This window comes from Pseudoalteromonas aurantia 208 (assembly GCF_014858725.1).
GTDB classification, from domain to species: Bacteria; Pseudomonadota; Gammaproteobacteria; order Enterobacterales; family Alteromonadaceae; genus Pseudoalteromonas; species Pseudoalteromonas aurantia.
This window is the reverse complement of sequence record NZ_AQGV01000012.1, coordinates 1845225-2075910: the sequence shown is the minus strand read 5'-3', so window position 1 is coordinate 2075910 and position 230686 is coordinate 1845225. Positions and strand designations below refer to the sequence as shown.

Annotated in this window: 188 protein-coding genes, 9 tRNA genes, 3 rRNA genes, 1 other RNA gene and 1 pseudogene (2 of these 202 only partly in view); 127 read left to right on the top strand and 75 right to left on the bottom strand. The window is 41.4% G+C overall.

Annotated elements, in window-relative coordinates:
• Positions 1-1116, bottom strand: the start of a protein-coding gene (gene fadE / locus PAUR_RS12755; protein WP_192508100.1) for an acyl-CoA dehydrogenase FadE. Its footprint begins 1338 nt before the window's first position; 1116 of the gene's 2454 nt are visible here — the first part of the coding sequence; it begins with the start codon at positions 1114-1116; its stop codon lies off the left edge, out of view.
• 543 nt (positions 1117-1659) lie between these two features.
• On the opposite strand from fadE, the gene PAUR_RS12750 reads away from it, so the two are divergent.
• The 11 genes from PAUR_RS12750 to purF all read left to right on the top strand — a co-directional run bounded on the left by PAUR_RS12750 (position 1660) and on the right by purF (position 16516).
• Positions 1660-1908 carry a DUF6419 family natural product biosynthesis protein gene (locus PAUR_RS12750; RefSeq protein ID WP_192508099.1) on the top strand — a complete coding sequence of 83 codons (249 nt, stop codon included), beginning with the start codon at positions 1660-1662 and terminating at the stop codon, positions 1906-1908.
• An 86-nt stretch (positions 1909-1994) separates the two neighbouring features.
• Positions 1995-3128, top strand: a complete 1134-nt coding sequence (locus PAUR_RS12745; RefSeq protein ID WP_192508098.1) for a 4-phosphoerythronate dehydrogenase — start codon at positions 1995-1997, stop codon at positions 3126-3128.
• 1 nt (position 3129) lies between these two features.
• A complete protein-coding gene (locus tag PAUR_RS12740) occupies positions 3130-4146 on the top strand; it encodes an aspartate-semialdehyde dehydrogenase (RefSeq protein ID WP_192508097.1) in 1017 nt (338 codons plus the stop codon).
• Between the two features lie 267 nt (positions 4147-4413).
• Positions 4414-6069 carry a FimV/HubP family polar landmark protein gene (locus tag PAUR_RS12735; RefSeq protein ID WP_192508096.1) on the top strand — a complete coding sequence of 552 codons (1656 nt, stop codon included), beginning with the start codon at positions 4414-4416 and terminating at the stop codon, positions 6067-6069.
• 4 nt (positions 6070-6073) lie between these two features.
• The gene (locus tag PAUR_RS12730; RefSeq protein WP_192508095.1) at positions 6074-10267 is read left to right on the top strand and encodes a FimV/HubP family polar landmark protein; all 4194 of its coding nucleotides are present in this window, start codon (positions 6074-6076) and stop codon (positions 10265-10267) included.
• 203 nt (positions 10268-10470) lie between these two features.
• Positions 10471-11268 carry a tRNA pseudouridine(38-40) synthase TruA gene (gene truA, locus PAUR_RS12725; protein WP_192508094.1) on the top strand — a complete coding sequence of 266 codons (798 nt, stop codon included), beginning with the start codon at positions 10471-10473 and terminating at the stop codon, positions 11266-11268.
• A gap of 293 nt (positions 11269-11561) precedes the next feature.
• Positions 11562-12437 carry an acetyl-CoA carboxylase, carboxyltransferase subunit beta gene (gene accD / locus PAUR_RS12720; RefSeq protein WP_192508093.1) on the top strand — a complete coding sequence of 292 codons (876 nt, stop codon included), beginning with the start codon at positions 11562-11564 and terminating at the stop codon, positions 12435-12437.
• A gap of 24 nt (positions 12438-12461) precedes the next feature.
• Entirely contained in the window at positions 12462-13715 is a 1254-nt protein-coding gene (gene folC / locus PAUR_RS12715; RefSeq protein WP_192508092.1) for a bifunctional tetrahydrofolate synthase/dihydrofolate synthase, read from the top strand.
• A 15-nt stretch (positions 13716-13730) separates the two neighbouring features.
• A complete protein-coding gene (locus PAUR_RS12710) occupies positions 13731-14417 on the top strand; it encodes an SPOR domain-containing protein (protein WP_192508091.1) in 687 nt (228 codons plus the stop codon).
• Positions 14418-14477: 60 nt separating this feature from the next.
• Positions 14478-14972 carry a CvpA family protein gene (locus PAUR_RS12705; protein ID WP_192508090.1) on the top strand — a complete coding sequence of 165 codons (495 nt, stop codon included), beginning with the start codon at positions 14478-14480 and terminating at the stop codon, positions 14970-14972.
• Between the two features lie 17 nt (positions 14973-14989).
• Positions 14990-16516, top strand: coding sequence for an amidophosphoribosyltransferase (gene purF / locus PAUR_RS12700; protein ID WP_192508089.1), 1527 nt, complete (start codon positions 14990-14992; stop codon positions 16514-16516).
• A 99-nt stretch (positions 16517-16615) separates the two neighbouring features.
• Here the strand turns inward: purF and PAUR_RS12695 are convergent, their stop codons facing one another.
• Positions 16616-17215, bottom strand: a complete 600-nt coding sequence (locus tag PAUR_RS12695) for a Yip1 family protein (protein ID WP_192508088.1) — start codon at positions 17213-17215, stop codon at positions 16616-16618.
• Between the two features lie 273 nt (positions 17216-17488).
• Here PAUR_RS12695 and miaE point away from each other — a divergent pair, with 273 nt between their 5' ends.
• A complete protein-coding gene (miaE, locus tag PAUR_RS12690; protein WP_192508087.1) occupies positions 17489-18241 on the top strand; it encodes a tRNA isopentenyl-2-thiomethyl-A-37 hydroxylase MiaE in 753 nt (250 codons plus the stop codon).
• Positions 18242-18256: 15 nt separating this feature from the next.
• Here the strand turns inward: miaE and PAUR_RS12685 are convergent, their stop codons facing one another.
• Together PAUR_RS12685 and PAUR_RS12680 are read right to left on the bottom strand one after the other, a co-directional pair.
• The gene (locus PAUR_RS12685) at positions 18257-18997 is read right to left on the bottom strand and encodes a UDP-2,3-diacylglucosamine diphosphatase (protein ID WP_192508086.1); all 741 of its coding nucleotides are present in this window, start codon (positions 18995-18997) and stop codon (positions 18257-18259) included.
• Between the two features lie 57 nt (positions 18998-19054).
• Positions 19055-19546 carry a peptidylprolyl isomerase gene (locus tag PAUR_RS12680; protein WP_192508085.1) on the bottom strand — a complete coding sequence of 164 codons (492 nt, stop codon included), beginning with the start codon at positions 19544-19546 and terminating at the stop codon, positions 19055-19057.
• 204 nt (positions 19547-19750) lie between these two features.
• Here PAUR_RS12680 and cysS point away from each other — a divergent pair, with 204 nt between their 5' ends.
• Both cysS and PAUR_RS12670 read left to right on the top strand, forming a co-directional pair.
• Positions 19751-21130 carry a cysteine--tRNA ligase gene (cysS, locus tag PAUR_RS12675; RefSeq protein ID WP_192508084.1) on the top strand — a complete coding sequence of 460 codons (1380 nt, stop codon included), beginning with the start codon at positions 19751-19753 and terminating at the stop codon, positions 21128-21130.
• Between the two features lie 306 nt (positions 21131-21436).
• Positions 21437-21892, top strand: coding sequence for a hypothetical protein (locus PAUR_RS12670; RefSeq protein ID WP_192508083.1), 456 nt, complete (start codon positions 21437-21439; stop codon positions 21890-21892).
• A 61-nt stretch (positions 21893-21953) separates the two neighbouring features.
• On the opposite strand, the gene PAUR_RS12665 is transcribed toward PAUR_RS12670, so the two are convergent.
• The 4 genes from PAUR_RS12665 to PAUR_RS12650 all read right to left on the bottom strand — a co-directional run bounded on the left by PAUR_RS12665 (position 21954) and on the right by PAUR_RS12650 (position 24723).
• The gene (locus PAUR_RS12665; protein ID WP_192508082.1) at positions 21954-22784 is read right to left on the bottom strand and encodes a mechanosensitive ion channel family protein; all 831 of its coding nucleotides are present in this window, start codon (positions 22782-22784) and stop codon (positions 21954-21956) included.
• Between the two features lie 24 nt (positions 22785-22808).
• Positions 22809-23510 (bottom strand): LrgB family protein, encoded by a 702-nt coding sequence (locus PAUR_RS12660; RefSeq protein WP_192508081.1) that lies wholly within the window; start codon positions 23508-23510, stop codon positions 22809-22811.
• Complete coding sequence (locus tag PAUR_RS23990) at positions 23503-23790, bottom strand: CidA/LrgA family protein (RefSeq protein WP_404821698.1); 288 nt, start codon at positions 23788-23790, stop codon at positions 23503-23505. The genes PAUR_RS12660 and PAUR_RS23990 overlap by 8 nt, the downstream gene beginning before the upstream one ends.
• A 141-nt stretch (positions 23791-23931) precedes the next feature.
• On the bottom strand, positions 23932-24723 hold the full coding sequence (locus PAUR_RS12650; RefSeq protein WP_192508578.1) for a crotonase/enoyl-CoA hydratase family protein: 792 nt from the start codon (positions 24721-24723) through the stop codon (positions 23932-23934).
• Between the two features lie 163 nt (positions 24724-24886).
• Between PAUR_RS12650 and PAUR_RS12645 the strand changes: the two genes are divergently transcribed.
• From PAUR_RS12645 to PAUR_RS12635, 3 genes are read left to right on the top strand one after another with little or no spacing between them, the layout of a single operon-like run.
• The gene (locus PAUR_RS12645) at positions 24887-25219 is read left to right on the top strand and encodes an HI1450 family dsDNA-mimic protein (protein WP_225738349.1); all 333 of its coding nucleotides are present in this window, start codon (positions 24887-24889) and stop codon (positions 25217-25219) included.
• A gap of 30 nt (positions 25220-25249) precedes the next feature.
• Positions 25250-26074, top strand: a complete 825-nt coding sequence (locus PAUR_RS12640; protein WP_192508079.1) for a DUF481 domain-containing protein — start codon at positions 25250-25252, stop codon at positions 26072-26074.
• Positions 26075-26085: 11 nt separating this feature from the next.
• Positions 26086-26604 (top strand): hypothetical protein, encoded by a 519-nt coding sequence (locus tag PAUR_RS12635; RefSeq protein WP_192508078.1) that lies wholly within the window; start codon positions 26086-26088, stop codon positions 26602-26604.
• A gap of 60 nt (positions 26605-26664) precedes the next feature.
• Here PAUR_RS12635 and PAUR_RS12630 read toward each other — a convergent pair whose 3' ends face one another.
• Together PAUR_RS12630 and ygfZ are read right to left on the bottom strand one after the other, a co-directional pair.
• Entirely contained in the window at positions 26665-27150 is a 486-nt protein-coding gene (locus PAUR_RS12630) for an FKBP-type peptidyl-prolyl cis-trans isomerase (RefSeq protein ID WP_192508077.1), read from the bottom strand.
• 12 nt (positions 27151-27162) lie between these two features.
• Positions 27163-28077 (bottom strand): CAF17-like 4Fe-4S cluster assembly/insertion protein YgfZ, encoded by a 915-nt coding sequence (gene ygfZ / locus PAUR_RS12625; protein ID WP_192508076.1) that lies wholly within the window; start codon positions 28075-28077, stop codon positions 27163-27165.
• A gap of 196 nt (positions 28078-28273) precedes the next feature.
• Here ygfZ and PAUR_RS12620 point away from each other — a divergent pair, with 196 nt between their 5' ends.
• Positions 28274-28525, top strand: coding sequence for an FAD assembly factor SdhE (locus PAUR_RS12620; RefSeq protein ID WP_192508075.1), 252 nt, complete (start codon positions 28274-28276; stop codon positions 28523-28525).
• Positions 28526-28565: 40 nt separating this feature from the next.
• A complete protein-coding gene (locus PAUR_RS23985) occupies positions 28566-28922 on the top strand; it encodes a protein YgfX (RefSeq protein WP_404821697.1) in 357 nt (118 codons plus the stop codon).
• Here PAUR_RS23985 and nadB read toward each other — a convergent pair.
• A complete protein-coding gene (nadB, locus tag PAUR_RS12615) occupies positions 28919-30511 on the bottom strand; it encodes an L-aspartate oxidase (protein WP_192508074.1) in 1593 nt (530 codons plus the stop codon). The genes PAUR_RS23985 and nadB overlap by 4 nt on opposite strands.
• Positions 30512-30765: 254 nt before the next feature.
• On the opposite strand from nadB, the gene rpoE reads away from it, so the two are divergent.
• From rpoE to pdxJ, 10 genes are read left to right on the top strand one after another with little or no spacing between them, the layout of a single operon-like run.
• Complete coding sequence (gene rpoE, locus PAUR_RS12610; protein ID WP_192508073.1) at positions 30766-31347, top strand: RNA polymerase sigma factor RpoE; 582 nt, start codon at positions 30766-30768, stop codon at positions 31345-31347.
• 1 nt (position 31348) lies between these two features.
• Complete coding sequence (locus tag PAUR_RS12605) at positions 31349-31954, top strand: sigma-E factor negative regulatory protein (protein ID WP_192508072.1); 606 nt, start codon at positions 31349-31351, stop codon at positions 31952-31954.
• A gap of 4 nt (positions 31955-31958) precedes the next feature.
• Entirely contained in the window at positions 31959-32909 is a 951-nt protein-coding gene (locus PAUR_RS12600; protein WP_192508071.1) for a MucB/RseB C-terminal domain-containing protein, read from the top strand.
• Positions 32906-33364 carry a SoxR reducing system RseC family protein gene (locus tag PAUR_RS12595; RefSeq protein WP_192508070.1) on the top strand — a complete coding sequence of 153 codons (459 nt, stop codon included), beginning with the start codon at positions 32906-32908 and terminating at the stop codon, positions 33362-33364. Before PAUR_RS12600 ends, PAUR_RS12595 begins: the two co-directional genes overlap by 4 nt.
• A gap of 58 nt (positions 33365-33422) precedes the next feature.
• Complete coding sequence (gene lepA / locus PAUR_RS12590) at positions 33423-35210, top strand: translation elongation factor 4 (protein ID WP_192508069.1); 1788 nt, start codon at positions 33423-33425, stop codon at positions 35208-35210.
• 13 nt (positions 35211-35223) lie between these two features.
• Positions 35224-36159: a signal peptidase I gene (gene lepB / locus PAUR_RS12585; protein ID WP_192508068.1), complete on the top strand. Its 936-nt coding sequence runs from the start codon at positions 35224-35226 to the stop codon at positions 36157-36159.
• Between the two features lie 2 nt (positions 36160-36161).
• Entirely contained in the window at positions 36162-36839 is a 678-nt protein-coding gene (gene rnc / locus PAUR_RS12580) for a ribonuclease III (RefSeq protein ID WP_192508067.1), read from the top strand.
• Positions 36829-37728 (top strand): GTPase Era, encoded by a 900-nt coding sequence (era, locus tag PAUR_RS12575; RefSeq protein WP_192508066.1) that lies wholly within the window; start codon positions 36829-36831, stop codon positions 37726-37728. Before rnc ends, era begins: the two co-directional genes overlap by 11 nt.
• Positions 37729-38418, top strand: a complete 690-nt coding sequence (recO, locus tag PAUR_RS12570) for a DNA repair protein RecO (protein WP_192508065.1) — start codon at positions 37729-37731, stop codon at positions 38416-38418.
• A 4-nt stretch (positions 38419-38422) separates the two neighbouring features.
• Entirely contained in the window at positions 38423-39157 is a 735-nt protein-coding gene (gene pdxJ, locus PAUR_RS12565) for a pyridoxine 5'-phosphate synthase (RefSeq protein WP_192508064.1), read from the top strand.
• Positions 39158-39249: 92 nt separating this feature from the next.
• Here the strand turns inward: pdxJ and PAUR_RS12560 are convergent, their stop codons facing one another.
• Positions 39250-40710 carry a catalase gene (locus tag PAUR_RS12560; protein ID WP_192508063.1) on the bottom strand — a complete coding sequence of 487 codons (1461 nt, stop codon included), beginning with the start codon at positions 40708-40710 and terminating at the stop codon, positions 39250-39252.
• A gap of 295 nt (positions 40711-41005) precedes the next feature.
• Here PAUR_RS12560 and PAUR_RS12555 point away from each other — a divergent pair, with 295 nt between their 5' ends.
• From PAUR_RS12555 to PAUR_RS12545, 3 genes are all read left to right on the top strand, one after another.
• On the top strand, positions 41006-41860 hold the full coding sequence (locus tag PAUR_RS12555) for a kinase (RefSeq protein WP_192508062.1): 855 nt from the start codon (positions 41006-41008) through the stop codon (positions 41858-41860).
• A gap of 294 nt (positions 41861-42154) precedes the next feature.
• On the top strand, positions 42155-42586 hold the full coding sequence (locus PAUR_RS12550) for a DUF6326 family protein (protein WP_192508061.1): 432 nt from the start codon (positions 42155-42157) through the stop codon (positions 42584-42586).
• Positions 42587-42623: 37 nt separating this feature from the next.
• Positions 42624-43622 (top strand): tetratricopeptide repeat protein, encoded by a 999-nt coding sequence (locus PAUR_RS12545; protein ID WP_192508060.1) that lies wholly within the window; start codon positions 42624-42626, stop codon positions 43620-43622.
• 232 nt (positions 43623-43854) lie between these two features.
• Here the strand turns inward: PAUR_RS12545 and PAUR_RS12540 are convergent, their stop codons facing one another.
• Positions 43855-44040, bottom strand: a complete 186-nt coding sequence (locus PAUR_RS12540) for a hypothetical protein (RefSeq protein WP_192508059.1) — start codon at positions 44038-44040, stop codon at positions 43855-43857.
• Between the two features lie 613 nt (positions 44041-44653).
• Here PAUR_RS12540 and PAUR_RS12535 point away from each other — a divergent pair.
• Positions 44654-46939, top strand: coding sequence for a collagenase (locus PAUR_RS12535; RefSeq protein ID WP_192508058.1), 2286 nt, complete (start codon positions 44654-44656; stop codon positions 46937-46939).
• A gap of 198 nt (positions 46940-47137) precedes the next feature.
• Here PAUR_RS12535 and PAUR_RS12530 read toward each other — a convergent pair whose 3' ends face one another.
• Complete coding sequence (locus PAUR_RS12530; protein ID WP_192508057.1) at positions 47138-48472, bottom strand: sensor histidine kinase; 1335 nt, start codon at positions 48470-48472, stop codon at positions 47138-47140.
• Positions 48465-49142, bottom strand: coding sequence for a response regulator transcription factor (locus PAUR_RS12525; RefSeq protein ID WP_318782609.1), 678 nt, complete (start codon positions 49140-49142; stop codon positions 48465-48467). The genes PAUR_RS12530 and PAUR_RS12525 overlap by 8 nt, the downstream gene beginning before the upstream one ends.
• Positions 49143-49510: 368 nt before the next feature.
• On the opposite strand from PAUR_RS12525, the gene PAUR_RS12520 reads away from it, so the two are divergent.
• Positions 49511-50767, top strand: a complete 1257-nt coding sequence (locus PAUR_RS12520; protein ID WP_192508056.1) for a hypothetical protein — start codon at positions 49511-49513, stop codon at positions 50765-50767.
• 135 nt (positions 50768-50902) lie between these two features.
• On the opposite strand, the gene PAUR_RS12515 is transcribed toward PAUR_RS12520, so the two are convergent.
• The 9 genes from PAUR_RS12515 to PAUR_RS12475 form a co-directional block, all read right to left on the bottom strand.
• A complete protein-coding gene (locus PAUR_RS12515; RefSeq protein ID WP_192508055.1) occupies positions 50903-51757 on the bottom strand; it encodes a Tim44 domain-containing protein in 855 nt (284 codons plus the stop codon).
• A 116-nt stretch (positions 51758-51873) separates the two neighbouring features.
• Entirely contained in the window at positions 51874-52587 is a 714-nt protein-coding gene (locus PAUR_RS12510; RefSeq protein WP_192508054.1) for a DUF3379 family protein, read from the bottom strand.
• Entirely contained in the window at positions 52587-53102 is a 516-nt protein-coding gene (locus PAUR_RS12505) for a sigma-70 family RNA polymerase sigma factor (protein WP_192508053.1), read from the bottom strand. Before PAUR_RS12505 ends, PAUR_RS12510 begins: the two co-directional genes overlap by 1 nt.
• A 61-nt stretch (positions 53103-53163) precedes the next feature.
• Entirely contained in the window at positions 53164-54798 is a 1635-nt protein-coding gene (locus PAUR_RS12500) for a BatD family protein (protein WP_192508052.1), read from the bottom strand.
• Complete coding sequence (locus tag PAUR_RS12495) at positions 54792-56681, bottom strand: VWA domain-containing protein (protein ID WP_192508051.1); 1890 nt, start codon at positions 56679-56681, stop codon at positions 54792-54794. The genes PAUR_RS12500 and PAUR_RS12495 overlap by 7 nt, the downstream gene beginning before the upstream one ends.
• A gap of 1 nt (position 56682) precedes the next feature.
• The gene (locus PAUR_RS12490) at positions 56683-57669 is read right to left on the bottom strand and encodes a vWA domain-containing protein (protein ID WP_192508050.1); all 987 of its coding nucleotides are present in this window, start codon (positions 57667-57669) and stop codon (positions 56683-56685) included.
• Positions 57662-58096: a DUF4381 domain-containing protein gene (locus PAUR_RS12485; RefSeq protein ID WP_192508049.1), complete on the bottom strand. Its 435-nt coding sequence runs from the start codon at positions 58094-58096 to the stop codon at positions 57662-57664. Before PAUR_RS12485 ends, PAUR_RS12490 begins: the two co-directional genes overlap by 8 nt.
• Before the next feature lie 5 nt (positions 58097-58101).
• Positions 58102-59049, bottom strand: a complete 948-nt coding sequence (locus tag PAUR_RS12480; RefSeq protein WP_192508048.1) for a DUF58 domain-containing protein — start codon at positions 59047-59049, stop codon at positions 58102-58104.
• Between the two features lie 2 nt (positions 59050-59051).
• Positions 59052-60008: an AAA family ATPase gene (locus tag PAUR_RS12475; protein WP_192508047.1), complete on the bottom strand. Its 957-nt coding sequence runs from the start codon at positions 60006-60008 to the stop codon at positions 59052-59054.
• Between the two features lie 292 nt (positions 60009-60300).
• On the opposite strand from PAUR_RS12475, the gene fadI reads away from it, so the two are divergent.
• From fadI to PAUR_RS12445, 6 genes are all read left to right on the top strand, one after another.
• Positions 60301-61611 (top strand): acetyl-CoA C-acyltransferase FadI, encoded by a 1311-nt coding sequence (gene fadI, locus PAUR_RS12470; RefSeq protein ID WP_192508046.1) that lies wholly within the window; start codon positions 60301-60303, stop codon positions 61609-61611.
• Positions 61611-63824 carry a fatty acid oxidation complex subunit alpha FadJ gene (gene fadJ / locus PAUR_RS12465; RefSeq protein WP_192508045.1) on the top strand — a complete coding sequence of 738 codons (2214 nt, stop codon included), beginning with the start codon at positions 61611-61613 and terminating at the stop codon, positions 63822-63824. Before fadI ends, fadJ begins: the two co-directional genes overlap by 1 nt.
• A 584-nt stretch (positions 63825-64408) precedes the next feature.
• Positions 64409-64966 (top strand): elongation factor P hydroxylase, encoded by a 558-nt coding sequence (locus tag PAUR_RS12460; RefSeq protein WP_192508044.1) that lies wholly within the window; start codon positions 64409-64411, stop codon positions 64964-64966.
• The gene (locus PAUR_RS12455) at positions 64956-66083 is read left to right on the top strand and encodes an ATP-NAD kinase family protein (protein WP_192508043.1); all 1128 of its coding nucleotides are present in this window, start codon (positions 64956-64958) and stop codon (positions 66081-66083) included. Before PAUR_RS12460 ends, PAUR_RS12455 begins: the two co-directional genes overlap by 11 nt.
• Before the next feature lie 8 nt (positions 66084-66091).
• The gene (locus PAUR_RS12450; RefSeq protein WP_192508042.1) at positions 66092-66367 is read left to right on the top strand and encodes a YfcL family protein; all 276 of its coding nucleotides are present in this window, start codon (positions 66092-66094) and stop codon (positions 66365-66367) included.
• Between the two features lie 102 nt (positions 66368-66469).
• Positions 66470-67555: an energy transducer TonB gene (locus PAUR_RS12445; RefSeq protein WP_192508041.1), complete on the top strand. Its 1086-nt coding sequence runs from the start codon at positions 66470-66472 to the stop codon at positions 67553-67555.
• A gap of 59 nt (positions 67556-67614) precedes the next feature.
• On the opposite strand, the gene PAUR_RS12440 is transcribed toward PAUR_RS12445, so the two are convergent.
• The 3 genes from PAUR_RS12440 to PAUR_RS12430 all read right to left on the bottom strand — a co-directional run bounded on the left by PAUR_RS12440 (position 67615) and on the right by PAUR_RS12430 (position 71750).
• The gene (locus tag PAUR_RS12440) at positions 67615-68781 is read right to left on the bottom strand and encodes an NRAMP family divalent metal transporter (RefSeq protein WP_192508575.1); all 1167 of its coding nucleotides are present in this window, start codon (positions 68779-68781) and stop codon (positions 67615-67617) included.
• A gap of 266 nt (positions 68782-69047) precedes the next feature.
• On the bottom strand, positions 69048-70559 hold the full coding sequence (locus PAUR_RS12435) for a response regulator (protein WP_192508040.1): 1512 nt from the start codon (positions 70557-70559) through the stop codon (positions 69048-69050).
• A gap of 345 nt (positions 70560-70904) precedes the next feature.
• Positions 70905-71750, bottom strand: coding sequence for an HDOD domain-containing protein (locus PAUR_RS12430; RefSeq protein ID WP_192508039.1), 846 nt, complete (start codon positions 71748-71750; stop codon positions 70905-70907).
• 195 nt (positions 71751-71945) lie between these two features.
• Between PAUR_RS12430 and PAUR_RS12425 the strand changes: the two genes are divergently transcribed.
• On the top strand, positions 71946-73493 hold the full coding sequence (locus tag PAUR_RS12425; RefSeq protein WP_192508038.1) for an AbgT family transporter: 1548 nt from the start codon (positions 71946-71948) through the stop codon (positions 73491-73493).
• A 262-nt stretch (positions 73494-73755) separates the two neighbouring features.
• On the opposite strand, the gene PAUR_RS12420 is transcribed toward PAUR_RS12425, so the two are convergent.
• Together PAUR_RS12420 and PAUR_RS12415 are read right to left on the bottom strand one after the other, a co-directional pair.
• Positions 73756-75153 carry a sensor histidine kinase gene (locus PAUR_RS12420; RefSeq protein ID WP_192508037.1) on the bottom strand — a complete coding sequence of 466 codons (1398 nt, stop codon included), beginning with the start codon at positions 75151-75153 and terminating at the stop codon, positions 73756-73758.
• Positions 75146-76321, bottom strand: a complete 1176-nt coding sequence (locus PAUR_RS12415; RefSeq protein ID WP_192508036.1) for an FIST signal transduction protein — start codon at positions 76319-76321, stop codon at positions 75146-75148. The genes PAUR_RS12420 and PAUR_RS12415 overlap by 8 nt, the downstream gene beginning before the upstream one ends.
• Positions 76322-76639: 318 nt before the next feature.
• Here PAUR_RS12415 and PAUR_RS23910 point away from each other — a divergent pair, with 318 nt between their 5' ends.
• Complete coding sequence (locus PAUR_RS23910; RefSeq protein ID WP_192508035.1) at positions 76640-78976, top strand: methyl-accepting chemotaxis protein; 2337 nt, start codon at positions 76640-76642, stop codon at positions 78974-78976.
• Positions 78977-79059: 83 nt separating this feature from the next.
• Here the strand turns inward: PAUR_RS23910 and PAUR_RS12405 are convergent, their stop codons facing one another.
• Together PAUR_RS12405 and PAUR_RS12400 are read right to left on the bottom strand one after the other, a co-directional pair.
• On the bottom strand, positions 79060-81273 hold the full coding sequence (locus tag PAUR_RS12405) for an EAL domain-containing protein (protein ID WP_192508034.1): 2214 nt from the start codon (positions 81271-81273) through the stop codon (positions 79060-79062).
• 162 nt (positions 81274-81435) lie between these two features.
• On the bottom strand, positions 81436-81876 hold the full coding sequence (locus tag PAUR_RS12400) for a hypothetical protein (protein ID WP_192508033.1): 441 nt from the start codon (positions 81874-81876) through the stop codon (positions 81436-81438).
• 310 nt (positions 81877-82186) lie between these two features.
• Here PAUR_RS12400 and PAUR_RS12395 point away from each other — a divergent pair, with 310 nt between their 5' ends.
• Positions 82187-82960 carry a peptidylprolyl isomerase gene (locus tag PAUR_RS12395; RefSeq protein WP_192508032.1) on the top strand — a complete coding sequence of 258 codons (774 nt, stop codon included), beginning with the start codon at positions 82187-82189 and terminating at the stop codon, positions 82958-82960.
• A gap of 60 nt (positions 82961-83020) precedes the next feature.
• Here the strand turns inward: PAUR_RS12395 and PAUR_RS12390 are convergent, their stop codons facing one another.
• Complete coding sequence (locus PAUR_RS12390) at positions 83021-84280, bottom strand: aromatic amino acid transport family protein (RefSeq protein WP_192508031.1); 1260 nt, start codon at positions 84278-84280, stop codon at positions 83021-83023.
• A gap of 318 nt (positions 84281-84598) precedes the next feature.
• Between PAUR_RS12390 and PAUR_RS12385 the strand changes: the two genes are divergently transcribed.
• Positions 84599-86314 (top strand): alkaline phosphatase D family protein, encoded by a 1716-nt coding sequence (locus tag PAUR_RS12385; RefSeq protein WP_192508030.1) that lies wholly within the window; start codon positions 84599-84601, stop codon positions 86312-86314.
• A gap of 149 nt (positions 86315-86463) precedes the next feature.
• Here the strand turns inward: PAUR_RS12385 and PAUR_RS12380 are convergent, their stop codons facing one another.
• Entirely contained in the window at positions 86464-86979 is a 516-nt protein-coding gene (locus PAUR_RS12380; protein WP_192508029.1) for a hypothetical protein, read from the bottom strand.
• Positions 86980-87225: 246 nt separating this feature from the next.
• On the opposite strand from PAUR_RS12380, the gene cyoA reads away from it, so the two are divergent.
• The 8 genes from cyoA to PAUR_RS12340 are packed head-to-tail and all read left to right on the top strand — an operon-like array spanning position 87226 to position 93491.
• On the top strand, positions 87226-88074 hold the full coding sequence (gene cyoA, locus PAUR_RS12375; protein WP_192508028.1) for a ubiquinol oxidase subunit II: 849 nt from the start codon (positions 87226-87228) through the stop codon (positions 88072-88074).
• Positions 88064-90097, top strand: a complete 2034-nt coding sequence (gene cyoB / locus PAUR_RS12370; protein ID WP_192508027.1) for a cytochrome o ubiquinol oxidase subunit I — start codon at positions 88064-88066, stop codon at positions 90095-90097. The genes cyoA and cyoB overlap by 11 nt, the downstream gene beginning before the upstream one ends.
• A gap of 19 nt (positions 90098-90116) precedes the next feature.
• A complete protein-coding gene (gene cyoC, locus PAUR_RS12365) occupies positions 90117-90734 on the top strand; it encodes a cytochrome o ubiquinol oxidase subunit III (protein ID WP_192508026.1) in 618 nt (205 codons plus the stop codon).
• Complete coding sequence (cyoD, locus tag PAUR_RS12360; RefSeq protein WP_192508025.1) at positions 90734-91078, top strand: cytochrome o ubiquinol oxidase subunit IV; 345 nt, start codon at positions 90734-90736, stop codon at positions 91076-91078. Before cyoC ends, cyoD begins: the two co-directional genes overlap by 1 nt.
• A gap of 1 nt (position 91079) precedes the next feature.
• On the top strand, positions 91080-91964 hold the full coding sequence (cyoE, locus tag PAUR_RS12355) for a heme o synthase (protein WP_192508024.1): 885 nt from the start codon (positions 91080-91082) through the stop codon (positions 91962-91964).
• Positions 91965-91969: 5 nt separating this feature from the next.
• On the top strand, positions 91970-92572 hold the full coding sequence (locus PAUR_RS12350; RefSeq protein WP_171044271.1) for an SCO family protein: 603 nt from the start codon (positions 91970-91972) through the stop codon (positions 92570-92572).
• The gene (locus tag PAUR_RS12345) at positions 92569-93066 is read left to right on the top strand and encodes a hypothetical protein (protein WP_192508023.1); all 498 of its coding nucleotides are present in this window, start codon (positions 92569-92571) and stop codon (positions 93064-93066) included. The genes PAUR_RS12350 and PAUR_RS12345 overlap by 4 nt, the downstream gene beginning before the upstream one ends.
• A 50-nt stretch (positions 93067-93116) precedes the next feature.
• Entirely contained in the window at positions 93117-93491 is a 375-nt protein-coding gene (locus PAUR_RS12340) for a hypothetical protein (protein ID WP_192508022.1), read from the top strand.
• A gap of 21 nt (positions 93492-93512) precedes the next feature.
• On the opposite strand, the gene PAUR_RS12335 is transcribed toward PAUR_RS12340, so the two are convergent.
• Together PAUR_RS12335 and PAUR_RS12330 are read right to left on the bottom strand one after the other, a co-directional pair.
• Positions 93513-95297 (bottom strand): diflavin oxidoreductase, encoded by a 1785-nt coding sequence (locus tag PAUR_RS12335; protein WP_192508021.1) that lies wholly within the window; start codon positions 95295-95297, stop codon positions 93513-93515.
• A gap of 15 nt (positions 95298-95312) precedes the next feature.
• The gene (locus tag PAUR_RS12330) at positions 95313-100766 is read right to left on the bottom strand and encodes a glutamate synthase-related protein (protein WP_192508020.1); all 5454 of its coding nucleotides are present in this window, start codon (positions 100764-100766) and stop codon (positions 95313-95315) included.
• An 849-nt stretch (positions 100767-101615) separates the two neighbouring features.
• Here PAUR_RS12330 and PAUR_RS12325 point away from each other — a divergent pair.
• From PAUR_RS12325 to PAUR_RS12315, 3 genes are all read left to right on the top strand, one after another.
• The gene (locus tag PAUR_RS12325) at positions 101616-102968 is read left to right on the top strand and encodes a hypothetical protein (protein ID WP_192508019.1); all 1353 of its coding nucleotides are present in this window, start codon (positions 101616-101618) and stop codon (positions 102966-102968) included.
• Between the two features lie 124 nt (positions 102969-103092).
• Positions 103093-103482, top strand: coding sequence for a MerC domain-containing protein (locus tag PAUR_RS12320; RefSeq protein ID WP_192508018.1), 390 nt, complete (start codon positions 103093-103095; stop codon positions 103480-103482).
• Positions 103483-103605: 123 nt separating this feature from the next.
• The gene (locus tag PAUR_RS12315; RefSeq protein ID WP_192508017.1) at positions 103606-104376 is read left to right on the top strand and encodes a class I SAM-dependent methyltransferase; all 771 of its coding nucleotides are present in this window, start codon (positions 103606-103608) and stop codon (positions 104374-104376) included.
• A gap of 57 nt (positions 104377-104433) precedes the next feature.
• On the opposite strand, the gene PAUR_RS12310 is transcribed toward PAUR_RS12315, so the two are convergent.
• Both PAUR_RS12310 and PAUR_RS12305 read right to left on the bottom strand, forming a co-directional pair.
• Entirely contained in the window at positions 104434-105360 is a 927-nt protein-coding gene (locus PAUR_RS12310) for an endonuclease/exonuclease/phosphatase family protein (RefSeq protein WP_192508016.1), read from the bottom strand.
• Positions 105361-105804: 444 nt separating this feature from the next.
• A complete protein-coding gene (locus tag PAUR_RS12305) occupies positions 105805-106821 on the bottom strand; it encodes a zinc-dependent alcohol dehydrogenase family protein (RefSeq protein ID WP_318782608.1) in 1017 nt (338 codons plus the stop codon).
• 187 nt (positions 106822-107008) lie between these two features.
• On the opposite strand from PAUR_RS12305, the gene PAUR_RS12300 reads away from it, so the two are divergent.
• Together PAUR_RS12300 and PAUR_RS12295 are read left to right on the top strand one after the other, a co-directional pair.
• The gene (locus PAUR_RS12300) at positions 107009-107890 is read left to right on the top strand and encodes a LysR family transcriptional regulator (protein WP_192508015.1); all 882 of its coding nucleotides are present in this window, start codon (positions 107009-107011) and stop codon (positions 107888-107890) included.
• 572 nt (positions 107891-108462) lie between these two features.
• The gene (locus PAUR_RS12295; protein WP_192508014.1) at positions 108463-109023 is read left to right on the top strand and encodes a DUF4879 domain-containing protein; all 561 of its coding nucleotides are present in this window, start codon (positions 108463-108465) and stop codon (positions 109021-109023) included.
• 37 nt (positions 109024-109060) lie between these two features.
• On the opposite strand, the gene PAUR_RS12290 is transcribed toward PAUR_RS12295, so the two are convergent.
• On the bottom strand, positions 109061-109513 hold the full coding sequence (locus PAUR_RS12290; protein ID WP_192508013.1) for a hypothetical protein: 453 nt from the start codon (positions 109511-109513) through the stop codon (positions 109061-109063).
• A 482-nt stretch (positions 109514-109995) separates the two neighbouring features.
• Positions 109996-110352: a transfer-messenger RNA gene (gene ssrA / locus PAUR_RS12285) on the bottom strand.
• Positions 110353-110616: 264 nt separating this feature from the next.
• On the opposite strand from ssrA, the gene PAUR_RS12280 reads away from it, so the two are divergent.
• The 5 genes from PAUR_RS12280 to PAUR_RS12260 all read left to right on the top strand — a co-directional run bounded on the left by PAUR_RS12280 (position 110617) and on the right by PAUR_RS12260 (position 119255).
• Positions 110617-112248 carry a DUF342 domain-containing protein gene (locus PAUR_RS12280; RefSeq protein ID WP_192508012.1) on the top strand — a complete coding sequence of 544 codons (1632 nt, stop codon included), beginning with the start codon at positions 110617-110619 and terminating at the stop codon, positions 112246-112248.
• 1162 nt (positions 112249-113410) lie between these two features.
• The gene (edd, locus tag PAUR_RS12275; RefSeq protein ID WP_192508573.1) at positions 113411-115264 is read left to right on the top strand and encodes a phosphogluconate dehydratase; all 1854 of its coding nucleotides are present in this window, start codon (positions 113411-113413) and stop codon (positions 115262-115264) included.
• Between the two features lie 26 nt (positions 115265-115290).
• The gene (eda, locus tag PAUR_RS12270) at positions 115291-115911 is read left to right on the top strand and encodes a bifunctional 4-hydroxy-2-oxoglutarate aldolase/2-dehydro-3-deoxy-phosphogluconate aldolase (RefSeq protein WP_192508011.1); all 621 of its coding nucleotides are present in this window, start codon (positions 115291-115293) and stop codon (positions 115909-115911) included.
• A gap of 18 nt (positions 115912-115929) precedes the next feature.
• Positions 115930-116934, top strand: a complete 1005-nt coding sequence (gene gap / locus PAUR_RS12265) for a type I glyceraldehyde-3-phosphate dehydrogenase (protein WP_192508010.1) — start codon at positions 115930-115932, stop codon at positions 116932-116934.
• A 284-nt stretch (positions 116935-117218) separates the two neighbouring features.
• Positions 117219-119255: a tetratricopeptide repeat protein gene (locus PAUR_RS12260; RefSeq protein WP_192508009.1), complete on the top strand. Its 2037-nt coding sequence runs from the start codon at positions 117219-117221 to the stop codon at positions 119253-119255.
• 52 nt (positions 119256-119307) lie between these two features.
• On the opposite strand, the gene rnt is transcribed toward PAUR_RS12260, so the two are convergent.
• The gene (gene rnt / locus PAUR_RS12255; RefSeq protein WP_192508572.1) at positions 119308-119979 is read right to left on the bottom strand and encodes a ribonuclease T; all 672 of its coding nucleotides are present in this window, start codon (positions 119977-119979) and stop codon (positions 119308-119310) included.
• A 194-nt stretch (positions 119980-120173) separates the two neighbouring features.
• Between rnt and PAUR_RS12250 the strand changes: the two genes are divergently transcribed.
• Complete coding sequence (locus PAUR_RS12250) at positions 120174-121049, top strand: flagellar protein MotY (protein WP_192508008.1); 876 nt, start codon at positions 120174-120176, stop codon at positions 121047-121049.
• Positions 121050-121104: 55 nt separating this feature from the next.
• On the opposite strand, the gene mnmC is transcribed toward PAUR_RS12250, so the two are convergent.
• Complete coding sequence (gene mnmC, locus PAUR_RS12245) at positions 121105-123096, bottom strand: bifunctional tRNA (5-methylaminomethyl-2-thiouridine)(34)-methyltransferase MnmD/FAD-dependent 5-carboxymethylaminomethyl-2-thiouridine(34) oxidoreductase MnmC (RefSeq protein WP_192508571.1); 1992 nt, start codon at positions 123094-123096, stop codon at positions 121105-121107.
• A gap of 180 nt (positions 123097-123276) precedes the next feature.
• Here mnmC and fabB point away from each other — a divergent pair, with 180 nt between their 5' ends.
• Positions 123277-124491, top strand: a complete 1215-nt coding sequence (gene fabB, locus PAUR_RS12240; RefSeq protein ID WP_192508007.1) for a beta-ketoacyl-ACP synthase I — start codon at positions 123277-123279, stop codon at positions 124489-124491.
• 432 nt (positions 124492-124923) lie between these two features.
• Here the strand turns inward: fabB and smpB are convergent, their stop codons facing one another.
• Positions 124924-125406 carry an SsrA-binding protein SmpB gene (smpB, locus tag PAUR_RS12235; RefSeq protein WP_192508006.1) on the bottom strand — a complete coding sequence of 161 codons (483 nt, stop codon included), beginning with the start codon at positions 125404-125406 and terminating at the stop codon, positions 124924-124926.
• A 141-nt stretch (positions 125407-125547) separates the two neighbouring features.
• On the opposite strand from smpB, the gene PAUR_RS12230 reads away from it, so the two are divergent.
• Both PAUR_RS12230 and PAUR_RS12225 read left to right on the top strand, forming a co-directional pair.
• Positions 125548-125985, top strand: a complete 438-nt coding sequence (locus PAUR_RS12230) for a type II toxin-antitoxin system RatA family toxin (RefSeq protein WP_192508005.1) — start codon at positions 125548-125550, stop codon at positions 125983-125985.
• On the top strand, positions 125982-126296 hold the full coding sequence (locus PAUR_RS12225) for an RnfH family protein (protein ID WP_192508004.1): 315 nt from the start codon (positions 125982-125984) through the stop codon (positions 126294-126296). Before PAUR_RS12230 ends, PAUR_RS12225 begins: the two co-directional genes overlap by 4 nt.
• Positions 126297-126390: 94 nt before the next feature.
• On the opposite strand, the gene PAUR_RS12220 is transcribed toward PAUR_RS12225, so the two are convergent.
• Complete coding sequence (locus PAUR_RS12220; RefSeq protein ID WP_192508003.1) at positions 126391-126750, bottom strand: outer membrane protein assembly factor BamE; 360 nt, start codon at positions 126748-126750, stop codon at positions 126391-126393.
• A 126-nt stretch (positions 126751-126876) separates the two neighbouring features.
• On the opposite strand from PAUR_RS12220, the gene PAUR_RS12215 reads away from it, so the two are divergent.
• Complete coding sequence (locus tag PAUR_RS12215; protein WP_192508002.1) at positions 126877-127194, top strand: GIY-YIG nuclease family protein; 318 nt, start codon at positions 126877-126879, stop codon at positions 127192-127194.
• Here PAUR_RS12215 and PAUR_RS12210 read toward each other — a convergent pair.
• The 4 genes from PAUR_RS12210 to ilvC all read right to left on the bottom strand — a co-directional run bounded on the left by PAUR_RS12210 (position 127122) and on the right by ilvC (position 132931).
• Positions 127122-128060 (bottom strand): M28 family peptidase, encoded by a 939-nt coding sequence (locus PAUR_RS12210; RefSeq protein ID WP_192508001.1) that lies wholly within the window; start codon positions 128058-128060, stop codon positions 127122-127124. The two genes, PAUR_RS12215 and PAUR_RS12210, sit on opposite strands and share 73 nt — an antisense overlap.
• On the bottom strand, positions 128002-129192 hold the full coding sequence (locus PAUR_RS12205; RefSeq protein ID WP_192508000.1) for a tetratricopeptide repeat protein: 1191 nt from the start codon (positions 129190-129192) through the stop codon (positions 128002-128004). The genes PAUR_RS12210 and PAUR_RS12205 overlap by 59 nt, the downstream gene beginning before the upstream one ends.
• 165 nt (positions 129193-129357) lie before the next feature.
• Positions 129358-131271, bottom strand: coding sequence for a methyl-accepting chemotaxis protein (locus PAUR_RS12200; protein ID WP_192507999.1), 1914 nt, complete (start codon positions 131269-131271; stop codon positions 129358-129360).
• Between the two features lie 187 nt (positions 131272-131458).
• Positions 131459-132931 carry a ketol-acid reductoisomerase gene (gene ilvC / locus PAUR_RS12195; RefSeq protein ID WP_192507998.1) on the bottom strand — a complete coding sequence of 491 codons (1473 nt, stop codon included), beginning with the start codon at positions 132929-132931 and terminating at the stop codon, positions 131459-131461.
• Positions 132932-133073: 142 nt separating this feature from the next.
• Here ilvC and ilvY point away from each other — a divergent pair, with 142 nt between their 5' ends.
• The 6 genes from ilvY (at position 133074) to PAUR_RS12165 (ending at position 141512) form a co-directional block, all read left to right on the top strand.
• Entirely contained in the window at positions 133074-133973 is a 900-nt protein-coding gene (gene ilvY, locus PAUR_RS12190) for an HTH-type transcriptional activator IlvY (RefSeq protein WP_192507997.1), read from the top strand.
• A 68-nt stretch (positions 133974-134041) separates the two neighbouring features.
• Complete coding sequence (locus tag PAUR_RS12185; RefSeq protein WP_192507996.1) at positions 134042-134725, top strand: response regulator transcription factor; 684 nt, start codon at positions 134042-134044, stop codon at positions 134723-134725.
• A gap of 297 nt (positions 134726-135022) precedes the next feature.
• Positions 135023-136849, top strand: coding sequence for a DUF4856 domain-containing protein (locus tag PAUR_RS12180; protein WP_192507995.1), 1827 nt, complete (start codon positions 135023-135025; stop codon positions 136847-136849).
• A gap of 82 nt (positions 136850-136931) precedes the next feature.
• Positions 136932-138242 carry an imelysin family protein gene (locus PAUR_RS12175; RefSeq protein WP_192507994.1) on the top strand — a complete coding sequence of 437 codons (1311 nt, stop codon included), beginning with the start codon at positions 136932-136934 and terminating at the stop codon, positions 138240-138242.
• Complete coding sequence (locus PAUR_RS12170) at positions 138235-140427, top strand: TonB-dependent receptor family protein (protein WP_192507993.1); 2193 nt, start codon at positions 138235-138237, stop codon at positions 140425-140427. Before PAUR_RS12175 ends, PAUR_RS12170 begins: the two co-directional genes overlap by 8 nt.
• 74 nt (positions 140428-140501) lie before the next feature.
• Positions 140502-141512, top strand: coding sequence for a sterol desaturase family protein (locus PAUR_RS12165; protein ID WP_192507992.1), 1011 nt, complete (start codon positions 140502-140504; stop codon positions 141510-141512).
• A 6-nt stretch (positions 141513-141518) separates the two neighbouring features.
• Here the strand turns inward: PAUR_RS12165 and PAUR_RS12160 are convergent, their stop codons facing one another.
• From PAUR_RS12160 to PAUR_RS12150, 3 genes are all read right to left on the bottom strand, one after another.
• Positions 141519-141737: a DUF3820 family protein gene (locus PAUR_RS12160; RefSeq protein WP_192507991.1), complete on the bottom strand. Its 219-nt coding sequence runs from the start codon at positions 141735-141737 to the stop codon at positions 141519-141521.
• 91 nt (positions 141738-141828) lie between these two features.
• The gene (locus PAUR_RS12155) at positions 141829-143850 is read right to left on the bottom strand and encodes a TonB-dependent copper receptor (RefSeq protein ID WP_225738347.1); all 2022 of its coding nucleotides are present in this window, start codon (positions 143848-143850) and stop codon (positions 141829-141831) included.
• A 222-nt stretch (positions 143851-144072) separates the two neighbouring features.
• Positions 144073-145296, bottom strand: coding sequence for an EAL and HDOD domain-containing protein (locus PAUR_RS12150; RefSeq protein ID WP_192507990.1), 1224 nt, complete (start codon positions 145294-145296; stop codon positions 144073-144075).
• 282 nt (positions 145297-145578) lie between these two features.
• On the opposite strand from PAUR_RS12150, the gene putP reads away from it, so the two are divergent.
• Complete coding sequence (gene putP / locus PAUR_RS12145; protein ID WP_192507989.1) at positions 145579-147057, top strand: sodium/proline symporter PutP; 1479 nt, start codon at positions 145579-145581, stop codon at positions 147055-147057.
• Between the two features lie 289 nt (positions 147058-147346).
• Positions 147347-148204: a PA4780 family RIO1-like protein kinase gene (locus PAUR_RS12140; protein ID WP_192507988.1), complete on the top strand. Its 858-nt coding sequence runs from the start codon at positions 147347-147349 to the stop codon at positions 148202-148204.
• A gap of 72 nt (positions 148205-148276) precedes the next feature.
• On the opposite strand, the gene PAUR_RS12135 is transcribed toward PAUR_RS12140, so the two are convergent.
• From PAUR_RS12135 to PAUR_RS12125, 3 genes are all read right to left on the bottom strand, one after another.
• Entirely contained in the window at positions 148277-149170 is an 894-nt protein-coding gene (locus PAUR_RS12135) for a substrate-binding periplasmic protein (protein WP_192507987.1), read from the bottom strand.
• A gap of 135 nt (positions 149171-149305) precedes the next feature.
• Positions 149306-150274: a cysteine synthase A gene (gene cysK / locus PAUR_RS12130; protein WP_192507986.1), complete on the bottom strand. Its 969-nt coding sequence runs from the start codon at positions 150272-150274 to the stop codon at positions 149306-149308.
• A 136-nt stretch (positions 150275-150410) separates the two neighbouring features.
• The gene (locus PAUR_RS12125; RefSeq protein WP_404821696.1) at positions 150411-152753 is read right to left on the bottom strand and encodes a carbohydrate binding family 9 domain-containing protein; all 2343 of its coding nucleotides are present in this window, start codon (positions 152751-152753) and stop codon (positions 150411-150413) included.
• A gap of 208 nt (positions 152754-152961) precedes the next feature.
• On the opposite strand from PAUR_RS12125, the gene PAUR_RS12120 reads away from it, so the two are divergent.
• The 17 genes from PAUR_RS12120 to rrf all read left to right on the top strand — a co-directional run bounded on the left by PAUR_RS12120 (position 152962) and on the right by rrf (position 165936).
• Positions 152962-154107 (top strand): dicarboxylate/amino acid:cation symporter, encoded by a 1146-nt coding sequence (locus PAUR_RS12120; protein WP_192507984.1) that lies wholly within the window; start codon positions 152962-152964, stop codon positions 154105-154107.
• 178 nt (positions 154108-154285) lie between these two features.
• Positions 154286-154936: a UvrY/SirA/GacA family response regulator transcription factor gene (gene uvrY / locus PAUR_RS12115; protein ID WP_192507983.1), complete on the top strand. Its 651-nt coding sequence runs from the start codon at positions 154286-154288 to the stop codon at positions 154934-154936.
• A gap of 12 nt (positions 154937-154948) precedes the next feature.
• Positions 154949-156772 carry an excinuclease ABC subunit UvrC gene (uvrC, locus tag PAUR_RS12110; protein WP_192507982.1) on the top strand — a complete coding sequence of 608 codons (1824 nt, stop codon included), beginning with the start codon at positions 154949-154951 and terminating at the stop codon, positions 156770-156772.
• Positions 156773-156813: 41 nt separating this feature from the next.
• On the top strand, positions 156814-157359 hold the full coding sequence (gene pgsA, locus PAUR_RS12105; RefSeq protein WP_192507981.1) for a CDP-diacylglycerol--glycerol-3-phosphate 3-phosphatidyltransferase: 546 nt from the start codon (positions 156814-156816) through the stop codon (positions 157357-157359).
• Positions 157360-157498: 139 nt separating this feature from the next.
• Positions 157499-157574: transfer RNA gene (locus PAUR_RS12100), tRNA-Gly, on the top strand.
• Positions 157575-157589: 15 nt separating this feature from the next.
• Positions 157590-157663, top strand: a tRNA-Cys gene (locus PAUR_RS12095).
• A gap of 34 nt (positions 157664-157697) precedes the next feature.
• Positions 157698-157784, top strand: a tRNA-Leu gene (locus PAUR_RS12090).
• A gap of 51 nt (positions 157785-157835) precedes the next feature.
• A tRNA-Gly gene (locus PAUR_RS12085) sits at positions 157836-157911 on the top strand.
• A gap of 24 nt (positions 157912-157935) precedes the next feature.
• Positions 157936-158022, top strand: a tRNA-Leu gene (locus tag PAUR_RS12080).
• 7 nt (positions 158023-158029) lie between these two features.
• Positions 158030-158105, top strand: a tRNA-Gly gene (locus PAUR_RS12075).
• A gap of 86 nt (positions 158106-158191) precedes the next feature.
• Positions 158192-158267, top strand: a tRNA-Gly gene (locus PAUR_RS12070).
• Between the two features lie 15 nt (positions 158268-158282).
• Positions 158283-158356: transfer RNA gene (locus PAUR_RS12065), tRNA-Cys, on the top strand.
• Between the two features lie 36 nt (positions 158357-158392).
• A tRNA-Leu gene (locus PAUR_RS12060) sits at positions 158393-158479 on the top strand.
• A 432-nt stretch (positions 158480-158911) separates the two neighbouring features.
• Positions 158912-160297, top strand: a complete 1386-nt coding sequence (locus PAUR_RS12055; RefSeq protein ID WP_225738346.1) for a fibrinogen-like YCDxxxxGGGW domain-containing protein — start codon at positions 158912-158914, stop codon at positions 160295-160297.
• Positions 160298-161008: 711 nt separating this feature from the next.
• Positions 161009-162548 (top strand): 16S ribosomal RNA (locus tag PAUR_RS12050).
• Positions 162549-162817: 269 nt separating this feature from the next.
• A 23S ribosomal RNA gene (locus tag PAUR_RS12045) occupies positions 162818-165703 on the top strand.
• A gap of 118 nt (positions 165704-165821) precedes the next feature.
• Positions 165822-165936: ribosomal RNA gene (rrf, locus tag PAUR_RS12040) — 5S ribosomal RNA — on the top strand.
• Together the 16S, 23S and 5S rRNA genes form the textbook arrangement of a ribosomal RNA operon.
• A gap of 701 nt (positions 165937-166637) precedes the next feature.
• Here the strand turns inward: rrf and PAUR_RS12035 are convergent.
• Complete coding sequence (locus PAUR_RS12035) at positions 166638-166838, bottom strand: hypothetical protein (RefSeq protein ID WP_192507980.1); 201 nt, start codon at positions 166836-166838, stop codon at positions 166638-166640.
• 381 nt (positions 166839-167219) lie between these two features.
• Between PAUR_RS12035 and PAUR_RS12030 the strand changes: the two genes are divergently transcribed.
• Positions 167220-168263 carry a GGDEF domain-containing protein gene (locus PAUR_RS12030; protein WP_192507979.1) on the top strand — a complete coding sequence of 348 codons (1044 nt, stop codon included), beginning with the start codon at positions 167220-167222 and terminating at the stop codon, positions 168261-168263.
• Between the two features lie 321 nt (positions 168264-168584).
• Positions 168585-171161: a TonB-dependent receptor plug domain-containing protein gene (locus tag PAUR_RS12025; RefSeq protein WP_192507978.1), complete on the top strand. Its 2577-nt coding sequence runs from the start codon at positions 168585-168587 to the stop codon at positions 171159-171161.
• Positions 171162-171230: 69 nt separating this feature from the next.
• On the opposite strand, the gene PAUR_RS12020 is transcribed toward PAUR_RS12025, so the two are convergent.
• The 3 genes and pseudogenes from PAUR_RS12020 to PAUR_RS12005 form a co-directional block, all read right to left on the bottom strand.
• Positions 171231-172013, bottom strand: a complete 783-nt coding sequence (locus tag PAUR_RS12020) for a nucleoside-binding protein (RefSeq protein WP_192507977.1) — start codon at positions 172011-172013, stop codon at positions 171231-171233.
• Between the two features lie 79 nt (positions 172014-172092).
• Positions 172093-173394: a Na+/H+ antiporter NhaC family protein gene (locus tag PAUR_RS12015; protein ID WP_225738345.1), complete on the bottom strand. Its 1302-nt coding sequence runs from the start codon at positions 173392-173394 to the stop codon at positions 172093-172095.
• 288 nt (positions 173395-173682) lie between these two features.
• Positions 173683-174240, bottom strand: a pseudogene (locus PAUR_RS12005) (GNAT family N-acetyltransferase).
• Positions 174241-175011: 771 nt separating this feature from the next.
• On the opposite strand from PAUR_RS12005, the gene dapB reads away from it, so the two are divergent.
• The 7 genes from dapB (at position 175012) to PAUR_RS11970 (ending at position 183366) form a co-directional block, all read left to right on the top strand.
• On the top strand, positions 175012-175812 hold the full coding sequence (dapB, locus tag PAUR_RS12000; protein WP_192507974.1) for a 4-hydroxy-tetrahydrodipicolinate reductase: 801 nt from the start codon (positions 175012-175014) through the stop codon (positions 175810-175812).
• 208 nt (positions 175813-176020) lie between these two features.
• Positions 176021-177157, top strand: a complete 1137-nt coding sequence (gene carA, locus PAUR_RS11995) for a glutamine-hydrolyzing carbamoyl-phosphate synthase small subunit (RefSeq protein WP_138597169.1) — start codon at positions 176021-176023, stop codon at positions 177155-177157.
• 17 nt (positions 177158-177174) lie between these two features.
• Positions 177175-180393 carry a carbamoyl-phosphate synthase large subunit gene (carB, locus tag PAUR_RS11990; protein ID WP_192507973.1) on the top strand — a complete coding sequence of 1073 codons (3219 nt, stop codon included), beginning with the start codon at positions 177175-177177 and terminating at the stop codon, positions 180391-180393.
• A 45-nt stretch (positions 180394-180438) separates the two neighbouring features.
• Complete coding sequence (greA, locus tag PAUR_RS11985; protein WP_192507972.1) at positions 180439-180915, top strand: transcription elongation factor GreA; 477 nt, start codon at positions 180439-180441, stop codon at positions 180913-180915.
• A gap of 537 nt (positions 180916-181452) precedes the next feature.
• Entirely contained in the window at positions 181453-182028 is a 576-nt protein-coding gene (locus tag PAUR_RS11980) for a PepSY-associated TM helix domain-containing protein (protein WP_192507971.1), read from the top strand.
• A 27-nt stretch (positions 182029-182055) separates the two neighbouring features.
• Entirely contained in the window at positions 182056-182547 is a 492-nt protein-coding gene (locus PAUR_RS11975; RefSeq protein WP_192507970.1) for a DUF2271 domain-containing protein, read from the top strand.
• Positions 182548-182553: 6 nt separating this feature from the next.
• Complete coding sequence (locus tag PAUR_RS11970) at positions 182554-183366, top strand: DUF4198 domain-containing protein (protein ID WP_192507969.1); 813 nt, start codon at positions 182554-182556, stop codon at positions 183364-183366.
• A gap of 43 nt (positions 183367-183409) precedes the next feature.
• Here the strand turns inward: PAUR_RS11970 and PAUR_RS11965 are convergent, their stop codons facing one another.
• Complete coding sequence (locus tag PAUR_RS11965; protein ID WP_192507968.1) at positions 183410-184351, bottom strand: hypothetical protein; 942 nt, start codon at positions 184349-184351, stop codon at positions 183410-183412.
• Between the two features lie 376 nt (positions 184352-184727).
• Here PAUR_RS11965 and PAUR_RS11960 point away from each other — a divergent pair, with 376 nt between their 5' ends.
• Both PAUR_RS11960 and PAUR_RS11955 read left to right on the top strand, forming a co-directional pair.
• Positions 184728-185210, top strand: a complete 483-nt coding sequence (locus tag PAUR_RS11960; protein WP_192507967.1) for a hypothetical protein — start codon at positions 184728-184730, stop codon at positions 185208-185210.
• 13 nt (positions 185211-185223) lie between these two features.
• Complete coding sequence (locus PAUR_RS11955; RefSeq protein ID WP_192507966.1) at positions 185224-186096, top strand: LysR family transcriptional regulator; 873 nt, start codon at positions 185224-185226, stop codon at positions 186094-186096.
• A gap of 51 nt (positions 186097-186147) precedes the next feature.
• On the opposite strand, the gene PAUR_RS11950 is transcribed toward PAUR_RS11955, so the two are convergent.
• From PAUR_RS11950 to pabB, 3 genes are all read right to left on the bottom strand, one after another.
• Positions 186148-187524 (bottom strand): L-serine ammonia-lyase, encoded by a 1377-nt coding sequence (locus PAUR_RS11950; protein ID WP_192507965.1) that lies wholly within the window; start codon positions 187522-187524, stop codon positions 186148-186150.
• 89 nt (positions 187525-187613) lie between these two features.
• Positions 187614-188177, bottom strand: coding sequence for an NUDIX hydrolase (locus PAUR_RS11945; RefSeq protein WP_192507964.1), 564 nt, complete (start codon positions 188175-188177; stop codon positions 187614-187616).
• Between the two features lie 18 nt (positions 188178-188195).
• The gene (gene pabB / locus PAUR_RS11940; protein ID WP_192507963.1) at positions 188196-189554 is read right to left on the bottom strand and encodes an aminodeoxychorismate synthase component I; all 1359 of its coding nucleotides are present in this window, start codon (positions 189552-189554) and stop codon (positions 188196-188198) included.
• 157 nt (positions 189555-189711) lie between these two features.
• Here pabB and PAUR_RS11935 point away from each other — a divergent pair, with 157 nt between their 5' ends.
• From PAUR_RS11935 to PAUR_RS11890, 10 genes are all read left to right on the top strand, one after another.
• On the top strand, positions 189712-191238 hold the full coding sequence (locus PAUR_RS11935) for a fumarate hydratase (protein WP_192507962.1): 1527 nt from the start codon (positions 189712-189714) through the stop codon (positions 191236-191238).
• Between the two features lie 328 nt (positions 191239-191566).
• Positions 191567-192607 carry a Leu/Phe/Val dehydrogenase gene (locus PAUR_RS11930; RefSeq protein ID WP_192507961.1) on the top strand — a complete coding sequence of 347 codons (1041 nt, stop codon included), beginning with the start codon at positions 191567-191569 and terminating at the stop codon, positions 192605-192607.
• Positions 192608-192697: 90 nt separating this feature from the next.
• The gene (locus tag PAUR_RS11925; RefSeq protein WP_192507960.1) at positions 192698-193324 is read left to right on the top strand and encodes a CatA-like O-acetyltransferase; all 627 of its coding nucleotides are present in this window, start codon (positions 192698-192700) and stop codon (positions 193322-193324) included.
• Between the two features lie 411 nt (positions 193325-193735).
• On the top strand, positions 193736-194506 hold the full coding sequence (locus PAUR_RS11920; protein WP_192507959.1) for a DUF3450 domain-containing protein: 771 nt from the start codon (positions 193736-193738) through the stop codon (positions 194504-194506).
• A 7-nt stretch (positions 194507-194513) separates the two neighbouring features.
• Complete coding sequence (locus PAUR_RS11915) at positions 194514-195878, top strand: MotA/TolQ/ExbB proton channel family protein (RefSeq protein WP_192507958.1); 1365 nt, start codon at positions 194514-194516, stop codon at positions 195876-195878.
• Complete coding sequence (locus PAUR_RS11910) at positions 195878-196402, top strand: MotA/TolQ/ExbB proton channel family protein (RefSeq protein ID WP_138593585.1); 525 nt, start codon at positions 195878-195880, stop codon at positions 196400-196402. The genes PAUR_RS11915 and PAUR_RS11910 overlap by 1 nt, the downstream gene beginning before the upstream one ends.
• Before the next feature lie 14 nt (positions 196403-196416).
• Positions 196417-196821, top strand: coding sequence for an ExbD/TolR family protein (locus PAUR_RS11905; RefSeq protein ID WP_192507957.1), 405 nt, complete (start codon positions 196417-196419; stop codon positions 196819-196821).
• Complete coding sequence (locus tag PAUR_RS11900) at positions 196821-197435, top strand: energy transducer TonB (protein WP_192507956.1); 615 nt, start codon at positions 196821-196823, stop codon at positions 197433-197435. The genes PAUR_RS11905 and PAUR_RS11900 overlap by 1 nt, the downstream gene beginning before the upstream one ends.
• An 11-nt stretch (positions 197436-197446) precedes the next feature.
• Positions 197447-198706: a tetratricopeptide repeat protein gene (locus PAUR_RS11895; protein WP_192507955.1), complete on the top strand. Its 1260-nt coding sequence runs from the start codon at positions 197447-197449 to the stop codon at positions 198704-198706.
• A 56-nt stretch (positions 198707-198762) separates the two neighbouring features.
• Positions 198763-199773, top strand: coding sequence for a hypothetical protein (locus PAUR_RS11890; RefSeq protein WP_192507954.1), 1011 nt, complete (start codon positions 198763-198765; stop codon positions 199771-199773).
• Here PAUR_RS11890 and PAUR_RS11885 read toward each other — a convergent pair.
• Both PAUR_RS11885 and PAUR_RS11880 read right to left on the bottom strand, forming a co-directional pair.
• Positions 199760-200113, bottom strand: coding sequence for a conjugal transfer protein TraR (locus PAUR_RS11885; RefSeq protein ID WP_192507953.1), 354 nt, complete (start codon positions 200111-200113; stop codon positions 199760-199762). The two genes, PAUR_RS11890 and PAUR_RS11885, sit on opposite strands and share 14 nt — an antisense overlap.
• Before the next feature lie 35 nt (positions 200114-200148).
• On the bottom strand, positions 200149-201135 hold the full coding sequence (locus PAUR_RS11880; protein WP_192507952.1) for a tRNA-dihydrouridine synthase: 987 nt from the start codon (positions 201133-201135) through the stop codon (positions 200149-200151).
• 153 nt (positions 201136-201288) lie between these two features.
• Here PAUR_RS11880 and PAUR_RS24035 point away from each other — a divergent pair, with 153 nt between their 5' ends.
• The 8 genes from PAUR_RS24035 (at position 201289) to PAUR_RS11840 (ending at position 209153) form a co-directional block, all read left to right on the top strand.
• A complete protein-coding gene (locus tag PAUR_RS24035) occupies positions 201289-202032 on the top strand; it encodes an HvfA family oxazolone/thioamide-modified RiPP metallophore (RefSeq protein ID WP_450091387.1) in 744 nt (247 codons plus the stop codon).
• Positions 202033-202079: 47 nt separating this feature from the next.
• Positions 202080-202922, top strand: coding sequence for an HvfB family MNIO-type RiPP peptide maturase (locus PAUR_RS11870; protein WP_192507951.1), 843 nt, complete (start codon positions 202080-202082; stop codon positions 202920-202922).
• Positions 202922-203662 (top strand): HvfC family RiPP maturation protein, encoded by a 741-nt coding sequence (locus PAUR_RS11865; protein WP_192507950.1) that lies wholly within the window; start codon positions 202922-202924, stop codon positions 203660-203662. Before PAUR_RS11870 ends, PAUR_RS11865 begins: the two co-directional genes overlap by 1 nt.
• 366 nt (positions 203663-204028) lie before the next feature.
• Complete coding sequence (gene apt / locus PAUR_RS11860) at positions 204029-204574, top strand: adenine phosphoribosyltransferase (protein WP_192507949.1); 546 nt, start codon at positions 204029-204031, stop codon at positions 204572-204574.
• 1 nt (position 204575) lies between these two features.
• A complete protein-coding gene (gene dnaX / locus PAUR_RS11855; protein WP_192507948.1) occupies positions 204576-206972 on the top strand; it encodes a DNA polymerase III subunit gamma/tau in 2397 nt (798 codons plus the stop codon).
• 59 nt (positions 206973-207031) lie between these two features.
• Positions 207032-207358, top strand: a complete 327-nt coding sequence (locus tag PAUR_RS11850) for a YbaB/EbfC family nucleoid-associated protein (RefSeq protein WP_010365021.1) — start codon at positions 207032-207034, stop codon at positions 207356-207358.
• A 269-nt stretch (positions 207359-207627) separates the two neighbouring features.
• Positions 207628-207963: a hypothetical protein gene (locus PAUR_RS11845; RefSeq protein ID WP_192507947.1), complete on the top strand. Its 336-nt coding sequence runs from the start codon at positions 207628-207630 to the stop codon at positions 207961-207963.
• Positions 207964-208376: 413 nt separating this feature from the next.
• A complete protein-coding gene (locus tag PAUR_RS11840; RefSeq protein ID WP_192507946.1) occupies positions 208377-209153 on the top strand; it encodes a hypothetical protein in 777 nt (258 codons plus the stop codon).
• A 286-nt stretch (positions 209154-209439) separates the two neighbouring features.
• Here PAUR_RS11840 and PAUR_RS11835 read toward each other — a convergent pair whose 3' ends face one another.
• From PAUR_RS11835 to PAUR_RS11825, 3 genes are read right to left on the bottom strand one after another with little or no spacing between them, the layout of a single operon-like run.
• Complete coding sequence (locus PAUR_RS11835) at positions 209440-210039, bottom strand: hypothetical protein (protein ID WP_192507945.1); 600 nt, start codon at positions 210037-210039, stop codon at positions 209440-209442.
• Positions 210040-210042: 3 nt separating this feature from the next.
• Entirely contained in the window at positions 210043-210462 is a 420-nt protein-coding gene (locus tag PAUR_RS11830) for a hypothetical protein (protein WP_192507944.1), read from the bottom strand.
• A 32-nt stretch (positions 210463-210494) separates the two neighbouring features.
• Positions 210495-210752, bottom strand: coding sequence for a helix-turn-helix domain-containing protein (locus PAUR_RS11825; RefSeq protein WP_192507943.1), 258 nt, complete (start codon positions 210750-210752; stop codon positions 210495-210497).
• A 424-nt stretch (positions 210753-211176) separates the two neighbouring features.
• Between PAUR_RS11825 and PAUR_RS11820 the strand changes: the two genes are divergently transcribed.
• A complete protein-coding gene (locus PAUR_RS11820) occupies positions 211177-212148 on the top strand; it encodes a DUF1015 family protein (RefSeq protein WP_318782607.1) in 972 nt (323 codons plus the stop codon).
• 68 nt (positions 212149-212216) lie between these two features.
• Here PAUR_RS11820 and hisC read toward each other — a convergent pair whose 3' ends face one another.
• From hisC to PAUR_RS11775, 9 genes are read right to left on the bottom strand one after another with little or no spacing between them, the layout of a single operon-like run.
• Positions 212217-213359 carry a histidinol-phosphate transaminase gene (gene hisC / locus PAUR_RS11815; RefSeq protein WP_192507941.1) on the bottom strand — a complete coding sequence of 381 codons (1143 nt, stop codon included), beginning with the start codon at positions 213357-213359 and terminating at the stop codon, positions 212217-212219.
• Positions 213356-214741 (bottom strand): MATE family efflux transporter, encoded by a 1386-nt coding sequence (locus PAUR_RS11810; RefSeq protein WP_225738343.1) that lies wholly within the window; start codon positions 214739-214741, stop codon positions 213356-213358. Before PAUR_RS11810 ends, hisC begins: the two co-directional genes overlap by 4 nt.
• Positions 214735-215721, bottom strand: a complete 987-nt coding sequence (locus PAUR_RS11805; protein ID WP_192507940.1) for an ornithine cyclodeaminase — start codon at positions 215719-215721, stop codon at positions 214735-214737. Before PAUR_RS11805 ends, PAUR_RS11810 begins: the two co-directional genes overlap by 7 nt.
• Before the next feature lie 14 nt (positions 215722-215735).
• Positions 215736-216782 carry a cysteine synthase family protein gene (locus PAUR_RS11800; protein ID WP_192507939.1) on the bottom strand — a complete coding sequence of 349 codons (1047 nt, stop codon included), beginning with the start codon at positions 216780-216782 and terminating at the stop codon, positions 215736-215738.
• A gap of 41 nt (positions 216783-216823) precedes the next feature.
• The gene (locus tag PAUR_RS11795) at positions 216824-218176 is read right to left on the bottom strand and encodes a type III PLP-dependent enzyme domain-containing protein (RefSeq protein WP_192507938.1); all 1353 of its coding nucleotides are present in this window, start codon (positions 218174-218176) and stop codon (positions 216824-216826) included.
• The gene (locus tag PAUR_RS11790; RefSeq protein WP_192507937.1) at positions 218173-219639 is read right to left on the bottom strand and encodes a DUF3526 domain-containing protein; all 1467 of its coding nucleotides are present in this window, start codon (positions 219637-219639) and stop codon (positions 218173-218175) included. The genes PAUR_RS11795 and PAUR_RS11790 overlap by 4 nt, the downstream gene beginning before the upstream one ends.
• Positions 219636-221036, bottom strand: coding sequence for a DUF3526 domain-containing protein (locus PAUR_RS11785; RefSeq protein WP_192507936.1), 1401 nt, complete (start codon positions 221034-221036; stop codon positions 219636-219638). Before PAUR_RS11785 ends, PAUR_RS11790 begins: the two co-directional genes overlap by 4 nt.
• Positions 221030-221764 (bottom strand): ABC transporter ATP-binding protein, encoded by a 735-nt coding sequence (locus PAUR_RS11780; RefSeq protein WP_192507935.1) that lies wholly within the window; start codon positions 221762-221764, stop codon positions 221030-221032. Before PAUR_RS11780 ends, PAUR_RS11785 begins: the two co-directional genes overlap by 7 nt.
• An 11-nt stretch (positions 221765-221775) precedes the next feature.
• Positions 221776-223878 carry a TonB-dependent siderophore receptor gene (locus PAUR_RS11775; RefSeq protein WP_192507934.1) on the bottom strand — a complete coding sequence of 701 codons (2103 nt, stop codon included), beginning with the start codon at positions 223876-223878 and terminating at the stop codon, positions 221776-221778.
• Between the two features lie 369 nt (positions 223879-224247).
• Between PAUR_RS11775 and recR the strand changes: the two genes are divergently transcribed.
• The 5 genes from recR to PAUR_RS11750 form a co-directional block, all read left to right on the top strand.
• Positions 224248-224850, top strand: coding sequence for a recombination mediator RecR (gene recR / locus PAUR_RS11770; protein WP_192507933.1), 603 nt, complete (start codon positions 224248-224250; stop codon positions 224848-224850).
• Between the two features lie 462 nt (positions 224851-225312).
• Positions 225313-228114, top strand: a complete 2802-nt coding sequence (locus PAUR_RS11765) for a TonB-dependent receptor (RefSeq protein ID WP_192507932.1) — start codon at positions 225313-225315, stop codon at positions 228112-228114.
• 59 nt (positions 228115-228173) lie between these two features.
• Positions 228174-229505, top strand: a complete 1332-nt coding sequence (locus PAUR_RS11760; protein WP_192507931.1) for a DUF5690 family protein — start codon at positions 228174-228176, stop codon at positions 229503-229505.
• 11 nt (positions 229506-229516) lie between these two features.
• Positions 229517-230326, top strand: a complete 810-nt coding sequence (gene phnX, locus PAUR_RS11755) for a phosphonoacetaldehyde hydrolase (protein ID WP_192507930.1) — start codon at positions 229517-229519, stop codon at positions 230324-230326.
• A protein-coding gene (locus PAUR_RS11750) for an FAD-dependent oxidoreductase (protein ID WP_192507929.1) crosses the window boundary here: on the top strand, positions 230326-230686 show its 5' portion. It continues 1046 nt past the right edge of the window; the window shows 361 of its 1407 coding nt (coding positions 1-361); the start codon lies at positions 230326-230328; its stop codon lies beyond the right edge, outside the window. Before phnX ends, PAUR_RS11750 begins: the two co-directional genes overlap by 1 nt.

Genomic DNA, 230686 nt, shown 5'->3' with positions numbered 1-230686 from the left:
AACAGATAGACACTCAACCAGCATACGCCAGCCTTGGCCTGCCATTTCTGGGCCACCTATAATGTAGTCAATGGGTACAAATATGTCATCACCTTGTGTTGGCCCGTTTTGAAACGGTACGTTTAAAGGAAAATGACGGCGACCGATTTTAACACCTGGCGTTGTTGTTGGTATCAAAGCACAGGTAATACCAGGTTCTTTTTCTTCGCCTATCAAGCCGTCGGGGTCGCGCAGTTTGAATGCTAACCCTAACACAGTTGCGACTGGAGCAAGCGTAATATAACGTTTGTTCCATGTTAATCGAATACCTAATGTTTCTTTACCTTCCCATTCACCTTTACACACAATGCCATAATCAGGAATTGCAGAGGCATCGGAACCAGCTTCTGGTGACGTCAATGCAAAACATGGGATCTCTTGTCCCTTAGCAAGACGGGGTAGGTAGTGGTCTTTTTGCTCTTTAGTGCCGTAATGTTGTAATAATTCACCCGGACCAAGTGAGTTAGGTACACCTACAATAGATGAAAGTAATGTTGATTTACTCGTGAGTTTTTGCAGCACGCATGATTGTGCAAAAGCTGAAAATTCAAGGCCACCATATTGCTTTTTGATGATCATGGCAAAGAATTTGTTGTCTTTTAAATATTGCCAGACATCTTGTGGTAAGTCAGTTAGCTCGTGGGTTGCTTTCCAATCATCAAGCATTGCACAAACTTCTTCAACAGGGCCATCAAGAAACGCTTGCTCTTCGACGGTTAACCGAGGTTTTGGGTATTGATGTAATTTTTCCCAATTAGGATTTCCGCAAAAAAGATCAGCTTCCCACCACGTGGTTCCAGCATCGATTGCTGATTTTTCCGTGTCAGACATGGTAGGTGTAACTTTTTTGAATGCCTTGAATAACGGAGCAATAATATACTGCTGACGAATGTTAGTGAGTGATAATGGTACAGTGATGGCTAGAAAGACTAACCAGGTAAGTGCACCGAATGCACTTGCGAATGTACCAATTAACAATGTTATTGCAGCTATCCCTATGCAAGTGTTCCAGCTGGCTCGATGATAGCTCGCTGCGCCAAGAAGCGCGAGCAAGGCTAGGGTAAAAATGAGTGTCATTTTGTTCTTCCTTATTAGAGGTCCGACCACCTAGTAAGACTAGCGCTTAAAAGGGGTCTTTTCAAGAGAAAAAACAGCGCCAATTCTGACATATGTAAATTTATTGTATGGATGATTGATAAGAAAGCATACTTATCAATATATAAGCGAATAAAAATACGAGTTGCTATGCATACTGTTTTAGCTAAATAACCTCAGGTTTGGATAAGGGTTTTGGAATAGGAAATATTTTGTAAACAAACTTACGTACAACCCAATGATGATATTTTTTTCAATATCAAGGCGCTTTTATGCAGTAATAGCGGGCTATTACAAATGAAAGCAACGCCGAGAGTGGGAAAAATAGCTTTATTGGGCAAAGTCGCTTATCCAGAGCTGAGGTTAAATAGTACAAAGAAACCTAAGCAAAAAAGTGTTTTTTTTGTAATTTTAAAGTTGCATTCGCAAGTGGACGATCTATGTTTAATGTAGTCATAAAACAGGAAGGAACCTAAAATGATGAGCTCGACCATTTCTATAATTATATCTTTAACGGCAACATGGATGTCTTTTAATATTTATACTCCTGCAGTTTTTATCAGCTTATTTTTTTGCCTTGTAAGTGCTTACTTTGGTTATCACCGTTGTTTGTATACTGCACTCTTTATTGCTTTCAGTAGTGTGATGGCAATATTAATGAGCCCACTGATTTTGTTACCCGAACAAAAGCAAGCAACTCTTATGGTTTTGATGCTTATCATTGTCATGTTTGCGGGAATTGGAGCTGGTATACATAAATTAAAAGGGCGGTAAGTTATAACAAGCGGCCCGTTTGAAGCTCGCATTTACTTAGGGCTTAGGTATACAATACGGCCTATGTGTGTACGTTGGAATAGTAAATGAAGATCTTAGCTGATCAAAATATGCCGTTAGTCGAAGAATACTTCTCTGATTTAGGCGATGTTAAGCGTTTTGATGGTAGGAATTTATCGCCTGATGCGCTGAGTGATATAGATATTTTACTTACTCGATCTGTTACTCAGGTTGATGCGCAGCTATTAAGTAAAGCTGACAATTTGAAATTTGTTGGCACAGCAACAATCGGAATTGACCATATTGATACAGCTTTACTATTGCAGAAAAACATAGCTTTTAGCAGTGCGCCAGGTTGTAACGCGATAGCGGTTGCAGAATATGTTATTAGTGCTCTTTATGCATATAGCCAAGAGACAAATACAGGTTTGGCAGGAAAAAGCCTTGCGATAATAGGTGTAGGTAATATTGGTCAATGTTTACGTGACAAATTACACAGCATGGGCGTTACACTGTTACTGTGCGACCCCATACGTTACGCTGAAGGCACTTTAGATGAACATATTGAACTTGACGCGGCCTTAGAGCAAGCGGATTTTGTTACTTTTCATGTACCATTAATCAAAGATGGTAAACATAAGACACAGCATTTACTAAATGCAGAACGCATAGCTAAATTAAAAGCGGGCATGTTGATTATCAATGCTAGCAGAGGTGATGTCATTGACAATAAGGCTTTGTTGGTCGCGTTGCGCTCAGGTAAACAGTTAGAGCTGGTGTTAGATGTATGGGAAAATGAGCCTAATATACTGACCGATCTCCTGCCATATGTTCGGTTTTCCAGTGTACATATTGCGGGACACACGCAAGAAGGGAAAGCACGAGGAACCCAAATGCTTTATCAAGGTGTATGTCAGTTACTTGATGTCGCTGCAACGAAGGAGCTAGCTGACTTTTTACCTATACCGGCTCTTACCAAGTGTCATATTGAAGAAACGCTGAGTGAGCATGATTTAGGTCGTATTGTTCACTTAGTTTATGATATTCGCCGTGATGATGGATTACTTAGAGGTAATTTAACAACGCAAGGGTTTGATAGTTTACGTAAAAATTATCCGCCTCGTAGAGAATTTAGTACACTAAGTATTGAAAACCGTAGTGGACATGGTGCGATGTTAGCGCAGCTAGGTTTTAATGTAATTGAAAAGAATGAGGAATAGCATGTCGCAAAAATTTAACGTGGCAGTATTGGGCGCAACTGGGTTAGTTGGTCGTCAAATTATTGAGACTTTACAAGATAGAAAGTTCCCTGTTGATCAGCTATTTGCACTTGCGAGCAGTCGCAGTGCAGGGGAAGATATTGACTTTCGTGGTGAGAAAATTGAAGTGTTAGATGTCGAGAACTTTGATTTTTCTGACGCGCATATCGGCTTATTTTCAGCTGGTGGAAGTGTTTCCGAAAAGTATGCTCCTATTGCAGCTGAGGCAGGCTGTGTTGTTATTGATAACACTTCACATTTTAGATATGACTTTGATGTGCCTCTTGTGGTGCCAGAAGTTAACAAGGAAAGCCTAGCTGATTTTCGTAATCGTAATATTATTGCAAACCCAAATTGCTCAACAATTCAAATGATGGTTGCGCTAAAGCCAATCTATGATGCTTATGGCATAGACCGTATAAATGTATCTACATATCAAGCAGTGTCAGGTGCAGGAAAAGAAGCTGTTGATGAATTAGCAAAACAAACAGCAAATTTAATGAATGCACGGCCACTAGAGAATAGTGTATTTAGTAAACAAATTGCGTTTAACGTTATTCCACAAATTGATAGTTTTCAAGAAAATGGTTACACCAAAGAAGAAATGAAAATGGTTTGGGAAACGCAGAAAATACTAGGTGATAGCAGTGTGCTAGTAAACCCAACAGCAGTTAGGGTTCCAGTTTTTTTTGGTCATGCAGAAGCAATTCATTTAGAAACACGGATGCCTCACGATATTGAACATATTAAACAGTTACTGAATGATGCACCAGGCGTCGAGTTTGTTGAAGATGAGCAAGATTATCCTACCCCAGTTGGGGACGCCAGTGGTAATGATACCGTGTATGTTGGCCGCTTACGCCAAGATATTTCTCACCCTCATGGCCTAAATTTGTGGGTGGTATCCGATAATACTCGTAAAGGTGCAGCAACGAATAGTGTACAAATTGCTGAAGAACTGGTTGAAAACTACCTTTAGTTCAAACAGTTGATTGTAAAGGGCTGCTAAGAGGCAGCTCTTTACCTCTTTTGTTAAATATCACGTCAAAGAATTGCCCCCCTGAAAACTAAGAAGTTTTACTCCTCATCATAAACTATTATAAGCATGTTAAATTTCAATACGTTGCAATGGATATTCGTAGACAACTGGTTTATAGTTTGCAATTGGAATAGAGCTTGCAAAAGCTACCTGTTAGCATTATTAAATGTTTGGCGAGATGCTGAACATTGTACAGAAAGGATCAACATGCGCGGTTTCGTCTTTTTTTGTATCTTTGCCTTGGCACTGATCACCATGCCCGTCTTTACGCAAGAGGTTGCTCAAATCAAGGGCCCCAAAGACGCTGATTATGGCATGCAAGGTAGAACGATAGGGCCTATCAAACCTTCAGACACTTTATGGCGAATTGCCAAAAAGGTGCGCTCCGACGAGTCTGTAACTATTTATCAAGTAATGAGTGCGTTTTATACAAAAAACCCTGACGCATTTTTAGATAAAAACCTCAACCATATGCGTGATGGTGCATATTTACGTATTCCAACTTTGGGAGAAATGCGCAAAGAAAACCCAACGTTTGCGAAACAAAAATCGGATCAAGATGATGCCTTATGGGAAATGAAAAAAAATGGCATGCTTGATAATACTTCTATTGAAGAGGCAAATAGAAAAGTTACTCAAGCTCGCCAGGTTGATGTTGAAAAAGCTAAAGTAGAATTAACAAATAGACTTAAATCATTGCAAATGGAGCAAGACTCCAAGTTACTTGAATTGCAAAATCAATTTAAAAACTCAGTGAGCAGTGTCCAAGACATTCTTGAAGAAAATAACAAACTAAAAAAGAAGCTTGGCGATATATCTGATGAGTTAAAAACAGTTAGAGATCAACTTGGACAAGATAGCCAGATACAGCAACAGCTAAAATCAGTCATTGATTTACAGAATGAATTGTTAGCTCAACAAGCAGAACAAAAACAAAGTAATACGGGATTTAGTGGGGAAGATATTCTCTCTAATCCCATCATGTTGCTACTAATGTCAATATTACCAGCGTTGTTGGCGATTGGTGGAATCGTATTTTTTCTGAAGAAGCGCAACCAATCACCTACCTCTAATGACAGTAGTGAGGACGAATTTCTTCCTCAAACGTCAAACGATCCACTTGACTTAGATATTCCACCTGTTGTCGCACCAGAAACGCCAGAGGAAAGTGTTCAGTTGGACGACGGTATGCTGCCGGAAGATGATGACATTATGTTTGATTCTTTAGAGGACGACTCCTTTGAAGAAAGTAATGATACCTTAGATGCTGATGAATTAGACGGATTATTGAGCGATGATATTGTATTTGATGACGAAGCTGATGAATTAAATAGTGGGGATGATTTAGATGATTTCTTACAGCAAAACTTTGATGAACCAGATGCATTAGGAGACGAAGTCGCGTTAGATATTGAGCAATCTGAGGACGATATATTAAGTTCTGGCGACATAGATGATTTATTTGATGAAGTATCTAATGCAGATGAAAGTAATGATGATGAATTAGATATTAGTGATGATGCGCTTGCCGCATTGAGTGAGGAGCTAGCTACCGATCAACAAGAAGATGTTGATATTGATTCTATTTTAGACGAAGCGTCACCAACTGATGATGTAGATGTTGGTGATGATGACATAGATTCATTACTTGAGAGCTCAACTACCTTAGATAGTCAATTGGAGGACGATTTAGGGCTAGATGATATCGATGGTCTATTAGACGAGGCTGCTTCGGAACCTGAACTGGTAGAAGAAGCGAGCGACGAGTTTGATATAGACGACATTGATGGGTTGTTAGATGAGACGGCTTCGGAACCTGAACTGGTAGAAGAGGCGAGCGACGAGCTCAACTACCTTAGATAGTCAATTGGAGGACGATTTAGGGCTAGATGATATCGATGGTCTATTAGACGAGGCTGCTTCGGAACCTGAACTGGTAGAAGAAGCGAGCGACGAGTTTGATATAGACGATATTGATGGGCTCTTAGATGAGACGGCTTCGGAACCTGAACGGGCAGAAGAGGCGAGCGACGGGTTTGATATAGACGATATTGATGGGTTGTTAGATGAGACGGCCTCGGAACCTGAACTGGTAGAAGAAGCGAGCGACGAGTTTGATATAGACGATATTGATGGGCTCTTAGATGAGACGGCTGCGGAACCTGGACGGGTAGAAGAAGCGAGCGACGAGTTTGATATAGACGATATTGATGGGTTGTTAGATGAGACGGCCTCGGAACCTGAACTGGTAGAAGAAGCGAGCGACGAGTTTGATATAGACGACATTGATGGGCTCTTAGATGAGACGGTTTCGGAACCTGAACGGGTAGAAGAAGCGAGCGACGAGTTTGATATAGACGATATCGATGGGCTTATTGATGAAGTCGAGCCAGAGCAAGAACCTGCCACGCAGTTGCTAGAAGAAGAAAATGATGAGCTTGATACAGATGATATCGATGGGCTTATTGATGACGTGGAGCCAGAGCAACAACCTGCCACGCAGTTGCTAGAAGAAGAAAATGACGAGCTTGATACAGATGATGTTGATGGGCTTGTTGATGACGTGGAGCCAGAGCAACAACCTGCTACGCAGTTGCTAGAAGAAGAAAATGACGAGCTTGATACAGATGATGTTGATGGGCTTGTTGATGACGTGGAGCCAGAGCAACAACCTGCCACGCAGTTGCTAGAAGAAGAAAATGATGAGCTTGATACAGATGATATCGATGGGCTTGTTGATGACGTGGAGCCAGAGCAACAACCTGCTACGCAGTTGCTAGAAGAAGAAAATGACGAGCTTGATACAGATGATATCGATGGGCTTGTTGATGACGTGGAGCCAGAGCAAGAACCTGCCACGCAGTTGCTAGAAGAAGAAAATGATGAGCTTGATACAGATGATATCGATGGGCTTGTTGATGACGTGGAGCCAGAGCAAGAAACTGCCGCGCAGTTGCTAGAAGAAGAAAATGACGAGCTTGATACAGATGATGTTGATGGGCTTATTGATGACGTGGAGCCAGAGCAAGAAACTGCCGCGCAGTTGCTAGAAGAAGAAAATGACGAGCTTGATGCAGATGACATTGATGGGCTTGTTGATGAAGTGGAGCCAGAATCTGCCACGCAGTTGGAATCAAATCTAGCATCGGTAGAAGAAGGTAGTGAAGATTTCCATGAAGCTATTGACGATGAGTTGGACATCGAAGATATAGATAGTTTATTGGATGTTGCTGAGGACGAGCTTGATACGCAAAGTGTAGAAGAGTTATCTAATGTCAATGTAGATGCTGAATTAAGTTCAAGTTTAGCAAATAACCATATTGCTGATGACCTCTTAGATGAAATAGATATTGAACTACAGTCTGAAGCGGTAACAGAAAGTAATAGGAGTGAACTATCAGAGAGTGATTTTGATCTTGATGAGTTAGGACCTTTGGAAGAAGCTGATACTGCTTCGCTTCAAGAATCAGCTGAGCATGCAGATCTTTTACAAGGGATGCTGAATGAGGAGGAAGAGGTTCCGACTACATTTGGCAATGCTGAGCCAAAAGAGTTCCAAAGCGTCGATGAGTTGTTAAATGAGCTTGATGATCAGGAAAGCAATGACTGGGATGATGAGTTAGCCGACGAAACGGAAGTTGATTTAGGGGATGATCCGTTATTAGAAGACGTTGATTTATCAGAAAGTGAAGTGTTTTTCGAGCCAGACCCCGTAACACCGAGTATTGAGTTGGAAAGTTACCCTGAACTGGCATTGGACACAGAACCAGCGGAAACTCGATTGGTTTCAAGTGAAACCGAACAAGCACTTTCGGAAGCTTTACAAGGGAATGACTTAGTTGAAAGTTCTTTAGATGGCGATTTGGATGATGAGCATGATGATACGCATGATTTGTCATTTGCTGATGAGGAACACGATACTATAGAAGAACCGTATGATAGCGATAATACCTCCTTATCAGATATAGAAACGCTTCCTGAGTTTAACGAGAAAGATGCGTTAGAATCAATGGATGATGAACCGGAAGAATTGAGCTCTTCTGAGTTTGACGCTTTGCTTGATGAAGCGCATGACGAGGAACCAGTTACCATAGCTGATGAGTTAGAAGGTGACGTTGCGGGAACTGTTGAGCCCGAACCTGATCTAGCGCAAGCGTTGGAGTCCGAGAGTGATGATATCAGTGATGATGCCAACGCAGAGGCGCATCATGAAGTACTTGATGACACATTAGGTGAATTCGACGAACAAGCTGCGATGGATGCCATGGCCGATGAGCCTGCAAGTGATGTTGCGGAATCAAATAAGCCCGAGCCCGAGTTAGCGCAAGCGTTAGAGTCCGAGAGTGATGACACCAGTGATGACGTCAGTGATGATGCCAGCGCAGAGACGCATCATGAAGTACTTGATGACACATTAGGTGAATTTGACGAACAAGCTGCGATGGATGCGATGGCCGATGAGCCTGCAAGTGATGTTGCGGGATCTGTTGAGCCCGAGCCCGAGTTAGCGCAAGCGTTAGAGTCCGAGAGTGATGACACCAGTGATGACGTCAGTGATGATGCCAGTGATGAGGCGCATCATGAAGTACTTGATGACACGTTAGGTGAATTCGACGAACAAGCTGCGATGGATGCCATGGCTGATGAGCCTGCAAGTGATGTTGCGGAATCAGATAAGCCCGAGCCCGACTTAGCGCAAGCGTTAGAGTCCGAGAGTGATGACACCAGTGATGACGTCAGTGATGATGCCAGCGAAGAGACGCATCATGAAGTACTTGATGACACATTAGGTGAATTCGACGAACAAGCTGCGATGGCCGATGAGCCTGCAAGTGATGTTGCGGAATCAGATAAGCCCGAGCCCGACTTAGCGCAAGCGTTAGAGTCCGAGAGTGATGACGTCAGTGATGATGCCAGTGATGAGGCGCATCATGAAGTACTTGATGACACATTAGGTGAATTTGACGAACAAGCTGCGATGGCTGCCATGGCTGATGAGCCTGCAAGTGATGTTGCGGAATCAGATAAGCCCGAGCCCGACTTAGCGCAAGCGTTAGAGTCCGAGAGTGATGATGCCAGTGATGAGGCGCATCATGAAGTACTTGATGACACATTAGGTGAATTTGACGAACAAGCTGCGATGGCTGATGAGCCTGCAAGTGATGTTGCGGAATCAGATAAGCCTGAACCGGATCTAGCACAAGCGTTAGAGCCAGAGAGTAGTGACAACAGTGATGATGCCAGCGCAGAGACGCATCATGAAGTACTGGATGACACATTAGGTGAATTCGACGAACAAGCAGAGAGGGCAGATGAGCCTGTAAATGACGTTGCGGAGTCTGTTGAATCTGATTTAACGCAAGCACTTGAAAATGAAGCTATACAGCCATCCAATTTAGCTGATGCACCTGAGTTTGAATTTGAGGAGGAAGATTCAGGCTCCACTGATGATGTTGAAAAAACGGTATCTCCAGATGAGTTTTTATCTAATTTAGATACATTGTCAGCAGAGGAAGAAAATACAGAGCAATTAGAAATCGATGAGGCGGCAATTGAAAGTGAGTTTATGTCTAATTTATCGGACACAGACTTTGATGCGTTGCTTAATGATTTATCTGAACCAGACTCTGTGAATATTGATGATTTGGATGAAGTGGAAGTTGATTTTGAATCATTACTGAGTGACGAGCTAGAAACCGAGTTAAACGAGACGGATACTGCTAGCGTATCAGAAGAGCATGAAGTTGAAGAGGAAGATCAATTTGTCAATATCGATGATTTGTTATCTCAAAGTGATGATTTAGAACCCTCAGATGAACCTTACAATGAAGCAGATATGGATGTTGGGTTAGGGGATTTTGATGAGTTTCTAGCAGGGGATAATGCAACCGATGTTGACTTAGAAGCAGATGGTTTCTCCGCAAAACTCGACTTGGCTCGTGCCTATATTGAAATTGAAGATTATGATGGTGCTATGGGAGTTATCCAAGAAGTTTTAGAGAATGGCCCTGAGTCGGTTCAAAGAGAAGCGCAAGCGTTACAAAGTAAGCTTGAGCACTAGATGAATCAAATCAACGAAGGTGATTAAAGGTATAGCTTGCTATACCTTTTTTATTGAGTGGTGCCCATATCTATAAATTGAATAATTTCGGTAGTACAGGGGTTAATGGCGATAAATAAGCTAAGTATCACGAGCACGCTTTTATTCATGCGGGCGATCGCATAAAATGCTCGGCTATTAAAACATTGAGATAAGAAGTGAATATGCGTGTAGCATTAGGAATAGAATACAACGGGGCAAATTACAGTGGCTGGCAACGCCAGCCTCACGTAAATAGTGTACAGCAAGAGCTGGAAACAGCATTATCTCGTATCTGTAATCATCCTATTGATATAGTGTGCGCTGGGCGCACCGATGCGGGTGTGCATGCAACCGGTCAAGTTGTTCACTTTGATACCCATGCTGAGCGAGACATGAGCGCCTTCACTTTGGGTTTAAACTCGATGTTGCCTGACGATATTGCGGTACGCTATGCGCAGCAAGTTGATGATGAATTTCATGCACGCTTTAGTGCGACGGCGAGACGGTATCGATATGTTATTTATAACCATGCATATCGACCAGGAATACTGCGCAGTGGTGTAACGCATTTTCATCATCCCCTTGACGAAAATTTGATGCAGGCTGCGTGTCCTGCCATGTTAGGCGAGCAAGACTTTACCTCTTTTCGGGCGGTACATTGTCAATCGAATACCCCGTTTCGTAATATTCACCATTTAAGCGTAGAGCGCGTAAATGATTATTTAGTTATTGATATTAAAGCGAATGCATTTTTGCATCATATGGTCCGAAATATCACTGGATGTTTGACTGACATTGGTATGGGGAAACAGTCTCCACAGTGGATGGCGGAGCTGTTAACACTTAAAGACCGCACACAAGCAGGCGCAACGGCAAAACCAAATGGCTTGTATTTAGTGGATGTGGATTATCCTGAAAAGTGGGGAATACCGTCTACGTCACTAGGACCATTATTTTTACCAAATAAAGACATTGAATAATACGTTAGTTGATTCGTCATTAATAACACAAACGTTATTAATGCGTTCGATAGTGAACTTGTGTAAAAATTATTTTCGAGCCGAGGCCATTCTAATTTAGTCATAAGTATCAATAATGTTTATTATAATAAATATAAGTAAATTATTATTGATTTGTTTGTTGTGGCTCGTATTATGGCATGACTACTAAGACCAGTTTTTTATACCGTTGTAGTCTAAATCATGGTTTAATTGAATCAGTTTGTCTGTATTTACAGACGTCGCGACACAGAATTAGCACAAGAGAGTTGCAAATGAGTTGGTTAGAAAAGATCTTACCTAAAACAGCAAAAGCTTCGGGTAAAAAAGAAATTCCTGAAGGTGTATGGGCAAAATGCGGAGATTGTGATGCTATTTTATATAAAGCTGAACTTGAAAAGTCATTAAATGTCTGCCCTAAATGTGATCATCATATGCGTTTAAGCGCTCGTAAGCGCTTAGAGTATTTTTTAGACGATGCTGACCTTCAAGAGATTGGTGCTCAGCATGAGCCGAAAGACGTACTAAAATTTAAAGATTCGAAAAAATATTCAGATCGAATTTCATCAGCACAAAAAGTAAGCGGCGAAAAAGATGCGTTGGTTGCTATGACAGGCCGTTTGAAAGGTATGCCTGTTGCTGCTGTTTCATTCGAATTTGCTTTCATGGGCGGGTCAATGGCCTCTGTTGTTGGCGCGCGTTTTGTTGACGCAGTGAACCAAAGTTTAGAGCATAATATGCCATTGGTATGCTTCTCTTCATCTGGCGGTGCACGTATGCAGGAAGCTTTGATGTCGTTAATGCAAATGGCTAAAACAAGTGCGGCGTTGGCAAAAATGAGTGAGAAAGGTTTGCCATTTATTTCAGTGTTAACCGACCCAACTATGGGTGGGGTTTCTGCATCGCTTGCTATGCTAGGTGATATTAATGTTGCAGAGCCAAAAGCACTTATTGGTTTTGCGGGCCCACGTGTTATTGAACAAACTGTACGTGAAACGTTACCAGATGGTTTTCAGCGCAGTGAATTCTTATTAGAGCATGGTGCAATCGATATGATTGTTGACCGACGCGAAATGAGAGATACTTTAGCACGTATACTTGCTAAGTTTATGGACTTGCCTTCAACTGAACAAGAGCATAGAGTAGCGTAAATTTTTTTAGTTTAAGCTACGTTTATGACAATTCAGACGCCCAGCCAATCGTCAACCCTTGATGATTGGCTTTGTTATTTAGAAAGTGTGCACCCTGCGAATATTGCAATGGGTTTAGCACGAGTCCGAGAAGTTGCGCAAAATATTGACTTACTTGACACGCCAAGCAAAATTATTCTTATCGCTGGGACAAATGGCAAAGGAACAACCGCACGTTGTTTAGAGTCACTTTTGCTTGCTCAAGGGTATAGTGTTGGTACCTATGCATCACCCCACTTAAGTCGTTATAACGAACGTGTCAGAATAAATGGAAAAGAACTAGACGATCAAGTGCATGTCGATGCTTTTCATTTATTAGAGCTGGGTAGAAAAGAGACCCCTTTAACCTATTTTGAATATGGCACATTGGGTGCGCTTGCTATTTTTAAGCGCTTTGCAGTCGACTTTGTCCTTCTTGAGGTTGGGTTAGGTGGACGGCATGATGCGACCAATATTGTTACACCGTATGCGAGTGTGATCACGACGATTGATTTAGATCACAAGGAATATTTAGGAGATACCCGAGAGCTAGTTGGGTACGATAAAGCAGGTATTTTCCGTAAAGATACGCCAGCTATTGTGGGGGATTTAAAAATACCCCATACAGTAACCGATTATGGCGTTGAAATTGACGCTGATTTGATACTGTCAAAGCGTGACTTTTTATTTATTCCTACGCCTACGGGGTTTAGGTGGATTTATAACGATTTTGATTATGAATTTGCTAAGCCCTCTATTCCAGCGCAAAATGTCACCACAGCATTAACCACATTGGCACGGTTAAATTTATTACCAGAAGAAGATGTCATTAGGCAATGTTTGATTGATTTGCAAGTTGAAGGCCGTTTTCAGCAGTTAAGTGCGCAGCCGAGAGTATTCACGGATGTGGCACACAACCCAGAGTCAGCACGGTATTTAGCACATAAATTGAATGACTTTAAAGCGCGGGGCTTTAAAATTCATGCATTAATCGCTATGCTTGCAGATAAAGATAAATTGAGTGTTATCAATGAAGTGGTTGATTTAGTAGATACATGGTCATGTGCGTCTTTGCAAAACCCTCGTGCAGAATTAGCAACCAACTTACAAACATTGATACCAAACATAGCATCGAGTCAGGTATTTGACAGCGTTCAAGAGGCGCTTGACTGTATTGTACCAATACTAGATGAGCAGACTGTATTGATTATCTTTGGCTCATTTTTCACGGTGGCAGATGCCATTGCATATTTTGAATAAATAGAGAGTAATTACGTGAACTCAGGATTTATTAACCGTCTAGTAGGAACAAGTATCGTCGTTGTTGCGGCCATAGTTTTTATTCCCAATATTCTTGATGGTGAAAAGGTTCACTACAAAGAAGGCTTTAAAGCCATCCCAGAACGTCCTGAGTTTACGACAGTCGATTTAAAATCGAAAATAAACCTGCGAGTAGAGAACGGCCCAACGATACGTGGTGAGGCTATTGAGGAGGTTGAGGCAGACGATGAGCATTTACTTGAACCTGCTGTAAAAGTAGCTGAAGTAAATAGTGAGATTGAAGCCGATGAATCTGAGACGAAAAATAGTAGTGTAAATGTGTCTACTACAGACGCAACTGTGCAAGAACAAGTCAAACCTGCACCAGAAAAAGTCACAGTAAAGTCTCAGCCCAAAGTCGCTCCCCCGGTGCGTAATAGCACTTCCAACCTGACAAAAATGGCTTATGTGATTCAGTTGGGTAGCTTTTCACATAAACCGAATGTGGATGCGTTGGTTAAAAAGTTACACAATGCTGGCTTTAAAGCTTTTACACGACCAGTAAAAACGCCTAATGGTACATTGACCAAAGTGTTTGTTGGCCCAGACTTGGATAAGACCAAACTCGAATCTAAGCTATCTAAATTGAAAGAATTAACCAAATTGAATGGTCGTCTTACTCAGTTCAATATTGCAAAATGATCTGGTAATTGCCTTTAGGCTCTTATAGAATGCGCCCAAATTAACGACTTATTGGTTATTATGATCTGGGTTGATTACGCTATACTGTGTATTGTCGGGTTATCGACATTATTTGGCTTACTTCGTGGTTTCGTCAAAGAAGCTATGTCTCTAGTCGTATGGATTGGCGCATTCTTTATCTCTAGTCTTTTTTATCAATATCTAGCAACCTTTCTCACTTCCATTTCAGAACCCCTTTTAAGAAATGCGGCCGCAATTGCCATATTATTCATTGTGACCTTGATGTTGGGTGGGTTTGTTAACTATATCTTAGGTGAGCTTGTGCAGCGCACGGGTTTGTCTGGCACCGATCGACTTTTCGGAATCGTATTTGGTGGTTTACGAGGCGTACTGGTCGTCAGCGCCTTATTGTTTTTTCTGGATGCATTCACTAGTGCGCCTGGCACGCAGTGGTGGTCAGCATCTACTTTGATCCCTGAATTTGGCTTTGTGATAGAGTGGTTTTTTACCTACCTTGAGCATAACTCCAGCTTTTTAAATTCAGTAAACCGTTAATCGGCGAGGAAAATTTCATGTGTGGTATCGTTGGGATAGTCGGAACTTCTCCTGTAAATCAGGCGATTTATGATGGCTTAACTGTTTTGCAACACCGTGGCCAAGATGCTGCTGGCATAATTACTATTGACAATAATACGTTTAGTCTACGTAAAGCAAATGGTTTAGTAAAAGATGTGTTCCATACACGTCATATGAAGCGCCTACAAGGTAACATCGGCATTGGGCATGTGCGCTATCCAACAGCAGGCTCTTCTAGCTCAGCTGAAGCTCAGCCTTTTTATGTGAACTCTCCTTTTGGTATTGGTCTTGCTCATAATGGTAATTTAACCAATGCAGAAGCACTTAAAGAGCGTTTATTTACCACGGCGCGCCGTCATGTAAATACAACGTCAGACTCTGAAATTTTATTAAATATATTGGCACATGAGTTAGGTAAACCTAACAAGATGAAACTCGATGCTGAAGACATGTTTAATGCAATTACCGAGGTAAATGCACAGGCAACAGGTGGTTATGCGAGTATTGCGATGATCATCGGACATGGTATTCTTGCATTTAGAGATCCAAACGGCATTCGCCCACTGGTTTTTGGCAAACGAGAGACGAGCTGTGGTGTTGAGTATATGTTTGCCTCTGAAAGTGTTGCGTTAAAGATTGATGGTTTTGAGTTTGTTCGTGACGTCGCGCCAGGCGAAGCGATTTATGTAACCGAAGATGGACAATTGCATTCACAAATCTGTGCAGTGAAAACTCAACATGCACCGTGTATTTTCGAGTTTGTTTATTTTGCCCGCCCAGACTCAGTTATTGATAATATGTCAGTCTATGCGACCCGTATGAATATGGGTACTAAATTGGGTGAGAAAATAGCAAGAGATTGGGCAGACAAAGACATTGACGTGGTTATTCCTATTCCAGAAACATCTTGTGATGTAGCGTTAGAAATAGCGTCTGAGTTGAACTTGCCGTACCGCCAAGGGTTTGTGAAAAACCGTTACATTGGCCGGACATTCATTATGCCGGGGCAGGAACTACGAAAGAAATCAGTTCGTCGCAAGCTCAATGCAATCGACAGTGAATTTAAAGGCAAAAACGTCTTACTTGTTGATGATTCAATTGTACGTGGTACAACATCGGCGCAAATTGTTGAAATGGCGCGTGAAGCCGGTGCAAAAAATGTGTATTTTGCATCAGCAGCACCAGAAGTACGTTTCCCTAACGTGTACGGTATTGATATGCCATCTGCGGCAGAACTGATTGCGCACGGACGAGAAGTTGAAGATATTAACGCAAGCATTGGCGCCGATGGCTTAATTTATCAATCGCTGAATGATTTGATTGCTGCTGTTGGTCAAGAGAATCCAGAGATTAAAGTATTCGAAACATCAGTATTTGATGGGGAATACATTACTGGAGATGTTGATCAAAATTATTTGAATCGCATTGATGCATTACGTAATGATTCAGCTAAGTCAACACGTGAACATGCCATGTCTTCTAGTTTAGAGTTACATAACCAAGAAACAGACGAAGGTGAATAACCTTATAGTCAGTTAACAGGTTCATTAAAACAAAAAAGGAGCGACTAGTCGCTCCTTTTTAATTTAGGATAAAAGCAAAGGGTGTCGGTTTCGATACCCCTAATTGAATGTAGGACTAATTATGCCATTGGTCCATAAAATTGCTGTTGCAGCTAATATAATCACTAGTAGTATCAAACCGCAAGTCACCACAGAGCTGGCATAGATAAACCCGCGTTCCTCAGGAATATGCATAAGTATTGGCACACCTGTATAGAGCAAGTAAACAGAATACGCTAAGGCAACCATTCCCGCAGACACCACAAACCAAAGTTCAGGGTAAAATGCTGAGAATGCCGACATAAACATAGGTGTTGCTGTATAAGCAGAGAGCTCTAAAGTTTGGGTAAATGTTGGTTTTGCGCCAAATGTAACCGCCATCCAATGTGCAAGGTACGATAAGGCAAAAATACCTAAAATGAGTGCTGTATACATGGCAATGCCAATAAGTAGTGCGCTTTCATGTGTTAAATAAACGGCATCTCCAACACCAATTTCCCATCCTAGATGAACGGATGAGTAATACCCCATAATACTTGGGATCAATGCGATTATTGCAATATGAGATAGGCTGTACTTTACGCTTTCATGACGGTTATCTATTGTTTGCCACTCTTCAAGTGGGTGAGCGTATAAGCCCCACAAATGGTTAAAAATCATATTATGCCCCTTTTTGTTGTCGGTACTATTTTTATACTGCACATATAATTTATGAGGGACTGCTCAATTTTTGTCAAGAAAAGGTTAAACTTTCGTCTAATTGAAAAGTTTTGAATTATTTGAAAACAGATGAAGTAAAACCTGTTTACCGAGTCGGTTCAAGGCGAAGTATCGACTACTTGTGTTGGGTAGGGTTATGGTATAATTGCTCGCGTTGCGCAAAATTAAGAGTCATAAGACCTATTTTCCTGAATTTTAGAAGAGATGTAACCCTTGGACGAGCTATTACACCCAATTAAACAATTCTTACAATGTGAAACACCTCAAGCGTGGATTGAAGCAGCAATTGACCCAGATAATTTATCAATTGTCTTAATTGACCATCTGATCTGCGAGCTCAAAGCAGCCCAGTCAGCGATGTTCTTGATACGTAAATATGCAGTTGATAAAGACAGTGCTGACGCCTTATTAGAGTGGTTAAAGCCCTTTGAAACACTCATTTATAAGCGAGAAGGGGATTGGCGTGCGCTTCCTGACAAGAATAAACTCACAAAGTCAGTGATCCCAAAATCTAATTCACCATATGGGCAAGATTTAATAGATAAAATGGTAATTCTGATTAAAGAAGAGTTACATCACTTTTATCAAGTGTTAGAGATCATGGATGAGTATGGTGTTGAATATCGCAGCATTACCCCGTGCCGCTATGCAAAGGGGATGCTGCGTCATGTTAAAACGTATGAGCCGGATGCGATGATTGATAAGTTGATTTGTGGTGCTTATATTGAAGCTCGTTCATGTGAGCGTTTTGCTAAGCTTGCGCCTCATGTTGATAAAAGGCTTGGGGACTTTTATGTTTCTTTATTGCGCTCAGAAGCACGCCACTATCAAGATTATTTAACACTGGCAGAAGAGATTGCTGGTGGTGATATTTCTGAACGAGTGACGTTTTTTGGTGAAGTAGAAGCGGACTTGATCACTTCCCCAGATACAGACTTTAAATTTCACTCAGGATATCCAGTATAAGTTGCTTTGTTAAATTTACTTTAAGGTCGTCCCTTTGAGTTTTTGGCCAAGTTCATTAACGACTAAGTATGAACTTTGGCTATACCAATCACCTAATACAGTCCGGGTAAGAAGTGGTTGTTCGGGCTGTATTGGTTCATATGTATGGACATAAGGTCGATGTGTATGACCGTGGATCATATTGCATACATTGTGTTGTGCAAACATGTCTTTGACGGCATCGTTTGTCACATCGAGTATTTCAACTGCTTTCCCTGATTGATTTTGTTTGCTTTTTAAACGTGCTTTTCTAGCTACTCTACGGCGGTACCAAAGTGGCGTCGCAAGAATGAGTTTGGGCCACCACCACCCTCTACTTTTTTTACGAAACTGTTGATAGGCAATGTCTTGCGTACACATTTCATCACCATGGAGTATAACTGTATCAGTGCCGTATAAATTGACTACAATTTGTTCAGGCAGTAACTTAAAGCCGGCTTGCTGTGCATAAGCTTTACCAAGTAAAAAATCTCGATTGCCGTGCAAAAAGTACACTGAAATATGCATGTTTTGTAATGTTTTTAATTTTTCAGCAATGTTAATAGCCAAGGGTGCTTGTTCATCATCACCAATCCAGACTTCAAAGAAATCGCCTAAAATATATAGCGCATCGACTTCTTGATTCATATGCGTATCAAGAAAATCATAAAAAGCACGGGTAATGTCAGGGCGGTCATCGGTCAAATGAAGGTCAGAGATAAAGTAAGTTTTACGCATTGGGCCTCTTGCAAAATAAAGCGGGTAAATGACCCGCTTATGATTTGTTGTAATCGATTAAGCTACAGTAACCTTTTCGATTAGCACATCTTCAAGAGGGACATCTTGATGAAAGCCTGAAGAGCCTGTCGCTACATTTTTAATTTTCTCGACAATATCCATGCCTTCAACGACTTCAGCAAACACACAATAGCCCCAGCCTTGTGATGTTTCACTGCTGAAATTTAAAAAATCATTATTATTTACGTTAATGAAAAATTGCGCTGTAGCTGAATGTGGATCAGGCGTACGTGCCATAGCCAACGTACCTGTTTTATTACTTAAGCCATTAGTCGCTTCATTTTGAATAGGTGATTGGACTGTTTTTTGCTCCATACCTGGTGTAAAGCCTCCACCTTGAACCATAAACCCGTCAATTACACGATGGAATATAGTGCCATCATAAAAACCGGATTTAGCGTAATTTAAAAAGTTTTCAACAGTAGCAGGCGCTTCTTCAGCGAATAGTTTGATACTGATCTCACCGAAATTAGTGTGTAGAACAACCATAGAGGCTTCCTAATAATTAGTTTTCAAAGAAGGATATTCTATAGCAGAAATAACTAGGCTGACAATTTTCGTCGCATATTTATTATCAGCTGATGAAAAATTGTGCGTAAACATATGGATTTGTATTGATTTGGGTATAGAGCGGCGGCAGAGCAAGTGTTATCATTGTTGTTCATGTCTACTTTTGTTTAGGAATAACGCTACATGCTGCAGATATACAATACACTTACACGCCAAAAGGCGCCGTTTAAACCATTAGTCGAAGGTAAAGTCGACATGTACGTGTGTGGTATTACGATTTATGATTTCTGCCATGTGGGGCATGCGCGCACTTATGTCTCGTTCGATGTTATGAACCGGTATTTACGTCATTTGGGTTACCAAGTTACTTATGTACGAAATATCACAGATGTTGACGATAAAATAATAAAAAGAGCAGCTGAAAATAACGAAGAAATTAATGAATTAACGGTTCGAATGACTAAAGCGATGCATGAAGATTTTGCTGCATTGAACATTTTACCTGCGGATATAGAACCGACAGTGACTGGTCATATGGATGAAATCATTGAAATGATTGAGCGTCTAGTCGCGAAAGGCCATGCCTATATTGCCAATAGTGGTGATGTGTTGTTTGACGTGTCTACATTTGAGCAATATGGGCAGTTATCTCAACAAGATTTAGAAATGTTGCAGGCGGGAGCTCGGGTAGAGGTTGCTCATGATAAAGATGATCCATTGGACTTTGTACTGTGGAAAAAGGCTAAAGCAGATGAGCCATCATGGTCATCCCCTTGGGGTGATGGTCGTCCAGGTTGGCACATAGAATGTAGTGCTATGAGCTCGAAACATTTAGGTGAATTCTTTGACATTCATGGAGGTGGCTCTGATTTACAGTTTCCTCATCACGAAAATGAAATTGCACAATCATGCTGTGCGAACAACGGTCGCTATGTAAATACGTGGATCCATACAGGTATGGTGCAGGTAAACAAAGAGAAAATGTCTAAGTCTTTAGGGAATTTTTTTACTGTGCGAGAGGTTCTTAAAAAGTATGATCGTGAAACAGTACGTTACTTTTTAATTAATGGGCAATACCGAAGTCAATTAAATTACTCTCAAGAAAACCTTGACCAAGCACGTGCCTCGTTAGAACGTATTTATACCGCTTTACGCGGTATCAAAACAATCGCAGTTGAACTAGCAGAAAACAGCTACGTTAAACGTTTCGAAGCGGCAATGAACGATGATTTCAATACACCAGAAGCTTTACCTGTGATTTTTGAATTAGCAAAAGAAATTAATGTGCTAAGAGAGAAAGATGTAAAAGCAGCAGGTGAGCATGCATATGTGCTTGTAAAGTTAGGTGAGATATTAGGTATTGCGCAGCAAGCGCCTGAAGCTTTCTTGCAAGGTGAGCAAGGTAATGATGAAGTTGCAAGGATTGAAGGGTTGATCGTTGCTCGAAATGAAGCACGGGCAGATAAAGACTGGGCAGCAGCTGATGCGGCACGAGATGCACTCACTGAGCTTGGGGTTGTGCTTGAAGACAGTGCAGGAAAGACCACCTGGCGTAAAGCATAAGATACGTATTGCGCATATAAGGTCTGTAATGACCGATGACAGTTCATGCTTAAAAGCACGATTTTTTATCGTGCTTTTTTGTTTTTAAAATTACATTATTTCTCTAAAACAATTCGCCCTGGTACTTTTGTATAAAAGCGTATATTGCTATTTTTCTGAAGCTCTTTGTCTTGAAAATCAGTGGTTCGTCGAAAAACCTAGTAAATTATCGTATTTAGTGTTAAATATTTACATATGATAGAAATCTTGCACTAATTAAAAGTAGAATTATAGTTAAATAAGTGTGATTTATTCCGGTGGCGAGCCATGGTAGATAACTATGTAAGTACTGAGTTAGATAATATCGGCATATTTGTCGATAAAATGAACGTGGGTCTTAGGCACTTCAATAGCAGTATTTTTACATTTCGGTCAGTACCGGGGTTGCCTCTTGATGTGCAATGCTTTGCTCGAAAGAAAGATCCGTTTTCTCAGAGCGAGACTTGGCTTGTGTGCAAAGAAATATCCGAAGATCAATTGTCTAGTAGTGACCAAGTTCATGTTGAGCTCTCTGTTCCGAGTAGTGAGTTTGTGCAAACTTTACAGAGTAAAGGTCACAGTGCATTGACTATGTATATAGTGACGCGTCGAGGACAGCTTATGTCATTCTTTTTAGATGACGGTGAAGCTGCAACGGGGTATTTGAGTTCACAAGAGGCGATGAGCAGAATGATGTCAGATCTTTGTGCTGCACGGGCATTGATCTCAACAGTAATTTATTAGTAGATTTAAGTGTTACCCAACCACATAAAAGGCACTGAAAGGTGCCTTTTTTCTATTCTATTTAGTCATCACTTTTATTGATCGTAACAACTCTTTGTGGAAAAGGAATATCAATATTTGCTGCTTTAATAGCATTGTAAATGAGCTGGTTAATCGCGAGTTTAGACTCAATAATTTGAGTGGTCGGTACCCAATAACGATAACTGATAATTATTGCGCTATCACCGAATCGTTCGATCCCAATTTGGGGGGCTGGGTTATTTGTCACATTTGAATGGGCACAAAGTACTTGGTTAATGACTTTAATTGCCGTGTTTGGGCAAGTACTATAGGCAATACCAATGTCACCTTTCACTAATGAATATTTAAATGTGTTATGGAGGATTTCTCCAATAATATGTTTATTTGGAATGGTAATTTCAACTTGGTCTTCATTTACCAAGATTGTATGGCCGAGTTCGATTACTTTAACAAGTCCACTAACTCCTTTAACTGAAATTGTATCTCCGACAATAAAAGGTCGGGTAGCAATGATGGCAAGCCCAGAGCCGTAGTTTGATAGCATGCCTTGCAGAGCTAAGCCAGCCCCTAAAGATGCTGCACCAATGGCTGCTACAAATGGGGTTACACTGATCCCAAGTTTACCCAGTGCAATGATCACGAACATAATGATGAGCAGTACTTTTACAACATTACTGATAAAGTTAGTTAAGGTTACATCCATTTTATGGCGCAGCATGAGCTGTTCTACCATTTTAGATAGTCGGTTAGAAAGCCATAAGCCAACTACTAAGATGACAATTGCGCCAACAACTTGCATGCTATAGTTGATGAGATAGTCTCGAATTAAATTAAAGTAATGTTCAAATTGCTGTATTTCTTGCTCAATCATAGTGCGAAGTCCTAGAGGTATATTTCACGCGAATAATAAAGTGAATTTAGTTAACCATTTATACAGTATAGGTACCCAAAAGGCTGTGATTAATGCGCTTATAGTCATTGCGGCAGACGCAAAGACGCCAGCTTGTGGGTGATATTCTATTGCGGTGGCAGTGCCAATAGCATGGCATGATACCCCAAGCGCAACCCCTTTGGCTTGAGGTTTATCAATTGCGAGAAATGATAAGATATGCAGGCCGAATACGCCTCCAAAAACACCGATAAGTATGACCATGATAGCTGCGACTGCCGGCAATCCATTTAAACTTTCAGTGACAATGAGACTAATAGGTGTTGTGACTGAAAGCGCTGCTAATGACGCTGTAAGGTTTGGTGAAGCATTGAACCCCAAGCATAGGAAGTATGCGCCTACAGTGGCTACACTGACGCCCGTAAAGCTACTTGAAATAAGTAATAGCAGCGACTTTTTAACTATTCTAAACTGCATATAAATTGGATATGCCAGAGACACTACCGCCAATTCTAAGAAAAAGTTAATAGGCATAGTTGCGGCTTTGTAATCTATGTACCGTATATCTAATGCCAATAATATCGTACTTGAAATACAAATAGTAGTAAGAACAGGGTTGAGCAAAGGGGTGGGAATACGTTTATAGAGCGCGCGGCAGAGGAAGAAAAGAGCAATGGTGAGCCCGCTTATTAGTAAGAGGTTACTCACGATAATGCCCTTTGTTAGCGATATACCCAGAGATAAATAGGCCAAGACATGGGATTGAGATTAAAATATATAGTAATAATAGTAAATTGCTTGAAAAGAGGGGGATGTATTGAATAATTCCTACTCCGGCTGGGACAAAAAACAACGCCATGTACTTTAAAATAGGTATCACTGCAGGAGAAAGGAGCATAGGTTTTATTAACTTTACAGATAGCAAGAGCAGTAAAATTAGCATGCCTAATAGTGGTCCAGGAATTGTCAATTGGAAAATATGGATCACACCTTTCGCACTGTACAAACAAATAATAAGGAGCAATAACGCAAAGCAGGTTTGAAGAATACGTTTTATCAAAATAGGTCTATCTGCCTCTAAAGTAATGACACCATAATATGTACTAGAGCGTTTGGCAATGAGACTCTTTTACCATTTACTTCTCGGGATATACGGCTTTATTTCTTCCTTTGCTGCGTTTTGCATTGCAATGCGGGTGTTTTTATTTATTAATAAACGCAATTGGGACCAGGTTTCTAGCGAGAGAACTTGTCGTCGATTTGCTGAGTAGGCGCAATTGTTCACTTTTTTTATTGCGGCAAGTGCGTCTGGTGAGCGCAATAATAGAGAATCTAATAATGCAGTGACTGCACCAGCTGTGTGTGTATGTATTTCACTGATCAGTCCATACTCTTTGGCATTTGATGCACTAATAGGTTGAGCTTGTGACGTGATACGCCACAGTATGTCCTGATTAATAAGGCCTGGTAACAAAACACCACTGCCCATATCAGGGCACAACCCCCATTTTGCTTCCATGATAGCCAGTTGAGCACACGGACCCGCTATGCGATAGTCGGCACCCAGGGCGATATGCAGGCCTGCGCCAAAGCAGTTGCCATTTATAACAGCAATGACGGGTATAGGGAGGTCTTTCCACGCTAAAGTGACACGTTGCACGAGGTTGGCACTGCCTGGTAGCCATTTGAATAAGAGTTTGAAAATTGCAGCTGGTTTATTTACTACAGACTTAACATCTAACCCAGAGCAAAAGTGACCGCCAGCTCCGGATAAAACCACCGCTCTGACTGTTTTATCTTTTTTGAGGTCTTTAATGATTTTATCAAGTTCTATAAACATTGATAAGTTGAGCGCGTTTTGTTTCTTAGGACGGTTGAGCGTTACCCAAGCAATGTTATTTTTGATTTCTAGTGTAATCATCATTTTCTTCCATAAAACTGTAAACCTTACAACCAAATTAGAGTGTAAACTCTATCTCGAGTAAATTCATCAAAGAAATTTGATAATTTAACCGATCTAGATAGCCAACAAATTTATGACTTTGCTATGATAGCGCTATAGCTTAAATAAAGAGATTGCCATTATGTCTGCTCGCCTTTCTAGCGTAGAAGAGATCACCCATCAAGCGTATGATATTTTTTTACAGTTAGCACCAGAGAATTTATCGGAACAAGATATTCAGCAATTTAACGAGCATCACGGAGAGTATGGTTTCATTGAGGATAGTGAGCCAGATGATGATTGGCAGCAGTTTGTTTCTTTGGAAATTGAACCGGAGCACTTTATTCAAGTTATAATCGGAATTGAATATGAAGATGGCGATGAAGTTTTTGCACGTATCTTAATTAGCCGTGATATGGATGCTCCATTTTGTCATGTCTTATGGAAGCAAGAGAAAGCACAATTAGAACAGTAAAATAACAGAGTGAAGTAGAAAATCAGTATTGTGTCATACATCAAATTAGCAGGTTACGCTTATCTAACTGCATGTAGTTTTCAGTCTTGGGCTGTCGACCCATTTGAAGAGTTTCATCAGTACGGAGAATTATCCGACGAAGAAATACATAAGTTGCATCAAGGTGAAGTGTTGTACGGAGATATCGAGTTTGGCTTGATAGCCAATAAAGGTAACACACGAAGTACAGCGTTTAAGTTAAAAAGTAATGTGTATCAAGATTTTGAACATTGGCGCAATCACTTCAAACTTGATGGCCTGTATAAAGAAGAAACAGATTCAGATACAGATAAATCGGATGTATCTGCTTCACGCTATTATATTTCCGCGCAAGGGAACTATAAAATTGGACGTGATAATGAGTCTTTGTTTATCTATGGCGATTACAATAATGATAAGTTTAATGGCAAAGCATATACAGGGACTGTAGCACTGGGGTATGGCAACCGGATATTCCAAGGTACCAAAAATACCGTCGACTTCGATATCGGACCTGGATTATATTTATCTAAAACAGCTCATGATGTGGTGCTTGAACCCGACGTAGACCGAACTCAGCACGGGCAATTGCTGAGGGTGTCATTGCAATGGGAAAGAACAGTATCTAAGCAGACTCGATTTAACCATGATCTTAGTATTGAAAAGTCATTATCAGGATTAAATAGCAGAGTATTTAGTGAGACGGCCTTGGTGAGCCAAGTAATGGGGGGGGTGTCATTAAAAGTGTCTTATACCTATAGATATAATTCCCAGCCTGAAGAAAACAAACAAAAAGTAGATACCGAATTAGGTGTTACTTTAGTTTATAGCTTTTAATAGGAGCAGAGATGTACCAACATACACAATTAGCATGGACTATCTGGGGTATTGTCGCCTGGATTGCAAGCTTTTTAGCGATGGCAATCGTGCTGATGGGTAACAATGCAGCTATCTTACTTTTCGCAGGCGTTTTGTTGTTAGTGGCAGTGGTGTTCTACGGTTTAACAATTAAAGTAGACCAAAAAGCGCAACAGCTATCGTGGTGGTTTGGACCTGGGGTTGCGAAGAAATCATTAAACTTTGACGAAATATCGTCTATAAAAGCGGTAACGAATACGTTTCGCCATGGTATTGGTATGAGGATCACCAATGATGGTTGGGTGTATTCTGTTTCAGGCTTTCGTGCAGTTGAAATAACACTGAATGATGGAATGAAGTATCGGTTGGGAACGAATGATCAGGCTGCACTCATAGATACGATGAAAGATAAAGTAATTATCGAGCCAAAACTGAGTGAAGAAGGAACGACCGATGAGATCGAAACTCAGTTGAAAAAACGTAAAAAAGATGCGTTTGATATGAATTAACTACTCATTGCTAATGTATTTAAAACGCGCACCTGGATGGTGAGCGTTTTAAATTAAGGCTTAGTGATCGTGACCACACCCACCATCGCCATGGACGTGGCCATGACTTAGTTCATCTTCAGTCGCATCACGCACTTCTAAAATTTCTACGTCAAAATGTAGAGTAATCCCCGAAAGAGGATGATTTCCATCAACGATGACTTCTTCATCTTGAATATCAATGATCATAACCATTTGATCACCGTCATCAGTCGATGCTCTAAACTGCATACCGACCTCAATTTCCATACCATCAAACATTGATTTAGGTACCGCTTGCATTAGTTCATCATATCGCTCACCGTAGCCTTGCTCAGGCTCAACGGTCACACTTAAAGTATCACCAGCTACTTTGTCTATGATTGCATCTTCTAAGCCTGGAATTAAGTAGCCTGTACCTATAATAAATAATAATGGCTCACCATCAAATGAATTATCAATTGTGTTTTTGTCATTATCCAGTACTGAATAATGCATTTTCACTACTTTGTTTGGTGCGATTTTCATAATATTTCCCGTCTATTTGTCATCTTCTAGAGAATATGGCAGAGGTAAAATTGACATAGATACCTCTGGTGTGTGCTTAGCACGTAATGTCGATGTGACATCAGTGTCATTAGGTAGTACAGCTAAAGCACTATATTTTTGTGTTTTGGAATTATAAACTTGATTGATAATTTTCCCTGCTCGACGCCAGTTTTCACCTAACTGTATTTCCACATCAGTTTCACTGAGCGCTTTGTCATTGGAGCCTTGTAGAATATACATAGCACGTTTGTTTTTACCTAAGTAACGCATGCGCGCAACCGTTTCCTGGCCGGTATAGCATCCTTTTTTAAAGCTTATTCCACCAATTGCTTGCAAGTTAATCATTTGTGGGACGAACTCTTCAACCATTCCATCACTTAACTGCGGCTCACCCGCAATAATCGTTGCCTCTGTAAAGGCATGGTGCTCATCACTTAATGTGATTTCAGCAGGTAAATTGAAATGTTCATCAACGTAAAGCACGATACGGTTTTCATCCAAACGCAGTGCTTTTTGATTGGCGAACTCACATGCATTTGAGTTTGTGAAGTTTAAGCCGAGTAATTCACATGTTTTAGTTTCGTTGTCAGTTAATATCCCTATGATATTTGGAGAGGCTAAATGATGAATATCCACTTGCGCGAACACACCATATTTTTTTAGCTCTCGTGCTGATGCCGCAACTTCACTTTCAGAGCCCATCATAAAAAAATGATCATTAAATTTAAATACTCTGAATGCGCCCCAAAGCTTGCCCTTAGGGCTACAGTGGCCTGCCCACATAAATTGTTCATCAGTGATTAGATTCATATCTTGCGTTAACTGGCCATGCAAATAACTTAGTTGCTCTTGACCTGAAATAGAAATTAGCTGATATGGCAACTGAAAAGCGCGAGTGAGCGACATAATATAGATCCCTATAAATTGAGTTTTTTAATAATAACGCATATCTAGAGTGTCATAAATGGATGGTGATGATTTAACAACATATATGAGAGCTTTATTTGGTGATTTAAAGTAAAGCGGTGTATTTCTACACATATTCTAAGATATAATCTTAAACTTAAGAAGGTGATTAGAAATTAATTTTTAGGGGTGAATAATGGCTGAGCTTTTTTCTAAATCTCGTACAAAGTGGGCTTGTCGTCGGGGTATGTTAGAGCTTGATGTTTTACTTGGGCCATTTGTTGACGAAGCGTATGATGCATTGTCAGAACATCAAAAGTTGGTATTTCAACGATTACTTGAAATGGAAGACCCGGACTTGTTTGCTTGGTTTATGGGCCATGAACAATGTCCTGATGCAGAGCTAAATACCATGGTGCAATTAATTCTTGGCAGAGTCCGCGTATAGATTTGAAGTAAAAAATAATGTATTAGACCATCGAACAATCGTGGTCTTTTTTGCATGTCTAAGTTTTCTATTCATTTTGTTATTCCCAACGGTTGTGGTGATAATCAGCAATATATTATGTTGTATATTGGGGTGTGTGATCAGTATCAATACACTGGAAAAGAAATTCATTACATCAGGCGTGATAAACCTCAGTATTTCAAAAAACTATATTAGTTGGCGAACGGGTGAACAGGTTATAGAAGGCAAAGTTAGCCGGGCGAAGTTGTACTTAAATGTACTTGTTTTGGAAGTGAATAATTTTGACCATTCTCAACAGCTGTGCGTTATACAGTCTGCGTTGACGACACAATCGTGGAGACGATTGTGTCGTGTAAGCTTAAACTGTTCAAGCTAAGGTGTTAAAATGGTTGGTTCTGGGTTACTGCTTTGGTCTGGGTAATCCAATGTATAATGCAAGCCTCTGCTCTCTTTACGTTCTAGTGCACTGCGAATAATTAACTCCGCAACCTGAACTAAATTCCTAAGCTCTAATAAGTTATTGCTAACTCTAAAATTAGCATAATACTCATGGATCTCTTGATTAAGTAACTCAACCCTGCGCAGTGCTCTTTCAAGTCGTTTAGTTGAACGAACGATACCAACATAGTCCCACATGAACAAACGTAACTCATGCCAATTATGCGTAATCACCACTTCTTCATCTGAGTTACTTACTCTACTTTCGTCCCATTCAGGCAGCATAGGAGGGGCGGGCATAGTGTTAAGTTTAAGTAAAATATCTTTGGCGGCGGCATGAGCAAATACAATACATTCGAGTAGGGAATTACTCGCCATACGATTGGCGCCGTGGAGACCTGTATAGGCGACCTCTCCAACCGCATATAAATTACTTAAATCAGTACTGCCGTTAAAGTCGGTGATTACACCACCACAAGTGTAGTGTGCTGCAGGTACTACGGGGATCGCATCCTTGGTTATATCTAACCCAACACTTAAACACTTGGCATATATCGTCGGGAAATGCTCAATGATAAAGTCTTTATCTTTATGAGAGATATCTAGGTAAACACAATTCGCACCAAGACGTTTCATTTCATAATCAATCGCGCGTGCAACGACATCCCTTGGTGCAAGCTCTTCTCGTTCGTCAAAATCAGGCATAAACCGAGTACCGTCAGGACGCTTCAATAGTGCTCCTTCACCGCGCATGGCCTCAGTAATAAGAAAGTTTTGTAGCTCTGGGTGATATAAACTGGTTGGGTGGAATTGATTAAACTCCATATTGGCGACTCGACATCCTGCACGCCACGCCATAGCAATACCATCTCCACTCGATACGTCTGGGTTTGAAGTGTACAAATATACTTTGCTAGCTCCGCCTGTTGCTAACGCCACAAACTTTGCTGAAATGGTTTCTACTTGTTCGGCAATACGATTGTAGACATAAATACCATCGATCTGTTTCTTATTATTTTTGTTCGGAATTAAGTCAATGGCATTGAATTGTTCACATACAGTGATATTTGCATGACTTAATACTTGACTGACTAATGTGGTTTGCACAGCTTTACCGGTCGCATCGGCGGTGTGCAATATACGACGGTGACTGTGGCCTCCTTCCCGTGTTAAGTGAAAACGTTCTTTACCTTTACTGTCAAATTCCATGTCAAATGGCACACCTTGCTCAATAAGCCACTTTAAGCAATTTTTAGCATTACTAGCAGTATAATGAACCGCTTCTCGGTCGCATAACCCCGCTCCTGCGGCCAGCGTGTCATCTACGTGGGATTCAATGCTGTCATTTTTTTTATCGAATACTGCGGCTATCCCACCTTGAGCATAGAGTGTTGAACCTTCTTTTAGCGCACCTTTGCTGACAACGGTTACGTGGCAGTGGTTTGCTAAAGATAGAGCTAAGCTTAAACCGGCAGCACCGCTGCCAATAACAACTACGTCAGTGTGATGGTGTTTTATTTGTTTCATGATCTTCGCTTTTTCTATGCGTTTCATTCAGCTATATGTACATATCTGCTATGATACAACTAACTTGACGTCAATACTGAATATTTTTATTAGCATTTAGTGCTGATATATACGTCTAGACGTGTAATTTGGACTTATTTTAAAAAAAATATAAAAAAAACAGAACTTTTTATTTATAACTTAGTCAGAGTAGCTGTGATTAATGGCAATAGTGATTAAGTGATAAATTATAACAATGAGGAGTACCGGCTCGAATGAGCGAGCAGGATTTGGATTTAGAACTGGTTAAGCGGGTTCAGCAAGGAGATAAAAACGCCTTCAACCTTTTAGTTGCCAAGTATCAGAATAAAGTAGCGGCTTTGATCTCTCGTTATGTGTCGAATCATGGCGATGTAGCGGATGTTGCACAAGAAGCATTTATTAAGGCTTACCGTGCATTGCCGAACTTTCGCGGAGATAGTGCATTTTATACGTGGTTATATCGTATAGCTGTTAATTGCTCGAAAAATTACTTGGTATCTCAAGGGCGAAAGCCGCCAGCCAATGATGTCGATGCAGAAGAAGCCGAGTTTTATGACGGCGCAGAGCAACTTCGCTCTAATGCATCACCAGAGAATTTGTTGTTAAGTGAAGAGGTTAAATCAGTGATATATCAAACTATCGATGGTTTGCCTGATGACTTGAAAACCGCTATCACCTTGCGAGAAATCGAAGGGATGAGTTATGAAGAAATTGCGGTGATTATGGATTGTCCAGTAGGGACAGTGCGTTCTCGCATTTTCAGAGCTCGAGAAGCGATAGACAATAATTTAAACCCATTAATAGGTGAATCCTAACATGACAAAAGCTAACCACACTGCATCGCGTCAAGAAGTAGCGTCTCGAGTGCTAGATGGTGACTTACCGTCGAATGAGCTATCAGTGGCACAACTTGATACTGAAAAGTTTGTTCGCTATGCCCAGATTGGGGATGTAATGCGTGAACGCCAGGGTGGGCTCAATATTGATATTACTGCAAGCGTGGCTGCAGCGTTAGAGAGTGAGCCATGCCATAGTGTTCCAGTGGGGGCGCAAGTTGATGTTCAAGATAATGGGACGAAAGTAATTAAGTTAAGCGCTTGGCAAAAGCCGCTATCACAAATGGCTATTGCTGCGAGTGTCGCGCTTGTTGCTATTGTCGGAGTGAATACAATGCCGCAGCCAAGTGGTGAAGATACAGATAACTTACCTGTATTCCAATCAACCCCATTGGCAGGTGGCGTGTCCCCAGTGAGTTTCTCTTCAGAACAACCGGCTTTAGAAAGCGCTGAAAAAGGCTTGCGTGAGCTACAACAGCAGCGTATAGGTGCTCTCGTTTTAGAACATCAAAGACAATCAAGAGTTGCGTACTCTTTGCAAAAGCAGACACAACGAGCAGATGAACAGCCAGAGGAAAAGAAGTAATTAAATGAGATTAATTGGCTGTATTTTAGGTTTATTTTTTACATTTATTGCAAACGCTAATGATGTAACGACAGCAGAGCAGCTTTTACACAATATGGCAAAAGCTGTTCATACTAGGAACTTTAACGCATCATTCGTTGTTTCTAAGGGTAAGGGGATGGAACCTTATCGTTGGATACACGCAAAACAAGGTGATACAGAACTTGAACTATTAAGCTTACTGAATGGTGCTGGCTTAGAAATGGTAAGAGTGAATGACCGTGTAACTTACTTTGAACCCCAGTCGCCTCCTTACTCGATAAGTACAGACTCAATCGCGGGGCCTATTCCGGAAGTTTTATTTAAAGATATTTCTTCTTTACTAGAAAACTATGATTTTGTGCTGGGCGGTAAAGGACGAGTTGCTGGCAGGCCTTCACAGTTGGTACGAATAGAGTCAAAAGATGAGAGTAAATATAATTATTGGTTATGGATTGACACACAATCGTCATTACTTTTGAAAGCGGCTTATGTAAACCAACAAGGTGACCTTTTAGAGCAGTTGTTATTAACTCACATAAGTGTCACTCCTGAGCCATCATCTCAACTTCTTGAGCTACAACAGAAAGAATTTCCAGCACCATTACCAATGCAAACTGTCAATGAGCAAGGTAGCACAACGAGCAATTGGGTAATTGGATGGTTACCTCAGGGGTTTAAGTTACTTAAATCAGACAGACATAAATTGGATTTAAATAACGAATTAGCCGATTACTACTTATACTCTGATGGTTTAGTTGATATTTCGGTGTTTGTGCAGCGGCCATTACCAGGACAACGCGCCAGTGGTGCGCTCTCTTCAGGCGCGACTACAGTATATGTGCATAACTCAGGTGCTTTTGATGTATCAGTTGTAGGTAATATCCCTGCGTTGACAGCAAAGAGCATTGCTGAGTCGGTACAACGACCTTTATGATTGAACAGACTCTACAGGTAGTGTCAGTTGATGGCACTACCGCATATTTACAAGCTGAGCAAAAGCCAGCTTGTGCCGGCTGCAATGGTAAATGTGGCTCTCAAATATTTAGTAAACTGTTTGGTACTCACAGCAAAACCTTTCCAATTGAACTTGAACATGTCGTAGAAGTCGGTCAACAGATACGTCTGTCATTAGATGATAGACATATTGTGCGCAATGCTTTTTTTGTATATATGTTTCCATTGTTGGGGGCATTTTTTGCTTTGTTTATCGGCGCAGTCGGTTTTAGCTTACCTGAACCTTGGCAAATATTTTGTGCTGTGATAGGTGGGTTTTTAGGCTTTTTAATTGCTAAACAGCAAGTTAAACGCTTGAAGCATGAAGTTCGATTGGTGAAAGTTTATCCAATTAGTATTCCTCTGACGCAAATAGATGGTGATTGCGGCAAATAAAAGGTAAAATCTCGGCTTTATTATAAACCATGACTTACAGAAGTTTAGAATCCAGTATATGAAGCATATCCGTAACTTTTCTATCATCGCCCACATCGACCACGGCAAATCAACGCTTTCAGACCGTTTGATCCATGTCTGCGGTGGCCTTACTGACCGTGAAATGCAACAGCAAGTGCTGGATTCGATGGACATCGAACGTGAGCGCGGCATTACCATTAAAGCGCAGAGTGTAACGTTGAATTACACCGCGAAAGATGGTGAAACTTACATGTTGAATTTTATCGACACACCAGGACACGTAGATTTTACTTATGAAGTGTCTCGTTCTTTAGCTGCTTGTGAAGGTGCTTTACTTGTAGTTGATGCTGGGCAGGGGGTCGAAGCACAAACGTTGGCAAACTGTTACACCGCCATCGAAATGGATTTGGAAGTCATTCCAATTCTGAATAAAATTGATTTACCGCAAGCAGATCCTTTGCGTGTTGCTGAGGAAATTGAAGACATTGTTGGTATCGACGCATTAGATGCGGTGCAATGTAGCGCTAAAACAGGCATCGGCATTGATGATGTACTGGAAAACATTGTACGAGATGTACCGCCACCGGAAGGTGATCCGGAAGCGCCGTTACAAGCATTAATTATCGACTCTTGGTTTGACCCGTATCAAGGGGTTGTATCATTGGTACGTATTAAACACGGTGAATTGCGTAAAGGCGATAAAATAAAAATAATGTCGACGGATCAAACGCATATTGCGGATCATGTTGGTATTTTTACACCAAAGCAAACGAATACCGGTATTTTAAAAACAGGTGAAGTGGGCTTTGTTATTGCGGGTATTAAAGACATTCATGGTGCGCCTGTGGGTGACACGATTACATTATCGCAAAATTCAGCGGTTGAGCGTTTACCCGGTTTCCAGCGAGTTAAGCCTCAGGTTTATGCGGGTATGTTCCCAATAGCTTCAGATGATTATGAAGCATTCCGTGACGCCTTAAATAAATTAAGTCTGAATGACGCATCGTTATTCTTTGAACCTGAAAGTTCAACAGCACTGGGTTTTGGTTTTCGAGTCGGTTTCCTTGGCATGCTCCATATGGAAATCATCCAAGAGCGACTAGAGCGTGAATATGATATGGATCTAATCACGTCTGCGCCAACAGTAATTTATGAAATAGTAACAAAGGATGGTACTATTCAAATTGATAACCCGTCTGACTTACCTGCTGTGAACGACATTATTGAAATGCGTGAACCAATGGTTGAAGCAAATATCCTAGTACCGCAAGAGTACTTAGGTAATGTTATTACACTGTGTGTAGAAAAGCGTGGTTCGCAAACAAAGATGGCATACCACGGAAAACAAGTTGCAGTAACTTATGAGTTGCCTATGGCTGAAGTGGTGATGGACTTCTTTGATAAGTTGAAATCAACCAGCCGCGGTTTTGCTTCACTAGATTATAACTTTAAACGCTTCCAAGTATCAGACATGGTAAGAGTAGATATACTCATTAACGGTGATAGAGTTGATGCGTTGGCTATTATTGTTCATCGCGATGGCGCGCAATCAAGAGGCCGCCAACTTGCCGAGGCACTTAAAGAACTGATCCCACGGCAAATGTTTGATATAGCAATTCAGGCGGCAATTGGTGCTCATGTTATAGCAAGAACAACCGTGAAACAGTTACGTAAGAATGTAATTGCAAAATGTTACGGTGGTGACGTGAGTCGTAAGAAGAAGTTACTTCAAAAACAAAAAGATGGTAAAAAACGCATGAAACAGTTAGGTAATGTAGAAGTGCCTCAAGATGCATTTTTAGCCATATTAAAAGTAGGCAAATAACAGGAATTTTTAGATGGCTGGCTATTTTTCAGTATTATTGGTGTTAATTACGCTAGGTTCAGGCCTCATTTGGTTGTTGGATCACTTATTATATGCACCGAAAAGAAAAGAACGTATCGCGCTTGCACAAGGGAGCAGTGGCACACTTTTAGAAGATGATGTAATCGCTGAGATAGCACCTGAACCTGCAATTGTTGAAGGGGCAAAGTCGATTTTCCCAATGATTGCCGCCATCACAATTTTCCGGTCGTTTATTTTTGAACCATTTCAGATCCCATCAGGGTCAATGATGCCAACGCTACTAGATGGTGACTTTATTCTAGTACAAAAGTTTACGTATGGTATTAAAGATCCAGTTTGGCGTTCTCAACTTGTTGAAGTAGGCGAGCCAGAGCGGGGGGATGTAACGGTGTTTAAGTTTCCTCTGGACGAGCGTATTGATTTCATCAAACGTATAATTGGTTTACCAGGGGATCGTATCGTTTATCGTAATCGACAGTTATACATTCAGCCAAAGTGTAAAGAGGGGCAAACTCAACAAGGCAATTTGGTGTGTGGCGAGTATAATAAGATTAAGTTAGACATTGTAAATCGTGATGAATATAAGCAAGGCTCAATGCAACTGGTACGTTTGACAGAAGATTTACCAGGTGTACAGCACGATATACTCATTAACCCACAAGCATTGGAATTAACTGAACGTTATTACCAGCAGCAGGGCACCCGAAAAGATGAATGGGTAGTACCTGAAGACAGCTACTTTGCAATGGGTGACAATCGCAATAATAGTCAAGACAGCCGTATGTGGGGCTTTGTACCTAAGGCAAACTTAGTCGGTAAAGCCGTATTTATTTGGATGAGTTTTGAATTTGATAATGGCCCAGATAGCCTATTACCAGGCTGGGTTCCAACTGGTGTTCGTTTTGAACGCCTAGGTAATATTCAGTAGCAATGAAAAGAAACGTAGCAGAATTATACAGTAAGATAGGATATCAATTTAATAACGAAGCATTGCTTGAGCAAGCTATGACGCACCGAAGTCATAAAGGCCAGCACAATGAGCGCTTAGAGTTTTTGGGCGACTCAATTTTAAGTTTCGTTATCGCTAATGCCCTATATGAGCAATTCCCAAAAGCGCGTGAAGGCGATTTAAGTCGGATGCGTTCAACTTTGGTTCGAGGTCAAACCTTGGCTGAATTTGGTGTGGAATTTAACTTAGGGGATTACTTAAGGTTAGGTCCTGGGGAATTAAAAAGTGGAGGGTTTCGTCGCGAATCAACACTTGCCGATGCAGTTGAAGCAATTATAGGCGCTGTATTTTTAGATTCAGATATTAATAAATGCAGTGACCTTATCTTGCATTGGTATCAGTCTCGGTTAGATGCCATCTCTCCAGGCCATAACCAAAAAGATCCAAAAACTTTATTGCAAGAATATTTGCAGGCACGCAAACTTCCGTTGCCAGGCTATACGGTTATCGATACAAAAGGTCAAGCACATAATCAAACATTCACGGTAGAATGTATTGTTGAAGGAATGGATAGTATTATTTCAATCGGTAGCTCACGTCGAAAGGCGGAGCAAAAAGCTGCCGAAAAAGCATTGAAGATCATAAAAAATGACGCCTAATACGCACTGTGGCATGATAGCCATCGTTGGTCGCCCAAATGTTGGCAAATCAACACTCTTGAATCAAATTGTTGAGCAAAAAGTGAGTATTACATCACGTAAGCCACAAACTACTCGCCACCGTATAATGGGTATTCACACAGAAGACAATTATCAAGCTGTCTATGTTGATACACCAGGGCTTCATATTGAAGAGAAGCGTGCTATAAACCGTTTAATGAACCGTGCAGCATCAAGTTCTATCGGTGACGTTGAGCTAATTATCTTTGTTCTAGAAGGTACACTTTGGAATGCTGATGATGAGATGGTCTTAACCAAAGTCATGGGCAGTGGTCGGCCTGTTTTAGTGGTAATGAACAAAGTTGACCAAGTAAAAGATCATGAACTTGTTTTACCGCATATGCAATGGTTGAGTGAGCAGGGGAACTTCGCCGGTATTATCCCTGTTTCTGCGAAACAAGGCAAAAACATTGATATGGTAAAGGAAGAAGTGCGTAAGCGTTTACCTGAATCTGAGTTTTACTTTCCTGAGGATTATGTAACCGACCGCTCAATGCGTTTCTTGTCAGCTGAAATTGTGCGTGAAAAGCTGATGCGCTTTATGGGAGATGAGTTACCTTACTCAGTGACTGTTGAAATTGAACAGTTTAAATGGCAAGACAATGGCGTGTGGCAAATTAATGCGTTGATCTTAGTTGAACGTGAAACCCAAAAGCGTATGGTGATAGGTAACAAAGGCGAAAAGCTTAAAGTTATTGGCCGTGAAGCGCGCAAAGATCTGGAAGATATGCTTGATAACAAAGTCTTTTTAGAGCTTTGGGTTAAAGTGAAGTCTGGCTGGGCTGATGATGAGCGTGCTCTGCGTAGTTTAGGTTACGGAGAAGAATGATTGCATAGCGACTTTCGGCAAGCGTATTTATTGCATCGACGTCCCTATAGTGACTCTCAATTGATGCTCAATATGCTTGTTGAAGGCGTTGGTCACCTCACTATGCTTGCTCGTATCAAGGGTAAGCAATCATTGAAGCATAATGCCCACCTACAACCCTTCGGGTTACTCCTTTGTCAATATGCCGGGCGATATGATCTAAAGTACCTTAATAAGTTCGAACTTGCCTCAGAACCTTTGCAGTTATCGGGTAAACTATTGTATTGTGGCTTTTATTTAAATGAATTGACCTATCGTGCAATACCGTGCAATGAACCATTAGAGCAAGTTTTTGAATTGTATCAAACCCATTTAACATTGTTGGCTAAGTGTGATGATATTGAGCCTATTTTACGAAGTTATGAATTTCAATTGCTGAGTATGTTAGGGTTTGGTTTAGAATTTGATTATGATGCACATGGTGAACCTGTGAGTGCGAATTACTCGTATCAATATGTTGACGAGCTTGGGTTCGTTCGCACTGAGCAGCCTCAGCTGGGTTTTTCAGGTGCTGTGCTATTGGCTATGGCGGAACATGATTTTGCTAAGCAAGCAGTACGCCAGCCAGCAAAACACTTGAGCCGATATTTATTAAAACCGCTTTTAGGACATAAAGCCTTAAAAAGCCGAGAACTTTTTATATCAAGGTAGAACAATGAAAGATATTTTATTAGGTGTTAATGTTGACCACATTGCGACATTACGCCAAGCGCGTGGTACCCGTTACCCTGATCCAGCTCATGCGGCTTCTGTTGCCGAGCACGCTGGTGCGGATGGGATCACGATTCATTTGCGTGAAGACCGTCGTCATATTCAAGACCGAGATGTTTATGTTATGGCGCAAACCATCCAAACTCGTATGAATCTTGAAATCGCGGTCACTGATGAAATGATTGATATTGCATTGGAAGTAAAGCCGGCTTATGTCTGCTTAGTACCAGAAAAACGGGAAGAGCTAACAACGGAAGGTGGTTTAGATGTAGTGAGTAACGTCGAAAGAATCACAAGTGCAGTAGGACAGCTTGCAAAGGCTGGTATTAAAGTGTCTTTGTTCATTGATGCGGATAATGCACAAATTGATGCAGCGAAACAAACAGGTGCGCCGTATGTAGAGATCCATACAGGCGCGTACGCTGATGCAGAAACAGATGCTGAGCAACAAATTGAACTAGAACGAATTCGTCAGGGTGTTCAATATGCAGATAAGCAAGGTATTATTGTCAATGCCGGACATGGTTTACACTATCATAATGTTAAACCGATAGCCCAAATGCCAGAAATATATGAACTTAATATAGGTCATGCCATCATTGCTAGGGCCTCGGTTGATGGGCTAGAAAAAGCCATAAGAGACATGAAACGTCTGATGATTGAAGCGCGACAAGCGTGATCAATTTTTTATTTATCTGCGACAAAGCCGACATTATGTCGGTTTTGTCGCAAATAAAAGCTGGCGAAAGCCACTTTGGTTACAATTAGAAACTAATCCTGAGCTGCTAAAGCGGTCTTAACGGCAAGCATATATTGTTCATCAGCTTTGGCAAACTGTGTAAGCATTCGTTGCTGAATATCTTCATTAGCCAAGTTTAACCCTCCCGCAATGTTGTCCGCTAGCTCTCGTTGCTGTACGGGGCTCATTAAGCGAAATAAATCACCCGCCTGCGTATAGTAATCTTCGTGATCTTGGTCATGTGGTTTGACCCATGCATTCTGTGCCAATGGCATTGGTGGTTCTGCGACTGCCGGATCAGGGCTCGGGGCACCAGCATCAATTCTGTCGTTGGGGTAGAAGTTGACGTTGTTATTACCGCTGTTTGTGGGATCAGAAAATGGGCAGGCCCCTGCGAACGCACCGTCACGTTGGTAATTATGGACAGGACACTTTGGCGCATTAACAGGAATTTGATTTGCGTTTACACCAACACGGTATCGATGCGCATCTTGGTATGCAATTAACCTTGCTTGTAGCATTTTATCTGGTGATGCACCGATACCAGGCACCAAATTACTTGGAGCAAATGTCGCTTGCTCAGTTTCAGCAAAGTAATTATCAACATTGCGATTGAGTTCAAGTGTACCAACATCAAGCAGTGGCACTTCATTGTGAGGCCAGACTTTGGTTAAATCAAACGGATTGACACTCAGCTCCTTTGCTTGTGCTTCCGTGATAACCTGTAACTTGACTTTCCAACTGGGAAAATTACCTTGCTCAATGGCAGCCACTAAGTCTTGCTGTGCGCCAAATGATGGGTATTTATGTGCATCATCACTAGATACCGTTTCGATACCTTGTTGGGTTTTTAAGTGCCATTTTACCCAAAACCGTTCACCATCTTGATTCCAAAAGCTTAAGGTGTGTGAACCAAAGCCGTGCATATGTCGGTAGCTTAATGGAATGCCTCGGTCTGACATTAAGATGGTCATTTGATGTAATGATTGGGGATGATTTGCCCAGAACTCAAACATAGCAGCCGGATCGGGTAAGTTAGTTTTAGGGTTTTTCTTTTGAGAATGGACAAAGTCTGGAAACTTTATCGGATCATTAATAAAGAACACCGGTGTATTGTTACCTACCAGGTCAAAATTGCCCTGTTCGGTATAAAATTTCACTGCAAACCCACGAGGGTCTCGTGCATAATCACTTGAATCTTGGCCGCCCCCGACAGTTGAGAAACGGACGAATACGTCAGTTTTTTGCTCTGCTTTTTGTAAGAAGCTTGCGATACTATAGTGTTTCAACGATGTGTTTAAAGTAAATGTCCCATATGCCCCAGTGCCTCTTGCGTGCACCACTCTTTCAGGCAGTCTTTCACGGTTAAAGTGTGCTAGCTTTTCAAAAAGCCTGAAATTATCAAAAGTAAGCGCACCTTGCTCACCTGCAGAAATACTGTTGTTGTCGTCTGAAATAGGGGCGCCAGCCGCTGTAGTAAGAGTCGTTTTCATAATGCCTCCGCAATAGTGATCAAGTATTAACTAGACCTAACGGTCTATGTTCAGTGGCTGCCATGACAAAATTAAGTAACCTATGGGCTGTCCACACAATGCAGTATAGAGAGTCTATTGATATCTTATAAATGATATAAATAGCTTATTACAATCAATTTAATCGATGGTTTTTTGTGACGTATGTTGTCATGTATATGTAAGTCATTGGAGGGGGGGATTTGTGTGGGGCTGCATATATTAATTATGTTGGTAAACTCAAGGTACTGTAAATGATTACCAGAATGGGTTAACTATGAAAAAGTGGCAGTACGCATTTTTGAAAAAGCAGGGGTTGCCAGCACATTATATCCAAGATGCTGAGCCGATACTGTCATGGTTCAACGCGACGTATACTCATGCGCAAGTCCAATCTAACCGTTTACCGTTTTGTCTTGGTATTAATGGCGCACAAGGCAGTGGAAAATCAACTTTGGCACACTATTTAGCTCGCTCATTAGAGGCACAAGGATTAAGTATTGCAGTTGTCTCTTTGGATGATTTTTATTTATCTCCTGAAGAGCGAAGCATACTTGCTAAGCAACATCACCCGCTGCTGGCAACGAGAGGAGTGCCGGGTACCCATGCAATAAAACTTGCCATCGAAACTGTTCGGTTATTTAAAGCTCAAAAGGCATTTACTTTACCAAGGTTCGATAAATCACAAGATAGACCATTTCTTCCGAAGTATTGGCAAACGATAGAAGTGCCGCCAGATATTCTGATCTTTGAAGGTTGGTGTGTGGGATTAAAATCAGAGCCCTTGGAACGGTTATGTCACCCTTGTAATACATTAGAGGCGCAGCAAGATACGCAGGGTAGGTATCGGCGTTACGTAAATCAATGTTTAGCGGCGGACTATCAGACCTTGTTTTCTTTAATTGATAAATTAGTGTACTTGAATGTTCAAACGTTTGAGCGTGTTTACCAGTGGCGGCAGCAACAAGAACAGCAATTAAAATGTAAATCTGGAAAAGGCATGACTGAGCAAGAGGTTTCTCAATTTATACAGTATTTTGAAAGGCTTACTAGGTGGGGAATGGCTTCGTTACCAGAGCAAAGTGATTTATCAGTCACCATGGATAGCACACATCGTTTCAATCTAACCTAACTCTTCAATTCAGTACTGCACTGTCTCGACCCGAAGTTATTTAGTATCACGTTTACGTGGTCTTTAAGTTTTTGTTTTATATGCTTTTAAGTTTAAATGTGTCTTACCTTGTAGTCTTGGACGACATACGCGTCGGCAAAATATATGCTTTTCGAAAGTCATGAGTGAAGGTGTAGATACCAACTTTGAGGCAAAGAAAAAGTAATTCAGTAATGCGGTTGTTAAGTGTAAATATAGGAACCGCTTTACCTTTACTCATAAAGCGTGTTTTTTAACGATAAAATGGAGTGACCAATGAGTGTAATGAAAAGCACAGAGTCAAAATTTGAAGATTTTAAAATAAATGTAAAGTTGAAGATTTCAGCACTTTGGATAGCGGTCATGTTTTGCTATGTATATGGTGATTATATACAGATATATGTGCCAGGAATTATGGCTAAAGCAATGGAGGTAAATAGCAGTATTGAAATTCAACTCCAATTTCTTGCTGTGGCAGTACTTATGGTAGTTCCAAGTGTGATGGTGTTTTTTACATTGGTACTTAAACCAACCATAAATCGCTGGGTAAATATCATCGTTTCTATGTTATTTATACTCATGCTGGTTGCAACAAACTTGACTGAAACCTGGTGGTTTTACTTATTCTTAACAGCAGTTGAAGTGGCTATATCGGTTGCAATTGTACTATATGCATGGCATTGGCCGAAAACATGCAAAGCAGAATGATTTCTGAATAATAACGATCCGTCATAGAGGTTTAAAAATGAATATTCAAAAAGTAATCGTATTGTTTATGTGTTTATGTAGTGTTTTGAGCGGGGGGGCTGATGCGAGTGTAGAAAATGCAATTGAGGCTTTTGAAAGTAATGAGCTTTCACGAGCTCAAAAATTGTTGTTACAGAATGACGAGCTCAGTTCTATTAAGTTCACTTATTTAGCGCGTATTGCCTTCGAACGCAATCAACTTGATGATGCTGAAAATTATATTATAAAAGCGATACAATTAGATGACAAAAACGCACATGCTCATTTTGTGTTTGCCGATATTGCTGCTAAGCAAGCGGACGCCGCGAGTGTTTTCAGTATAATGGGTTACCTTGAAAAGGTTAAACAAGGATTAACACTGGCGGTAGAGTTTTCTCCTAATAATGTAGAATATCGAGAGTCGTTGATCCAATATCATATGCATGTGCCGACCATATTAGGAGGAGACTTAAAGGTAGGGTTAAAACATGCCCACGCACTGAAAAAAGTGAGTCCTTTGTTGGGAGCAACAGCATTAATTCAGGTGTATGGTAAAATGGGAGATGAAGAAAAGCTCAGTCAAATATCAAAATTAGGTATGCGAGATTTTGGTGATGAACCACAGTTTCATTATCAACTGGGAATATACCATCAAACCCAAGGACGTTATGCAGACGCGTTAGTATGCTTTCGCAAGGCGACAGAATTAGATACTAACACACCCGAACAATCTAGAGCGAAATACAGAGCATTATTTCAAATTGGTCGAACAAGTGTACTCAGTGAACGCGATTTAGATGAGGGAGAAAAAGCATTGAAACAGTATCTAAATGAAGCGGTAATTTCTAATAAAATGCCAACAAAGGAATGGACGAAATTTAGGCTAGCAAATATTTTAGAGGCAAAAGGTCTAAAACTCAAAGCGAAGCGTTTGTATCAGGACTTAGCGAATTATGTTGTAGACGGCGAGTTGAAAAAACAGCTAACGAAAAGAATAAAAAAGTTAAAATCACTTTAGTAACTCAGCGGGTGGTATTGGGAGGATATTTTACTTCAATAGGAAAGAGGAGCTAATGTTTAGCTCCTTATTTTTATCTAAAAACGACGAGTAGTCGATTGATATTGCAATCCGATGTACTCGAGTCAAAGTTAATCGTCACTTCTTTATTTGCTGTGGCAGCAGTCAAGGCCGCACTGTAAATATTCTGTAAGCCAGCAGCTGTTACGCCATTTTTGTTGGCAGATAAATACTAGTATTTGGGTATAGAACCATTTGTGCATTTAGCATGATCTTGTGTGAAAGTAAGTACAACATCTCCATTAGACTGAGGGTAAACTTTGTTGATTGTAGATGTATGCCATGTCGGTTCTGCACTTGCGAAACCAGATACACTGAGCAGGGCCGTGATAGCACATATGTTGCTTATTTTATTCATATTGACTCTCGTTTAAATTCAACTCCATTTTAGAGATGTCTGGGATGAGAATCAAACTTGCAAAAGCTATATATATGTATCGATGATCTTAAGGTATGAGGTAGGGCTGTAAAGGTGGTTATCAGAATTCCTATTTGCAGGCCTCATGCTCAAGGGGATTTTACACCTTGAACTTAAATTATATTGTATACAATTTACATTATACCTTTGTTTGTGTTACAAATACGAACGTTGTGTTTAAAACGAGTCACGGCTTTGGCTAGGGAACATCTGCATGGCCCAGAATAATTGACATCGTGTTTATTAAAAATACTGGGCTTATATTTGTTAATTTACGCCTGTATTACAGCGTTTGAATTTTATGTAATGCATTGTATTTAATAGCAATTAATGGAAGTAAATGATGTGTGTAATCAAATAAAGCATAAATATAAAACACGCTCAGTTTAAAGTGTTCATGCTAGAGAGGTTAGGTGTTGTTACTTGATTTTTACCGAGTCCCCCTAGGCTTTTAATATCAAGTGACGACTTAGCCTCTCTTAGACCGAAACATCAGCCCCTCTGAGCTATCGAAGATATTGAGTATTAAAATAACAATTAGAAGGAAAACCAAATGCTTTTTAGAACATTGACCTTATCAAGCGCAGTGCTGCTTGCATTATCCGGCTGTGGTGGGAGTAGTTCATCAACTGAAACAGTGATAGCTCCAGTAGCAGAAACACCCGTAGTAGATCCTCCAACTACAGCAGAAGTTGATTTCTCTAGCGCGAATGAGCCTGCCCTGAAACTGGATGTGGTGAAACTAAATATTAGTACTACAGAAGGACAAGGTCGATCGTATTATGTAGACGTGCCTGAAGATAGTGAAACGTTAGTAGTGAGTTTATTCACCGGTACAGCGAATAAAGATCTCGGTGACCCCGATCTTTATGTTAAATACGAGGAAGAAGCAAGCGCGGGTGCTGAAGGAACATTTGACTGCGTATCTTACAAAGGCACGAACAGCAATGAAGCATGTATTATCGATAAGCCTAAAGCAGGCCGGTACCACATATTTATTGATGCTTACGAGGGGGGGGACGCCGTTGAGGCGTCAATGTTTGCGACGACAGAGCTGTTCAGCGGCAATGTAATGTGTGATGAACCTGTACGGATCCGCGCACAGTCAATGTCTGAAGCGGAACTCCATGATGCATGTGATATTGTTAAACGCACCAAAAGGGTGTTTGATGAAGTGTTACATTCAGGAATTACTCCTGAATTCCAACAGGCCGTTGCAAATGACTTGAATGAAATTACCAATATTCATATTTTCGAAAGCTTATCAAATCATGCTGCTTGGGCTGAGCATTTGAGAAACACCAGTAATACCAGTGGCATTTATTTTGAGACATCTCCATCACAGTGGTGGCATAGTTCTGATATTTGGACTTTTGATGCTCTTGAGTGGAGTGGCGGACGGTCGGTACTTCGATCATTTGCGCACGAATATATTCATGCATTAGATGGGCGATACAACAAAGAAGGCGGCTATAAAGGCAGTTTAGGTTGGTGGAGTGAAGGTCTCGCTGAATATTTAAGTACTTTCTATAATAGGTACTATTCACGTGTCTCAACTGCGAATAGTGAAGAGTCTTATACGTTAGCTGAAATCTTCGCTGGTGATGCAAATATATATTCATGGGGACAGCTTGCGGTTGCTTTTTTAATTGAGCAACGTTCTGACCTTGTGTCTCAAATGCTTGTTCATATGCGTGCTGGGCAGTGGGAAGAGTTTGACACCCTAATGGCAAGTATTGCTGCTGACAATCAACCAGCGTTCGAAAACTGGTTAAAGATGACACTGACCGAGCAATATAAAGCAAGTGTCGAAGTTGTTGCACTTGGCGATTACCAACAGATTAATGGTCGTGGTGGTTGGTTATTTTCTGTGGATGTACCAGCTGGCTTACCTTCTGTAACATTTGCTACCTCAGGCGGCTCGGGGAATGTTGATTTTTGGGTTAAGAAAGGCGTTGAAGTTCATCCTTCTATCGATACTGAATTTACTTGTAAGTCAGTTACAGACAACACAAATGAGGAAAAGTGTGTACTGGCTACGCCTGAGTCAGGCAAGTATTACATTGCAATTTCTTCAGACTTTATAGGGTCAGATATTATCGACCTTAATTTCACAGCATGTGCAGGTGATGAGTGTAGTGTTACGACTCCAGAGCCAATCCCACTTGTTTCAGCCACAGAACCTTACTTACCACATTGGCCAGAAAAAGGGACTATTGGTACCTGTAGCTTAGCAGAAACCTACTATGATTCTGATAAAACAGCGCAAGATTTAACGATCACCAACCCAACTGAAAAGTTGGTGAAAGTATATTGGTTAAATAGAAAAACAGGTGAAAAGTCGGGTGACTCTTATGCCACTTTAGCTAAAGGCGAAAGTTATACCGCGGATGATTGGGATGTGGGCCATAGGATCATGCTTACCGATGGTGCCGACAACTGTTTAGGTGTTGCATTATTGAATGAACAGAACAATGCATTTGAAGTAACACAAGAGATGGTTAAAAATGCTTTAGATGTTGCGCCTCCACCGGTGATCCCAGATGCAACAGCCGAGATGGGGAGCTGCGATTTAGCAGTACCTTATTCAAGAACGTCAGACGCAGCACCTGACTTACAAGTTGTGAACACCATGACTTCAGCAGTTAAACTATATTGGATCAACAACAACACTGGAGAGCCGTTATTGACAACGACCTATGCAACACTAGCGCAAGGTGAAATCTATACAGAAACATTTTGGTCTGCGGGTGATCGCATGATGGTTGCAGATGAAAGTAATAACTGTATTGGTGTATTGGATCTCAATAATACCAGTAATGTTTTTGTACTTAAATAAGTTTCAGCCTAAATTGATGTTGCTTTAGTATTTATCAGTAAGAGAATCAGATGGGCTTGGAGTCTTACGGCATGGCGCTATAAATTTAGCGCCATGTTTCATATGAATTGTCGTGTATTAGAAGTGCCTGTCTAGCACACAGGTGAATATGAACTGCTATTTATTCATCTCTCTATGGTTTTATAGGAAGGGGGGTTTTTACAAAATAGGGAGTTTAATTATAAACATGGCGCCACCAGAGGAAGATCTGGCTACACTAACTTCTCCGCCCAATTGATTAACAGCACCTTTTACAATAGCTAACCCCATGCCGAGCCCCCCGGTTTTTCTAGTACGACTGCTGTCTAATCGAGCATAGGGAACAAAAATAGTGTCGTGGTCATGCTTTGATATGCCTTTGCCATCATCTTCAATGGTTATTTTGAGCACACCTTTTGTACTTATGACTGTTATATCAACTTGTTGCTTAGCATGTTGCGCCGCATTTTTTAGCAGGTTATCAATAATTAACCGCAAGTGCGTTGAATTACAGTAAACGGTGATATTTTTGCAACAAAGGGTGTTAATACTTATCACTGAGCGCAGTGTAAGTTGTTCGACTCGGTATGCGATAAAGCGGTTTAAATTAAACGTTTTGTTACCGTCTTCTTTTACCTGCATGTTGAGTTTGGAGAATTGAATTACTTGTGTACAGAGCTCATCAATGTCGCAGATATATTGATCAATATTGTCAATTAAGGCAAGTTGTTCAGAGGTGAGACTGTATTTTCTGAGGATACCTGAGGCCAATTGTATTCTACTTAGCGGTGTTCTGAGCTCATGTGGAACGGCTTGTGCAAAAATTTGGCTTTCATTCATTTTATTAGATAATGCAGCCGCCATACTATTGAAACTTGTTGCGAGAACAGTTAAAGGCTCCGAAAGGGGCTTAACCCGAGCGGCTAAATCGCCTTTACCAAATTGATAGCTCATTTGGTTTAAGTGATTGATTTCTTTTTGAAGCTTTCTTATCTGCAGGTATAAAACAACTCCGATCACTACGACAATAACAATCAAGACAATAAAAGGGGCATATACTTCTATATCGAAAGAGGAAGTAGGCAGAGCGTATTCTCGAAGCGAAAATTCTTGTTGTTTGTCTTTGATAATGAGTTTATCTGAGCTGTCCTCGACTGAATGAATAGATAATAAAGCTTCGTCTTTTAATTGATATACATCGGCGTTGTTATAGCGTGCTATAAAAGTGCAATGTGGACACGATAGACTGATATTGTCAGAACCTAGCCAGATAAAATCAAAAGGATACAGTGAGTTATCAATACCGCGATAGAAAATATCCGCAGGTGTTTTGGTCATTTCCCTCTGGTTTTCCAATACATGCTTTACAAATAAAGTATCTGTTACAAAGTCAGCTATTGCATCCCGTTCATTCCACTTATCTAAAATAAAAATCGTCACGAAAACACTGCAAAAAATAGCCAAAAATAATAAGCCATATAAGCGGGTAAAAAACGGCATGATCAGCTTATTCATTGATGAGTAGATACCCTTTATTTCGAATTGTTTTGATCCGTTTATACGGTTGTTGGTCATCATTGAGCTTTTTTCTAAGTCCAGAGATACGCATGTCTATGGAGCGATCTGAGATCTCATAATGAATGCCTCTGAGTGCGTGAATACAATCCTCTCGTGATACTGTATGGCCTGCATTTTTGTGCAGCAGTGCGAGCAAATCAAACTCAGAGGTCGTTAAATTAACTAATGTGTTGTTTAATGTTACTGAGAATGTATCATAATTGATTTCAAGCGTATGAGATGGCTCATTGTCGGTCTCTATGACGTCAACGTATGTTCTTCTCAGTAGCGCTTCTATTCTGGCGGACATGATATGTGGTTTTACTGGTTTTCTTAGGTAATCATCTGCGCCGCATTTTAATAAGCTGACTTCACTAATATCATCTTCTCGGGCGGTTAATACGATTATCGGTCCAGTATAAAATGCCCGAGCCTGTTTACACACCTCAAACCCATCGACACTTGGTAACATTAAATCAAGCAAAATTAGGTCGGGAGATGAATGACGAATTGTGGTTATGGCTGTATTGCCATCCGCAACCACGGTGGTTTGGTAGCCATCACTTTGCAAATACATCTCGGTTAATCGAGCAATTTCATGGTCATCTTCAATTATGAGTATGTGCACTGCGCCTCCGTATGTTGTGACAAATCGTGCATTATAGTGTACTGATTTTAGCAAAAGTTTCGATGCTTCTTACAAGCGCTTACAAAGCAATTTATGTCTTACATAGGCTTACGCATTCATGACCTCTTTTCTTATATGATTTTTGCTAAGTAACCTCAGGTTTGGATAAGGGTTTTGGAGTAGGAAATGTTTTGAAAACAAACTTACGTACAATCCAATGATGATATTTTGTTCAATATCAAGGCGCTTTTATGCAGTAATTTCGGGCTATTACAAATAAAAGCAACACCGAGAGTGAGGAAAATAGCTTTATTGGGCAAATTCGCTTATCGAGAGCTGAGGTTAAGTATTAATCAAGAGGAATACCCATGAAGATAACCTATCTAAATTGCTTTTTAATTCCATTTGCTGCATCACTGTTATTCGGTTGCAATGCCAAATCAACGCCTAAAGGGACTGTGGTCTCGATTGAGCCAACGCCACCGATAAACCAAGCGGGTAATACTGCAGGCCTTTCAATACAAACATTGGCACTTGGGATCAGTGAGATCCCGAGCTCGCTTGCAAGTACTTACACTAAAACGCTGAAATTTAATCGTTATACTCAGGTATCAACGCCCAATAGCAAAGCAATTCATATTGTTGCTCAAGATCAGATCACGGATAATCAAATAGTACGAGCACGTTCTATTTTAGAGCACTTTTTAGCACCGCTGCCTGATTCAGAGTATGGCTCAGATAAAACGGCGGTGGCGAATAAAATGTCTGAAAATGGGGCAGTATTATTGCTATTAAATGGTGTTGATGACGGCACAAATAAAGCGGCAGAACTTGATGGGCAACCACTTTATTTTGGTGAGATGCAGGTAGAAGGCCATCCGTGGTACATCACACAAGATTATGCTCATCGAGACGCTTCATATGAAGAAATACTTCATCTGGTACACGATTATGGTATTGGTGTTGATCAAAATACGGCATTTAATGGCGCATTACCGAGCTTTCAAGCCGAAATTCGCTCGGCGCAAATAGATGCGCAGTCACAGAACCTTTGGGGTATGGGAGCTGCGGATTGGATAACTGAATTAACCGCAGAGAATAGCTTATCGCAAGAATATTTAGCCGCCGTTGTGGATGTATATTACGGTTTATGGGGAGCAAATATGGAATTTCCTACAACTGGAATGCATGATTTATATGTTGCTAAGACACGCGAAGATATTGTGACAAAAGACCCACTGGGTGCAACATTAATGGATAATAAGTTTTTCGCTCCTTATTTAACGTATAACGCCAGAATAGATGAAAGTTTTACCGGAGACTTCAGCTTACTGTTTAACGCGAATTTGCCTTATACCCATCATGCACAATATTTAAAAGATGTGACGCTCACTGGCACCAACAAAAGCAATGTAATAGTGAATCAACTCAACAATCACATCACAGGAAACATAGCTGAGAACACGGTGATATTTTCAGGATCGTCAGTCGAATATCAAATTGCCCATGCTAACACTTATGTAACGGTGGAAGATATGCGAGATAACCGAGATGGGACCAATACACTCATAGCAGTCGAAAAAATCCGGTTTTCAGATATAACATTGGATGTGTTGAGTAATTAACCATAAGGTTTTAATGAACACAATGCGTGAAGGTTTTTGTTGAGAATAAGTGAAGGTGAACGCACTAATATGGCATAAATACTGAGAAATTAAAGCAGTAAAAAAGGCGCATAAGCGCCTTTTTTAAATTATGTATTAGCTATCTATGTGATCTTCAACACCGACGATTAACCAAGGTGCATCTCCTGCCGTTTTGCGTTCCAAGTGCCATACTTCATGAATTGGCTCTTCTTGCATATCGCCTAAATCACGGTATTTACCTTTGAACATGATACTGATTTCCCATACGTCAGGTTGTGTATCTGCACGAACCATTTCGGCATCGATAAACATCACTTCTGTTGCTACATCACCTTGCTGTTCGCGCTCTTGCTTGAACTGAGCTACTAATTCAGCGCTTAAATACTCAGCCATTGTGGTGTAGTCTTTGCTATTCCATGCGTTTTGTAATGTATGGTAATGTTGACGTGCACCTTGCAAGAAGCCATTTACATCAAAATCACGAGGTAGATTGAACGGCACATCCTGTTGTTGAGCAAAACCACCGGACGTTGATTGTTGTGCTTGAAACTGTTGAGGTTGGTTAAACGCTTGTTGCTGGTTAAATTGCGGTGCGCCAGCCATTTGTGGTTGTTGACGCTTTGCCATAAAGCTTTTGATGAGCTTGAAAATCACAAATGCCGCAATAGCAAGCATAAGCATTTCCATAAACTGAAAGCCTTCGAAGTCGTCGCCTAGCATTGATGCAATCAAACCGCCGGCAAGTAAACCACCAAGTACGCCCGCCATGATGCCTTTTTTACTTGATTTTGGCTTCGCTGTTTTATTTGCAGTCAAAGATTTAGTATCCACTTGCTTTTTTTGTGCGGTGGTACTGGTTTGGTGGGTTTTACCTGATTTCTTACTACCAAATTTTTTGCGGGCTTCAACGTCAAAGCTCGTGGCAAATAATAGTGAGATTAGCGAAAACAATACTATAAAGTTTCTCATAACAATCCTATAAATCTTAAGTCGTTAGGATTTTAAAGAAACTTGTCCAGAAGATAAATATAAAGCGATGAAATTAGGTCGAAAAGAAAAGGCGCAAAGCGCCTTTTTGTAAACCTTTATAACCAGCGCAACGCGCCACTGACTTCATTGTGATAGTCTTCAATAGGTGTACCAATATCTGCCACTAATATGGTGTCGGCCTTCTGCCCATTGCCTATCATGCCAGCAAATCTTTCATCGTTGAAATGGCTGTCATTATGTTTATATTCATTACCCTGGGCTGGCACTATAAACACTGTCATCGGACCATGTTCAGATTGAAAAACTAAATGAAGGCTTTTTTGACCTTTAAAATTACAGAAAGTGGCATAGGTTACCTTGCCTGGTAAGCTATCAAATTGACCACCCAGCATAGCCAATTTTTCATTTACAACTTGCAAAGCCACTTCTTGACTACGCTCTAGCGCATTGACTTCATAATAAACATGTTCTAGTGCGTGCTCACCAGCTTGCAAAGGAGCGCTCGTAGCACTCATAAAGTAAATGCCTACCGCTAAAACCATACTTGCAGCCGTGGCGAATGGTTTGTCATATTTTCGATACCATGCAAGTGGGATCACATTGCTTGCTTGGTCTTCTTGTTGCTGTACCAATATACGATCAGCAAGCCCAGCAGGTACTTCTACTTGTAATGCACTTTTTAACTGTGCATCAAAGTCTTGCAACTCATCCACCAAGCTCTGTTGCTCTGGATTATCAATCGCATGATCAATGACTTCCGTGTCATTGGGATCTGCAAAAAGTCGACGACGAAATTCTAATTCATCCATCAGTTTGACGCCCCTTTAATAGGTTCATGATTTTCAGTTAAAGCCTCTTTCAGCTGGTTACGAGCTCGGTACAACCGTGTCATCACCGTATTTTTGTTTAACTCTAATATTTCAGCTATCTCTTCACCTGAGCACCCCATCACAACTTGTAATAACAGTGGCTCTCGATATTCAGCAGATAACTTACCAATTTGCCTTTGTATGACGGTTTGTTCCATCTCTTCGTCAAGTGTGACACTTCTATTATCCACTAAGGTGTCATTTTCTACATCAGCGTAATCAAATTGCTTTCGTTCAAAACGCCGAGCATTCTCGCGTCTTAAAATCGTTAATAACCAAGGCTTTGCGGCATTGTCATCTTGTAATGATTCTAATGACCGCCATGCCCGTAAAAATGTTTCTTGTACTAAGTCTTCAGCGACAGTGGGATCATGGCACAACCAATAGGCGAAGCGGTATAGCTCGCTGTGATATACCTGAACCAAAGATTCGTAACGTTTTTGTTTTGTGGTCATGCTAATAAGACCTTGTAGTTGTCAATTTTATTGCAACATTTTTCAATTATTTTCACTTAACTCAGTATAGCTGAGTTAAGTGATTGTCTGCTTTCGCAGTTTTCTTTTTTATGGCTTGATTTAGCATCTGGAAGAGCGCAGATAAATCTACCGAATGTTCACCCGCACTATAAAGTGAAGCTTGTAATTTTGCAATTTCGATATTTAAGTTAGGGTTTGCTAACTGATTAATCCAAGCATCTAAGGTGAGATTATTGGCTTGTGCACTGGCATAATGCCTCAGAGCATTATAAAAAGCCGCATTATCTTTGTGCCGTGCTGCATTTTGCAATGTTTTCAGCGTTGGAATTGGGGTGTTATCTTCACTTGGAACAGGCGATTTAACCTGCTTAGGTTTACGAATGATCCAAACAATGATCGTTAATAGCCATATTATGTAACCAGAGAGCATTATTAGCCAGTCGTAGGCATTTCTCGGCTGGGCAATTTGCTCAGCAGTCAGCGTAGACACTGCATCTTGTATTTTAGCCGGTGTAGTGAGTACAGGGGCAGTCACTGTTGGAGTCGCGATTTGATTTACATCAGCAATGACGGAAATAGTTCTGGCAGGCAAAGTAGCATATTCAACACGTTTAATAACGGTATTGAACCAAGGAACTTTCATCTCAGGTAACGTATACATGCCTGGAGTCTGCGGCACGAGAGCAAAGGACGTAATGAGTTGTGAAATAACCCTTCCATCACGAGCCAGTTGATTTCGATCGCTTTCATCTGGGTAACTACGAATCCCTGATATTTGCGCCATATTAATATCGGGCAATTGCTCTTTAGTGATGCCAACAGCGGTCAGTGTTAATGTTCTCGTTATGGGCGTACCGACGGTTACTTCATTGCTACTAGGTTGCCACTCTTCACTTAAATTGACAAGTTCGCTTGGCAACCAAGCACCTTGATAATTTTCAGGAACAGGTTTTACTTCAATTGTGAGTGGTTTAGCAACTGCAGACACAGCCATACGTCGATAATTTTCGCGTATCTGGCCATTGAACATAGGCGGTTCTAACGTGTAATCACCGCTTTTTTGCGGTTGAATGAGATATTCTCGTGTTATCACCATATAGCGACGGCCATCAAGTACTTCGTAATCTTCACTTTGCTTACCCATTAAGGTAATTTGCGCATCGTTCATTACCGGAGCCGTTAATTGGCCATCCAATAAATCTTTTCCAATATAAAGTTTTACGGTGTATAAGCCAGCTTGCTGCACATATAGGGTTTCTGGACTCAATGTAGTTTTAATGAAAATGTCTTCTTGTGCTGTGCTATCTTGACTACGCGCAATCACTTTTAGATTAATGGGCTGAGAGCTTTTCCCATTGACAGTAAAGCTTGGAATGGTAAACGTGCCTGCGGTGCGGGCTAATAACTGCATTTGCCATGTAGTTTGACTGCTCATACTCCCGTTTATAATGTTTGTACGTGAACCTACGCTCATAGGACTAACGACAAACTTTTGTGCTAGCGCACTGGTGTCAGGCTGGCTGCCAGAGACTTTGCCATCCGCTTCGATAGTGAGGGTGAAATACTCGCCAACGAGTACGGGGTTCTTATCAACACTGGCACTGAGCCTTTCAAAAGCGGCTACACTGTAGCTACTCATTATTAGGAATAGGGGGATCAGTAAACGCATTACCATGATTTTTCAACTCCTCTACGGCGCTGCTGCTGAGCACGCTGTTGTGCTTCTAACTGCATTTTGTTACGTAATAAAATAGCGGGATCATCAGGCACTTTTCTCAGTAACTGACTCAGCTGCTGCGCTTTTTCTTTTTCTTCAGGGGTAAGTGGTTTTGCACTCACGTCTCCTATTGGAGAGCTTTCTTGTTGCTCCGGTGCTTGGCCTTCCTGTTGGGGCTCGGTAGGTTGTGTATTTTCTTCAGGTGCTTGATTGTCTTCAGGTTGCTCTGTATTACCTTGCTGAGCAGCTTCGGAGTTATCTTGAGCGTCTTGTTTTTCGCTGTCACTTTGCATTTGCGGGTCGTTATTTTGTTCGCCATTTGGCTCAGATTCGCTACTTTGCTCTTGTTGATCAGATTCATTTTGGTCAGCGCTTTGCTGTTCTTCAGAATTACTCTCATCGGAACCTTCGCCTGATTGATCTTGAGATTGCTGATCTTGATCTTTATTTTTAGATTCGTCTTCAGATTTATCTTGTTGTTCTTGTTGTTCTTGTTGCTGCTGCAACAATTGCTCTATGAGTTTTTTGTTATCAAGTGCTTGCTGTAATTGTGGGTCGTAACTCAGTGCACGCTCATAGGCAGTAATTGCTTCTTCAAGCTTTCCTGATTTAGCGAGTGCATTGCCATAGTTATACTGCCCAAACGCAGTTTTTGTGGGCTCTAATACACGTGCAGCGTCTGCAAATTGCTCTTGCTTGTACAATGCAGCGCCTTTTAATTCAAGGTTATCAGCGGAACTAGCGTCAGAAAAGTTATCTTGGTTATAAGCCGCTAGGGCATTTTGGTCGGTGTTTTTGAACCAAGATTGCCACTCTGCCGCGTAGACCGTGTCATATGGCAGTAACGTAACCATTATAATTGCCAATGTTATTCCCGCTTGTCTGATAAGTAATAATGCCAAAGGTAATAAAATGAGTAATCCATATTGCCCAGCATCTATTCGCCATAGCATTTCGGTTTGTTGTGTTTCATCCAATTGTGTATGGCTGTTTTGTGGCTTGAATAAGCTAAGGTCTTGCACCCCAGGGCTATATGCTGCAAATTGACCTCGTTGTGATTGTGCCAAATTAGATAATCGAGATACATTTAGTTTAGGTACGACGATTTGTCCGGAATTGTCTTTTAAAAAACCACCTTCAGGTAAAGCAATTGGGGCACCTTGCTCAGTACCCACAGCATAAATATGTAATCTGTATGCATGATTTCTTAATTCAGCATGAATATCATCAACATCTTCTTGGTCTAGGCCGTCTGTGATTAGTACGATTTCACCTTGTACATAGCCTGCTTGTTGAAGTAGTTCTATTGCTTTATCAACCCCAGCAAGGACATTTGAACCCTTACTTGGCATAATCGCAGGACTTAAACTAGGAATTAAATTACTCAGTGTTTGTGCATCGCTTGTTAAAGGTGAAACGGTAAAAGCATCCCCTGCATAAGCGACTAATGCAGTATCACCTTCTTTAAATAACTCAACCATATCGAGGGTTTTAAAACGCGCTTGGGTTAAACGATTCGGTGCTATATCAGTTGAATACATAGAATATGACATATCCATCAACACCACACGCGCTTGCTTTGTTTGAAATACGGGTACTTGTTGTTTCGAAAAACTAGGGCCTGCAACACATATAATTGCCGCGAACATGAATACACTGATCAGTATGGGGCTATGAGTTTTCCGTTGTTGCGTACTATCACTGAGCATAACGCTTGCTAAATGCGGTGCAATAAGCGGACTATGTTTATGCTTTGCACGTTTAACAAAGGCAATGGTGGTCAGCAATGCCCATGGAATGAGTAACCACAGCAATTCAGGTCTAATAAATATAAACTCCATACTAGGCCTCCTGTTTTAAGCCGCGTAAGGCTTTGATGAGAATTGAGAGCATTAATAATGTTAAGACAGCCAATAACGGCCAGTAGAATAAAGCGACTTGCGGTCTAAACGTTTGCGCTTCATCACTAATCGGTTCAAGTTGGTCAAGCTCTTGATAAATTTGTTGCAATCCACTGACATCTTTGGCTCTAAAATAGCTACCGCCAGTTTCTGTCGCAATATGCTTGAGGGTTGCCTCATCAATGCTACTACCCCCAGAGCCCCCCATGCCAAACAGGCTAAATCCACCACGGCCATCTGAGCCAACGCCAACGGTATACACTTTGATACCTTCTTCTCTGGCTAAAATAAGCGCTTCTTCTGGTTTCAAATTCCCTGCGGTGTTTTGCCCATCGGTTAGTAGTATTAAAATGCGGTTGCTGTCTTGTTTTTGACTGAATCGTTTTACAGCGAGTCCCAAAGCATCACCAATCGCGGTCGCACGCCCAACTAAGCCGATTTGTGCTTCTGTTAGCATTTGGCTTACTGTGCTTAGATCTCTCGTAAGTGGGGTTTGTAAGAAGGCTGTGTCGCCAAATAGAATTAATCCTAATCGATCTCCTTGACGTTGCTTGATAAAATCACTTAATACCGCTTTTACGACTGAAAGCCTGTCTACGTAACGGCCTTGATATTCCATATCTTGTTCATTCATCGAGCCAGATAAGTCGACAGCAAGCATAATATCTCGTCCTTCATTGGGTAAGGCGACAGGGTCATCTAACCATTGCGGATTTGCCACTGCAACCACTAAAAGTAACCATATAAGTGCTTCTAGCCATGAGACTTTACGTTGATGCTGAGTGATTTTTGGAGCCAATGAAGACAAGCTAGCAAAACTTGGCATTCTTAAACGTTGTGGGGTAGCTTGTTGTATAGGCTTGAATTTTACCATTATCCAAGGAAGCGGTAATAGTAAAAAAAACCAGGGCCAACTAAACTCAAACATTCACTTTCTCCTTGAGTTTAAATGTACGAATGGCAACACTCAGCTTTTTGGCGAGGTGTTCATTTGGTACTGGAGCATATAAGCTATTAAGCTCCTGCTCATTGAAGGTTTGCCCTGATAATTGGCTCAAGATAGAGGCCCATTTATTTTGTGATTGCGTAGTGGCCAACGTACCATAATAGTGTTTAGCCAACCGCTTTAGCAGAATATGCAATGCCTGCGGATCATTTTGATGTAATTGACTTTGGTTAATCGCCTGCTTTTTCGCTTGTTTATGACAATGAGCGGTGTACAGTAGTCGGCATATTAATCCTATCAATAATAGTGTACTGATAAGAGCGGCCCAAGCCACTGGCGATAAGGGCCACCAAGAAACTTCACTCGGGGGCAGTACATCGTGTAAGGCGTCAAGTGGTGATGCTTGCATTTAAATTAATACCTCAAAATTTGCGATTCAAGCGCGGTTGCTGCACTAAACCCTTGCATGGTCATGCCAGCACGTTTTAATCGTGCGAGGCGAGCGGAAAATGCGTGTTGAGCTTGTTCGGCAAATTTTTCTCTAAACCCTTTGTCCATTAATGGTAATGTCCAACTTTGTTCTCCCGCAGATACAGTCAGTGCCTCTTGATGGGCTGGAAGCTGGAGCTCGAAAGGGTCAGTGACATGGCAACCGATTAGTTCACAATGACGAGCTAAACGTTCTAATTGTTTAAAACTGGCATCATCAAGATGAGTGAAATCAGAGATCAAATAAATTAAACTTCCCGGCTTCGCTAAATGAGCCATGCGCTTTAAATTAGCTTCAAAACTGCTCTGGGCACTTAATTCTCTATTTTCAAGAGATTGCTTATGTATGTCGACCAATTGATGGCAAAGCGCTAACACGCCTCTATCACGGGCTGTTGGTTTTAGCTCATGATGTCCATATTCGCTAAATACAATCCCGCCTAATCGGTCACCGCGTTGGCATGCGGACCACGCCACAAGCGCACTTAAATGTGCAGCTTGGACTGACTTTAATAAGAGTTGTGAGCCGAAAAGCATATTGTTAGAAAGATCGGTGAAGACAAATACTGGTCGTTCTTTTTCTTCTTGGTATAGCTTAGTGTGTACTTCGCCGGTGCGTGCGGTAACGCGCCAGTCAATTGCTCTTATATCATCGCCGTATTGATATTGTCTTACTTCGGCAAACTCCATGCCTCGACCTTTATGTGGAGCCAGATATTGTCCAGCTTGCGCACTTTTCACTCTGCTTTTTGGGCGCAACGAGAGCAAGTTGGCTTTGGGCTTATAATAAAGCAGTTCTTTGAGGCCTAATTCAGCACCATTGCTATGGCACTGGTTTAAAAAAGCCTGCGGAGATAGTTGAGATTGGCCCATGATTACGGTACTGGAACCAATTCTAAGATCCGACGAATAACTTGATCTTTGGTGATACCGTCAGCTTGTGCTTCGTAGCTTAAAATAATGCGATGGCGTAACACATTGTATAAAACACCTTGAATATCTTCAGGAGTTACGAAGTCACGGTTTTGTAACCAAGCGTTGGCACGCGCGCATTTGTCTAGCGCAATTGTAGCACGAGGGCTTGCCCCAAATTCAATCCATGAACCCAGTTGCGGGTCAAGTTCCCCCGCTTCGCGAGTGGCAACAATCAATTGAACTAAATACTGTTCCAATGGCTCAGCTAAATGCATAGATAACACATTTTTTCTTGCCGCAAAAAGAGTGTCTTGGCTAATAGGAGAAAACGTCACCGGTTGCTCCGACAGCGCTTCGCCTCGGGTTAGTCGTAGTATTGCCAATTCATTTTCTGCTCCTGGGTAGTCAATATTCAGATGGAGTAAAAAACGGTCTAATTGGGCTTCAGGTAATGGATATGTCCCTTCTTGCTCTAATGGGTTTTGGGTCGCCATTACCATAAACAAATCAGAAAGAGGGTAGGTATTTTTGCCAACCGTTATCTGTCTCTCCGCCATGGCTTCTAGCAAAGCAGATTGTACTTTAGCGGGCGCACGGTTAATTTCATCAGCTAAAATTAGGTTATGAAATAGTGGGCCCTTCTCAAAAACAAACTCATTGGTTTGTTGGCGATAAATATCTGTACCTGTGACATCCGCAGGTAATAAATCAGGGGTAAATTGAACGCGTTGAAAGCTGCCTTCTATGCCTTGTGCTAGCGCGTTTACAGCGCGTGTTTTTGCTAGCCCTGGAGGTCCTTCAACAAGTAGATGACCATCAGCTAATACAGCAATTAACAGCGCTTGGGTCAATTCTGGTTGACCTATAATTTGGGTATCAAGATAGTTTTTTAGTTCAGAAAATTCATTTACAGCCATTGCTTTGTCCTTGTACTGACAAATTTTTCCTAAGTTATAAGGATTTCACTCCAAGAACTCAAGTCTTTCAAATTAATTTTTTGGTTATTTTGCGTTTACTTAGACCGTGTGTTTCTATTTAGTTCCCTTGTTTTTTCAATAACTTTTGCAGCTGTATAAAAAACAAACTAGGGTAGAGGGGGTTTGCTTCTTTTGTCATCAATATTGAATTTTCTATTGGCATTATGAAAGGGGTTGTTTAGAATCAGGATAAATAAAACAGGTCAGACCTGTCAGCGGGAGAGCAAAATCAATGTCTGAACAAAACATTCTAAAAACAACAAAAGGCGATAGAATCGCGATTGTGAGTGGTTTACGTACGCCATTTGCGAAACAAGCGACGGCGTTTCATCATGTGCCCGCATTAGATTTGGGTAAATTGGTCGTCAATGAAATGCTTGAGCGTCTGAATTTTGATAAGAGTGAAATTGACCAGCTGGTTTTTGGACAGGTAGTGCAAATGCCAGAAGCTCCAAATATTGCGCGTGAAATCGTATTAGGGACGGGTATGCCAGTATCGGTTGATGCCTACTCAGTATCTCGAGCATGTGCAACGAGCTTTCAAGCGATTGCTAATGTTGCAGAGTCAATCATTGCAGGTTCAGCGACAGTGGGTATAGCGGGCGGAGCGGATTCATCTTCTGTGTTACCGATTGGTGTCAGTAAAAAGCTTGCAGGCAGCTTAGTCGATTTAACCAAAGCGCGTACATTAGGTCAGAGATTACAAATATTTTCTAAACTACGTTTGAAAGATTTAATGCCCGTTCCGCCAGCCGTGGCTGAGTATTCTACGGGTCTTTCTATGGGCCAAACCGCAGAACAAATGGCAAAAACACATGGGATCAGCCGTGCAGATCAAGATGCAATGGCGCATCGTTCACATTCATTGGCAGCTAAAGCATGGGCGGACGGTTTGCTTAATGAAGAGGTGATGACAGCACATGTTCCTCCTTATAAGTCGTTTATAGAGCAAGATAACAATATTCGTGGTAATTCAACACTTGAAGGTTACGCAAAACTTAAACCTGTGTTTGATAGGCAGCATGGTTCAGTGACCGCGGCGAATGCAACACCGTTAACGGATGGCGCAGCTGCGGTCCTAATGATGAGTGAAAGCAAAGCTAAAGCACTGGGTTATGACATACTAGGTTATGTACGCAGTTTTGCATTTTCAGCGATTGGTGTACAAGAAGATATGTTGATGGGGCCGGCTCACTCGACGCCAATAGCGCTTGATAGAGCGGGGATCAGCTTACAAGATTTAGATCTTATTGAAATGCATGAAGCATTTGCTGCACAGGCATTGGCAAATATGAAAATGTTTGGATGTGATAAGTTTGCAAAAGAAAAGCTCGGGCGCGCAAAAGCACTGGGTGAAATTGATATGGATAAATTTAACGTCAATGGTGGTTCGCTTGCGTATGGACATCCGTTTGCTGCAACGGGTGCTCGCTTAATTACGCAAAGCTTGCATGAACTAAAACGCCGTGGCGGCGGTTTGGCATTAACCACAGCATGTGCGGCTGGTGGATTAGGTGCGGCCTTTGTATTGGAGAGTGCATAATGTCAGTATTTACTTATGAGTTAAATGAAAAGCGCGTTGCGATTGTCACTATTGATGTGCCAGGCGAAAAAATGAATACATTGCGGGACAGTTTCGCAGATGATCTACTGGTCACCTTAAAGCAAGGGCAAGACGACAATATTACAGGAATGGTGTTCATCAGTGGTAAAGCCGATAACTTTATCGCTGGCGCCGACATTAAAATGTTGGATAGCGCTGAACAACGTGAAGATGCTTTGGCATTGTCTGAAATGTGCCAACAAGCATTTTTTAGTATGAAAAAGCAGCCCTATCCAACGGTCGCAGCTATTCATGGTGCGGCATTAGGCGGCGGGTTAGAGTTTGCTTTAGCCTGTGATTACCGTATTTGTACCGATAGTGTTCTAACCAAACTTGGTTTGCCGGAAGTGCAACTTGGTTTGTTACCTGGCGGTGGGGGCACACAGCGTTTACCTAAGCTGGTTGGTATTCAAAAAGCATTGGAATGGATGTTAACTGGTAAACAAATTCGCGCTAAACAAGCAAAAAAAGCAGGTTTAGTAAATGACAGTGTCCCTCATAGCATTTTACTGGACGTTGCCGCAAAATATGCGATGAAAGGCAAAGCAAAAGTGGTGCAGCCTAAACTTGATAAAATAAGTAAGTTATTAGAATCTAATCCGTTTGGTCGCAATATTATTTTCAAAAAAGCACATGATAATGTGATGAAAAAAACAGGGGGGCATTACCCGGCTCCGTTGAATATTATTAAAGCAGTGCGTGCGTCTGTTGAGCTAGGAGAACTAAAAGCGTATAAGACTGAAGCCGAAGGGTTTGCAGATCTTGTAATGACAGATGTATCTAAATCATTGCGTGGTATCTTTTTTGCCACCACTGAAATGAAAAAAGAATATAAAAGTGATGATGTGGCACCTGTTAAACGTACCGCGGTATTAGGTGGCGGTTTGATGGGAGCTGGGATTGCGCATGTGAGTGCAGTGAAAGCGGGTGCGTTGGTGCGAATTAAAGATGTCGCGCAACAAGGCGTCAGTAATGCGATGAATTATAGTTATAAAATTCTCTCAAAACGTCAAAAACGTCGCATTATGTCTCACTCAGAGCTGCAACTAACAATGAACCGGATCACAGGCGGCACCGACTATACAGCATTTAAGCATGTCGATATGGTAATCGAAGCTGTATTTGAAGATTTGAACTTAAAACAAAGCATGGTTGCTGATATTGAGCGGGAAAGTCGGGAAGATACTATTTTCGCTAGTAACACATCATCTTTGCCAATCTCACAAATAGCAGAGCAAGCTCAACGTCCTGAAAACGTCATTGGGCTTCATTATTTCTCTCCTGTGGAGAAAATGCCATTGGTAGAGATTATTCCTCATGAAGGCACGTCACAAGAGACGATTTCTCGTACAGTAAACTTTGCCCGCAAACAAGGTAAAACGCCTATTGTTGTAAAAGATAAAGCGGGCTTCTACGTCAATCGTATTCTTGCACCTTATGTGAATGAAGCGGCAAATTTACTTTTGGCGGGTGAACCAATAGAAAAGATAGACCAAGCGTTAGTCGAATTTGGCTTCCCAGTTGGACCGCTTGCGTTGCTGGATGAAGTAGGCATTGATATCGGGTCGAAGATAGCGCCTATCCTTGAAAAAGAGCTGGGAGAGCGTTTTAAAGCGCCGAATGCGTTTGAACGTTTAATAGATTCTAAACGCTTAGGTAGGAAAACCGATCGTGGATTTTATACCTATGAGAAAAAGGGTAAAAAAGTTGACGAGTCGGTGTATGAGTTATTGGGGATCACCCAAAGCCCCCGTTTAAACAAGCAAGAAATAGCTAGCCGGTGCGTTGCGCAGATGCTAAATGAGGCGGCTCGATGCTTAGATGAAGGTATTATTGCTAGCGCCAGAGATGGAGATATCGGTGCAATATTCGGTATTGGTTTCCCCCCATTCTTAGGCGGACCATTTAGCTATATGGATAAGCGTGGGATCAATAAAGTGTGCTCTGAACTGTCGACTTATGCATCAGAAAATGTGGTGTTTACGCCAGCTGAAAGCTTAATGAAATTGGCTGATTCTGGAGCGTGTTTTTATGCAACTGATAAAGTTCAAACGGTATTGGTAGAAGTGCCAACTGAACAAGCTAAAGATTCAGTACAAGCTGAATCTGATAATGTGGTTGCTAAGCCAAGTAGTGAAGAAAAGCCCGCATGATCTGAGGCGACTTACTTTATTTAGAAAAAGGCTGTGCATTGCATAGCTTTTTTTTTGTAAAATAGCTGTTTTTACACTGCATAATTGTGCATTTTAAATAAATTGAGTTCGCGGTAGTTTTCGGTATTAATGCATTATCAGGTAACTGACCTTCCATATTTTCGGCGTGTTGTATCGTCTTGGTTTAATGCACTAAAGCCAGACACTAACTCTTGTAATACCTATCTTTGCTGTGCTGGTTTATTACTTGGTGGTAAAATTTATATTAAAATACAAGGCTTTTTAGGAAATTGAAAAAGATATTCTCTCCGTTGAGAAATAAAGATTATGGAACGACTTTTATCTTCCTTAATTTAGATTTAACCCCTTTCTAGCGAGTGGTGAAATAGTGATATGATCGTTCCGTTTTTAGGGTCTAATAGTTTATGAATTAACACAGATTAGTTATGCAAATAGCCAATCAAATGGGGAGTGTTAGTCCCTGTTTTATTTGTTTTGAATTAGGCCTTGTTTTTTACATTAGCAGCAAAAAATCGTACAATACGTCGATTGTCTTACCCCCTTAACTTGGAACTATTACCACTTTGACACACCAGATCCACGATCTAATTCGTATATTCGACGAGAGCTTTTATCAAACGTATAACAGTAAGCTCATAAAAGGTCAGCATGAACCCGTTTATATCCCCGCAAGTATTGAAACCCCGTTTCATCAGATTGTGTTTGCACATGGTTTTTATGCCAGTGCATTACATGAAATTGCGCATTGGTTAGTTGCAGGAGAGCATCGCCGGTTGTTAGAAGATTATGGCTATTGGTATTGCCCTGATGGTCGAAATAAAGCGCAGCAGTTAGAGTTTGAAAGTGTCGAAGTGAAGCCTCAGGCAATTGAATGGGCATTAAGTATTGCTGCCGGTTTTACGTTTAATGTATCGATTGATAACTTAAATGGGGCACAAACATGCCGTTTTAGTTTTCAAACACGCGTACACAAGCAAGTTCTGCGCTTGGTTGAAGATGGTTTTAGTGAACGAACTGAGATATTACTAAAAGCCCTAAGTGAATTTTACAGTACACCTTGGCCACTTATGGCCGAACAGTTTGAGTGGCAGTGTCCAGAGGAGTTCTTAGATGCAGTTTAAACTTGGTTTGATTATTAACCCAGTTGCAGGTTTAGGCGGCAGTGTTGCGCTCAAAGGTAGTGATGGTGCAGATACAGCTGAACATGCACTGGCGTTGGGCGCTGAGCCGAAAGCCAATTTGCGTACACGTCAAGCATTGGAATTGTTAGTTCCATATATTGCGGAGCTAAAAATTTACACGGTCAATGGCGACATGGGTGAGTTATGTGCAAAAGCATTGGGTTTTGAAACACAGGTCGTGTTTTCTACAGGCGCTAAGACCTGCCCACAAGATACTGAAGCTGCAGCTAAAGAAATGCTAGCGCAAGGTGTTGATATGATTTTATTTGCTGGCGGAGATGGAACAGCAAGAAATATTTGTGCTGCTGTCGGTGAGCAACTACCAGTCTTGGGGGTTCCCGCCGGATGTAAGATACATTCGGGGGTTTATGCCATTACCCCAAAAGCAGCCGGTCGAGTAGTGGAGATGTTGATTAATGGTGATTTGGTTACATTAGGTGAAGCGAATGTGATGGACATTGATGAGGTTGCCTTTCGACAAGGAACAGTGAAAGCAAAGCGTTATGGAGAAATGCAGGTACCTTCAGAGGTTCGTTACGTGCAAAGTGTGAAGAATGGCGGTAAAGAAACTGACGAGTTAGTACTTGCAGATTTATCTGCTTATGTGATCAGTGAAATGGACGAGGACGAGCAATATATAATGGGCTCAGGGTCGACCGTTGCGGCTATTATGGAAGAATTAGGGCTAGATAATACATTGCTTGGTGTTGATTTGATCAAAGATCATACCCTGTTAGGGCAAGATATGACGGCAGCTCAACTTTATGATAGTGCCGGTTTGTGCCCGACTAAATTAGTGATTACGTTGATTGGCGGTCAAGGTCATATTTTTGGACGAGGTAATCAACAGTTGAGCCCAGATTTAATACGCAAAGTAGGGCGTGAGAATATAATCATTGTGGCAACAAAGACTAAGTTACAAGCGCTGAACGGGCGTCCATTAATTGCAGACACAGGTGATCAAGCGTTAGATAACGAATTAAGTGGTTATATTAAAGTGATCACAGGGTACAATGATCACGTGATGTATGCTGTAGGCCACCAAGATTTAAATTAGGAGAAGTCATGTCATTTCAAGATTATGTAGAAACTGCCCAACAATTTTTTGATGATTTAGTTGATAAAGCCAGTGATGATGAATTATTTGCGGGCGGTTATTTACGTGGTCATTTTGATCTTGCGGTTGGATATGCTCAGGTAGAGGGCGAAGCACTTAGCTCGACAGAGTTAAATGATAACGTTGAGAAAAGTTTAGTTAAAGCTTATCGCAATGGAGAGTTGACCGACGAAGATAAGGCTCATGTTGTGTCCATATGGGAGCAAGTTAAAGCGTTAAGCTAGTTAAAATACGCTATACTTAAACCGTGCTTAGCACGGTTTTTTTATGCCTGAAGATTATGATATTAATAATCAGGTAATTATAAAATTATATATGGATATAATATGAACTATATAAAACATGGAACTCTCGCGACATTATTGTTACTTAGCGCTAATATTCACGCTAGTGCAGATACACAGAAAGAATTTAAACAAGTCTACCAAGCCTATCAGCAAGCCGTCGCGCACAAAGATGATACTCAGAAGCAATTACTTGCTGAACAAGCCTATCAACTGGGGCAAGAAATATATGGCGCTGAGCATCAAAACACACTGAATTTAGCCGCGAATTATGCCGAGGCTATGCCTAGTAAAATGGCCGAAGAAAGAGTCGCTCTTTATAAGAAAATAGTTACAGGGACACAGAAGTTACATGGTGAAGCCAGCCAACAGTTAATTGACCCGTTGATATCACTCACCGAAGCAACGGTGCAGTTAGGACGTCGAAGCTCCGGCTCTGAATTTATTGATAGTGCCATTGCAATAGCACAAAAAAAGCAAGATTTATTACTTGAGTCGAAGATTAATTTTGAAGCAGCGAAAATATTCTTTGAAGAGCAAAGGCATTATCGAAAAGCTAAGCGATACTTAAAACGCACTGATGAACTTAACAGTGCGCACTTGCCTGCTAACGCTTTACATCGGCTTGAAGTAGATATGTGGGTAGCAGCCTATGAAACTGGACGCAAGCGTCATAATGAAGCGATAGAACGGTTGAATAATATTGTTAATGTGTTTGATGAAAATCTAGATTTTGAACACCCAATGGAGCTCTTTGCACACTCTAGGCTCGTGGCAGCTTATGAGCGTGTTGGAAATAGTGAAGCGGCAACCAAGCATTGTGTGGCCATCGCAAAAATGCGGCCCTGGAACAATAACATTGAGCAGACCCCACTTTACAGGCAAGCACCTATTTACCCACGAAGAGCAGCTGAATTTTCTCGGGAAGGGTTCGTACAATTGGAGTTTACAGTGACGCCAAGTGGATTTGTTGAGGATATTTTAGTTTTGAATCCAGATGAGAATATTGGATTTCAAAAGCCGTCAATAAAGGCATTGAAACAGTGGAGATATGCCCCTAAATTTGTTGACGGCAAAGCTGTGCCGGCAAAGTCTACCGTACAAATCGACTTTCGTTTAAATGATTAGCAGTAAAAGTTAAGTTGTATGAGTAACACAGTGCACGTGTATGTTACTCATACCTATGCTTAAAAGCGCCAGTATACAAATAAGAGAGTAAACCCAAATAAATAAGCCAGACCTACCCATGTGAGTACTTTTAACATACCTGTTGGCGGCTTTTTGATGCTCGTTACCAGGCGGTAATTAAACCATGCAAATAATGGGGTGGTAACAAATGCCAAAGTCATTGCAAACGTGAGCATTTCTTTGAGGTTCGCTTTGAAAAATAACACAACCGCCATCCCTAAACTTGCCTGTAATAATATCAGTGCTGTAAGACTATTTTTTGGGGGATCTTTACGAATTAATGACAATGCGTCATTTAATGTTCTGGCGTACCCATCAAGTACGGTAAGTGTTGTGCCAAACATACATAGGAATGCAATAGTAGACACTAAACTTCGTGCCCACTCACCGATAGTGAGTGTGTACATATCTATTAATTGTTTGCTAAAAGCGACACCCGCTAGTTCTATTTTACTGGTACTACCAAATTGCACGAGTACACCCAGCGCGAAAAAAACAATTGCCAAAAAGGCGGTAAGCCCATAGCCTAAATTGAAGTCGAACATGCCTTGGCAGTAGCTCAACTGCATATTTCTACATTTTGCTTTGATCCAAAGTGAGTTAATCGCTGATATTTCTATAGGTGCGGGCATCCACCCCATTAGCACAACCAAAAAACCTAACATGGCTAATTGGTACGGCTCAGGCATTACCTCAGGAGCTGGATGGGCACTCCCTTGCAATATGGCAATTGCCAATGCCGATAAAGTCGCGAGTGTTAACACACTCATGATCCATTTACTGGCTTTATCTAGTACCTTGTAATGGCCAAAGAGTAAGATGATTAGGCACACAGTCAGTATTGCAAAACATAAAGTAGTGACACTAGCCTGAATGGGAAGGGCGTAATGAAGTAAGCTTGCTGTTAGTAACAACACACCCGCGGTATTTACTATCGCGGCAATCACATTGAGTCCAGCAAATGCAATAAATATGGCAATTCCTTGTTGTTTATAGCCGTGAATAACACTGTTTTGAGTATGCAGCGTATATTCAACACCAAAGCGAAAAAACGGGTATTTTAATAAGTTCACAGCAACAATAAGCCACAATAATTGCCAACCAAATAATGCACCAGCTTGTGTTGCTGCGACAAGATGTGAGCCACCAATTGCGGCGGTGGCCATGAGTATTCCTGGTCCAAGAGAGTTAAACTTGTTTTGGATATTTGCAAGCACGAATACATCCTTTTTACATGATATCAAAATTACAATGGTTATGGTTATGTTTTTGGTTACTGCGATATTCAAGATAATAGTACGAACAGTATCTACCTAATAGGCGAGACTGACATCTATTTGAGTATATTAACCTGTGTAAACCTTTATATAAACAGTAATTTTACATAAGGTAGAGCTGTAAGTTGGCTAAAGTGAAGGAGTAAATGTATCCATTACGCGGTGACTGTATCCATTTGCGTTTGGTAAAAGTGGTCAGTGATACCACTTAAGTGTATACATTCTTCTAAACGAGATTTAATTTCATTGCTATTGACTCCAGCGTTGAGCGCATGGCCATAAATTTTAACGGCATTTTTGTATTCACCTGAAGCATAAACGCGTTGTCCTAGTTTTTCATAAGCACGGGCGCGCGAGGAACTATCATGATACATGTGTTCAAATATGATCTTATGCATTAACCCTGCTAATACGTGTTGGCAATTTTTAAGTTGTCGGTTGATCAATTGATGTGCAGTGTAAATACACTCAAATGCATCTTGGTGTTCACCTAAGTGGTGATACAAATATGCTTGAAAAATGATTTGAATAGGATCATCACTACTGTGTTGTGCCAATTGATACAATTTTCCCTTTGCGACGGAATTGTTGCCATCAAGGGTCATAAGCGCCACCATAAGCGTACTAAATTCTGTGGGTTGGGTGGCTTGCATTGTTTTTTGTACACCAATAAGACTTTGTTTAGCATTACTGATATGGATATCTGTTTGCTCAAAAAGCGCCGATAAAATCATCGTCCTTGCGCGTAGGCAAGCTATGAAGTTTTGATAGTCAATATTATCGCTACGTATTGTTTGTGTTCGATTAAATAGGTTTTCAAGCGCATTGATCTCATGGTTTGCATGCAATGTCATGAGGCTCAAACGTAACATCATAGGCGACATTTTATCCAGCTCAAATGCTAGAACCTGTTCCGTTGCGATGTCACGCTTACCAGTTTGCCACGACAAATAAATCTGCCAATAAAATACGCGAACGGGATATACCTTTTGAATGAGTGGTGAAGCTAAGAACTGCTTACATTTATCAAGCTCTTTGAGTTCATAATTTACATGAAATAAGCTCCAACTGGCCCAATGGATGTGTTTTTTTGCAAGTGGCACTAGCAGTTTTTTAGCGATACTATATTGCCCTAGTTGTTGTAGCAAATTAACAAGCAGTTGATTTCTAGATTTTTTTAAATAGTTTGGATAATTTCGATTTCTTAAGTTTTTTAAATGCAATAGTGCGCGTTTATAGTGTTTTTGACTAATAAAGTGATAGGCGGTTTTAAATTCAGTGATTTGTAAAACATGTAGCTTCAATTGCTCTGAAATTTGAGCCGTGTTGAAAGGGCGTATGAGCATTTGTGTACTATGAAAGGGGTATTCACACGTATAATCAAACGATGTATTTTCTGGAGCTAAGTATATAAGTCGAGTCGTTGGTAGTAATTTGTCAGCAAAAATAAGATCACTGATCATGTCATAGTGGTTATGTAATTGGTCGATATTATGGTCAAGAAATAGCATGTCGAATTGCTGAGTTTCTACCTCATCGACAAATTGTTGCGGATGATAGAAGGTAAATACATTGAATACCCCTAAGCTTTGAAGCATTTTTGAGAGAATTTCAACGTTTATTTTATTTTCATCAATAATCGCAATATTTAAATTGACCAGTTGCAATTTGAAACTCTCTCTGTCGTATTTTTAGGGGTTAGAAAACATTCAAAATGTTTATGCTGTATTGTATTTTTAATTATATAAATCATAGGTTTGAATTATTAATTCACAGTTTTAAGCGTACAGGGAATGATTAATCCAAAGCAAACGCCATCTAGAACTGTTATTATTAATTTGGAACGATTTATATGCTATTAATGGCTAAATATCAAGAGGGTATTTTCATTTGTTTACATTTAATTAAAGTTATAGACGTTGAGAGTGCTAGAAAATTTAGTGCTTATAATAAAATCATAAAACTCGTACACAACACGGTATCTAAGGCGCTGGTAGCTTTAGCTAACGAGACTATTCAATAAAGTAATCTTGTACATCATCTCTAATATCTTGGTAATCATCTTCTTCAAGATCGAGCACTTTTAAAACAGAAGCTTTCACATGATGCCAATCCGGATCAGGCACGAATCGTTTATTGACATGTACTAAGTCTTCAGCCATTTTGAGCGCAGCCATACACAGTTTTTCATCATTTGGATGCTTTTCTGAAAAATAGTGTACATCGTGGTGACGTAGGATTAGCTGGCAGATATTTTTTGGTAAGTTCCAACTATTTGCTAAATAATAACCAATGACGGCGTGGTTAGTATGAAAAAAAGATTCTTCATGGAAGACGAGGTTTTGATCATAATTTTCATTTGCTGTTGCTAATACATCCACATAATTTGAGTATTTCATTGCCATAGCAGGTATACCCGCGTCGTGAAATAGGCCCAGCATATGTAAGTTTTCGACAGGCACTTTTGATTTTATTTTTTTACCAATCAGGGTCGCAACATCCGCAATTTCAGTTGCAGTATCCCAAAATCGCTCAAGTTTAATACAGCACTTGTTTTGATCAAAGGCTTGCTTTATCAAGAATCCGGTAACCAATTGGGTAATGCTATCCAGCCCTAAAAACATCACCGCTTGTCTAATATCAGTAATAGTTCTAGACATCCCATAACTACTCGAATTGATTACTTTTAATACAGCAGCAGAGGTCGCTATGTCGGTTGCGATCAAGCTAGCTATTTGGCATAAATCAGGTTCATCTTCCTTTAGACTGTCTTGTAGCTGGCTGAGTAATTCGGGCTTAGGTGGTAAGTTAAACCCGCTTTTAATATCTTTAAGAACTGAATCATCAATGTCAATCATGGGTATATCCTTACGAAGCTTAAATACAAGAATAGTTCAAAGTGAAAGAATTGAAGACGATTAGACTAAAAAAACATCTCAAAGGTGCTATCAGGCGGTATATTACATTATTAGTCCCAATTTAGGGCGCAAATTATTGCGAGTTAATAGTAAATTGCGTTAAGGTTAATCAATTTTGCTATTTAGAGATGAAAGATGACGCAACAAACAAGTGCAGCGGCACCTTCAGGGGTGATCACGCGGTTTTTGAACTCAATAGAACGAGTCGGCAATAAGTTACCTGATCCAGCGATTATATTTTTAATTGCGATGATATTAATTTGGTTTTTATCTTGGTTATTTTCAGGCACAAGCTTTGATGCGATAGACCCAAGAACAGGACAAGCGATTGTTGTAAATAACTTACTTAGTGGGGATGCATTAGCTGGCTTTTTGTCTTCTATGGTTAAAACATTCACTGGGTTTGCACCATTAGGTGTTGTACTTGTTGCGATGTTAGGGGTTGGTGTTGCTGAGCACTCGGGTTATATTAATGCGGGCTTAAAGTTGATGCTAAAAAGAACGCCTCAGGCGTTATTAACGCCATCCATTATATTAATTGCAATCGTTAGTCATACGGCTACTGATGCAGGTTATGTTTTGGTGATCCCTATTGCAGGGGTTATCTATTATGCGATGGGTCGACACCCGCTGGCTGGTATTGCAGCAGCTTTTGCTGGGGTTAGTGGTGGCTTTAGCGCAAACTTTATTCCTTCTGGTATTGATCCATTACTGCAAAGCTTTACGCAAAGCGCCGCACATATTATTGATCCAACTATGTCGATTAACCCATTAAACAATTGGTTCTTCACGTCGGCATCAAGCCTTTTTATTATTTTACTGGGTTGGTATATCACCGATAAAATTATTGAGCCGCGTCTAAAAGACACTCAGATAGACGGTGATACTGAAAACTTACCAGCCTTTGATGAAGTGACAGGAAAGGAACGTACAGCCTTTTATGTGGCATCTTCAGTGATGATTGCAGGACTTGCGCTACTCGCATATGCATCAAGTGGCGAAGAATCTGCATTACGCAGCCCTAATGGTTCATTAACTGATTTTAGTGCCCCCCTTATGCAGTCTATCGTCCCGCTGATCTTTTTACTGTTTTGGATCCCTGGTGCCATATTCGGTTTCATGGTTGGGACATTTAAAAGCTCGAAAGATATGATAGATGCAATGAGCAAAGCAATGGGCAGTATGGCCTATTATATTGTAATGGCATTTTTCTGTGCTTTGTTTATTGCTGCATTTAGTCAATCAAACTTGGGCGCATTATTGGCAATTGAAGGTGCTCAAGTATTAAAAGCAATGGCATTGCCAAGCTCAGTGACCGTGGTAGGTATTATCTTCTTAACCGCTTTTGTTAACCTTTTCGTTGGTTCAAGCTCAGCTAAATGGGCCTTGCTAGGGCCCATATTTGTGCCAATGTTAATGCAATTAGGTATTTCTCCTGATTTAACACAAGCGGCCTATCGCGTAGGTGATTCTAGCTCGAATATTATTACGCCTTTGATGCCATACTTTCCGTTAGTTGTGGTGTATTGTCAGAAGTATGTTAAAGGGACTGGAATTGGAACGCTGATTGCGATGATGTTACCGTACTCAATCGCATTTTTAATTGGTTGGAGTTTATTTTTGCTTGCATATTGGGGACTTGGTTTTCCACTTGGTTTGCAGTCAAGCTATACATACCCATAGTTGATAAACGCAATATCGCGTACACTTTACTTAAAGTGTGGCATTTAAAAAAGCGCCTTAATTAGGCGTTTTTTATGTGTGTACTCATATCAATATTCTTGACTATAAGCGTTATTTTATAAGCTGAAATCTGTACGTATTGCGTCAATTAATTTTATAGAAAAAAGCCAACCCCAATACTTCCCTTTTGGCTGTGTGTTTTTTTGTGTAAAAATAGATCTTATATTTAGTGGCATGGATTCAATAGACCAGCTTTGCGTATTCAGGTCGGTGGAAGCGATAAAACAGGAAGTGCAATAGTAAATTTACTTCCTTGATTTACTTTACTTTTAACATGTATCTCTCCTTGGTGTTTTTTCACAATAGCATGTGAAATAGAGAGTCCTAAGCCGGTGCCTTGACCAACTTCTTTGGTAGTATAAAAAGGGTCAAAGATTCGGTTAATTTTAGAGGGCGCAATACCCATACCGTTGTCTTGCACTTCTATAAAAATGGTATTGTTTTTAGCGTAACTACGAATGATTATTTTGCCGTGACCATGCATACTTTGTACAGCATTAAGTAACAAATTTAAGTACACTTGATTTAGCTCACTGTTGATGCAGTAACTGTCGGGAATATCAGCGTGATACTCTGAAATGACACAATTATATTTTAACTGATTTTCAAGCATTTTTAGAGTGAGGCTAAATCCTTCGCAAACATTATTTAACTGCCAGTTACTGTCATTGGCTTGGCAGTAGGTTTTTAATGACTTTACAATGTAACTCACCCGTTCGACACCTTCCCTACAATCATTAAAGAGTTCATTAAAGTCACTTTCAAGAAAGTCACATGGATAGGTTTCTGCCATTAATGTAAAGAGACGCTGATTACTAGGTGCAAGCTGTTTATTGAGGTTCTGATGGAATAAATACAAGTTTTTGACCTGCGTTTGCATGAGTTGCAAGTTACTGCCAATGAAGCTAATAGGGTTATTGATCTCGTGTGCTATTCCTGCGGCTAACTGCCCCAAAGAAGCCATTTTTTCTTGACGCAGTAGATTGCCTTGTACGCGTTCAGACTCGACACGTAACTGTTGTGCTTCTAGCTCTATAAAACGCTTTTCTACTTGATCGAGTGTTTGCTCTATAAGTCCGGTGATTCGATTGATTGCTTGGGCATCTTTTCGTAAATAAGCACCTTTATTTATATCAAAAAGCATCAATAAGCAGACCGAGCTTTTATAGCTGAATGATGCAATGAGTGCACTGTGATGGTGGGGCGCTGTCAGTGTTGGCAACCAATCAGGATTGAGCAGTTGAATATCAATGATGGCTTTTGCAGGCCCCGTTAACACTGATTTTAAGAGGGGGTCGACAATAATGTTTTGCTGCATAGGTACATTGTTGCTTGTGGCTGCCACATTAAGTGTACCCGGCATGGCCGGTGTGAGTAACAGGGCTGTGTCGAAAGGCGTTTGTTTTTTAAGTGTAGTGAACACGGATTGATATATTTGTTCAACTGTAGATGCTTGTAAAGAGGCGCTCATACCTTCTAATAAAACGAGAGACTCAGCTTGTTGTGTGCGTGTAACTTCGACTGTTCTCTCTAGTCTCGCTACTTTTTCAAGTAATCGTTCATTGTCTTTGATAAGTTGCTGATGTTCGCTGTTAATCATGTGTGGCACCAAATACGAGAGCAGAAATCATTAAATTTCCATGTCGAGATTGGCCATCTAAAAAGCAACCTTGTTCACCAAAGGTATAGACTCCTGCGACAGGTACACTGTTAAAATCTTGGCAAATGTTCTTAGTAACTTGTTCAAATTGAGACTTAACGCTGAGCATGCAGCCAGCACAATAAATAAGCATACATCCTGACAGAGCGGGGTCATCAAGTGTGTGTTGCGCATTATGGATCACCTGGTGTGCTCTGCGGAGTAAACTGTCGGTTGAACCATGCATAATATGAAGAACATCGCCTTCATCTAAGCTGGAGAATAACGATAGAGTGCCATTTGAGTGGACATTTTCAGGGTGACTCAATAAATACTCATCTTTACTGACTTCTCGGCCTATTGGATGAAAGGAAGTCAGGCCTAGAATGTTACCTCCCGTGAGACTTTGCGAAATGGTACCATTTGTTAATTGATTATACCGTATTGCCGCGGGCGTATTATCGAGTGTAGCAACATTTCTACCAGAAGCTTGTGTGACTTTAGTTGTAAGACCCGATGGAGCGTAACCAGAAGAGAATGAAAACGAAACGGCTACCGAAGGCGTTAGACTCGCGATGGCCATGCTACAGGGAGTCGCTGTGTGATGTGTGTAGACTTGCCATTGACCAGATACATCGTTATCTGATGCTGACCCTCCTATAATAGGGACTCGTTGCCCGATAGCTGCTTGTATTCCAGCTATGGCTTGCTCTTCATCTCCAGGCGAGAGGGTGATCCAAAGTAGCTCAGGTGATTCACTGAAGGTGTTTTTGAGTAGTTGGTTAGTGGCACTTTGCGCCGTGTCAAATGTCGATAAATTATCTCGCTTACCAGAGCTGACGAAATAATAGCCAGATGGGTCGCTGATGCTAACTACTGTGAGTGTAGCAAAAGCGTGATTATAGTATTCATTGTGGCAAAAGCTCCCTTGGCATGAGCTGCTTAGAATGAATTGTGTATTCTCAAACTGTGCTGATAGCCATCGCCAAATTACCTCAGCGTTTAATTGCACATCAAAATAAACAATTAAAAATGTGGCGTTATGTGCGTGATTAAGCTGTGCCTCAATCTCATTGAGTGCATGTGGTGTATCAGTGCTGTTTGAGGAGTAACAATTAAATTTAAACAAAGGCATTCCCCAGTAATTTAAACCTGTATTATTTAGCTGCTTATTTAATATAGATTAATCAATTAGAGCATCAATTATTGCTTTCAGCATACTCACTTATGCAAAGATACCAGTTGTCATACAAACGTCAAACTAAGCGATATATTGTGATGGTATTAATATCGCGGAGATATTTAGTTAGTCAATTAGCTGTATAGTCAGCCATATGAAAAATAAATACTTTTTTATGGGTTTTTGGTTTGGCTATTACGGTTAACTCAACTAAATTTTATAAGACACTTAAGGGATATTTTATGTTTTTAAAGGTGAGGTAGTAGTGTGCGTATAAAAACAAAAATTGTTATGAATGTAGCGATTATCATTGCTGTTGGCGTACTTGCAACATCCATAGTACTGACAACCATTGCGGAATCGATGACGTCAAAGGCGCTGGAAGAGCAACTCAAAAACAGGTTAGTGGGATTAAGAGATGCTAAAGCTGAACAAATTGTCAGTTACATAGAAAATATAGAGCAACACATTACCACGTTAGCCAGTTCAACAATGACAATGGATGCAACGGTAAAATTTGGCCGAGCGTTTGAGCAATATGGATTGTCAGACACTGGCGCTGCTTCTAATCAAATAGATAATAAGTTATCGCAGTTCTATCAGCAACAATTCTTAACGGCCTATATATCGCTGAATGATGGGAAAGCGATAGATGTACAACGGCTGAAAAATGCGCTGTCAGACAATGGTCGAGCTTTACAATATACTTATATTGCGAATAACTCGCATCCATTGGGCAGTAAAAGTGAACTTATTAACCCTGGCGATGGTAGTGCATATCAAGATGCACATGTTCAATACCATACGGCGTATAAAAAAATCTTAGAGGCCTTTGGCTACTATGATATTTTTATCGCAGACGCGAATACGGGGAATGTGGTTTATTCGGTATTTAAAGAGCTAGACTTTGCTACTTCATTAAAAAGTGGGGCGTATGCTAATTCAGGCCTGGGGAAAGCTTTCCAAGCCGGAATGAACTTATCCGATGGTGAAGTGAAAGTCGTTGACTTTCAGCCATATACACCATCATATGAAGCGCCAGCTGGGTTTTTTTCATCACCTATATATAAACATGGCAACCTCATAGGTGTATTGATTTTACAAGCGCCCGTCGATCGAATTAATGACATTATGACGTATCAACAACAGTGGCAATCTCGAGGTTTAGGGTTGTCGGGTGAAACGTATTTGGTTGGCCAAGACCGACTTATGCGCTCTCAAAGCCGGTTTTTATTGGAAGATAAATCAGCATACTTAGCGGCATTGAGTCAATCGGGTATTGATAGTGACATTATAAAACAAATTGATACGCGGGACTCGTCTTTGGGCATTGCACCTGTAGATACAAAGGCGGTACGCTCAGCGTTGCGAGGCGAGCAAAACTTTGAACTCGTTGAGGATTATAGAGGAGTCAAAGTTGCGTCGGCATATGGCATGATACAAGTAGGTGGTGCTCAGTGGGCAATTCTAAGTGAAATAGATGAATCTGAAGGATTTGCTGCCTTGGATGATATCCACAATACGCTGGTAACTACCGTTGCTATTAGTACCTTGATAATTATTACTTTAGGCTTAACTGCTGCTTGGGTATTAGGAAGTTATTTATCTAAGCCAATATTACAACTGAACGATTTTGTAATGACGGTAGCGAATAGCCTCGACTTGTCTTTGAGAGCAGATTTGCGAACAGGAAAGTCGGATAAAGATGAAATTGGCCAAGTTGAACGTTCGTTTAACTTAATGATGCAAAGTATTAACGAAGCCATGCAAGAGGTATCAGAGTCCTCGATTAATTTAAGTCGTTCAGTGATGGCATTGAGAGATAACTTTAATATTGTAACAACACAGTCAGAAGAGCAGTCAGAAATGACATTGAGGTTGTCTGCTGCAATAGAAGAGATGGCTCAGACGTCAGACTCATTAGCGCAATCAGCGAAAAGCTCCAATCATGCGACGCATGCAGCGGTGGATCAAGTTAATGTTGGAAAACGCAATGTAGAAGCAAATATGCATCACAATGAGACGTTGAAAGAAACGATCTCAACGACATCTAATAGCGTTGATAGAGTTGCAAAAGACAGTAATGATATAGGTTCTGTTTTGGAAGTGATCAGAGGCATTGCTGAACAAACCAATCTGTTGGCATTGAATGCGGCAATTGAAGCAGCTCGTGCGGGTGAACAAGGGCGGGGGTTTGCTGTGGTTGCGGATGAAGTGCGCTCTTTGGCACAAAAAACTCAAGACTCTACAAAAGAAATTCAAACTATTATTGAAACACTGCAACATGGAACACAACAAACTGTGAGCACCATGAAAATTGCGTTAGGTAGCGTAGAAGATACCTTAGATACCACACACAAGGTGACCGGCTCGTTTGAAGAAATAAACCAAGAGGTGGCGCAAATTGAAGGTTATAATTCACAAGTTGCCACTGCCACTGCGGAGCAAAGTGCGGTTGCTCGTGATATGGCACAGCAGGTCTCTTCTATAAGTGAACTCGCATCGAATAACAATCAATCAATCGATAGCGCATCAGGTTGTTGTAATGAACTGGAAGGGGAGTATATGCGTTTGAAAGAATTGGTCTCACGCTTTAAGTTGTAGTGCCTACCTGCTTAAAACATATTTTAAGATTGAAGCGGCGATTCGCCGCTGTCATTATTAAGGCTATTGGGTTTACATCTGGTTTAGTAGGTACGCAGCCCACTTTGTATTTCATTGACGAATTCACTCAGCACTTGCTCTATAGGCTGAGGCTTTGAGTATAAATAGCCTTGAAACTCTTGCATGCCTAGGCTTGCGAGTGCGTCACGTTGTATAGGTGTTTCAACGCCTTCAGCGAGTGCTGCAATCCCCATTTCAGCACATATTTTTACCATTCCACTGAGTAATGCGTGCTGGTTTCTGTCGCTATCAATTCGATCGAGTAAGCTGCGATCAAATTTAAGGCGAGTGATAGGGTATTCAATTAAGCGGGCGATATTTGAGTACCCTGTGCCGAAGTCATCGATTGCAATTTTTACGCCATACTGACTTAACGACTTTAATTGCATTAAAGTATGTGCTCTGTCATTTGCAATACTGTACTCGGTTAATTCAAGTTCAATCGCGCTAGGACTGAGTCGGTGATCCGATAAGTGAGCTTTTATTTGAGCGGCAAAGTCGTCTTGTTCTAAGTCTTGTGCACTGACATTCACTGCAACGGGAATTGGTAGCTCAGGATAGTGAGATAGAGTTTGGCATAATTTTCTTATAATATGCTGAGTTAGCATCTCAATTAAGCCAAACTCTTCGGCGATAGCAATAAATTCGCCTGCGGGGACAAAACCAAGCAATTTACAATTCCAGCGTGCTAGCGCCTCAAAACCAATAAGGCGACTGCAAGAGAAATGCTTACCTTGTAAGTATATTTCAAGTTCATCTTGTTCAAGTGCCTTTTCAAGTAAAAGTGCCATTTCGTGGCGAGCGAGTCGTTGTTTTTTGATACTAAAGTCAAAAATAGAGCATAAAGAGTTTGATTGGCGTAGCTCGCATGCTTGCACTGCGTTTTTGATTAGACGTTCAGCGCTATATCCATGCTGAGGGTAGGCAGCGAGAGAAATGGCATATTTTGCATGGTATTGTAGCTCTCCAAGCTTCACCCAAAAGTCCAAATTATTCTGCCAATGTTTAGCAACTGTTAGTAATGACTCATGGTACTGAGCAATAAAACCAATTCTACCCGAGCCTAAATAAGCAACAGAACTGCCAGCTTGAGGGTAGTGCTCAAACAGCTTATTAATATGTTTATATAGCAACTTCCTTTGTTCAGCGGTGATACCATGTTCCAACATTTGTAAGTTTTGATTATCTGCAATGGCTATCGCAAAGGGTTCTCCTCCTTGAATGGCTGTGTCAATTTGTTCTGTTAACCATGTCGTATTTGGCAAATTGACGTGGGTATTGAAATATTTTGTTTGATGGTGTTGGGCTCCGAGCGCTTTGAACTGCTGTTGTAAGTAGAATTGTTCTGATGCGTCACTTAAATACCATGCTGATAGTGATTTTTCATGATGCTCTTGCGCGTCAATTTGTACAATAGCATTGTTGACCTTATAGAGTTTTGTGGTGTGATCAAGTGCCGCATTTAAGACATGGCTAATTGGGCAAGGTAACGGGTGATGATATAAGTTTAATAGCTGTTTAGCTTTTTGGTTTGCTTCAACTATTTGCTGTTCTTCGTTGACTAATATGATCGCAGAATAGGCTTTTTGAAAGAATTTTCGATATAAGTTCTTTTGTTTCTCTAAAAGTTTTGTGTGTTTTTGAAACTGTTTATGTAGGCGGTTTGCTGCCAAGCTTGTTCTCCACACCGCTAAAGGAATACAAATGTTGAAAAAGAAAAACACTAAGCAATGAACGTAATAATTGGCGTTATTGAGCACTTCATTTTGGGCATTGAGCACTGAGGTGCTGAGATCTTGAAAAATAAAATACAGAGGAATTAGGTTAAGAATTGCGTAGCAAGAGGCCGTTTTTTGTCCGATTAATAATAAAGCAATGATGGGGGTAACGTAGGTAAAAATCGAACCTATTTGTGCTACTTGCAATGCAGGAGTAAATAGGTTTATTGAGATTGCTGCTGCAATAATGACTAATAATAAAGCATGCGCACAGAGCTGGTAGAATTTTTGGCTTAAACATAACAGAGCGGCCAAAATGGTCGTTAAGCTCAGTGCAACTTGTAAGTTCTGAGTATTTTTTGTGTCATTTAAGGCATGAAGATTATGGAGTAATATGACAACGCAGATACTCAACATGGTTACTAAAATGATGCGAAGGGCACTGATCCGCCAATTGACCATTTGTTGTGGTAATTGAACATTGTCATCGAGATAAAAAAAGTGTCGCAAGTTATACAAGATAATTCATTTAAATCATTTGGTTTGCAACAATAGTAACGGTAAGTTATCAGCGCTGCAATTGTTATAAGTCTATAAAACTAGCCTTTTTAATGATAGCGCTGTCATTTTTTTTGTTGTGGTTTTTATATTTTTATTGCGCTTCAATGTTAATTAAGTGATCTATTGCTGGAGATACTGCCTTTGAAATAACTTTGCCATTTCAGTGCAGGTGATCATACGAGCCAATATATCTATTGAGGGGAGTTGTCGATTAAGTGTTTCAAATTCTGAGAACAAGGCGAGCATGGGCTGACTATTTCTGCGTGTAATGAGAATGATCAATAATGCTTCATCCATATACTCCTGACTACGGATCTCATTTGTTAAATCGATGAGGTGACCTGTAAATTGTGAATGAGATAATAATTGGCTTTCGTTTACGCCAATAAATGTTAAGGGGATACAGGCTGAATCGTTTTTATATGCGCCATGTAATATAAAAGGCGTGTTGCTGGTCAAGTGTATGTAATTTGGTGAGCTTAAACTCTCATTGATCTGCTTAATGCATAATCGAGCTGTGTCGATAAAACTGTTTTGTGGTACTGATGTTATGATGCTCAAGTTAGTCACTCCTTGTTTCTTACATTGATGACATTCTTTCATAGTCAAATATGAAAAAATTAATAAACCTGAAATTTAAGAAAAAATGTACTTTTTGGGATAGTCACTGTGATACGTTTAAAGCTATTAATATGTTGCAGTATGTGCACTAGTCAGGGGTTTTATGGCATGCATTTGTAACATAAGTCATTAAATATGTTACCTTTTGTAACTCTGCTCTGTTTTTATGGTTATTTGTTTTTATTGCCGTTATTCTTTGCTCTATTAACAATAATTTTACCGCGTGCGATGATTTTATAGGTAACCATATATGAATAAAATGAAAGAATGCTCCATAGCTTCAGCACTGTTGACGTGTTTTAGTGCGTCTGCGACCATTGTTGAATTTAACACGACTCAAGGCTCTTTTCAGGTCAACTTATATGACCAAACGACACCGGAGACCGTTGGCAACTTTTTACGCTATGTGAATCAAGCGCGCTATGTCGATTCGACAGTACACCGCAGTGTACCAAACTTTGTCGTCCAAGGCGGCGGCTATAAATATGATGGTAGCATTCCACTGACTGCGATAGAAACAAATACACCAGTTGTAAATGAGCCTAAGTTGTCTAATATTCGTGGCACTATTGCAATGGCTAAATTGCAAAACCAGCCAAATAGCGCAACCAGTCAGTGGTATATAAACTTGAAGGATAATAGTACAAGCTTAGACTCTGACAATGGGGGTTATACTGTATTTGGGGAAGTGATTGGCACTCAAGGGATGGCGATTGTTGATAAAATTTCGAACTTAAATCGCTGCGGCGAGGTGCCTGTAGTGAATTATACATCGGCTCAATGCGTGGATACCGATACAAACCCAGATGGAGGTAACCTCGTATCCGTGACGAGCGTTGCTATCATTGATTCAGATCCAACAACGGCGAATGATTTGTCTCCACCCGTTAATGTTTTAGTAAATAAAGTGCCTACACCAACACCTGAACCACAACCGACAGGGTCTTCATCAAGTGGCTCGTTATTTTTTAGTATTGTGCTGATGACGGGCGTGTTAAGACGTCGGTTTGTTGGCGTACGTTAGTTTGTAGAAGTTTATATAAGAAACTCAGTTTTAACCACTGAGTCTCTTTTATATCAGGTATTATCCAAGCATATTAAACAGTAATGCCGACACAGACAGTACGCCGACAGCTAAAACAAAGTACGTGCCTAGTTTTCCTTTGTATTGTTGCAATGCAGGTACTTTATAGACAGCAATCGTTGGCATGATAAATAAAATCATGGCAATAATAGGTCCGGAAATAGCGCCCATCATATCGAGAATACTAGGATTAAGTACGGCACAGACCCAAATAGCGATAAACATCAGTGCGACACCCAGTTTGTCTATCGTGGCGATTGTGAGTGATGTTTGCTTACTCATTAAGCCATTAAAGCTTTCTCGTGCACCTAAAAAATGGCCTAAAAACGATGACGTAATAGCAATAAAAGCCACCAGAGGGCCCAGCATCGCAATATAGGGGTTGTCATAAACATTGGCCAAGTAAGACAGCACCGAGACGTTCGCCTGTTTTGCTTGCGTCATTTGCTCGGGTGATAAAGACAATACACAAGAGAATACAAATAACAGCACAAATACTATCAACATGATTGATGTACATTGCAGAATTTTTTCTGATTTGCTAACTGCACGTTCTTTATAATGACGGCGTTGTACATTCACAAAGCTTGAGATAGCCGCTGCATGGCTAAAAGAAAACACCACAATTGGTACTGATAACCATAGGGTTTGGGTAAGACTTACCGCATCGGGTGTATTGATAACTGGGATTTGCCAATTAGGGACTAAATATAATGATAAGAATAAAAGTACTGCGACTAATGGATATACAAGTGCCGAAAAAGTGCGCATCAGTAGCTTTTCACCACCCATCATAATTGCAATCATGCCAGCGACTAATATACCAGAAAGAACCACTCTTGGTGGTGACTCTAATACTAACTGGTTAACGATAAAGCTATCGACCGTATTGGTCAATCCGACACCATAGATGAGTAAAATAGGAAAAATTGAAAAAAAGTATAGTAGCGAAATTAACCGCCCGGCTCCCGCACCAAAATGCTCCTCAACAACATCTGTAAAGTCTGCATCAGCTTGCTTCGAAGACAGTACAAAACGGGCTAACCCTCGATGTGCTAAATACGTCATTGGGAATGCCAATACGGTCATGATCAGTAATGGCCAGAAACCACCGATCCCAATATTAATGGGTAAAAATAAAATACCAGCACCGACGGCGGTACCAAATAAGCTTAGCACCCACTGTGTATCATGCTGATTCCAGCGTCCTCTACTGTCTGAAGGTATATCGTGTGATATCGCTTCTGAGGCGTTACTCATACTTTTTATCCTATTCATTAGAATTATATTTGGGCGGCATCATATAGAAAATGAAGAGGTGATGCATGTATTTGGCGCCAGTTAAGCATTGCTATGCAGTAAACATCTATTGACGCATAAAAATTGTTCAAGATAACCAGTAATATTTCATAATAAAAGTATGGAGTTACTTTAATATTCCACACATCTAACAATGAGGTCACTTGGTATCTACTTATTGAGCAAATTCATCATTGTGGTGTGACCAGTCGTACAATTGTCATCTCTCATCATTATTATGCTGGTTCTTCAATTAAAGTAGTGATGTAAGGAACAACAATGGGCACGTTATCACGTCGTGATTTTATGAAAAGCGCTTTGCTTGGTATGGGGGCTACAACCGTCGCTCTATCATTGGTCGGCTGTGGTAGCAGTCATGATAAAGCCTCACTCGCGAGTAACGAAGTTGAGATTGATTTTAAGCACGGGGTTGCCAGCGGGGATCCGCTAGCAGATAGTATAATCTTGTGGACAAGAGTGACACCAGAGGGTGACCCTAATCATATAAACTTAACACTTCAAGTGTCTGAGGAAGATGAATTTACGGTTGCTGCTATGAGCCAGAGCGTGGTTGCATTGAAGAACAGTGATTATACCGTCAAAGTTGATTTAGCAGGTTTAAAAGCCAATACTCGATATTATTATCGATTTGTTACTGATGGCACGGTTTCCCCCATTGGGCAATGTAAAACGCTTCCGCAAAGTGACGTATCTCATGTTAAGTTTGCGGTGCTGTCCTGTGCTAATTACCCCGCAGGTTATTTTCACGCATACGCACACGCGGCTACAATGAATGACCTTGATGCGGTATTACACCTAGGCGATTACATTTACGAGTACGGCATGGGTGAATATGCAACCGAACACGCCGAAGCCTTAGGCCGAGCGCTTGATGATGATAATAGTGATGAAGTTATTACGCTTGAAGAATATCGAAAACGCTACGCCAAATATCGAACAGACGATGGGTTGCAGGCATTGCATCAAAAAGCGCCTTTTATTGCTGTATGGGATGACCATGAAATATGTAATGATACCTACACAACAGGTGCTGAAAATCATAATGCAGGAGAGGGGGAGTTTAGTGAGAGAAAACTTGCGGCACTGCAAGCGTATTATGAATGGATGCCCGTTCGTCCATATGTAATAGACCAGACAGAGGCGCTATACAGGAAGTTCGAATTTGGTGATTTGGTGTCGCTTTATATGCTCGATACGCGCAATGAAGCCCGAGCAAAATCACTAGAGTATCGGGATTACCTAGATACAACTTCTGGAGCGATGGACTTTGCAAGTTTTCAGGCTGATTTAGTCACACCTAAGCAACAACTGCTGGGCACAAAACAGCTCACCTGGTTGACAGATAGTATGAAAACGTCGAATGCTAAATGGCAAGTGTTGGGGCAACAAGTGTTGATGACTAAAATGATGATGCCTGCTGAGTTATTGACAGCATTGGCTAATCCATCAACGTCAATGGCGGAGCAATTGTTAGCGTTAGCACAAATTAAAGGGCGTGCAAAGGAGGGGGATCCATCTCTAACGGAACAAGAGTTGACGAGAGTCAATTTTGTGGCACCTTACAATTTAGACGCCTGGGATGGTTACCCTGTTGAACGTGAAGTGGTGTTACAGACGGCAAAAGTGGCAAACAAAAACTTAGTGGTGCTTGCTGGTGATACTCATAATGCGTGGTCGGGTAGATTATGTAATGCACAAGGAGATGTGTGCGGCTATGAGTTTGCAACACCAGGTGTGAGTTCTCCAGGGTTAGAGTACTACCTTAAATTGCCTGATGAGCAAGCTAAGCAATTTGCGAACGCGCTACAACTGTTAATTGACGATCTGGACTTTGCTAATATTCACCAGCGTGGTTTTATGACCGTCACATTTACTGCTGATTCAGTGGACAGTGAATGGCACTTTGTCAGCTCGGTACATGAAAAAGCCTTTACGATCCGTAACAGTAGTTTGCAACAACGTGCGGTGGGGTAGGTTGCCATACAGATTGTATAAATAATTGATAATAGTTAGAGAGTAAATATCAACTTTGAATTTATTAAGCCACCAGTGCCAAGCAACAGGGTGCTACTGACGGCACAGGTGGTTAACTTGCATTTTATTCAGCATATTGGCTAATTTTCTTAATCAGGAATAGGCGAAGCCAAATTAGAGCTGTCGGCTAAAAACTGTGCTTGGGCATGGGCATCGAGTTGTTGCTCGACTTTTTTCGACTGCGCTTTTTCTACATCAATAATAATAATGACTTCACCTGAGTCGAGTCGCTCATTAATGACTGATTTAAAGTATCCATCGAATGATCCACCCGTAATGAGCAATATAAAGTTTATCACTACATAAGCACATATCGCGGCAAATATGGCCCAAAGTAATTGACTATTAAGCGTGTTAGTTGACAGTGCAATGATTGCAACGATGATGGCTGATATCCCGAAAGACATTATTTTTGCACGTTTTTTAGCGGCAATAATATCCGTTTTATCAATGTTAGATGACCCGTGCAAATGATGAGATTTGATGCCACTATCGTCGCGACTGAGCACATAAAAGTGATGATCGTCTATGCCTAACTTATGTACCTCATCGGAAATAGACTCTGCATCATCTAGGTTGTTGGTCGCATAAAACAGTCTTTTCATTGTGCCCCCAATAAATACTTGATTGATATGACCTTAAATTAGTGTAGTTGCCATACGTCAAAAGATAAAAAAAATCTTTGATCTACATCAAGTAGGGGGTTGAGTTTCTGTCTAACAACATTTAAGATCGCAACGGAAATGCAAATGGTAATTATTATCATATTAACTTAATATTCTGGTTCGATATTTATGCTTTGAATAAGAAGCGCAAATATTCGTTTAGAATGGAAATCAGATAGGTTTCGTATGCTTAAAAAGTTGTTGCTGAGCTTCGTTATTATTATGCTCATGCTGTCTCTGAGTGGTTGTGAACTGGCACTGTTTGACCCGAAAGGACCGATTGGTGAACAGGCAAAAGACCTTATTTTAATCTCTACTGGCTTGCTCTTAATCGTCATTATTCCTGTTTTGTTTATGTCGATATATTTTCCTTACAAATTTAGAAAGGGTAATACCAAGGCTGAATATAAGCCTCATTGGGAACATTCAACCAAAATCGAAGTCATTGTTTGGTTAGTTCCTTGCTTAATTGTTGCCGCATTGGCGTATGTGACGTATGTCACATCACACTCACTCGATCCAAGGAAACCTCTGGGGAAAGATGAAGATACGCTCACTATTCAGGTTGTGGCATTAGATTGGAAATGGCTATTTATTTATCCTGAGCAACAAATTGCTACGGTGAATGAAATTGCTATTCCAGTTAACAAGCCTATCGAGTTTTTGATCACCTCAGATACGGTTATGAATTCTTTCTTTATACCCCGTTTGGGAAGTCAAATTTATGCCATGGCAGGTATGGAAAACCGTTTGAACCTGATGGCGTCGGAAGAAGGGGTGTTTAGAGGTTTATCGGCAAACTACAGTGGGTTTGGTTTTTCGGGTATGAAGTTTAAAACGCATTCAGTATCAGATGAAGCATTTGAGCAGTGGGTTGATAAAGTTAAAACCTCTCCGAAAGTACTGGATAACACGACTTATCAAGCATTGACAGTAAAGTCTAAAGACAATGAGGTTGAACATTTCGCCGATGTTGATCCATTGCATTTCAAGAAAACCATAGAAAAATATACTGGGGTACAAAATGGGCAGTAAAGCCACCATTATTACAGATCCAGATCCGCTTACGGGTAAGTTGACATGGGATTCTATTCCAGTCCATGACCCGGTTATTTTGCCGGTAATGATTGCCGTTGCGTTGGGTGGTATCTTCTTATTCGCACTCATAACCAAAATGGGTAAATGGCGTTACCTATGGGACGAATGGATAACGTCAGTTGACCATAAAAAAATAGGCATAATGTATATTATTGCCGCGATCATCATGTTAGTACGTGGTTTTGCAGATGCCCTGATGATGCGAGCACAGCAAGCTCTTGCCACCGCAGATAGTGTGGGTGCAGGTTACTTACCTCCAGAGCATTACGACCAGATATTTACCGCGCATGGCGTGATCATGATCTTCTTCGTCGCCATGCCATTGGTTGTGGGGTTAATGAACATTGTGGTGCCACTGCAAATTGGCGCAAGAGATGTGGCATTTCCTTTCTTAAATTCATTGAGTTTTTGGCTATTTGTGGTCGGTGCAGTATTAGTTAACGTGTCGCTGTTTGTAGGTGAATTCGCCGCAACCGGTTGGTTGGCATATCCTCCCTTATCTGGGTTGGAGTACAGTCCCTGGGTCGGGGTTGATTATTGGCTCTGGGCGTTACAGATCTCGGGGATAGGGACCTTGCTTACGGGGATTAACTTTTTCGTAACGATTCTTAGAATGCGTGCGCCTGGCATGAAGTTAATGCAAATGCCTGTATTCACGTGGACTTCGCTGTGTGCGAACGTGTTGATCATTATCTCGTTCCCTATTTTAACGGTGACCATTACCTTACTGACCCTTGATAGATATATTGGCACGAACTTCTTTACCAATGATCTTGGTGGTAACCAGATGATGTATGTGAACCTCATTTGGGCATGGGGTCACCCGGAAGTGTATATCTTAATTTTACCTGCTTTTGGTATTTTTTCTGAAATAACAGCGACCTTCTCTCGCAAACGCTTATTTGGTTATACGTCACTGGTGTGGGCGACTGCGGTGATCATGGTGCTGTCTATGGTCGTTTGGTTACACCACTTCTTTACCATGGGGGCTGGGGCGAGTGTGAATGCCTTCTTCGGCATTGCCACCATGATCATATCCGTCCCCACCGGGGTAAAGATATTTAATTGGCTATTTACCATGTATAAAGGTCGCGTGGAGTTTTCTGCGGCAATGTGGTGGACATGTAGCTTCTTATTTACCTTTACAATCGGTGGGATGACAGGTGTCATGTTGGCGGTGCCAGCAGCAGACTTTGTGTTACACAATAGCTTGTTCCTTATTGCGCATTTTCATAATGTGATCATTGGCGGTGCCGTGTTTGGTTACTTTGCAGGTATGACTTATTGGTTCCCGAAAGCAACAGGTTTTATGCTCGATGAAAAGCTTGGAAAAATAGCCTGTGCGTTGTGGACGGTCGGCTTCTTCGCGGCCTTTATGCCACTGTATATTTTGGGCTTTAATGGCATGACACGTCGTCTGAACTATTACGATAACCCAGAGTGGACACCGTTATTGTGGATTGCTGCTGGTGGTGCATTGATTGTGTTGGCTGGGATTATGACGCAGTTCTATCAAATTTTTGTCAGTATTCGTGACCGCCATAAAAACAAAGATGTGACGGGCGATCCTTGGAATGCACGGACGCTGGAATGGGCAACATCTTCACCTCCGCCATTTTACAACTTTGCGGAGCTGCCGAAAATTCATGACAGAGATGAACATTATTATAAGAAAGAGCACGGATTAGCATACCAAGCACCGGATAAGTATAAAAAGATCCATATGCCTAAAAACACTTGGGCAGGTGTGGTGATCAGTGCTTTCTCATTAATGATGGGTTTCGCATTTATTTGGCATATTTGGTGGATGGCTGCATTTGGTTTCCTTGGCATGATTGCATCTTGGATCATGTACTCATTTGAACGTAATAAAGACTATTACGTGCCAGTTGAGCAGGTAGAAGAAATTGAAGCAAAACATCTAGATGCTGTTAGGCAGCACGCTCAAACTAACAGCTAAAAGAGGATTGGAATTGACTATGTCTCAAAGTCACGCAACTGGTCATGATGAAATAGATCATCATGACCACGATCATCATGACTCAGGTGGTGATACGGTATTTGGTTTTTGGATTTATATCATGAGCGACTGCATTTTGTTTGCAACTTTGTTTGCAACGTATGCGGTACTTAGTGGTGGGTATGCTGGAGGATTAACCCCTAAAGACTTGTTTGATTTGAACTTTGTCGCTGTAGAAACAGCGCTGTTGTTGTTTAGTAGCTTTACCTTTGGTATGGCAATGCTTTATGCCAATAAACGGCATATGAAGGGTATGATCTCATGGTTGGTGTTCACATTGGCACTGGGGTTAGGCTTTCTCGGGATGGAACTTTATGAGTTTTATCATTTTAGTAGCGAAGGCGCGACGCCACAAAGCAGTGCGTATTGGTCTGCGTTTTATGCCTTAGTTGCCACGCACGGGTTACACGTACTCGGTGGCTGTATTTGGATGTTGGTGTTGTTTGCACATTTTAAAAGAGACGGCTTTACCGAAGATAACTTAGTACGTTTGTCTTGTTTAAGTTTGTTCTGGCATTTCCTTGATATTATTTGGATTTGTGTGTTTAGCGTAGTGTATTTATTAGGAGTGATGTAATGAGCACAGCAACTGCAACTGATCACAGTCATGGCGGCGCGGCGCATGGGAGCGTTAAAGAATATATAATTGGTTTAATGCTTTCAATTGTATTAACGGCCATACCTTTTAGCGTACTGATGTATGACTTACTGACCCCAGTGTTGACATTAACGGTGATTTTAGTCTGTGCAATCGCACAAATATTTGTGCAATTGATTTTCTTTTTGCATATGAATTCATCATCTGAACAAATTTGGAATACCACTTCAGCGGTGTTTGTGGTGCTTATTGTTGCGATTGTGGTTATTGGGTCTATTTGGATCATGGAACATTTGAATCACAATATGCTGATGGGCCACTAGCATGTTCAAAGAGTTTTTAGTGCTAACTAAACCTGGGATCATCATGGGCAATTTAATTGCCACTGTCGCAGGTTATTTTCTTGCTGCACAAGGTGATTTTCAATTAGTGACCTTTTTGGCTGTGTGTATTGGTACCTCTGGTGTAATCGCGTCGGGTTGTGTATTTAACAATGTGATAGATCAAGACATTGATAAGCTAATGCAGCGCACGCAGAACCGAGCTTTGGTAAAAAAGGTCATTACCTCTAATGGCGCTTTGCTATATGCCACGTTACTGGGTGCGATTGGGTTCGGTACTTTAGGGTACTTTACTACGGGGATGGCTGTGCTATTTGCTGTGATCGGTTTTGCGGTTTATGTTGGGCTGTATAGCCTGCATTATAAACGCAAATCGGTGTACGGTACTTTAATTGGTAGTATTTCAGGCGCATGCCCACCGGTTATTGGTTACTGCGCGGTGACAGCACAGTTTGATGTGGGGGCGTTGGTTATTTTACTGACATTTTGTTTATGGCAAATTCCACATTCGTATGCCATTGCTATTTATCGTTTTGAAGATTATAAAGCGGCCAATATACCGGTATTACCATTGGTTAACGGTATTGAGTCAGCGCGCAAGCATATGGTGGCTTATATTGTCGCGTTTACGTTGATGGCATTGGCATTGTTTGTGTTTAATTATGTAGGGACTTTATACGCGGTTTCAACGTTACTGATTGGTGTGGTGTGGTTAGCCATTACCATTGTTGACTTTGGTCGCTATGAACAACACATATGGGCAAAGCGTGTATTTGTGGTGTCAATATTGGCGATCACATCATTGAGTATGTTTATGTCGCTGGACTTTGTCAGTCTTGCACCACAAACATTGCTGACGGTGAGGTAACACAAATGCAAGGGAATAATTTACGGAGATTGTTTTTACTCAGTTGTGTACTGGGGGTTGTTGGCTTAGTGATTTTCTATTTAGCCACAACCAGTAAAGACTTTAATCAACCGAAAAAAACCTTTGCAGAGCTCGGCGGGGACTTCACCTTACAAAGTAGTGAAGGCCCCGTGTCATTGTATGATTTTAAAGGGCAAGTTGTGGTGATGTACTTTGGCTATTTATCGTGTGCTGAAGTGTGTCCTAATTCACTTGCTGTTTTAACCGGCGCAATGATGCGGCTCGAAAAGAGTCACCCAAACGCCATTCAAGGGTTATTCGTGACGGTTGACCCAACGCGTGATACGCCTGCTGAATTAAAAGAATATACAGCCTATTTTCATGACGATATTTTGGGGCTTACTGGTACGGTAGAGCAAGTTAAATCGGTCAGTGGTCAGTATGGTGTGTTTTACGATAATAATAATTTAAGTGACTCATTTATGGAGTATTCCGTGTCTCATGCATCACGGTTTTATATTTTAGATAAATCTAGCAAGTTGATCACGGCCATGAGTCATACCACGACCCCGAATGAATTAGCGGCGCAAATTAGAGAGTTATTATGAACCGTTTGATTTTATTGGTTAGTATGCTGACAAGTAGCATGATAAGTGTTCAAAGCTTTGCAAAAACCTCTATGGAAAAAGTATTAGCGGCTAAAACTAATCCGGTGTGTGCTGCGCAGTTGATAGAGCTTGCGACAAACACCATTGGGCTAAATAAACATCGGTTACTTGAATTAAACAGTCAGAGCAAACAACTGCACAGCAGCTTTGTTTCTGGGGTGATCGAATACAAAGACAGACAGAGCCATGTGGTTTATGCGGCCACTAAAGATATTCAAGGCCAGTGCTCGGTGACATTTCAAGAAACGTTTACGGTAAAGTCTCCGTGTATTTTGGTGCGCGAGGAAGTATTTAAAAAATGGCAATATCAAGGCAAGTTAAACAGTAATACGATGGTGTTTAAAAACCAAAGAGATACCAGTATGAGTGGCATGTTGAGTGATGCTTCAGACGGGTCATATTGTTTAGTAAGTCGCCATAAAAACGGGGCCTAGCGTGGCCCTTACGGATGACGAGTTTCGTTAATAACTGAGATGAGGGATTTATGAGTACGCGATTGGTGTTAGAAATCGATGCATACAAAAAAGAGTTTGATAATGCTAATTCAGAACTCAGTGTTAATTCCATGATTTTAAAACACACACCAACAGAGTATGCCAACTTATCCGCATTTCTTGATGCTTGCCACAAAGTAAAGCAAGTATGTATTCGTTATGGTGATGTTCAATGTGTTGCTGACTTACAACTATGGTTGAGAAATAGTATTGTATTGCAATATAGTCGCTGTGAAAATTGTCAAAAGCAGCAAGGAAAATGCATTGCCGAACTCACCAAGTTAGATAAGCAAATTAGCCATGTGTTTCCAAAATTAGGAGGCAATGTGGTACCACTTAAACAACCTTTACGCCTAAAATCTTAGCGTAAAGGTTGCTTTCCGTCTTTAATAAACGTCCCGCACATAGCGTTTTTGTTTTTTCAAATTGGCCATGTATTCTTGCGTTTGACTTTCATCATACTGACCATACTGCTGAATAATGCTCTGCAGCGTTGTATCAACGTCTTTCGCCATTTTATAGGCATCTCCACAGACATACAGATATGCTCCTTGTTCAAGCCAGTTAAATAGGGTTTCACCTTGTGCTAACATTTTATCTTGTACATAGATTTTTTCTGCTTGATCACGAGAAAAGGCCAAGTCTAATCGCGTTAATAGGCCATCTTGATGCATCTGGGTTAACTCTTGCTCATACAAGTAATCGGTTGTTGCATTTCGATCACCAAAAAACAACCAATTATCTCCTGTGGCTTGTGTGGCCTCTCGCTCTTCTAAGAACGCTCTAAATGGTGCAATACCGGTACCTGGGCCAATCATAATAATGGGCGCGGCTAAATCATTGGGTACAGAGAAGTGTTTGTTGGCCGAAAAGTAACAAGTAACTGGCTCTCCTATTTCGACCAGATCGGCTAAGTACGTTGAACACACTCCATTGTGTTGACGTTCATCTTGCGTGTATCTCACACTGGCAATGGTTAAATGTACTTGATCAGGGTGCTTTTTGAGACTCGATGAAATGGAATAGGCTCTAGGTGCCATTGGTTTTGCTAGCTGAATAAACTGTGTAGGTGATAGAGCACTATCTGGGTAACGCTTGAGCAGCTGAACCGTGTCGACGCCCCATAAATAATCACTCATGGCTTGATTATCGCCCAGTCGGGAAAGCAGTTCAGGGCAGCTACTCTGACGTGCTATTTCATGAATGAGATCTTTACTGGGTTGGCGAATTTCGAGTAATTCAGTGAATATGTATTCTAGCTGATCGGTTTTACCATTGTACGTTTCATGTTGCTCTGCTCTGGCATTCAATGCGCTGAGTAAGTCATTAACCAGCGCTGTACTGTTGTGAGCAATAATATTAAGTGCATCGCCAGCATCATACTGTTCTCCAGAGCCCATTAAAGAGAGTTCATAATGAATGGTTTCTTTACTTGAGTACTCATCGGTTAACCGCGTTTTGGTTAAGAGCTGAGCCTGTAGTGGTGACTCTTTATTAAATTTAGCTTTGTGTTTTTTAGGTTTTTGTTCAGAGCTTTGGGCCGACGGTAGCTCTGAACCGCTACCTTTTTGCGCGATTGTGGGCAGTGCTTCAGCCATCCATTGTTCAGCTGGGGCTTCATATGTCACGTCACAATCTATGCGTTGTGCGACTCGGGTAGCACCCAGTTGTTCTAAGCGTTCATCCCATTGAATGCCGGCAATGCAAAAATCATCATAATTGGTGTCACCCAAGGCTAAAACGGAAAAGTAGGTTGATGCAAATGAGGGGGCCGACTCGGCACTTATTTCATCCCACAATAATTGTGCGTTATCGGGCATTTCACCATCACCGTAGGTACTTGTGATCACTAATAGTCGCTCTGCTTCACTTAACTGTGCCACAGAGATATCATCCATATCGAATACCGAAGCCAACAATCCATGGTTTTTGGCCATTTGTGCGGCTTCTTCAGCTAGGTTTTCAGCATTACCGGTTTGCGATCCATAAATTATGGTGAGTGGTTTAATGTGCATGGCTGGCTGAACTGATTGCGCAACCGTTTCTTCTTTTATTAATAAGCGACTATGTAAACCCGCTAAGAAGCCACCGAGCCATTGCTTTTGGTCATCATTGAATGGCATATTTTCTGGTAAATAGGGGACTAATTGGGTGTTATTTGAGTGTGTCATAATACTTTTCCTTACTTATGCTGTTGCGCGGATTGCTTCAACTAGCACATGGCAAAAATGGGTCGCGAGCAGTTGTTCAAATGGTCGATGTTGACGCAGTGCCTCTTGGACACAGTTATCGCGATGTAATATCCAAACGCTGGTACCAAACGCATTATTATCCCAAACCTCGCGGCGCTCTAACGCGTCTTTGTAGTCTTGCACGCGCTTTTGTGCGAGTAAGCAGCTGAGCGCATCGCTTTCGTAGCTGGCTAATGCCTCTTTGGTATCTTTCACCAGTGTTTCTTGTAACTTTCGATCAAGGGTCGTGACCAAGTATTTGGCGCTGTCTTCGCTAGCATGCGCGGTGGACTGTGAAGCTGACTTTTTTGCAGCTTCATGGGCGCGATGAAATACACCCGCTGAGATCACATATTGATAAATGAGACTCGTGTCTCGGTCTCCGTAATCAGGTAATTGGCCATCAAATAGGTATTTACCGTCGTTTTCGTTGTGTTGATATGCAATTTGAGCTTCTTTTAATAGACGGTTTGCCCAAGCTTGTGAGAGCTCTTCAAGCATGGTTCTGCGCTCATGAGAGTCCACAATATTATTTGGGCAATGATAGCTATAGAGTGTTTTTGGGATCAGGACATAAAAATGCGCCTTGTGCTCAGCCCAGTTATTAATAAGTGATTGGGCGAGCGTAGAGCCGGTAGCATCAATATGGCATTCTAAATGATACAAAAGCGCGGCTTCATGGCCTAAACACAAGGGCGTTTGTTCATCTAAGCGCAAAGCAACGACACTGTCTTGGCTGCACTGCGTGACAATATTGCCGCTTGGATCGTATTGGTATGCGGTACCACCACTCATACCATTGCCTAAATTCTTTCCGTAATGAGATAAGTTAACCACTGAACCATTGGTCATATATTCGCAGCAAAAATCACCAACCCCTTCCACCACGGCAACGGCACCTGAGTTACGCACACCAAAACGGTCGCCTGCTTGGCCTTCTATAAATAATTCTCCACCCGTTGCGCCAAACAATGCAAAGTTACCGATCAGTACATTGTTGGTCAGTGGTTGTTTTGCATGTGAAACAGGACTTGTGATCTGTATGCGACCGCCGCTTATGCCTTTACCTACACCATCATTGCAAGTACCGGTATGCTGAAGTTGCATGCCCGTGTTCAAAAATGACCCGTAACTTTGGCCTGCTGAGCCATACGTATGCAACGAGAGCGTATTACTTTTTAACACGACTCTGCCATTACTCAATCTATACATTGCACGATGAGCGGCAATGGTCGCATCGCTTACGTGATAATTTAGGGTTCGCTCGATATCAATCGCCAGTTGCCCTGCGATTGTTTTGTTACAGTTATTCAGAGCGATGGGAGGCAGAGATAAGTATTCAGTTTGGTTATCAAACAAGTGTTGTTTCAACTGTGTGAGCCACTGCGTGTCGTGATCAAAGTTTGCTTCAAGGTACACCGGCACTGCAATTTTTATGGGCTCTACTGGCGCGAGCATGGCCGTCATATCTAATTGGCCGACCATCATGGGATGCGCAATGAGGTGTAATAAATTACTTTTTCCGCGTATCTCACGTAAAGACACATAGCCAAGGTGCGCCAATATTTCACGGGTTTCGTGCGCAACATTCATAAAATATTGTGCCAATGCTCTGGGGTCGCCTTGATAAACCTCAGGGTTGGTTGTCAGCCCCGCAGGACATTTTTGATGGCAGTTTTTAGCCATCACGCACTTGAGCATCATCAGAGCTGTAGTGCCAAATTCAAATGAGTCACCGCCTAGCATGGCTGATTTAACCACATCGAGCCCTGTTTGGTGGGCATTAGAACAGCGTAGGGTTATTTTATCTCGTAAGCCGTTTTCAGCGAGCGCTTGATGGACTTCAGCAATACCAATATCGGCGGCTCGACCAGTGTGCTTCAAGCTGGTCACTTGGGCTGCCCCAGTACCGCCTGTATTGCCTGCGACATTAATAACATCAGCGCCTGCTTTGGCTACGCCAACCGCAATGGTACCAATCCCTTCAGATGAAACGAGTTTAACGACGACTCTGACACGGGCGGCTTTGGCATCGTGGATGAGCTGCCCTAAATCTTCAATCGAATAGGTATCGTGATGCGGTGGTGGAGAGACGAGTTCAACCCCAGGTGTGCCACCTCGTGCTGCGGCGATTTGTACGTTGACTTTATGTGCGGGAAGTTGACCACCTTCGCCGGGCTTTGCGCCTTGGCCTATTTTTATTTCAATTTCTTGCAAGGCAGGGTCGGCAAGGTAGCCTGTCCAAACACCAAATCGGCCAGAGGCAAATTGCTTAATCTTACTGGCTTTTACAGTGTTGTACCGTGAAGCACTTTCGCCACCTTCTCCCGAGTTACTCATTGCGCCCGCAATATTGGTGCCTTGCGCTACCGCTTGGTGAGCCTTTTCGACTAAAGCACCATGGCTCATAGCGCCCGAGGCAAAAGCTGCGGTGATTTGGTGTGCTGGTTGAACCTTAGCTACGGATATTGCCGTGCGAGCCGGGATGACTTTCGCTAATAGCCTATCGAGTTCGCTATCTTGTACCACTGCAATAGCCAGATGTGAGTTCACTATGCTGTGGGTGAAAATATCTTTGGAAAATACGTCTATGAGCGCAGCTTCTAAACTCTGGAGGTTACCAGTAGGGTCGAATGCGATATGCCAATGTTGTGCGATGTCATTGGAGCGCTCACGGTGCACCGTGAGCCCCGTTATGGCAAGGGCAAATGATCCTGACACTGATATGTTTTTAAAGCACTCTTTAAGAGTTTGCTCTGATGCATCTGCTTTGATTTGAATCGGTAGGCTTAATATATCTCGCAGTGCAGCAGGGCGATGCTGGCGTTCAAGGTAAAGGTTTTGACTAAATTCACGATACGCATCTGTGATGGTAAAGTCATCTATTTGCTGAGGGCTGCGTGCGTCGTAGCCTAAATCTCGATACCCCTCATCTTGCGGTAATATGACTTGTTGGTCTTGTGACTCAAGTTGTGATTCGTCGAGATATTGAATCGATTCTTCAGTCATATTGATGTATTCACGAACCGCAGTTATACCAAAGCTATGACCTGCTCCTTGAGCGCGTTCTTTGAATAACCCGAGTACAGGGATCTGGTTTTCAGATTGAACATGGGGGACTTTTTTATGCCAGTACTCAACGCTTTGTACCAAATCTTTAAATTGGGCTCCTCCCACGGGGGAGTGGATATTGGGGAAAATAGCCTTTAAAGCTGGGTCATGGGTATCAATAAAGTTGGCTTCGAAAAATTCACCGCCAATATAGCTTTCTACAGTACATAAGCCAAATTTGCCCATGGTTTTCATCAAGGCTTTTTCAGCGGCCTTTTTAAATTTCAGTATGGCTGACTGCACATCGGTTGGGCTATCGAATAACTCTGTGGCACGATTTAATACCGTGAGTGGGCATACCGCAGAGGCTCCAAAGCCAAGCAGACATGCGATGTCGTGTGTACTCACTGCTTGACCGGTATGGCAAACAAGGCTGGTGGTAAAGCGCAGTCCGCGACTTATCAGCCGCTGATTAATTTTAGCGACGGCTAGTAATGCCGGAATAGCGGCTTGGCTATGTGAAATATGCTCGTCGCTTAAAACGATAATATCGACTTGTTCGCGGGCTTGTTGCTCAGCGAGATCCGTGAGGGTTTCTAGGGCATCAAGCAGTCTATGCTCATTGCTGTTGTGTAAGTCGATGTTGAACAATAGAGGTAAGGTTTTAATACGCAACGCACTTTGCTTTTCAAGGGCGAGAAGGTGTTGTGGCATTAAAATAGGAGAGTCTAATACAATTTGTTTATGGCTACTTGGGCTAATATTGGGTTTTGGACCCAGTGCCACACGCAGTGTCATGCCATCGGTTTCACGAATGCTGTCGAGCGGCGGGTTGGTTACTTGCGCAAACCGTTGGCTAAAGTATCGAGATAGGCCGCCTTCATCTTTGTTGAGGGCATTCGGAGCTAAGCCATAGCCCATGGCAGAAATTTTCTCTGCGCCATTTAATAACATGGGATCGAGCATAAATTTAAAGCTTTCTTGATTTAAACTAAATGCCACATGTTGTGCGCTGGTACTCAGTGAAGAACGTTGCTTTACTGCTTGTAATTGCGGTATTGGCAAGTCGGATAAGTTAACCCTTGCTTGGCTTAGAAGCGCGGCGTAATCTTGCTGTTTAGCTAAATGTTCTAAAATTTGTTGGGTCTCTTTAATTTCCCCCGTGCTATGGTCAAATACAATCATTCCCCCGGCTTCAATGCGGCCGCGGCGTATGATGTCGCTAGGGTCAAAATCTATTTGACCTGCTTCACTCATCACTACCAAATAGTCAGATGTCTCGACACTTCGTAACGGCCGCAGTCCGAGTCTATCGAGTCGTGCGCCTACCTTAACCCCGTCACCAAAAATGAGTGCTGCGGGGCCATCATTTTTCTCTTCGTATAAAGAAAAATATTCAAGCATATTTCTCACTGAGGGTGGCAAATCGCTGTCATTCTCCCAAGCGGGCGGCATCATAGCTAATGCGGCGACATCAATCTCTAAGTTGTCCTCGATTACTCGCCTTTCTAATGTTTGGTCTAAACGCGCTGAGTCTGATTGTCCATTTGGAGTAATGATTTTCTTATTTTGCGACTTGGCGATTGCGTCTTCACTTAGGCGGTTTTTTCGGTCGGTATTAAGCTCGCCATTGTGGGCCATTCGTCTAAATGGTTGCGCAAACATAGGATTTGGTGCGGTATTGGTTGAAAACCGAGTGTGAAAGAATAACGTATGAACTTGATGATCTACGTCACTTAGATCGGTGAAATAAGGGATCACTTCCCAGCTATTCAAACGACCTTTCAATACTTGAGTACGGCTGCTCATCGACAAGGGGTAGAGTCCACTGAGTTCAGGATCAGTAAAAGCCACATGTTCGATGTCATGGAGCGCTTGATGGATCTGTTTTTCAAACTGAGTTTGGCTATCACACTGGCTTGGTTTTAAAAAAACGACTTGTTTGATTTGTCGTTGTGCTTGTTGGCTTGCATGATTAAGCACGGTCTCATCGGTTGTGATAGTGCGAAATGTGACAATGGGTAAGTTATAGGTCGACAGTGTGTTTTCAATTAATTGAGTGGCTTTGTTGTGGTGCGTAAGTTCTTTGGGGTAAAAAAAGTTGGCTACCCCAAATTCACCGACTTGTAATGTGGCGTTGCCGGTGACTTTTTTGAAAAAGTTAAGCGACAAGTCAATATTAACCCCAGCACCATCGCCAATGCCCTCTGCGTTCATTCCGCCTCTATGAGGTATACGACAAAGCGCTTGATGAGCATGTTCTAACAATTGATGTGTTTGCTTACTTTTTTTATGGGTAATAAACCCAACGCCACAGCTCGAATGCTCTAAATTTCTATCAAATAAATATCTTTTCATTGAGTACCCAATTTACTAAACGGGTGAGTTCATTGCATAACAAGCACTTAATTTGAACTACACATTTTTTAAGCAGGTCATCCAAATTAATGTTCAATGTATATTTATGCAAATGATAAATATTTGTATTCTCTTTTGTGTTGCTTTTATTTAATTTATTCTTGTAAGGCTCGTTTTTAAATTATTGTTTTTAAGGTGTTATTTTTAATCTTTTTAAAAATTCTCTATGAATTGAATTTTTTTCATAAGTATAAATTATGAATCTATATGAAGAGTTTCTCACTGAATTTGCTAAATATAGGTATGTTATTTTTGCGAAGAGCATAAATGGAACGTGGGTCGTTTCAATGTTAAATATATCATGACTTTTCGTTTAACTTTTACAATGAATGTTGATTTACGAATGTGGCTGTTAGTTATCGGATCTGCATATAAATGCGCCACTTTAATCGTGGCGCATAATGGGAGAATTAACAAAAAACCACTTCCCATATCTAGCAAAACCCAGTCCAATAATTTGATTTTGTTAAATAAAGTACCGTGTTTTGTCACTTACGACATCATTTCACATCGGTAATTTTTATGGTAACTGATTTTTATTTTTAGTTTCATGAAGCCAGATCCTTCTGCGCAAAATGTGAACTTTAAGTATACAGTACCCTTTTTAAATGTAAATGAGTTGTTTTGTTTAATGACCCGTTCATTTTCGAGTGTAGTCATTAACGAGTTTAACTTTAGAAAGAACTACTTGCTTTTTTGTTTTGTTACAGTATAACATATCGAAAAGTCGGTAGGCTCCCAACCCTTCATCGATGTAAGACTCTCAAATATTTTTAGATAGTGATGGAAATGAATATAAAACTTAAGTTATTAGCAACAATGGTTGCTGCTGCATTAACTTCGGCTTGTGGTAGTGATACTCAACATACCCTTACACCTGTTGTAAACCCTGTAAGTGAAAGCGTGGAAGGGGGAGAGGGTCATACTGACCACGAGCACACAGAGGTTAGCATAGAAGGCCGCTTAGTGATTTCTTCACATCAGAGTAATGTGTTATCAGTCATTGCAGCAAAAGATGGTGAGCACTTAGAGAGCGTAGGGATTACCGGGTACCCACAATATTTATATGCAACAGAGCATCATCGCTACGTTATGGCGGTGCAGCGGGATGCAGGTATTGTTGAGTTTGTTAATGGGGGTTTATGGCAAGAAGATCATGGTGACCATCTACACCCATATGAACAAGCACCAAGTGTTGTTGAATTTGCGCTACAGGGGGTTAAGCCAACTCACGTAAATGCAGGTGAACACAATAGTGTTGTTTTTTACGATGGTGATAAAGATACAAATCAAAACGCGCAAGTAATGGTCTTCAATGAATCCAACATCGCCAATAATAATCGCGATTTTGCAACACTTGATTACAGCACATATCAACATGGTGCAATGCAAACTGTGGGTGAGTATTTGATCAGTACGATCCGTGATGAGCAAAGTCTATCGACATTGCCAAATAAAATTGGTTTATTTCACGGCCACGGGGATCATTTTGATCAAGAGAAAGAGTTTGAAGTAGACTGCCCGAGTTTGCATGGCAGTGCACAAAGTAGTGAATTGGTTGCGTTTGCATGTGCAGACGGTATTGTGGTTATTAACACACATGATAATGAATTCACACATGAAAAAATCATGAATTCAGAAGAGTTTGCCGAAGGTGAGCGTATCGGGATGCTACGTGGGCACCCTGAAAAAGATTTATTTATAGGCAGCAGCCGCGCAGGTGTATATGCCATTGACCCAAGGAACAATTCATTAGAAAAAATAGAATGGCAAGCCAGTGATGATGCCCGTTTAGTTGGTGCCTACTTTAGCGCTGAAGGAGAGCATTTTGTGCTGATGGACAGTGCTGGTGTGATGAGTGTATTTGAAGGGCATCAACATGATGATGAATATCACTGGGAAAAAGCCCATAACATTACAGTCAGTAGTGCTGATACAAGCAAAATGCCAGAGGAACATGGCTTTGTAATGACATTGTCTCAGTCTCAGCAAGTGGCGTATGTGAGCGACCCAATTAATCAGCACATTGTCGCAATAGATTTAGAAAGCGGCGAAGTGACACGAACTTTTGAGCTAGATATTGTGCCTGAGAAATTATTATGGCTAGGTATTGCCACTGAATCGGATGAGCATGGCCACTAGGCAAACGGATTAGTTTGTTGTACTAAGTTTTACCCTGTGAAGTTTAGCCCGCTCAGCGGGCTTTTTTACATCAAGCAAAACAGTTTGGGTTAACCCCATAATCATACACGTAAGGTGAACAGCGATGAAATACACACAAAAGCGGATGGATCAGGCTGCTATCGGCGTGTCAATGCTCTGTATAGCACACTGTATATTTTTACCTCTATTGTTGGTACTCATACCCTCAATAGGGTTGGGATTTCTAGCTGATGAGGCTGTTCATCAATATTTGGTGTGCGGTGCATTGGTGATAAGTTTTGTCGCACTCAGTATTGGCTGCAAGCGGCATAGAGCATGGCATGTATTGATTGTAGGTTTAACTGGACTGAGCTGTTTGGTGTTTGCTGTTGTATTTGGTCATGATGTGCTGGGGGAGATGATGGAGCGGGTGGTTACCTTGATTGGTTCTGGATTAATAATCGCTTGCCATATTCGTAATTATCGTTTGTGTGCAAAGGTTCCTTGTACCTGATTTGTTATTTTGTCGCAAATAATTGGCGGTTAGTTAATTTTTGATTATTTTGAATAGAGACATGGTTGAGTGGTATCACTCCAATCACTAACTTACGCTTTAGCTTTATTAAAAGAGTCGATTATGAACTATTTAGACATAAACAAAGCAACATGGGATAAGCGAACACTATTGCATGTTAAGTCACAGTTTTATGATGTAGACAGTTTTATACATGGGCAATCGTCGCTCAATGATATTGAAATAAATCAGTTAGGAGATGTGGAAGGCAAAGACCTTCTGCACTTACAGTGTCACTTTGGACTGGATTCATTATCTTTAGCACGGTTAGGGGCAAATGTAACTGGCGTTGATTTGTCATCAACCGCGATTCATGAAGCAACAACTTTAAATGGACAACTAGGCCTTAATGCGACGTTTGTGTGTGATGATGTCTGTCACTTTGGTGACACCAATACTCAGCAATTTGATGTTGTATATACTTCCTATGGCGTTTTGTGTTGGTTACCAGATTTAACCCATTGGGCACGTGGGATTGTTAACGCATTAAAGTGCGGTGGGGAGTTTCATTTAGTCGAGTTTCATACGTTTAATGATTTGTTGTCTGGATATTCTTATTTCCCAAAGAGTGAACCAGATATTGAAGAAGAAACCACATACACTGAAAATTGTGATGGACAAGTGTCTAAAGTGATCACCTGGCCACATTCACTGAGTAGTGTGATCAGCGCACTGATCAACTCAGGTTTGATAATAGAGCTGTTTGAAGAGCATGCATATAGCCCTTATGATTGTTTTGACGGACTAAAGCTGGTCGCAGAAAAGCGTTATCAAATGCAGCACAAAGGGCAGCAAGTCCCTTTAATTTACGCTATAAAAGCACGTAAGCCATAGTATAAACCAGTACTCTGCCAATGCTGGCCCAAACACAGACGTTGGACCAGCTTCCTCTTAAAAATTAAAGCGTAACGTTAAAGCACAATGGTCACTAAGCATGTTGCTTTGGGTCATATCTTCAAAGTAATGAAATTGAGATCTTGGCTTGTCGAGGTGCTGTAATAAGGAAGACGATATAATAATATGGTCAATAGGGGCAGGGTACCTTGGATGGCATCCTTGCACACTATCAGTGGTATTAACCCATGTGCTTTCGTTCACTGACTGAGTGAGCCCTAAATCAGCACGTAAACGGTTGTTTACGTTTGCTAGTCGGTGATTAAAATCACCAAGCAGGACCAAATTGGGCTGACTTTGCTGCTGCTTGTTAAGTGTATTTATTAAAATCTTGGCCTGCTGAGCCAATATGTCACAGCTTTTCCGGTCGCTGTCTAAATAGTTATCAACAAAACAGCCACTTTTTAAATGAAAATTAATGAGTGATAGTGGTTTTCCCGCATGTTCAATATTAAGTTGTAATGCATGACGCAGCCCAAACTGAGGAGCGCTAAGCGCATCAAGGTTTGTAACGGCGTTAACCGAAATGGTTTTTTTGACTGCATACGCGACTTTTTGTTGCGTTGACGATTGTTCGCTGCCACGGCATGTATAACTCGGAGAATCCTCCCTATTAGAGATAAAGACTTGCCAGTCAGCTGAATCAAATACTCTATGTACGGCAGCCACTGAACCGACCTCTTGTAGTGCATATATATCCGCGTCGATGCGGTTTTTGTAAGCGGTGAGTGCTGCATAATCACTGTTTTCACGGCCTTTGCAACCTTGATTATTTTGTGCTGCTAAGTGTTCAATATTCCACGTCGCCACCACTAAGTCGTTTGTTGTTTGTGTGCTGGTCGTAGTCGTAACTGTTTGGCAGCCAAGTAAAGCTGAGCTGCAAACGAGCCCTGTAATTAGGTGCTTGAATCCCGGTGTGTTCATGTGTGTTGTTCAATAATTTATGGTAAAAATATTTTGTTATATTATCACGTAAAATGCAATGGGTTGCGATAGATAGCATGAAGCGCTAACACACAGTGCGGGGAATGCTAAATAGTCCGAGTTTAAGTAAATTGGGTATTACAAGGTTTGTTGAAAGGTAAGCTATGACTACCTATTACTTAGGACGATTTACAGCGTTTAATCGCCAGTGAGAATGTGACGTTCTCATTGGCGAGAATTTAACTAACCTCAGGTTTGGATAAGGGTTTTGGAATAGAAAGTGTTTTGAAAACAAACTTACTTACAATCCAATGATGATATTTTGTTCAATATCAAGGCGCTTTTATGCAGTAATAGCGGGCTATTACAAATGAAAGCAACGCCGAGAGAGAGAAAAATAGCTTTATTGGGCAAATTCGCTTATCCAGAGCTGAGGTTAACTAGCTACCACTGAACACAAATTTTACCAAAGTGTGCACCATTGATTTGATGTTCAAAGGCTTTACCAAGTTCTTTATATTTAAACACCTTATCAACAACTGGGCGGATGTTATTGCTTTCCAATGCCCTAACATAATCTTGTTGGTCACTCCGGCTACCCACTAGCATTCCCTGTAGTCGCGCTTGTTTAAACATGAGCACACCGATTGGCAATTCACCTGCAAATCCAGTTAAAACCCCAATTAAAGATATTTTACCGCCCACGGCAACGGCCTCAACCGACTGCGCAAGTGTACCCGGCCCACCGACTTCAATCACATGGTCAGCCCCTTTACCTTTAGTGATTGCTAACACTTCTTTAGCCCACTCAGGGTGTTCTTTATAATTAATCCCTGCAAATGCACCAAGTGCTTTGGCTTTTTCGATTTTTTCGTTTGATGATGAAGTTACAATGACTTTAGCGCCGAACATTTTACCAATTTGCAATGCCGCAATTGACACGCCGCCTGTACCTAGAGTGACTATGGTATCGCCTGCTTTTAAATTGCCGTCTGTCACTAAAGCGCGCCATGCAGTCAGACCCGCCGTTGTTATGGTTGCTGACTCTTCATGGCTCCACCCTTGTGGTGCAAGCGTGAATGCCGAGGTTGCACGTGTCACATACTCTGCTGCAAGACCTTCTGCACCATCGCCTGGTGTTTGGCTAAAATTACCGACGTCGGCATTTGCCTGACCAGATTGCCATTGCGGGAAAAAAGTTGAGACCACGTTATCACCCACGCTGAACTCCGTCACTCCTTCACCAACAGCAACAACAACTCCAGCCCCATCAGACAGCAATACACGGTCTTGTGCTGTTTCCATTGCACCTGAGGCAACTAAATAATCGTGGTAGTTCAACGAGCTGGCGTGGATTTTGACTTTAATTTCACCTTTTTCTGGGGCATTTGACTCAAGGTCATTGGCAACATAAATATGCTCTAAGCCGCCGGGGTTTTTTAGTTTTATAGATTGCATCATTAAAGTTTCCTACAAAAGTTGTATTTGATAAATACGGAAATGGTTATTGGCTAGAACGGATGGTGTTCTAACAAGATGGCGCTCATTTTAGATAAATATTGATACTAGTGATATGTTGTGTATGTTGTATTATATACAAGTAAATGATTGTTATGTGCCGAGTAGCGAGTAACGGGGAATTGGTAATATGTTAGAAAAGTTGGATGTGAGACAAATGCGGTTATTGCTACTGTTACTTGATAAAAAGAGTATCAGTAGAGTCGCAGAATCACTCAACGTGAGTCAACAAGCGGTGAGCATACAGCTAAAAATATTGCGAGATATTTTCCAAGATACATTGTTCGTGCGGCATGGGCATGGTGTGGCACCTACTCCGAAAGCAATAAAGCTAGGATTGATGTTGAAAGACATTGTTAAAGCATTAGAAGACAGCGTTCAACCTGAAGAATTTAACGCCAAAAATGTCAATAAAGCGATTGTCATTTCAGCCACAGATTATGCGCAGCAAGTGATCACCACAGCGCTATTTAGCCATATTAGGCGAGTAGCACCAGGGATAAAACTGATCATTACAGAGTTAGAAATTGAAACTTTAACACAATCATTAACAGCGGGTGATGTTGACTTAGCCATCACGATCCCTGAGTTTTTGTCTGATAATTTGCCTTGTGAGACGCTTTTTAATGAGCAATATATACTGGTATCGAGCGCGGCTAACACGCCAATAACCCTCGCTCACATTACCGACTTAAATCAGTATGAACACGTCATTGTGTCGCCATCACGACCCAACTTAAGAGGCTCCTCAACTGATTGGTTTAAGCGTCATCACGTGAATAGAAACATTGTTGCTTCAATACCCTCGTTTACCATGTTGTGTGAATACGTGTACAAGTCAAATGTTATCGCGTTTATTCCCAGTAGAATGTTGCCTGATAGCCGACTTAGAGAAATTAAACTCACACAATATCCGCCAGGTTTTGATGCGGTTATTGCTTGGCACCCTAAAGTGACACATGACCCGCTCTATAAATGGTTAATTACTCAGATAAAACAGATTGCAGAATGAAATAAGACCATTAAATGGTAACGTTTTAAAATTTTAACAGCTGACTTTAGTGTGGGAAGAGCACGTTTATTTCATGTTACGGCTCAGGGAAAGCGCACCTACTCACTTGTATAGAGACAATCGCCGTGCTGTTCCGCTTAGCTCGACCATGTCAATAATTCTGTTATTTGTATAGTTTACATGATTCACACTGACTTTATTATTCTGACTCTTAGCTAGCCCCAATATCTTTTTCTACCTTTGCACGTCCAATAAGCAACAAAGCATCGTGCACTTTTCGACGGGAACTCCGACAAGACCCCCCACTTGAGCAATCGTGGCCTATTTAGAGATGAGTGATGTACCAAGATCTAGTGCGAGAATAATAAATCATTACTAAGCAGCCGCGATTGGGCTTCTTCATTTTTGAACCTATTTAAATAATGGCGGTAGTCAAAATGGGCCGTTTGTGGAAAACAGTAGAATTTCGGATAGTAGGCCACATTACATTAAAGTCTAATACATCGACTGTTGGGGGTAACTTATAGTTAAGGAGGTTTCTATAAACATTCATTAAACAAAAGGAAAAGGTTATGAACAAGTTAATTTGTGCATTAACACTGTGTAGCGCAGGATCTGCGATTGCCAATGAGTTGCCAAGTATAGAAAATTTGCAACATGATTATGAACTTCAAGAATATGTTGATTTACTAAAACATGAGATAAGGGAAAATCATGCTAATTATCAGCTTTATGTAGAGTCATTGGGTAAAAATGGTGAAATAGTGCCACTTGCACCAGCGCCAAAAATTACTTATTTGGAGATCCGCGGTGTTTATTCTGCACTGTACCGTAAATGGGATTACGTTGACCAAAATGCTTTTTCTACAAACCAGGATCATGGCGGTCAGTTTTATGCATTAACCCTTGAATATGGCTATGCTCAACCTTCGTCGCGACGCTTTCAAATCAATGGTACAACACTAAAATTAGAAACCTCGGAGCCAGTTAAAGATTCAGGCAATACGGTCATTGGGTGGATAAATTATTGGAAAAACCCTATGACAGACTTTACGAGCGGTAATGCGACATACAACGGGACTTCGATTAACTTTCCATACAATCAGGAAAGTGATCGTTTATTTATTCGTTAATATGGCTTTTTAAAAGCAGAAAATTGAATGTGAGCAGTTAAGCGCTCGCATTCAATCCAAATTGATATACTTCTAGCTTTCGTATCAGGGAATGATAGTTTTTTACCACTTCAGAATCGCCACCAGCCTGACTTTTAACGGCGGCAAGGTTGTCTTTCATGGTGTCAATCACATTGATTTTTTCACTCTTTGCTTGTGCAAGCGTCGTTCCACCCAATTGACCATCATGCTCGATTAAACCATATTTCCCGGTCATGAAAGCATGCTCGCCCATTGAAATAACCCCTTGATCATAAAGGTCTTGAGCCGCTTTAGATTGCTCTTCAAGTGTCATGTTTGTGAAGTCATGTGTTCTATCAGGGAAACTCAATGAATTAGCAGACTCAGCGTGGCTATCGTTCATCTCAGATGCAGTATGCTTTTGCACATATTGACTTGATTGTGTCGCAGAGACTGACTGGTAATTTGTAATGCCGATAGGGTTAATCATTTCATATCCTTAAATTGACTTATCTCTATTTTAATAAGCAATAGCCGTTCCAGTTGTACACCTTTTGTTGTTTAAATGTAAAATTACGTGTACCCCTTTAAATTGTTGTCGCATAAAAAACTAACTATCCATCTGATTTAATTAAATTAAATATGATAACAGCGCGTAGAAAGTGGTTTACTTGGATGACTTTATGGTGGCAATAAAGGTGGGGAGGCGTTTGCCAAAAGCTTGCCCGTAGTTGAAATTTTAGGCGGTTTATTGCCGCACACTTCCTCTTTTAGCTTTATGTTTCAATGCATTCAAAATTGACTTTGGGAGATACCTAAATTGCTGAACTCGATTATGTGTATCACCCTAACTTTAGAGGGGAAGTGTGCGTTGATTAAACTTAGCATATTGTGATTTGTAATAGAAATAGCAGACACAAAAAAGCCTGTTAAAGATTTCTCTCTAACAGGCTGTTTTATAACACTTTAAAGTGGTGGAGCTGGGGGGATTTGAACCCCCGTCCGGAAAGCGTCGACCTTCGGTCCTACATGTTTAGTATCGTCTTTTGGTTAACCTTTAAATCTCGGACGTACACGATAAGTAAAGGCGAGGCCGCTTGGTTTTAGCCCTTCAACCCCGGCCAGGGTTTCCGTAGCGATCTTGTGTTGGGTGACACTCCAGAACCAGAACCACAAGAATTTCATGGAGGAGTGCTAGCGGGCTATTAAGCCGCTAGAGAGTAGTTATCGTCGTTTGCGATTACATTAATTGCGGCTTTTTTACGAGGCCAGCCGCACCTCGACATGCACCTTAGGCTTCTGGAATCCCGTCGAATCCTAATCAGCCCCTGAATATGTTCATTCAGTGAAGAACGCCAGTATAGCGGAAAGTAATGCTCAAGCTCAAGCTACTTTTGCCGATAACTTATTTAATATGAACTGGTTGGCGAATTTATGTGCAAGTTATTCGTAAGTCGCATTTACAATCATTCATAATTTGTAGCAATTCGTAACAGTTACTGCTTAACATTATGGGTCCATTGTGCTCAAATGGAGCTGTTGCTTTGCATGATAAGAATAAGAATTCTATGCACATACTTTGGGAAAAAGTTCATGTCGTTGTTTCGTTTTGATGAAGACTTAGGCTATGTCTATTTGTTGTCTCATCCTGTTGAGTCGGGTTTTCCGGCGAGTGCCTCTCAATTAGTTGAGTTATTGGAGCAATCTGAACATGCAGATTGTGAAATAATTCATGCTAATATAGGTAAGCTGTTTTCTGCTACAGAAATAGGCGATCAAGATTCATTAGCTGTTGCTAAAGCGATTGATGCGTCAATCGCAATTCGTGTTGACGATGCCAATATGGTGGCGGAAGCTCGGATCACGGTTGCTTGTGGTGGTAAAATGGTCTCGGTTGATAGGGCTGCGAAAGCGTTGGCAGATGCTGGTGTTAAGCGGGGTATTAATCAAGATGTGTTGGAGCAATTCTTAGGGCAACAGTTTGAACAGCCAGCAGGTATGGTGTACGAAGAAATAGTTGCCCATGGTGTGCGTGCAAAAGATGGTACCGATGCGCGTTTTGTGCGTTTGTGTATGACAGCGCAAGACAGAGTGTTGAGCCCGCAAACAAAAGACGGCGGCAAAGTAGACATGCGGGACTTAGGGGCCATTATTACAGTTAGCCCTGGCAGCCCCTTGATGAAACGCGTTCCGGCAACCCCTGGTGAAAAAGGATATACGGTATTTGGGGATGATTTGGATCCTAAGCCAGGTCGCGATTTTGAATTACAAGTTATGGAAGGCACCAAACTTCACCCTAAAGACCCCAACGTATTGATTGCTGATGCCAAAGGTGTGCCTGTTGCTGTGCCAAGAGGTATGCGTGTAGATGATGTATTGTGTTACGACTGTGTTGATGTGACCACTGGCCACGTTGAATTTGATGGCAGTGTTATTGTCAGCGGTGATGTAAAAGATGGTATGCGTGTAAAAGCGACCGGCGACATCACGGTTATAGGGTTCGTTGAGTCATCAATACTTGAAAGTGCGAGTGCCATTACCATTATGCAAGGTGCAATTGGCAGAAAGCGCAGTGAAGGGGAAGATTTCTCTTGTCATATTAAGGCTTCACGTACAGTGTCGGTTGGTTATGCTCAGTATTGCCATATCGAAACAAGTCAGGATTTATTGGTTGATCGCCAAGTATTGCACTGTGATTTAATGTCTCGACGTTTAATACGCATTGGTAAAGGTGAAAAACCACGCGGTAAGCTCATTGGCGGTAACGTTTTAAATGCACTTAGAATTGAAACAGGTGAATTAGGTGCGCCTTCAGGGACCCGAACACGTATTTCAATTGCCCAAAACTGGCATGAATTAAAAGAAAAACAAGAAGAGTTTAAGACGTTTGAAAAACGTTTGTCAGATAAAGTAGTTGAAATAACCCGAGCTAAAATTAAGGCCAATAAGTCGCCGAAAACGGCTAAAAGAGATGCATTTCTGAAAAAGTTAGAAATGAGCGAACAGCAATTGAATCAGCATTACAAGCGTAATCAGCGCAATATGCGGTTAGTACAGCAAAAATTAGCACGTCTTGTAAAAACCAGTCGCATAAAGATCAATGAACTTATGCACCCCGGCATAGAGCTAACGATTGCCGTTGATAGCAAGCAATTTACCCGTATTTACCCACCCAACATGGTCAAGCTCGACGAAGGAAAAATCACGCAGCACTTTAGTACTTAAATAGCACTTAAACGTTAAATTAAGTCTAGAGTATGTATGAAAGAAAGCGCCGATAAGGCGCTTTTTTGTTTTTGGTGCTTATAAGCGCAAAGTGATGTGGGGTTTAGATCTGTTTCTGTCAGGATAAGGAAGTGCGGGGCCTGCCTAATTGATCTATTTCGAGAAAGCGACTCGTTCGAAGAAGTGTGTTTATGGGAGTAATTTGCTATTGGGTGTGAAATAGACAATGACCTGCGTCAGTACGACTAAAGGTGAGATGAGAGCTTAAAAGGTCGAGTCTTAGCTGGCTATTGGGTCGGCGAGGTTTTTGTTTATATAGGCGCTATTTAGGTGTGTTTGTGCTGTTTTTGGCATAGGCAATGACCTGCGTCAGCGCGACAAAAAAGAGATGTGATTTAGACCTTCTGCTGTAATGAAAGCGATTGGCTAGGAGGGCGATGAGTTGGTTGAAATTTTTTATGGTAAGTTTAGCGGCTGTTGATCTTTCAGGTTCATTTTTACAGCCGTTTGATTGGATTTTATACAAGGTAGAGGCTACGTAGCATGGTTATTCCATGTGAGTCAGCCGATAACATAGTAGAAAAGCCAATCAAGCGCTGCCTACCGGTTCTTTTGAGCCCCCTTTTTCTTTGTTGCTTAATATTCGCTTAGATTACTAGGCCACATATTAAGCGTCGCGATAAAAGCATGCTCAAAGAGAACAAAAATAGATGTGAATATACCTGCTTGTTTATAGTCTTGATCCCTAGTGAGCGAGTGCTTATGATAGGTATATTGCTCCTTCTTTAAGTACTCAGCAAGTCACACATTGTAAAATAGGCGCGTTAGTAAATCTTCGTTTACGAGTGAGTTTTTTAAGTTACTCATTGCTAATTAGTTTATTTTTTACTTCTCCATTTCTTATTCATATTGGCCAATAATTTATTGGCGGTCATTATTTGGTCATTTTAATTTTTTAATCTAAATTTAAGGTTAAAGGTTGACACCGGTGTCATAAGCGTGGCTTAATACAGTGACACCGGTGTCAGGTTGAGGTGAGAGACAACCTGATAGCGTACCTTTGAACGGGTAAATCAAAAGAAGCTCAGTACGGTATTAAAGTGGAGTCTTTAAATCTGCTGAGCCTTTTTCCTCTAACGATAGAGACGAGTCGAATTTTATGATGTTGCATCCTCGAATTAAAGAAGTCACAGAACGTGTTATCGAACGCAGTAAAACAACGCGTCAAGCCTACCTAGCTCGCATACAACAAGCAAAAAAACAAACACGCGTACGCTCAGGCCTAGGATGTGGCAACATTGCTCATGTTATGGCTGCATGTTCTAGTTCAGATAAAGATCGTCTAAAGGTAGACGAGCAACCGAACTTAGGCATAATCAATTCATATAACGATATGTTGTCTGCCCACGTACCTTACAAGGACTATCCTGACATTATCAAAGACATAGCCCAAAAGTATGATTCTACAGCGCAAGTTGCAGGGTGTGTACCGGCGATGTGTGATGGGGTTACCCAAGGCCGTGATGGCATGGAATTGTCATTGTTTTCTCGAGATGTGATTGCCATGTCAACCGCAGTTGCATTATCACATGACGTATTTGACGGGGTGTTCTGCCTTGGTGTGTGTGACAAAATTGTCCCAGGCCTTTTGATTGGTGCATTGTCATTTGGCCACTTGCCAGTTTACTTCTTACCAGCTGGCCCAATGCAGTCGGGTATCCCAAATAAAGAAAAAGCACGCGTTCGCCAAAAGTTTGCACAAGGCTTAGTCAGCAGAGAAGAATTACTCGAAGCGGAAAGCGCCTCTTATCACAGTGCAGGTACTTGTACTTTCTACGGCACGGCCAACTCCAACCAAATGTTAATGGAAATAATGGGCCTACATTTACCGGGTAGCTCATTTATTAATCCTTACACAGAGCTTAGAGATGGCTTAACTGGTAATGCAGTTGAGCAGATGTTGGAACAGCTTATTGATGGCAAAAATGCCAATTGTTTAGCTGATGTAGTGAGTGAGAAAACCGTTATTAATGGTCTTATTGGTTTATTAGCAACTGGTGGGTCTACCAACCACGCTATTCACTTGGTTGCGATGGCTGGTGCAGCCGGTGTGCAAATTACCTGGAAAGACATGGCCGACTTATCTGAAGTTGTGCCTCTTCTTACACGTATATACCCGAATGGATCGGCAGACGTAAATCACTTTCAAGCAGCTGGCGGTATGGGCTTTTTAATGCGTGAACTACGTGATGGTGGCTTCTTACACAGCGATGTTAAAACCATTGTTGGTGAAGGGCTTGATGCTTATACGCAAGAGCCTATGCTTGCCGCCGATCCGAGTTTAATTATGACAAACAGTACTGGACCTAGCAAAGTTAAGTGGGTGCCATGTCCTGAGAATTCACTCGATGAAGATGTACTGCGCCCTGTAAGCAATCCATTCAGTCCGCAAGGTGGTTTGCAACTACTGACAGGTAATATTGGTAAAGCGGTAATTAAAGTATCAGCAGTAGATGAAAAGCATCAAACAGTGACTGCGCCAGCGAAGGTATTCAGTTCACAAGCTGCATTACAACAAGCATATGCAGATGGCGAGTTAAACCAAGATTTTATCGCCGTGATAAAAGAGCAAGGTCCGAAAGCGAAGGGCATGCCTGAACTTCATAAATTAACGCCGGTGATGGCAACATTGCAAGATCAAGGCTACAAGGTTGCGATAGTGACTGATGGTCGAATGTCTGGTGCATCAGGTAAAGTGCCTGCAGCCATTCACTTAGCACCTGAAGCGGTTGAAGGCGGTATTATTGCTAAAATTCATGAGGGTGATTTGGTGACGTTAAATGCCCCTGAAGGCGAGCTATTTGTACATGTGTCAGACGAAGAGCTCTTAGCACGAGAGTTGCAATTGAGTGAACCAGAAGCAACATTTGGTACTGGTAGAGAGTTATTCACTGGCTTTAGAAACATTGTTAGCAGTGCAGACCTAGGCGCAAGTGCCTTTGGTCTAGATCAATAATAAACGCATTGGGTATGAGGACTAACATGAGTATTGAACAGATTTTATCATCGGCACCAGTCGTGCCTGTAGTGGTTATTGACAATTTAGAAGATGCCGCGCCACTTGCACAAGCTTTGTATAACGGTGGCTTAAAAGCACTCGAAGTAACATTGCGCACACCAGTTGCAGCGCAAGCAGTAAAAATTATGAAAGAGACGGTCCCAGAAGCCTACGTTGGCACTGGTACAGTGGTAGATAAAGCATCATTTGAAGCATCAGTGGCAGCGGGTGCAGACTTTATGGTGAGCCCAGGCGTAAATGATGAGCTACTGGCATTAGCCAAAGTCAGTGATATTCCTTTTTTACCAGGAGCCGCGACACCAAGTGAAGTCATGCAATTAGCTTCTCACGGATTTAAATTTTTGAAATTCTTCCCAGCAGAAGCAGCTGGCGGTGTGCCAATGCTTAAATCAATAGGTGGCCCGCTACCTCAGGTCACTTTTTGCCCAACAGGTGGGGTTTCATTAGACAGTGCGCCGAAGTACTTGGCGTTGAAGAACGTAATTTGTGTTGGTGGTACATGGATGCTTGATAAGCAGCTTATCGCTAACAAAGACTGGCAAGCCATTGAAGCGCTTGCAAAACAAGCAAGTGAAGTTAAATAATCAAGGGGAATCTCAGTTATGATCAACATCGCAATTAATGGCTATGGCCGTATCGGTCGCAATGTTTTACGAGCGCTTTATGAGTCTGGCCAGAACGAACAAATAAAAATTGTTGCTATTAATGACTTAGCACCAGCGAATGTTAATGCGCATCTGACGCAATTTGACTCTGTACATGGGCGCTTTAATCAGCAAGTGACGCTTGCAGATAACACGCTCATCATTGGTAATGATGAAATAGCCCTAACGCAAGAGCGAGATCCAGAAAACTTGCCTTGGAAATCGCTAAATGTCGATATTGTATTAGAGTGCACGGGTATTTTCACTTCACGCGAGACTGCATCAAAGCATATTGAAGCAGGTGCAAAAAAAGTGATCGTATCAGCACCTGGTACTGACTTAGATGCAACCGTTGTTCATGGTGTAAACAGTGACGTGTTATCAGCTTCAAGCACCATTATTTCAAATGCTTCATGTACGACTAACTGTTTAGCTCCTGTTGCAAAAGCATTGAATGATGCAATTGGTATTGAACAAGGTAGTATGACGACTATTCATGCATTTACGAATGACCAAAACTTATGTGATGTATATCACAAAGATTTGTACCGAGCGCGCAGTGCGACTCAGTCAATGATCCCTACTAAAACAGGGGCAGCTAAGGCTGTAGGTTTAGTATTGCCAGAGCTTGCAGGTAAACTTGATGGCATGGCGGTTCGAGTACCGACAGTGAATGTATCCTTGGTCGACTTAACGTTTATTGCTAAGCGTGATACCACTACAGAAGAAGTGAATCAAGTCGTGAAAGCTGCTGCTGAGGGCGCGATGGCTGGAATTCTCGAATATAACGAATTACCACTTGTATCAATTGATTTTAACCATAACCCTGCGTCATCCGTATTTGATGCGTCACAAACTAAAGCCGATGGTAAATTGGTTAAAGTGATGGCTTGGTATGATAACGAATGGGGTTTTTCAAACCGCATGATTGATCAAGTTAAAGCATTAGGTCAGTTCCTATAACGCATTATAACTAAAGTTACTTGTCAAAAGGCCGCTATTCAGCGGCCTTTTTATTTTTCTACACAGATTACTTGTTAGTCATTAAATTATTGTCATGATTAATGATATTATTGAAGCTTTTCAATAATACGTGTGGCGTATGTTGCTACTTTTGGTCACTAATTTTAAAGAGAACGAATATGTTGGTGTTGAGGCTATGGCTGTTGTTAATATGTGCTGTGTTGGCCGGATGTAAAAGCACAGGAGAACAACGCATAAGCGCTGCGCAAAAAAACCAGAGGTATATGAGTGTTATCGATACCTTTCGAAACAACCCGGAGCGAGTGAGTTACAACGCTATTTGGCGAGCTTATTTAGCGTCATCTTTCGTGCGCGATGTGGTCCAAAAAGATGAAGAATATAAGCAGATTTTAATTGATATTGCGCAACATAATGTGCTTTGTACAGATATAAATTGGTTTGAATTGACACGAGCGAACTTCTGGTCTGTGAAACCACATTTATCTGCTCAATCGTGCTTTGAATCGTATGGTGATCTAGCACAGGCTCGGTATCATGCATCGGCTGTGGCTTTGATTGAATCAGGAATACAGGCTAGCGGCAATGGTAATGAATACTATTCGGCATATGAAGTGATGACTTGGGCTGATGCCTTTGACATGATGGAACGGTCTGATCATGAAATCATTGATATCTACCTGCAACTGGCGCATGCAAAACAGGCTATTTACTTAATATATGTGGTAAATGATCCGGTTACGGGGCTACAAGAAGAAATTTACTTTGAAAACAATCAGTTCATTCACAGTGTACTGGGTGTGCAGTACCCATTTGGTGTTATTTCAAATTTACTTGAAACACAAGTTATAGACCCATTAATAAGCAAAGATACTGGTGCGCGGCTGGCTAAGGCACAATTGCTAACGCATCGACAAGAGTGGGAAGCCGCTGTTGCTTTGTATAATCGCGCTACGCAAGATAATAGTCCTATTGCCTATTATAAACTCGGCGTGTTGTGTTTAAATAAGGTACCAGTCAATGATTTAAATACACAGTGTGAATCATACTTCACCCACAGCGCAAACATGGGGTATTTGGACGCAAATATCGCTTTGGCATTAATGTACGAACAAGGGATTGGGGTAGAGCCGAATATAACTCGGGCGAATGAGTATATGACGGATGCTGAGCAGGGGTTATCTCCTGGGGATGGACGGCTAAAATATGCTTGGTTATATAAAAAAGTGGCGGATGCCAATGCGTTAGAAGAGCAGACTAAATATATAGAAATGGCTGCGAGTGAAGGCTCATTAAAAGCTAAGTACTATATTCAGTTACATGCTTTGCAGGAAGTTAAAGAGGATGAACTTGTTAATACATTATCTGGTTTTTCACTCTTAGCTGAGCAAGGCTTAACAGGAGCTCAGTCAACCTATGCGGAGCTATTGCTAAGAGTGAATAAAAAGGGAAGTGATGGCTGGCTAAAGGCAAAAAAATGGATTGATGAGGCCGCACAAAAACGCCACCCACATGGAGATTATCTAAAAGGGCTAGCGCTAAAATTTGGCTATTTTGACACGCCAGATAAAATGGCAGCGTATTTAGCTTTTCGGCGTTCGGCATTAAATTATTCAGCACGGGCTCAATTGGAACTTGGACGCAGTTATCAGTTTGGTGAAGTGGTGAGTGCAGACCAAGACCTTGCTATTTCATGGTATTTATTGTGTGCAAATAAAGGTAATAAACAATGTTTAAATAAAGCTGGCCAGTACTTTAGACGCGGGCTTGCTGTTGAGCAAAGCGATGTAATCGCACGATCTTACTTTGAGTTGGCAGCAGAACTAGGATACACACCCAGCATGACACATTTAGCGCAAATGTATATTTTTGGTGATGGGGGAGAGCAAAACCTTGAACAAGCAAGGGTGTTATATAATAAAGCGTGCGATAAAGGCTATAGCAAGGCGTGTGTTGAGTTGGGGTTACTGCATCGTGATGGCAATAACTTGAAAAGAGACAGTGCTTTAGCAAGTAAACTATTTAATATTGCCTGTGATAACAATTATATGACCGGCTGTCATTTTTTAGCTGAAGCTTATCGCGATGGTCATGGTGTTAGTCAAGATTTGAAACGTGCCGTGGCGATGTTTGTGAAAGTATGCAAATCAAATAAAGAGAGCCGCTCATGTCGCAATTTGGCTGAGATGTACGAGTTAGGTCATGGGGTTGAAAAAAGCGAAGCATTTTCTCAGTATTACCGTAAAGCAGCATGCCAGCATAGCACTGTTGGTTCATGTAAGCTTGAATATAATACGCACTAGCCATAGTGATAATATGAGTAAAAAAGCCACTTAATTTAGTGGCTTTTTTATTTTATGATGCGTCAGGCTCAGTTGGGATATCTGATTCTTCTTCAAGAGGAAGAGGCCAGCCGCCTAATGCTTTCCACTTATTCACGATATGACAAAATAGTTCAGCGGTACGCTCTGTATCATATAACGCGGAATGTGCTTGATTATTATCAAACTCGATCCCCGCAGTGCGACAAGCTTTGGCTAAGACTGTTTGACCGAGAGCAAGTCCGGCAAGTGATGTGGTATCAAAGCTAACAAAGGGATGAAATGGGGTACGTTTTATGTTATTGCGCTCGATGGCCGAGTTTAAAAAGCCATGATCAAATGCCGCATTGTGGGCCACAATAACAGAGCGAGAGCAGCCAGCTGCTTTTTGTGCTTTACGCACCATTTTACAAATTTCTTTAATCGCATCAGCTTCGGCAACAGCCCCGCGTAGCGGTGAGAAAGGGTCTATACCATTAAACTCAATGGCGGATTGCTCAATGTTTGCGCCTTCAAACGGTTCAACGTGGAAGTGCAAAGTATGATCTAAGCTTAGTTCACCTTGTTCATCCATTTTGAGTACTGAAGCTGCAATTTCTAGCAATGCATCGGTATCTTTATTAAAGCCTGCAGTTTCTACGTCGATAACAACAGGGAAGAAGCCACGGAAGCGCTGTGAAAATAAGGTTTGCTCTGTTTCTGCCATAATACTTTTGATTGCTGAATGTGAATCAGCCATTATACAAGTTACACAAGAGGATGTTAACTGCGTAGGATGAATGACGTTATTTTTTTAGGCATAATAATTGCTTTATACTGTTGAGTCGAATTACATTTTTAGTTTGTCATAGTAAATAGCGACTTAAGTTGGCAGTTTTTTGACAAAGTTGGAGTCAGGTTGTGAAATTACATGTATTAATACTCAGTTTTGGCTGCTTATTGAGCGTAGTAAGTGAAGTGAATGCAGCGATGCGGCAATATAGTGCCAACGCAGATACGTCTCATTGGACGCTTGATAAAACGACTCGTCTTTCTTGTGAACTTAACCATGAAGTGCCTTACTATGGAGATGCAATCTTTACGTCAACAGCCAGTAAAAATAAAGACCTGACATTTAATTTAGATATGGTTGTGCGTCCTGAAAGTTACGACTTTGCAGGTTTACAATCAGTGCCTCCGGCATGGCGTGCGGGTAATCCAGTCCGTGATATTAGTAAAATGCAATTACTGAAAAAGTTCGATGGTGAACTTGATAATAGTATCGCATGGGAAATGCTGACAGAGCTTGAAAAAGGCAACTATCCCACATTTTATTATAAAGATTGGCAAAATAGCAGTGATCAAATTTCAGTGGCGTTATCGTCTGTTAATTTTCGTGAGATGTATTGGGCATTTCTACAATGTAGAGATAACTTGCTTCCATACAGCTTTGAGGACATAGCCTTTACAGTAATGAACTATAAAAAGAACTCTAGTATGCTGACTAAGTCTTCAAGAAAGCGTTTGGAGATGATTGGAGAGTATTTAAAGAATGACGAAAATATAGAGTCTATCTATATTTCGGCGTATTCAGACAGTTATGGTGGGAGAAATACCAATATGGTGTTGTCACGCAAGCGTGCAGAAACCATCAAGCGGTATATGTCAGATATGGGCGTACCAAGCGAGAAAGTTCGCACCGACGGCTTTGGTGAAAAACGGCATGTTGAACCAAATGATAATGCGCTAGGGCGTCGTAAGAACCGTCGGGTGATCATTCAAATTGCAAAATCTTAAATTCGAGCAATAGAGTAAAAGCCACCTATTGCAGACGGCTTTTTGAATGATAGCGTTAAACACCAATTTTATTACGAATTAAATCTCTAACAATAAATCGATTTGGGTGTATTACATGATGTACACGTTCGCTGAGTGGTCTGGGCTCATTACATAAGCTGGCGACTAAGTGCTCTGTTGTGAGGGGCGCAGTACATAACCCTCTAGCACCAAACCCCGTAAGAACGTGCAGTCCTTGATGAGGCGTTACCGGAGTGCCAAACCCATAATGTTTACCTTTGGTTAAATTATGGAAGCTATCGATTAAATCTTGTTGCTCTGGTACTTGACCAAGCATTGGTACGTGGTCGCTAAAACAACAACGCACTGCGGCTTTCTCGCTGTTAATTTCTCCCAAACCTTGGGCAAATTCAGTTTGATTGTAAAATTTCATAAGCTGTGCATGATTGGTTTCATTATCATCCGCTTTGACTTCTCGGCTTTTGGTATTTTTATCGAATGTGGCCCCCATACAATGCTCACCATTGTGGCTAGGTGTAAAATATCCTTTGTGGCACAATACTGTGCTTAATTTACTTGATTCAGAGCCTTGAGCAATATGTGACACTTGCCCCCGCACGCCATGAATATTTATGTCAGCAGTTTGGCTAAAGCGATCGCTATGTTCACCTGCACAAATAAAAACATCAGAAAAAGGCCCGAACTTTTCATCCTCTGTCTGTAAATACCAGCCGCTTTCAGTATGTTCTAGTCGTTCAATATCCGTATTAAAATAGTTGTCGGATTTTATCTGTTGTTGCGCAGCATTAAATATTGCATGTGTCAGTTGCGCTGGGTCTACCCAGCCGGCCTGTTCGATGAATAACCCCGCATATGGCAAGGTTACACTCGCGATATCAGAGGCTTCAGACTGGGTTACAGGCCTAATTAAAGGGGTTGGCCATTGAGCTTTGTTGACTAAGTTACTATGTTGCTGTGTTTTACTGTCATTAAAAGCTTGTAATAGTACGCCACACCAATTGTGATCAAAGTGATACCCTTGTTTATGTATATCATCGTAAAATCGTCTAGCGTATAAAAATGTGTGGGCGTATAGTTCACTGGGGGGAGAATTATCCGCTTGTAAATTCGGATAAACAGCACCTTGGCGATTATGGGAAGCGCCTTGTGCGAGTTTGCTATCTTGACAAAAAAAAGTGCTTTTTTTCCCTCGTTTGGCTAATTGATATAGCAAGCAACTGCTTGCGATACCCCCTCCAATAATTGCGACGTTGTTTAACGCACGCGTATTATGGTAATAATATGCTGGGGTGGTTTCCTGCTTTGTTGCTTTTTCTAGTGTGCCTACTACCATTTCGCGTTTACGGCCGAAACCTTTGACTTTCTTGCAGATGAAACCTGCATCTTGTAAACCGCGACGGACGAACCCTGCGGCCGTGAATGTCGCAAACGTTGCGTTACACCGAGATAAATCGGCCATTGCGTTGAATAAACTCTGTTGCCACATATCTGGGTTTTTACTCGGCGCGAAACCATCTAAAAACCATGCGTCAACAATCCCTTGTGACTGGTAGCTTAATTGGGGTAATGAGTTATGAACATCACCAAACCATAAATCTAATACGACTGTGCCTTGCTCAAATTCAAGACGATGGCACCCAGCAAGTGCAATGGGGTAGTGGCTACATAGCGCATTAGCTTGTTGTTGCAGTGATGGCCATGCAGCAAGTGCTTTCACGAGTTCTTGGTGTTTAATTGGAAATTTTTCAAATGAAACAAAATGGAGTTTATTCACAGCGCTGTTTTTTGGTCGATTATTAAATTGTAGCCAAGCATTGAGAAAGTTTAACCCAGTGCCAAATCCTGTTTCAGCGATGGTAAAATGAGATTGGTCATGATTTTGTAATCGCTCGGCTATATTATTCTGAGTAAAAAAGACATAATGAGACTCAGCGAGTCCGTCATCATTTGAGAAATATACGTCATCGAACCTATCGGCGACTGGCGTGCCCATCTCATTGAAATGGATTTGTGCATTTTTTATCATAGTAATATGTAGTAACAGCAAAAATATTAATGTCATTTTACGCGTTTTATATGTAATAGTCCGTTGTAATTTGAGTAAAAAGAATTCAGAGTACGTGTGTAAGCTGGAAAGCTGACCACTTAGGTGGGCATTTCAGCGTAGAATAGCCACAATTTAGTAAATGACTAAGGGAATTTACCCATGAGAAGAGCCGTAATTACGGGGATCGGTGTAGTTTCAAGCATCGGCAATAACAAGCAAGAAGTATTAGAATCTCTACAAGCAGGAAAAAGCGGTATCGTTTTTAACCCTGAATTTGCCGAGTATAAATTACGTAGTAATGTCTCAGGTAACCTTGATATTAACGTAAAAGACTTTGTTGACCGTAAAGCACACCGTTTCATGGGAGATGCAGCTGCATTTTCTTATATTTCAATGGCGCAGGCTGTTGAAGATTCAGGCTTATCAGAAGATCAAGTCTCTAATGAGCGCACGGGCTTAATTGTTGGCTCAGGTGGTGGTTCTTCTAAGCATCAAGTTGAAGCCGCAGATATATTACGTGAAAAAGGTGTAAAGCGTGTTGGGCCGTATATGGTCCCGCGTACTATGGCGAGTACAACATCAGCATGTTTGGCAACCCCTTTTAAAATTAAGGGCGTCAATTACTCAATTAGTTCAGCATGTGCCACATCTGCTCACTGTATTGGTAACGCCGTTGAGCAAATTCAGCTTGGTAAGCAAGATGTTATTTTTGCAGGTGGTGGTGAAGAATTACATTGGACACTGGCAATGGAATTTGACGCAATGGGGGCATTGTCTACAAAGTATAATGAAACACCGGCACTGGCTTCTCGTACGTATGATGCAAACCGTGATGGTTTTGTTATTTCGGGTGGTGGTGGTATTGTTGTTGTTGAAGAGTTGGAACATGCACTTGCTCGTGGTGCGCACATCTATGCAGAAATCGTAGGTTACGGCGCGACATCAGATGGTTATGATATGGTAGCGCCTTCAGGTGAAGGTGCAGTACGCTGTATGAAGCAAGCGATGCAAGATGTAGATGGCCCGATTGATTACTTAAATACGCATGGTACATCGACCCCAGTTGGCGATGTTAAAGAGCTAGGCGCTATTCAAGAACTGTTCGGTGAGAAATCTCCTGCAATTAGTGCCACAAAAGCGATGACAGGCCATGCACTAGGTGCTGCAGGTGTACATGAGGCAATATTTTCAATATTAATGCTAGAAAATAACTTTGTCGCACCATCGATTAATATTGACGAGTTAGATGAACAAGCGAAAGGCTTAGATATTGTGACCGAACGTCGTGATGTTGAGTTAAACACGGTGATGTCAAATAGCTTTGGCTTCGGCGGTACAAACGCAACACTCGTGATGCAAAAGTACAAAGGCTAAGTTTAAACACATAAAAAAACCTCGCTAAGCGAGGTTTTTTTATGTCGATTTTTGATAAATACTGACTAAAGCTGATGCTTTTTCAATTGCCGTGTTGGCACATGTTATGTGGTTTCTCCTCAATGAATTCAAATAGATGATGTTTTGCTTTAGGAGGTACACCAACCACGATGCACAGTACGAGCCGTGTAAAGCGAAGTTTTATACTTGTTCTACTCTATGTGATTCATCGGCTGATAGGTGTGCTAACACATGATGGCACGATTTGAGTGAGAACGTATTCACCTTGTTCTGAGTGAGTTAAGTAGTGCAACCGCTGGTAGGTATCTGTCATGACTGCGCGCAATATAAGGTCCCAAAATACAAAACGCCCAATAATATATTGAGCGTTGTAATCTGAACAGTATCTTCCCTTATTAGAGAAAACTGAAGTTAGCGTGCTGAATGCTTCATAAGACGCTCTTTTTCACGAGACCAATCTTTATCTTTGGAGTCTGAACGCTTGTCATGCATTTTTTTACCTTTGGCTAAGTGAAACTCTAGTTTTACCCAGCATTTTTTCCAATACATTGCGGTTGCAATAAGGGAAAAACCATCTCGCTCTGTTGCACCCACTAACCGGTCAATCTCCCGCTTGTTTAATAATAATTTACGATACCTCATAGGATCGCAAATAACATGCGTTGAAGCACTGTTTAGTGGTTGAATTTGACTGCTAAGCAAAAATGCTTCGCCATCTTTAAGGTGAATGTAGGTGTCTGAAATGTTTACTTTGCCCGCTCGGATACTTTTAACTTCCCAGCCTTGGAGCTCCATACCCGCTTCAAACTTATCGTGTAAAAAATACTCATGTCGCGCTTTTTTATTGAGCGCGATGGTATTGGTTGTTGATTTTGATGATTTTTTCTTTGCCATAATGGCTGTAGTTTACCTAGAAAAGTGGACAGAAAATAGTGCTTTTTCAAATTTATGTCTTATTTTCGCGCAGGAGCTTACTGCATACAAGATAAATTTTCAAAAGCTTGCTAAAATCGCGACAAATAGAATGGAGTAACTATGCCACAAATAGAAAAAAGTGCGTTGGTGATGTATAGCACTCAAGAAATGTTTACTCTGGTTAATGATGTTGACGCATACCCAGAATTTTTACCAAATTGTTCAAATGCAAAAATTATTGAAGCAACCTCAAACGATATGGTTGCCAGTTTAGAAATATCAAAAGCTGGGCTTAAAAAGTGGTTTACCACAAAAAATAGTTTTGATGGCAATCAAATGAAAATGCAGTTAGTGGATGGGCCATTTAAGTCACTATATGGTTATTGGGAGTTTATTGAATTAGATGACCAAGCTTGTAAAGTGACGTTAAAACTTGATTTCGAATTTGCAAATAAGTTAGTGGAATTGGCTTTTGGGAAGATTTTTAATGAAGTTGCTAAAAATATGGTAACAGCGTTTACGCAGCGCGCTAAAACGGTATATGGGGCACGCTCATGATAAAAGTTGAAGTAGTATTTGCAGTGCCTCACAAAGCGGTGGTGTTAACCGTAGATGTTGCAGAAGGGACTTCTGCTGAGCAAGTGGTACTACAATCAGGCATACTTGATAAATGTCCAGATATTGATCCTACTAATTTAACATTAGGGATTTGGAATCGCACAGTAAAAGGCAAGCAAGCTGTAAAGGAAGGGGACCGAATCGAGATTTATCGACCACTCATTGCAGATCCGAAAGATGCACGTCGACGTCGAGCAGAAAAAGCAAAAGAAGAAGGCAGAGCAAATAAGATCACCGGTGGTAGAACCTAGAGAGTAGGTCATTAACTGTGGTGATTGGTCTATCGGTGCTTAAGACAACAAAAAAGGGCCTAAAGCCCTTTTTAATCTTGAACTATCAAAAGCGTTATTCATCTAAAGGAGTGTTGAACTCTTTAGGCTCATCATAATCGCCGGTAATACGGGTTAGCTTTTCATCTTCAAAATACACGGTCAGCGATTTACGTTGTTCTGATTCACGGTCTATATTGAATACATAAGCATAGTGCCAAGTCTTACTGTTAAAAGCATCCTTCGCGATGGGGCTGCCTAAAACAAATAACACTTGTTCGCGAGTCATGTTTATGCGTAGTTTTTCTACATCTGACTGTTCTAAAAAGTTACCTTGTGGCACATTGATGCGATATACCCAGCTAGAGCAACCAGACAGCATTACCGTCGTTATAAAAGCAACGAGCCAAACAGAAAGGGATTTATTAGACTGCATGTATTTGTGTATCCTTATTTTCAATTATTTGCATGATACCGATTAAGCGCAGAAGGTAAAGCTTCTTGTCGAAGTTCGACCTTAGTGTATAGAAAAAGTTTCTCAATAGAAGGGAAAAAATAAGAAATGTCTGAGATTGATGCCAAGTCAACCTGGTATATTTATATTGTTGAAACACGGTTTGGTCATTGGTATACCGGGGTGACTAATGATGTAGCTGCCCGTATTGAGGCGCACCAAGAGGGAAAAGGGGCCAAAAATTTAAAAGGCAAAGCACCGCTACAATTGGTTTTCTCATACCCAGTGGGTACTAAAAGTGATGCTTGTAAATTAGAATGGCAAGTTAAAAAACTCAATAAAGCACAAAAAATTCAATTGGTTGCTTCTAATGGTGAGTCGAGTAATTTAACGATAAAATCACTAATGAAATTAACAACAAGCTGATACCGTTCAAAATTAATAGCGGTTATTGTATCGCGCTTAGTGTGGTGGTTTTTATCTTCCCCAATGCCGAAGTAAATATAAGGTATGCGTGCTTTGGCGAATGCATAGTGATCACTGGCGCGATGCCAATCAATTCGAGGGTTATCCATCATTCTTTGCATTTTATAACGTGAATTCGCAATTCTCAGGTTGAAGTCAGGCTTAGGGAGTGTCTTAAGGATAGATAGAGCGTTGGAAGTGTGCTTAGAATGTAACACGTAGACTCTATTTTTAGACGTTGGGGCTAACATATCTAGATTTATGTTTAAGGCGATATCTGTGGCCTTGAGTTGACTTACAAAGTATTTTGCACCGTATAAGCCTTTCTCTTCTGCATCTGTTGCGACAAACGTCACTGAACGGTTTCGCGTTTTGTTGTTCAGTAGTTCGGCCAAATAAAGTAACGCAGATGTACCCGATGCATTGTCATTTGCACCGGCATAGTAAGACGTGGGTTGTCCTCCTAAATGGTCATAATGGGCTGTAATAACGAGGTTGTTCCCACAAGTTTGTGTATTACAGGGTAGCGTTGCGATGATATTATGCCCTGTAGCATGGCGAAAAAAGCCAGCCTTAAATGGAAAAGCTTGATATTTCGTTTCTAAATTTAGATGCTCAAATCGATTGTATATATATTGCCCGCTAATATTTGGGGTGTCAGTTTTACCAGCGGATCGCCCAGCATGTGCTGGGCTTGTTAAAGTGAGCATATCTTCGTGCAATTGCGACGCACTAGCTTGATAGGCGGCGGTAAAAAAGGCTAAAACACTAATTTTTAGCCACAGTTTGTAACCACTGAAGTTTATTTTGGTAGCGTTTTCGATCATGGTTAAATTCAGATAATTTATAAGCTTGTGATAAGTACTTTTGTGCTTGCTCAAGGTTACCTCGGTAATAATGTACTTTTGCAATGCCAAAATAACTGCTATGCAGTTTAGTATCAAGTCTTCTTGCCCTATTAAAGTGACGAAGCGCGAGGCTTAAATTGTTCGCTTCTAAAGCTTCATTCCCTAATACAATTTGGTAGTACGGGTTATCTTTGCGTTCTGCACTGAGTTTGCTTTCGATTGAATCCGCTAGATGCGCTCGTTCGGTTAATCTATACAATAACGCCATATTTCCCATCACAGTTTTGTTATCTACGTTTAATGCTAGGGCTTGTTGATAAGTTTGCTCTGCAAGTTGGTGTTGGTTAACGATTCTATATAACACCCCAAGATTACCCCATGCACCTGAGTAATGTTCATCAATATTTATCGCGGCCTTAAAATAGTTATAGGCAAAGTCGTGCTCGCCATTAATCATATGTATGGCGCCACGGTTGCTATAAAACATGGCTAAAATTCTTTGCTTAGTAATGTTTGATGTTGGGAATTTTTGTTGGCGACTGTTGGGATCAAAATCAATCGTGAGCGATTTTGGTGCTGTATAAAGTGACACAGCACTGGTTCTTGTTCGATTTCTGGCAAAGTTTGATTCAGTGATAACCAAGTTCACATGCCCGGTTAATAAACTATACCCTAATGTTTGATCCCAATATTCTGGAATATGTACTCTTTGGAATTGGGATTCAAAACCAAGGTGCTCGGCGAGGCTAAATGATAAAATAGATAATGAAAGGCAATTCGCATTGAGATCAAAGTAGGCTTCTGAAGCGGTTAAATTGGCACCTGACTGATAAGACAGCGATGATTCACCATTATCTACTAAAAATTTAAGTAAGGTTTGGGTCTGTGATAACGAAGGGGTTGCCCCTCTAAAATACACATCAAGTTGTGTTTTTATTTTAGCATCAAGCTGAAATACTTCGCGTTCACTCGGCACGCGATGTTCGGTGAAAAGGGTGTCGTTCAATAAGTTTTTATTTGTCGATACTTGTTGTTCAGTGCTGTAACACGCACTTAGTAAAAAACATATCGGGATCAGACTGACGAATTTTATTTTATTTAGCGTGGACATAACCACCTCCCACTTAAAACTGCTTATTTATCAAGCATAGTTCAAAATATAACTGAGGAGTAGTTTGTTTGGTTACAAATTGTTGCAGGAATAAATGGTGTTTATATCGCTTGATATAAACACCATTTAGAAGCTCGGTTAAGTGAACTTTTATAGGCCGCTAAATTACCCTTGCTCAAAGCTGGCTACTAAGCCATCTAGTATTTTAGCTGAGTCTGCAAGCGCTTGAATTGAATGCTCAGTATTTAACTGCTCATTCATAACTTCATCGCTAATGGTGCTGATATGTTCAATGCTTCGGCCCACATCGGCAACCACGTTACTTTGTTCTTCGGTGGCAGCAGCGATTAATGTGGTCATATCATTAATTTGGTTTGCAGTTTCGGTGATGGTTTCCATCAGTTCCACAGAGTTTTGCATTGTTTCAACACTTTGTACTGCTTGATGCTTCGACTGACTAATTTGTTTGACAATAGAGTCAGATGCAACCGTTAACTCTGTAATTGTGGCTTGAATCTCATCAGTTGATTGCGAAGTTCTACTGGCGAGTGCACGTACCTCGTCAGCTACTACGGCAAAACCACGACCATGTTCACCCGCGCGTGCAGATTCAATTGCCGCATTGAGCGCTAATAAATTCGTTTGTTCTGATATTCCGCGAATGACATCGACAATATTGGCAATAGATTGCGTTTTTTCGGCCAATGTCGTTACTTCTGAGGCCATCGCATCAATATCATTAGCCAACCCTTGTAGCTGGGTTTGACTTTGCTGAACACCATGATGGCTCTGATTTGACATCTCTTTGCTCTGTTCTGTCAATTTAGCTGTATTATTTGCGCTTCCAGCAATCTCTTGTACCGTTGCCCCCATTTCATTTATTGCGGCAGCCACTGAAATAGTTTGTGACTTCTGCTCATCGAGAGATTGAGAGTTACTTTGGCTCTGTTCAAAAACGCGTTCACTGGCACTACGAATATCGCCACTTTCACTGGCAACTTTCTTTATGGCTTGCTCAATTTTATTAATAAACTGGTTAAAACCCTCGGCCAAAGCCTGTAATTCTGGTTGCTCAGATTCTGGCACTCTGTAATTTAGTTTCGCGTCTCCGCTCCCTAAACGTGCAAATAGTTGTGCCATATTTGATAGCGGCGCACTTAAATTTTTAGCTAAGAATAAGCTAATCAAACTCGCAACGAGTGCAACGGCAACCGAAAAAGCAATTATCTGCCACTGCAGGGATAGAATCTCTTCAATGACTTCAGATTCAGGCACTTGGGCGATGACATATAAGTCAGTACCAGCAATTGGACTTGCTGCGACTAAGGTTGTCTGCTCGGTTAGGTTGAGTTTCTCAACGACGAAGTCTTGATTGGAAAGTAAACTACCAACAGCTTGGTTGCCGTATAAATCTCTGAGTGTGGTGGTGGCAACTAATGCTGCATCTGGGTGCAGCTGAATGGTACCTTCTTTATTGACCACAAATACAAATCCGGTTTTTTCGATTCGCATATTACTCAACATACGTTGCATATCATCAATGCTTTTTGCAAGGCCAGCAAGGCCGACGCCATTTGTTTGCTGATGATTGACAAACATTTTTACATCCCCAGGGGATTCTTGGAAAATGCTAATTGAGTATTCGGCTCCGCTTTGTGTAAAGCCAAAGAACCAGCCATCTTGTTGATGATTGAGTTCTCTGAGAAAGCCATGTTGGTTCCAATACTGTCGTGTTTCTCGGTTAGCCCATGAAGCCGTGGCCAATTGATATTGGTCAACCAACCTTCCGAGCTCGTTCACTAATAGCGTTTCACTGAGTTGCCCACTCTTTGCTGACTCAGTAATAAAAACATTACTAGAGAGTTGTTTAGCAGCATCTTTTAGTTGGTAGATTTGTTTTGAGATTGACTTGTTAATGCTTTCGACTTTTGCAGGTAGCTCTGACTCCAACATGCGTGTTTCAGTCATCGTTTTTGCGCTATAAATCGCAGTAGCACCGATTATCCCTGCAACAGTTATTGCAATTAGGCTACCTAATAATGTGATTTTTTGAGTGATTGTAAGGCTAGTTTTTCGCATTGATCCACACTTTTCTAAAACAAGGGAACTATTCTACCATAATCAATAATGCGATCGAACAAAGTGTAGCAATTGTTCATTAAATTACCACTTTTGTATAATGTTAAAAAAGGTACGAATGAAGCATAGATATGAAAAAAGCCCATAGCGAATGCGTATGGGCTCGGTTTCTAACAAGCGAACTGGTTTAAACTATTTTTTTCATAGCAGACATGTAGCCGCGTAGTTGCTCCCCAATGATTTCGACTGGGTGGCTACGAATGGCTAAGTTAGCATCGATAAGCTCTTGATTATCAGCATAGTTGCTTGTTACATCTAAGCCTTTACCAATAACGTCGGTATCAATGTTTTCCATAAAAGGTTTAAGGAGTGGCAAACATGCATGGTTATATAAGTAACAACCGTATTCTGCAGTATCTGAAATAGTGCTATTCATTTCGTATAGCTTTTTACGCGCAATCGTATTGGCGATAAGTGGCGTTTCATGAAGTGATTCATAGTATGCTGACTCATCAATGATCCCTGCAGCAGTCATTGTTTCAAACGCGAGTTCAACGCCGGCTTTGACCATTGCTACCATAAGAATGCCTTTGTCGAAAAAGGTTTGCTCTGAAATTTCTTGATCAGTATTAGCTTGCTTTTCGAATGCAGTTTCCCCCGTTTCTGCACGCCATGATAATAACTTAGCATCATCTTCAGCCCAATCAGCCATCATACCTTGTGAAAACTCACCACTAATGATGTCATCCATATGTTTGTTATATAGCGGACGCATAATCTGTTTTAACTCTTCACTTAATGTGAAGGCTTTTAACTTTGCGGGGTTAGATAAGCGGTCCATCATATTTGTGATACCACCGTACTTAAGTGCTTCAGTGATCACTTCCCATCCATATTGAATGAGTTTTGATGCGTATGCAGCGTCGATACCTTGCTCAACCATCTTATCGAAACATAATAACGAGCCTGTTTGTAACATACCGCATAGAATGGTTTGTTCACCCATTAAATCTGATTTTACTTCAGCGATGAATGATGACTTAAGTACACCCGCACGATGACCGCCAGTGCCCGCAGCATATGCTTTAGCTTGGGCTAAGCCCTTGCCTTGTGGATCATTTTCTGGGTGAACAGCTATTAGCGTAGGCACTCCGAAACCGCGCTTGTATTCTTCGCGTACTTCAGTGCCTGGGCATTTTGGTGCAACCATGATAACCGTAAGATCTTCACGAACTTGCATGCCTTCTTCAACGATATTAAAGCCATGAGAGTAAGCGAGTGTTGCGTCTTTTTTCATTAAAGGCATAACCGCGTTAACAACCGAAGTGTGCTGTTTATCAGGTGTTAAGTTTAGAACTAAATCGGCACTTGGAATAAGTGCTTCATAGGTACCAACAGTAAACCCATTCTCTGATGCATTTAAGAAAGATTGGCGTTTTTCAGCAATCGCAGATTCACGTAAAGCATAACTAACATCGAGTCCTGAGTCTCTTAGATTCAGACCTTGGTTTAACCCTTGTGCACCACAACCTACAATGACAAGTTTTTTGCCATTTAGTACGCTCACACCCTCATTAAATTCTTGAGGGTCCATAAATTCACATTGTGCCAGTTGTGCTAGCTGCTCTCTTAGTGGTAAAGAGTTAAAATAATTCGCCATGTTAGTGCCTTAAAAATAAGAAAGTATTTAAATAGAGTGTGAAGCCAGCATAAGCGCTGTTATTAATTACGTAAAATGATATATTTGAATTGTAGTATTTCATATTATGAAACACTACCTAGCGTAAGTAATGTGAGGCCGTATGGATCATAAGCAATTAAAGTATTTTTTGGGACTTGCAGAAACACTGCATTTTGGCCGGGCCAGTGAACAGTGCCATATTAGTGCCCCTACATTGAGTAGACAGATTAAGCAGTTAGAGCAAGAACTGGGTGTCGCTTTATTTATTAGAGATAACCGCAGTGTGAGTTTAACAGCTCAAGGGAAAGCGTTTGTTGAGTATGCACGTACAACCTTGTCGCAGTGGCGGCAGTTTAAGAGCCAATGTCAAGATAGTCGACAGCCACTAAGTGGAGAATTGAGCTTTTATTGTTCTGTTACGGCGACTTATAGCTTTGTTTATGACTTGTTTGCACAGTTTAGACAGCAGTATCCCGCGATAGAGTTGAACTTGAATACTGGAGATCCAGCATTTTCTATTGCCCATGTGCAAAATGATAAAGAAGACCTTGCTGTTGCTGTCAAGCCAACACATTTACCCAATGGTATATCGTATCTGCCACTTGGACGTTCACCCTTGGTGATTATAGCACCGACAATGGCATGCCCTTTGAGTGACTTATTGGACTCAAACGTCAATGGAGTGATGGAGTGGAGCCAATTACCCTTTATCATGCCGGAACATGGCATCTTAAAAGAGAGGCTTGATACCTTTTGTACTGAGTTGCAATTTACACCGAAAGTATACGCCCATGTTTCAGGGCATGAGGCGATGGTCGCCTTGGCAAGCTTAGGGTTTGGCATTGCGTGTATCCCTGAGATAGTGCTGGCTCAATCACCCTTTAAAGAGCAAGTTCGGTATTTGACCGTGTCAGAACCAATGGAGCCGATAGAAGTGGGCTTAGTGTGTAAAACAAAGCGATTGACTGACCCTGTTGTTGCTGTGTTGTGGAAAACGGCAGAGAATTTGTTCACCTTGTAAAGCTGCCATTCAGTTTCAAGCATTAAACTAGCCAAATTAAAATAAAAACTAATCCTTTAGGTGTAGAAATGGCTAAAATTTTGTTCGCTGAACGTGAATCGGAATGTTTTATACAGCGAAAAATAATATTTGAGCAAGCAGGATATGAAGTTTTTCATTTTTCGAGTGAGGCTGATATGCCTGATTGGGAAGGGGTTCAAGATATTTCGGGTGTCGTTGTCAATGAGCAATTTACCCTTGATAATCCAACAGACCTAATTGATAAAATGAAGTCACAGTTTGCCGCACCTGTCATGGTTTTTACGGAAAAAACAGACGAAGCTGACCATAGCTTTTTGTTGGAGTCGGGGGCGGATGATGTAATAACGAAAACAGCCACCCCGCGTTTGTGGCAAGCAAGGCTGAATGCGCTGCTACGTCCTGCGGCGTCAAAATCAAGCTCTTTATTGACATTTGGACTGCTAGTAATCGATGCTCGAGCACGGCTAGTGACATTGAATGATAAAGAAATTTACCTGACAAGTCATGAATTTGAATTACTATGGTTATTGGCAAGTAATGCAGGGAGAGTAATTAGTCGAGAGCATGTTTATAAAACTATCATTGATAAACCCTATCAAGATGACACTCGAACGGTTGACGTACGCATTTCACGACTACGAAAAAAATTAGAAGATGATTCATCACAACCTGGAAAAATAAAAACGATCTGGAAACAAGGTTATATTTTTGTTAAAGACGCTTGGCGGTAGCTTGTAATATTTAATGTTACGCAATTATCTTTGTGTTGCAATGAGTTGTTTGTATGAATTAGCTACTTCTTTCTTGAATAAAAAGCGAAATAAATATCAGATAGATTGCTTGTTTTATATGTGTTTGAACAGCAATTTTTTTGTAAATCTATGATTTTTACCAGATAGAGGTTTACAAATTGTCATATTTACTTTGTTTCGGCAACGCAAATAATATTGATTGCTATTTATATGCGTGTATACTTTTGTCCCAGATAAGAAAATGCAAATACAAATAATTTTCAGAGGAAATCATAAATGATTTTACGTAAGTCTCTTCTTGCAACATCTATCCTGGCTGCAACTCTTGGTTTAACCGCGTGCGGTGGTTCTAGCTCAAATGATTCAACGCCAACTACACCAACGACTCCTACAACACCGACTAATGCTGCGCCGACAGACATTACCTTGTCGTCTAGCGCTGTTGCTGAAGATGTTGTTGGTGCAGAAGTAGGCACTTTGACTGCAGCCGATGATGCAGACACAGGTCATACTTTCACAACAGATGATGTACGTTTCACAATTGAAGATGGCACGTTAAAGCTGAATAGCCATCATGCTATGAACTTTGAGCAATTAGCTGAAGGTGAAACAATCACTGTAAAAGTGAAAGTAACAGATGCGGGTGACCTTACATTTGAAAAAGATTTAGTATTGTCTGTTGCTGATACCGCATCAACGGCGGGTGTAAATGTCTATGAGTTTGATACTAAGCTTACCGGAGAGAGTGGCTCTTCTGTATCATATACAGGCCAGACTGCACGTCATGCATTGTCAGCTGAGATTAAGTCATATATGGGCAAATTCAATGCTGAATATATTGAGTCACTAGGCACTGATGCGCCGACTATCGCTAGAGCGCGATTAGATGCTTTATGGGGTGACTATGCGGCGGTAGCAGATGATGAGATTTCACACCTAGGTGATAGTGCAGCATTAGCGGCTGGCTACACGCAAACTACATTTTCTCAAATATCGGGTTCAGGTAAAGAACTCAGCGGTAAAATCGCTGGTGCAGATGCATCGAAAATGTACAAAGATTGGTTAAAAGAAGATGGCTCTGGGCTAGTTGGTTGGACTAACTTTGGTGAAAATGCGAAAACACCTGAAGGACTAGTTAAGCACTACTTTGATTTATTTGAGTCACAAATTCAAAAAATGGTTGGTGGCGAGCAACTAAAAGATCCGGCTGGTAACGTTATTACTAAGGCTTATATCACCCCTGAAGGCTTAGATTTAGTGCAACTGGTACAAAAGCATACTTTAGGTGCATTAATGTTTTCACAAGGTACAGATGATTACCTTGATGATGGATTAACAAGCCAAAATATTGAAGCACATAAAGATGGAAAGTCATATACCTCTCTTGAGCATCAATATGATGAAGGTTTTGGATACTTTGGTGCATCTCGTCATTATTTAGAATCATCAGATGACGAAATAGCGAAAAAAGGTGGCAGAGATACACACCAGGGTAAATACGATGCAAATATGGATGGCAAAATCGACTTAGCTGCGGAATTTGTTTGGGGCAACGCGTCAAATGCTGCAAAGCGTGATAGAGGCACATTACAAAATAATGTCACGACAGATTTCACAGCTGTTGCAATGACTAACTTCATTCAAGGCCGAAAGATCATTAACGACAATGTTGGTGTTGCGTTAACTGCAGAGCAAATGACGCAAGTTAAGGCGCATGTCTTTGGTGCATCATTAGCGTGGGAAAAAGCAATCGCTGCAACAGTGGTTCATTATATTAATGATTCACTAGGTGATTACGCGAATATTGAAGACGGTGAATACACAGCCGATGAATTCGCGTCACTTGCTAAGCATTGGGGTGAAATGAAAGGCTTTGGTTTGAATTTCCAGTTTAGCCCGTTCTCTCCATTTGCAGATAATGACCTTAATCCTAAGAAAGACAGTGTAGGACCGGCAAAATTTGCTGAATTGCACACGTTATTTGGAGATGCACCCGTGCTAGTTCAGGCTGATATAGCAGCGTATAAAACTAAATTAGAACAAGCTCGTGAGATATTAAAAGTGGCATATGACTTCAATGAAGACAATGTACTTGGTTGGTAATATAACCATTTAATCTACTATTAAGGTTAGCTCTTTATAAGGGAGCTAGCCTTTTTTTATATTTAAATAATTAGGAACAAATATGAATTCTGTTTCGAAATTAAGATACATACCGTTGGCTTTTTCGGTACTCTTAACAATAAGTCTAAGTGGTTGTGGGGAGAGTACATCGGGGCAATCAGGTAGTGCTTTTGATGACGGTAACAATAACGGTGGAGACAGCGGTGGTGATAATAACGGAGGCGATACATCTTCTTTTGATGAGAAAGCCATGATCGCAGGACTTGTTGATCAAGTTATTACGCCGACTTTTACTGCATTTCAAAGTGAAACAGCATCTTTATACAATGACGTAAAGAGTTACTGTGAGGTTGAGCAAACGATTGATGACTCAACGACAGACTTTGCCGCACGTGATGCGCGATTCGATTCAGCAAAACAAAGCTGGAGAGAAGCGATGACTGCTTGGCAGCAAGCCGAGTTGATGTTGTTGGGACCGCTTTCGGCAAATGAAAGTGCGCTAAGAAACGTTATTTATTCATGGCCTTCTAAAAGCCTGTGTGGTGTTGACCAAGATACCGCGTATTTTGAAGATGGGGTAGTAAACCAAAATAGCGCAAGGCCATATGATTTAAAAGACCGAACGTTTACACGTAGAGGTTTATTATCGTTGGAGCACCTATTATTTAATACATCCTACACCCATAACTGTAGCGTTGAAAATGAAGCATTAGCGGGTTGGAACTCCCGTACTGAACAGTCGGTTCGAATTGCGCGCTGTCAATTTGCGACAGAAGTCAGTAAAGACCTAAATGAGAATGCACAATCATTGGTATCGCAGTGGAATGCTGAAGATGGATACGCGAACGAGCTTAAAAATGCTGGTGAGGCTGGAAATTCTTTTGCAACGCCTTTAAAAGCCGTTAATGCGATATCTGATGCGTTATTTTACCTAGACAAAGAAGTTAAAGATTTTAAATTGGGTATTCCACTGGGACAGTTTACAAACTCTTGTGGTACGTCAGTTTGTTCAAAAGATGTTGAAAACTCAATTTCAATGCATTCACTTGAAAATTTAAAAGCCAATTTAATGGCTTTTGAAAAACTTTTCTTAGGTAATGAGATAGGAAGTGAAGCACAACTCGGTTTTGACGATTTCTTAATTGAATCTAACGCAGAAGATACTCGTAACTTGATGGTCAGTGGTATCAATGATGCAAAAGCTGCCACAAATGCGATTGAAACAAGTTTGTATGATGCGTTAAATAATGACAGTGACAAAGTTGAAACTACCCATGCGAAAGTTAAGGATGTAACTGATCAGTTGAAAAATGATTTTATAAATAAACTCGCCCTAGAACTTCCTAAAACATCGGCAGGTGACAATGACTAATTCAACTAAATTAACACAATCAGCTATAGCAGTGACGTTGGCACTCATACTGCCATTTGCGAATGCGGCTGACGAAAACAGTGATGACGGTTTAGAGCACATAACGATTATCAGCCATTATGATAAGTTGAGAACGGAAGCCGGTTCAGCAACACTGATTGGTGAAGCTGAGTTGGAAAAGTTTGAATACAATGACATTCATCGCATTCTTGCCTCTGTACCTGGAATTAATATTCGAGAAGAAGATGGTTATGGCTTGAGGCCGAACATTGGTTTTCGAGGTGTAACTCCAGAAAGAAGTAAAAAAATAAGTATTATGGAAGATGGCGTGTTAATTGGACCATCACCCTATTCTGCTCCAGCGGCATATTATTTCCCAATGACGACGCGGATGACAGCTGTTGAAGTGTTTAAGGGGCCTGCGGCCATTAAACACGGTCCACAAACCGTTGCGGGTGCGCTGAATTTAGTAACGCGACAAATCCCTGAGTTTTCTGAGGGGGCAATTGACTTGTCAGTGGGTGCGGATGGTTATCAGAAAGCGCATGCCCATTTTGGCTCTGTAGTAAATAATGTCGGCTTTTTATTGGAAGGCGTAACCCTTAAAGCGGATGGTTTTAAAGAACTCGATGGTGGGGGTGACACTGGGTTTGTTAAAAATGATTTGCTGGCAAAATTTAACTATAAATTTGAAGCAGACGGCATAGAGCATACACTGGGGCTGAAGTTGTCGTATTCAGATGAAGAGTCTGATGAAACGTATTTAGGTTTAACTGATCAAGATTTTGCAGATACACCTTATCGTCGATACGCAGCTTCGCAACCCGCTTTGATGGATACAGAGCATCAGCAGATTATGTTTTCTCACTTTGCTGATGGTGAAAACTTCAGCGTAGCCACTCGGGTATATCGAAATGATTATGAACGAGCTTGGAAAAAACTGAATGGGCTACTAAATAGCTCAGTGTCGTTACAGAAAATTTTACATGACCCAGAAACATACGAGTTAGCATATGGTGTTATATCTGGAAAAATAGACTCAGTTGCTGATGGGTTGCCGACTCAATTTCTTAATATGGGCACAAACGATCGAGAATACTACTCTCAAGGTATCCAAGTCGATGCTGATTTTGAGCAAGAGCTTTTTGGATTTACCCATAATATCGCTGCGGGTGTTCGATATCATGAAGATGAGATTGAACGAAAGCATTTTGAAGAAACCTATGAAATGGTGTCTGGGATAGCGCAAAAAGCAGTGCCAGATATACGGGCTGCAACACAAGATATTGAGTCAACAAAAGCATGGTCTGTCTACATTGAAGATAAAATCACACTAGACGCTTTAACTTTGGGTGTGGGTGTTCGGGGTGAGTTCATGGATATGCACTACCAAGATCAGAGAAATGCAGATTTATGGCAAGATAAGTCGACTCATATTTGGTTGCCAAGCATCAGTGGTTTTTATCAATTATCTGAAGAGTCTGGAATATTATTTGGTGTGCATGAAGGCTTTGTGCCTTCGTCACCTAAAAGACGGGCATCAGAAGAGTTGGAAAATAGCATCAACTATGAGTTTGGAGGCCGGTTTAATGATGGTGTTACACAGTTTGAAGTGGTTTCTTTCTTTAATGATTACCAAAATTTAACAGAGACTTGCGGGTTTTCTAATTGCGGTATTATTGAAGGTGAAACATTTAGTGGTGGTGAAGTTGATGTTTATGGTGTGGAAGTACAATTCTCACAAAGCTACCCATTAAATTTGCATATTGATATCCCTTATAGCTTCGTGTATACGTATACACAAAGTGAGTTTAAGAATTCATTTCAATCTAGTTTTGCTCAATGGGGACTAGTTGACGCTGGTGATAGTTTACCCTATTTAGCGGATCATCAAGCCACCTTCAATATCGGATTCTCAGGCAGCGGCTGGAAAGTTAACTTTTCAGTGAAATATGTTGATGAAATGCAAGAAGTAGCAGGCACTGGAGAAACGCTTTCTGGTTCAATTGTGCCCTCTAGTACGACATTAGATTTATCTGCTAGCTATGATTTTGATCAATATGGTCGCGTTTATGCGAAAGTAGATAATGTATTTGATAATGTGGACATTGTCAGTAGACGTCCATATGGAGCACGTCCGGGTAAACCGAGACAGGTTTCAGTAGGGTACAAATACGCATTTTGATATTTAGATGTAATACCATTTTATAATAGGGCCACTTAGTTGGCCCTTTTTTGAAGGTATGTTAGGGGAGTATAATGCTAGAGCAGTTGTGGCAAGCTATTGCGGGATTACCGCACTATTTAATTGATGCGAATAAGCGAATCTACATACCTTATTTGCTCAGTGCGATTGTGATGGCAATACCGGTGTACCTAGCGAGCGAACAGGTGCGATCCGGTCGCGGTTTTGCGAAGTTTTTATTTCCTAAAAAAGTGTGGCTGTGTCAAAGTGCACGGTTAGATTATGTACTTCTTGTCACGAATACCTTAATTAAAGCTGCGACATTTGCACCAATCGTATTGACGATGGTACCGGTTGCTATTTTTATTACTGACACGTTGGAGGCATTATTTGGTGCGCCATTACACTTAGCATGGCCAAGTGGCGTGATTATAGCTGCTTTTACTTTGATGTTATTTATCGTCGATGATTTGACTCGATTTTTATTACACTTAGCACTCCATAAAGTACCATTTCTATGGGAAATACATAAGGTACATCATTCAGCGAAAGTCCTGACACCATTTACAATTTATCGCTCTCATCCGATTGAAAGTTATTTTTATGCGTGCCGAATGGCGTTAACGCAAGGCATTGTAGTGGGGTTGGGTTATCATTTTTTTGGTACTGGACTCAGTATGTACGACATACTCGGGGCAAATGCGTTTGTATTTGTATTTAATATCTTTGGTGCCAACCTTAGGCATTCGCATATTCGCTTTACTTGGGGGGATAGACTAGAGAATTGGTTTATCAGTCCTGCCCAGCACCAAATCCATCATAGTGATAACCCCCAGCATTTTGATACGAATTTAGGCTCAGCATTGGCGATTTGGGACCGGATGTTTGGATCTTTAATTCGCGCATCACAGGCACCGCATATTTCGATAGGGGTTGGCAAATATGACGCGGGGCACGACTCACTCATTGCTATTTACGGTAAACCAATGCTCTTGGCTGTTGAAGCGTTGTTACCGCACAAATTGGGTAAACGGCTGGTGCAAAAGCAATCAGTAAAAAAGGCCGTAAATAAACTGGATCAATAAATAGAGTTATTTAGACGAAAGTAATGGCATGAGTACCTGCTCAAGTCCATTCAACTTTACTTCATAAATCATTGCGAGTTGTTCACCTAATATTCCTTGAGGAAAGCCTTTGCTCTTAAACCAAACAACATAGGGTTCAGGTAAAAGGAGTAAAGGAGTACCTGCATACTTGCCAAATGGCATTTTAGTATTAATGGCTTTTAGCAGAGCCTGTTGATCGTGCATATGTTGTGTTCAACCGGAGAGTAAGTGTGCCTTTATTGTATCAAGGCACACCATTAGGTAAAGGCAAAGAACCCCGTCAATACAAAGCGTATCAGAAACGCCAGTTAACATTGGCCCACAGTGTTATGCCTGCTTCATTTATTTTATCAATTTGTGGGTAGCCACTGACGGCAGTGCCTGATTTGCTTAAATGTTCACTGTAAGTTTTATCAAGTACGTTATCGACACCTAATGTCCAATCAAGGCTGTCGGACTGACTATAGCTCGCGTTCAATGCTAGAGTGCCAAAACCAGCAGATTCTCCGAAGTCTTGCCCCGCAATATTACCTTGTCCAACAGCGACTCTATGTTGGGCAGCAACAATGCGCCAAAGTACACCGATATGCCAATTTTGGCGCTGATAATCTAAGGTAAATCGAGCTTGCAATGGGGGCTGTTGTGCCAAAGGCAGGTGATCAGATAAGTTACTAGCACGCACGTAGTTGATGCTGGCTCCGGATATCCAGTTTTTAGTGAGGTCATAGCTCACGTCAGCTTCAAAACCGTAAGTTTGAGCATCGACATTGCGGGTCACTTTTTTATTCATAGAGCCCTGATTGAACAGATTGTCTGTTAAAATATAATCGTCAATTTGACTATAGAAAACAGAGACGGAACCTTGCCATTGTGTACGTTGGTGAACTAGACCGATATCAAGTTGATTGGTTTTTTCTATGTTTGTATGAAATGCACTTAGACTGTCAGGACCTTGACGACTACCGCCTAATAATTCCCAATAATCAGGAAATCGTTCTGTATGGCCGAAGCCAATAAAGTAGCTACTATCATGACGTTGCTGTTGGATCCGAGCAAAGCCGCTCCACAGGTTATCTCTACGGGTTAATGAGGCGCTCGGGTTTGGCATTGTTTTCATCATAGATGAAATACTTTGTCGTTCATCTGTTGCTTGCCAATGATCTAAACGTAAACCCGTCACCACTTGTTGGTTTTTATCTACACTATATTCATATTCAGCAAATACACCGGTCTTTTCAAATTCTCCATCAATTGAGCGCGGCAGAGTGTCGTATGGTATCTCAAACTGGTTACGACTGACTCGATTACGGTGACGATCTTGCTGGTGATCGACCCCGAATTTGACGGTATGGCCCTCATTTAAATTGGCATCAAATAGAAGTTTGCCCCCTTGTGTTCGGCGGTCAGGGTTCGAAGCTGTAGGCGTTTTCATCATCATGTTAGGCACGAAGGGTCTTAAGCTATAGTTGTCCATAACGTGGTCTATATTATTGTAATACCACTGTGCTCCAACATTGGTGATTATATTGTGGTTAATCGCCCAATCGGTGCGTATTGTGGTGTGAGTCCTATCGAATAAACTGCCATCCATCATACGGTCAGCGTAAGCCGCTTCGCCATCACTGCGACCATAAGTAATGCTGATTATTTTGTCATCGGCAGGTGTGTAAGCAAACTCGGAGTCAGCATTCCAACGTTTATATTGTGAATGAATCACATTATTGTCACCGTCTGAAAAATCATCTGCGCGATTATAGCTGCCAGAAAATCGGACATAATACTCAGAGGAACCCGCTTTAATATCCGTGTTTAGGCCGCTTCGATTTGCACTAGCGAATACAATATTGGCAAACCCATCGACCCGTGGCTTGTCTAAGCGCTCTAAAGTACGTTCAAATACCACGGTTGCAGCACTATTGCCTGAACCATATAAAACAGTTTGCGGTCCCTTTATCACTGTCAATGTATCGTAAGACTGTGGGGTAATGTAAGCGGTTGGCGGGTCCATTCTATTACCACACCCTCCAAGCGCAAGGCCACCGTTGCTGACGATATTCAACCGAGATCCTGCCATGCCCCTAAATACTGGATCGCTACTAGCCGATCCTTTTTTTATTAATGAAAATCCAGCGATGCTGGTGAGTAAATCAGCCCCATCTTGTGCTGGAAGAGGTTGACGAGGCAGTTTTGGATCAGTTTTGATATCTAATGGTGAATGCATAGGAGCAACAACCACAATACGCTCTATATCGTCGTAGTTAGCAGATGCATTGAGAGAGGTTAATAGTGCAAGGCTAATTAGAGTTTTTTCCATCATTGAGTCTCAGTCATTAAATTGTGATGGATTTTATATGTTTAGCGTCGGTTTGGAGTGTGACAGATTGTCGCATCAAGACTGGTTTTACAGTAATTTTGATGTAGGTCAATATGAGGTATTGTTACGCTAAAGAATATAATTGGTTGGTCTATGTTGTTACAGTTAAGAGGGGGAGTGACCATAAAAAAAGCATGTATACGAGGAGGGTTAAGTATGAGCGCGTTAGCGCTCGATGACTTGCATTTGTTCGTTACTCCAATTGACTGCATCACTATAAATTTCAGGTAAGCAGGTCGAGTCTAGCTTTAGGTCTGCACAGGTTTGTTGTGCTTTTTCCCATTGCGCTTGTTCATAATCCATCGCAATTGATAAGTATGTGGCGAGCACTCCATCACCATTGAGTAACGCATCTTTTATTTCGATAACCAGAGGTAGTTTACTCATTACACTGTCCATGGTCTCGTCAAGTATGGCGTCCATCAGCGACATCATACCCGATAGAAACGCGCTGCCTATATTGTGCTTATCATTTCTCTTGGTTGCTAACAGTTCACAAAAACGAGCTCGGGTTAGTGATAGCTTAATAAGCTCCATTGGCTTTTCAGCAGAGACCTGTGCAGCGAACAATAGTGACAGAAACTTTTTTAACTCTGCGTTACCAAGCACTACAAGCGCTTGTTTAATCGTACTTATTTCTGCTCTACGCTTAAATGCAGCAGAGTTAGAATACCTTAAAAGTTTATAAGATAAGTTAACATCACGTTCAAAAACAGCAGTTATTCTTTGTAAATCGACATCGACACTGGACGTTTCATACAGTAGTTCTGCGAGGGCCATTTCTGAAGGTGGGAGGGCTTTACTTTGTACCATTTCAGGTTTAGCAAAAAAGAAACCTTGAAATAAGCTAAACCCCCAATCAATCGCTTGCTGGTACTGCTCATATGTTTCGACTTTTTCAGCAACTAGTTTTATGTTGTTGAAGCCTTTAGTCGCATCGATAATTTCTAGTATTTCTGCGTGTGATGTGGCAAGGAAGTCAACTTTAATTTGATCAATAAATGGATAGAAGTGTCGCCATACTTTTTGATGTTGATAGTCATCTAGAGCAATTGTATAGCCTTTATCTTTGAGATCTTGTACGGCAGCCAGCAGCCGCTTTCCTGGCTGCACGGTTTCTAGGATTTCAACCACAATCTGCTCTCGGTTGAGCATGGTTGGGTAGCCTTTTAATAACGTTTCAAGGGTAAAGTTGATATAGGCGGGCTTATTGTCTGTCAAATCATCCAATCCAAAATTGAATTGGCTTCCTTCAATTAAGCGAGATGTTGCTTCGTCCCCATCAATATTTGGAAAAACATTGTCAACTCCGTCACGAAAAAGCAGTTCATAGCCTACTAATTCTTTGTTGATGTCTAAAATAGGTTGGCGGGCAGCATAAAAATACATCTACAACAGGTCTCTTTTAATACAACTATAATTTCAATATAAGTGATGTTGCGTAGTAATTCATTATTTTTTTATAATTGTTTCGTCTTTTGGTATTAATTTAATGGCTCATTTAGGTTTTTCAACTGGATATTTGTAGGGTAACCATGCTGTACTGGGGTAGAGGAAGTAGACGTGTTATAGTCACGCAAAACTAATAAAGCGCTTTATTTAATGACAATCAGAAAGACGGTTGTTGGATAATTATCATTGACAAGAGTGCTCTCATTGAAGGAGATAGCTTTGGAATTAGGTACGATTATTTCATTAGTACTGTATTTTGCAGTTATGTTGGGCATAGGTTTATATGCTTACCGTAAATCGACAAGTGATGTATCAGGTTATATGCTAGGTGGCCGTAGTCTATCACCAAGTGTTGCCGCTTTATCGGCAGGCGCATCTGATATGAGTGGCTGGATATTAATGGGCTTGCCTGGGGCAATGTTCGTGACAGGGTTTAGCAGTACGTGGATTGCGATTGGTTTGGTTATCGGTGCTTGGTTAAATTATTTACTGGTTGCACCTAGATTGCGGGTTTATACCGAGCTTGCTAATGATGCTATTACGATCCCTGATTATTTTGCTAATCGATTTGAAGATAAAGGTAATGCGTTACGTATTGTATCTGCGCTGGTGATTATCGTGTTTTTTACGCTTTATACATCATCTGGTGTGGTGGCTGGCGGTAAGTTGTTCGAAAACTCGTTTGGAATGAGTTATGAATCTGGGCTGTATATTACTACAGGCGTTGTGGTTTTATATACATTATTTGGAGGCTTCTTAGCTGTTAGCTTAACCGACTTCGTACAAGGCTGTATTATGTTTATCGCATTAATATTGGTCCCTGCCGTAACATATTCATTATTAGATAACCCGCTATCATCTACGCTTGAGGCGGTTAACCCACAAATGCTTACGTGGATAGGCGCTGGTGGCGCAATAGGAATTATTTCTGCGATGTCTTGGGGGCTGGGTTATTTTGGTCAACCCCATATTATAGTGCGCTTTATGTCAGTAAAAAGTGTGAAAGATATGCCAACTGCACGTCGTATAGGAATGAGTTGGATGATCATTGCAGCACTGGGGGCGGTTGCGACAGGTGTGTTTGGTGCAGCTTACACACATGAGAATGGTATTGTTGTGAATGACCCAGAGACCATTTTTTTAGTGTTGTCTGAACTCCTATTTCACCCGCTCATAGCAGGATTTTTATTGGCTGCAATATTGGCGGCAATTATGAGCACAATCTCGTCACAACTTTTAGTTAGCTCGAGCTCATTAACTGAAGACTTTTATAAAATATTCATAAATCGAAATGCAACAGACAAAGAGCTTGTCTTGGTTGGGCGTATTAGTGTTGCTGCAGTTGCGATACTCGCGATTTATTTAGCGTATGATAGAAACAGTTCAATACTCGATTTGGTCAGTAATGCGTGGGCAGGTTTTGGCGCAGCATTTGGACCTCTTGTGTTATTAAGCTTGTTCTGGCAAAGAATGAATTTTGCAGGCGCACTAGCTGGTATGATTTCTGGTGCTGTGACAGTGCTAGTTTGGATTTATGCACCAATTGAAGTAGCTGGGCAAAGCTTAAGTAGTCATATTTATGAAATTGTTCCTGGCTTCATTGTTTCTGCATTGACGATAATTCTGGTGAGCTCAATGACGTCAGCGCCTCATGAACGAATACAAGACTTATTTAAAAAAGTACAAAGTAATTTATAACAATGAAAAGAGTGCATGAAAGGGCCTAATATGGCCCTTTTTACATTGCCTCTAAAATAAGTCGTTAGCTGTGTTGGTTTTGAAACTATAAAAAGATTGTTTGTTACCAAAAATCGCACTTATTTTTAGAATTAGAGACGATGTCTACCCTTTAGCAATAAAGTAATGATACGATGAGTATTGCACTAGGAGTCATAGTTACTTTTTAGTGTATTTGTTAATTTCGGTAAGTATCGCCTTGCGACAAAACCACTAACTAAGTTTATTAATCAAACTAAACAGGGACCCCGTGAAAATACCTAAACGCCTACAACCACTTGTTGATGATGGTTTAATTGATGCGGTCATAAGCCGGCTAATGAGCGGCAAAGAGGCTGATGTTTTTGTTGTGCGCTGCGGTGAGCATATTCGTTGTGCCAAAGTGTATAAAGATGCAATGAAACGTAGTTTTAAAAAGGCGGCACAATATCAAGAAGGTCGAAAAGTAAGGGGGGGACGCCAAGCTAGGGCAATGGGTAAACGCTCAAACTATGGTCGTCAGCTCGAAGAAGAAATATGGCAAAATGCAGAAGTTGATGCTTTGTCACGCTTGGCGGCAGCCAATGTACGTGTGCCTGCAACCTATTGTTGTGTCGATGGTGTGCTACTTATGGAGTTAGTTTCTGATGCAGAAGGTAACGTAGCACCACAACTTGGTGCGATAAGTTTGTCAGAAGAAGAAGCCATTAGACAGTACACTCTGATGGTTCATTATATTCGGCTGATGCTTTGCACAGGCCTGATACATGGAGACCTTTCTGAATTTAATGTGTTAGTGGATGATTCAGGCCCTGTAATTATTGATTTACCACAAGCGGTGAATGCTGCGGCCAACAATAGTGCCCAAGCTATGTTCGAACGTGATGTAAATAATATGCGTCGCTACTATGGTGAATATGCGCCAGCTTTACTGCAAACTAATTATGCAAAAGAAATATGGGCATTGTTTGAAGAGGGGAGTCTGACTGAAAACTCAGCTTTGACTGGTTTATATGAAGATGATTTCCAAGCTGCAGATGTCGGTTCTGTATTAGAGGAAATCAATGCAGCTATGTTAGAAGAGCAAGAGCGGCAAGCACGGATAAACGGCCAAGACGATATTGGGTAATATCTACTATCTTTGTGATAAAAAGGGGAGTGATACTGCTCCCTTTATGTTTTTTATCTCAGGTATTTTTTCCTAGAAACACTCAGAGCTACCCATTTCTATTATACGGTTTGTTTCTTCACTATTTTCAAACATATATAAAGCACGATTGATATCGGAAAGGACAGTGCGCCACTTAGGTTTATTTTTACTGAGTGCAAAATAAAGATGGTTGTATTTAATTGGTTTGGTCTCATCATCAATATTTCTCAATAAAGTGACCTTTTCTGGTTTTGATAAGTCAGAATAATTGACGGTAAATCGCAATACCGTTGGATCTCCTATAATGAGGTTTACTCTACCGCCCACGAGTAGCTTGACTAACTGTAAATCATCAACAGCTTCTACGATTGCAAACTCGTTGTTGTCCATCATGGCATCGAACTCAGGGGTATTTTGGTATCCGCGTACGACGCCTATTTTCTCACCTTTAAGAGAGCTTAAATTACCACTAAATCGGTCAGGGTCGCCTTTACGCTTGAGAAAACCAATCTCACCACCTGAAAATGAGTTGGACAGTGCTAATACTTCTCGGCGCGTTTTGTTTTTGACGTAATCAGAGGGGGCCGAATCTTCAATATAATACTCAGGCATTAAGATATCGGCTTTACCAAGCTCTACAGCTCTGACGGCACGTGCCCATGGCAAAAATTCAATGAAAATACTATAGCCTTGTTCGGCGAGCAGCGATACTGCAAATTGAAACACCCACCCTTTGTTGCACAATGCGTTACCTATGTAGGGGGGCCAGTCTAATGTGACAATATGTAGTTGCCCTTTCGTTGCTTCGGCATTGTATAGATAGCCGGTCTTATGCTTAGACCCCTGCACTAGGTGGTATTTGGCGTTTTTAAAGTAACCAACGTTAATTGCTGCATGGGCATAAAGATGAAAAAAGCAAAAACTAAGAATAAGAATCCAACGCATAGTGGAATGCCGTGATCATTAATTATATCAATAAGTGTAGGTAAATTTTCCTTATTATTCATTGAATGAAGTGTGTAAATGTAGGGGGAATAAAAAAACCGGCTTTAAGCCGGTTTTTTTATTGTGAATTTGTAATTATTGTACAAGCTCTTGATCAGAGAACTCATCAGCAAACATAGGGCTAGATAAGTAACGCTCTGTTGCGCTAGGTAAAATAACGACAATATTCTTGTCTGCATTTTCTGGCTTTTCAGCAATGCGTTTAGCCGCGACAACAGCTGCACCAGATGAAATTCCGACCAAAATACCTTCGTCTTTCATAAGTTGATGTGCCATAGCAATCGCATCTTCGTTTGAAACAAGTTCAGTGCCATCGATAAGCTCTAAGTCTAAGTTACCAGGAATGAACCCAGCTCCAATACCTTGAATTTTGTGTGGGCCCGGTTTAACTTCGTCACCTGCAAGTGTTTGTGTAATGACTGGCGAGTCTGTTGGTTCAACAGCAATCGCTTTTACATCAAGGCCTTTTTCTTGCTTTAAATAACGAGAAGTACCAGATATAGTACCGCCCGTGCCTACTCCGGCGACAAAGTAGTCAACTTTACCTTCCATCGTTTCAAAGATTTCTGGGCCGGTAGTTTCAAAGTGAATTTTGGGGTTAGCTGGATTTTCAAATTGTTGTAATAAAACATATTTACTAGGGTCACTAGCCTGAATTTCATTGGCTTTATCGATAGCCCCCTTCATGCCTTTAGCGCCTTCGGTTAATACTAAATTAGCACCTAATGCTTTAAGCAATTTACGGCGTTCTAAGCTCATGGTATTTGGCATTGTTAGAGTGAGTTTGTAGCCACGTGCTGCAGCCACAAAAGCAAGTGCAATACCTGTATTGCCAGAGGTAGGCTCAATTAGCTCTTTGCCTTCGGTTAACAAACCTGATTTTTCAGCTTCCCAAATCATTGATGAACCGATACGGCACTTAACACTAAAGCTTGGGTTACGTGCTTCTATTTTGGCGTATACATTACCACCTGTCACTCGGTTAAGTTTCACGATTGGAGTTTGACCTATCGTGTGTGTGTTATCAGCGAAAATTTTAGACATTGTGTTCCCTTAGGTACTTTAGGTTTACTTATTGCCACACTTTACTTGGCTTAAATGAAAAAAGAAGTAAAGAATGGCTATAAGATATATTAAAATTGCTTATAGCTAAACGAAATAAAAAAACTGTTTATTATTCCTACATTAACCACGCGTAACTAAATTTAGCGAAAAAGGTTTTATTGTCTTTGGTTAGGGTTTCAAGGTCGTCGTCTTGATAGCCATTATCAGAATAACCAGCAAAAAACACCGTTTGAGGGTTAATTTTGTATGAGTATAGTAGCTGTGAACTTAGCCCTTTATACGTTGCATCGATATCATTATCTACATAGTTGTATGTATTTCGGTCAATGTCGGTGCGAATGATGGCAAACCGAAGATAACTGTTAATATTAAATTGATAAGTGAACCGAACATCCGTTAGGTTGGCCGTATATACATCATCACCTTCGGCCTTTAAATTTTCATAAGTATGTCTAAAGCGGACCTCAAAGTGTTTCCCTAAATTAACATGGATGGTTGGGCGAGCAAAATACTCCTGACCGATACGATTATTGGCCAAATCAACTTTATTTCCTGTTCGTAGGTTTAAGCCAGCAAATACTCCTGAGATGGGTTTAAACTCCATATAGGTCCAAACCCGATTCTCGGTGAAAAGATCCGTATTTCCATCAATACTAAGTTGTGTTTTGTCGTGTCTAAGTCCAGTGCGTTTTCGGTGGTCAACACCAAAATCGATGACACTTTGAAGCGGCCCATCAATGACGAAGTTACTTTGAATTTCTTTTTCTAGTAACTCTCCATCATCATTATGTGTGATATCCCAATCTGAATACCATCGAGCGCGATTCCACCAACTCTGCTCAGCGCCGTACCAACGGTACTCAAGTCCTGCAACGAACTTGTTAAAATCAACCTGTGACATGAACCCTAAGTCAGAACGTAGCCCAGCACCATGATTGCGGTAGCTAGAAAATACACGCCAGTGTTTTTGGTTATGCTCATAGTTAACAAGGTAACCTGTGCCAGAGGTACTTTGTTTGTTTAATGTTCTCAGAACACTTTCGTTATAATCACAGTCTTTAAATTGCTGGCAGGGGGGGGCGGTTATTGTGTCACAGTCACCGTCTTCACCATCACATAGTTCATCGATAAAAGCTTGAGAATACTCGGTATCAGATGAAAATAATTGCACCTTTAGTGTATCACTTGAAGTTGGTTGGTACTTACTATCAAAGCTAATTAGCTTATTCTCATAGTCACCGCTTTGCCTTAGTGTCGCGGTCGTACCAATAGACAGGGTATTATCTAGATCATACCTGTAACGAAAAGCAGCATTGTCACTTTCTTGTTCTAATGTGACGACGTTAGAGCCAAGGTTGCCTGGGACCATAACATTTAAATGTTCATCATTCGCTATAAACCCAGCGAAAGTATGACCTTGCTTGTTACTGGTGAATTTCACACCGTAATCTGGTGCTGCAATGTTACGGGTATGGATCAGGTTAGAATACGATGAGAAATAGTCACTATTGTCTAAGAAAAAAGCGCGTTTCTCAGGAAAGAATAGGCTAAAACTATTATTAATACTTAACTGTCCAGTATCGGCTTCAACTTGAGAAAAATCAGGGTTGAGTGTTGCGTTTAATGTCATATCAGGCGTTATTGCCCATTTTAGGTCTAAACCTGGTTCGGTATTATTGTCGTTCTGCCAATCTTCTATATCGGCACCATCAATCTCTCGTGTTTCAGATTTACTTAACACAAGAGAGGGAATAATGGCGAGATTATTCCCTTGCTTAGCCTGCTCAAACCCCGCGTATTTTGGCATTTGGCATATCCAGCAACTATTTGCATGAGTGATTTGCATATTGGATAGACGAAGGCGCTCGTTTCTAGGATAAAATCGCACAAACTCCATGGCCATTGTTTTGATGGTTTGACTATCATCAAAATTAAGTACTCGCAGCGGAATTTCTACTTCAACAATATAGCCTGTATCATGGATTTGTCCTGCACTATCCCAAATGCCATCCCAAGACGTACTTTCACTATTGGTGAGTTCATTTTCAATTGAGTCTTGTTGAACTCCAAGAGGGTTGATGAAAAATTGATATGCGCTTCGACTGTTGTTAAATGAATCAATTTTTATGCCAACCAGATCATCGCTCCATGCGCGGTCCCTATCTCGATAGAATGCTCGTATCATCGAAGGGTCTGAGTCTGAGGCTTCAAAGCCGAGAAATAATGATGTACCATTTTCGTATACTAACACCGACGTTTCAACTGGGCTAGCCTCATTTTCATATGGCCAAGTGACATTATTAATGGTAATTTTTTTAGCGTGTTTCCAAACTGGCTCGTTTAGATTTCCGTCAATTTTTGCTGATTGATTAATATAAGGAAGTTGCTCAGGAGATGTTTGAGCTAAACAGCTCGCCGACAATAACATAGGCATTGCTATAAGCGTTTTTTTTATCATTTTAAACATAGAAATTGCACATAAATATATCTCTATTAAATATTATACGACTCTAATTAACAATCGACACGCGGCAGGGTGCATTTTAATGAGATTAGAGTGGGACACTGACTGGTAATCACTATTTACTTTCGTAGAACACCGAATTTATAACATTTTTATGTGAAAACATGGTAAAAAACGTCATCGTTCTAGTTTGAGAAATTTTATGTCGTTAATCTTAAAGCTTATCGCCGGTATTTTAGGCGGAATTGCAGCGGGTTTTTATCTCCCAATTATATTAATTGAATTGCTTTACACTGCAAAAGTCATTATTGGTCAGCTTATTAGCTTCACCATTCCTTTGATCATTTTATTTTTTATCGCCTCGGGTATTGCTGGACTGCCTAAGGGCTCCGGTCATTTACTTGGTAAAACGGTGGGGTTTGCATATGGTTCAACAGTGATTGCAGGTACATTAGCTGTGCTGGTAGTCAACGCATTTATTCCATTCTTTGATGGTGCGATTACATATGAGGCTGCGACTTCGACAGAAATAAAAAGCCTAATTGCATTGGAAGTTCCACCTTTAATGGGCGTGATGACTGCGTTAGCGACAGCGTTTATCTTTGGAATAGGGATAAGTCAGCTTAACTTACAGGCCTTGAAAGATGTCACGGATCAAGGGCGGGATATAATTGATGCTCTCTTGGCGAAGGTAATTATTCCGGCTTTACCATTTTATATTGCAGGGGTATTTGCTGAAATGGCGGTGGCTGGAACGGTTGCTGATACATTAAGTACATTCGGTATTGTATTGGTTGCAGCTATTGTTATGCATTGGTTATGGTTGAGTGTGTTGTATATTGTCAGTGGTATTGTATTAAAGCGTAGCCCGTTAGAGTTAATACGTAATATGCTACCTGCGTATTTTACAGCAATCGGTACAATGTCGAGCGCCGCTACTATTCCCGTATCATTAAAGGCCAGCAAAGCGAATGGTGTAAAAGAAGAAGTTGCGAACTTCTCAGTCCCCCTGTGTGCCACTATTCATTTATCTGGCTCGACTATTACGATAGTGACCTGTGCGATGGCTGTTATGTTACTGTCTCCAGATATGGCCGTACCTCCTTTGCTGTCTATGCTGCCATTTATTTTTATGTTGGGCATTGTTATGATTGCAGCACCAGGCGCGCCTGGTGGGGCCGTGATGTCGGCATTAGGGCTTTTAACTTCGATGCTTGGCTTTAGTGAAGCGGCTGTGGCTTTAATGATTGCACTGTACCTTGCGCAAGATAGTTTTGGTACTGCGTGTAATGTAACGGGTGATGGTGTCATTGCGCTTTGGGTTAATCGGTTTTCAGATAAATCGTAAGATCTAATTACCAAATATTAAGACTGGGAGTATGAAGCCTAGTCTTTTTCATTTCTTTTTAGTATTTTTATCTCTAGATGTAATTTTGTTTAGTATGCTTTGTAAATTTATGTGGTACTCTCAACAAGTTGCATTGAAAATGTGTAAATATCAAAGAATTAATTAAGAGGGTCTGCCATTGATTAACGTACTTTTAGTTGATGATCATGAACTTGTGAGAACAGGTATTAAGCGTATATTAGATGATGTGCGCGGTTTTAAAGTGGTCGCAGAGGCTAAAACTGGCGAGGAAGCTGTGGCATATTGTCGCCAAAGCGAGCCAGATATCGTATTAATGGATATGAATATGCCTGGTATTGGTGGGCTGGAAGCGACTAAAAAGATTTGTCGGTACTGTCCAGATGTGAAGGTTATTGTGTTGACGGTGCATTGTGAAGACCCATTCCCAAGTAAAGTGATGCAAATTGGTGCTCATGGTTATTTGACCAAAGGTGCTGGACCTGACGAGATGATCAATGCGATACGTGCAGTCAATGCAGGGCAAAGATATATAGCACCAGAAATTGCACAGCAAATTGCACTGGCGCAATTTAGTGGCCGAAATGATGAAAACCCTTTTCAGTCGCTGTCTGAGCGTGAGCTACAGATTATGCTTATGATAACCAAAGGTGATAAAGCACAGGATATCGCGGAGCGTTTAAATTTAAGCTCTAAAACGGTGAATAGTTATCGCTATCGTATGTTTGAAAAGCTAAATGTAGGGGGGGATGTTGAATTGACCCACTTAGCAATTCGCCATAAAATGATCGACATAGATACGACGCACTGACCGCTTGCTTAAATGGCTGTTTTTGATCACAAAGCATTTCTAAAAACATTATCAACGGAACCTGGTGTTTATCGTATGTACGATAATGAGCATCAGGTTATCTATGTTGGTAAGGCTAAAAATCTAAAGAAGCGCGTATCAAGCTACTTCCGGGCAAATATTCCTGATACTAAAACACGTGTGTTAGTAGGTAATATCTGCAACATTGAAATTACCTTAACTAATACTGAGACAGAAGCATTACTGCTTGAAAATAATCTAATAAAGAAATACCAACCTCGTTATAATATTTTGCTGCGAGACGATAAGTCATACCCTTACATATTCTTAAGTGGTCATGTACATCCACGGTTAGCATTTCATCGTGGAAGTAGAAAGTACAAAGGAGAATATTTCGGCCCATTTCCCAGTAGTGCAGCGGTATCTGAAAGCTTAAGATTAATGCAAAAAATCTTCCCCGTTCGTCAATGTGAAGATGCATATTATAGGGCACGCAGCCGACCTTGTTTACAGCACCAGCTAAAACGATGTTCCGCACCATGTGTGGGAAAAGTAAGTGATGATGAGTATCGAGATCAAGTCGATATGGCACGCCAATTTTTAAACGGCAAATCTCAGCAAATTATTGCAAAGTTAGTGCTGAGAATGGAAAAGGCGAGTATGGCCTTGGACTTTGAGCTTGCAGCGAAAGTACGTGACCAAATCGCGTTGCTGAGACAGATGCAAGAACAGCAGTCGGTAGCCGGTAATTTTGCTGAAATGGACGTTGTTGGTTTTGTACAGCAAAATGGTTTGAACGCTGTTCATATGTTGATGATCCGTGATCATAAAATACTGGGTACAAAAACGTACTTTCCCAAAGTACCAAAAGACTCCCAAACAGATGAGATCTTGACTGCTTTTATTGGACAGTATTATCTGGGCAGTGGTGGCACCAGTCGCATTGCAAAAGAAATTATTTTGCCTTTTGAGCTTCAGGAGCAGAGCGAATTAGCATCCGCTTTGAGCGAGGTTTCACAGCGAAAGGTACAATTAAAGGCACTAATTAGAGGGGAACGAGCACAGTACTTAGCGTTAGCAAATAAAAATGCAGCAAATAGTATTGCGGTTAAGCAAAGTGCGCAAGATTCTATTAATAAGCGATATGCGTTGCTTAAAGACGCATTGCAGCTAAGTGATATTAAAAGAATGGAGTGCTTTGATATAAGCCATACCATGGGAGAAAACACGGTTGCATCTTGTGTGGTATTTGATGGACAAGGCCCCAATAATAAGGAGTATCGTCGTTTCAATGTTGAAGGGATCACGCCTGGTGATGATTATGCAGCTATGAGTTTTGCATTAACTAAGCGTTACGGGAAATTAAAAGATGAAGAGAAAGTACCAGATGTGATTTTTATCGATGGTGGTAAAGGTCAACTTGGTAGGGCAGAAGCCTTTTTTGAAAACTGGACATTAGAAAAAATACCGTTACTGATTGGTGTTGCTAAAGGAGAAGGCCGTAAACCGGGTCTGGAAACATTGCTAATTGATGGCGGTAGACGAACGGTTAATATTGCTTCGGACTCACCCGCATTACACCTTATTCAACATATTCGTGATGAGTCCCACCGTTTTGCGATAGCTGGACATAGAAATAAGCGTCAAAAACAACGGACTCAATCGTTATTAGAAGAAATAGAAGGAGTAGGTCAAAAACGCAGACAAGCTTTGCTCAAATACCTAGGTGGTATGCAAGGGGTTAAAGCTGCTAATATCCATCAATTAAAGCAAGTTCCTGGGATCAGCCCGCAAACGGCTGAAAAGATATTTAACCATTTGCATGACAAAGCTTAATCATTCATGCGAACATACAAAAAAGATCTCACTAAGTAGTTATGTGGAATATTCCAAACACACTGACAACGTTTAGGTTGTTACTCATCCCTGTATTTGCAGTTTTGTTTTACTTACCTTATTCATGGGCATTTTTTGCCGCCGCTTTTATATTTTGGTTAGCGGCAGTAACGGATATCCTCGATGGCTATTTAGCACGCAAACTTCAGCAGTCGACGCCGTTTGGTGCGTTCTTAGATCCCGTGGCGGATAAAGTTATGGTAAGTGTTGCACTTGTAATGCTGGCGACTTATTACCAAAACATATTTGTAACCTGTGCAACGGTGATCATTATTAGTAGGGAGATTGTCATATCCGCATTAAGAGAGTGGATGGCTGAACAAGGAAAAAGAAGTAGTGTGGCTGTGTCAAGTATGGGGAAAATCAAGACTGCAGCTCAAATGTTAGCCATAATAGGTTTGATTTGGCAATATGCACCATGGATGATTATGTTGAGTTATGGTCTTCTGGCTATTGCAACGCTATTAACGGTGACATCAATGCTGTCATACCTTTATGCAGCCAGATCAGAATTGATTAAATCTTAAGTAAAATGTTTATAAATAGAGCGCTTTAGATAAAAAATAAGCAAACGATTAAAAACATTCATTTTTTTTATTGACGCATATCATAACTTCTGTAGAATGCGTCCGTGTTGAGAGGGCAGTATGTCCTTTAAATCAAAAAGCGAGTATAGCTCAGTTGGTAGAGCGCGACCTTGCCAAGGTCGAGGTCACGAGTTCGAGCCTCGTTACTCGCTCCAATTTTGATTATGTTTGGCGGAATGGCAGAGTGGCTATGCAGCGGATTGCAAATCCGTCTACCTCGGTTCAACTCCGGGTTCCGCCTCCACATCTCAACACTCCACATGCGAAAGCAACCCGATGCCCGGGTGGTGGAATTGGTAGACACAAGGGATTTAAAATCCCTCGTTCGTAAGGACGTGCCGGTTCAAGTCCGGCCCCGGGCACCATTTTAGATTGAGAGTTCTCATTCTAATTAGTGTTATTCACTAAATTTAGATGCGAGTATAGCTCAGTTGGTAGAGCGCGACCTTGCCAAGGTCGAGGTCACGAGTTCGAGCCTCGTTACTCGCTCCAATCTAAATGCTTAAGCAACCCGATGCCCGGGTGGTGGAATTGGTAGACACAAGGGATTTAAAATCCCTCGTTCGTAAGGACGTGCCGGTTCAAGTCCGGCCCCGGGCACCATTTGATTGCGAGTATAGCTCAGTTGGTAGAGCGCGACCTTGCCAAGGTCGAGGTCACGAGTTCGAGCCTCGTTACTCGCTCCAATCAAATTAGAGAATGAAAGTTTAAAGTTTGCGAAAGTATCATTTAGCTTAGTTTAAGTTAAATACGCATAAATACGAATAATTATGCGAGTGTAGCTCAGCTGGTAGAGCGCGACCTTGCCAAGGTCGAGGTCACGAGTTCGAGCCTCGTTACTCGCTCCAAACTTTTAAAAAAATGGCGGAATGGCAGAGTGGCTATGCAGCGGATTGCAAATCCGTCTACCTCGGTTCAACTCCGGGTTCCGCCTCCATTATTAGTAGTACTCCACTTGCGAAAGCAACCCGATGCCCGGGTGGTGGAATTGGTAGACACAAGGGATTTAAAATCCCTCGTTCGTAAGGACGTGCCGGTTCAAGTCCGGCCCCGGGCACCATTCTATTTAAATATTTATCCGTTAAAATCTTCCTATATTAACTATGTCATTTTAAAATCTAACTGAATATTATTTACGCGGTTATTTCCATCTAAAATAAGTTTTGTTTCCCTTTTTGTTTTGTCATTACTGGTGTTAAATTACTAGAGTTTATACAGTGATTGTATCAATTCCCTCTACTCGAATATGTGTAAGCTGGCTACTCTGGCTTTGCCTGTTTTGGAATTATGACTTTTCTTCATATTTTTATTAATGCTCCATTCTTTCTGATGTAAATGACAGAGCTTAGATGGTGGTTTAACGGGATGCTAGTGCTTATACTATTGAATTAAGGCTATATTTTGTATAACTGTTGATTTAAACTGCACATTCGTTTGCTTTATATCTTAAGCAACAGAGTTATAAAATTTATTTTTATCAGGATGATATAAAATGTTTAAAAAAACCTTACTAAACCTCGCAGTTCTTAGCTCATTATCATTACAAGCATTTGAATTACAAGAGCACACTATTAATGAGCAAGGCGTTATTAAAAATCAATTAGACTCACAGGTGGTTATTACGGGTGTTGCTAGCTTCAATGAGACCGACCCCGGGGTGGTATCAGTTAAAGACAACTTGGATGGCACTGTTACTATCCGTTTTAGTGAGTGGGAATATTTAGATGGGGCTCATGCGAATGAAACGGCGTCAAGCCTTACATTATCTAAAGGACGCCATGAATTACTCGATGGTTCAATTTGGGAGGTAGGAAGTGTTGAATTAGGCACTATGTCTAAAACAATTGCATTCACACAAAAGCTGCCACAAGCACCATACTTGTTTTTAAGCGCTCAATCAGAAAATGACGCGTTCCCATATGTTGGTAGAGTGAGTAATGTTACTCAGTTAGACTTTGATGCTCAAATTCAATATCAAGAACTTAAAGGTGAGGCTAATACTCATGTGTCTCAGACCCTTTCTTACTTAGCGGTATACGCACCGAATAAAGAAGGAGAGTTAGATTCTGGTGTTAAATATAAAATAGATCAGATCTATGCGGACCATAATGCAGCGAAGTTTAATACGCATGAATTGTTTTTAGAAGAAGAACAATCAAAAGATACGGAAACTACTCATATTAGTGAAGTAGTTAATATACTGGACGTTGAAGGTCATTTGTTTGCTCAGAGCATCACTAAACGAGGTAATGATACAGTTTCAATTAGGGCAAACAAACACGTTCACCCAGAGCCTGCACCAGTCAGCTGCAAGGAAATTCAAGTTAACGATGCGAGTGCGGCATCTGGTTTCTATAAGCTCGATGTCGATGGCGTAGGTAATATGCCGGAGTTTACAACCTATTGTGATATGGAAACGAAAGGCGGAGGCTGGACGTTAATGGGTATTCGATACGTCACAACAGTGAACTATAGTGGGTATCCGGACATTACCAATTACTTTGTCGAAGTTAATAACATTACTAATTTCGATGATAATTATCATTTATCTGATGCACAGTGGGTTAAGTATAAAAATGTTCAGCAAGAGCTTATGGTAATATCGCCTTCTACCGGGGGCTATGCAATCGCAGATATTGCAGTGCTTAACACTGCGAATTGTATGCCTTTGCAAGATACGCTTGGAGAAGCACCAAATCAGTCAGGAGAGCATCGCTTAAAATTGTATTGGCATGAAGCGAGTGGCTGCACTACCACTGGTACAGATTATACAATGTATAACTATCAAAATATTTATGCTTATATTGGTGGAATGTATAAAGATACCAATATAACAAGCTTGGTTGGAAATCAGACAACCCATGTTTTTGTGCGTTAGTAAAATTAGTCACTTCTAGAAACACCTGCACTGGCGGGTGTTTTTTATAAGCCTCAGCTTTATGGTGTTTCAATGATGTAGCGAAAGTCATTGCAATCCTGCTTTCGATATTTAGAGCCTGCCAGTTTTGCAAGTTACCCACAGCTTTTTGTGGGTAACTTGTGCGCTTGTGGTGCGTATGTCTGTATGTTTCTAAATTTGAAAAATAATGAATATTTTCATTAAAAAACGCTTGATCAAAAAAAGGATCTCCCTATAATGCGACCCCACTGACACGGAGCAACACGCTGAAAAGCAAATTGAAACGAGTCAGCGTCGAGTAAAACTTAATTTAGCTTTTCCCTTAAGAAAATGTTTAAAATTAAGTGTTGACAAAAAAATAGGAAAGCGTAATATGCGCAGCCCTAGCGAGATAAAGCAAAGCGCTTAATCATCGCCCTGTTTTAAACAGGAACTGTTCTTTAAAAATATGAAGCAATCATCTGTGTGGGCACTCGTACAGATTGAGTTCTAACAGCGAAACTTCTTTCTTAGATTGAAGCAAGCAAAAAAATTTAGAGTCTCAATTGATTTTCTCTTCGGAGAAACTGAGTGACCAACAGCAATAAATTTATTTATTGCAGCACAGTCAATTCGTTCTTGGCAACAAGAACAAAATCAGAATTCAATGAGCACGAAACACTTTCTAGTAAAGGGTTTCAACAAAACTTTTAATTGAAGAGTTTGATCATGGCTCAGATTGAACGCTGGCGGCAGGCCTAACACATGCAAGTCGAGCGGTAACAGAGATAGCTTGCTATCTGCTGACGAGCGGCGGACGGGTGAGTAATGCTTGGGAATATGCCTTTTGGTGGGGGACAACAGTTGGAAACGACTGCTAATACCGCATAACGTCTACGGACCAAAGTGGGGGACCTTCGGGCCTCACGCCAAGAGATTAGCCCAAGTGGGATTAGCTAGTTGGTGAGGTAATGGCTCACCAAGGCAACGATCCCTAGCTGGTTTGAGAGGATGATCAGCCACACTGGAACTGAGACACGGTCCAGACTCCTACGGGAGGCAGCAGTGGGGAATATTGCACAATGGGCGCAAGCCTGATGCAGCCATGCCGCGTGTGTGAAGAAGGCCTTCGGGTTGTAAAGCACTTTCAGTCAGGAGGAAAGGTTAGTAGTTAATAGCTATTAGCTGTGACGTTACTGACAGAAGAAGCACCGGCTAACTCCGTGCCAGCAGCCGCGGTAATACGGAGGGTGCGAGCGTTAATCGGAATTACTGGGCGTAAAGCGTACGCAGGCGGTTTGTTAAGCGAGATGTGAAAGCCCCGGGCTCAACCTGGGAACTGCATTTCGAACTGGCAGACTAGAGTGTGATAGAGGGTGGTAGAATTTCAGGTGTAGCGGTGAAATGCGTAGAGATCTGAAGGAATACCGATGGCGAAGGCAGCCACCTGGGTCAACACTGACGCTCATGTACGAAAGCGTGGGGAGCAAACGGGATTAGATACCCCGGTAGTCCACGCCGTAAACGATGTCTACTAGAAGCTGGGGTCTTCGGACAACTTTTTCAAAGCTAACGCATTAAGTAGACCGCCTGGGGAGTACGGCCGCAAGGTTAAAACTCAAATGAATTGACGGGGGCCCGCACAAGCGGTGGAGCATGTGGTTTAATTCGATGCAACGCGAAGAACCTTACCTACACTTGACATACAGAGAACTTACCAGAGATGGTTTGGTGCCTTCGGGAACTCTGATACAGGTGCTGCATGGCTGTCGTCAGCTCGTGTTGTGAGATGTTGGGTTAAGTCCCGCAACGAGCGCAACCCCTATCCTTAGTTGCCAGCACATAATGGTGGGAACTCTAAGGAGACTGCCGGTGATAAACCGGAGGAAGGTGGGGACGACGTCAAGTCATCATGGCCCTTACGTGTAGGGCTACACACGTGCTACAATGGCGCATACAGAGTGCTGCGAGCCTGCGAAGGTTAGCGAATCACTTAAAGTGCGTCGTAGTCCGGATTGGAGTCTGCAACTCGACTCCATGAAGTCGGAATCGCTAGTAATCGCGGATCAGAATGCCGCGGTGAATACGTTCCCGGGCCTTGTACACACCGCCCGTCACACCATGGGAGTGGGTTGCTCCAGAAGTAGGTAGCTTAACCTTAGGGAGGGCGCTTACCACGGAGTGATTCATGACTGGGGTGAAGTCGTAACAAGGTAGCCCTAGGGGAACCTGGGGCTGGATCACCTCCTTATACGATTTAGAACTTATTTGTTCGTAGTGTCCACACAGATGATTGTTAGTTAAATGGCTTAGGTCGTTTAATTAATATTGCTCTTTAAAAATTTGGAAAAGCTGATAAATAAATTCTTATAGATATTCGTATCTATAAAGAGTTTTCAAAAGTAAAACAATGCCAATTAATCAATGATTAATTAGCATCTACTTTAGTATTCAATATTAACTTCTGGCGAAGTTTAAACTGTCTTTGACAGTACAACTTAAAACTATTTTGGGTTGTATGGTTAAGTGACTAAGCGTATACGGTGGATGCCTTGGCAGTTGGAGGCGATGAAGGACGTACTAACTTGCGATAAGCCTAGTTGAGCCAGTAAGAGGCGCTTGAGACTAGGATTTCCGAATGGGGAAACCCACCTGCTTGCAGGTATCATATGGTGAATACATAGCCATATGAGGCGAACGCGGAGAACTGAAACATCTAAGTACCCGTAGGAAAAGAAATCAACCGAGATTCCGAAAGTAGCGGCGAGCGAAATCGGAACAGCCCTTAAGCTGTTTTGTAATTAGTGGAAGGCTCTGGAAAGTGCCACGATACAGGGTGATAGTCCCGTACACAAAAATTTATAAGCAGTGAAATCGAGTAGGTCGGAGCACGTGAAACTTTGACTGAATATAGGTGGACCATCATCTAAGGCTAAATACTCCCAACTGACCGATAGTGAACCAGTACCGTGAGGGAAAGGCGAAAAGAACCCCTGTGAGGGGAGTGAAATAGAACCTGAAACCGTATACGTACAAGCAGTAGGAGCCTACTTGTTAGGTGACTGCGTACCTTTTGTATAATGGGTCAGCGACTTATATTCTGTAGCGAGGTTAACCGATTAGGGTAGCCGTAGCGAAAGCGAGTCTTAACTGGGCGCTTAGTTGCAGGGTATAGACCCGAAACCCGGTGATCTAGCCATGGGCAGGTTGAAGGTTGAGTAACATCAACTGGAGGACCGAACCCACTAACGTTGAAAAGTTAGGGGATGACCTGTGGCTAGGAGTGAAAGGCTAATCAAACCGGGAGATAGCTGGTTCTCCCCGAAATCTATTTAGGTAGAGCCTCGGACGAATACTTACGGGGGTAGAGCACTGTTAAGGCTAGGGGGTCATCCCGACTTACCAACCCTTTGCAAACTCCGAATACCGTAAAGTACTATCCGGGAGACACACGGTGGGTGCTAACGTCCATCGTGAAGAGGGAAACAACCCAGACCGCCAGCTAAGGTCCCAAAGTATATGTTAAGTGGGAAACGATGTGGGAAGGCTAAAACAGCTAGGAGGTTGGCTTAGAAGCAGCCACCCTTTAAAGAAAGCGTAATAGCTCACTAGTCGAGTCGGCCTGCGCGGAAGATGTAACGGGGCTAAACATATCACCGAAGCTGCGGATTTGTCTTAGGACAAGTGGTAGGGGAGCGTTCTGTAAGCGGTTGAAGGTGTACCGGGAGGTATGCTGGACGTATCAGAAGTGCGAATGCTGACATGAGTAACGATAATGCGGGTGAAAAACCCGCACGCCGGAAGACCAAGGGTTCCTATCCCATGTTAATCAGGGTAGGGTAAGTCGACCCCTAAGGCGAGGCTGAAGAGCGTAGTCGATGGGAAACAGATTAATATTTCTGTACTTGGAATAATTGCGATGGGGGGACGGAGCAGGCTAAGCAAGCATGGCGTTGGTTGTCCATGTGAAAGTGAGTAGGCTAATGACTTAGGTAAATCCGGGTCGTTGTTAGGCTGAGACACGAGACGAGCTACCACGGTAGTGAAGTTGCTGATGCCCTACTTCCAGGAAAAGCCTCTAAGCTTCAGATTATTTCGAATCGTACCCCAAACCGACACAGGTGGTCAGGTAGAGAATACTAAGGCGCTTGAGAGAACTCGGGTGAAGGAACTAGGCAAAATTGTACCGTAACTTCGGGAGAAGGTACGCTCTTGATTGTGATGGGATTTACTCCTTAAGCGATTGAGAGCCGCAGTGACCAGGTGGCTGGGACTGTTTATTAAAAACACAGCACTGTGCAAAATCGTAAGATGACGTATACGGTGTGACACCTGCCCGGTGCCGGAAGGTTAATTGATGGGGTTAGACTTAGGTCGAAGCTCTTGATCGAAGCCCCGGTAAACGGCGGCCGTAACTATAACGGTCCTAAGGTAGCGAAATTCCTTGTCGGGTAAGTTCCGACCTGCACGAATGGTGTAACCATGGCCACGCTGTCTCCACCCGAGACTCAGTGAAATTGAAATCGCAGTGAAGATGCTGTGTACCCGCGGCTAGACGGAAAGACCCCGTGAACCTTTACTACAGCTTGGCACTGAACATTGAACCTACATGTGTAGGATAGGTGGGAGACTTAGAAGCACAGTCGCTAGATTGTGTGGAGTCAACCTTGAAATACCACCCTTGTAGTTTTGATGTTCTAACGTAGGTCCCTAATCGGGATTGCGGACAGTGCCTGGTGGGTAGTTTGACTGGGGCGGTCTCCTCCCAAAGAGTAACGGAGGAGCACGAAGGTTGGCTAAGTACGGTCGGACATCGTACGGTTAGTGTAATGGTAGAAGCCAGCTTAACTGCGAGACAGACACGTCGAGCAGGTACGAAAGTAGGTCATAGTGATCCGGTGGTTCTGAATGGAAGGGCCATCGCTCAACGGATAAAAGGTACTCCGGGGATAACAGGCTGATACCGCCCAAGAGTTCATATCGACGGCGGTGTTTGGCACCTCGATGTCGGCTCATCACATCCTGGGGCTGAAGTCGGTCCCAAGGGTATGGCTGTTCGCCATTTAAAGTGGTACGCGAGCTGGGTTTAGAACGTCGTGAGACAGTTCGGTCCCTATCTGCCGTGGGCGTTTGAGAATTGAGAGGGGTTGCTCCTAGTACGAGAGGACCGGAGTGAACGAACCGCTGGTGTTCGGGTTGTCATGCCAATGGCATTGCCCGGTAGCTACGTTCGGAACTGATAAGCGCTGAAAGCATCTAAGCGCGAAGCAGGCCTCGAGATGAGTTCTCACTAGAGCTATAAGCTCTCTGAAGGGCCGTTGGAGACTACAACGTTGATAGGCTGGGTGTGGAAGCATGGTGACATGTTAAGCTAACCAGTACTAATTACCCGTGAGGCTTAACCATACAACGCCAAAGTGGTTTAAGCGACAGAAGTTAGTGTTACTAAAGTAGCGTTTTACAGAATTTATTAGCATTCCAGATTTTAGTTAGCTTGCGATAGCGAGTTAGCGCACCAGATTTGCTTGGTGACAATAGCGTTTTGGACCCACCTGACCCCATGCCGAACTCAGAAGTGAAACGAAACAGCGTCGATGATAGTGTGGCAGTTGCCATGTGAAAGTAGAACATTGCCAGGCATTAAATTAGAGAAACCCGTTGCAGAGATGCGACGGGTTTTTTGCTGTTTGGGAAAACAATTTAGGGAAGAGCTTTAGAGAAAGCTTAGAATAAAAACCCTATGAACCCTGAAACCAGTTCAGGGAGACGGTAGTTTTATATTTAGAGGTGGGATTTTGATGACGCCCACCTCGTTGTTTTCCTGACACAGGTCAGGATATAGAGAAGCGAATGCACCTCACTTCTTTGTCTTCCTGACGGAGTTGGAAAGGTTATGGTCACAATAACTCTGAAACTCCTTAGGAGAGACTACGCTCTTATGGTGTAATGATGTTGTACTCATCATTGCTGCTATTTGAAATACGTTTTACAGGACGTGTTCCACAAAGCAATAAAATGATGTTATTTTCGATAATTTTACATGTGAGTCTTTAGAGTTTTATTCTTATAAAAGTGGGGAGACTGAAATAGGGTTATCGTAAATATTATGATTGTTATCGCTCAGAGTTTGCTTTAAACAGCTCGATGTTTCGTTTCTTATTATAAAGCACGTAGCCCTTGACGATATTTGCCATTTGGTTGAAGTGACTTTGATTTGTCTTTTGCCGTAATAACACGCTTGATTTACCGATTGGATTATTAAGATATCGACTTGATTCAATGCGTGTCTGATTAAGTTAATGGATAGGCGCCACTCAACAAAAGGGCGACGCACTTTTATTTATCTACAACCTCTTTCTGGCGTTGTATGATCCCAACATATTTCTTGGCCTGTGCAATGTATAGTATCGTTACAGCCTCTGCTGTTACATGCTCGCGCTGTTTTTGGACCCGCGCCAGCTACGTAAAGTGTCGCTGCTTCTGAAAGTGTATTGGTTGGGGTGAGTTGTTTTAATTGTTTTTTATTTATAGATATCTTCATGACTTAGCTCCTTGTTGTACGTTGATAGTTATGTTCAGAATGTATACCCACATCAGTGTAGGTTTTTATTGTATATTATATTCAATTATATGATCAATCTTTGTTTTGGTTAAAATAAATACAGTTGAGAGGTGTGAGCTAAAGTACTAAGTACTGACGGAAACTAAAAAGTAGTATTATATTACCCCCGACCTTACAATACACAGCAAAAGACCGTTTGTTACTTTTGAGGATATATTGTTCAATTTTCCAGGCTTTAAGTCGACTATAATAACCGTGATGAGTACGTATATATTTTATACTTCCCTTGTTTACTTTTATCCTCTTTGGGAATCTCGGATCGGTGTTATCTCATCACTATCAATACCCTTATTAGTATTAATGACATTTTTTGCTGCGCAATTTAATCGCAGCCGAATAGCGATTGCATGTCTCGTTTGGTTACTATTTACAGCTAGTCAACAGGAAGCAGTATTTTGGTCAGATTGGTGGCGGAAAAACCAGTCTTGGTTAATTTTAAGTATATCACTATGGTTTACAGTACTAGCGTTAATAAAAGATCGCGCCTTTTTGTCAATTCATGCCGTCTCACGTATTATTTACTTCATTTTATGTGCTGGTGTTTCTTTTTATTGGCTGAAATTTAATGTTGAAATTGTTTCGTTCGTATCTCAAGTCAACTTACTAATAGACCTTAAAGAGTATTTCCCTGTCATTTTTCCAAGCGCTGTATTTGGTTTTGTATTGCTGTTATTGAGTCTCAAATCCAAGGATCTTACTGTTGCAGTATTGTTTACAAGCAGCGTGATATGGCAGCTGTATAGTTCAAACACCCTTGCTTTATCTGCGGAAGTTATATGTGTCATGGTGGCACTGATTTATCTTTTAGTAGTATGTATCGAGTTTTACTTTCTAGCTTATCGAGATGACTTAACAGGGTTACCAACACGAAGAGCACTCAAGCAGTTGTCATTATCATTGAGTCGTCGTTACACGGTAGCGATGATTGATATTGATCATTTTAAAAAGTTTAATGATACCTATGGTCATGATATTGGCGACCAAGTTTTAAAGTTGGTCGCGACAAAGCTTGCAAATATCAAAGGAGGTGGGCGCGTATTTCGTTACGGTGGTGAAGAGTTTACAGCGGTATTTCCACGTAAAAATTCAGAGGTGTGTCTGCCATATTTAGAAAGTTTACGAGAGGATGTCGCGAGCTACGAGATGGTGATCCGGGATGCTTCACGCGTTGGAAAAAAGTTTAGAAAAGCGCATAAATCGCAATCCTACAAAATGGTTAATGTGACAATCTCGATTGGCATCGCACAAAAAAGTTCAAAACAACACTTCGATCAAGTATTAAAGCATGCTGATTTAGCTTTATATCGCGCTAAAAAACGGGGACGCAATAATGTAAGTGAGTAAGCTTAATCGTTAGCTATCCCATGTGCTTATATTTACAGCATATGGATAGTTACATGATTTAACAGCTTGAAACGCAGTTTTACTTCTCTTTTCCTCTCGTAATACCTCGGTTTAATTTGTTGTTTTAAAAAGAAATAAGTGTAAGTTGTTGTATCATTAACTTGTTTTTTAACCCCCGGTTAACTTCAGTTTCATGCGCTGCTCTCATACTGAACCGTTAGTCATTTTTCATTCATCTTGGTGGCTCTAGTTTAGCTTTCACACAAATTAAACAAACGTTATTGGCTGTAATTTGGCCATGAAAAAGTGTAGAAGGTGAGTATGAAAAAATCTGTTATCGCATTGTCTATTCTTGCATCTGTTCCCATGATTTCGAATAGTGTACGCGCACAGGATATCGGTAAACCAATTGAGAAAATAGAAGTGACGGGATCTAAAATTAAGCGCTCAGATATGGAGACAGCAAGTCCTGTTACAATTATTGGTGCTGAGGATATCAAAGCCTCAGGCGCCGTGACCATTGATGATATTTTACAGGATATGACTGCTGCTGGCGGCGCTATGACCAACCCTGGAGTTAATAATGGCTCAGGCGGCAACGCCAGTATCAACCTTCGCGGAATGGGCGACCAAAGAACCTTAGTACTAGTCAATGGCCGGCGTATGATTAACTCTGGTACTGGGGCCGCATCTACTGTTGATTTAAACACGATACCGATATCAATGATTAAATATGTAGAAGTACTCAAAGATGGTGCTTCTGCTGTTTACGGCACCGATGCAGTTGCAGGTGTGGTTAATATTATTTTGAAAGATGATTTCGAGGGAGCGGAGTTAAATGCTCAGACAGGTCTAAGTAGTGAAGGAGACGCACAAAGAAATAGCATTGCTCTTACTTTTGGCAATAGTTTTGATAAAGGAAATATGGTCTTTGGTTTGCAATATATGGACCGCGGTGAAGCAAGCCAAGCGGACCGTGATTTTTCCGCATGCCCAATTACGGAAAGTGATGATGGTAAAGAGTTACTGTGTGGGGGATCCTCAATTACACCTAATGGCCATGTATATTTAGAGAATGGTAAAGAGTTACAAGGTCGTCCTGATGGCTCTTATAGTGAATATAATCCAGAATCAGATCCATATAATTATTCGCAAGACAGCTATTTGTACACTCCGATGAAGAGCTTAAATTTAACAGGGCTTGTTAATTATGAGCTATCAAATGAAACGACTTTATTTACAGAGGCAATGTACACAAAGCGTTGGTCAGAGCAACAAATGGCACCACAGCCGATTTGGTTTGATTTTACTTACTCTGAAGCAATGGGCGACGATTTGCTTGAGCATGGCGCTGAGTATGGAGATACCATTCATTATCGTCGTCGAATGACAGATACAGGTACGCGGGATTTTTCTCAAGTAGTTGATACACTTAGAACAGTAGTAGGCTTAGAAGGGATATTGGAAAATGATTATAATTGGGATGTTGCTTTAAATTTTGGCAGAAATGACTCAGTAGATAAGCTGTCTAATTTACATAATGTGGGTAGCCTTACTGAAGATATAGAGAGTGACAAGTTTAACCCGCTCGATCAAACTGCTTGGTCGGCAGAGAATATGTCTGATTATATTTACACCGAGCAAAATACTGGCGGTAGTCAAATGCTTAATTTGAGTGCTTCTCTTTCCGGTGAATTGTGGGAATTACCTGCAGGCTATATGGGGTTCGCGACTGGGGTTGAAAGCCGTACTGAAAAAGCATGGTATACACCAGATTCATTGACTTCACAGGGGCTTGCTAACGATCCTAAAGTAGAGCCTACCAGTGGCTCTTATGATGTTAGTGAAGCTTTTTTAGAGTTAGCAGTACCAGTATTAGCTGATTTACCTTTTGCGCAGAGCGTAGATTTAAGTGCGGCGGTAAGGGCATTTGACTATTCAAGTTTTGGTAGTGATTCAACTTGGAAGCTGGGTTTTACTTGGAAAGTCAATGATGAACTGATGTTCCGAGGGGTGCGCTCGACTGCATTTAGAGCGCCCACAGTTGATGAACTGTATGGAGGGAACTCACCATCGTTTGAGCAAATTAATCATGCACTACTTGATAGCCAAGCAGAGGTTACCGTAGGTGGTAATGATCAGTTAACACCTGAAGAAGCTAACACGATTACCGCTGGGCTTGTTTATGAACCACTATGGCTACAGGGTATATCAATGACCCTTGATTATTACGACATCGCAATTAGCAATGCTATCGGCAGTGTTGATAATCAGTTTATTGTGGACAGCTGCATAGGCAGTACAGGGCAGTTAAAGAATCAGGATACAGCGGTATGTCAATCTGCGAATGTGCAAGTATCAAATGGCAAGGCAACATTTAATAACCAATTACAAAACATTGGCCAAGAAACAACGCGCGGCCTAGATTTAAATTTACTCTATAAGTTTGAGGCCATGGGTTATCATTGGTCAGTAGGGTTAGACACGTCATTTTTGCATGAGCGAGTCGTGACTAACGCAGGAGAAACGATTGATTATACCGGACTGATCACTTCTGGCTCAGGAGGCTATGCTGATATTAAATCTAACTTAAGCTTAGCTTTGAAAGCTGATGACTGGTATGCCAATTATAAGGTGCGCTATATTTCTGGTATGGACAGTTATGCCTGCTTAAGTGAATCATCATCCTGTTATGCACCAAGTACTCCTTCAGTGATGTATCACGATATATCAGGAAGTTATTTTATAAATGATAGTATAAAAATCTCCGCGGGGATCAACAATTTATTTGATAAACAACCTCCGTATTATACAGGGAATAATGATTCAAATACGGATCCATATACCTATGATACGTTAGGTCGTTACTTCTATGCAGGGGTTAATGTAAAGTTCTAATTAGCCCATTGAAAGAGGGTTAAACTAAAAAAGGCACTGTTAATACAGTGCCTTTTGCGCTTGCAAAGTTTAAAATGTCCACGCTAGGTGAATTTGTGGAACCGATTCATTTACAGTTCCGCCAAGTTTATTACGCCATATTTGCCACTCAATCCCCAGCATCAATGTATCACTTTTGTTACCCAGAGCATGGCCTAAATCCCATTGAAGAATGGGCTGGGCGAGTAGCCAGTCATTGACATAAATACCAAATTCATTTTGGCGAGAACCAATATATTCAGCGTGACCTGTAAATAAAAATTTATGATCCCCTAAAGTGAACGGGTAACCCCATGCCAAATCAAACATCCATGCATTGCTTTGCGACGGTGCCCCTTGCTTTGCGACACCTGCACTGTCATCAAAATAACCCGTTATTGTGGTTGATACATAAGTAAACCCAGGAATATCCCAGCTAAGCTTAATACCGGGTAAATATTTAACCACTTTTGGGTCGCCAGCAATGTTAACCCCCATTACCAGCCCAACATCTTTGAGAATACCTTTTTGAAATGAGTAGCCGCTGACAGCACTTAAACTGACGGTTGAGTACCACTCCATATAGAAGTCACGGTCTTGATAGTTATCTTGTATATCGTCATCTAAATAATCGACAAAGAAAAAGTTTTCACCGTAGTCATAAGCGGATGCATGCTGAAGTGAAAAAACACTGGTTTTTGCTTCACTAAGGGTAAAAGGGTTAGTAAATTCCCCATAGTTGAGATGAAGTTGGGTTTTACTCCAGTTTGCGGCGAAAACCGGCATAGAGTAAAGGTATATAGAGGCAAGCGCAAATAAGAGTAGTTTCGTCATTGTTTAGTACATTCCATAAGTACGTGAGCGACAACGAAGAGTATAGCAAAGGCACCAAAAATGGTGCCTAATATTAAATTTATAGCTTGTTGCGTTTCAAGCAAATAATGGTAACGGCAGTAATGGCGAGTATAAAACAATAGTATGAAGACGTTGATACATCCCAGGGGCTAATTTTAAATGTGGCACCTAGCAAGAGTGCTTGAGCGCCGTAAGGTAATGAGCCTTGCATAACACAGGCAAAAATATCCAGTAAACTGGCTGAGCGTTTTGCCGGTATTTCGCCATCATCAGCTAATTTTTTAGCGACGGGTCCTGCAACAATGATACTGACTGTGTTATTCGCAATACATAAATTGCTTGTTAGTACGAGTGCCGCAATACCAAGTTGGTCTGCAACTTGGCGATGCCATTTTGCTATGATGACAGTGAGCCCTTGGATCTTTTTAGCCAAATAGTCTAAGCCACCATTAATACGTATGAACTCAGAGAGTCCACCGATAAACATTGAAAGTAAAAATATTTCCTGCATGCTACTAAAGCCTTCGTATATATCCTTTACAAAACTGGCCATTTCATAGTCTCCAGTAAAGCCCATTGCTGCCGCAAAAATAATTCCGCTAAATAGCACGACAAATACATTCATTCCCGCTACGGCTAGGAATAAAATAAATGCGTAAGGTAGCACTAATAGCCAGTCAAACTCTTTAATTTCGACGACTTGGGCCTCGGGTGTTAAAAATACTAACAGGCATACAGTTAATACGGCAGCTGGAAGTGCAATTTTTAGATTTTCTCTAAATTTATCTTTCATTTCACACCCTTGAGTACGAGTTGCAGCAATCGTGGTGTCTGAAATAATCGATAAGTTATCACCAAACATTGCCCCGGAGACAATCGTACCAGCCATTAAAGCTGGATCAATTCCTGTTTTAATTGATACAGCTAATGCGATTGGTCCTATTGCGCCAATGGTGCCCATTGACGTGCCCATGGCGGTGGAGACAACCGCGGAGATCAAAAATAACCCAGGCAGTAAAAAGGCAGGAGGGATAAGAGACAAACCCGCATTTACAACCGCATCAACCCCACCTGTTGCACTGGCAACCGCAGAGAAAGCACCCGCTAGCAAGTAAATGAGACACATTGTTACGATGTTGCTGTGCCCAGCACCTTTTATAAAGGTTTCAACACTTTCATTTATAGAGGCTTTATTGATTAAAAATGCGATGACAATCGCAGGTAAAATAGCGACGGGGGCCGGGAGTTGGTAAAACGCATAATCAACCCCTTGAGACTGCAAATACAAACCAACACCTAAAAATAGGCCGACAAAGGTAAGTAACGGTAACAAAGACAACTTTGCGGCTAGTTTATTCATTGGCTCGTGCATTGAGACCTCATATCAAAAATATTTTTTATTGTTATGTCGCCATTGTTTTCACATTCAAGCGCATAATTCAAGTAATAGTTATAATGGATGTGTGAATGTATAGATGGCTAGATGGTTTGTCAATTATATTTGGTAACAATAATAAGCCGTTTAATACAGCTTATTATTTCACAGAGCGGTATAGCCTATTTTTATTGAATACATTGATGTAAGTTCAAAGCGTTACAAGGTTGACGTTACTCATGAAGAGAAACAAGAGAAGTTTTCTCTAAAAAACTAAGTTCTCTGGATGGATACAAGTGCAGCACGCTTGTGTGGAAATTCAAACTCAAACTCGGTTTTAAAGCCCAATTTATGTATTTGATTGAGTAAACGGTGGTTGTCATTTCTGGGATCTAATACGATCTTCTGGGTACGTATATCATCGAGGAAGATAAAGTGAGAGATTGCTGTCCACTAGGCTTTAAAGAATTTGCGTCCCCGAAATAGCTCATTGCCGACTAATAGGTGTAGCCCTCTATCGAAGGCTTGCCGTGGGTAGTGCGATGCTCTCTTTTGCACTTCAATAGAGTTCGAAGTAACCAAATGACACTTCATTAAAGTAGCCGATAAGTGGCAACTCAAGGGTGAGGCGAGTTTATTATGTATGTATTCACTTAATGCTTTTTCTGACCACGCTTGATCCCAAAACTGTGCTACACGAGGATTGTTCATCCACTGATGAAATAGCGCTAAATCGGATTCAGGATCTATGACCTTAAAACTAATAGTGTAGTTTATATCACGATCGCTTCTTTTATATAATCGTTTACCGGCCAAATAGGGCTGGCCCATAGGAGAAGTTGTGCTCGGGGAAGTTTTAAAATGAGAGTCGTTAGGGCGAAAGAGTAATAATTCAGGACAGTTATAAAATTCATACCTTGAGAAGCTAAAAATATTTATATGCTTGCCAAGCTGTTGTGAAGCTGGGTTTGATTGCCATGCAGGATCTTTAAATTGTAAGTGATTGATATGTTGATAATAATGGGGTATTTATCAATAAATATAGTGAACTCTTGTATGGATGTGATGTTGTGCGTGGACAATTAAACAATGATTAAAAACAACGGTACCAAGTTGCACTGAATTGAGGCAAATGCGCTTGTTTAACGCTGTACTGTGAGAATGCATATTGTGTGCTGCCATCCTTTTTCTTTAAAACATGTCTGAGCCCCTTACGTTAAAGTACTGGTTATGTTCACCTAGTTACTAGATCATGGTAGAGCGCGATACATTGCTACTGGTGCTCATGACATTGTGTTTGATAAATCGCGCATTTTAAAATGACCGAAGAGTATCAATGTTCCCGTATTAGATATTGTGATTTCTAGTGCTTTTAACCAAAAAGCGTTTGTTTGCTGTTTTTGCATGCGATTAGTAATTGTTTTTATTATCTTTCGAGTTTTAGTAAGGGGTTTAAATGAAAATACGAGGGGGTAAAAACCGCATAGCGGTTATTTAATACGCCATAGAACAAAGTAGATAGGTTAATAGATATAAGAAAATAACAGATGATTTCTATTTGTAATCTCGGTATAACGACTCGTAACTTAATAGGAGCTTGATATGATTAAAATAGCTGTTTTTGGTGCGAATGGAAGAATGGGTAAAGTGCTATGTGAAGCAAGCCTATCAGCACAGTACGCACAATTGTCGACAGCGTTAGTGCGAGAATCTAACGTATTGATAGGACAACCCGTTGGGCCTGTCATTGGATGTCGAGACACTGAAGTGGCATTCGCCAGTGAGAAATCACTTAATTCAGACGTAGATGTTGCAATTGATTTTACATTACCTGAGGGAATGAAAGCGCATTTGGCTCTTGCGATAAAGCAACGAGTACCTATGGTGATTGGTACTACAGGGCTTAGCGACGAAGAGATGAGCACCTTAAAAGACGCAGCTCAGTATATTCCCATTGTGTTTTCAAGAAACTATTCGGTGGGGATTAATTTATTAGAAAATTTGGTTCAGGTTGCAGCAAAAACCTTGTCAGAGGATATTGATATCGAAATATTTGAAGCCCATCATCGGCATAAAATAGACGCACCATCAGGCACTGCGCTGATGATTGGCGAGGCAATTGCGAAAGCAAAAGGATGGGATCATGCTGAGGTTGCAAAGTTTGATAGAAGCCAAGATGGTGGCGAAAAATCTCAACAAGAGATTGGTTATTCAGTGATGAGAGGGGGGGACATAGTAGGAGAACATACGGCTTACTTCGCTGCAGAGGGCGAAAGGCTTGAACTTACCCATAAAGCAAGTTCAAGAATGACCTTTGCGAAAGGTGCAGTAAGGGCTGCAGCATGGGTCAAAGATAAACCAAATGGACTTTATACCATGCAGGACGTGCTTGATTTGCATTAGATAATATGTACTTTTAACCTCTTAATGGTTTTTTTTGGCCTTAACTGCTATTTCTCATGTTTTTAATGGTTTTATTAGACGAACCTGACAAAGTGCTGTAAACTACAACGAATTTGCCAAAAATTATTACTGCGTGTTACCAAGCGCTTTGTGAACGGGATGAAAGCGTAATAGCTAGCTCCCGTTTTTTACCATTTAGGAGGTTATCTTGACTAAATCCGCTCTGTTAGTCCTTGAAGACGGCACAGTGTTTCGCGGTACTGCGATCGGCGCTGACGGCTTGTCAGTCGGTGAAGTAGTATTCAATACGTCTATGACTGGTTATCAAGAAATTTTGACGGACCCGTCGTACGCGGAACAAATTGTAACGCTGACTTACCCACATATCGGTAATACCGGAACTAACAGTGAAGACGAAGAAGCGGACCAGATCTGGGCGAAAGGCCTAGTGATCCGCGATTTGCCTTTACTCGCTAGTAATTTCCGTAACGAGCAATCGTTAAGCGATTACCTAAAAGAACGTAATATCTTAGGGATAGCGGATATTGATACACGTAAATTAACGCGTATTTTACGTGATAAAGGCGCGCAAAATGGGTGTATTATTGCGGGTGACTCACTTGATGAGCAACAAGCATTAGAAGCGGCAAAAGCATTCCCAGGTTTAAAAGGCATGGATTTGGCAAAAGTAGTCTGTACGAAAGAACAGTATACTTGGGCGGATTCAAGCTGGACTTTGGGTGAAGGCTACCGCACGCTTGCGGCAGAAGAAGAAAAATTCCATGTAGTTGCATATGACTTTGGCGTGAAGAAGAATATTCTACGTATGCTGGTGGATCGAGGTTGTAAGTTAACAGTGGTACCTGCAGAAACCTCCGCTGCAGACGTGTTAGCATTAAACCCAGATGGTATTTTCTTGTCAAATGGACCTGGCGACCCTGAGCCATGTACCTATGCTATTGATGCAATTAAAACTTTCCTAGAAACAGACACACCAATCTTTGGTATTTGTTTAGGTCATCAATTATTGGCATTAGCTTCAGGTGCACAAACAGTTAAGATGAAGTTTGGTCACCATGGTGGTAACCATCCAGTAAAAGACCTAGACCGTAACGTGGTGATGATCACTGCACAAAACCATGGCTTCGCAGCGGATGAAGCAAGCTTACCAGATACACTACGTGCAACGCACAAATCATTATTTGATGGTACTTTACAAGGTATTCACCGTACAGATAAGCCTGCATTTAGTTTCCAAGGTCACCCAGAGGCAAGCCCAGGTCCGCATGATGCAGCGCCTTTGTTTGACCATTTCATTGAACTAATGCTAGCTCGTAAAGCTTAATTGAGACCGGAGTAATAATGCCAAAACGTACTGATTTAAAAAGCATTCTTATCTTAGGCGCAGGCCCGATTGTGATTGGCCAAGCCTGTGAATTTGACTACTCAGGTGCTCAAGCGTGTAAAGCACTAAGAGAAGAAGGTTATCGAGTTATTCTTGTTAACTCAAACCCTGCGACGATTATGACAGACCCTGAAATGGCTGATGCGACGTACATCGAGCCAATTCATTGGGAAGTTGTTGAAAAGATTATTGAAAAAGAAAAGCCTGATGCTGTCCTACCGACTATGGGTGGTCAAACAGCATTGAACTGTGCCCTAGACTTAGATAAATATGGTGTATTAGCTAAGCATGGTGTAGAGCTTATTGGCGCGACAGCAGATGCTATCGATAAAGCTGAAAACCGCGAACGCTTTGACGTTGCGATGAAAAATATCGGCTTGGAGTGTCCTCGCGCAGAAATTGCACATACAATTGATGAAGCACACGACGTGCTTACTCGTATTGGCTTCCCATGTATTATTCGCCCTTCATTCACTATGGGTGGAACCGGTGGTGGTGTTGCTTATAACCAAGAAGAGTTCGATGAAATTTGTACTCGTGGTCTTGACCTTTCACCAACGAGCGAATTGTTAATAGATGAAAGCTTGATTGGTTGGAAAGAGTACGAAATGGAAGTTGTTCGTGACAAAAACGACAACTGTATCATTGTATGTGCTATTGAAAACTTCGATCCAATGGGTGTTCACACAGGTGATTCAATCACGGTTGCTCCAGCACAAACACTGACTGATAAAGAATACCAATTGATGCGTAATGCTTCGATGGCGGTTCTGCGTGAAATCGGTGTTGAAACAGGTGGTTCAAACGTACAGTTTGGTGTTAACCCTGATGATGGCCGTATGGTTATTATTGAGATGAACCCACGTGTATCTCGTTCGTCTGCGCTTGCTTCAAAAGCAACTGGCTTCCCGATTGCAAAAATTGCGGCAAAGCTGGCAATTGGCTATACCCTTGATGAACTGCAAAATGACATTACGGGCGGCGCAACACCAGCTTCTTTTGAGCCGTCAATTGACTATGTTGTTACTAAGATCCCACGCTTTAACTTTGAAAAGTTTGCTGGTGCCAATGACCGTTTAACAACACAGATGAAGTCTGTGGGTGAAGTGATGGCAATTGGGCGCAACCAACAAGAGTCATTACATAAAGCATTACGTGGCTTAGAAGTGGGTGCAAACGGGTTTAACCCGATTGTGGCACTTGATGACCCTAAAGCGAAAGAGAAAATCATTCGCGAATTACGCGAGCCCGGTGCGGAGCGTATTTGGTACATTGCAGATGCAATGCGTCATGGTATGAGTGTTGAAGATGTATTTGAGTTGACTAAAGTTGACCGTTGGTACTTAGTGCAAATCGAAGACATTATCAAAGATGAAGCAACTATTGCCGATGTTGGTTTAGCGGGTTTAGCTAAAGACTTCTTGCGTCGTCTTAAGCGTAAAGGGTTTGCTGATGCACGTATTGCTGAGATTGCAGGTGTATCAGAAAAAGAAATTCGTAAAAAGCGTCACCAATTAGAAATTTTGCCAGTATATAAGCGTGTAGATACATGTGCGGCAGAGTTTAGCTCAGACACCGCTTACATGTACTCTACTTATGATGAAGAGTGTGAAGCGAATCCGTCTGATAAAGATAAAATCATGGTGATTGGTGGTGGTCCAAACCGTATCGGTCAAGGTATTGAATTCGATTACTGTTGTGTGCATGCAGCACTTGCATTACGTGAAGATGGTTACGAAACTATCATGGTTAACTGTAATCCTGAAACGGTTTCAACGGATTATGACACATCTGATCGCCTATTCTTCGAACCAATTACGCTTGAAGATGTCCTTGAGATTGTACGTGTTGAAAAGCCTGTGGGTGTTATCGTTCAGTACGGTGGTCAAACACCACTGAAATTAGCGCGTGAGCTTGAAGCAAATGGTGTTCCAATCATTGGCACGTCACCAGATGCAATTGACCGTGCTGAAGACCGTGAGCGCTTCCAGCAATTGGTTGACCGTTTAGACCTTTTACAGCCTGAAAATGCAACGGTAACGTCAACGGAAGAAGCGATTGCTAAGTCTCAAGAGATTGGCTTTCCATTAGTTGTTCGTCCATCCTATGTTCTAGGTGGTCGTGCAATGGAAATCGTTTATGACGAAGATGATTTACGCCGTTATATGACAGAGGCTGTACAAGCGTCAAATGAAGCACCTGTATTGCTTGACCGTTTCTTAGATGATGCGATTGAAGTTGACGTAGATGCAATTTGTGATGGCGAGCAAGTTATTATTGGCGGCATCATGGAGCACATTGAGCAAGCGGGTGTTCACTCTGGTGACTCTGCATGTTCATTGCCAGCACATTCTTTACCGCAAGATATACAAGACGTTATGCGTAAGCAAGTAACTGGTATGGCGCTTGAGCTTGGAGTTGTTGGTTTAATGAATACGCAGTTTGCTGTTAAAGATGGCAAAGTGTATTTAATTGAAGTAAACCCACGTGCTGCTCGTACAGTGCCGTTTGTTTCAAAAGCAACGGGTGTGGCATTGGCTAAAGTGGCAGCGCGTTGTATGGCGGGTCAAACCTTAGCAAGCCAAGGTGTTACTGAAGAGATTATTCCACCGTACTACAGTGTAAAAGAAGTGGTACTGCCGTTTGCTAAGTTCCAAGGTGTTGATCCATTACGTGGCCCAGAGATGCGTTCAACGGGTGAAGTGATGGGTGTTGGTGATAATTTCGCCGATGCGTTTGCAAAAGCACAATTAGGTGCGGGTAATGCTTTACCACGCGGTGGCCGCGCGCTACTATCTGTGCGTAACAGCGACAAGTCACGTATTGTTGAATTAGCAAAAACCATGAGAGAAATTGGTTTTGAGCTAGATGCAACAAACGGTACCGCAAAAGCCCTTGAAGAAGCAGGCATTGAAGTTCGCCGTGTGAACAAGGTATTTGAAGGCCGACCTCATATTCTTGACCGTATCAAAAATGGTGAGTATAGCTACATTGTAAATACCACTGAAGGTCGCCAAGCAATTGAAGACTCGAAGGTGTTACGTCGTGGTGCATTAAGACATAAGACAAATTACACCACAACGCTTAATGCAGCGTTTGCTAACTGTACTGCGCATGCTGCAGATGACAGAAATGTAGTGAACTCTGTACAAGAATTACACCAACGATTGAACTAAGGACAAAGCCAAGGCCTAGAAACCTTGGCGATAAGTGAGATACTTATGCAATCAATTCCGATGACAGTACGAGGTGAGCAATTACTTCGTGAAGAACTAAACCATTTAAAATCGGTAGTTCGCCCTAAAATAGTTGCCGATATCGCCGATGCGCGTGAACATGGCGACTTAAAAGAAAATGCTGAATATCATGCAGCGCGTGAGCAGCAAGGTTTTTGTGAAGGCCGAATTCAAGAAATTGAAGCGAAGCTTTCCACTTCTCAAATTATTGATGTCACAAAGGTTGCCAATAACGGTAAAGTGATATTTGGTACAACCGTAACGATCGTTAATGTTGATACTGATGAAGAAGTGAAATACCGCATTGTTGGTGACGATGAAGCTGATATTAAAAGTAATTTAATTTCGGTTAATTCACCTATCGCGCGTGGACTAATTGGAAAAGAGTTAGATGATACAGCGAATATTCAAACACCAAATGGTGCTGTTGAATATGAAATCATCGAAGTTGAATATATTTAAGTATTAAACTAAATCAGTAAAAGGCCGAGCAATGCTCGGCTTTTTTGTTTTTAGCATATCGTGTCTTCTGAAGGAGTAGCTGTACATATAGGAAATAACTTGTGAGAGTACTTAGTTTCCAAAATAGTTGGCGGGTTAGTTTGGCTAGCAAATACTAAGCAGTGGTGTAGATCTACTGATTGGTTCAGAAAAAATGCTTAATAAGTATGTAAATAGTAAAACCGAATTATATAATTTTCTATGTATTGGTTACCTCAAAACCAGTATTACATTAATGGCTTTTTCATTGAATAAAATAACGTGATAACCCCCATTTTTGTGATTGTTATGTATTTGTTTTGTAAACTATTTGATAAAAACAGCAGAGGGGAAATTAATTCGATGTATTTGGGTTTTTTCTCCTGTATTTTGACGGTTAACAATCGTCTGATCAACATATTGTCGCCTGCAGCAAGCTGCGCATTAGAGTAAATAACCAATCAAAAATGGCTTTAAATTGTATGGATGTGTTCGTCGTACACATTAAGGAAACCCCTCGTGCGGATAAATAAATCTTTTCTCAATTACTCTCGTGTGATCCATGTTTATGTATCTATGGCGTTATTAACACTGATGGTGTTTTTTTCCATTACAGGGGTAACGTTGAATCACCCAGAATGGTTTGCAGATAACGAAGCGTATGTTGATGAATTGGAACTTCAATTGCCTCGTTCATTACTTGGGGTAGAGCACCAAGGTGAACTCATAAAATATTTGCATCAACAAAGTTGGTTTAATGGTAAGAGACTTACATTAGAGCGAGATGAGTATGAGCTGTTTATCAGTGATAAGGGCCCGGGCGCACATTTGGCCATTACAGTGGATCTAGAAAGTGGTGACGCGTTTATAGAAAAAACAAATTATGGCATGTGGGCAAAACTCAATGATTTACATAAAGGCCGCAATAGTGGTGCAGTGTGGCGATTGGTTATTGATGTCAGCGCCATATTAATGATTTTATTTAGTGTTACGGGTTTGGTGTTAGCACTGGCCCAGAGACGAGTAAATAAAACTCTAGCACTAAGCTTAGTAACCACGTTAGGGGTCTTTTTTTGCTATTTATTTTATGTATAGCACGGTTTAATTTTTTGAGGAGAGAAAATGATAAAAAAATGGTTGTTTCTATTAGTGGTACAGTTCTTTGTGGTTAGTAAAGCACAAAGCTCGGAAATAGAACTCTCTATCAATTTAGCAAAACAGACGGGGGAATATCATAATCCTTATGTCGCAGTGTGGATTGAAAACGATGAGGGAAAAAGTGTACGGACGTTAGTGCTTTGGCGCGAAGGTGCTAAATGGTTAAAAGATATTCGCACATGGTGGCGAAAAGTGGGCAGACGAGATTCAGCTCTAGTCGATGCCATCACTTCTGCAACACGTCCAGCGGGAGATTATCGTTTGAATTTTAAAGCGAGTGATGATCAAGGGAAAAGACTAGAGAATGGCAATTATACCTTGAAAATTGAAGTCGTTAGAGAGAACGGTGGTCGAGCCATTATTAAGAAAAAGTTTAGCTTAAATGGGCAGGCGCAGACTTATACCCTTAAAGCTACCCCAGAAACAAATATCGCAACATTTTCGATTAAGGAATAAAAAAGTATGTCTAAATTAAAGTTATTCGCTATTTTAGTATTGTCAATGGCTACCTCGGCACAGGCACATAACCGTTGGATTTTACCTACTCATTTTAGTGTGTCGGGCGAAGAACAGGTATGGATAATGGCCGATGTTACGGCATCTAACGAAACGTTTAACGTCGATAAGCCAATGGGTTCAGACAGGTTTAGTATTATTAAACCAAATGGTGAACGTGCTCGTCCAAGTTCAAGCTTTCGAGGTCACCGTAAAAGCGTAGTGGACATTAATTTAGTGGAAGACGGAACGTATAAAATGTTTTTGGATAGTGATGTCAGTTACTGGACCAGTTATGAAATAAAAGGAAAGGGTGGTACGCAGTGGCTACGCAATACAAGCAAAGCGAATCGTGATGCTAAACTTCCCAAAGGCGCTAAAAATGTCAACACGCTGGCCTCTAAATCGCAAGTTATGACCTTCGTAACACTCAATGCACCCACAGAGAACTACCGTTTAACCAAGCAGGGTTTAGAGTTGAAGCCAATTACACATCCGTCTGACATTGCTCAAAATGAAAAAGCACAACTGCAATTTGTGTTTGATGGCTTGCCACAAAAAGGCGTAGAAGTTGAAATTATTAAAGATGGTGCGCGCTATAGGAACAATTTGGATGCATTGAAATTGACCTCTGACCAAAAGGGGCAGATCTCGTTTACATTACCAGAGGCAGGTAGATACTTATTAATTGCTGAATTTAAAAAATCGCAAAAGAATAACCCATTGGCTGATGAAATGGGTGGCCAAGTATTCTTTACTTTTGAGGCGGTATTGAACTAAGCCTCTGTACATGTACTTTATATCACAGTCATGATTGCCTATATTATTGGCAATCATGTATCGTTTTATTTGTCAGTAAAGAGCGTACAGAAAAAGGTGTTACTTTATTTTTAACATCTACAGTGACTTTGGCGATGTCTAAATACTGAAAGTCACCAGGGCCGTTCAGTTGCCATAATCCAGCAGCTATTTTCGATAAGCAAAATGCTTTTGTATCTCCATGACTGACTAAAATGGGAAAGTCATACGTATTTGCAAGTTTTTTCAATGCCTCTTTATATACTTTAAACCCATCGCACTTCTTTTGGCGAGTATCAGTGCATGCTTTGTCATGTTTTGGAGGAGCAAATATATCTGCTTGCATAAATATCACCGCCGCAGTTAGGTTTTCATTTAAATGAGATGTTAGCCAGTTTAAGTTATGTGAGTCTCTGACTTGTACTTGCGCGCGTGCGATTTTTTTATCTGATTTTAAAATTTGCTTACGACCATTATTAGTGCCAACCACGTGCAAGGTCATAAAACGAACATTATTATGTAGCCAAGCTTGATTCTCAGGTTGCGCTGTTTGCCGTGTGTATTTGTTAAGTTTTGCTGAGGTGTGAGTGAACTCTGTACGAATGAAATCTAATCGTTCGAGCTCGTCATACCTTGGTTTTAGGCTTTTTCTATCGCAGTCAGTCCAATCATTGTCTCCAGGCGTATAAATAAAAGGTTGTGTACTTATCTGGCTAATGAGTGTGTAATTTTCTTTTAGTATCGTGTTTGTGCAAGGTACCGCACCGGATTTAATGTCTCCAACATGTACAACAAAGTCATGAGGTGTACTTTGTGCTGCTTTATAAAGTATGCCGGTAGGTTTACTGAGCATTTTTGCATCCACATCAGAATAAGGCATATCACCATATACAAGAAACTGACTAGGTTGAGCGGAAGTAAATAGGGCCGTGCCAACGAGCGTAAATAACAAGGGTAGCTTGAGCATATGCGTTCTAAGTGGAGAAGTAGAGTTTCTACGATATATCATTAGGCAATGTAAATAAAAGTGTTAAGTGAGAAAAAATGTAGGATTTGTGCCATCAGAAGCTGGGTTTAATACCAAGGAACTAACGTGGCTATCGCACTTTTAATCGTGAGTAGGAGGGCGGTGTTAGAGTGTTTTTAGTAGATTTTGGAAGTAAGCTCGATAAGATAAACAGCAGAGAAAATCGTTTAGTAAATGCTACCGTTCTATATGCCACCGCTACTCAGGCTTGTCGATGTTGCATATGTGCAACACCGTTATATAAAATCACTCCACGACAGAGGCTACATCGATTGTTATTCTTGTGTCGAAACTTTAATTGGAGCATGAGAAAAATATGAAAGAAATACTGCCTATATTCTGGTTACTTTATATGGCATTAATGTCATTAACAACACAAGCAAAACAAGCTGATGTCATGGAGATTGAAGCGGTATTTGCCGCTTATATGGACAAATATAATGACTATTTACGCCATGGTGAGTTGACGAACAAGACGCAATTGTATCATGATAAAATGATGGTACTTTCTGGCCGAAGTGGGGCAGCAGTTACATCAGCTAATAAATTTAACGAACAGGTTAAAGGCTTTTTAGATAGCTTAAAAAAGCAAGGTGTTACACGTGTTTCATGGGAGAAAGTGGGCATTCAACAATTGAGTGACTCAGTTGCAATTGTGAGTAACAGAGCTGTCCGTTATTTGAAAACCGGTGAAGTACATAACCGAGTGGGGGCGACGTATTTTATCAATAAAGTTGGTGGAAGTTGGAAAATATCTGCTTTCACAGTGCACTCACCAAATACAGTATTACCAATATAAAGATAAGGAAAAAATGGAAAACTGGGATGACTATCGGCTGATTTTGGCGTTACATCGAGGCAAAACATTGCGCGGTGCAGCTGAGATATTAACGCTAAATCACTCGACAGTTTCAAGGAGAGTATTGGCATTAAAGAATAAGTACAATGCAGATGTGTTTGAGTCGAATCAATCTGGATTTGTGCTAACCTGTTTTGGCAAAACCTTATTACACTCGGCGCAAGAAATTGAAAAGCTGATATTAAGCGATTTACGCCGAGAGCAAAGTGTCAATGCGGATCTATCGGGTAATATTCATTTATCAGTGCCACCTGCAATTGCGCAATTCTTAATTTTTGACGCGTTACATGATTTTCAATTGCAGCATAAAAATATCTCTTTACATGTACATACTTCATACTCTTTAGCTGATTTAGATAGATCTGAAGCAGACGTTGTTGTGAGGGTATCTAATACACCCGATGAGCATTTAGTTGGACATCGCTTATTCCCCATTTATTTGGGTTATTATGCCAGTGAGGCATATTTACAAGCGAAGGAGTGTTCACAATATCAATGGATAACTAATGTGTATCAACAGGCAGCACCAACCTGGATTGCTCAATCTCCCTTTCCTGATGCACCGATTGGATTTACAATCGAAGATTTAGTCTTGCGTCATTACGCGGCTTTAAAAGGTCAAGGAATGATACTCGGTGCCTGTTATATTGCAGACACGTTAGGACTTAAGCGCTTAAACACTCAGTCGTTAATGATACATCAAGATATATGGGTGTTAACTCACCCAGACCTTAAAGATGTTCCACGTATTCGCGCGTTAATGCGCTTTTTAACACACGCGATACGTCAGAAAAAACCGTTAATATTCGGTGAAATTAAACAGTGAAAACCCAAGCACGATTGAGCTTGGGTCAATCAGAATGTTACATTGGCGACTTTAACACTCGATAATATTCACAGCCAATCCACCGCGGGCTGTTTCTTTATATTTTGTCTTCATGTCATTACCAGTATCTAGCATGGTTTTAATGACTTTATCGAGCGATACCTTTTGGTCACCAGTACCTCTAATGGCAAGTCGAGAGGCGTTGATGGCTTTGACGGCGCCCATCGCATTTCGTTCGATACAAGGTACTTGCACTAAACCACCAACAGGGTCGCAGGTTAAGCCTAAATTGTGTTCCATACCAATCTCTGCAGCATTTTCAACATGTACGACATTGCCGCCCATAATTTCTGTTAATGCGCCTGCGGCCATTGAGCACGCAACGCCGACTTCACCTTGGCAGCCTACTTCTGCACCAGAAATAGAGGCATTTTTTTTGTATAAAATACCAATTGCTGCAGCTGTCAGTAAGTAACGGGTGGCAATTTCTTCGTCAACTTCTCGAATAAATGTGTGATAGTACATTAATACTGATGGTAAAATACCGGCGGCACCATTGGTCGGAGCTGTTACAACACGGCCGCCAGCAGCATTTTCTTCATTAACGGCAAGGGCAAACAAATCAACCCAGTCCATGGCCCGTAATGGATCATTACTGTTTTCTACATTGAGCTTTAAATACAGACTAGGTGCTCGACGCTTAACTTTTAAGCCACCAGGTAAAATACCTTCGGTTCTCATACCGCGCTCGATACACGCTTTCATGACTTCCCAGATATTAAACAATTCAGCTTTGATTTCTGCCTGTGTACGCAATGTTTTTTCATTTGCCATCATTAAAGATGAAACACTCAGGCCTGAGTCTTTACATAAAGCAAGGAGTTCAGCTGCATTTTCAAATAGGTAAGGAGCAGGGTTTTGTTCTCTAATATCTAGCGCCGCTTGCTTTTCACAGTCAAACTGTTCGTCAGTTACAATGAAGCCACCGCCGATTGAATAATATACTTGGCTATGCAGACGTTCGTCACCATTAAAAGCAACAATTTCCATTGCGTTAGAGTGCTTTGGAAGGGTTTTTCTACGGTGAAATACGATGGCGCCTTGCTTAGGAAAAGCTGCTTTGTGGGTTTTATCTAAGTAGATCACTTGTTCTTTTTCGATTTGATCTAAGATAGATGGAACAGCATCAGCGTCGATGGTCTCAGGATCATAACCTGCAAGACCTAAAATAACCGCTTTACCTGAACCGTGGCCAATACCAGTTTGACCTAATGAGCCGTATAGCTCGACTTTAACAGCAGTAACGTCTTCGATCATTCCTTTAGATTGTAAATCTTGTACGAATAAACGAGACGCGCGCATTGGACCGACGGTATGCGACGACGAAGGTCCAATACCGATACTAAACATATCGAATGCACTAATCATAATTTATACTCAACATTGCCTTTGAACGGGCGCACATCATAACTTTAAAATGCATAATTGTAACCAGTTCAATTATGAATTTATTATGCTTACTCAACCAATTTAACAAAGTTTTTAACGACACTGGCGGTTGCTCCCCATAGGAGACCATATGGAGTTAAAAAGCCGTCCATTTGACGTGACTTACCGGCATATTCAACATGCATAGTTTGCCAGTTATTATGGTCTATCAGGTGTGAGAGTTTGATGGTAAAAGCATGATCAACTTCAGCACTTTTAGTATGCCATATGGCATGTTTTTCAAGTGTTGCCACGATAGGTCTAATACAAAATCCTGTTAAAGTATTGTGTTCGTTGAGCTGACCTATGGTGTTTATGTATTGTGATTCTATTCCCAGCTCTTCTTGTGTTTCTCGCACGGCCGTGTGTGTTTTTGATTTGTCACTGGGTTCTACTTTGCCCCCAGGAAAACAAATTTGACTTGGGTGATGTGCCAGATAAGCGGGGCGTTTGCAAAATAGTAAAGCAGCTTCACCGTGTTCTTCAATTAAAGGTAACAAAATGGCGCTGTCACGAACGCTGGTATGTGGTTGATGGTCGCTTGTTGTATCAGCATGAATATGAAATCTGGCAATAACATCAGATAGTTTCACTGTTTCTCCAAACGAGATTTATTGTTTACTAAGTATAGGTAAGATTTTTTGTACTTTATGAAAAGTTTCTTGATATTCTAAATCAGCTTCCGAATCAGCAACAATTCCGCCACCGGCCCAACAAAATATTGTATTGTTGTGGCATATTAGTGTTCTGATGGTAATGGATGTATCCATTCGACCACATGCACTTAAATAGCCAATTGAACCACAATATACACTGCGTCGGTGCGGCTCTAGCTCTTCGATGATTTCCATGGCTCTAATTTTTGGTGCGCCTGTTATCGACCCTCCAGGGAATGCTGCATATAATTGATCAACCGCGGTTTTTCCTTGTGCAAGTTCACTGGTAACGGTACTTACTAAGTGATGCACCGCGGGGAAGCTCTCAATAGCAAACAGTTTGGGGACAGATACGGAGCCAGGCCGAGCAACCTTACCAAGATCATTTCTTAATAAGTCGACAATCATCACATTCTCAGCACGATCTTTCGCACTATTTTGCAGTGTTATGGCTTGTTGGCGATCGGCATCGGCGTTTGCAAGTCTGGGTAGAGTACCTTTGATAGGTTTTGATTCAACTTTGTTGTGATTAACGAGCAAAAACCGTTCTGGTGATACCGATAAAACTGCGCCATAAGGCAAATTAATATAGGCAGAAAAGGGGGCTTTATTTTGAGTTTGCAAGCGTTTATATGCTGCCCAGGGATTGCCAGAGTATTGTGCACTGAAGCGTTGTGCGAGATTAATCTGATAACAGTCACCACTTTTTAAGTAAGCTTGAATGTGTGAAAATTTATCAAAGTATTCTTGTTGTGTAAGGTTCGATGTCCAATCGCTGTTTAATGAGAAGTCGTTGTTACTCTCAGTGCTGTTTGTCGGTGTAGATAAGTCGAAGTAATCGGATAAGTTATCGACGTTTGGTTGCGACACATAATACCAAGTATCCGTTAAGTTATCTTTGATCAACGCATCTAGGTAGAGGCCAACGACCATATCAGGTAACGCAATATCTTGTTGTGCTGATTCAGGCACTCGTTCTATATAACGGCCTAAATCATAACCAAAATAACCTAACCAACCGCCTGAAAATGGCAATTCAAATGGCGCGGGCTGTTTAGATAACATATTTAAGTGGGTATTCATGGCCTCGAACCAATTTAATTCTATTTTATTTCCATCTAGAAAAATTGCTTGAGATTTGGCTTCAAGTATATGTGTCGGGTTAATGCTGATAATGTCATAGCGACTATTTTCATGTTGAGCATGACTAGAATCGAGCAAAATTGCGTATGGTAAGTGGGCAAATTGCTCAAAAAGTGCCACAGTGGAGAGTGATATATCTAATTTTTTACAATTGATTTGCTCATTTATCATTTACTTGAACCTGAAAACTAGCCCGAAACGGGCGGGGAGGGTATCATACTTATCTCGTTTTCTACAGTCACCCAAGGGTCACTGTAAACCGTCATTATCGTCTAGATGTATTCTGTTATTGACTATTGTGGTTAATAGCACAAATTAAGGAACCGTCATGAGTATGATCCGTCAGCAAGATTTCATCGACAGTATTGAAGATGCTTTGCAATATATCTCTTTTTATCACCCGTTGGATTTTGTTCAAGCATTAGAGAAGGCTTATCACAAAGAAGAAAGTAAAGCTGCAAAAGATGCTATAGCGCAAATTTTGATAAATTCTCGCATGTCTGCAGAAGGCAAACGCCCGCTGTGTCAAGATACAGGTATCGTGACCTGTTTTGTTAAAGTTGGCATGGATGTGAAATGGGATCAAACGGATTTAACTGTTCAACAAATGGTTGATGAAGGTACTCGTCGCGCATATTTAAATCCAGACAATCCTCTGCGTGCTTCTATTGTAGCAGACCCTGCAGGAAGTCGTAAAAACACCAAAGACAATACACCATCGGTTGTGCACATTGATATGGTGGCTGGCGCTGAAGTGGAAGTAATGATTGCCGCGAAAGGTGGTGGTTCAGAAAATAAAACAAAAATGGTAATGCTTAACCCATCAGATGATGTGGCTGCATGGGTTGAAAAAACACTGCCAACAATGGGGGCGGGTTGGTGCCCACCGGGTATGTTAGGAATAGGTATTGGTGGTACTGCGGAAAAGGCCGCTGTACTGGCAAAAGAATCGCTGATGGATCCGGTTGATATTCATGAATTACAAGCTCGAGGCGCTGAAACAGCAGAAGAAAAATTGCGTCTAGAGATTTTCGAGCGAGCGAACAAACTAGGGATCGGTGCTCAAGGTCTTGGTGGGCTAACAACAGTGGTTGATATAAAAATCAAAACAGCGCCTACCCATGCGGCATCAAAACCTGTGGTTATGATCCCAAATTGTGCAGCTACACGCCATGTACACTTTACGCTCGATGGTTCAGGACCTGCAGATTTAAAAGCGCCAAAACTAGAAGATTGGCCAGAAGTGACATGGGAAGTGGGTGAAGATACGCGTCGCGTTAACCTTGATACGCTGACAAAAGAAGATACCCATGACTGGAAAATGGGTGAGACAGTATTACTTTCAGGCAAAATTTTAACGGGCCGTGATGCTGCACACAAACGTTTACAAGACATGATCAACTCTGGTGAAGGTTTACCTAAAAATGTAGACTTCAATAATAAATTTATTTATTACGTAGGCCCTGTTGATGCTGTCGGTGATGAAGCAGTGGGCCCAGCTGGTCCAACAACGGCAACGCGTATGGATAAATTCACTGACTTGATGCTCGAAAGTACTGGCATTGTTGGTATGATTGGTAAAGCAGAACGAGGTCCTGCGACCGTTGAATCAATTAAACAAAATAAATCAGTGTATTTAATGGCTGTCGGTGGTGCTGCATACTTGGTTGCGAAGGCAATAAAAAAAGCGCGGGTCGTTGCTTTTGAAGATTTGGGAATGGAAGCTATCTATGAATTTGAAGTAGAAGATATGCCGGTAACTGTTGCGGTAGATAGCACTGGTGCCAACGCGCATGAACAAGGCCCTGCAATCTGGAAAGCAAAAATAGAAGAGTTAGACAGTAAGTTAAAATAAACTTATTAACAGTTTAATCATAACCGCATAGAAGGTCACTTCAATGCGGTTTTTTTGTAATTATATCTGTACATTGGGGTCGAGCTTTACGTTTACGTAAAGGGTCCTTGCTGATAATTAAGATATTTTAACTGTATAAGTTGTTATTTAAATAAATATTGAATTATTTACCTCTATTTTTGGATATATTTAAAATAACAATTTAAATATGCAAGCAATTGTAGGTTGATCATCTCATTTCCTAGTAACACCAAACAGATAGTGATAGAGTTTTGCCAGTTTCAGCGCTACTCACCCCAATGGGGCAAAAATTTCGGAGAACTATAAAGTGGCTGTTTTTAACCAAGTTGAATTTGATAACCATGAACAAGTGGTGTTTTGTGCCGATGAGGCGTCAGGCTTAAAAGCCATTATAGCAGTACATAGCACTAAGCTAGGTCCTGCCGTAGGCGGTTGCCGCTTGTGGGATTATGCAGAAGATGAAGATGCGGTGTATGATGTACTGCGCCTGTCAAAGGGAATGACGTATAAAAATGCGGTCGCTCGTTTACCATTTGGTGGCGGAAAATCAGTCATTATAGGTGATGCTAAGACAATTAAGTCGGATGCACTATTTAAGGCTTTTGGCAGACACCTTGAGCGTTTAGGTGGCAGCTATTATTCAGCAGAAGATGTTAACATTACTACCGGTGATGTAATGGTTATGAATCAAGAAACTAATTATGTATTAGGTCTTGAAGGTAAAAGTGGTAACCCATCACCATTTACTGCTCTAGGTACGTTTTTAGGGATCAAAGCGGCATATCAGCATAAGCATGGACATCAAGATTTAGCGGGTGTTAAAGTCGCAGTACAAGGGCTTGGTGCGGTTGCTTATGGCTTGTGTAAGCACTTACATGAGGCGGGCGCAGAGTTGTTCGTGACAGACATAAATATGGCGTCCGTTGATAGAGTGGTAACTGATTTTGGTGCAACTGCTGTTGGTATCGATGAGATTTACGACCTTGATGTGGATGTTTACGCTCCATGTGCTTTAGGCGCAACGGTAAATGATGAAACTATTCCGAGAATTAAAGCGAATATCATTGCAGGCTGCGCTAATAACCAGCTTGCAGAGTCTCGACATGGTGAGATATTACGTGAAAAAGGCGTGTTGTACGCACCTGATTATGTGATTAACGCTGGGGGTATCATTAATGTGTTTTATGAAACCCAACCACAAGGGTACGATGAAGCACTTGCAACTAAGCATGTTGAAGGCATTTTTGAGACATTAGCAGAGATTTTTACTCGCTCTGAGTCTGAACAAAAGTCTACTCACATTATTGCGGATGAATTGGCACAAGAGATAATAGCAAACGGTTTATAATCGATACACTATAATTTCAATGAAAAATGATAAGGCATGCTCTGGCATGCCTTTTTTATGTGAGAGTGATGAGTATTGAAAACTTTGAATATGAAAACATGGCCTAGAGCAGACCACTTTAGATTTTATCAAGCGTTTTCGGAGCCGTTTTTTAATATAACAGTTGAATTAGAGCTTGGTAAGTTACACGCGTGGTCGAAAGCGCGCAAAGTGCCGTTTTCACACTGTTATTTATATTGTTTGTCACGAGCGATAGATGCTTATGAGCCCATGCGCTATCGAATTGTGGGTGATACGGTGGTGGTGACTGATGATGTGGTTTTGAGTACGGTGTTTTTAAATGATGACGAGACCTTTCGCTTTGTGCCATTGAATAAGGGCACCGACTTATTCGCGTTCTCTCACAGTACGGCGCTCGCACAACAATTCCATTCAAAACAGTCCTTGATTAATGATGCTTTTTTGTCAAGGTCCACTGATTTAAACCAGGCGTATGTTTCCATTTTGCCTTGGTTTAAGTTTTCCAGTTTTAGCCATGCCCGTACAGCAAGAGACGTAGAAAATGGCATTCCAAAATTTGTATTTGGGAAATATGATTCTATAACTAATACAATACCGTTAAATATCGAAGTCCATCATGGCCTTATGGATGGGCTTCATGTTGCTAAATTCCTCACGGAAATTGAGGTTCAAATAGCGAAATCAAGTAAAGAATAAGCTCGTTTTTTAGTCGTTTGAAGCACTCAACGTTTGTTGGTGAATAAATTGCAATAATTTTTTTGGAGTTAACATTTTGACCCTTTTAAAATCAATGGGTTGCATGTAAAATTTACCAAAATAATATATCCATTACAATATTTTGTACGGTTGTAATAAATTGTAAAGAAGATTGGTTAAGTGCTTTATAATCAACGGCTACAGGCGCTGGGGTAGAAAATCATTGTTAATTTTTTGTTTTCTATCGAGTTTATTTTTTATTGTCAACAAAAATTGTTTTGCCCGTGAAGTTGACACATGGACTTGCATTTAGCATTATTGGACAGTTGATATCTGTTAAAAGATATCAGGGTTGCTCTTTTAAAGAGTGATAAAATTATAAAAGTAACATTACTTAATTGGTTGGGAACTATGTCTGTTAAAATCAGAAAGAGTCTTGTAGCTACAGCACTTTTAGGTGCTACAGCATTTGCAAGCAGCAATGTGATTGCAGATCCTTTGAACGACGTACAAAAAGTAGGTCAACAAACTCAAAAGGCTGCTCAAAAGTCTCAAGAAAAAATCGACAACATTTTCGGTCAGACGCAAGAATTGGTCGGCGAATATCGCAGTGTTGTAGACGAAACAGAACTTCTTAAAGTTTATAATGATCACGTTGAACGTTTGGTTATGGACCAACGTGCAGGTATCGAATCTTTCGACCGTCAAATCGGAACTATCGAAAAGACCAAACAAGACGTTGTGCCTTTGATGTATCGCATGATCGATACGCTTGAGCAATTCATCAAAGCGGACGTTCCGTTTGATACTGAAACTCGTATGGGTCGAGTTGAAAAACTACGCGGATTACTTTCTAACTCAAAAGTAACGACTTCTGAGAAGTTCCGCCAAGTTCTAGATGCATATACAATTGAAACTGGTTACAGTTCAGGTATTGCTGCATCACAAGGTTCTTTAGAAATCAGCGGAAAGAATATTAACGTTGACTTCGCGCGCTTAGGGCGTATTGCCTACGTTGCTCAATCATTTGATATGAAGCACGCTTGGGTATGGAACAACGATTCAAAGCAGTGGGATGCATTAGGTGAAGAATACCTTAAGCCGATTAAAGATATGATCCGTATCGCTCGTAATCAGGCAGCCCCAGATCTTGTTGCATTACCAATCTTTGGCGCGGAGTAATATAAAAATGAAGAAACTATTTAAAGGTTTTGCAGTTGCTGCAGCACTATCTGTTTCTGCAGGTGCCGCGCTTAACGCACATGCAAACACAGAAGCACTAGACAAAATCCTTCAAGAAGTTAAGCAGTCGCGTATTTCTGAAGGTAATATCAACAAGAAACGTGAGCAAGAGTTCTTATCAGCACGTGCTGATAAGCAAGCTTTGTTTAACAAAGCGAAGCGCGAACTAGCTGCTGAAAAAGCACGTGGCGTTCGTTTAAACAAAGAATTCAAGCAAAACGAAATTACACTTGCTGAGAAAGAAGTTGAACTAAACAACGCAACGGGTACGCTTGGTGAGATGTTCGGTGTTGTTCGTCGTTCTGCATCAGAAGCAATTGGTTCAATTGAAGCGTCTTTAGTAAGTGCTGAAAAACCAGGTCGTGCTGAAGTACTTCGTTCATTAGCAGCAGCAAAAGAGCTTCCGACTACTCGTGAGTTAGAAGAGCTTTGGATTGCTTTCCAAACTGAGATGACTGAATCTGCAAAAGTTTCTACTTTTGAAGCGCAAGTTGCTGAGTTAAGTGGTGAAGTGAAGGTTAAGCAAGTAACTCGTGTTGGTAACTTCAACCTTGTAACGAAAGACGGTTATGTACTATACGATGCGGCAAATAAAGCAATCGTACCTTTAGGTAAACAACCTGATGGATACGTACTAAATCAAGTTAATGAACTACTAGGTACTTCAGCTGGTTCATATGCTAAGTTTTATGTTGACCCGACTCGTGGTTCAATTTTACGTTTGAACACACAGCGTGCAACAGTTGAAGAGCGTTGGCATCAGGGTGATACAGTTGGTTATATCATTACTGTATTACTTATTATTGGTGCGTTGTTAGCGCTAGTTCGCTTTATTGATTTAATGATCGTTGGCGGCAAAATGAAAGCGCAAATGAAAAACATCAATACACCTAACGCAAACAACCCGCTTGGTCGTATCTTGAAAGTTTACCAAGATAACAAGAACCAAGACGTTGAAAACCTTGAGCTTAAGCTTGATGAAGCTATTTTACGTGAAACACCACGTGTAGAAGCTGGTATCAACATTATCAAGATTCTTGCAGCTATTGCACCTTTACTAGGTCTACTAGGTACGGTTGTAGGTATGATCATGACGTTTGAATCAATCACGTTATTTGGTACTGGTGACCCGAAAATCATGGCAGGTAACATCTCTCTAGCGCTAGTAACTACAGCACTAGGTCTGATTGCTGCTCTACCTCTAATCCTATTACACGCTATCGTTTCAGGTCGTAGTAAATCTGTACTACATATCCTTGACGAGCAAAGTGCTGGCATCGTTGCAGCACATGCGGAGAAGGAGAAAGCCTAATGCTAGTCCTGATGGAGACCTGGGAATCTATCAGGGATTTTGTTGGCACAGGCGGCCAAGTATTATACGTGGTCGCGATAGCACTCTTTCTTATGTGGGTTTTAATGATAGAGCGCTATTGGTTCCTACTTGCTGAATACCCGAGAATGAAAGCGGATATTGTAGCTAAGTGGGACGCCCGCCAAGACACAACGTCTTGGTACGCACACAGAATTCGTGATGCATGGATTTCTGAAGCGTCTGAGAAATTAGATGAGCGTATGTTGATTATCAAAACATTGGTAGCTATGTGTCCATTAATAGGCTTACTAGGAACCGTAACAGGTATGATCACAGTTTTTGAAACTATGGCTACCCAAGGTACTGGTAACGCACGTTTGATGGCATCAGGTATTTCAATGGCAACGGTACCAACGATGGCTGGAATGGTTGCGGCACTGTCAGGTGTTTTCTTTAGCACTCGCCTTGAAGCAAGAGCGAAAATGGCTAAAGCAAGCCTTGTGGACAGTCTGCCACATCACTAGAGAGAGAAATAAATATGGCACGTAAACAACGTTTTCGTGAAGACGAAGAAGCAGCAGTAGATATGACACCGATGCTAGACATCGTATTCATCATGCTGATCTTCTTCATCGTTACCACTTCTTTCGTGAAAGAAGCAGGTATTGAAGTTAAGAAGCCTAAGGCTGCTCAAGCTCAACAGACCAAGAATGCTAATGTCTTTATCGCTATCCGTGAAAATGGTGAGATTTGGATGGATAAGCGTCAAGTAGATGTTGAGCGTGTTAGTGCGAACCTTGAAAGTATCATTGCAGAACAACCGACTGAAACCATCATTATCCAAGCGGATAAAGGTGCTAAACACGGTGTAGTTGTGAAGGTAATGGACCAAATCAAGGCGACTGATGACGGCCTTAAGATTTCAATCGCTGGAGCTAAGTAATGATTCGTTTTCTGTTTTCACTGATTGCAGGTGGGGCAGTTACTTTCGGCTTGTTCTTTTTTATGTCTTATTTGATCTCCGGCGGTGCCGATAGATCAAATGAGCAAAAAGAGCAGATAGTTGTCGAAATTTTGACGAATCCGCCTGAATCAGAGGTGCAGGAGCGGAAACGTGTTCCGCCTCCACCGCCACCTCCACCGAAGCAGCCGCCTAAACCGCAGCCGCCTCAACCTGAAAATGCAAACCCTGCAGCAGGTGCTATTGGCTTTAACATGCCTAGCATCAACTTAGGGGGAACAGCTGGTGGTCTTAGTGGTCCTGGTGCATTTGGACGCGATGGTGATGCTACACCTATCGTTCGAATTGAGCCTAAGTACCCAACACAAGCTGCGCGTGATGGTAAAGAAGGTTGGGTACAACTTTCATTTACAATTAACGAGCTTGGTGGCGTTGATGACGTAAAAGTTATTGCCGCAGAGCCAAAGCGTATATTTAATCGTGAAGCGATTAGAGCGTTACGTAAGTGGAAATACCGACCTAAAATTGTTGATGGAAAGCCACTGGTACAGCCAGGGTTAACTGTTCAACTTGACTTTAAACTTAACCAAGATTAAGGAGGCAAGAAATGACGCACTTAAAGAAAGCTACAGCTCTTGCTTTACTTATGTCTTTATCGGGTACTGTTTACAGCACAGCTGCTGTTGCAGCACCTGATTATGCTAAGATTGAAGAACGTAAAAACGCCAAAACCAAAATCATGGGTGAACGTACAGGTAAAAAAGTGGTTAAAGCTTTTGACTTGTACAACGAAGATAAAGTTGATGAAGCAATCGCATTGCTGAAAGAGCTGGAGCCTTCAAGTGATTTTGATAAAGCAACGGTTAATCGCTATCTAGGTAGCATGTATGCGCAAAAAGAGAACTATGCTGAAGCGATCAAATATGGTCGTTTAGCGATTGCGCCTGATGCACTGAACTTCAAAGATCAAGCTGACTTATATAAGTTACTAGGTGACTTATTAGCTGGTACTGGTAAGTTTAACGATGCGATTAAATCGTACAATGACTGGATGGACTTTACTGGAGAAGAAGACAGTAAAGTGTATGCGCGTATTGCTCAGGGCTATTATGAACTTAAGCAATACAACAAAGTTGTTGAGCCTGCAGATAAAGCTATTGAGCTAGAAAAAGAACCTAACAAACAATATCATATGATAAAGATTGGGGCGTTCTTTGAGCTTAAGCAGTATCAAGAAGCAGTTAAAGTTGGTGAAACTCTCGTTAAGTTATTCCCTGAAGATCCGCAGATGTGGACTCGTTTGGGTTCTTTTTACATGCAGACTGAACAATATAGTAAAGGGCAGACTGTGATGGAAATAGCGTATAAAAAAGGCTATTTTGAAAAAGAAAACCACTACAAGATCTTAGGTAGTTACTATTCTTTAAACGAAATTCCTTATAAAGCGGCGATTGTGTTTGAAAAAGCAATCAAAGAAGGGAAGATTGAGCGTGTTAAAAAGAATGTAACGGCGGTTGCTAGTTACTTTCACCAAGCTAAAAACTTGATTAGTGCAGCTAAGTACTATGAAGAAGCAGCAAAGTTTGACGATGATGCTGAACTTTATAGGAAAGCGGGTAGTCTTTTACTTTCTAAGCAAAAATATAGTGCTGCAGTTAAAAAACTGAATAAGGCACTAGAATTAGGCACTAATAAGAAAGGGATGACATACTCAGATTTGGCTGAAGCTTATTTGTATCAAGAAAAATACAAAAAAGCATACCAGTCTATTGTTAAAGCACAAGAAGATCCTAGAACTCGCAAGTTTGCAAGAGGTTGGGCTACGTTTATTAAAGACAAGGCACAACGCAAAGGCGTAAAGATCTAGAAATAGAAGCCCCGAAAGGGGCTTTTTTATTGGCTCTGTTTTAATTCGATAATATTATGAACCCTAAAATTACCTACCTTTTAACAACCTTGATGCTCTTAGTCGGCTGTGATGCTCATACACCTGCGTCTTTGTCTTTTAATGATGTACGCAATGAGCTTAAAGCGAACAATCGCGTACTTGATGGCCATACAAAGACGGATGACATCATTACGTTACCATTTAGTGAGGCTTACTTAGCGCGCCGGCATCATTTGTATGGATCGGTTGCTGTTGATGTGTTGACGCAAGCACAGCAACAAGAACTCGAATTTCTTCAAATTCAGGAACGCTATCCTGAGCGTTTTTTACCTTGGCCTGTGCAAGTCAATATGCTCGAAAACTTAGGCACGAACAATGAAAAATTAGCTGCGTGGTCACACTTAGTACAGACGCGATTGCAGAAAGCGATAGACAGTAAAATTTATTTATCTCGCTATGAACGTGACAGGCTATTGCAATATATTACGACGACAACGCCTCAGGTAGGATCAATAGTTTCGTTAGAAACGTATTTAGACACATATAAGCCCAGAACAGCCCTAGGTTTGTATCAATTGCCAAATGGCAAAGAATGGTACCAAAGTAAGCTAAATTACTACTACGGCCTTACTAAGGCACCTAGTAAAACGCTTAATGCAATTCAACAAGCACTGGCGAGTCAAGGAAAAAAGAGTTCGATTGATATCGATGATAGTAATGGAAGGCATTTTACACTGCACTATTTGCAAGCGCACTGCGAGCTGATAAATGGGTTAAATTGGATTGATAGTTATATCAATTTACCTGAAACGGCACGCCACTGCGCATTCAGTATTAAACCAGATACAAAACACTTGATTTTGGCATTAATGGAGATTGACCTCGGGATTCATTATCAAGGTTGGTCACACAAGCAGGCGAGTGTTACTTTGCAAGCGCGGATAAAACTCGTTGATGAGCAAACAGCAGCACTGATTGAAAGTGTGCTCTTATACCCAGGCAGTGTTTTCTCTTTGGCGAACATTGCTGGCTTTAACTCACTTTAGATTGGCATTGGTGGCATCGCTGAGTAGCCGCATCCTTTTTGAGTTCTTCGTATGTTAGTGGTACTTCACAGTCACAGCAATAGCCAAATTGACCAATGTCGATTTGGCACAGCGCCGCTTCTAATTGCACTAACCGTTGGTAACGTGGAAATTGTTCAGGAGTCACTTTACTTGCAATAAGGTCAAGCCAATCTGCGGGCGCGTTTTGTTCTAATACTAGCGCGAGCTCCCCTGTATATGGATGCTTTGATTGCTTTAGTTCCAATAAAAACCGATTGCGAACGAACTCAAGCTCATTCTTCAATTGAAGTTGATAGTTTCCAGTTTGTTCTGTATTCATAGTTGCTCTCCTGTGAACAACTATTATCATCAGCTTTAGTCAATTATATTATGATTTGAATCAATACTTGGCTGTTTTGCGTATTTTTCTAACACATTCACAACATCTTGTTTGGCTTTTAAGGTTTTAATTTCATCAAATAACTCATGGGCTTGTGGGTATTGACGCTTCAAATAGCCTAACCATTGCTTTGTTCTGGATGAAAAGTATTTCTCGTTAGACGCTGGGTCTTGGTGCATAGATGAGTGCAGTATATGATAAATAATATGCTCCCATTGCAGCGGAGTATAGTCATACCCTTGCATTTTAGCTTTAATTTTTGCCGCTAAATCAGGTGTTGCAAGCGCACCTCGTCCTAACATCAAATCTTTACAACCACTGCGTTGTTGGCACAAGAAAGCATCTTCAACTTGCCAAATTTCTCCATTTGCGACAACTGGTATTGAGAGCCTTGATAATAAGGGAGGGATCTTTTCCCAATAAGCAGGTGGTTTGTAGCCATCTTTTTTGGTTCGGGCGTGAATCGCTAAACTAGATGCGCCAGCACTTTCAACGGCATCAATAATTTCGCTGCTGTTACTGTCATCATCGAAACCCAGTCGGATCTTAGCACTCACTTGATGTTCGCTTGGTACTGCGTCACGTACGGCTTTGATGATTTGATACATTTGCTCTGGCTCTTTGAGTAAAACAGCCCCACCTTTACTTTTATTGACCGTTTTAGCTGGGCAACCAAAATTTAAATCAATGCCATGAGAGCCAAGCATAACGGCTTTTCGGGCATTATTCGCCAAAGCATGTGGTACCTGCCCTAGTAGCTGAATACGAACGGGTGTGCCAGCGCGTGTTTTACCTTTATTGAGCAACTCAGGGCAATAGCGAGTGAAAACGCGTCGTGGAAACGTTAGGTCTACAACGCGAATGAACTCAGTGACACATAAATCAAAGCCGCCAATGTCAGTTAATAACTGGCGCATTTTAAAATCGACGACGCCTTCCATAGGGGCTAACACTAGTTTCATCAGGTTACTTCATACAGCAAAAGGGCGGCCATTTTAAACGACTCTGTAGAAGTTTCTAAGTACAAATTTGCTTTTTTTGAGTTTTTAGTGAAAGATTTTAGTAGGGCATATGGTCTATTCAATGAATCAATTATTTCACAGAGAGAATCCAGCATGAACACAATTAAGAAAAACTCTATTGCATTAACACTAGGTGCGGTTGTTGTAGGTACTGCGAGTTTAGCTGCTCCAGAGGCGAGCGCTAACCCATTTGCATTTGAAACAATGACTGCGGGATACCAGTTAGACGCTGGAGAAGGTAAATGCGGTGAAGGTAAATGTGGCGGCGACGCAAAAGGTAAAAAAGAAGGTAAATGCGGCGAAGGCAAATGTGGTGGCGACGCAAAAGGTAAAAAAGAAGGTAAATGCGGCGAAGGCAAATGTGGTGGCGACGCAAAAGGTAAAAAAGAAGGTAAATGCGGCGAAGGCAAATGTGGTGGCGACGCAAAAGGTAAAAAAGAAGGTAAATGCGGCGAAGGCAAATGTGGTGGCGACGCAAAAGGTAAAAAAGAAGGTAAATGCGGCGAAGGCAAATGTGGTGGCGACGCAAAAGGTAAAAAAGAAGGTAAATGCGGCGAAGGCAAATGTGGTGGCGACGCAAAAGGTAAAAAAGAAGGTAAATGCGGCGAAGGCAAATGTGGTGGCGACGCAAAAGGTAAAAAAGAAGGTAAATGCGGCGAAGGCAAATGTGGCGGCGACGCAAAAGGTAAAAAAGAAGGTAAATGCGGCGAAGGTAAATGTGGCGGCGACGCAAAAGGTAAAAAAGAAGGTAAATGCGGCGAAGGCAAATGTGGTGGCGACGCAAAAGGTAAAAAAGAAGGTAAGTGTGGTGAAGGCAAATGTGGTGGTTCACACTAAGAAATTAACACTGGGGTAGCGCTGGCTGCCCCAATTAAGGAGAAAAGATGCTGCAGTCCCAATTAGGAAAAGTCGGCCTTGGTTTAAGGCGAGAGATGTTAGATGACTTTTTACTTTCTCCACCGTCTGAGGCGCAGTTTTTTGAAGTGGCACCAGAAAACTGGCTTAAGATGGGAGGTAAGTTTGGTCGCCAGTTTAAACAATTAACACAGCGGCATCAGTTTATTTGTCATGGTTTATCACTGTCTTTAGGGTCACCGAATGCTCTTGATGTTGCTTTTGTTAAAGAGTTAAAAACATTTTTTGATGAGCATAATATTCTGCTTTACAGTGAGCATCTTAGCTACTGTTCCGGTAGCGGGCATATGTACGACTTAATGCCGATTCCCTTTACTGAGGAGGCGGTAACACATGTTGCGAGTCGTATTCGGCAGGTACAAGATATTTTAGAGCGAACTATTGCAATAGAAAATGTCTCGTACTATGCAGCGCCGGGTCAACAGATGTCAGAGCAAGACTTCACTTTAGCTGTTTTAGAAGAAGCAGACTGTGACTTGTTATTAGATGTAAATAACATTTACGTTAATAGTATAAACCATCAATATGATGCGCTTGAGTTCATGCGTGCAATGCCGCAAGCGCGTATAGCGTATGGGCATGTGGCAGGACATTTTGTAGAAGCAGAAGATTTACTTATTGATACACACGGCGCACCGGTTTGTGATCCGGTTTGGGATTTACTGGATAAAACATACCAATATCATGGTGTATTTCCCACTTTACTAGAACGAGACTTTAATATTCCCGACATTGTAGAGCTTAGGGGAGAATTAAATCAAATTCACAGCTTGCAGACCCAAGCACAACTTAATACGAAAGGGGTTGCATAATGTCATTTGCTCAAGTGCAACAAGCATTTATGGCCCACATTCGAAACCCTGAATTAGTTGCTCGGCCAAAAGATGTGTCTGAACGGCGAATAAAAATTTATAACGAGCTGTTTTTTAATAATATTGAAGGTTTTGTTGCGTCGGCGTTTCCGGTATTAAAAAGCCTGTATGAGCGTAAAGATTGGCTGGCATTAGTACGCCAATTTTTTACTGTACATAACTGTCAGAGTCCCTATTTTTTGGAGATTAGCCAAGAGTTCTTATCGTTTTTACAGCATAGTTATGAACTGACACCGAACGACCCTGTCTTTATGCTGGAACTAGCGCACTATGAATGGGTAGAGCTTGACGTATCTGTGTGCCTAAGTTCAGACAACTATTGTGCAATAAGTGATTGGCAGACGCAGCCTTTATACTTAAAAGACACCGCCCGTAACTTAAGTTATACCTTTGCGGTTCATCAAATTAGTGAGGAATTCGTGCCACAACAGCCAAGTGAGCAACCCCATTACTTTGTGGTATATCGGGACGCAGATGAAGAAGTGGCATTTATTTCTTCTAATCCGATGACGGCTTTACTGCTGAACGTGTTAGAACAAAACTCAGGGATTGTACTGCCCAAGTTAGTTGAAGCAGTATTGACTCAGGTTCCTCAGTTTACGTATGAACAGCTAAGTGTAGGTGCACAACAAACACTCAGTGCAATGGCCGACTTAGGAGTTGTTGCGTCAAAAAACTAACATTTACATCTTTATTGACTATAGTAGATCGATTATCATGTGCTGCGTTTTGTCGTGCTAAAAATTAAGGTAATTACTATGTCTGAAGGTGATTTCAAAGACCCATTTAATGCAACATATTTTTTTGCATTTTTAGCGGTGTTTGCAGTGGTAGGGTGTTTAAATGGGATTTTAGGTTGGATCAGCCTAAGCGCATAAACCCAATCACATTGTTTATATCATAAGGCTGCCAATGTGCAGCCTTTTTTGTTGTTTGTTTGAGCACTCAAACGTATTAATTTGATAAACATAGCAACGGGCATTTCATGTTCAGCCATTCTTGTTATAATCACTTCTTTGATAATTTATTTAACAAAGTTCCTTATTATGACGAAAGCTAATTTGTCTTTAATTGCAGACAGTATTGTAACTATTCCAGATTACCCTAAACCTGGGATCATGTTTCGCGATGTAACAACGCTACTCGCTAACCCTGAAGCACTTAAAGCAACCATCGATTGCTTTATTGAGAAATATCAAGGGCAAGGGTTTACAAAAATAATAGGGACAGAATCCCGCGGCTTTATTTTTGGTGCGCCTTTATCGTACGCATTAGGTATTCCATTTATTCCAGTACGTAAGCCAGGCAAATTACCACGCGAAGTGATCAGTCAATCTTACCAATTAGAATACGGTGAAGACACCTTAGAGTTACATACTGATGCAATCGTAGAGGGTGATAAAGTACTCTTAGTTGATGACTTGCTAGCAACAGGTGGCACAATTGAAGCAACCGCTAAATTGGTAGAGCGCTTAGGCGGTAAGGCAACGGATGGCGCGTTTGTTATCTCATTACCGGGCCTTGGTGGCGAGAAGCGTATTAAAGAACTTGGTATTAACGTGTTTACGTTGGTCGAGTACGAAGGCGAATAATATGAGTTATCAGGTCCTAGCTCGAAAGTGGCGTCCACAAACCTTTCATCAATTAGTTGGCCAAGCGCATGTAAAGCAAGCACTGGTCAATGCACTCAATGAGCAAAGGTTGCACCACGCTTATTTATTCACTGGGACCCGAGGCGTTGGTAAAACGACCATCGCCCGTATTTTTGCAAAAAGCCTTAATTGTGATCAAGGGATCACGTCTAATCCGTGTGGACAGTGCAGTAGCTGCCAAGATATCGAAGCTGGTAAGTTTATTGACCTCATTGAAATTGATGCAGCGTCACGCACAAAAGTAGAAGATACACGGGAAATTTTAGACAATGTACAATACTCACCGACAAGAGGCCGATATAAGGTTTATCTAATAGATGAAGTACATATGCTGTCAAAGCATAGTTTTAATGCATTGCTTAAAACGCTTGAAGAGCCCCCTGAGCACGTTAAGTTTTTATTGGCGACAACCGATCCACAAAAGTTGCCCGTCACGATTTTATCGCGATGTTTGCAATTTAATTTAAATGCATTGTCTCAAGGTGAAATCACTGCTCAACTAGAGCACATTTTGCCGCAAGAAAACGTGACCTTTGACGAGCAGTCGTTACAAATACTGGCCAAAGCAGCCGATGGCAGTATGCGAGATGGCCTCAGTTTAACAGATCAAGCTATAGCACAAACCAATGGTGACTTAAATGTGGTTGCAGTCCAACAAATGCTCGGACTGATGGACAGCCGCCATGCTTTACTCTTATTGTCAGCTGTTTTATGTCAAGACGGCGAGTTATTACTCACTGAAGTCGCAAATATAGCTGTAAAAAATGGCAATTTCATTAGTGTGCTAGATGATTTAATTGCGCTATGTCATGTGATCCAATTAGCGCAGCTTGTGCCTCAGGCCGTGCAATTTAGTCAATTTGAAGAAGCGGATGTTCTCGCTATTATGCAGCAAACTGATGCACATCAAGTACAACTGTTTTACCAATTATTACTCAATGGTAAAAAAGACTTAAAATGGGCGCCAGAGCAAAAACTGGGTTTTGAAATGGTGATGCTACGTTTGTTGGCGTTTGAACAAAGTGATATATCACAATCAAGCACACCATCCACAGAACAAGTCACAACAAGTAAGTCAAAGGTAGGTGATTTACGTGCGTTATTTAATAAGCCAGCAAAACAACAAAGCCAACCACCACAGCCCTCTGTATCTGGCTCTCAAGCCGCATCTCAAGTAATACAGCCACAAGTTGATCAGCATACGAAACAACTAACAACAGAGCAACAACCGCAGCATGAAGCCACTGCACCTGCAATCGCTGAACATGGCGTGATAGAGCACACCTCGGTTAACCAAGCTGCGGCTTTTGAATCAGCAACATCTAACAATGTTAATACAGTTGATATGCACTCTCCAGAGTTGTCAGCTAATGCACCTGACGTAGTTGAAAACTTTGCAGCCACCCCTGCGCTGGATAAGGCATTTATTGAACAGAATAATGACCAGCCCGCTGAACACAGTGCAGAACAGAATATTGCAAATGAATACAGCGAGCTAATGTCGAAAGCGGTTGAGCTAGGGTTTAGTGAATCTCAAAATACCCAGAGTACTCAGCAGCCTGCAGACAATAACAATACTCAATCGTCTACAGTGCCTCAGGTAGAGGGTGACTCCTTACAAGCTAAGCAAGCGAATGCGAATTCGGCAATTGCTAAAATATTGCAAAATCGCAATATTTCTGGGGCAGGGCAACTTTTACAGCCAAAAGGCGAAGAGCCAAAAAAGCCGACGGCGCATAGTGCGCCGCATACACACAAGCATAAACGCGCGGTTACTGTTGAAAAACCTGAAAAGAAAATTCCGTTTGCGCAAAAGCATCAAGCGAAAACTGAAAATTTAGCACCGGAACTATTAGAGCAAATAGCGCCTGTGAAAAAGGCAGAGCAACCAGAGCCAGTTGCTCAAGCAGTCGAAATACCTGAAGATTTTACCAGTCCAATTAGTGATATTCGTTTTGCTCATCAACAAGATGAATGGGCACATTTAATTAAGCGAATGGGGCTTGGTGGTAGAATGCGACAATTTGCGTTACATTCTATTTTTAATAAAGAAAATAACAGTATTAAGTTGGATGTAGATGCGTCTCAGCAACACTTAGATAGCGCAATTTTACGACAGAAATTGATTGCTTCATTAAGTGAAATATACGGGTATGAAGTTGAGGTAGACATTGTGTTTTCCCCAGGCGTAATAGATTCCCCGTTTTTGATTCAACAAAAAATAGACGCACAGCGCTACCAGCAAGCTGTGGATGTTATTAACCAAGATGAGAATGTCGTGCAGTTCGTACAAGAATTTGCTGCGATCATTGATGAAAATACGATTCAGGCGTTGTAATTCGTTACAATAGCCCTTATCTTTTAGCCAGTTTTGATTTGATGTAAGAGAGAAAGTTTATGTTTAAAGGTGGAATGGGTAACATGATGAAGCAAGCGCAGCAAATGCAAGAGCGCATGCAAAAAGCCCAAGACGAAATTAAAAATTTAGAAGTAACAGGTGAAGCCGGTGCTGGCCTAGTTAAAGTGACTATGTTAGGTAGCCACAATGTGCGTCGTGTTGAAATTGATGAGAGCCTAATGGAAGACGACAAAGATATGATTGAAGACTTACTGGCAGCAGCGGTAAATGACGCAGTACGTCGTGTAGGTGAAGCGTCAGAGAAGAAAATGGCCGATGTAACAGGCGGAATGCAACTACCACCTGGTATGAAAATGCCATTCTAATTTAGAATCCCATAAAAATAGCGCCAGAAGGCGCTATTTTTTTGTCTGAAATTTAGGTATATCGGATAAGAACTAGATTCTAATTATCTCTCACAGCACTATGGTGCTGACACAAGACTGTACAAGTAACTTGTTCTGAGTTGCTTGTTGTTTCAAAAAAACCGAGAAACTAAAAATGGTTCATCTTGTAAGTGGTGGTTAATATATATGATAATGGCCTTACTCTGATATAATTGATCTAATTTTTGGATATATACAGGGTGCACCAAGTGCTAAAAAATCTATTTATAGTAATTATTTTTGTTGCGTCATTTGTCTCTAATGCGACAAGCTTGACAGTGTCAGATGTAAACATAACAAAGTTCAGGGTATATGAAACCGCAGATGATTCAGTCAGTGTTTGGTTGCATATCAATGGCAGTGGCCGCGTAGGACCTAACCCTACTAATTCGAGTGTTACGTGTGAGTTGTGGACCAATAGCATGACGGTTTATTCGACCGCTTTAGCTGCATTTATGGCAAATAAAAAAGTCACGATTGGGTACGTCGATCGTGGCGAAGGCACACATTGGTGTAAAGTACGAGATCTCTCTGTGAATCAATAGCTATAATCTTTTTAAAACTGACTTTAATTGTATTTAGGCTTCGATATAAGTGGCTACCCTTACGTAGTTTACATGATGTATCGGACGGATGTGAGCACTCTAAAATACGATACCAAGCTTGGTTGTGAAATTTTTTCAAAAAGCACGGTATGTATACCGTGCTTTTTTTGTGCTGAAGTAGCCTGTTCAATAAATGTGCGGTTTGAAATATTAATGAGTTGTATCTCGGTGTATATATTTAATATGCATCGCTTTTTTGAAAATAAATACTTTAGACTAATATCGTAATGGCTGGAAGCTTTGATGTGTATGGAAAATTCTATTATTTGATATTCTGTGTGTTAAAGTTCTTACTAAAAGCAATTAATAACTGGATTATTTATATTTAGTAAATGAAAAATTAGGAATATATTTTGAAGTTTGTGTGGGTGTTAATCACTGTATTGAGTTTAAACGCATTTGGGTTGACCTATAAGTCAGATAATTTCACGGTGGAATATGATGCAAATGTGTCTAAAGAAATAGTCGCAAAACTTGCGACGCAAATAGAAAAAGAGCGGGCGATTGTTTTGAACTATTTGAATCAGTCGACAAGCTATCATGGTACGCCAATCAAAGAGCCACTCATTGTTTATATCTCGAAGAAAAAACGTATACCTTATCAAGATTGGAATACCATCCATTTACCTGAAAAAAGAGTGCTTCAAACATTTTCTGAGGAAGTATTATCAGAGAAAGTTAAAGGGACTAACGCAGGGCTCGCCGTTATTCATGAGCTGACTCATGTTTATGCTGTGAGTGCGTATAGAAAGCAGAAGAAAAATGGCTATGAAGATAGGTTCTTTGATGATGGAATTGCGGTATTTTTGCAGCATAGATTTGGTGCTGCGCCTGAGTACCCTGATTTTGGCCACGACCTTTATCGCGCGGTTGCCGTGGCAGCAACGGAATATGGCCAGCTAATTCGCCTTGCAGAGGCTGAAAACGTTAGGCACAGTGCTAAAACGGGGTTAGGTAGAAAGCTGGCTTATTTACAAGAGGGGGCTTTCACACAGTTTTTAATCGAGCGATTTGGACTGAGTACTTACCTCGAAATATATGCTGGCGCAGACGTAAAAGTGAAAACAGGGTATTCATTGATTGAGCTTGAAAAGCAATGGGCGACGTTAATATCGGTGTTTATGCTATAACTGCTGTACTTTGGTCGCGTATACTTAAACCGCTTATACTAATATATGAATCGTTCAGCTATTAAAATAGAAGCGCTTGTAAAGCAAGGTACGTACTGCGTTGTGGTTATTTTTTATTATCATTTATAGGAAAAGAATATGGGTAGGGACTCACAAGCATCTACCCAATACTTTTTATATAAACTTGCAAAAATACAGCGTAACTTAACCCAAATAAAATGATAATTATGTGAAATAGTTGCTCCGAATTTTCGAGAGAATTGAATCTGCAATTATTATGTCTACGTTACAGCGCATTGGCTTCATCTGTGTTACGCTCTTTTGAACTACAAATTATCATGGTAAGTAATGCACCACAGCATAACGCCCACGCAATATAAATAAGCCCTTCAAAATTATCATAAATGAATGTCCAAGAAGTAATATTAAAAACGATATAAGCCATATCCTCTAACAAGACCAAAAGGTTTATAACCGTCATGTAGATAAAAATCCAGTGAAAAACTCCATCAAAGTGAGTTAGCTCAACACTTTTTGAGTTGGAGAGCATACGAGAAAGTTGTACTCTAAAAATTAAGACTAAAGTGAGCGCAACGCTAAACAATGCATTTGTGCCATAGATGAGCAAGCTTTGTAGAATGGCGTTGTCATCTGGTATAACTCTATTTATTAAGCCAAGTTCAAATACTATTTGGTTAGCTCCTGTTATTAGTAAAATAAACCCTGCTATATGTGCCATATTAATATTTCTTGAGTATATGGCATAGGCAGTACATATACCCAATAAAATTAAATGCAAAGGAGTGACTATACGATCATCCCAGAGCTGAATGTAAAAAATTGCCACAGAAGCGATACTTAGCAAAATCAAGTGTGAAAGTTTCATTCTCTATCCTTGTGAATCAATGAGGGGAACCGGAGGTGGTGAGATAGATATTACAATCGCAGTCGCAGTTCTAGGGCGTTTAACAGGCACTGTACCTCCTGAGATTAAAGCACAAGATTGCTTTGTTAGTTCATTTTCGGTTAACTGATTGGAAGCCGTTCGAGACTGTTTTTCATGTACGGCAGCAGTTCTTGGGGGTTTGATAGGCAAACCTCCTGAGATTAAAGCACAAGATTGCTTTGTTAGTTCATTTTCGGTTAACTGATTTGAAGCCGTTCGAGGCTGTTTTTCATGTACGGCCGTAGGTCTTGGTGGCTTATCAGGTACTGAACCACCCGATACCAAAGTACTAGCATCACTCGAAAGTAGGTATTTATCAGCGGCTTTACTCGACTTCCCATTTTCCTTTATTAAAAAAATCATAGCGCTAAGAGTCTTTAATAGGTTTGTATTTCTCATTGTTCTTCATCCTGTAAGCGAGAGGTTTTTGTGCGATTAACTTGATCACGAATTCGTTTAATTTCATTTAATAGCGATCCTGAGTCTATCTTACAATACACCAGCCACATGAAAAGCTGTTTCGAACGAATATCACTTACACCTAGCTCATAATTAATGATTGTTTTTCTATCACAGTTAAGTTTTTTTGCCATTTTATCTTGAGAAATAGCCGCATTGACGCGCATGGCCCGTAAATCATCTCCATTTATCACATCCTTATCCTTTTTATGAATGGGTAGAAAAGGGGTGGTTTTCCACATTATAAGAAGAGCATAATATTTACAAATGGATTTAAAGTAAACATTTTGTTTACATGGCGAGTGTTTATGACTGTAAATTTTGAGTGTAAAGCGAAGAGTTGTATCGAAGCTGACATGTCTTTTTGATGATGGACATGCGGTATTTTTGCGGCATAGGTTTGGTGCCGCGCTTGAGTACTTGTGACAGAGTATTTGTGCCTCTGCCGTAGCCATTTAATATTTCAAAAGAGGGCAATATATTGTGCTTGTTTCTTCTCTACACGAGCGCTTTGTCATTATTTATCACATATCTTCTGTTAGGCAATTTAGTGTTGGTTAAGTCTGGCTCATCGGTCTCGTTTAATTGCATCTCTAGCTATTGATTTGATATGTTATATTGTATCTAAAATTGAAAGGATACAATGATAATATGGCAATTAAACCACAGAGTGATAAGCGCTTTTCATTTTATGAAATTGATGTCAATGGGTATAAAACAATTGGGATATTGGCACTATATTCGCCAGGTGAACAATCGTCGGTACGTTTACTTGGACATGAAGCGGTAAATGTCTCTCATGCACTGGCGTTGAGAAGGTCGCTGACTCAATGTGCGAACACATTACCGCCGTGTATGGTAATCGCTGATATTGATTTTAGCGTGCTAGACTGGCAGTCGCAGTGCACATTAGTGAAAACATGGTATGAGCCGAGAGTAGGGGGTGTCGGAAAAAGTCGGCATAGTGTGTATGATATAAATAACGAACAGTTGCAGTATCGGTTAAAAAACACGTTATCACAGCAACGTCAATTCCTGATTGCTGACGGGCATCATCGCGTATTTGCAGCGAACCTTCCTGGCAAGCGTAAGGTAACATTGCCTGTATGGATCACTTCCAATAGCCAAACATGGGTTGAGAGTTTTACTTTACAGGTACAATTGTCAGCGCCTGTAAACGTTGCATATATTGATCAACATTTTAGCCAGTACGGCATGACACGCACTGTAAACAACGCAGCATCACACTATATGCTACATATAAATGGCCGGTCATATTCGTATTGTCTGAATGAGAAAGAGATTGATTCAGGTAAGCAGAGTATATACCAGTCAGGCTCACTGAAAGTTCAGCGTGTTATTCGTAATGCGATAGCGGCACTACCACACGTTCTTTGCAGTCAGCCAACAAAAATGTGTGATATTGAAAGTAGCGAGCTGTTTTTTTATATCGATATTCAAGCGCCGCTTGTGTCTGATATTTTTAAAGCGGCACAGCAGGGAGAGTACTTTCCTGAAAAGTCGACGTATTTTATACATAAGCCAGTATCACATGCGATGTTAGAGCGTATTACAGCCGATTGTGTTTGACGTATTAGTAAGTGAACAGTGAGAACGTGCATGATGAATATCATGCACACAGTGAATGCAAGCGCACGCTAGGTTTCTTGTGAGACCAATTGCGAGAGTAACTCTATCACCCGGTCATTGTGCTCAGGTAAGCCAATGGTAATGCGTATAAATTGCTCGAACCCAGGTTCTTTCCAAGGCTTTATCATGATCCCATTTTCTAAAAATATATCTGCAACATGCGTTGCTGGTTGACGCACATTGATAAAGAGAAAGTTTGCAAGGCTTGGTGCAACAAAGTAGCCAAATGATTCTACTTCACTGCGAACTCGCTCTCGCTCGTTGTTAACCAAATCAACGGTATCGTTTAAATAGCTGTTATCTTCCAGTACCGCGATAGCCGCCGCTTGTGCGAGGTTGTTGACATTATATGGGGTCCTCACCCGATCTAGATAATCAACAATATGGGTGTCAGACATAATACCATATCCTACACGCAGCCCAGCTAAGCCATATGCTTTTGAAAAAGTACGCAGTATTGCAAAGGGTCGATTTTGCTTTTTGAGTATTGCTAAGCTATCAGCGAACTTATGGCTGTTGTTAGCGAATTCACAATAGGCTTCGTCAATTAAAATAAAGGTGTCTTTCGGGCATGCATCAATAATATTCTGCAGTCCAGCATCGTCTAATGTACAGCCGACAGGGTTTGAAGGATTGGCAATCATCAGCATTGTGAGGTTAGGGTGTGCTTTAATGGCATTTATCCACGCGGTGGTATCGTAGTCCATGTGTTCATCCATCAGGATGCTGCTCACATTGGCTCCCATCATATTGGCGTAAATGGGGTGTAAAGCAAAGGCAGGTTTGGCCACAAACACAGCATCGGCCTGGTTGATAAAAGCTTTACACAGCATAGATAGAATATCTTCTGAGCCGTTACCAATAACCAGATGTTCACTGGGTACGTTGAGCTTTGCAGAAAGTGTACTTTTCAATTCAGTACATTGGCTATCTGGATAATAACTCATGTCGCTAAGCTTACTTTGCACCAAATTGAGCGCTGCGGTACTGGCACCAAATGGATTTTCATTTACAGACAGGTTTACCATGTTTTTAGAGGGATATAGCATATCGGCTTGCGTTAACGTTTGACCTGCGCCATAAGCGGGAAGTTGTGCGACTTCTTGCCTGACTTGCTGGTCGGTAAAGGCGATAGAATGCGTGGTTATCATGCTTGTTGTCCTTGTATTTCATCTATCGTGTCTAAGCTTTTGACGCGATAATTAAACATCCATAATTGTGATAAAGCAGTAACACTGAGTCCCAGAGTTAAGGCGTACCAGACCCCGTTTATGCCAAGATTCATATAGCTACCTAGTACCCATGCGACCGGAAGACCAATAATCCAATAGCCCAGAATAGATAAGAAAAAGGCACTTTTTACATCACCGACACCGCGCAAAATTCCCACACCAATATTTTGCGACGCATCGAAGATTTGGAGAACGGCAGCTATTAACAATAAATGCGTTGCAATGGCTACTACATTAGACTGCTGTAATTCAGCGGCACTGAGAAATGGCGCTAAAATAAACTCCGGAAATAAAACGTAGGGAATTGCAATAAAGGCCATGATAGCGGCGCCGAATAGCAATCCGAAGTGACCAATACGCTTGGCATGTATTATGTCAGATTTAGCATGGGCTTCACTGACATAAATGGAGCATGCTGAGGAAAGTCCAGCTGCAATCATAAATACGATGTAGACAATTTGGCTCACGACGTTGTGTGCAGCAAGCTCACTAATCCCTAACGTGGCGACAAACAATGCCAGCACGGTAAAAAAGCCAGCTTCTGATCCATAGGTTGCGCCAATGGGGTATCCCATATGCCACGTTTTAGCGATTGATTCTCTATTTGTTTTCCATACTTTCCATGTGATATAAGGCTTAAGCACCTGATTTTTACAGGCGATGACCACAAACAGAAAAAATGAGAGGTAGAGCACGATACAGGTAGCAACAGCCACACCAAGAAAACCTAATTTAGGTAAGCCAAAATGACCAAAAATAAAACCGTAGTTTAATACGACAGTCAGTAATACAGACACGCCTGTGATCATCATAAGCGGTCCAGGTGATTTTAAACCAACACTGAAATGGCGAATGCTTTGAAACCAAAAGCAAGGTACTAAACCTAGGGCTGCAACCACTAAGTAGTTGCTTGTTTGCTCCGCAAGTACCTCGGGCGTGCCTATAAACAGCAAGAAAGGTTTTATATTGGCCATGAGTAAGGCAAATATCACACCAATGAATGTACCAATTATTAAACTGGCATTAAGCAAAGGGGTTATTTGGTCGGTATGTGCTTTGCCTTGGGCATAAGATACAAGGTTGCCAGTGGCGGTCACAACCCCAGTCCCCATGGTTCGAAATTGGTTAAAAATACCAATGGCTAATCCACCCGCGGCTAAGTCGAGTGGACTGAGCATGCCTAACATCACCAAGTCGATAGTGGCGATAGCAACATACAACAGATTGGTTAATATCAGTGGCCCAGCGAGTGCGCTGACCTTTTTCAGGTCATCAAACATAGAAAGTGAGCGGGCTACCATAATGACACTTCCTCTACTTGAGTACTTGTTTTTGCAAATTCAGCGACAGCACGGCCTAGGGCAACATCGGTAATGATCATACCACTGTTGTAGACAAAGATAATGTCGTCAGGGTGAGTACGGGCTGGTTTTTCGCCATTGAGAATGTCTGTGAGGGTGGCATCGACTTCAGGGAGTTCGCCCTGTTCGTTGAGTAAATCGTCACCGGTGACTTTCATTTGTTCGGCGTCTGTGGTGAGCAATCGATCCGCTTTGTGTAACACGTCTTTGTCAATGCCATAGCCGACTAATATGACGACTGCACCGGGTTTTAACCATTCATATTTAATGTTTTCTTTTGCTGATAAACCTGTCACAGCGAGAATAATGTCTGCTTGTCGTACCGATGCTTCTAAGTCGCTCGATACTTGAACGTCATAGTCAGGGTGGTGGTGTTTAAGTTTGTTTTGAACATTAGTAATACCCGCTTCATAACTGCCATGTACCGCTAATTTATTGAGTTGTGGCATTGCGCTCACTAACATGGGTAAAGCAATTTGACCTTGCACGCCAGTACCAACGACGAGTGCGCTGCGTGCGTCTGAAGTGGCTGCTGCTTTTGCGAATAACGCGGAAGTGGCCGAGGTACGCATAGGGCCAAGCTCTTTTACATCCATTAATGCCACAGGGGTACCCGTGCTGTCGTCACATAAAAAGATAAATGAATAGAACTGGTAATTGCCACGACTTCTGTCAGGATCAAACTCATACACGACTTTAAAGCCGACGGTATTACTGGAAGCATCTCGCCCTGCCATACTATAGGCAATGGAACGGCCATCTTCTGGGGCCATGATGACTTTTAGCGGGTTGGCTGAGTCGGGGTGGTCGATGGCTTTGAAAGCGTGCTCAACGACATCAATAACTTGCTGATATGGAAAGGCAAGTGACTCGAGTAATGCAGCGTTGAGTATGGGCAAGTTGTTTTGTGTAGTTGTCATAATATGTTATTCCTTTAGGCTTTAAGTTGTTGCAGTAGGTCACTGAGTTGTTGATCTAATTGGGGGTCAAATAATTGATGCTCGGTCATCCATTGATCATTAAATACGGTATCTAAATATTTTTCGCCACCATCACACACAAGTACCACAAAGGTGCTGCCTGCAGGGGCTGATTGGATAGATTTTAATGCTTCATATATGACACCACCTGCTGAACCACCTACCATTAATGCGTAATGCTTTGTGAGGTAACGCGCGGTGTTAAATGCATGTTTATCTGATACTTTGAAACCTTGGTCTATGAGGTCGTATTCGATTAAGGCACCAATTTCTGCGCCTTCAGGTGTACCAGTACCTGACTGATGATAACTGGCCCCTGGGCCGCCAAAAATGACAGAGCCGATTGGCTCAACGCCCAATGTTGTGAGCGAATGGCAACCTAGGTCGCGCAGCGCGCGAGTCGTGCCACACAATGACCCGCCAGTGCCGACTGCGCCAACGAGATGAGTGATACCTGTACCAATTTGATTTACAACTTCTTTGGCCAGTTCAGTATAACCACGGCTATTGGCAAAATTGTTATGCTGTGCCGTCCAAAGCGCGCCTTGTTCTTTGGCAACTTGTTCAGCCATTGCATCACGCACGTCGGTAGCTAGGCCATCATTACCTTCGTCGCTAACACAAACGACCTCAGCACCAAATGCACGCATATTATTAATTTTGTCTTTTGCAGCATGGTTATCAACAAACGCGGTGAAATGATAACCACGTTCAGCAGCCAGCATAGCAAGACCGACACCTGTATTGCCTGAGGTTGATTCAACAATGCGGCCACCTGGTTTAAGTAAGCCGTTTTGTTCAGCTTCATCAAGCATGGACTTAGCCATACGAATTTTGGCGCTGCCGGTGGGGTTAAATTGTTCTAATTTTAAATACATTCGACTGCCATTTGGCAGAACGATGAACTCCATTAAAGGTGTATTGCCGATGCTTTGAGAGACCTTGCGATAGGCCGAAGTTGCTGAATTTTTTGTGCAGTTTTCCTGCGTATTTATAATCATAAATATGCTCCTTATAATGTCTATAAATTGTCAGTGAAAGGCTAGCGCTCTAATTGCCAGTGTATGTTTGGTGAGTCCCACCTCACTGTTATTTTTCTAGGTATTGGCATGGAATGAAACTCAGATTCGTTAGAGTCCATTTGGTAGCCAGCGGTATTGATATAAACCATAAGGTCATGGCCTGTTGGTAAATGCGGTAGTGGAATATAGCGCCAGCTGATCATGTCGTCTTCTAAACATGTTGCGCTGCCAAAGGCAACTCTGACTGGGCTCGGTGACGAAGGTGTGGCTTTTGAAAGCAACCTTGGAGAAGGCAAAAACTCACTATTGAACCATTGTTCTGATAATGACAAGCTGGTACCTGAAAGTGTTGCAATATGACAATCTGAGGTACCGTGTAATGGCTTACTACCTTGTACAGAGAACAGACTGACACCCGCTTGATCAAGCAAGGCGCGGCCCGGTTCTAGCATGAGCGTGAGCGATAGCGAGTTGATTGCGTCAGCTGCGGTTTGCCCAGCTTGGTTGGGCGTTAATAGAATTTGCGCCAATGCATCAGCACCTGGTTGGGCACAGTGATATGGGTAGAAGCCACTGAACTGTCGGTTTTTATGAAAATATTCATAATCTAATGCATCTTGCCATTGTGTGGATTCCAGATAAGAGATAGGCAAACCGCCGCCAATGTTGATCACATCGGCGTTTAAGTTTAGGTGGTTTGCACGGTTAATACAGTCACACATATAATGAATAGCTTGTCCTCTTTGCTGGGTATTGTAACCACTTAAATGGCAACTAAATCCTTGTAACAATGTATGATTTTTATATTCAACACAGTACGAAAGTGCCTCTTCTATTTCTGCGTGCACCAGACCAAAGCGGCTGTTTGTGTCTTTGCTGGGGTGTACTCTGAGTAGAATACGTATCGGCATGTTCTGGGTTGCATGTTGGGTGTGGCGTACAATCTCAATCGCGCTTTTTAGTTCATTCAGAGAATCAATCGCAACCAATGCATTGTGTCTTATGGCAAGGGTGAGTAATACGCGAGATTTATGGGGTCCAGATACCCCAATTTTCTCCCCACAAACCCCGCCCGCTAACGCCAATTCAAACTCTTCAATACTGGCCACATCCACGCCTAAGCCTAATGCACAACTTTGCGTTATAAAACATTGAGACTTATTGGCTTTTTTAGCATAAAGAATTTGATGCTTCAGTTGATGAGTTGTAAGTACCGACGTAATACGTGCCACATTCTCCGCAAATATTTGCGGAAAAAGCACATGCAGGGGGGCACCAAGCCCGTACGCCCACTCAAACATTTTCTCCTTATGAGTATCAAGCAACTGTTCAACCAGAGGGTGTGTTATTGCTGTAAAGTGCTCCTTGCTCATACTCGTACCTCTTGAGATTGGGCAGAGCCAATTTGTATCACTCTTTGGTTGGTTTTTAAGCTGAGGGCAAATATAGCCAACACCAATAATATTAATGACCAAGGGGGGGGAGACGTGTCGTTAACCGTATTTTTAAACTGTGGGATCACTGTTAAATCTTTAAGCGTTGGTCTTGCATTACAGCCACGACAAGGCGTGAAATCACCGCGCTGACTGGCAGCAACAATCTGTGTTTTATAGAACTGTTGCAGCGCTTGATGATGCTGTGCAACGGCTTGCATAAAGTCTTGCTGTCTGGTTAAGCCATTTCCAGAAAAGTCCACTAAGGCCGAATAAACTAAAGTAGCTGGAGACAGTAACTTAAATGCTTGTGCATACTGAGATTGTTGATCTTGAATTTGTAAAAACGCCTGATCGAAAGCATGCATAGCTTGCTCAATAGCAATGATTGTGGCAATTTTTTTTGTGGCATAGTCACTGGGGTTGTCGTTAGTTGACGCCAATTCTGGATGGTCTTGGAAAAACTTAGCTAACGTTTTCTCGCTGGCTTTTTTCGCACTGTCTGCCTGCTCACGCAGTGAATCAACGTAGTGTATTCTCGAAGGCGTTGGATTTGCTGCTCCGTTCAGCGTATTTAATGTGGCGGGGATAATAATCACAAATGCCAACCAACATGCGACTAATATAGCCGCATTTGTTGCGGTACTTTTACCTTTACTGACAATAAAGCCAGCTAGATAGCTCCAAAATAAACAATACAGACTGACAATGAGGGAAAAGATCAGACTATTTTGAATAGTGAAATCTTTATTGCTCAATAGCAATAAGCTGTTGCTACAGAGTAAAAATGGTACCAGTACCAGTGAAAGTCTGACAAGTAGCTGGTTTTTTAATAAATGTTGCGGATTGATCCCCTGCAATAACAGTATTCTTAGCTGACCTGTTTGCTGTTCTTGCGTTAACGCATTATAACTTAGCCCAATGATGAGCAATGGGAGTATGTAAATAACCACAAATGCTAGATCAAATTGTCCAAGTAATAATTGTAATGGGTTTACATAATCATATTGCTGTACCACATTTTGCTTTTCACTTATGAGCATCCGAAAGTAGTAGGGGAATACATCAGCTTGACCTACCGCGATAGGTGCTGTTGCTAATGGCGGCTTGGTGGCATAGTTGACCATCAAATAAAAGGCTTGGCCTCGTAAATCATAAATGTCTTCCCACCATTTAATAGACCCTTGCTCTGATAGGCGTTGCGTGAGTGAATTTTGTGCGGTCTCTATTGCGCTGAGTTGCTCCTGCTGAGCGATGTCAATAACCGCATGCTGTGCTTGACTAAACTGATATCCGTTGTAAAAAGACAGCGCTGCAAAAATCAGGGTAATAGATAGCACCGCAACAGTGAGTTTTTCGCGCCATAAGTTTTTGAGTTCAGTGGTAATAATTAATCGGTTCATCTTTGTACTTCCTTGCGCAGTAGGTAAAGCGAGTAACTTCCCAATATCCCAGAGAATAGTAACCAGCCAATAAGCGCGCATAGCGCAACAAGGTAATGTCCGCTCATGAGCGAGAATGAGGGCGGTTGATATACAAACTCAGGGATCGCTTGCCATAGCTGCTTATCGGCAACGTAGTGGCTGGTGGCTTTGTGAGCATGGTCGCGTTGATTGAAGTTCAGTGTTTGCTGCATTACTCGGCGGTATTTTTCTGCTGCAACTTCAAAATTGTGATGGTGGGTGTGGTCTGAACCAGCGAGGCCCATAGAAATGGTTTGTATTGCGATAAATGGACTTAATAGTGCGGTACTTTGATAGTATTGGAACTGTGCGTTTAGCTGCTCTGAGCGCGCGCCAAAAAGTCGATCAAAGACTTTATCTGAATACTGTTCGCCGAATTGTAATTGCGCACCAGACCAGTCAAAAGGTAAGTCATCGGTTGAGCTAACCCCATAGGTAGTTAATGTCTCTTGCTTGAATTGGGCAATGGCCTGTTGTCGCTCAGGTGTATATACCTCAGATTCAAGTTTAGATTGAAACGCTTGCCCAGATTCAATGGGGTATTGGTTGCTGGCATGCGTCATTGCTATTTTGGGTATTAATAAGCAGCTGATTGCCCACAGAGCTAATAGTACAATGAGTGTGCGTCGAGCGGTAGATAACCAACAAGAGATTGCAACCACCATGACGCACCAAGTACTCAGGTACACTAAATAACTCAAGGCATATAAAGCACTGCGTAACACTTGAGCATGTTGTTCGCTGATGCTGCTGTAGAGTAAAAATGCAAACAGCGGAATAAGGACAATTGCGGCAACCGAAAATAGCGCTGCTGATTTGGCAATAAACAGGTGTATTGAAGAGCAACCTGACGCGAGGAGCTGCTTTAAAGTGCCTTGCTCACGTTCACCTGAGAAAGCTGGGTAACCTACCAGTATGATTAACAAGGGTAATAATATTTGCAGTACAAATGACGGTGACAAGCTGCCAAAGCGTTGCATGGGAATAGTATCTTGAATGGGGCGAAATAACGTGTCATTACGCTTATGGGCTTCTAATCGAAGCACATTGCCTTGAAAGTCTCGTAAGCCAGGGTCAACCATGGCCAGAGGTAACTCTGGTTTTAATACATAAACACCGTAATGCGCAGCAGAGTGAGGGCCCTTTTCCCCTTGCTCTAGCCAGCGATCACGCTCTGACTGAGCAACGGCTGATTTGGTTGCTGATTGAACTTGAAAGCTTTGCCAGCTCGTAACGCAAGCTATCAGTAATAGCATTAAAGCAATCAAACTTATCCACAATGCATGTCCTTGCCGCCATGAATCAAGCCACTCCTTTTTCATGGTGATCATTAACATGACGGTTCCGCCTTAATGTGTTTTAAATAAACAGACTCGAGCTGCACAGTTTGTATTTGCTCAAAGTTAAGATAATCGACCAAGCGACCTTGGTTTAAAATGGCGACTGAATGAGCATCTTCTTGTGCTCTAAATAAATCATGGGTTGCCATTAATATAGCAACGCCTTGTTTGGCGAGTTGCTGAATTAATTGACTAAATTCATAACTGGCTGAGGGGTCAAGGCCTGAGGTAGGCTCGTCTAAAATTAATGCTTTGGCTTGCTTTGCTATGGCGATTGCAATGCCCACTTTTTGTCGCATGCCCTTTGAATAACTATTGACTGGCTTATTGAAGGCGTGTGCTGGCAAGGCAACTTGTTCTAACAGTGCTTTGAATTCTTGCTCAGATTTTTCAACTTTTGCCACTTTACTGAAATAAACTAAGTTCTCCAAGCCACTCAAGCGTGGATACAACGCAACTTGCTCGGGAATGTAAGCTAAATTTTTTCTGGCATTGACCACATTCTGTTGCGGATTAACCCCAGCTATCCGAACTTGCCCATTATCGGGTTTTAAAAAACCCAAAAGGCAATTAATCGTGGTTGTTTTACCTGCACCGTTAGGGCCTAGCAATGCTAAGACTTCACCCTGTTTGACCGTTAGATTGACATCATTAAGCGCTTGATAATCACCAAAGTGCTTACTGAGTTGATTGATCTCAATTATTACGTCCTGATTTGTTGTCATTGATTTATTCCCTAAAAACTAAAAGTGGTTGATGCGCTAATTAATCTGCCTCGACCAGGAGATACGCCCCAGTCAATGCCCTTTGCACCACCAGATAACCAGTATTGTTTATCAAAAACGTTTTCAACTCTGAGTCTTACAGTGGCATTAAGCGCAGATAGCTGGTATTTGAGCCCCAAATCAACGCGGGTATACGCAGGGAGAGTGAGTGTATTTGATACATTTTGCTCGCGCTCACCTACATGAAAAATACCTGCATTAATGCTGAGTGATTGATAGCTTGGAATGGTGTAATCTACGAAGGTATTTGCTTGAAATTTAGGAACATTGGCCGGTCTATTGCCATTGATGGTGTTGTCTCCACCTAATTCATCAAGCGTTGGGTTCATAAAAGTCACCGAGGTCACGGTAGACAGGTAAGCGTTTATTTCACCGCTGAGGTTGAGCTCTAACCCTTGGTGTGATTGAACCCCATCTTGTACGAAGTAGTTAGTATTGCGGTTATGATACTCGAGCATTTTCTCTACTTGAAATAGCGCTGCGGTATAATTGATACCCGCATGTTGGTATTTAATCCCCGCTTCAATTTGTTCACTTTCTTGTGGACCTAATGACTCCCCTTCGTTGATAGCGCCACTGCCAATAACAGCAACAGCCCCTTCTCCAGCGCCTTCTGAATAACTGAGATAAAATGCGAGTGTGTCACTGGGGTTATAGTTAATCCCCAACATTGGCGTGTTAAAGCTGCGATCATCTAATGTCACCCGTGCGCTATTCGGTGCGCGTTGTGTCTTATCATACTGTATGTGACGTAACCCAAGCGTGGTATAGAAAACGTCATTGAAGTGCAGGGTATTGGTGATAAAAAACGAACTTTCACTGGTGTCGGTTACGTTCGCATCGGGATAGTCGGGATAGTTCGGTTTTTCAGTGTAGGTTGGGTTGAATATATTGCCAACAGGATTGGTGAGTTCGAACCAACGCCCGTCTTTAGATTGATACTCTCTGGCGCTGAGGCCAATAACCAGTTCATGTTCAATTCCCTGAGTCTGAAATTCGCCTTTAACAAAGGTGTGAGCAGACACAGTCTGATATTCCTCATCAGGTGTCACATGTATTGCGGATGATAAAACATCTCCAGCTTGATTGACGCTATAAATGTCAGGGAAAATAGTAAATCTATCATTGCTTGAATAAGCAACTTGATTCACCCATTGCCATTGGTCATTGAACCAAAAATCCGCGCGCAGGGCACTGTTAAGGGTTTGTGTTTCATACAAAGCCCATGGTTGCCCAAGGAGTGTTTCACTGGTATCCACGTAGGGTGGCAAAATGGTTTTGCCAGAACTTGGGTCAGTAGATAACCCAATAAGGGGTTGTGAGACCATTTTTTTGTCTTGAAAGTCACTGTCTAGTCTGACAAACAACTGATCAGATAATTGCCAGTCAAAAGCAGCACTGACAAAAGTCCGTTTGAGGTCGTCGCCGCCAGTAAAGTCGCCATTTTTTTCAAACGCGGCGTTGAAACGATAGCCCATGTCTTTGTTGTTTGAGAGTGGGCCACCAAAATCAAGGTGTAAAAATTTACTGGCTCGGTTTTTTAGCTCAACCGTGACATCGAAGAAACGCGCTTGAGTCGGGCGCTTGGTGACATAATTAATGGTGCCACCGGGGTTGTTAAATCCAGAAACAAGGCTAGATGGCCCCTTAATCACATCAATGCGTTGGATATTTTCAAGAGGTACATCTTGGTAGGGCGCCAACGCTAAGCCATCACGCCTAAGCCCATTGGTCCAATCAAGTTGAAAACCGCGTAGGCTGACAAAATCAAATACAGTGCCAATAGAGGTATTTTGCACTGAGGCGTCATTTGCCAGTATTTCCCCTAATGTTTTCGCTCGTTGGTTCGCGATAAGAGCTTCTGAAAATGATTGTATGGAGATGGGTAATAGCTGTGCGTCTTTAGAACCAAGGGCTGACGCATTAATATCGCGAGTGCTGTATAAAGGCGCGCGCGTGCCTATCACTTCTACTTTTTCTATTTCTTGAGATGCTAAGCTATCCGAGCTTATTAAACCGACCAAGGTGCTGGCCGCAATCAAAGACCTTTTCATTTTTAGTTCCAACTACTTATGTATGTATTTTCCGTATTTTAAGGCGTCTTATTTGTTAAGACGCCAGCTCGATTTTCGATCAAACGTTATAACATCTCAATACTAGCAAGTTTTAATTTGTTTTGGGAAGAGGTAATTGGAAATAGTTTTCATTACTGTTGCTATGTTCTAGTCTAAATTATGACTAAAATAGCGATTTTTGAGTTAAGGAATGTAAGGAGTATTGTAGATACTCGCTAGTGCCATCAATATTGGTTTTCTGATATCATTGATTAATCCAGTAAAATAGGTTGGCTATTGATTGACTCACTCTTTGTTATGGTGATGTTGTTGCCTATTTTAATTTTCTCATTTTAAGTTAACTTTAATATGCAATTATCACCCTCACTTACTGCATTAATAGAAGCATTACGCTGTTTACCAGGTATTGGCCCTAAGTCAGCGCAAAGAATCGCGTTTCATTTACTTGAGCGAGACCGTTCAGGGGGAACTCAACTCGGCGATAGTTTATTAAAGGCCATGCAGGTTATCGGGCATTGTGAGTCTTGCCGTACGTTTTCAGAAACTCCACTTTGTGATATTTGTTTAAGCGTTAAGCGTCAAGATAGCCGATTGTTATGTATTGTTGAGTCACCTACAGATGTCTTAGCGATAGAGCAAACAGGGCAATATCAAGGTCTTTACTTTGTATTAATGGGGCATTTATCTCCGTTGGACGGCATAGGCCCTGCAGAAATCGGTTTGGATTTGTTGGCTGATAAATTGTCAAAAGGCAATATAGACGAAGTCATTTTAGCGACAAACCCCACCGTTGAAGGTGAAGCAACTGCGCATTATATCGCTGAGCTATGTCAAAAGCATGGGGTAGAGGCATCTAGAATAGCCCATGGCATGCCGGTAGGTGGCGAACTCGACTTGGTGGATGGTATGACATTGATGCACGCCTTTTCAGGTCGACGTAGTATTCGTTGAGGGGCGGGTACACATCACAGTGTGGCATATTGATTGCCTTATGGCTTGCCTAACATTTTACTGGCGGCTATAAGGCTATTGTAAATTAATTATCTCGTATAATTAATTGTGTTCTTAGCCGATTTTTCTATTATGGCGTTTCAGTAGCATTACACGCATCATTTCCTCAATTGACGAAGTCTCGTCAAAAATTTATTTTATCGTGCGATACGTCTTTAAGTTACCCGTATTTAAATGGGTAACTAATTGCAAATGGCTATCAGGCGGATGCTAACGTTAAGTTCTCAGTTACATATTTTTAGCGGCATAGCATGTCACTTCCTTTAATGGGTCATCCATTTAAATCATAGCTCCATAAACGTTTAATTAAACCGTCATGAATTTGTAAACAATCAATACTACCATCTCCTTAATAAATCTGGACTAGACCAGAAATAAAACCCAACATTAGAGATGAAAGCAATGAAAAAACTAACTCAGATCGCTGCTGCTATTTTCCTCGCTACCAGTTCGGGCGTGTATGCATCGAGTGGCAAACTTGTCGGTACTGTAAAAGACCTTCAGGGGAACCTGTCAGGTGCATCCATATCGATTCAAAACACCAGTTTCACTGCAGTCACCGACTATAGAGGCCGTTTTGAATTACCGAAACTGGCATCAGGTGATTATACACTCGTGGTTAACTATTTTGGTTATGAGAATTCACAGGTGAATGTCACTGTGGTTGAAGGGAAAGTGACCACAGTTGCGCCCATTGTGTTAAATACTCAGCAAGAGATAGAGGAAGTTGTCAGTGTCGGCCAGATATTTCGCGGTGAAATGGCTGCGGCGAATAATCAAAGAAATGCCTCTAATATCATCAGTGTTATTGCCGCAGATGGCATTGGCAAACTCCCCGATAGAAATGCCGCTGAAGCCGTTCAGCGAATTCCTGGTGTGTCTATTGAGCGTGACCAAGGCGAAGGGCGTTTTGTTGCAGTGAGGGGATTACCATCACAGTGGAGCTCAGCAAGCATTAATGGTAATCGATTGCCAACCGCAGAAGAAGAGACGACCAGTCGTGCCACCGCATTCGATTTCTTTCCGAGTGAGCTTATTGAGTTTGTAGAAGTGTCTAAAGCAATAACGCCAGATATGGAAGGAGATGCAATTGGGGGCAGTGTTAACTTTATAACCAAAAAATCAGCGGATGAGTTTTTACTACAAACCAACTTCGCAGTCGGTCAAAATGAACTGGCTGGTGGTAATAACTACTCAGCAAATGTGGTATATGGCGATCGTTTAATGGACGATAAGTTAGGGTTTATTGTTAATGCGACGGCTTGGAAACGAGATTGGGCAACAGACAATTATGAGCCACGTCGTCGAGGTGAAAGTGAGGACTTTGGCATTTATCGCTTAGAGCTCAGAGATTATACCGGTACACGTGAAACTTACGGGCTCAATGGTTCTATGGAGTATGATTTAGACAATGGCAGTATCAGTGCGAGTGCTTTGTACGGTAGTTTGATTGATGATGAAACCCACTATAAACATCGCTTAAGGTTCGATAAAGACAGAGCCGAACTCCAGCATATTCGCAACGAGTTGATCACTCAAATGCATGGCTTTGAGTTTGCGGGTGAGCATGATATTGGCTTTGATAAAACCATCAACTGGCAGCTTGCGACGTATGAAAATGAATTTCGCTATGGCGATAATCCAAACGGGCAAGATAACAGCTATTTTGTGATGCGTTTCGATCAAAAGCGGGTAGGTTATACCGGTTTAAAAGAAGCGAGTAATGGTAAAAAATACGCATATAACTTAATTGATGGTGGCACGGACGCTTGGAATGGGATCAGTAACCACTTTCCAGTCGGTTTTAATATGGACCCCACGCAAGCTGGACTGTCTTGGGTTGAGCTGTATAAAGTTTACGTGAATGAGAAAGACCGTGTGGTTGCTAATTTAGACTTTGAATGGAGCATAGCACCTGAGCTTAGCTACAAATTCGGCGTTAAATATCGTGACAAAGTACGTCATGCTGACTTTGCTGATGAGTTTTACGAATGGAACACCGATGAGTATGGCGCAGCGCCAACATTGGCAGATTTTGCACTGAGTGATCAGCCCGGTCGACATGACTTTTTATCTGACGCGCACTTTAATTATCAAGCGCAGTTTTCTCAAGTGGCCACGACAGAAGCAACGATGGCATTTTGGAATAAAAACCGCAATAAGTTTCGCCTCAATGAAGACGAGTCAGCATTGATCAGTAACGGTGGTGCACTAGGCAGAAACTTTGATATTGAAGAGCAGCATACCTCAATTTACGGGATGGCAACGTATCAAGTTAATCCTAAGTTAGAAGTATTAGCTGGCCTGCGTTTAACCAAAACCGACACCACTGTGTCGGGGCATACCTATTTATCAGATGAAAAGAGAACGGTTGCCACAACACAAAGTAATGATTATTGGTCGGTGCTACCTGCACTGCATTTAACGTATCACGCGACAGACACAACCAATTACCGATTGGCATTAACGCGTAGTTTTGCCAGACCAGATTTTGGCTCTTTAACGCCAGGGGCAACGTATCTTGAAGCCGACAACAAACTTGACTCAGGTAACCCAGCGCTAAATCCGACCTATTCAAATAACTTAGATGTCATGGTTGAACATTACTTTGACCGTGTTGGCCTTATGTCAGTAGGCGCTTTTTACAAAGATATTCAAGATCCTATTTTCGAAAAACGTTCTACTGGTAACTATAACGGTCGAGATGGCATCAATATTATTCGCCCTGAAAATGGTGAGAGTGCTTGGCTTGCTGGTTTTGAATTAGCCTTTAACCGTGATCTTGGTTTTATTTCTGCGACACTTGAAAACTTTGGGGTTATGACGAATGCCACGTTTATGGACTCGCAAATGCGTATTCCAACACGTGATGATAAGGTTCATATTCCGCGCCAAGCAAGCGAGTTGTATAACTTTACCTTGTACTATGATGATACTGCATTCGCGGCAAGAATTGCGCTCAATCATAAAGGGGCCTACATAGAGGAGCATGGTAAATCGTCGCAAAGTGATAGTTATTACGGGGCGAATACCAGTGTTGATTTTACGACGTCTTATCAAATCAATGAGCAAACCTTAATTTACCTTGAGTTGAATAACTTAACCAATGAAGCACTGGAATACTATATGGGCGAAAAAGGCCGACCACTACAAGTGGAGTATTACGGTATGCGCGGCATGATTGGTATTAATTATCAGTTCTAGGCTGTAAAGGCAGTGATGCAAGGTGTTGTTGAACACCTTGCTGTTATTTAAGGTTGATTATGTATTCTTTAACTGTTTGGCAGCGCACGCCGAACTGGCTTAAGCCAGCGCAAGGTGCCGCATTTGTGTTATTTGCAGCGTCTAGCGCGTTTATGACTTATTTTTGCATGTATGCATTTCGAAAGCCTTTCTCGGTCAATAGTTATACTGATTTTGACCAAGGACATTGGGCTATTAGCTTTAAAGTGGCACTCATTTTATCGCAAGTTTTTGGCTACTTAATTGCAAAGTTTATCGGCGTTAAATTTATTGCCGAAATGCAAAGAGCAAAGCGCGCAAAAACCATTCTATGGATGATATTGGGAGCGGAGTGTGCGCTTATTTTATTCGCGCTTACACCGGTACCTTTCAACATCGTGTGGTTATTTTTTAATGGCTTAGCCTTAGGCATGATCTGGGGTTTAGTGTTTAGTTATTTAGAGGGGCGCAAAACCGCTGAATTACTGGGGGCGGTATTAAGTGTGACGTTTATATTGGCATCTGGGCTTGTGAGAACTGTTGGACAATGGCTGATCATTGCATTGGATGTATCTGAGCTTTGGATGCCAGCCGCAACGGGTGCTATTTTTTTGCCGTTATTGGTATTGTCGGTGATGTGTTTAAACAGTATTCCACCTCCAACATCTGAAGATGAAGCGGCTAGACAGCAGCGTTTACCCATGAATGGTGCACAGCGTTGGGCGTTTTTTAAACGCTATTGGTTCGGGATCACAGTGCTGATTTTGAGCTTTTTACTTTTCACAGGGTTTAGGGATTTCCGTGATAATTTTTCTGCAGAAATATGGCAGGCTTTAGGGTATGGACAGGAACCGGCCATATTTGCTTATGCGGGTATACGGATCGCGCTGATTGTTTTGATTGCACTGGCGGCGTTGGTATTGATTAAAAACAATCGCACTGCTTTTTTCGTAAATCATGGCGTTATATTGCTAGGTACTGTTACTTTAGCGAGCTGCACATGGGCTTTTGAAGCCAATTTAATCAGTGCCAAAGCCTGGATGGTGATATTAGGCGCGGGCCTTTACATTAGCTACATTCCTTATAACTGCTTCTTATTTGATCGGATGATTTCCGCGGTAGGCTCTACGGCAAATGCAGGGTTTTTATTATATTTGGCAGACTCTGCAGGTTACATCGGCTCAGTGGGTATTTTACTTTACAAAACCTTCTCATCCCCAGATCTGAGTTGGTTACAATTTCTTATTCAAGCCTGCTACTGGGTGGCAATTATAGCCAGCATCTTGGTAGTCAGCTCTTTGGTTTACTTCAGTTTAAAACTAACTTCCGCGAAAACAGGCAACATAGTTAAGCCTGTTATGCCGGCAACTTAATAGGAAAAAAGATGAAAAATATTGAAGCGCTCATTTTAGATTGGGCTGGCACTGTGGTTGACTATGGATCAATCGCACCGACGCGTATTTTTGTGGAAGCGTTTAAAAAGGGCTTTGATTTTGACATTAGTCTTGAAGAAGCGCGTGCGCCAATGGGTTTAGGTAAATGGGACCATATTAATACACTTTTGAATACCCTAACAATTGCACAGCGCTGGCAACAACAATTTGGTCGTTTGCCATCTCAGCAAGACGTTGATCATATTTACCAAACCTTTATGCCGCTTCAGCAAGATAAAGTAGCGGAACGGGCAGCACCAATAGAAGGGGTACTTGCGGTAATTAATAAGCTACAAGCAGATAACGTCAAAATAGGCAGTTGCTCAGGCTACCCAAAGCCTGTAATGGATGTGCTCGTACCTGCTGCACAGGCGCACGGCTATCAGCCTGATTGTGTGGTGGCCAGTGATGAATGCGTGGCGGGCTCTCGGCCTGGCCCTTGGATGGCGCTAGAAAACGTGCAACGTCTTGGAATTTCTAAAGTAGCAAATTGCGTTAAAGTGGATGACTCTGTGCATGGTATCACCGAAGGATTAAACGCAGGTATGTGGACAGTAGGGATAGCTGTTACGGGCAATGCGATAGGACTAAGCGAACAAGAGTGGCAAGCCTGTGATGCAGATAAACAAGCCTTATTGACACGCGAAGCTTATCAGCAACTGTCTAGTGCAGGCGCGCACTTTGTTATTGATTCACTTGCCGATATTGTGCCGGTACTTAATGAGATTGAGGCAAGATTGGCACGCGGAGAACGCCCTTAATGCGCTTTACTCCTTTTTGGTTTGATGAAGCAATAAGCGAGGCTGACATACGTTCAGCCTTGCCCCTGAGGCAAAATATAGACACCAATATCTGTATCATTGGCGGCGGTTTTACCGGACTTTGGACTGCGATTAATTTAAAGCAATCACAGCCTGAACTGGATGTTGTGATCATTGAAAAAGACTTATGTGGACAAGGGGCATCAGGTCGTAATGGTGGCGCCATGCTAACTTGGTCAACCAAATTTGCCAGTTTAATTAAACACATGGAGATTGAACAAGCGGCGTTTTTAGTTAAGTCATCAGAGCAAGCCGTACATGATATTAAAGCATTTACTGAACAATATGGTATTACGTGTG

Coding starts and splice junctions, on each gene's coding strand:
- PAUR_RS12750 (WP_192508099.1), top strand. CDS start 1,660: ATGTCTTTTAATATTTATACTCCTGCAGTTTTTATCAGCTTATTTTTT.
- PAUR_RS12745 (WP_192508098.1), top strand. CDS start 1,995: ATGAAGATCTTAGCTGATCAAAATATGCCGTTAGTCGAAGAATACTTC.
- PAUR_RS12740 (WP_192508097.1), top strand. CDS start 3,130: ATGTCGCAAAAATTTAACGTGGCAGTATTGGGCGCAACTGGGTTAGTT.
- PAUR_RS12735 (WP_192508096.1), top strand. CDS start 4,414: ATGCGCGGTTTCGTCTTTTTTTGTATCTTTGCCTTGGCACTGATCACC.
- truA (WP_192508094.1), top strand. CDS start 10,471: ATGCGTGTAGCATTAGGAATAGAATACAACGGGGCAAATTACAGTGGC.
- accD (WP_192508093.1), top strand. CDS start 11,562: ATGAGTTGGTTAGAAAAGATCTTACCTAAAACAGCAAAAGCTTCGGGT.
- folC (WP_192508092.1), top strand. CDS start 12,462: ATGACAATTCAGACGCCCAGCCAATCGTCAACCCTTGATGATTGGCTT.
- PAUR_RS12705 (WP_192508090.1), top strand. CDS start 14,478: ATGATCTGGGTTGATTACGCTATACTGTGTATTGTCGGGTTATCGACA.
- purF (WP_192508089.1), top strand. CDS start 14,990: ATGTGTGGTATCGTTGGGATAGTCGGAACTTCTCCTGTAAATCAGGCG.
- PAUR_RS12695 (WP_192508088.1), bottom strand. CDS start 17,215: ATGATTTTTAACCATTTGTGGGGCTTATACGCTCACCCACTTGAAGAG.
- PAUR_RS12685 (WP_192508086.1), bottom strand. CDS start 18,997: ATGCGTAAAACTTACTTTATCTCTGACCTTCATTTGACCGATGACCGC.
- PAUR_RS12680 (WP_192508085.1), bottom strand. CDS start 19,546: ATGGTTGTTCTACACACTAATTTCGGTGAGATCAGTATCAAACTATTC.
- cysS (WP_192508084.1), top strand. CDS start 19,751: ATGCTGCAGATATACAATACACTTACACGCCAAAAGGCGCCGTTTAAA.
- PAUR_RS12670 (WP_192508083.1), top strand. CDS start 21,437: ATGGTAGATAACTATGTAAGTACTGAGTTAGATAATATCGGCATATTT.
- PAUR_RS12665 (WP_192508082.1), bottom strand. CDS start 22,784: ATGATTGAGCAAGAAATACAGCAATTTGAACATTACTTTAATTTAATT.
- PAUR_RS12650 (WP_192508578.1), bottom strand. CDS start 24,723: ATGATTACACTAGAAATCAAAAATAACATTGCTTGGGTAACGCTCAAC.
- PAUR_RS12645 (WP_225738349.1), top strand. CDS start 24,887: ATGTCTGCTCGCCTTTCTAGCGTAGAAGAGATCACCCATCAAGCGTAT.
- PAUR_RS12635 (WP_192508078.1), top strand. CDS start 26,086: ATGTACCAACATACACAATTAGCATGGACTATCTGGGGTATTGTCGCC.
- PAUR_RS12630 (WP_192508077.1), bottom strand. CDS start 27,150: ATGAAAATCGCACCAAACAAAGTAGTGAAAATGCATTATTCAGTACTG.
- ygfZ (WP_192508076.1), bottom strand. CDS start 28,077: ATGTCGCTCACTCGCGCTTTTCAGTTGCCATATCAGCTAATTTCTATT.
- PAUR_RS12620 (WP_192508075.1), top strand. CDS start 28,274: ATGGCTGAGCTTTTTTCTAAATCTCGTACAAAGTGGGCTTGTCGTCGG.
- nadB (WP_192508074.1), bottom strand. CDS start 30,511: ATGAAACAAATAAAACACCATCACACTGACGTAGTTGTTATTGGCAGC.
- rpoE (WP_192508073.1), top strand. CDS start 30,766: ATGAGCGAGCAGGATTTGGATTTAGAACTGGTTAAGCGGGTTCAGCAA.
- PAUR_RS12605 (WP_192508072.1), top strand. CDS start 31,349: ATGACAAAAGCTAACCACACTGCATCGCGTCAAGAAGTAGCGTCTCGA.
- PAUR_RS12600 (WP_192508071.1), top strand. CDS start 31,959: ATGAGATTAATTGGCTGTATTTTAGGTTTATTTTTTACATTTATTGCA.
- PAUR_RS12595 (WP_192508070.1), top strand. CDS start 32,906: ATGATTGAACAGACTCTACAGGTAGTGTCAGTTGATGGCACTACCGCA.
- lepA (WP_192508069.1), top strand. CDS start 33,423: ATGAAGCATATCCGTAACTTTTCTATCATCGCCCACATCGACCACGGC.
- lepB (WP_192508068.1), top strand. CDS start 35,224: ATGGCTGGCTATTTTTCAGTATTATTGGTGTTAATTACGCTAGGTTCA.
- rnc (WP_192508067.1), top strand. CDS start 36,162: ATGAAAAGAAACGTAGCAGAATTATACAGTAAGATAGGATATCAATTT.
- era (WP_192508066.1), top strand. CDS start 36,829: ATGACGCCTAATACGCACTGTGGCATGATAGCCATCGTTGGTCGCCCA.
- pdxJ (WP_192508064.1), top strand. CDS start 38,423: ATGAAAGATATTTTATTAGGTGTTAATGTTGACCACATTGCGACATTA.
- PAUR_RS12560 (WP_192508063.1), bottom strand. CDS start 40,710: ATGAAAACGACTCTTACTACAGCGGCTGGCGCCCCTATTTCAGACGAC.
- PAUR_RS12555 (WP_192508062.1), top strand. CDS start 41,006: ATGAAAAAGTGGCAGTACGCATTTTTGAAAAAGCAGGGGTTGCCAGCA.
- PAUR_RS12550 (WP_192508061.1), top strand. CDS start 42,155: ATGAGTGTAATGAAAAGCACAGAGTCAAAATTTGAAGATTTTAAAATA.
- PAUR_RS12545 (WP_192508060.1), top strand. CDS start 42,624: ATGAATATTCAAAAAGTAATCGTATTGTTTATGTGTTTATGTAGTGTT.
- PAUR_RS12540 (WP_192508059.1), bottom strand. CDS start 44,040: ATGAATAAAATAAGCAACATATGTGCTATCACGGCCCTGCTCAGTGTA.
- PAUR_RS12535 (WP_192508058.1), top strand. CDS start 44,654: ATGCTTTTTAGAACATTGACCTTATCAAGCGCAGTGCTGCTTGCATTA.
- PAUR_RS12530 (WP_192508057.1), bottom strand. CDS start 48,472: ATGAATAAGCTGATCATGCCGTTTTTTACCCGCTTATATGGCTTATTA.
- PAUR_RS12520 (WP_192508056.1), top strand. CDS start 49,511: ATGAAGATAACCTATCTAAATTGCTTTTTAATTCCATTTGCTGCATCA.
- PAUR_RS12515 (WP_192508055.1), bottom strand. CDS start 51,757: ATGAGAAACTTTATAGTATTGTTTTCGCTAATCTCACTATTATTTGCC.
- PAUR_RS12510 (WP_192508054.1), bottom strand. CDS start 52,587: ATGGATGAATTAGAATTTCGTCGTCGACTTTTTGCAGATCCCAATGAC.
- PAUR_RS12505 (WP_192508053.1), bottom strand. CDS start 53,102: ATGACCACAAAACAAAAACGTTACGAATCTTTGGTTCAGGTATATCAC.
- PAUR_RS12500 (WP_192508052.1), bottom strand. CDS start 54,798: ATGGTAATGCGTTTACTGATCCCCCTATTCCTAATAATGAGTAGCTAC.
- PAUR_RS12495 (WP_192508051.1), bottom strand. CDS start 56,681: ATGGAGTTTATATTTATTAGACCTGAATTGCTGTGGTTACTCATTCCA.
- PAUR_RS12490 (WP_192508050.1), bottom strand. CDS start 57,669: ATGTTTGAGTTTAGTTGGCCCTGGTTTTTTTTACTATTACCGCTTCCT.
- PAUR_RS12485 (WP_192508049.1), bottom strand. CDS start 58,096: ATGCAAGCATCACCACTTGACGCCTTACACGATGTACTGCCCCCGAGT.
- PAUR_RS12480 (WP_192508048.1), bottom strand. CDS start 59,049: ATGGGCCAATCTCAACTATCTCCGCAGGCTTTTTTAAACCAGTGCCAT.
- PAUR_RS12475 (WP_192508047.1), bottom strand. CDS start 60,008: ATGGCTGTAAATGAATTTTCTGAACTAAAAAACTATCTTGATACCCAA.
- fadI (WP_192508046.1), top strand. CDS start 60,301: ATGTCTGAACAAAACATTCTAAAAACAACAAAAGGCGATAGAATCGCG.
- fadJ (WP_192508045.1), top strand. CDS start 61,611: ATGTCAGTATTTACTTATGAGTTAAATGAAAAGCGCGTTGCGATTGTC.
- PAUR_RS12455 (WP_192508043.1), top strand. CDS start 64,956: ATGCAGTTTAAACTTGGTTTGATTATTAACCCAGTTGCAGGTTTAGGC.
- PAUR_RS12450 (WP_192508042.1), top strand. CDS start 66,092: ATGTCATTTCAAGATTATGTAGAAACTGCCCAACAATTTTTTGATGAT.
- PAUR_RS12445 (WP_192508041.1), top strand. CDS start 66,470: ATGAACTATATAAAACATGGAACTCTCGCGACATTATTGTTACTTAGC.
- PAUR_RS12440 (WP_192508575.1), bottom strand. CDS start 68,781: ATGGCCACCGCCGCAATTGGTGGCTCACATCTTGTCGCAGCAACACAA.
- PAUR_RS12430 (WP_192508039.1), bottom strand. CDS start 71,750: ATGATTGACATTGATGATTCAGTTCTTAAAGATATTAAAAGCGGGTTT.
- PAUR_RS12425 (WP_192508038.1), top strand. CDS start 71,946: ATGACGCAACAAACAAGTGCAGCGGCACCTTCAGGGGTGATCACGCGG.
- PAUR_RS12420 (WP_192508037.1), bottom strand. CDS start 75,153: ATGATTAACAGCGAACATCAGCAACTTATCAAAGACAATGAACGATTA.
- PAUR_RS12395 (WP_192508032.1), top strand. CDS start 82,187: ATGAATAAAATGAAAGAATGCTCCATAGCTTCAGCACTGTTGACGTGT.
- PAUR_RS12390 (WP_192508031.1), bottom strand. CDS start 84,280: ATGAGTAACGCCTCAGAAGCGATATCACACGATATACCTTCAGACAGT.
- PAUR_RS12385 (WP_192508030.1), top strand. CDS start 84,599: ATGGGCACGTTATCACGTCGTGATTTTATGAAAAGCGCTTTGCTTGGT.
- PAUR_RS12380 (WP_192508029.1), bottom strand. CDS start 86,979: ATGAAAAGACTGTTTTATGCGACCAACAACCTAGATGATGCAGAGTCT.
- cyoA (WP_192508028.1), top strand. CDS start 87,226: ATGCTTAAAAAGTTGTTGCTGAGCTTCGTTATTATTATGCTCATGCTG.
- cyoB (WP_192508027.1), top strand. CDS start 88,064: ATGGGCAGTAAAGCCACCATTATTACAGATCCAGATCCGCTTACGGGT.
- cyoC (WP_192508026.1), top strand. CDS start 90,117: ATGTCTCAAAGTCACGCAACTGGTCATGATGAAATAGATCATCATGAC.
- cyoD (WP_192508025.1), top strand. CDS start 90,734: ATGAGCACAGCAACTGCAACTGATCACAGTCATGGCGGCGCGGCGCAT.
- cyoE (WP_192508024.1), top strand. CDS start 91,080: ATGTTCAAAGAGTTTTTAGTGCTAACTAAACCTGGGATCATCATGGGC.
- PAUR_RS12350 (WP_171044271.1), top strand. CDS start 91,970: ATGCAAGGGAATAATTTACGGAGATTGTTTTTACTCAGTTGTGTACTG.
- PAUR_RS12345 (WP_192508023.1), top strand. CDS start 92,569: ATGAACCGTTTGATTTTATTGGTTAGTATGCTGACAAGTAGCATGATA.
- PAUR_RS12340 (WP_192508022.1), top strand. CDS start 93,117: ATGAGTACGCGATTGGTGTTAGAAATCGATGCATACAAAAAAGAGTTT.
- PAUR_RS12335 (WP_192508021.1), bottom strand. CDS start 95,297: ATGACACACTCAAATAACACCCAATTAGTCCCCTATTTACCAGAAAAT.
- PAUR_RS12330 (WP_192508020.1), bottom strand. CDS start 100,766: ATGAAAAGATATTTATTTGATAGAAATTTAGAGCATTCGAGCTGTGGC.
- PAUR_RS12325 (WP_192508019.1), top strand. CDS start 101,616: ATGAATATAAAACTTAAGTTATTAGCAACAATGGTTGCTGCTGCATTA.
- PAUR_RS12320 (WP_192508018.1), top strand. CDS start 103,093: ATGAAATACACACAAAAGCGGATGGATCAGGCTGCTATCGGCGTGTCA.
- PAUR_RS12315 (WP_192508017.1), top strand. CDS start 103,606: ATGAACTATTTAGACATAAACAAAGCAACATGGGATAAGCGAACACTA.
- PAUR_RS12310 (WP_192508016.1), bottom strand. CDS start 105,360: ATGAACACACCGGGATTCAAGCACCTAATTACAGGGCTCGTTTGCAGC.
- PAUR_RS12305 (WP_318782608.1), bottom strand. CDS start 106,821: ATGATGCAATCTATAAAACTAAAAAACCCCGGCGGCTTAGAGCATATT.
- PAUR_RS12300 (WP_192508015.1), top strand. CDS start 107,009: ATGTTAGAAAAGTTGGATGTGAGACAAATGCGGTTATTGCTACTGTTA.
- PAUR_RS12295 (WP_192508014.1), top strand. CDS start 108,463: ATGAACAAGTTAATTTGTGCATTAACACTGTGTAGCGCAGGATCTGCG.
- PAUR_RS12290 (WP_192508013.1), bottom strand. CDS start 109,513: ATGATTAACCCTATCGGCATTACAAATTACCAGTCAGTCTCTGCGACA.
- PAUR_RS12280 (WP_192508012.1), top strand. CDS start 110,617: ATGTCGTTGTTTCGTTTTGATGAAGACTTAGGCTATGTCTATTTGTTG.
- edd (WP_192508573.1), top strand. CDS start 113,411: ATGTTGCATCCTCGAATTAAAGAAGTCACAGAACGTGTTATCGAACGC.
- eda (WP_192508011.1), top strand. CDS start 115,291: ATGAGTATTGAACAGATTTTATCATCGGCACCAGTCGTGCCTGTAGTG.
- gap (WP_192508010.1), top strand. CDS start 115,930: ATGATCAACATCGCAATTAATGGCTATGGCCGTATCGGTCGCAATGTT.
- PAUR_RS12260 (WP_192508009.1), top strand. CDS start 117,219: ATGAGTGTTATCGATACCTTTCGAAACAACCCGGAGCGAGTGAGTTAC.
- rnt (WP_192508572.1), bottom strand. CDS start 119,979: ATGGCAGAAACAGAGCAAACCTTATTTTCACAGCGCTTCCGTGGCTTC.
- mnmC (WP_192508571.1), bottom strand. CDS start 123,096: ATGATAAAAAATGCACAAATCCATTTCAATGAGATGGGCACGCCAGTC.
- fabB (WP_192508007.1), top strand. CDS start 123,277: ATGAGAAGAGCCGTAATTACGGGGATCGGTGTAGTTTCAAGCATCGGC.
- smpB (WP_192508006.1), bottom strand. CDS start 125,406: ATGGCAAAGAAAAAATCATCAAAATCAACAACCAATACCATCGCGCTC.
- PAUR_RS12230 (WP_192508005.1), top strand. CDS start 125,548: ATGCCACAAATAGAAAAAAGTGCGTTGGTGATGTATAGCACTCAAGAA.
- PAUR_RS12225 (WP_192508004.1), top strand. CDS start 125,982: ATGATAAAAGTTGAAGTAGTATTTGCAGTGCCTCACAAAGCGGTGGTG.
- PAUR_RS12220 (WP_192508003.1), bottom strand. CDS start 126,750: ATGCAGTCTAATAAATCCCTTTCTGTTTGGCTCGTTGCTTTTATAACG.
- PAUR_RS12215 (WP_192508002.1), top strand. CDS start 126,877: ATGTCTGAGATTGATGCCAAGTCAACCTGGTATATTTATATTGTTGAA.
- PAUR_RS12210 (WP_192508001.1), bottom strand. CDS start 128,060: ATGATCGAAAACGCTACCAAAATAAACTTCAGTGGTTACAAACTGTGG.
- PAUR_RS12205 (WP_192508000.1), bottom strand. CDS start 129,192: ATGTCCACGCTAAATAAAATAAAATTCGTCAGTCTGATCCCGATATGT.
- PAUR_RS12200 (WP_192507999.1), bottom strand. CDS start 131,271: ATGCGAAAAACTAGCCTTACAATCACTCAAAAAATCACATTATTAGGT.
- ilvC (WP_192507998.1), bottom strand. CDS start 132,931: ATGGCGAATTATTTTAACTCTTTACCACTAAGAGAGCAGCTAGCACAA.
- ilvY (WP_192507997.1), top strand. CDS start 133,074: ATGGATCATAAGCAATTAAAGTATTTTTTGGGACTTGCAGAAACACTG.
- PAUR_RS12185 (WP_192507996.1), top strand. CDS start 134,042: ATGGCTAAAATTTTGTTCGCTGAACGTGAATCGGAATGTTTTATACAG.
- PAUR_RS12180 (WP_192507995.1), top strand. CDS start 135,023: ATGATTTTACGTAAGTCTCTTCTTGCAACATCTATCCTGGCTGCAACT.
- PAUR_RS12175 (WP_192507994.1), top strand. CDS start 136,932: ATGAATTCTGTTTCGAAATTAAGATACATACCGTTGGCTTTTTCGGTA.
- PAUR_RS12170 (WP_192507993.1), top strand. CDS start 138,235: ATGACTAATTCAACTAAATTAACACAATCAGCTATAGCAGTGACGTTG.
- PAUR_RS12165 (WP_192507992.1), top strand. CDS start 140,502: ATGCTAGAGCAGTTGTGGCAAGCTATTGCGGGATTACCGCACTATTTA.
- PAUR_RS12160 (WP_192507991.1), bottom strand. CDS start 141,737: ATGCACGATCAACAGGCTCTGCTAAAAGCCATTAATACTAAAATGCCA.
- PAUR_RS12155 (WP_225738347.1), bottom strand. CDS start 143,850: ATGATGGAAAAAACTCTAATTAGCCTTGCACTATTAACCTCTCTCAAT.
- PAUR_RS12150 (WP_192507990.1), bottom strand. CDS start 145,296: ATGTATTTTTATGCTGCCCGCCAACCTATTTTAGACATCAACAAAGAA.
- PAUR_RS12135 (WP_192507987.1), bottom strand. CDS start 149,170: ATGCGTTGGATTCTTATTCTTAGTTTTTGCTTTTTTCATCTTTATGCC.
- cysK (WP_192507986.1), bottom strand. CDS start 150,274: ATGTCTAAAATTTTCGCTGATAACACACACACGATAGGTCAAACTCCA.
- PAUR_RS12125 (WP_404821696.1), bottom strand. CDS start 152,753: ATGATAAAAAAAACGCTTATAGCAATGCCTATGTTATTGTCGGCGAGC.
- PAUR_RS12120 (WP_192507984.1), top strand. CDS start 152,962: ATGTCGTTAATCTTAAAGCTTATCGCCGGTATTTTAGGCGGAATTGCA.
- uvrC (WP_192507982.1), top strand. CDS start 154,949: ATGGCTGTTTTTGATCACAAAGCATTTCTAAAAACATTATCAACGGAA.
- pgsA (WP_192507981.1), top strand. CDS start 156,814: ATGTGGAATATTCCAAACACACTGACAACGTTTAGGTTGTTACTCATC.
- PAUR_RS12055 (WP_225738346.1), top strand. CDS start 158,912: ATGTTTAAAAAAACCTTACTAAACCTCGCAGTTCTTAGCTCATTATCA.
- PAUR_RS12035 (WP_192507980.1), bottom strand. CDS start 166,838: ATGAAGATATCTATAAATAAAAAACAATTAAAACAACTCACCCCAACC.
- PAUR_RS12030 (WP_192507979.1), top strand. CDS start 167,220: ATGACATTTTTTGCTGCGCAATTTAATCGCAGCCGAATAGCGATTGCA.
- PAUR_RS12025 (WP_192507978.1), top strand. CDS start 168,585: ATGAAAAAATCTGTTATCGCATTGTCTATTCTTGCATCTGTTCCCATG.
- PAUR_RS12020 (WP_192507977.1), bottom strand. CDS start 172,013: ATGACGAAACTACTCTTATTTGCGCTTGCCTCTATATACCTTTACTCT.
- PAUR_RS12015 (WP_225738345.1), bottom strand. CDS start 173,394: ATGAATAAACTAGCCGCAAAGTTGTCTTTGTTACCGTTACTTACCTTT.
- dapB (WP_192507974.1), top strand. CDS start 175,012: ATGATTAAAATAGCTGTTTTTGGTGCGAATGGAAGAATGGGTAAAGTG.
- carB (WP_192507973.1), top strand. CDS start 177,175: ATGCCAAAACGTACTGATTTAAAAAGCATTCTTATCTTAGGCGCAGGC.
- greA (WP_192507972.1), top strand. CDS start 180,439: ATGCAATCAATTCCGATGACAGTACGAGGTGAGCAATTACTTCGTGAA.
- PAUR_RS11975 (WP_192507970.1), top strand. CDS start 182,056: ATGATAAAAAAATGGTTGTTTCTATTAGTGGTACAGTTCTTTGTGGTT.
- PAUR_RS11970 (WP_192507969.1), top strand. CDS start 182,554: ATGTCTAAATTAAAGTTATTCGCTATTTTAGTATTGTCAATGGCTACC.
- PAUR_RS11965 (WP_192507968.1), bottom strand. CDS start 184,351: ATGCTCAAGCTACCCTTGTTATTTACGCTCGTTGGCACGGCCCTATTT.
- PAUR_RS11960 (WP_192507967.1), top strand. CDS start 184,728: ATGAAAGAAATACTGCCTATATTCTGGTTACTTTATATGGCATTAATG.
- PAUR_RS11955 (WP_192507966.1), top strand. CDS start 185,224: ATGGAAAACTGGGATGACTATCGGCTGATTTTGGCGTTACATCGAGGC.
- PAUR_RS11950 (WP_192507965.1), bottom strand. CDS start 187,524: ATGATTAGTGCATTCGATATGTTTAGTATCGGTATTGGACCTTCGTCG.
- pabB (WP_192507963.1), bottom strand. CDS start 189,554: ATGATAAATGAGCAAATCAATTGTAAAAAATTAGATATATCACTCTCC.
- PAUR_RS11935 (WP_192507962.1), top strand. CDS start 189,712: ATGAGTATGATCCGTCAGCAAGATTTCATCGACAGTATTGAAGATGCT.
- PAUR_RS11925 (WP_192507960.1), top strand. CDS start 192,698: ATGAAAACATGGCCTAGAGCAGACCACTTTAGATTTTATCAAGCGTTT.
- PAUR_RS11920 (WP_192507959.1), top strand. CDS start 193,736: ATGTCTGTTAAAATCAGAAAGAGTCTTGTAGCTACAGCACTTTTAGGT.
- PAUR_RS11915 (WP_192507958.1), top strand. CDS start 194,514: ATGAAGAAACTATTTAAAGGTTTTGCAGTTGCTGCAGCACTATCTGTT.
- PAUR_RS11910 (WP_138593585.1), top strand. CDS start 195,878: ATGCTAGTCCTGATGGAGACCTGGGAATCTATCAGGGATTTTGTTGGC.
- PAUR_RS11905 (WP_192507957.1), top strand. CDS start 196,417: ATGGCACGTAAACAACGTTTTCGTGAAGACGAAGAAGCAGCAGTAGAT.
- PAUR_RS11900 (WP_192507956.1), top strand. CDS start 196,821: ATGATTCGTTTTCTGTTTTCACTGATTGCAGGTGGGGCAGTTACTTTC.
- PAUR_RS11895 (WP_192507955.1), top strand. CDS start 197,447: ATGACGCACTTAAAGAAAGCTACAGCTCTTGCTTTACTTATGTCTTTA.
- PAUR_RS11890 (WP_192507954.1), top strand. CDS start 198,763: ATGAACCCTAAAATTACCTACCTTTTAACAACCTTGATGCTCTTAGTC.
- PAUR_RS11885 (WP_192507953.1), bottom strand. CDS start 200,113: ATGAATACAGAACAAACTGGAAACTATCAACTTCAATTGAAGAATGAG.
- PAUR_RS11880 (WP_192507952.1), bottom strand. CDS start 201,135: ATGAAACTAGTGTTAGCCCCTATGGAAGGCGTCGTCGATTTTAAAATG.
- PAUR_RS24035 (WP_450091387.1), top strand. CDS start 201,289: ATGAACACAATTAAGAAAAACTCTATTGCATTAACACTAGGTGCGGTT.
- PAUR_RS11870 (WP_192507951.1), top strand. CDS start 202,080: ATGCTGCAGTCCCAATTAGGAAAAGTCGGCCTTGGTTTAAGGCGAGAG.
- PAUR_RS11865 (WP_192507950.1), top strand. CDS start 202,922: ATGTCATTTGCTCAAGTGCAACAAGCATTTATGGCCCACATTCGAAAC.
- apt (WP_192507949.1), top strand. CDS start 204,029: ATGACGAAAGCTAATTTGTCTTTAATTGCAGACAGTATTGTAACTATT.
- dnaX (WP_192507948.1), top strand. CDS start 204,576: ATGAGTTATCAGGTCCTAGCTCGAAAGTGGCGTCCACAAACCTTTCAT.
- PAUR_RS11850 (WP_010365021.1), top strand. CDS start 207,032: ATGTTTAAAGGTGGAATGGGTAACATGATGAAGCAAGCGCAGCAAATG.
- PAUR_RS11835 (WP_192507945.1), bottom strand. CDS start 210,039: ATGAAACTTTCACACTTGATTTTGCTAAGTATCGCTTCTGTGGCAATT.
- PAUR_RS11830 (WP_192507944.1), bottom strand. CDS start 210,462: ATGATTTTTTTAATAAAGGAAAATGGGAAGTCGAGTAAAGCCGCTGAT.
- hisC (WP_192507941.1), bottom strand. CDS start 213,359: ATGATAACCACGCATTCTATCGCCTTTACCGACCAGCAAGTCAGGCAA.
- PAUR_RS11810 (WP_225738343.1), bottom strand. CDS start 214,741: ATGGTAGCCCGCTCACTTTCTATGTTTGATGACCTGAAAAAGGTCAGC.
- PAUR_RS11805 (WP_192507940.1), bottom strand. CDS start 215,721: ATGACAACTACACAAAACAACTTGCCCATACTCAACGCTGCATTACTC.
- PAUR_RS11800 (WP_192507939.1), bottom strand. CDS start 216,782: ATGATTATAAATACGCAGGAAAACTGCACAAAAAATTCAGCAACTTCG.
- PAUR_RS11795 (WP_192507938.1), bottom strand. CDS start 218,176: ATGAGCAAGGAGCACTTTACAGCAATAACACACCCTCTGGTTGAACAG.
- PAUR_RS11790 (WP_192507937.1), bottom strand. CDS start 219,639: ATGAACCGATTAATTATTACCACTGAACTCAAAAACTTATGGCGCGAA.
- PAUR_RS11785 (WP_192507936.1), bottom strand. CDS start 221,036: ATGTTAATGATCACCATGAAAAAGGAGTGGCTTGATTCATGGCGGCAA.
- PAUR_RS11780 (WP_192507935.1), bottom strand. CDS start 221,764: ATGACAACAAATCAGGACGTAATAATTGAGATCAATCAACTCAGTAAG.
- PAUR_RS11775 (WP_192507934.1), bottom strand. CDS start 223,878: ATGAAAAGGTCTTTGATTGCGGCCAGCACCTTGGTCGGTTTAATAAGC.
- recR (WP_192507933.1), top strand. CDS start 224,248: ATGCAATTATCACCCTCACTTACTGCATTAATAGAAGCATTACGCTGT.
- PAUR_RS11765 (WP_192507932.1), top strand. CDS start 225,313: ATGAAAAAACTAACTCAGATCGCTGCTGCTATTTTCCTCGCTACCAGT.
- PAUR_RS11760 (WP_192507931.1), top strand. CDS start 228,174: ATGTATTCTTTAACTGTTTGGCAGCGCACGCCGAACTGGCTTAAGCCA.
- phnX (WP_192507930.1), top strand. CDS start 229,517: ATGAAAAATATTGAAGCGCTCATTTTAGATTGGGCTGGCACTGTGGTT.